Source organism: Pseudarthrobacter sp. PS3-L1 (assembly GCF_030063285.1).
Lineage (GTDB): Bacteria > Actinomycetota > Actinomycetes > Actinomycetales > Micrococcaceae > Arthrobacter.
In genome coordinates, this window is sequence record NZ_JASISU010000003.1 from 1 (window position 1) to 230,686 (window position 230,686).

Annotated in this window: 206 protein-coding genes, 9 tRNA genes, 1 other RNA gene, 1 pseudogene and 1 riboswitch; of the genes and pseudogenes, 127 read left to right on the forward strand and 90 right to left on the reverse strand. The window is 62.3% G+C overall.

Annotation, left to right across the window (positions count from 1 at the left end):
• The first annotated feature begins 41 nt into the window (after positions 1 to 41).
• Complete coding sequence (locus QMG79_RS07855) at positions 42 to 908, forward strand: class I SAM-dependent methyltransferase (RefSeq protein WP_502934721.1); 867 nt, start codon at positions 42 to 44, stop codon at positions 906 to 908.
• A 243-nt stretch (positions 909 to 1,151) separates the two neighbouring features.
• On the opposite strand, the gene QMG79_RS07860 is transcribed toward QMG79_RS07855, so the two are convergent.
• Positions 1,152 to 1,505, reverse strand: coding sequence for a DUF2516 family protein (locus QMG79_RS07860; RefSeq protein WP_283538051.1), 354 nt, complete (start codon positions 1,503 to 1,505; stop codon positions 1,152 to 1,154).
• Positions 1,506 to 1,514: 9 nt separating this feature from the next.
• The gene (locus tag QMG79_RS07865; RefSeq protein ID WP_283538052.1) at positions 1,515 to 2,699 is read right to left on the reverse strand and encodes a trans-sulfuration enzyme family protein; all 1,185 of its coding nucleotides are present in this window, start codon (positions 2,697 to 2,699) and stop codon (positions 1,515 to 1,517) included.
• A 176-nt stretch (positions 2,700 to 2,875) separates the two neighbouring features.
• On the opposite strand from QMG79_RS07865, the gene tmk reads away from it, so the two are divergent.
• From tmk to QMG79_RS07880, 3 genes are read left to right on the forward strand one after another with little or no spacing between them, the layout of a single operon-like run.
• Positions 2,876 to 3,538, forward strand: coding sequence for a dTMP kinase (gene tmk, locus QMG79_RS07870; RefSeq protein WP_283538053.1), 663 nt, complete (start codon positions 2,876 to 2,878; stop codon positions 3,536 to 3,538).
• Positions 3,535 to 4,698 (forward strand): DNA polymerase III subunit delta', encoded by a 1,164-nt coding sequence (locus tag QMG79_RS07875; protein WP_283538054.1) that lies wholly within the window; start codon positions 3,535 to 3,537, stop codon positions 4,696 to 4,698. The genes tmk and QMG79_RS07875 overlap by 4 nt, the downstream gene beginning before the upstream one ends.
• Positions 4,695 to 6,260, forward strand: a complete 1,566-nt coding sequence (locus QMG79_RS07880) for an alpha/beta hydrolase (RefSeq protein WP_283538055.1) — start codon at positions 4,695 to 4,697, stop codon at positions 6,258 to 6,260. The genes QMG79_RS07875 and QMG79_RS07880 overlap by 4 nt, the downstream gene beginning before the upstream one ends.
• A gap of 27 nt (positions 6,261 to 6,287) precedes the next feature.
• Here the strand turns inward: QMG79_RS07880 and QMG79_RS07885 are convergent, their stop codons facing one another.
• Positions 6,288 to 7,016 carry an HAD family hydrolase gene (locus QMG79_RS07885; RefSeq protein ID WP_283538056.1) on the reverse strand — a complete coding sequence of 243 codons (729 nt, stop codon included), beginning with the start codon at positions 7,014 to 7,016 and terminating at the stop codon, positions 6,288 to 6,290.
• Positions 7,017 to 7,256: 240 nt separating this feature from the next.
• Between QMG79_RS07885 and QMG79_RS07890 the strand changes: the two genes are divergently transcribed.
• From QMG79_RS07890 to QMG79_RS07910, 5 genes are all read left to right on the forward strand, one after another.
• A tRNA-Thr gene (locus tag QMG79_RS07890) sits at positions 7,257 to 7,329 on the forward strand.
• Between the two features lie 68 nt (positions 7,330 to 7,397).
• Positions 7,398 to 8,261, forward strand: coding sequence for a hypothetical protein (locus QMG79_RS07895; RefSeq protein ID WP_283538057.1), 864 nt, complete (start codon positions 7,398 to 7,400; stop codon positions 8,259 to 8,261).
• On the forward strand, positions 8,258 to 8,533 hold the full coding sequence (locus QMG79_RS07900) for a hypothetical protein (protein ID WP_283538720.1): 276 nt from the start codon (positions 8,258 to 8,260) through the stop codon (positions 8,531 to 8,533). Before QMG79_RS07895 ends, QMG79_RS07900 begins: the two co-directional genes overlap by 4 nt.
• 181 nt (positions 8,534 to 8,714) lie before the next feature.
• Positions 8,715 to 10,226: a glycosyltransferase family 2 protein gene (locus QMG79_RS07905; RefSeq protein ID WP_283538058.1), complete on the forward strand. Its 1,512-nt coding sequence runs from the start codon at positions 8,715 to 8,717 to the stop codon at positions 10,224 to 10,226.
• Positions 10,223 to 10,456 carry a hypothetical protein gene (locus QMG79_RS07910; protein WP_283538059.1) on the forward strand — a complete coding sequence of 78 codons (234 nt, stop codon included), beginning with the start codon at positions 10,223 to 10,225 and terminating at the stop codon, positions 10,454 to 10,456. The genes QMG79_RS07905 and QMG79_RS07910 overlap by 4 nt, the downstream gene beginning before the upstream one ends.
• Positions 10,457 to 10,602: 146 nt before the next feature.
• On the opposite strand, the gene QMG79_RS07915 is transcribed toward QMG79_RS07910, so the two are convergent.
• From QMG79_RS07915 to QMG79_RS07940, 6 genes are all read right to left on the reverse strand, one after another.
• Positions 10,603 to 11,439 carry an aldo/keto reductase gene (locus QMG79_RS07915; protein WP_283538060.1) on the reverse strand — a complete coding sequence of 279 codons (837 nt, stop codon included), beginning with the start codon at positions 11,437 to 11,439 and terminating at the stop codon, positions 10,603 to 10,605.
• Positions 11,440 to 11,529: 90 nt separating this feature from the next.
• A complete protein-coding gene (locus QMG79_RS07920; RefSeq protein WP_283538061.1) occupies positions 11,530 to 11,985 on the reverse strand; it encodes a hypothetical protein in 456 nt (151 codons plus the stop codon).
• Between the two features lie 172 nt (positions 11,986 to 12,157).
• Complete coding sequence (locus tag QMG79_RS07925; protein ID WP_502934730.1) at positions 12,158 to 12,349, reverse strand: YbdD/YjiX family protein; 192 nt, start codon at positions 12,347 to 12,349, stop codon at positions 12,158 to 12,160.
• A gap of 14 nt (positions 12,350 to 12,363) precedes the next feature.
• The gene (locus QMG79_RS07930) at positions 12,364 to 14,664 is read right to left on the reverse strand and encodes a carbon starvation CstA family protein (protein WP_283538062.1); all 2,301 of its coding nucleotides are present in this window, start codon (positions 14,662 to 14,664) and stop codon (positions 12,364 to 12,366) included.
• A gap of 173 nt (positions 14,665 to 14,837) precedes the next feature.
• A complete protein-coding gene (locus tag QMG79_RS07935; protein WP_283538063.1) occupies positions 14,838 to 15,461 on the reverse strand; it encodes a PadR family transcriptional regulator in 624 nt (207 codons plus the stop codon).
• 52 nt (positions 15,462 to 15,513) lie between these two features.
• Complete coding sequence (locus tag QMG79_RS07940; RefSeq protein WP_283538064.1) at positions 15,514 to 16,497, reverse strand: NAD(P)H-quinone oxidoreductase; 984 nt, start codon at positions 16,495 to 16,497, stop codon at positions 15,514 to 15,516.
• A gap of 111 nt (positions 16,498 to 16,608) precedes the next feature.
• Between QMG79_RS07940 and QMG79_RS07945 the strand changes: the two genes are divergently transcribed.
• From QMG79_RS07945 to QMG79_RS07955, 3 genes are all read left to right on the forward strand, one after another.
• Positions 16,609 to 16,696 (forward strand) — tRNA-Ser (locus QMG79_RS07945).
• Positions 16,697 to 16,917: 221 nt separating this feature from the next.
• Positions 16,918 to 17,661, forward strand: a complete 744-nt coding sequence (locus QMG79_RS07950; protein ID WP_349357256.1) for a VOC family protein — start codon at positions 16,918 to 16,920, stop codon at positions 17,659 to 17,661.
• Positions 17,662 to 17,935: 274 nt separating this feature from the next.
• Positions 17,936 to 22,489: an ExeM/NucH family extracellular endonuclease gene (locus QMG79_RS07955; RefSeq protein ID WP_283538066.1), complete on the forward strand. Its 4,554-nt coding sequence runs from the start codon at positions 17,936 to 17,938 to the stop codon at positions 22,487 to 22,489.
• A gap of 579 nt (positions 22,490 to 23,068) precedes the next feature.
• Here QMG79_RS07955 and QMG79_RS07960 read toward each other — a convergent pair.
• On the reverse strand, positions 23,069 to 25,081 hold the full coding sequence (locus QMG79_RS07960) for an FAD/NAD(P)-binding protein (protein ID WP_283538067.1): 2,013 nt from the start codon (positions 25,079 to 25,081) through the stop codon (positions 23,069 to 23,071).
• Positions 25,082 to 25,143: 62 nt separating this feature from the next.
• Here QMG79_RS07960 and QMG79_RS07965 point away from each other — a divergent pair, with 62 nt between their 5' ends.
• Positions 25,144 to 27,372, forward strand: a complete 2,229-nt coding sequence (locus QMG79_RS07965; RefSeq protein ID WP_283538068.1) for a prolyl oligopeptidase family serine peptidase — start codon at positions 25,144 to 25,146, stop codon at positions 27,370 to 27,372.
• A gap of 75 nt (positions 27,373 to 27,447) precedes the next feature.
• Positions 27,448 to 27,535: transfer RNA gene (locus QMG79_RS07970), tRNA-Ser, on the forward strand.
• Between the two features lie 66 nt (positions 27,536 to 27,601).
• Here QMG79_RS07970 and QMG79_RS07975 read toward each other — a convergent pair.
• Positions 27,602 to 29,827, reverse strand: a complete 2,226-nt coding sequence (locus QMG79_RS07975) for a RecQ family ATP-dependent DNA helicase (RefSeq protein ID WP_283538069.1) — start codon at positions 29,825 to 29,827, stop codon at positions 27,602 to 27,604.
• A gap of 140 nt (positions 29,828 to 29,967) precedes the next feature.
• Between QMG79_RS07975 and QMG79_RS07980 the strand changes: the two genes are divergently transcribed.
• Both QMG79_RS07980 and QMG79_RS07985 read left to right on the forward strand, forming a co-directional pair.
• Entirely contained in the window at positions 29,968 to 31,389 is a 1,422-nt protein-coding gene (locus QMG79_RS07980; RefSeq protein WP_283538070.1) for a phosphomannomutase/phosphoglucomutase, read from the forward strand.
• The gene (locus tag QMG79_RS07985) at positions 31,386 to 31,853 is read left to right on the forward strand and encodes a hypothetical protein (RefSeq protein WP_283538071.1); all 468 of its coding nucleotides are present in this window, start codon (positions 31,386 to 31,388) and stop codon (positions 31,851 to 31,853) included. Before QMG79_RS07980 ends, QMG79_RS07985 begins: the two co-directional genes overlap by 4 nt.
• 130 nt (positions 31,854 to 31,983) lie before the next feature.
• Here QMG79_RS07985 and QMG79_RS07990 read toward each other — a convergent pair whose 3' ends face one another.
• Positions 31,984 to 33,810, reverse strand: coding sequence for a phosphoenolpyruvate carboxykinase (GTP) (locus tag QMG79_RS07990; RefSeq protein WP_283538072.1), 1,827 nt, complete (start codon positions 33,808 to 33,810; stop codon positions 31,984 to 31,986).
• 280 nt (positions 33,811 to 34,090) lie between these two features.
• Here QMG79_RS07990 and QMG79_RS07995 point away from each other — a divergent pair.
• The 5 genes from QMG79_RS07995 to QMG79_RS08015 all read left to right on the forward strand — a co-directional run bounded on the left by QMG79_RS07995 (position 34,091) and on the right by QMG79_RS08015 (position 39,232).
• Positions 34,091 to 34,164: transfer RNA gene (locus QMG79_RS07995), tRNA-Arg, on the forward strand.
• Between the two features lie 265 nt (positions 34,165 to 34,429).
• On the forward strand, positions 34,430 to 36,415 hold the full coding sequence (locus QMG79_RS08000) for a putative bifunctional diguanylate cyclase/phosphodiesterase (RefSeq protein WP_283538073.1): 1,986 nt from the start codon (positions 34,430 to 34,432) through the stop codon (positions 36,413 to 36,415).
• A gap of 82 nt (positions 36,416 to 36,497) precedes the next feature.
• A complete protein-coding gene (locus tag QMG79_RS08005) occupies positions 36,498 to 36,872 on the forward strand; it encodes a DUF7793 family protein (protein WP_283538074.1) in 375 nt (124 codons plus the stop codon).
• Positions 36,869 to 38,407, forward strand: coding sequence for a putative bifunctional diguanylate cyclase/phosphodiesterase (locus QMG79_RS08010; protein ID WP_283538075.1), 1,539 nt, complete (start codon positions 36,869 to 36,871; stop codon positions 38,405 to 38,407). Before QMG79_RS08005 ends, QMG79_RS08010 begins: the two co-directional genes overlap by 4 nt.
• Positions 38,408 to 38,416: 9 nt before the next feature.
• Positions 38,417 to 39,232: a class I SAM-dependent methyltransferase gene (locus QMG79_RS08015; RefSeq protein WP_283538076.1), complete on the forward strand. Its 816-nt coding sequence runs from the start codon at positions 38,417 to 38,419 to the stop codon at positions 39,230 to 39,232.
• Here the strand turns inward: QMG79_RS08015 and QMG79_RS08020 are convergent.
• From QMG79_RS08020 to QMG79_RS08045, 6 genes are read right to left on the reverse strand one after another with little or no spacing between them, the layout of a single operon-like run.
• Positions 39,229 to 39,921 (reverse strand): response regulator, encoded by a 693-nt coding sequence (locus QMG79_RS08020; RefSeq protein WP_283538077.1) that lies wholly within the window; start codon positions 39,919 to 39,921, stop codon positions 39,229 to 39,231. The genes QMG79_RS08015 and QMG79_RS08020 overlap by 4 nt on opposite strands.
• Positions 39,918 to 42,449, reverse strand: coding sequence for a sensor histidine kinase (locus QMG79_RS08025; protein WP_283538078.1), 2,532 nt, complete (start codon positions 42,447 to 42,449; stop codon positions 39,918 to 39,920). Before QMG79_RS08025 ends, QMG79_RS08020 begins: the two co-directional genes overlap by 4 nt.
• A 3-nt stretch (positions 42,450 to 42,452) precedes the next feature.
• Positions 42,453 to 43,061 (reverse strand): potassium-transporting ATPase subunit KdpC, encoded by a 609-nt coding sequence (gene kdpC, locus QMG79_RS08030; RefSeq protein WP_283538079.1) that lies wholly within the window; start codon positions 43,059 to 43,061, stop codon positions 42,453 to 42,455.
• Positions 43,062 to 43,092: 31 nt separating this feature from the next.
• Positions 43,093 to 45,279 carry a potassium-transporting ATPase subunit KdpB gene (kdpB, locus tag QMG79_RS08035; protein ID WP_283538080.1) on the reverse strand — a complete coding sequence of 729 codons (2,187 nt, stop codon included), beginning with the start codon at positions 45,277 to 45,279 and terminating at the stop codon, positions 43,093 to 43,095.
• Positions 45,280 to 45,282: 3 nt separating this feature from the next.
• The gene (gene kdpA, locus QMG79_RS08040) at positions 45,283 to 46,956 is read right to left on the reverse strand and encodes a potassium-transporting ATPase subunit KdpA (protein ID WP_283538081.1); all 1,674 of its coding nucleotides are present in this window, start codon (positions 46,954 to 46,956) and stop codon (positions 45,283 to 45,285) included.
• Between the two features lies 1 nt (position 46,957).
• Positions 46,958 to 47,047: a potassium-transporting ATPase subunit F gene (locus QMG79_RS08045; protein ID WP_283538082.1), complete on the reverse strand. Its 90-nt coding sequence runs from the start codon at positions 47,045 to 47,047 to the stop codon at positions 46,958 to 46,960.
• Positions 47,048 to 47,325: 278 nt separating this feature from the next.
• Here QMG79_RS08045 and QMG79_RS08050 point away from each other — a divergent pair, with 278 nt between their 5' ends.
• From QMG79_RS08050 to QMG79_RS08070, 5 genes are all read left to right on the forward strand, one after another.
• Positions 47,326 to 48,780, forward strand: coding sequence for a dihydrolipoyl dehydrogenase family protein (locus tag QMG79_RS08050; RefSeq protein ID WP_283538083.1), 1,455 nt, complete (start codon positions 47,326 to 47,328; stop codon positions 48,778 to 48,780).
• Between the two features lie 91 nt (positions 48,781 to 48,871).
• On the forward strand, positions 48,872 to 49,597 hold the full coding sequence (locus QMG79_RS08055) for a sugar ABC transporter ATP-binding protein (RefSeq protein WP_283538084.1): 726 nt from the start codon (positions 48,872 to 48,874) through the stop codon (positions 49,595 to 49,597).
• Positions 49,594 to 51,630: a YhgE/Pip domain-containing protein gene (locus tag QMG79_RS08060; RefSeq protein WP_283538085.1), complete on the forward strand. Its 2,037-nt coding sequence runs from the start codon at positions 49,594 to 49,596 to the stop codon at positions 51,628 to 51,630. Before QMG79_RS08055 ends, QMG79_RS08060 begins: the two co-directional genes overlap by 4 nt.
• Positions 51,627 to 52,277 (forward strand): TetR/AcrR family transcriptional regulator, encoded by a 651-nt coding sequence (locus QMG79_RS08065; RefSeq protein ID WP_283538086.1) that lies wholly within the window; start codon positions 51,627 to 51,629, stop codon positions 52,275 to 52,277. Before QMG79_RS08060 ends, QMG79_RS08065 begins: the two co-directional genes overlap by 4 nt.
• On the forward strand, positions 52,274 to 52,819 hold the full coding sequence (locus tag QMG79_RS08070; RefSeq protein ID WP_283538087.1) for a hypothetical protein: 546 nt from the start codon (positions 52,274 to 52,276) through the stop codon (positions 52,817 to 52,819). Before QMG79_RS08065 ends, QMG79_RS08070 begins: the two co-directional genes overlap by 4 nt.
• A gap of 27 nt (positions 52,820 to 52,846) precedes the next feature.
• Here the strand turns inward: QMG79_RS08070 and QMG79_RS08075 are convergent, their stop codons facing one another.
• Positions 52,847 to 53,368, reverse strand: coding sequence for a SixA phosphatase family protein (locus tag QMG79_RS08075; protein ID WP_283538088.1), 522 nt, complete (start codon positions 53,366 to 53,368; stop codon positions 52,847 to 52,849).
• A gap of 99 nt (positions 53,369 to 53,467) precedes the next feature.
• Positions 53,468 to 54,334 (reverse strand): winged helix-turn-helix domain-containing protein, encoded by an 867-nt coding sequence (locus tag QMG79_RS08080; protein ID WP_283538089.1) that lies wholly within the window; start codon positions 54,332 to 54,334, stop codon positions 53,468 to 53,470.
• 641 nt (positions 54,335 to 54,975) lie between these two features.
• On the opposite strand from QMG79_RS08080, the gene QMG79_RS08085 reads away from it, so the two are divergent.
• From QMG79_RS08085 to QMG79_RS08095, 3 genes are all read left to right on the forward strand, one after another.
• A complete protein-coding gene (locus QMG79_RS08085) occupies positions 54,976 to 55,716 on the forward strand; it encodes a response regulator transcription factor (protein WP_283538090.1) in 741 nt (246 codons plus the stop codon).
• Between the two features lie 138 nt (positions 55,717 to 55,854).
• Complete coding sequence (locus QMG79_RS08090; RefSeq protein ID WP_283538685.1) at positions 55,855 to 57,303, forward strand: HAMP domain-containing sensor histidine kinase; 1,449 nt, start codon at positions 55,855 to 55,857, stop codon at positions 57,301 to 57,303.
• A gap of 118 nt (positions 57,304 to 57,421) precedes the next feature.
• Positions 57,422 to 57,586, forward strand: a riboswitch (cyclic di-AMP (ydaO/yuaA leader).
• Between the two features lie 10 nt (positions 57,587 to 57,596).
• Entirely contained in the window at positions 57,597 to 58,370 is a 774-nt protein-coding gene (locus QMG79_RS08095; RefSeq protein ID WP_283538091.1) for an aggregation-promoting factor C-terminal-like domain-containing protein, read from the forward strand.
• A 48-nt stretch (positions 58,371 to 58,418) separates the two neighbouring features.
• On the opposite strand, the gene upp is transcribed toward QMG79_RS08095, so the two are convergent.
• Both upp and QMG79_RS08105 read right to left on the reverse strand, forming a co-directional pair.
• The gene (upp, locus tag QMG79_RS08100) at positions 58,419 to 59,054 is read right to left on the reverse strand and encodes a uracil phosphoribosyltransferase (RefSeq protein ID WP_283538092.1); all 636 of its coding nucleotides are present in this window, start codon (positions 59,052 to 59,054) and stop codon (positions 58,419 to 58,421) included.
• A 29-nt stretch (positions 59,055 to 59,083) separates the two neighbouring features.
• Positions 59,084 to 59,845, reverse strand: coding sequence for a phosphatase PAP2 family protein (locus QMG79_RS08105; RefSeq protein ID WP_502934722.1), 762 nt, complete (start codon positions 59,843 to 59,845; stop codon positions 59,084 to 59,086).
• A 59-nt stretch (positions 59,846 to 59,904) separates the two neighbouring features.
• Between QMG79_RS08105 and QMG79_RS08110 the strand changes: the two genes are divergently transcribed.
• Entirely contained in the window at positions 59,905 to 60,468 is a 564-nt protein-coding gene (locus QMG79_RS08110; protein ID WP_283538094.1) for a nucleoside deaminase, read from the forward strand.
• A 64-nt stretch (positions 60,469 to 60,532) separates the two neighbouring features.
• Here QMG79_RS08110 and QMG79_RS08115 read toward each other — a convergent pair whose 3' ends face one another.
• Positions 60,533 to 60,931 (reverse strand): 6-pyruvoyl trahydropterin synthase family protein, encoded by a 399-nt coding sequence (locus QMG79_RS08115; protein ID WP_283538095.1) that lies wholly within the window; start codon positions 60,929 to 60,931, stop codon positions 60,533 to 60,535.
• Positions 60,932 to 61,078: 147 nt separating this feature from the next.
• Complete coding sequence (locus tag QMG79_RS08120) at positions 61,079 to 62,077, reverse strand: zinc-dependent alcohol dehydrogenase (protein ID WP_283538096.1); 999 nt, start codon at positions 62,075 to 62,077, stop codon at positions 61,079 to 61,081.
• Positions 62,078 to 62,239: 162 nt separating this feature from the next.
• Here QMG79_RS08120 and QMG79_RS08125 point away from each other — a divergent pair.
• Both QMG79_RS08125 and QMG79_RS08130 read left to right on the forward strand, forming a co-directional pair.
• Positions 62,240 to 62,324 (forward strand) — tRNA-Ser (locus QMG79_RS08125).
• A gap of 157 nt (positions 62,325 to 62,481) precedes the next feature.
• Positions 62,482 to 63,060, forward strand: coding sequence for a GNAT family N-acetyltransferase (locus QMG79_RS08130; protein WP_283538097.1), 579 nt, complete (start codon positions 62,482 to 62,484; stop codon positions 63,058 to 63,060).
• 598 nt (positions 63,061 to 63,658) lie between these two features.
• Here QMG79_RS08130 and QMG79_RS08135 read toward each other — a convergent pair.
• Positions 63,659 to 64,300 carry a hypothetical protein gene (locus tag QMG79_RS08135; RefSeq protein ID WP_283538098.1) on the reverse strand — a complete coding sequence of 214 codons (642 nt, stop codon included), beginning with the start codon at positions 64,298 to 64,300 and terminating at the stop codon, positions 63,659 to 63,661.
• A 479-nt stretch (positions 64,301 to 64,779) separates the two neighbouring features.
• Between QMG79_RS08135 and QMG79_RS08140 the strand changes: the two genes are divergently transcribed.
• From QMG79_RS08140 to QMG79_RS08155, 4 genes are all read left to right on the forward strand, one after another.
• Positions 64,780 to 67,230: a carboxypeptidase regulatory-like domain-containing protein gene (locus tag QMG79_RS08140; protein ID WP_283538099.1), complete on the forward strand. Its 2,451-nt coding sequence runs from the start codon at positions 64,780 to 64,782 to the stop codon at positions 67,228 to 67,230.
• Between the two features lie 207 nt (positions 67,231 to 67,437).
• Complete coding sequence (locus QMG79_RS08145; protein ID WP_283538100.1) at positions 67,438 to 68,085, forward strand: hypothetical protein; 648 nt, start codon at positions 67,438 to 67,440, stop codon at positions 68,083 to 68,085.
• A gap of 303 nt (positions 68,086 to 68,388) precedes the next feature.
• Positions 68,389 to 69,201, forward strand: coding sequence for a glycosyltransferase (locus QMG79_RS08150; protein WP_283538101.1), 813 nt, complete (start codon positions 68,389 to 68,391; stop codon positions 69,199 to 69,201).
• Positions 69,201 to 70,223 carry a glycosyltransferase family protein gene (locus QMG79_RS08155; RefSeq protein ID WP_283538102.1) on the forward strand — a complete coding sequence of 341 codons (1,023 nt, stop codon included), beginning with the start codon at positions 69,201 to 69,203 and terminating at the stop codon, positions 70,221 to 70,223. Before QMG79_RS08150 ends, QMG79_RS08155 begins: the two co-directional genes overlap by 1 nt.
• Positions 70,224 to 70,227: 4 nt before the next feature.
• Here QMG79_RS08155 and QMG79_RS08160 read toward each other — a convergent pair whose 3' ends face one another.
• On the reverse strand, positions 70,228 to 71,142 hold the full coding sequence (locus tag QMG79_RS08160; RefSeq protein WP_283538103.1) for a 2-hydroxyacid dehydrogenase: 915 nt from the start codon (positions 71,140 to 71,142) through the stop codon (positions 70,228 to 70,230).
• Between the two features lie 169 nt (positions 71,143 to 71,311).
• On the opposite strand from QMG79_RS08160, the gene QMG79_RS08165 reads away from it, so the two are divergent.
• From QMG79_RS08165 to QMG79_RS08185, 5 genes are all read left to right on the forward strand, one after another.
• Positions 71,312 to 72,694 (forward strand): D-arabinono-1,4-lactone oxidase, encoded by a 1,383-nt coding sequence (locus tag QMG79_RS08165; RefSeq protein WP_283538104.1) that lies wholly within the window; start codon positions 71,312 to 71,314, stop codon positions 72,692 to 72,694.
• A 33-nt stretch (positions 72,695 to 72,727) separates the two neighbouring features.
• A complete protein-coding gene (locus QMG79_RS08170) occupies positions 72,728 to 73,570 on the forward strand; it encodes a glycosyltransferase family 8 protein (protein ID WP_283538105.1) in 843 nt (280 codons plus the stop codon).
• Between the two features lie 246 nt (positions 73,571 to 73,816).
• Positions 73,817 to 75,853: a putative bifunctional diguanylate cyclase/phosphodiesterase gene (locus QMG79_RS08175; protein WP_283538106.1), complete on the forward strand. Its 2,037-nt coding sequence runs from the start codon at positions 73,817 to 73,819 to the stop codon at positions 75,851 to 75,853.
• A gap of 448 nt (positions 75,854 to 76,301) precedes the next feature.
• Positions 76,302 to 76,553 (forward strand): hypothetical protein, encoded by a 252-nt coding sequence (locus tag QMG79_RS08180; RefSeq protein WP_283538107.1) that lies wholly within the window; start codon positions 76,302 to 76,304, stop codon positions 76,551 to 76,553.
• 83 nt (positions 76,554 to 76,636) lie between these two features.
• Positions 76,637 to 76,888, forward strand: a complete 252-nt coding sequence (locus tag QMG79_RS08185; protein WP_283538108.1) for a DUF1272 domain-containing protein — start codon at positions 76,637 to 76,639, stop codon at positions 76,886 to 76,888.
• A gap of 299 nt (positions 76,889 to 77,187) precedes the next feature.
• Here QMG79_RS08185 and QMG79_RS08190 read toward each other — a convergent pair whose 3' ends face one another.
• Positions 77,188 to 78,285, reverse strand: coding sequence for an epoxide hydrolase family protein (locus QMG79_RS08190; protein WP_283538109.1), 1,098 nt, complete (start codon positions 78,283 to 78,285; stop codon positions 77,188 to 77,190).
• A 163-nt stretch (positions 78,286 to 78,448) separates the two neighbouring features.
• Here QMG79_RS08190 and QMG79_RS08195 point away from each other — a divergent pair, with 163 nt between their 5' ends.
• Entirely contained in the window at positions 78,449 to 79,030 is a 582-nt protein-coding gene (locus QMG79_RS08195) for a DinB family protein (protein ID WP_283538110.1), read from the forward strand.
• Positions 79,031 to 79,050: 20 nt separating this feature from the next.
• On the opposite strand, the gene QMG79_RS08200 is transcribed toward QMG79_RS08195, so the two are convergent.
• The gene (locus QMG79_RS08200) at positions 79,051 to 79,377 is read right to left on the reverse strand and encodes a hypothetical protein (protein WP_283538111.1); all 327 of its coding nucleotides are present in this window, start codon (positions 79,375 to 79,377) and stop codon (positions 79,051 to 79,053) included.
• Positions 79,378 to 79,592: 215 nt separating this feature from the next.
• On the opposite strand from QMG79_RS08200, the pseudogene QMG79_RS08205 reads away from it, so the two are divergent.
• The 7 genes and pseudogenes from QMG79_RS08205 (at position 79,593) to QMG79_RS08235 (ending at position 89,079) form a co-directional block, all read left to right on the forward strand.
• A pseudogene (locus QMG79_RS08205) lies at positions 79,593 to 80,425 on the forward strand (dioxygenase family protein).
• Between the two features lie 103 nt (positions 80,426 to 80,528).
• The gene (locus QMG79_RS08210) at positions 80,529 to 81,203 is read left to right on the forward strand and encodes a DUF4232 domain-containing protein (RefSeq protein ID WP_283538112.1); all 675 of its coding nucleotides are present in this window, start codon (positions 80,529 to 80,531) and stop codon (positions 81,201 to 81,203) included.
• 77 nt (positions 81,204 to 81,280) lie between these two features.
• Positions 81,281 to 86,497, forward strand: coding sequence for an Lhr family helicase (locus QMG79_RS08215; protein WP_283538113.1), 5,217 nt, complete (start codon positions 81,281 to 81,283; stop codon positions 86,495 to 86,497).
• Positions 86,490 to 87,338 carry a DNA-formamidopyrimidine glycosylase family protein gene (locus QMG79_RS08220; protein ID WP_283538114.1) on the forward strand — a complete coding sequence of 283 codons (849 nt, stop codon included), beginning with the start codon at positions 86,490 to 86,492 and terminating at the stop codon, positions 87,336 to 87,338. Before QMG79_RS08215 ends, QMG79_RS08220 begins: the two co-directional genes overlap by 8 nt.
• Before the next feature lie 119 nt (positions 87,339 to 87,457).
• Entirely contained in the window at positions 87,458 to 87,718 is a 261-nt protein-coding gene (locus tag QMG79_RS08225; RefSeq protein WP_283538115.1) for an SHOCT domain-containing protein, read from the forward strand.
• Between the two features lie 139 nt (positions 87,719 to 87,857).
• Entirely contained in the window at positions 87,858 to 88,337 is a 480-nt protein-coding gene (locus QMG79_RS08230; protein ID WP_283538116.1) for a hypothetical protein, read from the forward strand.
• A gap of 133 nt (positions 88,338 to 88,470) precedes the next feature.
• Positions 88,471 to 89,079: a DUF305 domain-containing protein gene (locus tag QMG79_RS08235; RefSeq protein ID WP_283538117.1), complete on the forward strand. Its 609-nt coding sequence runs from the start codon at positions 88,471 to 88,473 to the stop codon at positions 89,077 to 89,079.
• Positions 89,080 to 89,217: 138 nt separating this feature from the next.
• Here the strand turns inward: QMG79_RS08235 and yczE are convergent, their stop codons facing one another.
• On the reverse strand, positions 89,218 to 89,850 hold the full coding sequence (gene yczE, locus QMG79_RS08240) for a membrane protein YczE (RefSeq protein ID WP_283538118.1): 633 nt from the start codon (positions 89,848 to 89,850) through the stop codon (positions 89,218 to 89,220).
• 59 nt (positions 89,851 to 89,909) lie between these two features.
• On the opposite strand from yczE, the gene yczR reads away from it, so the two are divergent.
• From yczR to QMG79_RS08255, 3 genes are all read left to right on the forward strand, one after another.
• On the forward strand, positions 89,910 to 91,370 hold the full coding sequence (yczR, locus tag QMG79_RS08245) for a MocR-like transcription factor YczR (RefSeq protein WP_283538119.1): 1,461 nt from the start codon (positions 89,910 to 89,912) through the stop codon (positions 91,368 to 91,370).
• Between the two features lie 171 nt (positions 91,371 to 91,541).
• Complete coding sequence (locus QMG79_RS08250; protein WP_283538686.1) at positions 91,542 to 92,492, forward strand: RluA family pseudouridine synthase; 951 nt, start codon at positions 91,542 to 91,544, stop codon at positions 92,490 to 92,492.
• Between the two features lie 67 nt (positions 92,493 to 92,559).
• Positions 92,560 to 93,183: a DedA family protein gene (locus QMG79_RS08255; protein WP_283538120.1), complete on the forward strand. Its 624-nt coding sequence runs from the start codon at positions 92,560 to 92,562 to the stop codon at positions 93,181 to 93,183.
• A gap of 26 nt (positions 93,184 to 93,209) precedes the next feature.
• Here QMG79_RS08255 and QMG79_RS08260 read toward each other — a convergent pair whose 3' ends face one another.
• Entirely contained in the window at positions 93,210 to 93,515 is a 306-nt protein-coding gene (locus QMG79_RS08260; RefSeq protein ID WP_283538121.1) for a hypothetical protein, read from the reverse strand.
• Between the two features lie 70 nt (positions 93,516 to 93,585).
• Complete coding sequence (gene ppc, locus QMG79_RS08265) at positions 93,586 to 96,423, reverse strand: phosphoenolpyruvate carboxylase (RefSeq protein ID WP_283538122.1); 2,838 nt, start codon at positions 96,421 to 96,423, stop codon at positions 93,586 to 93,588.
• A 304-nt stretch (positions 96,424 to 96,727) separates the two neighbouring features.
• On the opposite strand from ppc, the gene QMG79_RS08270 reads away from it, so the two are divergent.
• Positions 96,728 to 97,948, forward strand: a complete 1,221-nt coding sequence (locus tag QMG79_RS08270; protein WP_283538123.1) for an endonuclease — start codon at positions 96,728 to 96,730, stop codon at positions 97,946 to 97,948.
• A gap of 109 nt (positions 97,949 to 98,057) precedes the next feature.
• Entirely contained in the window at positions 98,058 to 98,885 is an 828-nt protein-coding gene (locus QMG79_RS08275) for a DUF1684 domain-containing protein (RefSeq protein ID WP_283538124.1), read from the forward strand.
• A gap of 18 nt (positions 98,886 to 98,903) precedes the next feature.
• On the opposite strand, the gene QMG79_RS08280 is transcribed toward QMG79_RS08275, so the two are convergent.
• The gene (locus tag QMG79_RS08280) at positions 98,904 to 100,109 is read right to left on the reverse strand and encodes an acyl-CoA dehydrogenase family protein (RefSeq protein WP_283538125.1); all 1,206 of its coding nucleotides are present in this window, start codon (positions 100,107 to 100,109) and stop codon (positions 98,904 to 98,906) included.
• Positions 100,106 to 100,939 carry an SDR family NAD(P)-dependent oxidoreductase gene (locus QMG79_RS08285; protein WP_283538126.1) on the reverse strand — a complete coding sequence of 278 codons (834 nt, stop codon included), beginning with the start codon at positions 100,937 to 100,939 and terminating at the stop codon, positions 100,106 to 100,108. Before QMG79_RS08285 ends, QMG79_RS08280 begins: the two co-directional genes overlap by 4 nt.
• A gap of 149 nt (positions 100,940 to 101,088) precedes the next feature.
• Here QMG79_RS08285 and QMG79_RS08290 point away from each other — a divergent pair, with 149 nt between their 5' ends.
• The 4 genes from QMG79_RS08290 (at position 101,089) to QMG79_RS08305 (ending at position 106,328) form a co-directional block, all read left to right on the forward strand.
• Positions 101,089 to 102,297 carry a glycoside hydrolase family 76 protein gene (locus QMG79_RS08290; RefSeq protein ID WP_283538127.1) on the forward strand — a complete coding sequence of 403 codons (1,209 nt, stop codon included), beginning with the start codon at positions 101,089 to 101,091 and terminating at the stop codon, positions 102,295 to 102,297.
• 199 nt (positions 102,298 to 102,496) lie between these two features.
• Positions 102,497 to 103,537, forward strand: a complete 1,041-nt coding sequence (locus QMG79_RS08295) for an iron ABC transporter substrate-binding protein (RefSeq protein ID WP_283538687.1) — start codon at positions 102,497 to 102,499, stop codon at positions 103,535 to 103,537.
• Positions 103,538 to 103,542: 5 nt separating this feature from the next.
• Complete coding sequence (locus QMG79_RS08300) at positions 103,543 to 105,132, forward strand: ABC transporter permease (protein WP_283538128.1); 1,590 nt, start codon at positions 103,543 to 103,545, stop codon at positions 105,130 to 105,132.
• A gap of 5 nt (positions 105,133 to 105,137) precedes the next feature.
• Positions 105,138 to 106,328 carry an ABC transporter ATP-binding protein gene (locus QMG79_RS08305; protein WP_283538688.1) on the forward strand — a complete coding sequence of 397 codons (1,191 nt, stop codon included), beginning with the start codon at positions 105,138 to 105,140 and terminating at the stop codon, positions 106,326 to 106,328.
• Between the two features lie 45 nt (positions 106,329 to 106,373).
• On the opposite strand, the gene QMG79_RS08310 is transcribed toward QMG79_RS08305, so the two are convergent.
• Entirely contained in the window at positions 106,374 to 106,964 is a 591-nt protein-coding gene (locus tag QMG79_RS08310; RefSeq protein WP_283538129.1) for a YdeI/OmpD-associated family protein, read from the reverse strand.
• Between the two features lie 112 nt (positions 106,965 to 107,076).
• On the opposite strand from QMG79_RS08310, the gene QMG79_RS08315 reads away from it, so the two are divergent.
• The 6 genes from QMG79_RS08315 (at position 107,077) to QMG79_RS08340 (ending at position 112,951) form a co-directional block, all read left to right on the forward strand.
• Positions 107,077 to 107,853 (forward strand): VOC family protein, encoded by a 777-nt coding sequence (locus QMG79_RS08315; protein ID WP_283538130.1) that lies wholly within the window; start codon positions 107,077 to 107,079, stop codon positions 107,851 to 107,853.
• A 138-nt stretch (positions 107,854 to 107,991) separates the two neighbouring features.
• On the forward strand, positions 107,992 to 108,531 hold the full coding sequence (locus tag QMG79_RS08320; protein ID WP_283538131.1) for an NUDIX hydrolase family protein: 540 nt from the start codon (positions 107,992 to 107,994) through the stop codon (positions 108,529 to 108,531).
• Positions 108,532 to 108,619: 88 nt separating this feature from the next.
• Positions 108,620 to 109,627: a DUF6707 family protein gene (locus QMG79_RS08325; protein WP_283538132.1), complete on the forward strand. Its 1,008-nt coding sequence runs from the start codon at positions 108,620 to 108,622 to the stop codon at positions 109,625 to 109,627.
• Between the two features lie 116 nt (positions 109,628 to 109,743).
• Positions 109,744 to 110,469, forward strand: a complete 726-nt coding sequence (locus QMG79_RS08330; RefSeq protein ID WP_283538133.1) for an SRPBCC family protein — start codon at positions 109,744 to 109,746, stop codon at positions 110,467 to 110,469.
• Between the two features lie 30 nt (positions 110,470 to 110,499).
• Positions 110,500 to 111,852, forward strand: coding sequence for a tRNA guanosine(34) transglycosylase Tgt (gene tgt / locus QMG79_RS08335; RefSeq protein ID WP_502934723.1), 1,353 nt, complete (start codon positions 110,500 to 110,502; stop codon positions 111,850 to 111,852).
• A gap of 169 nt (positions 111,853 to 112,021) precedes the next feature.
• Entirely contained in the window at positions 112,022 to 112,951 is a 930-nt protein-coding gene (locus QMG79_RS08340; protein ID WP_283538134.1) for an endonuclease domain-containing protein, read from the forward strand.
• A 95-nt stretch (positions 112,952 to 113,046) separates the two neighbouring features.
• Here QMG79_RS08340 and QMG79_RS08345 read toward each other — a convergent pair whose 3' ends face one another.
• Complete coding sequence (locus QMG79_RS08345; protein ID WP_283538690.1) at positions 113,047 to 113,751, reverse strand: queuosine precursor transporter; 705 nt, start codon at positions 113,749 to 113,751, stop codon at positions 113,047 to 113,049.
• 220 nt (positions 113,752 to 113,971) lie between these two features.
• On the opposite strand from QMG79_RS08345, the gene QMG79_RS08350 reads away from it, so the two are divergent.
• The 3 genes from QMG79_RS08350 to QMG79_RS08355 are packed head-to-tail and all read left to right on the forward strand — an operon-like array spanning position 113,972 to position 115,564.
• Entirely contained in the window at positions 113,972 to 114,622 is a 651-nt protein-coding gene (locus QMG79_RS08350) for a TetR/AcrR family transcriptional regulator (RefSeq protein ID WP_283538135.1), read from the forward strand.
• Between the two features lie 22 nt (positions 114,623 to 114,644).
• Positions 114,645 to 114,956, forward strand: coding sequence for an NAD-dependent epimerase/dehydratase family protein (locus tag QMG79_RS16590; RefSeq protein WP_349357257.1), 312 nt, complete (start codon positions 114,645 to 114,647; stop codon positions 114,954 to 114,956).
• Positions 114,953 to 115,564: a DUF1731 domain-containing protein gene (locus QMG79_RS08355; protein WP_349357258.1), complete on the forward strand. Its 612-nt coding sequence runs from the start codon at positions 114,953 to 114,955 to the stop codon at positions 115,562 to 115,564. Before QMG79_RS16590 ends, QMG79_RS08355 begins: the two co-directional genes overlap by 4 nt.
• A gap of 236 nt (positions 115,565 to 115,800) precedes the next feature.
• Here QMG79_RS08355 and QMG79_RS08360 read toward each other — a convergent pair whose 3' ends face one another.
• Positions 115,801 to 117,225, reverse strand: a complete 1,425-nt coding sequence (locus QMG79_RS08360) for an MFS transporter (RefSeq protein WP_283538136.1) — start codon at positions 117,223 to 117,225, stop codon at positions 115,801 to 115,803.
• A gap of 140 nt (positions 117,226 to 117,365) precedes the next feature.
• Between QMG79_RS08360 and QMG79_RS08365 the strand changes: the two genes are divergently transcribed.
• Positions 117,366 to 118,220 carry a hydroxymethylpyrimidine/phosphomethylpyrimidine kinase gene (locus tag QMG79_RS08365; RefSeq protein WP_283538137.1) on the forward strand — a complete coding sequence of 285 codons (855 nt, stop codon included), beginning with the start codon at positions 117,366 to 117,368 and terminating at the stop codon, positions 118,218 to 118,220.
• Between the two features lie 103 nt (positions 118,221 to 118,323).
• On the opposite strand, the gene QMG79_RS08370 is transcribed toward QMG79_RS08365, so the two are convergent.
• Complete coding sequence (locus tag QMG79_RS08370; protein WP_283538138.1) at positions 118,324 to 120,072, reverse strand: pyruvate dehydrogenase; 1,749 nt, start codon at positions 120,070 to 120,072, stop codon at positions 118,324 to 118,326.
• 307 nt (positions 120,073 to 120,379) lie between these two features.
• Here QMG79_RS08370 and QMG79_RS08375 point away from each other — a divergent pair, with 307 nt between their 5' ends.
• Positions 120,380 to 121,345 (forward strand): D-2-hydroxyacid dehydrogenase family protein, encoded by a 966-nt coding sequence (locus QMG79_RS08375; protein WP_283538139.1) that lies wholly within the window; start codon positions 120,380 to 120,382, stop codon positions 121,343 to 121,345.
• Between the two features lie 43 nt (positions 121,346 to 121,388).
• On the opposite strand, the gene QMG79_RS08380 is transcribed toward QMG79_RS08375, so the two are convergent.
• On the reverse strand, positions 121,389 to 122,597 hold the full coding sequence (locus QMG79_RS08380) for an ROK family transcriptional regulator (RefSeq protein WP_283538140.1): 1,209 nt from the start codon (positions 122,595 to 122,597) through the stop codon (positions 121,389 to 121,391).
• A gap of 180 nt (positions 122,598 to 122,777) precedes the next feature.
• On the opposite strand from QMG79_RS08380, the gene QMG79_RS08385 reads away from it, so the two are divergent.
• From QMG79_RS08385 to QMG79_RS08415, 7 genes are all read left to right on the forward strand, one after another.
• Complete coding sequence (locus tag QMG79_RS08385; protein ID WP_283538141.1) at positions 122,778 to 123,536, forward strand: sugar phosphate isomerase/epimerase family protein; 759 nt, start codon at positions 122,778 to 122,780, stop codon at positions 123,534 to 123,536.
• Entirely contained in the window at positions 123,533 to 124,642 is a 1,110-nt protein-coding gene (locus QMG79_RS08390; protein WP_283538142.1) for a Gfo/Idh/MocA family protein, read from the forward strand. The genes QMG79_RS08385 and QMG79_RS08390 overlap by 4 nt, the downstream gene beginning before the upstream one ends.
• A gap of 10 nt (positions 124,643 to 124,652) precedes the next feature.
• The gene (locus QMG79_RS08395; RefSeq protein WP_283538143.1) at positions 124,653 to 125,852 is read left to right on the forward strand and encodes a Gfo/Idh/MocA family protein; all 1,200 of its coding nucleotides are present in this window, start codon (positions 124,653 to 124,655) and stop codon (positions 125,850 to 125,852) included.
• A gap of 1 nt (position 125,853) precedes the next feature.
• Positions 125,854 to 126,849 (forward strand): sugar phosphate isomerase/epimerase family protein, encoded by a 996-nt coding sequence (locus QMG79_RS08400; protein WP_283538144.1) that lies wholly within the window; start codon positions 125,854 to 125,856, stop codon positions 126,847 to 126,849.
• A gap of 18 nt (positions 126,850 to 126,867) precedes the next feature.
• On the forward strand, positions 126,868 to 127,404 hold the full coding sequence (locus tag QMG79_RS08405) for a GNAT family N-acetyltransferase (RefSeq protein WP_283538145.1): 537 nt from the start codon (positions 126,868 to 126,870) through the stop codon (positions 127,402 to 127,404).
• 77 nt (positions 127,405 to 127,481) lie between these two features.
• Positions 127,482 to 128,183, forward strand: coding sequence for a DsbA family oxidoreductase (locus tag QMG79_RS08410; protein WP_283538146.1), 702 nt, complete (start codon positions 127,482 to 127,484; stop codon positions 128,181 to 128,183).
• A 35-nt stretch (positions 128,184 to 128,218) separates the two neighbouring features.
• On the forward strand, positions 128,219 to 128,896 hold the full coding sequence (locus tag QMG79_RS08415; RefSeq protein WP_283538147.1) for a TetR/AcrR family transcriptional regulator: 678 nt from the start codon (positions 128,219 to 128,221) through the stop codon (positions 128,894 to 128,896).
• Here QMG79_RS08415 and QMG79_RS08420 read toward each other — a convergent pair.
• Both QMG79_RS08420 and QMG79_RS08425 read right to left on the reverse strand, forming a co-directional pair.
• Positions 128,873 to 129,535 carry a LytR C-terminal domain-containing protein gene (locus tag QMG79_RS08420; RefSeq protein ID WP_283538148.1) on the reverse strand — a complete coding sequence of 221 codons (663 nt, stop codon included), beginning with the start codon at positions 129,533 to 129,535 and terminating at the stop codon, positions 128,873 to 128,875. The two genes, QMG79_RS08415 and QMG79_RS08420, sit on opposite strands and share 24 nt — an antisense overlap.
• A complete protein-coding gene (locus QMG79_RS08425) occupies positions 129,528 to 129,827 on the reverse strand; it encodes a type II toxin-antitoxin system VapB family antitoxin (protein WP_283538149.1) in 300 nt (99 codons plus the stop codon). Before QMG79_RS08425 ends, QMG79_RS08420 begins: the two co-directional genes overlap by 8 nt.
• Positions 129,828 to 130,008: 181 nt before the next feature.
• On the opposite strand from QMG79_RS08425, the gene QMG79_RS08430 reads away from it, so the two are divergent.
• Positions 130,009 to 130,938, forward strand: a complete 930-nt coding sequence (locus tag QMG79_RS08430) for a Cof-type HAD-IIB family hydrolase (protein WP_283538150.1) — start codon at positions 130,009 to 130,011, stop codon at positions 130,936 to 130,938.
• 69 nt (positions 130,939 to 131,007) lie between these two features.
• Entirely contained in the window at positions 131,008 to 132,660 is a 1,653-nt protein-coding gene (locus tag QMG79_RS08435) for a stealth family protein (protein ID WP_283538151.1), read from the forward strand.
• A gap of 55 nt (positions 132,661 to 132,715) precedes the next feature.
• Here QMG79_RS08435 and QMG79_RS08440 read toward each other — a convergent pair whose 3' ends face one another.
• From QMG79_RS08440 to QMG79_RS08450, 3 genes are all read right to left on the reverse strand, one after another.
• On the reverse strand, positions 132,716 to 133,624 hold the full coding sequence (locus QMG79_RS08440; RefSeq protein ID WP_283538152.1) for a phosphodiesterase: 909 nt from the start codon (positions 133,622 to 133,624) through the stop codon (positions 132,716 to 132,718).
• Positions 133,625 to 133,648: 24 nt separating this feature from the next.
• Entirely contained in the window at positions 133,649 to 134,134 is a 486-nt protein-coding gene (locus QMG79_RS08445) for a glutathione peroxidase (protein WP_283538153.1), read from the reverse strand.
• A gap of 135 nt (positions 134,135 to 134,269) precedes the next feature.
• Positions 134,270 to 135,607 (reverse strand): M23 family metallopeptidase, encoded by a 1,338-nt coding sequence (locus QMG79_RS08450; RefSeq protein ID WP_283538154.1) that lies wholly within the window; start codon positions 135,605 to 135,607, stop codon positions 134,270 to 134,272.
• A 166-nt stretch (positions 135,608 to 135,773) separates the two neighbouring features.
• Here QMG79_RS08450 and QMG79_RS08455 point away from each other — a divergent pair, with 166 nt between their 5' ends.
• A complete protein-coding gene (locus tag QMG79_RS08455) occupies positions 135,774 to 136,685 on the forward strand; it encodes an oxygenase MpaB family protein (RefSeq protein ID WP_283538691.1) in 912 nt (303 codons plus the stop codon).
• A gap of 89 nt (positions 136,686 to 136,774) precedes the next feature.
• Positions 136,775 to 137,197, forward strand: coding sequence for an alternative ribosome rescue aminoacyl-tRNA hydrolase ArfB (gene arfB, locus QMG79_RS08460; RefSeq protein WP_283538155.1), 423 nt, complete (start codon positions 136,775 to 136,777; stop codon positions 137,195 to 137,197).
• Positions 137,198 to 137,303: 106 nt separating this feature from the next.
• On the opposite strand, the gene QMG79_RS08465 is transcribed toward arfB, so the two are convergent.
• A tRNA-Ser gene (locus QMG79_RS08465) sits at positions 137,304 to 137,391 on the reverse strand.
• Positions 137,392 to 137,747: 356 nt separating this feature from the next.
• Here QMG79_RS08465 and ffs point away from each other — a divergent pair.
• The 5 genes from ffs (at position 137,748) to QMG79_RS08490 (ending at position 143,779) form a co-directional block, all read left to right on the forward strand.
• Positions 137,748 to 137,844: signal recognition particle sRNA small type (gene ffs, locus QMG79_RS08470), an RNA gene on the forward strand.
• 50 nt (positions 137,845 to 137,894) lie between these two features.
• Positions 137,895 to 140,972 (forward strand): DNA polymerase III subunit gamma and tau, encoded by a 3,078-nt coding sequence (locus QMG79_RS08475; protein WP_283538156.1) that lies wholly within the window; start codon positions 137,895 to 137,897, stop codon positions 140,970 to 140,972.
• A 96-nt stretch (positions 140,973 to 141,068) separates the two neighbouring features.
• Positions 141,069 to 141,668 carry a recombination mediator RecR gene (gene recR / locus QMG79_RS08480; RefSeq protein WP_283538157.1) on the forward strand — a complete coding sequence of 200 codons (600 nt, stop codon included), beginning with the start codon at positions 141,069 to 141,071 and terminating at the stop codon, positions 141,666 to 141,668.
• Between the two features lie 22 nt (positions 141,669 to 141,690).
• Positions 141,691 to 142,290, forward strand: a complete 600-nt coding sequence (locus QMG79_RS08485; protein ID WP_283538158.1) for a GNAT family N-acetyltransferase — start codon at positions 141,691 to 141,693, stop codon at positions 142,288 to 142,290.
• Between the two features lie 130 nt (positions 142,291 to 142,420).
• A complete protein-coding gene (locus tag QMG79_RS08490) occupies positions 142,421 to 143,779 on the forward strand; it encodes an aspartate kinase (protein WP_283538159.1) in 1,359 nt (452 codons plus the stop codon).
• Positions 143,780 to 143,874: 95 nt separating this feature from the next.
• Here QMG79_RS08490 and QMG79_RS08495 read toward each other — a convergent pair whose 3' ends face one another.
• Positions 143,875 to 144,099, reverse strand: coding sequence for a hypothetical protein (locus tag QMG79_RS08495; protein WP_283538160.1), 225 nt, complete (start codon positions 144,097 to 144,099; stop codon positions 143,875 to 143,877).
• A gap of 79 nt (positions 144,100 to 144,178) precedes the next feature.
• On the opposite strand from QMG79_RS08495, the gene QMG79_RS08500 reads away from it, so the two are divergent.
• The 4 genes from QMG79_RS08500 (at position 144,179) to QMG79_RS08515 (ending at position 146,675) form a co-directional block, all read left to right on the forward strand.
• Positions 144,179 to 144,706: a MarR family winged helix-turn-helix transcriptional regulator gene (locus tag QMG79_RS08500; RefSeq protein WP_502934731.1), complete on the forward strand. Its 528-nt coding sequence runs from the start codon at positions 144,179 to 144,181 to the stop codon at positions 144,704 to 144,706.
• Positions 144,707 to 144,776: 70 nt separating this feature from the next.
• Entirely contained in the window at positions 144,777 to 145,340 is a 564-nt protein-coding gene (locus QMG79_RS08505) for an SSI family serine proteinase inhibitor (protein ID WP_283538162.1), read from the forward strand.
• Complete coding sequence (locus QMG79_RS08510; RefSeq protein WP_283538163.1) at positions 145,327 to 146,301, forward strand: 3-methyladenine DNA glycosylase; 975 nt, start codon at positions 145,327 to 145,329, stop codon at positions 146,299 to 146,301. Before QMG79_RS08505 ends, QMG79_RS08510 begins: the two co-directional genes overlap by 14 nt.
• 29 nt (positions 146,302 to 146,330) lie before the next feature.
• Positions 146,331 to 146,675 (forward strand): serine protease inhibitor, encoded by a 345-nt coding sequence (locus tag QMG79_RS08515; RefSeq protein ID WP_283538692.1) that lies wholly within the window; start codon positions 146,331 to 146,333, stop codon positions 146,673 to 146,675.
• Between the two features lie 157 nt (positions 146,676 to 146,832).
• Here QMG79_RS08515 and QMG79_RS08520 read toward each other — a convergent pair whose 3' ends face one another.
• On the reverse strand, positions 146,833 to 150,024 hold the full coding sequence (locus QMG79_RS08520) for a S8 family peptidase (RefSeq protein ID WP_283538164.1): 3,192 nt from the start codon (positions 150,022 to 150,024) through the stop codon (positions 146,833 to 146,835).
• Between the two features lie 381 nt (positions 150,025 to 150,405).
• Positions 150,406 to 150,588 carry a hypothetical protein gene (locus QMG79_RS08525; RefSeq protein WP_283538165.1) on the reverse strand — a complete coding sequence of 61 codons (183 nt, stop codon included), beginning with the start codon at positions 150,586 to 150,588 and terminating at the stop codon, positions 150,406 to 150,408.
• Between the two features lie 257 nt (positions 150,589 to 150,845).
• Between QMG79_RS08525 and purS the strand changes: the two genes are divergently transcribed.
• From purS to purL, 3 genes are read left to right on the forward strand one after another with little or no spacing between them, the layout of a single operon-like run.
• The gene (purS, locus tag QMG79_RS08530) at positions 150,846 to 151,094 is read left to right on the forward strand and encodes a phosphoribosylformylglycinamidine synthase subunit PurS (protein WP_283538166.1); all 249 of its coding nucleotides are present in this window, start codon (positions 150,846 to 150,848) and stop codon (positions 151,092 to 151,094) included.
• 1 nt (position 151,095) lies between these two features.
• Positions 151,096 to 151,863, forward strand: a complete 768-nt coding sequence (gene purQ / locus QMG79_RS08535) for a phosphoribosylformylglycinamidine synthase subunit PurQ (RefSeq protein ID WP_283538167.1) — start codon at positions 151,096 to 151,098, stop codon at positions 151,861 to 151,863.
• Positions 151,860 to 154,169, forward strand: a complete 2,310-nt coding sequence (gene purL / locus QMG79_RS08540; RefSeq protein WP_283538168.1) for a phosphoribosylformylglycinamidine synthase subunit PurL — start codon at positions 151,860 to 151,862, stop codon at positions 154,167 to 154,169. The genes purQ and purL overlap by 4 nt, the downstream gene beginning before the upstream one ends.
• A 530-nt stretch (positions 154,170 to 154,699) precedes the next feature.
• On the opposite strand, the gene QMG79_RS08545 is transcribed toward purL, so the two are convergent.
• The 3 genes from QMG79_RS08545 to QMG79_RS08555 are packed head-to-tail and all read right to left on the reverse strand — an operon-like array spanning position 154,700 to position 156,216.
• Positions 154,700 to 155,251 (reverse strand): DUF1990 domain-containing protein, encoded by a 552-nt coding sequence (locus QMG79_RS08545; RefSeq protein ID WP_283538169.1) that lies wholly within the window; start codon positions 155,249 to 155,251, stop codon positions 154,700 to 154,702.
• Positions 155,252 to 155,309: 58 nt separating this feature from the next.
• Positions 155,310 to 155,735, reverse strand: a complete 426-nt coding sequence (locus QMG79_RS08550; protein ID WP_283538170.1) for an MmcQ/YjbR family DNA-binding protein — start codon at positions 155,733 to 155,735, stop codon at positions 155,310 to 155,312.
• Between the two features lie 52 nt (positions 155,736 to 155,787).
• Positions 155,788 to 156,216, reverse strand: coding sequence for a CoA-binding protein (locus QMG79_RS08555; protein WP_283538171.1), 429 nt, complete (start codon positions 156,214 to 156,216; stop codon positions 155,788 to 155,790).
• A 343-nt stretch (positions 156,217 to 156,559) separates the two neighbouring features.
• On the opposite strand from QMG79_RS08555, the gene QMG79_RS08560 reads away from it, so the two are divergent.
• The 8 genes from QMG79_RS08560 to QMG79_RS08595 all read left to right on the forward strand — a co-directional run bounded on the left by QMG79_RS08560 (position 156,560) and on the right by QMG79_RS08595 (position 164,901).
• Positions 156,560 to 157,375 (forward strand): ABC transporter ATP-binding protein, encoded by an 816-nt coding sequence (locus tag QMG79_RS08560; RefSeq protein ID WP_283538172.1) that lies wholly within the window; start codon positions 156,560 to 156,562, stop codon positions 157,373 to 157,375.
• Positions 157,376 to 157,491: 116 nt separating this feature from the next.
• A complete protein-coding gene (locus QMG79_RS08565) occupies positions 157,492 to 158,523 on the forward strand; it encodes an aliphatic sulfonate ABC transporter substrate-binding protein (protein WP_283538173.1) in 1,032 nt (343 codons plus the stop codon).
• The gene (locus QMG79_RS08570) at positions 158,523 to 159,413 is read left to right on the forward strand and encodes an ABC transporter permease (protein ID WP_283538693.1); all 891 of its coding nucleotides are present in this window, start codon (positions 158,523 to 158,525) and stop codon (positions 159,411 to 159,413) included. Before QMG79_RS08565 ends, QMG79_RS08570 begins: the two co-directional genes overlap by 1 nt.
• Positions 159,404 to 161,443 (forward strand): acetate--CoA ligase, encoded by a 2,040-nt coding sequence (acs, locus tag QMG79_RS08575; protein ID WP_283538174.1) that lies wholly within the window; start codon positions 159,404 to 159,406, stop codon positions 161,441 to 161,443. The genes QMG79_RS08570 and acs overlap by 10 nt, the downstream gene beginning before the upstream one ends.
• A gap of 12 nt (positions 161,444 to 161,455) precedes the next feature.
• Positions 161,456 to 162,649 carry a dimethylsulfone monooxygenase SfnG gene (gene sfnG, locus QMG79_RS08580; RefSeq protein ID WP_283538175.1) on the forward strand — a complete coding sequence of 398 codons (1,194 nt, stop codon included), beginning with the start codon at positions 161,456 to 161,458 and terminating at the stop codon, positions 162,647 to 162,649.
• Positions 162,649 to 163,992: an O-acetylhomoserine aminocarboxypropyltransferase/cysteine synthase family protein gene (locus QMG79_RS08585; RefSeq protein ID WP_283538176.1), complete on the forward strand. Its 1,344-nt coding sequence runs from the start codon at positions 162,649 to 162,651 to the stop codon at positions 163,990 to 163,992. The genes sfnG and QMG79_RS08585 overlap by 1 nt, the downstream gene beginning before the upstream one ends.
• Positions 163,989 to 164,483, forward strand: a complete 495-nt coding sequence (locus QMG79_RS08590; RefSeq protein WP_283538177.1) for a CoA-binding protein — start codon at positions 163,989 to 163,991, stop codon at positions 164,481 to 164,483. The genes QMG79_RS08585 and QMG79_RS08590 overlap by 4 nt, the downstream gene beginning before the upstream one ends.
• A 151-nt stretch (positions 164,484 to 164,634) precedes the next feature.
• Positions 164,635 to 164,901, forward strand: a complete 267-nt coding sequence (locus QMG79_RS08595; protein ID WP_283538178.1) for a YrhK family protein — start codon at positions 164,635 to 164,637, stop codon at positions 164,899 to 164,901.
• 10 nt (positions 164,902 to 164,911) lie between these two features.
• Here QMG79_RS08595 and QMG79_RS08600 read toward each other — a convergent pair whose 3' ends face one another.
• The gene (locus tag QMG79_RS08600) at positions 164,912 to 166,201 is read right to left on the reverse strand and encodes an adenylosuccinate synthase (protein ID WP_283538179.1); all 1,290 of its coding nucleotides are present in this window, start codon (positions 166,199 to 166,201) and stop codon (positions 164,912 to 164,914) included.
• Between the two features lie 334 nt (positions 166,202 to 166,535).
• Between QMG79_RS08600 and QMG79_RS08605 the strand changes: the two genes are divergently transcribed.
• A complete protein-coding gene (locus tag QMG79_RS08605) occupies positions 166,536 to 167,165 on the forward strand; it encodes a uracil-DNA glycosylase family protein (protein ID WP_283538180.1) in 630 nt (209 codons plus the stop codon).
• Here the strand turns inward: QMG79_RS08605 and QMG79_RS08610 are convergent.
• The 4 genes from QMG79_RS08610 to QMG79_RS08625 form a co-directional block, all read right to left on the reverse strand.
• A complete protein-coding gene (locus QMG79_RS08610) occupies positions 167,162 to 167,377 on the reverse strand; it encodes a hypothetical protein (protein ID WP_283538181.1) in 216 nt (71 codons plus the stop codon). The two genes, QMG79_RS08605 and QMG79_RS08610, sit on opposite strands and share 4 nt — an antisense overlap.
• Before the next feature lie 90 nt (positions 167,378 to 167,467).
• Positions 167,468 to 167,899 carry a DUF3151 domain-containing protein gene (locus tag QMG79_RS08615; RefSeq protein ID WP_283538182.1) on the reverse strand — a complete coding sequence of 144 codons (432 nt, stop codon included), beginning with the start codon at positions 167,897 to 167,899 and terminating at the stop codon, positions 167,468 to 167,470.
• The gene (gene fbaA / locus QMG79_RS08620; RefSeq protein WP_283538183.1) at positions 167,899 to 168,921 is read right to left on the reverse strand and encodes a class II fructose-bisphosphate aldolase; all 1,023 of its coding nucleotides are present in this window, start codon (positions 168,919 to 168,921) and stop codon (positions 167,899 to 167,901) included. Before fbaA ends, QMG79_RS08615 begins: the two co-directional genes overlap by 1 nt.
• Positions 168,922 to 169,063: 142 nt before the next feature.
• The gene (locus QMG79_RS08625) at positions 169,064 to 169,747 is read right to left on the reverse strand and encodes a TrmH family RNA methyltransferase (RefSeq protein WP_502934724.1); all 684 of its coding nucleotides are present in this window, start codon (positions 169,745 to 169,747) and stop codon (positions 169,064 to 169,066) included.
• An 82-nt stretch (positions 169,748 to 169,829) separates the two neighbouring features.
• Here QMG79_RS08625 and QMG79_RS08630 point away from each other — a divergent pair, with 82 nt between their 5' ends.
• On the forward strand, positions 169,830 to 170,660 hold the full coding sequence (locus tag QMG79_RS08630; RefSeq protein WP_283538184.1) for an HAD-IIA family hydrolase: 831 nt from the start codon (positions 169,830 to 169,832) through the stop codon (positions 170,658 to 170,660).
• Between the two features lie 32 nt (positions 170,661 to 170,692).
• On the opposite strand, the gene QMG79_RS08635 is transcribed toward QMG79_RS08630, so the two are convergent.
• The 9 genes from QMG79_RS08635 to QMG79_RS08675 form a co-directional block, all read right to left on the reverse strand.
• The gene (locus QMG79_RS08635; RefSeq protein ID WP_283538185.1) at positions 170,693 to 171,715 is read right to left on the reverse strand and encodes an alpha/beta fold hydrolase; all 1,023 of its coding nucleotides are present in this window, start codon (positions 171,713 to 171,715) and stop codon (positions 170,693 to 170,695) included.
• 94 nt (positions 171,716 to 171,809) lie between these two features.
• Positions 171,810 to 172,118 carry a hypothetical protein gene (locus tag QMG79_RS08640; protein ID WP_283538186.1) on the reverse strand — a complete coding sequence of 103 codons (309 nt, stop codon included), beginning with the start codon at positions 172,116 to 172,118 and terminating at the stop codon, positions 171,810 to 171,812.
• Between the two features lie 103 nt (positions 172,119 to 172,221).
• Positions 172,222 to 172,983: a GAF and ANTAR domain-containing protein gene (locus QMG79_RS08645; protein ID WP_283538187.1), complete on the reverse strand. Its 762-nt coding sequence runs from the start codon at positions 172,981 to 172,983 to the stop codon at positions 172,222 to 172,224.
• A gap of 60 nt (positions 172,984 to 173,043) precedes the next feature.
• Positions 173,044 to 173,616, reverse strand: a complete 573-nt coding sequence (gene pyrE / locus QMG79_RS08650; RefSeq protein ID WP_283538188.1) for an orotate phosphoribosyltransferase — start codon at positions 173,614 to 173,616, stop codon at positions 173,044 to 173,046.
• 74 nt (positions 173,617 to 173,690) lie between these two features.
• Positions 173,691 to 174,920, reverse strand: coding sequence for a D-mannonate dehydratase ManD (gene manD, locus QMG79_RS08655; RefSeq protein WP_283538189.1), 1,230 nt, complete (start codon positions 174,918 to 174,920; stop codon positions 173,691 to 173,693).
• Positions 174,921 to 174,962: 42 nt separating this feature from the next.
• Positions 174,963 to 176,354 carry a mannitol dehydrogenase family protein gene (locus tag QMG79_RS08660; RefSeq protein ID WP_283538190.1) on the reverse strand — a complete coding sequence of 464 codons (1,392 nt, stop codon included), beginning with the start codon at positions 176,352 to 176,354 and terminating at the stop codon, positions 174,963 to 174,965.
• Positions 176,351 to 177,751, reverse strand: a complete 1,401-nt coding sequence (gene uxaC, locus QMG79_RS08665) for a glucuronate isomerase (protein WP_283538191.1) — start codon at positions 177,749 to 177,751, stop codon at positions 176,351 to 176,353. Before uxaC ends, QMG79_RS08660 begins: the two co-directional genes overlap by 4 nt.
• Entirely contained in the window at positions 177,748 to 178,911 is a 1,164-nt protein-coding gene (locus QMG79_RS08670; protein WP_283538192.1) for a Gfo/Idh/MocA family protein, read from the reverse strand. The genes uxaC and QMG79_RS08670 overlap by 4 nt, the downstream gene beginning before the upstream one ends.
• The gene (locus QMG79_RS08675) at positions 178,908 to 179,756 is read right to left on the reverse strand and encodes a sugar phosphate isomerase/epimerase family protein (RefSeq protein ID WP_283538193.1); all 849 of its coding nucleotides are present in this window, start codon (positions 179,754 to 179,756) and stop codon (positions 178,908 to 178,910) included. Before QMG79_RS08675 ends, QMG79_RS08670 begins: the two co-directional genes overlap by 4 nt.
• 219 nt (positions 179,757 to 179,975) lie before the next feature.
• Between QMG79_RS08675 and QMG79_RS08680 the strand changes: the two genes are divergently transcribed.
• Positions 179,976 to 181,007 (forward strand): LacI family DNA-binding transcriptional regulator, encoded by a 1,032-nt coding sequence (locus tag QMG79_RS08680; protein ID WP_283538194.1) that lies wholly within the window; start codon positions 179,976 to 179,978, stop codon positions 181,005 to 181,007.
• A gap of 54 nt (positions 181,008 to 181,061) precedes the next feature.
• Complete coding sequence (locus QMG79_RS08685; RefSeq protein WP_283538195.1) at positions 181,062 to 182,522, forward strand: MGDG synthase family glycosyltransferase; 1,461 nt, start codon at positions 181,062 to 181,064, stop codon at positions 182,520 to 182,522.
• 96 nt (positions 182,523 to 182,618) lie between these two features.
• On the opposite strand, the gene QMG79_RS08690 is transcribed toward QMG79_RS08685, so the two are convergent.
• Together QMG79_RS08690 and QMG79_RS08695 are read right to left on the reverse strand one after the other, a co-directional pair.
• The gene (locus QMG79_RS08690) at positions 182,619 to 184,898 is read right to left on the reverse strand and encodes a beta-glucosidase family protein (RefSeq protein ID WP_283538196.1); all 2,280 of its coding nucleotides are present in this window, start codon (positions 184,896 to 184,898) and stop codon (positions 182,619 to 182,621) included.
• A gap of 70 nt (positions 184,899 to 184,968) precedes the next feature.
• Positions 184,969 to 185,886, reverse strand: a complete 918-nt coding sequence (locus tag QMG79_RS08695) for a LysR family transcriptional regulator (RefSeq protein ID WP_283538197.1) — start codon at positions 185,884 to 185,886, stop codon at positions 184,969 to 184,971.
• A 72-nt stretch (positions 185,887 to 185,958) separates the two neighbouring features.
• Between QMG79_RS08695 and QMG79_RS08700 the strand changes: the two genes are divergently transcribed.
• From QMG79_RS08700 to nadE, 3 genes are all read left to right on the forward strand, one after another.
• Positions 185,959 to 186,888, forward strand: coding sequence for a DMT family transporter (locus tag QMG79_RS08700; RefSeq protein ID WP_283538198.1), 930 nt, complete (start codon positions 185,959 to 185,961; stop codon positions 186,886 to 186,888).
• 122 nt (positions 186,889 to 187,010) lie between these two features.
• A complete protein-coding gene (locus QMG79_RS08705; protein ID WP_283538199.1) occupies positions 187,011 to 187,844 on the forward strand; it encodes a formate/nitrite transporter family protein in 834 nt (277 codons plus the stop codon).
• 58 nt (positions 187,845 to 187,902) lie between these two features.
• Complete coding sequence (gene nadE, locus QMG79_RS08710; RefSeq protein WP_283538200.1) at positions 187,903 to 188,724, forward strand: NAD(+) synthase; 822 nt, start codon at positions 187,903 to 187,905, stop codon at positions 188,722 to 188,724.
• Positions 188,725 to 188,818: 94 nt separating this feature from the next.
• On the opposite strand, the gene QMG79_RS08715 is transcribed toward nadE, so the two are convergent.
• Together QMG79_RS08715 and QMG79_RS08720 are read right to left on the reverse strand one after the other, a co-directional pair.
• Positions 188,819 to 189,625, reverse strand: a complete 807-nt coding sequence (locus QMG79_RS08715) for an IclR family transcriptional regulator (RefSeq protein ID WP_283538201.1) — start codon at positions 189,623 to 189,625, stop codon at positions 188,819 to 188,821.
• A 34-nt stretch (positions 189,626 to 189,659) separates the two neighbouring features.
• Positions 189,660 to 190,514, reverse strand: coding sequence for an NAD-dependent epimerase/dehydratase family protein (locus tag QMG79_RS08720; protein WP_349357259.1), 855 nt, complete (start codon positions 190,512 to 190,514; stop codon positions 189,660 to 189,662).
• Positions 190,515 to 190,594: 80 nt separating this feature from the next.
• Here QMG79_RS08720 and QMG79_RS08725 point away from each other — a divergent pair, with 80 nt between their 5' ends.
• The 5 genes from QMG79_RS08725 (at position 190,595) to QMG79_RS08745 (ending at position 196,394) form a co-directional block, all read left to right on the forward strand.
• The gene (locus tag QMG79_RS08725; protein WP_283538202.1) at positions 190,595 to 191,926 is read left to right on the forward strand and encodes an ABC transporter substrate-binding protein; all 1,332 of its coding nucleotides are present in this window, start codon (positions 190,595 to 190,597) and stop codon (positions 191,924 to 191,926) included.
• A complete protein-coding gene (locus QMG79_RS08730; protein ID WP_283538203.1) occupies positions 191,923 to 192,873 on the forward strand; it encodes a carbohydrate ABC transporter permease in 951 nt (316 codons plus the stop codon). The genes QMG79_RS08725 and QMG79_RS08730 overlap by 4 nt, the downstream gene beginning before the upstream one ends.
• Complete coding sequence (locus QMG79_RS08735) at positions 192,870 to 193,787, forward strand: carbohydrate ABC transporter permease (protein ID WP_283538204.1); 918 nt, start codon at positions 192,870 to 192,872, stop codon at positions 193,785 to 193,787. The genes QMG79_RS08730 and QMG79_RS08735 overlap by 4 nt, the downstream gene beginning before the upstream one ends.
• Before the next feature lie 43 nt (positions 193,788 to 193,830).
• Positions 193,831 to 195,120 (forward strand): glucarate dehydratase family protein, encoded by a 1,290-nt coding sequence (locus QMG79_RS08740; protein WP_283538205.1) that lies wholly within the window; start codon positions 193,831 to 193,833, stop codon positions 195,118 to 195,120.
• Positions 195,121 to 195,203: 83 nt separating this feature from the next.
• Positions 195,204 to 196,394, forward strand: a complete 1,191-nt coding sequence (locus QMG79_RS08745; RefSeq protein WP_283538206.1) for a hypothetical protein — start codon at positions 195,204 to 195,206, stop codon at positions 196,392 to 196,394.
• 15 nt (positions 196,395 to 196,409) lie between these two features.
• Here QMG79_RS08745 and QMG79_RS08750 read toward each other — a convergent pair whose 3' ends face one another.
• Positions 196,410 to 197,534, reverse strand: a complete 1,125-nt coding sequence (locus tag QMG79_RS08750) for an acyl-CoA dehydrogenase family protein (RefSeq protein WP_283538696.1) — start codon at positions 197,532 to 197,534, stop codon at positions 196,410 to 196,412.
• 220 nt (positions 197,535 to 197,754) lie between these two features.
• Between QMG79_RS08750 and QMG79_RS08755 the strand changes: the two genes are divergently transcribed.
• The 5 genes from QMG79_RS08755 (at position 197,755) to QMG79_RS08775 (ending at position 202,318) form a co-directional block, all read left to right on the forward strand.
• Positions 197,755 to 199,494 (forward strand): AMP-binding protein, encoded by a 1,740-nt coding sequence (locus QMG79_RS08755; protein WP_283538207.1) that lies wholly within the window; start codon positions 197,755 to 197,757, stop codon positions 199,492 to 199,494.
• Positions 199,495 to 199,497: 3 nt separating this feature from the next.
• Positions 199,498 to 200,001, forward strand: coding sequence for a MarR family winged helix-turn-helix transcriptional regulator (locus QMG79_RS08760; protein WP_283538208.1), 504 nt, complete (start codon positions 199,498 to 199,500; stop codon positions 199,999 to 200,001).
• Positions 200,002 to 200,096: 95 nt separating this feature from the next.
• Positions 200,097 to 200,771, forward strand: a complete 675-nt coding sequence (locus QMG79_RS08765) for a DUF6919 domain-containing protein (RefSeq protein WP_283538209.1) — start codon at positions 200,097 to 200,099, stop codon at positions 200,769 to 200,771.
• A 101-nt stretch (positions 200,772 to 200,872) separates the two neighbouring features.
• Positions 200,873 to 201,916: an aldo/keto reductase gene (locus tag QMG79_RS08770; RefSeq protein WP_283538210.1), complete on the forward strand. Its 1,044-nt coding sequence runs from the start codon at positions 200,873 to 200,875 to the stop codon at positions 201,914 to 201,916.
• 84 nt (positions 201,917 to 202,000) lie between these two features.
• Positions 202,001 to 202,318 carry a phosphotransferase gene (locus tag QMG79_RS08775; RefSeq protein ID WP_283538211.1) on the forward strand — a complete coding sequence of 106 codons (318 nt, stop codon included), beginning with the start codon at positions 202,001 to 202,003 and terminating at the stop codon, positions 202,316 to 202,318.
• 17 nt (positions 202,319 to 202,335) lie between these two features.
• Here QMG79_RS08775 and QMG79_RS08780 read toward each other — a convergent pair whose 3' ends face one another.
• The 5 genes from QMG79_RS08780 to QMG79_RS08800 all read right to left on the reverse strand — a co-directional run bounded on the left by QMG79_RS08780 (position 202,336) and on the right by QMG79_RS08800 (position 207,864).
• The gene (locus tag QMG79_RS08780; protein ID WP_283538212.1) at positions 202,336 to 203,361 is read right to left on the reverse strand and encodes a DUF808 domain-containing protein; all 1,026 of its coding nucleotides are present in this window, start codon (positions 203,359 to 203,361) and stop codon (positions 202,336 to 202,338) included.
• A gap of 187 nt (positions 203,362 to 203,548) precedes the next feature.
• Complete coding sequence (locus tag QMG79_RS08785; RefSeq protein WP_283538213.1) at positions 203,549 to 204,328, reverse strand: enoyl-CoA hydratase; 780 nt, start codon at positions 204,326 to 204,328, stop codon at positions 203,549 to 203,551.
• Complete coding sequence (mmsB, locus tag QMG79_RS08790; protein ID WP_283538214.1) at positions 204,325 to 205,308, reverse strand: 3-hydroxyisobutyrate dehydrogenase; 984 nt, start codon at positions 205,306 to 205,308, stop codon at positions 204,325 to 204,327. The genes QMG79_RS08785 and mmsB overlap by 4 nt, the downstream gene beginning before the upstream one ends.
• A gap of 1 nt (position 205,309) precedes the next feature.
• Complete coding sequence (locus QMG79_RS08795) at positions 205,310 to 206,371, reverse strand: enoyl-CoA hydratase/isomerase family protein (protein WP_283538215.1); 1,062 nt, start codon at positions 206,369 to 206,371, stop codon at positions 205,310 to 205,312.
• Positions 206,371 to 207,864, reverse strand: coding sequence for a CoA-acylating methylmalonate-semialdehyde dehydrogenase (locus tag QMG79_RS08800; protein WP_283538216.1), 1,494 nt, complete (start codon positions 207,862 to 207,864; stop codon positions 206,371 to 206,373). The genes QMG79_RS08795 and QMG79_RS08800 overlap by 1 nt, the downstream gene beginning before the upstream one ends.
• 122 nt (positions 207,865 to 207,986) lie before the next feature.
• Between QMG79_RS08800 and QMG79_RS08805 the strand changes: the two genes are divergently transcribed.
• Together QMG79_RS08805 and QMG79_RS08810 are read left to right on the forward strand one after the other, a co-directional pair.
• Positions 207,987 to 208,793, forward strand: coding sequence for an exodeoxyribonuclease III (locus QMG79_RS08805; RefSeq protein WP_283538217.1), 807 nt, complete (start codon positions 207,987 to 207,989; stop codon positions 208,791 to 208,793).
• 22 nt (positions 208,794 to 208,815) lie between these two features.
• Positions 208,816 to 209,688 (forward strand): DUF8083 family protein, encoded by an 873-nt coding sequence (locus tag QMG79_RS08810; RefSeq protein WP_283538218.1) that lies wholly within the window; start codon positions 208,816 to 208,818, stop codon positions 209,686 to 209,688.
• An 84-nt stretch (positions 209,689 to 209,772) separates the two neighbouring features.
• Here QMG79_RS08810 and QMG79_RS08815 read toward each other — a convergent pair whose 3' ends face one another.
• From QMG79_RS08815 to QMG79_RS08830, 4 genes are all read right to left on the reverse strand, one after another.
• The gene (locus QMG79_RS08815; RefSeq protein WP_283538219.1) at positions 209,773 to 210,828 is read right to left on the reverse strand and encodes a LacI family DNA-binding transcriptional regulator; all 1,056 of its coding nucleotides are present in this window, start codon (positions 210,826 to 210,828) and stop codon (positions 209,773 to 209,775) included.
• Positions 210,829 to 210,943: 115 nt separating this feature from the next.
• A complete protein-coding gene (locus tag QMG79_RS08820) occupies positions 210,944 to 211,918 on the reverse strand; it encodes a carbohydrate ABC transporter permease (protein ID WP_283538220.1) in 975 nt (324 codons plus the stop codon).
• Entirely contained in the window at positions 211,915 to 212,880 is a 966-nt protein-coding gene (locus tag QMG79_RS08825) for a carbohydrate ABC transporter permease (protein WP_283538221.1), read from the reverse strand. The genes QMG79_RS08820 and QMG79_RS08825 overlap by 4 nt, the downstream gene beginning before the upstream one ends.
• A gap of 94 nt (positions 212,881 to 212,974) precedes the next feature.
• A complete protein-coding gene (locus QMG79_RS08830; RefSeq protein ID WP_283538222.1) occupies positions 212,975 to 214,312 on the reverse strand; it encodes an ABC transporter substrate-binding protein in 1,338 nt (445 codons plus the stop codon).
• 298 nt (positions 214,313 to 214,610) lie between these two features.
• On the opposite strand from QMG79_RS08830, the gene QMG79_RS08835 reads away from it, so the two are divergent.
• Positions 214,611 to 215,291, forward strand: a complete 681-nt coding sequence (locus QMG79_RS08835) for a GAP family protein (RefSeq protein WP_283538223.1) — start codon at positions 214,611 to 214,613, stop codon at positions 215,289 to 215,291.
• A gap of 52 nt (positions 215,292 to 215,343) precedes the next feature.
• Here QMG79_RS08835 and QMG79_RS08840 read toward each other — a convergent pair whose 3' ends face one another.
• From QMG79_RS08840 to QMG79_RS08875, 8 genes are all read right to left on the reverse strand, one after another.
• A complete protein-coding gene (locus tag QMG79_RS08840; RefSeq protein ID WP_283538224.1) occupies positions 215,344 to 215,955 on the reverse strand; it encodes a hypothetical protein in 612 nt (203 codons plus the stop codon).
• Positions 215,952 to 216,635, reverse strand: coding sequence for a hypothetical protein (locus QMG79_RS08845; protein ID WP_283538225.1), 684 nt, complete (start codon positions 216,633 to 216,635; stop codon positions 215,952 to 215,954). Before QMG79_RS08845 ends, QMG79_RS08840 begins: the two co-directional genes overlap by 4 nt.
• The gene (locus QMG79_RS08850; RefSeq protein ID WP_283538226.1) at positions 216,632 to 216,988 is read right to left on the reverse strand and encodes a hypothetical protein; all 357 of its coding nucleotides are present in this window, start codon (positions 216,986 to 216,988) and stop codon (positions 216,632 to 216,634) included. Before QMG79_RS08850 ends, QMG79_RS08845 begins: the two co-directional genes overlap by 4 nt.
• Positions 216,985 to 217,407, reverse strand: a complete 423-nt coding sequence (locus QMG79_RS08855) for an Asp23/Gls24 family envelope stress response protein (protein ID WP_283538227.1) — start codon at positions 217,405 to 217,407, stop codon at positions 216,985 to 216,987. The genes QMG79_RS08850 and QMG79_RS08855 overlap by 4 nt, the downstream gene beginning before the upstream one ends.
• Positions 217,408 to 217,619: 212 nt before the next feature.
• Positions 217,620 to 219,497, reverse strand: coding sequence for a BCCT family transporter (locus tag QMG79_RS08860; protein ID WP_283538228.1), 1,878 nt, complete (start codon positions 219,495 to 219,497; stop codon positions 217,620 to 217,622).
• Positions 219,498 to 219,720: 223 nt separating this feature from the next.
• Positions 219,721 to 219,796 (reverse strand) — tRNA-Phe (locus QMG79_RS08865).
• A gap of 48 nt (positions 219,797 to 219,844) precedes the next feature.
• Positions 219,845 to 219,918: transfer RNA gene (locus QMG79_RS08870), tRNA-Asp, on the reverse strand.
• 92 nt (positions 219,919 to 220,010) lie between these two features.
• A tRNA-Glu gene (locus tag QMG79_RS08875) sits at positions 220,011 to 220,083 on the reverse strand.
• A 222-nt stretch (positions 220,084 to 220,305) separates the two neighbouring features.
• Between QMG79_RS08875 and QMG79_RS08880 the strand changes: the two genes are divergently transcribed.
• The 3 genes from QMG79_RS08880 (at position 220,306) to QMG79_RS08890 (ending at position 223,516) form a co-directional block, all read left to right on the forward strand.
• Complete coding sequence (locus QMG79_RS08880) at positions 220,306 to 220,734, forward strand: metallopeptidase family protein (protein WP_283538229.1); 429 nt, start codon at positions 220,306 to 220,308, stop codon at positions 220,732 to 220,734.
• Positions 220,735 to 220,800: 66 nt separating this feature from the next.
• Positions 220,801 to 221,721 carry a cation diffusion facilitator family transporter gene (locus tag QMG79_RS08885; RefSeq protein ID WP_283538230.1) on the forward strand — a complete coding sequence of 307 codons (921 nt, stop codon included), beginning with the start codon at positions 220,801 to 220,803 and terminating at the stop codon, positions 221,719 to 221,721.
• Between the two features lie 214 nt (positions 221,722 to 221,935).
• On the forward strand, positions 221,936 to 223,516 hold the full coding sequence (locus tag QMG79_RS08890) for a C40 family peptidase (protein ID WP_283538231.1): 1,581 nt from the start codon (positions 221,936 to 221,938) through the stop codon (positions 223,514 to 223,516).
• Between the two features lie 5 nt (positions 223,517 to 223,521).
• Here QMG79_RS08890 and QMG79_RS08895 read toward each other — a convergent pair whose 3' ends face one another.
• The gene (locus QMG79_RS08895; protein WP_283538232.1) at positions 223,522 to 224,559 is read right to left on the reverse strand and encodes a universal stress protein; all 1,038 of its coding nucleotides are present in this window, start codon (positions 224,557 to 224,559) and stop codon (positions 223,522 to 223,524) included.
• 360 nt (positions 224,560 to 224,919) lie between these two features.
• Here QMG79_RS08895 and QMG79_RS08900 point away from each other — a divergent pair, with 360 nt between their 5' ends.
• A complete protein-coding gene (locus QMG79_RS08900) occupies positions 224,920 to 225,531 on the forward strand; it encodes an NAD(P)-binding protein (RefSeq protein WP_283538697.1) in 612 nt (203 codons plus the stop codon).
• A 77-nt stretch (positions 225,532 to 225,608) separates the two neighbouring features.
• On the opposite strand, the gene QMG79_RS08905 is transcribed toward QMG79_RS08900, so the two are convergent.
• Positions 225,609 to 226,292, reverse strand: coding sequence for a copper resistance CopC family protein (locus QMG79_RS08905; protein ID WP_283538233.1), 684 nt, complete (start codon positions 226,290 to 226,292; stop codon positions 225,609 to 225,611).
• Positions 226,293 to 226,402: 110 nt separating this feature from the next.
• Here QMG79_RS08905 and QMG79_RS08910 point away from each other — a divergent pair, with 110 nt between their 5' ends.
• Positions 226,403 to 227,842: an NCS2 family permease gene (locus QMG79_RS08910; protein ID WP_283538234.1), complete on the forward strand. Its 1,440-nt coding sequence runs from the start codon at positions 226,403 to 226,405 to the stop codon at positions 227,840 to 227,842.
• A gap of 50 nt (positions 227,843 to 227,892) precedes the next feature.
• On the opposite strand, the gene QMG79_RS08915 is transcribed toward QMG79_RS08910, so the two are convergent.
• Positions 227,893 to 228,705, reverse strand: coding sequence for an SDR family NAD(P)-dependent oxidoreductase (locus QMG79_RS08915; protein WP_283538235.1), 813 nt, complete (start codon positions 228,703 to 228,705; stop codon positions 227,893 to 227,895).
• A gap of 211 nt (positions 228,706 to 228,916) precedes the next feature.
• On the opposite strand from QMG79_RS08915, the gene hutG reads away from it, so the two are divergent.
• Together hutG and QMG79_RS08925 are read left to right on the forward strand one after the other, a co-directional pair.
• A complete protein-coding gene (gene hutG / locus QMG79_RS08920) occupies positions 228,917 to 229,921 on the forward strand; it encodes a formimidoylglutamase (RefSeq protein ID WP_283538236.1) in 1,005 nt (334 codons plus the stop codon).
• Between the two features lie 225 nt (positions 229,922 to 230,146).
• On the forward strand, positions 230,147 to 230,398 hold the full coding sequence (locus tag QMG79_RS08925) for a hypothetical protein (RefSeq protein WP_283538237.1): 252 nt from the start codon (positions 230,147 to 230,149) through the stop codon (positions 230,396 to 230,398).
• 43 nt (positions 230,399 to 230,441) lie between these two features.
• Here the strand turns inward: QMG79_RS08925 and QMG79_RS08930 are convergent, their stop codons facing one another.
• Complete coding sequence (locus QMG79_RS08930; RefSeq protein WP_283538238.1) at positions 230,442 to 230,681, reverse strand: hypothetical protein; 240 nt, start codon at positions 230,679 to 230,681, stop codon at positions 230,442 to 230,444.
• Positions 230,682 to 230,686 lie beyond the last annotated feature (5 nt).

The window sequence follows — 230,686 nt, forward strand, 5'->3', positions numbered from 1 at the left end:
ACGACGGCGGCTGCAGTTCACGACGACGCTAGGCTTAAGCGGTGGTACAGAAAGCGGAGCGGGTGGCGGGAGTCACGGGAGAGGCCCAGGCGATGGCCGGGCCAGCGGGTCCGCTCCGCGCTACCCGTGGCAGGCCGGTTGGGAACGTTACCCGCGGTACCACCAACCCCAACCGCATGCGGCGCGTGGACCGTTGGCTCACCGGGCCGCAAGCATGGCGATTACGCAGGGCCGTCGATCCCCTTGTGGTGGACCTGGGGTACGGCGCCACCCCAGCAACCGCCGTCGAACTTTTTGAACGCCTGCAGTGCATCCGCCCCGACGTGCGGGTGTGTGGAATTGAGATAGAGCCGGAGCGGGTCCGCGCCGGGCACTTGCTGTCCAAGCCCGGGCTGAGTTTCCACCGTGGCGGGTTCGAGTTGCCCATCGCGGGGAACCCGGTGCTGGTGCGGGCCTTTAATGTGCTGCGCCAGTACGAGGAAGCGGATGTTCCAGGGATTTGGGCACTGGTCCAGGACCGCCTTGGGGTCAATGGGCTCTTTGTCGATGGCACGTGCGATGAGATTGGCCGACGGGCTACGTGGGTGGCGCTGGACGCTTCGGGACCACTGAGTTTGAGCATGTCCATCCGCTTTGGTAGTTTCACGGCCCCGTCAGAGCTGGCGGAACGGCTACCCAAGGCGCTGATCCACCGGAACGTTCCCGGCGAGCCGGTAAATGCCCTGCTGCAGGCCATGGACCGGCAGTGGTTGGAGGCGGCGCCTTTGGCATCTTTTGGCCAGCGGCAGCGGTGGCAGGCCATGTGCCAGGGTTTGCGCAATGCTGGCTGGCCGGTTCATGACGGGCAGGTGCGGTGGCGGCTGGGCGAACTGACTGTTGACTGGGCGGCAGTGGCGCCCCTGCGCTGAGCGACCGCCGTCGTCCGGCTGTTTCTGGCGACAGGGCTTTGCGGGATGGGGTGGACTTCGCCGAGGGCCCTAGCTCGAATTCGCGGGAACGGGGCGAATTCGCTGGAACGCTCCCGCGACCAGGGAACGCTCCCGCGACGAAGAACCGCTGCAGCGAATTCGAGGCACACGGAATCCAGGGCTAGAGCTTGCGGGCGCCTGGCTTTTGCTACGGCGCGGCCAGTTATAAAGGAGGGCTGCAGGCTACCAGGGGCCGTAAGGGCCGTTGTTCCGGGATCCACCAGCGCCGGCATCGCGGACGGCGGGGCGCACATCGGCAAGATAGACGGAAGCTGCCACAACCGCAGCCAGGCCAAACAGGCCAAGGGTTCCAAAGAGCCCACCGCCACTGCCCACTACGGAGATCAGGCCAATCGCCGTGGCGCCACCGGTGAGGGCCATCCAGAACGTCTTGGTCCGCTTTCCCATCGCCTCGAAAGCTGCGGGTTTGCGGCGCAGGCAGTCGACAAAGGCCCATGCCTCGAGGGCAAAAGCTACCAGGGCCAGGATAAGGAAAATCCCGGATTCTATATACGCAATCATCAGTCGTCCGTCCACAGGACCAGCCTACCGGGACAACGCAGTGAAAGCCTGCTCCAAATCTGCCCAGAGGTCCTCGACATTTTCGATCCCCACGCTGAGCCGCACCAGGTTGGCGGGCACGGACGTGGGTTCCGCAACGTGCCTGCGGCGCCTTTCGATCAGCGATTCCACCCCGCCCAAGGATGTTGCAGGCAACCACAGGTCCACCGCGGAGACCAGCGCATCGGCCGCGGCAGCACCGTCCAGCCCCGCAACCGGAGCGACCTGGATGCAGACAATGGCGCCAAACCCCTTCATCTGGGCCCGTGCCCTGGTGTGCCCGGGGTCGCTGGGCAGGCCGGGATACCTGATGGATTCCACCAGGGGATGATCCTGGAGCCTGCGGGCCAGCTCTGCCGCCGAGGCCTGGGACCGTTCCACCCGAAGCGCCAGGGTCCGCAGCCCACGCAGCGCCAGCCACGCCTCAAACGGTCCAGCGATCCCCCCGTGAATGATCCGATGGTGCAACAGTGCAGCGCGAAGCTCCGGATTGGAGGTGACCAGTGCGCCAAGGACCACATCGGAGTGACCGGCCAGGTATTTGGTCACGGAATGAAGCACGACGTCGGACCCAAGTGCCAGCGGCTGCTGCACCAGCGGCGTCGAAAAAGTGTTGTCCGTGACCACTGTCGCGCCGACGTCGTGCGCGGCAGCGGCCAGGACGGTAATGTCAGCGATCCCCAGCATGGGGTTGGTGGGGCTTTCCAGCCACAGCATGGCAGCTGGTGCGTCATCAGCTGGTGCCAGTGCGGCAAGGACAGCATTCGTGTCAGCAATATCAACTGTCCGCAACTGCAGGAATCCTTTTTCATGCAGCTCCGTGGCCATCACCAGCGAGCCGGCATAGCTGTGCGAGGGCATCACGAGCACGCCACCGGCCGGAACCAGTGACAGCGCCGAACTGACAGCTGCCAGGCCCGAGGCATACAGCAAACCAGGCAGCTCCGAACCCTCCAGCTGGCCCAGGGCCTCCTCAAAAGGATCCCAGGTGGGATTGGAGTAGCGGCCATACCCGCGATCGCCGTCGGCCAGCGGGCCCGTGCCGTAGAACGTCGAGGACAGCACAAGGGGAGGATTGACCGGCTGATCATGCTCGCGTGGTGGCCGGCCAGCGGCCACCACCAGGGAATCGGCCTTGAGTGACGCTGCCATCTGCTCGGAAAGACTCATGGGCACAGCGTACGACGCCGGGTGGCCGGGGGTGAAAGCCATGACGCGTGGCGCGTGGCACCCGGGTGCGCGCGTGTGCTCGGCGCATGTTCGCTGCGTCTGTCCACATCGGCGCGTCTGTCCACAGCGGATCGCGTCCAGCGGGCTGTGTCAGGGAATGTCGGTAGGCTGGTGCGGTGACTACGCAGAACCAGGGACTCTTCATTGCATTCGAGGGCGGCGACGGCGCCGGCAAATCGACGCAGGCCAGCCTGTTGGCCGCGGCCCTGGAATCCCGCGGACACACGGTTCTGCGCACCCGCGAACCCGGTGGCACACCCATTGGCGAGAAGTTGCGTTCCCTGGTGCTCGATCACGGCCACGGCCACATCGATGCCCGCACGGAGGCGTTGATCTTCGCCGCTTCCCGCGCTGCGCACGCCACGCAGGTTATCCGCCCGGCGCTGGAGGACGGCACGGTGGTCCTTTCAGACCGCTACATTGATTCCTCCGTGGCCTACCAGGGCGCCGGCCGCAACCTTGGCGCTGACGCAGTCCGAACCCTGAACAACTGGGCCACCGACGAGCTGCACCCCGACCTGACGGTCCTGCTGGACGTCGAACCAGCCATTGGGCGCCAACGCCGTACCGCAGGCGAAGCTGTCGAAGACAGGATGGAATCCGAAGCCGACGAATTCCACTGCCGCATCAGGGAAGCCTTCCTGGCATTGGCGCAGTCCGCTCCCGAGACCTACCTTGTGCTGCCAGCGCACCAGGCAGTTGAGGAACTCTCTGCGCAGATCCTGGCGCGGGTCACCACCCTGCTGGATGCTGTACCTCCCCTTGAGCTTGCCCCGTGAGCGTCTGGGATGACCTGCAGGGCCAGGAATCCGTGGTGGAGCAGCTACGGCAGGCCGCCCAGGGCGCGGCCCTTACCCACGCCTGGCTGTTTACGGGGCCGCCCGGATCCGGACGTTCCAACGCGGCGCGGGCCTTCGCTGCGGCGTTGAACTGCGACCAGGACAACGTCCAGGACCGCGGCTGCGGACACTGCGCCGCGTGCCGGACCATTCTTGGCGGAACGCACTCCGACGTCACGTTTGTACGTACGGACAAGGTCACCATCACCATCGACGAAGCCCGCCAGCTGGTCTCCAAAGCCGGAAACCGGCCGTCGTCTGGAAGGTGGCGGATCATTGTAGTGGAGGATGCGGACCGGATGGCAGAACGCACCACCAACGTGCTGCTCAAAGCCATTGAGGAGCCCACCCCGCGGACCATCTGGATGCTGTGCGCACCATCGCCCGCTGACGTGCTGATTACCATCCGGTCCCGTTGCCGCCCTGTTGCGCTGCGGCTGCCACCGGCGGCTGATGTTGCGGCGCTCCTGGTGAAGCGCGACGGCGTCGATCCCCTCCTGGCCGAACGCGCAGCGCGCGCTGCACAGAGTCACGTCGGCATTGCGCGGCGACTGGCCAGCGACCCTGGTGCCCGTGAGCGCCGCATGGAAACGGTCCGGATCCCGGTGCAGCTCCGCGGCATTACCGATGCCGTGATGATGGCGGACAAACTGGTGAAGATTGCGACAGCCGAAGCCACCAGTTCCAACGAGGAACGCGACGCCGCCGAGAAAATCTCGCTGCTGGCGAGCCTGGGAGCACCGGAGAGCGGAACGCTGCCGCCCACCATGCGCAGCCAGGTCAAGGCACTCGAGGACGACCAGAAGCGACGGGCCAAGCGCTCCATCACCGATTCACTGGACAGGACCCTGACCGACCTCCAGTCCTTCTACCGTGACGTCCTCATTGTCCAGATGGGGAACGCCGTCGAGCTGGTCAATGTGGAACTCCACCAGGACATTGAGGCCTTCGCGGGCAAATCAACGCCCGAAGAAACACTGGCCCGCATGGACGCCATCAGCAAGGCCCGCCAACGCATCACCACCACCAACGTTGCACCACTACTAACCATGGAAGCCATGGCCGCAAGCCTGATCCAGAAAGCCAAGGAGAACCAATGACAGCTGCCCCGATCAGGTCCCCCAGATACCGGAGCGCCTTCATTGCCGCACGGGCTGCCGCCGCCGTGGTGCTGGCAGTATCGCTTGCTGCGTGTACGGGATCCGACTCAGGCAGCACCTCGGCGGACCGCGCCACCAGCCAGGCCGATCCCTCGATCGCTGCCTCGGCTCCGGAAGGTCTGGATCCGTTCTACACGCAGAGCGTTTCCTGGACCCCCTGCGAGGACGGGCTGCAGTGCGCGCAAGTAAAGGTCCCGGTGGACTATGCCGATCCCGCAGGGGAGACCATCACCCTCGCAGCCGTCCGCACGCAGAGCAGCGGCACCAAGAAGGGCAGTATCCTGGTCAATCCCGGCGGACCAGGCGGCTCCGGCTACGACTACGTCCTGGGGGCCCAGCAAACCATCTCCAAGGATCTTCGGGAATCCTACGACCTGGTGGGCTTTGACCCGCGCGGCGTGAAGCGCTCAGCCCCCGTGACGTGCCTGGATGACGCAGCCCGGGATGCAGCACGGGCAGCAAACTACGACCTGGAAACCGACGCAGGCCTGGCCTCCGCGATTGCAGACAACAAAGTCTTTGCCGAGGCCTGCGCAGCAAACACTGGCACAATCCTGGGCCATGTGGATACCGTCAGCGCAGCGCGAGACATGGATGTGCTCCGCGCGGTCCTCAATGACGCAAAGCTGAACTATCTGGGGTTCTCTTACGGGACGTTCCTCGGCTCCACCTACGCGTCACTCTTCCCGGACACCGTTGGCCGCATGGTCCTCGATGGCGCGCTGGACCCCTCCCTGAGCAACGAGGAACTCACCCGAGGACAGGCCCGAGGGTTCGAGAAGGCCATTGCTGCATACGTAGCCAGCTGCCTGGCGGAATCCGGCTGCCCGCTTTCCGGCACCGTTGAGGACGGCGTATCGCAAATCCAGGATCTGATCACTGCCGTGAGCGCGAACCCGCAGACCATACCCGATGGACGGACTGTGACAGGGAACCTGCTGGTCAGCGGCCTGATCACACCGCTCTATGCCGACGAGAGCTGGCCTGCACTCACGCAGGCGCTGGGCGCGGCGTTCTCCGGGGACCTGAGCCTGATGATGCGCCTGGCAGACCTTGGCGCTGACCGGGCCGAGGATGGCACGTACACCTCCAACTCGGCGTTTGCGTTCAACGCCGTCAACTGCCTGGACTACCCCATGGTGACCGATGTGGCCGCCATGCGCGCTGATGCCAGGCTGCTGGAGCAGGACTCTCCCACTCTGGGCAAGTTCCTGGCCTACGGTGGAACGTCCTGCCAGGACTGGGCATACCCAAGCATCCGTACCCCTGCCGCGGTGCAGTACACGGGAGATGCACCCATCGTGGTCATCGGCACCACTGGGGATCCGGCTACCCCCGTTGAGTGGGCTGGCGCGCTGCGCGAACAGCTGGGCAATGCGTCCCTGCTGACCTGGCGCGGTGAAGGCCATACGGCCTACGGCCGGTCCAACAGCTGCATCAGCGACGCGGTGAACCAGTACTTCCTCGACGGCACGCAGCCAACCGACAAAACGGTCTGCTGAGGAAGACTGCCCGTCAGGAAACGTGGATTAGCGTCTGCCGGCCAGCAGGTAACCCGGCACGTCCCTGATGGAGTCCACCACTGCCCGAGCACCCGCGGAGCGAAGCTCCGCATCGCCGTGCGCCCCGGTGAGGACACCTAGGACCGTGCCTGCGCCTGCGCGGATCCCGGACTTCATGTCAGCAACCGAACCGCCCACCACTGCCACGCTCCGGACATCGTCAATGTCGAGGGCCAACACGGCCGTGAGGATCATGTCAGGGTAGGGCCTGCCGCGGCCGGCATCCGAGGGGCACAGGCTGAGGTCCGCCAGCCCCATCCAGCCAAGTGATTCGAGGAGCACATTCTGCGTATGACGGCCGAACCCCGTGGCGAGGCAAATCTGGATGTTGGCTGAACGCAACGCGCAGAGCGCATCCTCAGCGCCCGGGACGGGGAGAATACCGCCGTCGGAAATCAGTTCATCGCAGTGCAGCTCAAAGGCACGATTGGCACGGTGCGCTTGATCATCATCTGCGAAGAAGGACCGTAGGATATCGATCCGTGGCGTCCCTGACACGGCACTGGCGTGCGCCAGCATGCTCCCCAGTTGGGCTGAGCCGGCGCTGATGCCTTCACCCTGGAGCGTGCGAGAAAGGGCGTTTTCCACGAGCCCGTCATTCACCACGGTGGTCCCCACCATCGCCACCACAGCAAGCTGGGTGGCACCACCGGGCCGCACCGCCGCATCATCTGTCCCCTGCGTATGTGCAGTCATAGTCATCCCCCTCAGCTGCGGTGGAGCGACCTCGGCATCCACGCTGTGCCTAGCATCACCGACGGGAGCAATCACCTGCTGAACCCCGTGCTTCGGGGCGGTGAACAATCCACCAACGTCGACTCCACCGTGTTTGTCCGCGTGCGCCAGGAGGCACAGCCATTTTGACCCGGACGGCGGCATTCCACTAGAGTTATCTCTTGCATGAAGCGGCCGGGACACCGGTCATTTTCATGCGGTGCTTCCTTAGCTCAGTCGGTAGAGCGTTTCACTCGTAATGAAAAGGTCATCAGTTCGATTCTGATAGGAAGCTCGCATAAGGTCCCCTGGAAGCTGTTGACTTCCGGGGGTTCTTTCATTGTCCGGCCGTAGGATTGCCGAATGGATCCCGATTCCTTTGCCGCAGTCGCCGCACAGGTCTATTCCGCCCCACTGGGCGAATTTGTGGCCGCGCGCACGGCAGCTGCCCGTGCAGCTTCCGGACCGGAGGCCAAGGAACTTGCTGTGGCAATCCGCGCACTGCCCAAGCCGTCCGTTGCTGCTTGGACACTGAACATGCTGGTCCGGCAACGGCCAGCCATCATCACCGAACTTCAGGACCTGGGTACGGAGCTCCGTGCAGCTCAGGCCCAGGTCAATGCAGCCCGCCTGCGCGATCTGGCGAAAGAACGACGTCGGCTGGTCCGCACCGGGCTGACCCAGGCACGCGAGGTGGCAGGCTCATTCGGGAAAGTTCTGAGCGCCGCCACTGCGGTTGAGATCGAAGCGACGCTCAAAGCGCTCACGATTGACCGTGCGGCCTCAGCTGCGGTGACCAGTGGGCTTCTCGTTCGCACCCTCACTGCCGATGGCATCGACGCTGTTGACGTGGGCGGAGCCGTTGCCGTTGTGGGGACCCCTGGACTCGAGCGGACCAGCACTCTCCGTCCTGTGCAGCAGAAGCGCAGTACGGCACCTGACACGCATGCGGCTGCCGCCCGGAACGCCAGGATGCAGGCCGCGAAGGCGCAGGCAAAGGAAGCTGAAGCAGCAGATCTGGAACGCAGCATGGCTGAGCTGTCCGCGCAGATTACTGCAGCGCGTACGGAGCTCTCTGCGCTCAACCATCAGCTGAAATCTGTGCAAAAACAGGCAGCGGCGGCAGCAGCGGAGGCAAAGATCCTTGCCCGGGCAGCCAGGAAAAGCCAACGGACTGCGGACGCGGCCAGGGAGCGCCTGCTTCGCCAAGGCAACACGATGGCGTGAGTACCGGAATTGTCAGGGCTCCGCTGCACACTGAAGTCATGGAAAACCTGGCAAGCGTCAACGCTGGTGTTTCAGCTCCTGAGGAGACAGCTGCACCCGGTGCACGTGAGTTCCACGTGACCTTCTTCGATCCCGGCTGCGGCCGGATCCAACATGAAATATTTGCAACCCTCGCCACAGCTGAACGCTTCGCAGACAGCCAGTGCAGCAGCGAGGATGCCTGGTCGACTGTCGACGTCGTCGACGGCCCGGCCGCACTCAACGCAGCCTAGGGGTCAATGGCGCCCCGCCCCGGCAGGTGCGGCCTGACCGAGCCTGATGATGCGGTCAACCACTGGGTATAGTGAGGCCACAGTGTGTGTTGGGACTGGAGTTGTTTGGTGGCTTCTCCACGGCAAAGGACATCTGATCCTGCCCCCACCGCAGACATCCTCACACAAGGTGGAACCTCAGATGCCCGTACCCTCCAGTCCCAAGAAACCCCACGGCAGGGGGCGGTCAGCCTCCGGGACGCCACCGAGGCCTCCGCGAACGGCCGGACTGCTCATTGCAGGCGCTACCATCGCCGCGGCAGCAGCCCTCTGGTTTGCCGTATCGGCCGTGGGCCCCCTACCCGGCGAGACTCCGGTGAATGGGCTTCTCTTCGGCCTGTGGAACATTCTCTATGCAGCGGACGCTCCGCCGGTCAATATTGTTCTCTCGGCGATCTTCCTTGCACTTTTCTTGGCGCTGGGAGTAGCCCTGCTGGAACAGCGCATCACCAACAGAACACGTCGCTCAACCAACGGCGGTTCCACGCCGCTGGCCCCCAAGATCATCATGGAGACAACCCGCGGAGTCTATGCAGGACCAGTGACCATCACTGTTCTGGTCCCCGCCCACAACGAGCAGGCATCCCTTCCGCAGACTTTGGCGTCGCTTTTTGAGCAGTCGCATCCCCCCGAACGTGTTGTGGTGGTGGCCGATAACTGCACGGACAGCACTGTCGATATTGCCCGCGCAGCTGGTGTCGACGTCTTTGAAACCGTCGGCAATACGCACAAAAAAGGCGGGGCCCTGAATCAGGCACTTCGAAAGATACTCCCAGGCCTGGGCGATAACGATGTTGTCATGATCATGGATGCCGACACCGCATTGGACGATGGCTTCCTGGCCAACGCGGCGCGTCGGATGAGCGAAGACCGCGCACTCATGGCAGTCGGTGGACTTTTTTACGGTGAACAGGGCCACGGACTTCTGGGACAGTTCCAGCGCAACGAATACATCCGCTACGCCAGGGAGATGCGCAGGCGTCGAGGTCGCGTCTTTGTCCTGACCGGCACCGCATCCGTCTTCCGTCCAGTGGCTCTGCGTGCCATCGCCGAAGGACGCGGAGATTCTCTTCCCGGGATCCATGGAGACGTTTACGACACAGCGTCCTTGACGGAGGACAACGAACTCACCATCGCGCTGAAATCCCTGGGCGGACTGATGATTTCTCCCCAGAACTGCACGGTGGTGACAGAACTGATGCCGACCTGGAAGACGCTCTGGGCTCAACGCCTTCGGTGGCAACGCGGCGCCCTCGAAAACATCGGTGCCTACGGACTCACTCCCCAGACCATGCGTTACTGGGCACAGCAACTCGGCATAGGATACGGGGTGATAGCCCTGGGGACGTATCTGCTGCTGATCCTGCTCATGGCCCTCTCCCTCGACGACTGGGTCTGGTTCCCGTTCTGGCTCGGACTGGGCCTGATCTTCACGATCGAACGTGTTGCCACGGTGTGGAAAGGCGGTTGGAAGGCACGTGGCCTTGCCCTGCTGGTCTTCCCTGAACTTGTCTTCGACATGTTCTTGAACATCGTTTATGTGAAGGGAGTAATTGATCTCTCGATTGGACGCAAGGCTGACTGGAAGCACCTCAGCCACATCTCACCTCCCCAGACCGAACACCTGCCGAAGAAATCGAGCCCAGGACTATGACAGTCGCAATTCCAGCCGGAATACTCCTACCCCAGACGCTCCTGCAGACTGACCTTTTCGCCATCCTTGCTACGTTCGTGGCGATCAACACCATCTTCTACGTGGCGTTGGCCGTGTCCAAGATTCTTCCCAAGGTCTACATCACGGACTGGATCCGACGAAACAATGAGCGTTCCGAGACCCGAAGCATCCACCCTGCACCAAACGACCAGGGTCCGGGCGGGATCTGAACGCATCACATCAGGCCAAGCAAAAAACAAACGGTTCCACACGCAAACGTCGCCACAGCCCCTTGGGCTGCGGCGACGTTTGTCAGTTTTCGGGCTGCAGGGCTGACTACCCTGGGCCCTGCGAGCCCCGTACTCGGGGCCGTTTCCTAGAAGTCGGCGGTGGCCGGGTCTGCGCCGATGCGGCCTTCGGCGCCGCGGTCCAGGCCACTGATTGCCTCAACGTCTGCTGCATCGAGTGTGATGTCCAGCGAGGCGTAGTTCTCCTGGATCCGGGATTCGGTCACGGACTTGGGGATGACAACGTTGCCGATGGCAAGGTGCCAGGCAATGACAACCTGTGCGGAGGTAGCGTTGTGCTTTTCCGCAATATCAGTGACAACCTTGTCCTTCAGCAGTTCGCCACCCTGGCCCAGCGGGGACCATGCCTGGGTAAGAATGCCATGCGCTGCGCCAAATTCGCGCAGTTCGGCCTGGTTGAAGAAGGGGTGCAGCTCAATCTGGTGGATGGCTGGGGTTACTCCAGTGGCATCGATGATTTCCTGCAGGCCTTCCTTGGTGAAGTTGGAAACACCAATGGTCTTGACCTTGCCCTGTTTCTGCAGCTCGATCAGCGCACGCCAGGTATCGACGTAGGACTTGGCGCCCGGCTTCTGCCAGTGAATCAGGTAGAGGTCCAGCGTATCGAGGCCCAAGCGCTCCATGGATGCCTCAAAGGCTGCCAGTGTGGAGTCGTAGCCCTGGTCGTCGTTCCAGAGCTTTGTGGTGATAAAGAGCTCGTCATGAGCCAGTCCCGAGGAGGCAATCGCGCGGCCTACGCCTGCTTCGTTGCCATAGATCTTGGCTGTGTCGATGTGGCGGAAGCCGGCCTTGAATGCCTGGCCCACCACTTTTTCCGCAACGTCGTCTTCGACCTGCCACACGCCGTAGCCGAGCTGCGGGATGGTGTGGCCGTCGTTGAATGTGAGGTTCGGTGAAGTAGTCATCCATTCATCATGCCGAACGTCTTTTCGGTGTTCAAACCTGTCCGCCGCACGCTTAACCGGGAATAATCCGCGTCCGGGCCACGATTCCCACTAGTACCCCTGCGTGTCCTCGGCGAGATGGCGTTCGGCGTCGGCCACTTGTTCCACCACGGATTCAGCACGCCGCCAGACTGATGCTGCGCCCACAGGCACGGGGCCAACGGCCAGGCGGAGCATGGCTGCGGCTTCGGCAGTGGTTGCCAAGGAGTTGCCTGCTTTGGACAGCGCACGGTGTACCCCGGACAGCGAACCCGGAACGTCCAGGCCTTCACTTGGCGAACGGCGCTGCGCCTCAACGCACACCACCCTGACGCGTTCGGATACTGCGCCCAACTGGTTGGCTACTTCGACGAGTTCATTGTAGAGGGAGTCGTCCTCCACGCCTTCGAGAACCTGGTGGTAACGGTCCAGACCGCGCCGGAAACGATCATGTGCGCGGCGCCATAAGCCTTTACCAAGCTCAGCATCATCCTTTTTCCCCTGCCGGGCTGCCGAAAAGAATCCCACGGCGGACCTAGTGGCGCTGCCCGGCTGCGGGGGCTACAGGCCCAATTTCCGGAACAGTCACGTGGGGATCAGTCATTTGTTCATACTCTCACGGGCGGCAGTCCATCATGTCCGCTGGACTGCCGCCCTGCCGCTCAACTGGGCTGTCACTTTCTCCTGCAGATGGCTGCAGTCAGCAGCATCGACCCTGCGGATGAGTGTCCTGCCTGTCGTTGCGGTCCCGCCAGAATTCCCTTTCAGTCATCGGGGCCTCGTCATGCCCTGACGCTGCGTGATGTTCCAGGTACTTCACATAGGCATCGGCGCCCAAGACTCCACTGAAATAACGGGCGAATCCCTTGAACCCGGCGGAAACAGCCGCCATCGCAGCAAGGGACATCAGTGCTGCCCCGCTTTTTCTGCCCGGCGTTCCGGCGGCAGGTTCTGCCATTGCGCCAACAGTTCCTTTTCTGGAGCGGTAGCGATAAATCCTGCAGGTGCAAATACCCTCGAGGGGATGGCAGGGTCTTCGCTGCTGCTCGACTTTCCACCGGAGGCAATGTTCCGGTAAGACCTGACGGTGGCAAGGGTGGCCGTAACAATCACCACGATGCTAAGGATGACAAAAATAACGGACAGCCAGCCCTGGATCATGGTGTTGCGCACCACTGCTTCCATGGCGGCAACCGACTTTGCGGAACCAAACTCTGTCTTTCCATCCGCCAGGGCCCTGGCGAACGCGGAGTTGTTGGCGAAGTAGCCTACGGCCGGCGTCGAGGAGAAGATCTTCTGGAAGCTGGCGGTGATGGTCACGACGGCCGTGAATGCCAACGGCAACGCAATGATCCAGAGGAACCTGAATGTTCCGCCCCGTGCGGCAATTGCCATGCAGACGGCAAGGGCAATTGCCGCGAGCAACTGGTTGGCGATACCGAACAGCGGGAACAGCGTATTGATGCCGCCCAGCGGATCAGTGACCCCCATCAGGAGTACAGCACCCCAGGCACCCACCATGATCGCTGTGCAAAGCCAGGCACCCGGACGCCATGATGCTTCCTTGAATTTGGGGATGAAGTTGCCGATTGAATCCTGCAGCATAAAGCGCGCAACACGAGTACCGGCGTCGACGGCTGTGAGGATAAACAACGCCTCGAACATGATGGCGAAGTGGTACCAGAAGGCCATCATGGCTGGCCCGCCAATGAACTGCTGCATGATGTGCGCCAGGCCAACAGCCAGGGTAGGCGCGCCGCCAGACCGGGAGACGATGCTCTCCTCCCCGACGTCCTTTGCGGTCTGGGCCAGAAGATCGGGGCTGATGTTGACGCCAGCCAGTCCCAGGCTGTTGACCCAGGCGGCTGCGGTCTCGACGGTTCCGCCGGTGAGCGCCAGTGGTGCGTTCATGGCGAAGTAGATGCCACGGTCAATGGAGATGGCTGCCACTAGGGCCATGATGGCCACAAAGGATTCCATCAGCATGCCGCCATAGCCGATAAACCGCGTCTGGCGCTCCTTTTCGATCAGCTTTGGGGTTGTACCTGAGGAGATCAAGGCATGGAACCCGGACAGCGCTCCGCAGGCGATGGTGACGAAGAGGAACGGGAACAAAGATCCCGGGAAGACTGGGCCGTTGTCCCTGCCAGCGAATTCGCTGAAAGCGGGAACGGTGATCTCTGGGCGGACCACAATGATGGCAAGTGCCAGCATCACAATCACGCCGATCTTCATGAAGGTGGACAGGTAGTCACGCGGCGCCAGCAGCAGCCAGACGGGAAGAATTGCCGCGATGAAGCCGTAAACAATGAGCCCCCAGGCCAGCGTCACCTTGTCCAGGCTGAAGACTGCGGCGCCCCATTCGGTTTCGGCCACAATGCCGCCACCAATGATGGCCGCCATGAGCAGCACAAATCCAATGATTGAGACTTCCATGATCTTGCCTGGGCGCAGGTAGCGCAGGTATACGCCCATAAACAGGGCGATCGGAATAGTCAGGCCCACGGAGAAAACGCCCCAGGGACTCTCGCCGAGGGCGTTGACGACAACGAGCGCCAGGATTGCCACAATAATCACCATGATCAACAGGGTGGCGATCAGTGCTGCCGTCCCGCCGATCAGGCCCAGTTCCTCGCGGGCCATCTGGCCCAGGGAGCGACCGCCGCGGCGCATGGAGAAAAACATGACCACGTAGTCCTGGACTGCCCCCGCCACCACTACGCCGAGGATGATCCAGATGGTACCAGGCAGGTAGCCCATCTGCGCCGCAATGATTGGTCCCACCAGGGGTCCAGCGCCTGCGATTGCGGCGAAGTGGTGGCCGAAGAGGACGTTGCGGTCAGTGCGGACAAAATCCTTGCCATCGGCCTTGTATTCGGCGGGCGTGGCGCGTTTGTCGTCAGGTTTGAGCAGGAACCGCTCAATAACCTTGGAATAGAACCGGTACCCGATCAGATAGGTACAAATCGAGGCGAAAACAAACCAGATGGCGTTGACAGTCTCACCACGGATGATCGCCAGCATTACCCATGACACGCCACCAAGGAGTGCGATGGCGACCCAGAGCGCAATTTTGGCCGGAGTCCAGTTGCGGTCCTGGGCAGCCAGCACCTCGGGATCAATTGTTGTTGCTGGCAGGTCAGGGTCGGTGACCAGCTGATTCCCGCTGGCCGCTTGCGGCCTGTTTTCATCGGGCACGTCGGACATGTCTCCTCCTTGAGATTCCCCACATTGTTAGTGTTCTGCAAGGCACCCTACCAACGCGTGCGGGGCTGCGGGGCGAACCCACGGTGGCATTTGCGCCGGCACGCGATAAACGGTGTCCCGACGTCGTCCAGCGGCAACAGAAGCACGGCTAACCCTGGCTGCCTGCCGGAGACTTACCGGCGCGAGTCTGCCGCAGCTGACGCGCCTTCCCTGAAAATCCCGGTGGACTGCTGACGTGCTGCATTACCCTGTACCTGCTGGCCCGATGATTGCCCCGCCTGCTGGACCAAGCGCGCCTCGCACAGGTCAAGCCAGCGGACTTCGGCCTCGGTCTGGAAGATCAGTGAATCCAGAACCAGCAGCGCAGCCATATCCGCGCCGCGCTGCATCGCGACGGTGTCGCGCCTGGACTTGGTGTAGTCCTGCAGGGCCCGCATGGATGCCAGCCGCTGCGTTGCGATGATGGCCGCCGCATTGACTCCCGGCAGGGTAATCGCCAGGGCCAACTTGATGGCAAGTTCATTGCGCGGCGGGCTTGTCCGCCCCACGGGAGCGCCGAACCAGCTTCCGACAGCAGCGCGGCCTGCATCGGAGATGCTGTAGATGACGTGCCCCTCGCCGTCGCCGCCGTCGTTGTGGACTAGGCCATCGCGGTCCAAGCGGTCCAACGTGGTGTAGACCTGCCCAATATTGAGTGGCCAGGCGGCTCCCGTGCGGGCTTCGAACTCGGAGCGGAGCTGATACCCGTACCGCGGGGTGTCCTGCAGCAATGCCAGCAGGCTGAAGCGGATGGACATGGTCTCCTTTCCAGGATTCGTGGTGGGACGGCGCCCGCTGCCCGGCAGTGGATCAGAGAACCAACAGGACCTTGCCGACGTGATCGCCAGAGTCGAAGTACGTGTGCGCGTCACTGACCTGGGCCAACGGAAAAGTCTTGGCGACCAGGGGCTTGATGCTTCCGTCCACCACCAGCGGCCACACTGAGTCGCGCACGGCGTCCATGATGATGCCCTTCTCCGCAACGCTACGCGGGCGCAACGCGGTGGCAACAATGGCAGCACGCTTGGTCAGCAATTGCCCCAGATCAACTTCGCCCTTGGCACCGCCCTGCAGACCGATGATGACGAGGCGGCCGTACTCTGCCAGGGCCTCGACGTTCTTCTGCAGGTACTTGGCCCCCACCACATCGAGGATCACATCGGCACCCTTGCCATCATTGTGCTTCTTCAGGGCACTGGGAAAATCTTCCGTCGCGTAGTTAATGGCAATATCCGCTCCGAGAAACGCGGTGGCCGTGCTGATTTTTTCATCCGTACCGGCAGTGGTCGCAACAGTTGCGCCCAGGGCTTTCGCCATCTGGATGGCCATGGTGCCAATGCCGCCAGTTGCTCCGTGGATCAGGACTGTTTCTCCAGCCTGGAGCTGGGCAGTCATCACCAGGTTGGAGTAGACAGTTGCGGCAACCTCGGGCAGGGAAGCGGCAGTGACCAGGTCAACGCCGTCGGGGATCCGAAGAACCTGCTCCGCGGGAACAGCAACCTTCTGCGCATAGCCACCACCGGACAGGAGCGCCACCACCTTGTCGCCCAACACAAACGATTTCTTGACGTTCGGGCCAAACCCGGCAATCCGGCCAGACACTTCAAGGCCCGGAATCTCGGATGCACCGGCCGGGGGCGGGTACAGTCCCTTCCGCTGTTGGACATCCGCACGGTTGAGGCCGGCAGCAACAACATCGATGAGGACTTCGCCCGGACCAGGCACCGGCGCAGGAACGTCCTGGACTTCCAGGACCTCGGGACCGCCCGGTCCCGAAATAATGACGGCTTTCATGAAAATCTCCTGTTGCAGAACTCAGTGGCAGCCATCAGCGGACGGCTACCGGCGGCTGCCGGACACCCCTGTTTTGTGCCAAGCAACTGCCTATGAAAGACTACTAGGCAGGGAAGGTTGTCCGAGCGGCCGAAGGAGCTAGTCTTGAAAACTAGTGTGCGGTAACCCCGTACCAAGAGTTCGAATCTCTTACCTTCCGCGTTGAGGCCCCGGTTCACCAGATTGCTGGTGAACCGGGGCTTTTCGTTTGGCTGGGGAAGGCGCCCCGTAGCCCGCTGAAACCGAGAGCCTTGAAACCGGCAGGGCCCAGGAATAGTCTTTTGTGATCAGGCCAACAGTCCCGGATTCGGGGTGTTCCGTTCAGGAGATGACATGCCAACGCCAGATTTCACCAACGGGGCCCCCTGCTGGATCGACCTCATGAGCACAGACACCCAAAAGGCCTGCGCATTCTACGGTGCCATTTTCGGCTGGGACTTTGCCGCGGGGGACCAGGAAAAATACGGCGGTTACATCATGGCTACCAAGAACGGCAGCACCGTGGCCGGCATCATGGCCCGGCAACCGGACCAGGTGGGAATGCCAGACCTATGGTCCGTCTACCTGCGCACCGAAGATGCAAAAGCTACAGCTGACGCCATCGCTGCCAACGGCGGATCCGTCCATGTGGGGCCCATGGACATTCCCGATCAAGGCGCCATGCTCTTCTTCATGGATCCCTCAGGTGCGGCAGCCGGGGCCTGGCAGCCTGGTGCCATGAAAGGGTTCGAGGTCGCCGCGGAGCCCGGTGCGCCCGCATGGTTTGAGCTCCACGCCAAGAAGTACGACGCCGCACTGGATTTTTACAGCACCGTCTTCGGCTGGCACCCTGCAGTCCTCAGCGACACCCCGGAATTCCGCTACTCCACCTCCGGCGAAGGAGACAGCGCACAGGCGGGAGTCATGGATGCTGCTGCCTATCTGCCAGCTGACGTTCCATCACACTGGGAGGTCTATTTCAGCGTGGAAGACACCGACGCAACCCTGGAGAAGGCGCTGGCCCTCGGCGGAACACTGATCGATGGTCCACAGGACAGCGAGTTCGGCAGGGTAGCCCAGCTCTCGGACCCCACCGGTGCGATGTTCAAGATTGTTGCCGAAGCGACTGCATCGACGGAGCACTAAGCCAACGGCGCAACAGGCCGTCGTCGTTACGTGCTCGTAAATTCTTCAGTGAATCTTTCATATCTGCTCACCTGGACTCCTACCCACCGGTAGTCTGTGTGATGTCCGGCACACACCTCGAATGCACACGGACGCAATACTGCGTTCATTCAAGGCTGCTGTGATGTGCCAGGCCGTGTCTTTGGGAGACGCAGCCTGGAAACCACATTGTGCGGCAATCCGGACATCTTCCGTCGCATCCCTACCGGGGCAACCCAACGAAAGTCGGAGCAGAATGCATCACTCATCCTGGAAACTGGCGCTGGGGACAGCGCTGTCAGTGGGGCTCATCGCCGCTCCCCTGATAGCGCTGCCCGCCATCGCTGTTGAAGCCGCGCCAGCGGCAGCGGGCAACTCACCCGTCACCATCAACGAGGCCTACCTGAGCGGAGGCAGCGCCGGCGCCGCTTTCACCAACAAATTTGTTGAGCTCTACAACTCCTCCGACGCAGCAGTGCCCCTGAACGGCTGGTCGCTGCAGTACCGATCGGCCACTTCCACCGGAAATCCTTCTGGCGTCGTGCCCCTGAGCGGCAGCATCCCTGCCAAAGGCCACTTCCTGGTCCAGGGCGGAAGTAACGGCACCAACGGCGCCGCACTGCCCACCGCCGACGTCGTAGGAGGTGCGCTCAACCCGTCCGGCGGTGCCGGAACACTCATCCTGGCGAAGCAGGCAGGAGCCCTGGCGCTTCCTGCCGGGAACGTGATCGAGCCCGCAAACGTGGCGGATATTTTGGGCTACGGCACCACCAACACCTTTGAAACCGCAGCAGCCACGGCCCCTTCGGGCAATACTGATGTTCGCTCCCTCAACAGGGTTACCGGCGTGGATACCAACAGCAACGCCGCTGATTTCTCGCTCAACGCCAGCATCACGCCTACTGCGGCGAGTGGCGGAACGGGTCCTGATCCAGATCCCACTCCTGACCCGGACCCCACACCAGCCCCGGATCCGACAACCCAGAGCATCGCAGAGATCCAAGGGACGGGGACGGACAGCCCCCTGGTGGGCGCCACAGTCACCACACGCGGCAAGGTCACAGCGACCTTCCCCACCGGCGGACTCAACGGCTACTACATCCAGACTCCCGGCACGGGCGGTGACCTCAATGCCACCAACCACTCCGCATCAGACGGGATTTTCGTTTACTCCCCCAGCACTGTAGCGGCTGTCCAGATGGGCGACTACGTCGAGATCACCGGGGCTGTCGCCGAGTACTTTGGCATGACACAGGTGAACGTGACCGCCGCAACTGGGCTGACGAAGCTCACCGAGGCAGCTCCAGAGGTCAAGGCAACGCCGTTTACCCTTCCGGCAAACGACACATTCCGGGAATCCCTGGAAGGCATGCTCCTTGCCCCGCAAGGACCCCTGACCGTCACGGATAACTACACCCTGAACCAGTACGGTGAAATTGGACTGGCAGGTGGCACCACAGCGCTGGTCCAGCCCACCGCCGTCGCACCTTTCGGCTCCCCCGAGTACACGGCAGCTGTGGCAGACAATGCCGTCCGCGGCATCAAACTCGACGATGGGTCCAGTACCAATTTCCTCAAGGACGCCACCACCAAGGCCGAGGTCCTGCCGTACCTGACCACAGCTGATCCGGTCCGCGTTGGCTCACCGGCAACCTTCACCACCAACGTAGTCCTGGGTTACGCAAACAACGCCTGGAAACTGCAGCCGCTGACGCACCTCACCGCAGCAAACAAGGACACTGTGCAGCCGGCGTCGTTCGGGGCAACCCGAACCGAGTCACCCCAGGCTGTCGGTGGCAACGTCAAGATCGCCTCCTTCAACGTGCTGAACTACTTCCCCACCACCGGTGACACGCTGGCAGGATGCAGGTTCTATTCAGACCGTGCGGGTAACCCCATCACCGTCAGCAGCGGCTGCAACGCCCGCGGAGCCGCCACCGCCGAGAACTTTGAACGCCAGCAGGCCAAAATCGTTGACGCCATCACCAAGGCCGGCGCAGACGTTGTCACCCTGATGGAAATCGAAAACTCCGCCCAGTTCGGCAAGAACCGCGATGACGCACTGGCCAAGCTGGTGGATGCCCTCAACATTGCGACCCCCGGCATCTGGGACTATGTCCGCACACCTGCCAACGCTCCTCCGCTGAGCAATGAAGACATGATCCGCACGGCCTTCATCTTCAAGAAAGCAGTTGTGGAAACGGTGGGCGAATCCATCATCCACAACGACACAACAGCATTTGCTACGGCCCGCAAACCGCTGGCGCAGGTCTTCAAACCTGTAGGCGGCAGTGCCGACACCGAGTTCATCGCCATTGCGAACCACTTCAAGTCCAAGGGCTCCGCCGCGACACCCGACGACACTGACAAGGGCCAGGGCGCCTCAAACCTGGCACGCACGGCACAGGCAACATCCCTGCTGGGCTTCACGCAGGAACTCCAGAAATCCAAGGGCACCGACAAGGTTTTCCTGATTGGTGACTTCAACTCCTACGGCTACGAAGACCCGATCAACGTCCTTACCTCTGCCGGGTATGTGAACCAGGACAACAAAGCACGTAACACCGACGGCTCCGCCAAACACTCCTACCTCTTCGGTGGACTGGTGGGCTCCCTGGACCACATCCTGGCCTCACCCGCAGCCGACGCTGTGGTGACAGGTGCGGACATCTGGAACATCAACTCCGTTGAATCAGTCGCCCTCGAGTACAGCCGTTTCAACAACAACGTCACCAACTACTACGAACCCAACCAGTTCCGCGCCAGCGACCACGACCCTGTAGTGGTGGGCATGAACCTGGAATCGGCCCCGTCCAGCGTTGACCTGAACTTCCTGAACATCAACGACTTCCACGGCCGTATTGACGCCAACACCGTGCAGTTCGCTGGCACCATCGAGAAGCTCAAGGCCGCTGCAACCCCGGGCGCCACAGCGTTCCTCTCTGCCGGAGACAACGTGGGCGCGTCACTGTTCGCGTCCTCCGTTGCCAAGGACCAGCCCACCATCGACGTACTGAACACCCTGGAACTGAAGGCATCCGCCGTAGGCAACCACGAGTTCGACGGCGGCTGGCCAGACCTCAGGGACCGCATCATCGCTGATGGCACCAACGCGAAGTTCCCCTACCTGGGAGCCAACGTCTACGCCAAGGGCACCACCACCCCGGTACTTCCGGAGTACACCGTCCTGGACATGAACGGCATCAAGGTCGCGGTGATCGGCACCGTTACCCAGGAAGTTCCCTCACTGGTCACCCCGGGCGGCATCGCTGACCTGGACTTCGGTGACCCGGTCGAAGCCATCAACCGGACAGCTGCGAAAATCACTGCCGAAAACCTGGCGGACATCATCGTCGTGGAAGACCACGACGGCGCCGGCGCAGGAACTCCCGACGGTGCAACCCTGGAGCAGGAAGTCGCAGCAGGCGGGCCCTTCGCCAAGCTTGTGACCGAAACCTCCGCTGACGTGGACGCCATCTTCACCGGCCATACGCACAAGGAATATGCCTGGAACGCTCCCGTTCCCGGCGTCGAGGGCAAGACCCGCCCGATCGTCCAGACCGGCAACTACGGCGAGAACATCGGCCAGATCCAGCTCACCATCGACACTGCCACCAAGGAAGTTACCGAGTCCAAGGCCGGCAACGTCAAGCGCAGCACCGAACCCGCCGCAGACCTTATCGCCACCTACCCCCGCGTTGCCGCGGTGGATGGGATCGTAAAGAAAGCACTGGCAGATGCCGCAGTAGTGGGCAACCAGCCCATCGGCTCGATCACCAAGGACATCACCACGGCGTTCACCGCAGATCCCGCGGGCGGACCAGCCAAGCGCGATGACCGTGGCAGCGAGTCCACCCTGGGCAACCTCGTCGCGGACTCCCTGCTGGATTCCTTGAAGTCCGCGGACCTCGGTGGCGCCGAAATCGGCGTCGTCAATCCCGGTGGGCTGCGCAACGAGCTGTACTACGCGCCCGATGGCACCATCACTTACGCAGAAGCCAATGCGGTGCTGCCGTTCGTGAACAACCTCTGGACCACGTCGCTGACAGGTGCGCAGGTCAAGACGCTCCTGGAGCAGCAGTGGCAGACCAACGCCGATGGTACGGTACCCAGCCGCGCCTATCAGCAGCTGGGCCTGTCCAAGAACGTGAACTACACCTACGACGCAGCCCGCGCCGCCGGTGACCGGATCACCGCCATCCGGGTCAACGGATCACTGATTGACCCGGCAAAGGCCTACCGGATCGGAACATTCAGCTTCCTGGCAACAGGCGGCGACAACTTCCGGATCTTCACGCAGGGCGCCAACACCAAGGACTCAGGACTCGTGGACCGCGACGCCTGGATCAGCTACCTGCAGAAGAGCAGCCCCGTCGCGCCGGACTTTGCCCGTCGCACCGTGGCCGTGGTCAACACCACCGCCGCTGAGGTAAAGCCAGGAGCAGCCATCACCCTGGCTATCTCCAAGCTGGACCTGACCTCGGTAGGCAGCCCAGCCAACAAAACCCTGGCAGCAACGTTCACCGACGCTGCAGGGAAAGTTACCCAGCTGGGAACGGTACCCGTCAGCGCCGGAGCCGCACGTGTGAACCTCGCTGTTCCCGCCGGTGCAGCAGCCGGTGCCGGAACACTGACCCTGACCGCAGCCGAATCGGGCACAGTGGTCAAGGCCGAGGTCAAGGTGGGCGCAAGCACTCCAGCCCCACCAGTCTGCAAGGCCCCGGTCAAGCCAAGCAAGTGGTACGACGTGCTGGGCTGGATCCGCTACGGCATTGCCTGGGTCCAATACCAGGTGTGCCTGCGAGGCTAGGCGTAGAACGCTGGGCGCAGAGGCTGGGCGCAGTGGCTAAGGGCAGCAGCTCACCACCACTGGACATGCCCAATCTCTAGACCCGCACCGATGAGCATGCCCGTCCCAGGGTTGCAGCGATGGACATGAAAGTTCGTGTCCACTGCTCAGCCCCAGGGATGGGCATGCTCATTTTTTGCAGGAATCCCAATCAGGGCCCAGGCCACGTCTCCTGTGGGCGTGCTCACTTCGTGGGCGCAGCACCAGTGGACATGCTCATTTCGTGGGCGCAGCACCAACGGGCGTGCCCGTTCCTTGGCTTCAGTACTGGACATGGCAGATCTTGCCCACGCTTCAGGTCCAGGGCTGGACATGTCTGTCTACAACGGCGGAAAGTTCGGCTCTGCCTACGGAAAGTTGGACATGCCCGATTCTTAGCTCAGGCCATGAGCATGCGCCACCATGTCCATTCCTTGGAGCTTGGAATGAGCATGTCCGTTTCTGGGGCACGGCGGCGTGAGTGCACATGTCCATTCCTGTGCCCGGACAGTGGACAAAACAGACTATGTCCAGAGCTGGAGTCCAGATACGAACATGTCCTCAGGGGAGGTGCAGGATGTCCCGCGCGATCTCATCGGCGTCCCGGATGGTTCGTTGCCCGCTGGCATAGATTGGTCCCGAGGCCTGCTGGGCCTCGGCTGCAATCGCTGTCCCCCACTGGGTGGCTGAAAGTTGCAGGCCCAGGACGTACATCCCTTCGGTCACGGCCCCGCTGATACCCAGTGCACGGTAGGGGTGCGGCTCGACGTCGAGCCCGGAGGACTCAACGGGCTGCCCCTCCGGTGTCATCATGAGGCGCGGGCGGACCAGGCCCTCGCGCAGCAACTGCTGCAGAAGGGGCGAATCGTTCACTCCCACGCGGTTCGCCGGAGCCAGGGCCTCCACCATGGTCCTGGCTCGGACGCCACCGCCGGAAACCCACGGCGAGGTGGCTGTGAAAGCACCGGTCACCCGGTCCACGCCAAAGCTCGGATCCGGCCCGACGAAACTCACGACGCCGGCGCGCACCAGGGCAGCGAGCTGTTCGGCCCGGAGCGCGGGCGGGCCGCTGGCCAAACCCTCGACAAATGACTCGAACCAACCGCGCAGCCCGGACATCCACGACTCATCCGTGATTCCACCGTCGGCCACAATGGATTTGAGCACGGATCGCCCGTGGTGCAGGGCCCCAATGGTCATCTTCAGCGGGTCATGTTCACCGCGCGCGGATCGGAGGGCATCGTCGCGCAGGTAATCGACGACCGCGGCATCAAGTTCGCGGCGTGAGGAAAAGGACCGCCCGGCCAGAGGAGCCGCCAGAGCCAGCAGCTCCAGCCGATGGGCCGGTGGGACGTGCACGGCAAGGACGGAGTCCACCGTGTCTTCCCACTTCCCGGCAGCGTGCGAGCGCAGCCGCAACGCTTCATCGAGCGCCACCAAAAAACCCGCCGGGTCCGTGACCGCGTCCGGTTGGGCGTTGACCAGCGTCGAATAGTAGGCCCACAGCGCATCCCGATGCAGCAGAGGCCACAGATCGTGATCGAATCCCGGCTGCACACCTGAGACGGCCAGCCGCTTCAGAGCCTCAGGGGTGAGGTACCGCAGCGTGACCGACGTGGGGTAGTACCCCTGCAGCGTAGCCTTGGTCCGGTAGGGGGTGCCCCGCCGCGAGGCAGCAATGATGACGGGCTCGGTACCGGAGCGGACGTATTCAAGGGCACTACCCTCCCCGACAAAGCTGCCACCGCGGCCCTCCGTCAGCTGACCCATCACGTCAAAGAAGTTGAGGCCCATGCCACGCACCAGCACGGGCTCCCCTGCCGGGATGGCTGACCAGTCGACGTCGGCAGGAACAGCCGGCGGGACATAGAGCAGGCCCAAGCTCTCCGCTGCGCCCCGCAATGCGCGTTGTTCAAGGTTGAGCAACGATTCCACATGACCCAGGGCCAGCACCACAGAATCGACAGCCAGTAGGGTTCCAGACCCGAGGACGACGGCGAACCCACCGGCCGCCTGCTTGTGCACTGCCGTCGCACGGTCCTCGTGGAAGGCGACGCTGACGCCGTCGGGCAGGTTCTGCAGCAGAGCGTCAAGAGTGCTGCGAAGGTAACGGCCATAGAGCGCGCGGCTAGGAAATCCTGTACTTTCCAACCCTGCCAGTTCGGCGCGTTCTGCCGCATTGAGCCCCGCCTCGGGGGACACCCTCTGGCTGGACCGCCACTGATCAAAGGTGGTGCCAGCAAGGGCCGGCGCCAGTGCCGCTTCAGGTCCTGATTCCGGACAACCGGCTGCGGCTGCGGCTGCGGACGGGGACGCGGGCGCGGGCGGGGACGGGCTGGGAACGACTGTGGGATAAAACGACTGGGTGTTCATCAGGAACAGGCGCGATTGGTCTGGCCGCCAGACGTGCCCTGGACCGGCCGGATACGGATCAACAATGTCTACGTGCAGCGATGCGCCGGGGGCGTGCTCACCGGCATTGGCGGCCCAGTTGGCCAGCAGGCGTTCCAGGACGCTGGTTCCCCTGGGGCCTGCCCCAATGATGACCGTCCTGATGCTCTGCGAAGTTCCCACGGAGTCCAGAGTATCGGCTTGTGACTTGCAGCCGGTGCGCAAGTGTTGTTTGGATATAGCCCATGACCACCACCGAAGCTGATCCAACGCCCGAGGCCACCCCCAACGGCGCCGCCCCTGAGCCCACCGATGAGAACATCTGGCTGGAGGACATCTACGGAGAGGGACCGCTGGCCTGGGTTCGGGAACAGAATGCCCGTACAGAGGACCTGCTGGAAGATGCGGCATACGGCACCCTCGAAGAAAGCATCCTGGAGGTCTTGGACTCCACCGATCGAATTGCCATGGTGGGCAAGCGGGGCAGTTGGTATTACAACTTCTGGAAAGATCAGCACAACCCCAGGGGCCTCTGGCGGCGCACCACCTGGGAGAGTTACCAGGAGGACACCCCGGAGTGGGACGTGCTGGTGGACTTCGATGCGCTGTCCGCGGCTGAGGGCACCGAATGGGTTTTCCATGGCGCCACTTTCTTGCGGCCGGCAGCTGGCGCTGACCACCGCTTTGCCCTGCTGGCGCTCTCCCCCGACGGTGGCGATGCGAACCGCTACCGCGAGTTCGACGTCGAGACGCGCAGTTTCGTGGAACCCACCGAGGGTGGTTTTGACCTGCCGACCGCCAAGGGCAACGTCTCCTGGCTAGATGCCGACACGCTGCTGGTCTCCTCTACCGCAGAGGGACTTCCCGTCACCACGTCCTCCTATGCCCGGACCGCCGTCCAGCTCACGCGTGGGCAGTTGCTGGCTGACGCACCCCGGATTTTCGAGGTCGCAGCGGACCATATGCTGGCCACAGTGGTCCACGATTCGACGCCGGGCTACGAGCGCACATTCTCGGTGGACTACATCGACTTCTTCAACCGCTCCACGGCGCTCAGGACAGCGGATGGCTGGACCACGCTGGACATCCCCACGGACGTTGATGCCAGCGCCCACCGCGACTGGCTGCTCCTGCGGCCCCAGGGCGACTGGACTGTCGGAGACACCACATACCCGGGCGGGTCGCTGCTGGCCGCGGACTTTGATTCCTTTATGGCCGGCGCGCGCAACCTGTCAGTGCTGTTCACGCCTGACAGCCAGACGTCCCTGCAGTCCTGGAGCTGGACCCGTAATTTCCTCCTGCTGAACCTGCTCCGCGATGTCTCTTCTGAAATCCACGTCCTGGACCCGTCGCGGGCCGGCAGCAGCACATGCTCGCTGCCGGGCGCGTGGGCATCCAGCCTCCTCGATGCCTGCCCACCGCTGCATGACGTCAACGCCTATGCCGTCGACGACGAAGACGAGGCTGAAGACGCGGGCAACGACTTCTGGCTTATCGCCACCGGCTTTACCACCCCCAGCACACTGATGCGCGGCACCCTGCAGAGGCAGGGAACGGACGACGGCGGCACCACCGTGGTGAGCGAGCATGCGGTAGTGAAGGCCTCGCCGTCGTTCTTCCTCGACGATGACTACGAGGTCCAGCAGCACTTCGCGACCTCTGCCGACGGTACCAAGGTGCCCTACTTCCAAGTGGCGTCCAAGGACCTGATCCTGGACGGCCAGAATCCCACGCAGCTTTCCGGCTACGGCGGCTTTGAGATCTCCCGTACACCTGCGTACAGCGGCACCATTGGACGGGCCTGGCTGGAACGCCGGAGCGAGCCGGTGGCCGGCGTGGATGGTGCTGAACCGCACTCCCGCGGCGGGGTCTTTGTGGTGGCGAACATCCGCGGTGGCGGCGAATACGGCCCGTCCTGGCACCGGGCGGCCCTGCAGGAAAAACGCCACCGCGCCTACGAGGACTTTGCGGCAGTGGCCCAGCATCTGATCAGCCGCGGCGTGACCTCCCGTGATCGCCTTGGCTGCGTGGGCGGCTCCAATGGTGGGCTGCTGGTAGGCAACATGCTGACGCAGTACCCGGAACTCTTTGGCGCAGTGTCCTGCGGTGTGCCATTGCTGGACATGCGCCGTTACACCAAGCTCTCCGCCGGGTACTCGTGGATTGCCGAATACGGGGATCCAGATCAGGCTGAACAGTGGGACTTTATCCAGACCTTCTCCCCGTACCACCTGCTGCGCGATGGTGTGGAATACCCTGAAACGTTCATCTGGACCGCCACTTCTGATGACCGGGTAGGCCCCGTCCAGGCCCGCAAGATGGCTGCCCGGATGCAGGCCATGGGGATCCGCAACGTCTGGTTCCATGAAGCGCTGGAGGGCGGGCACGCCGGCGCCTCGGACAACCGCCAGGCGGCTGCGCTGCAGGGCAGAAGCCAACATTTCCTGTGGCGGGCGCTGGCTGGCGGCGTCTAGGGACGGCACACCGTCAGGCCGTTTTGCGCTCCATGGCCCAGTCTGCGTATTCTTGGTGGGCTGGGAACAGCAAATGGAGACGTGCCAGAGCGGCCGAATGGGCTTCACTGCTAATGAAGTGTGGGGCACAACTCCACCGGGGGTTCAAATCCCCCCGTCTCCGCGTTTGGCCCCGATCATTGATCGGGGCCTTTTGCGTACCCGCCCGGACCCTGGCGCTTTTCGGCCGTCAGCCAGCCTGGCCAAGAACCAGGGGAAGCACCGCCCCGACGCCGGCCTGCCGCAGGGCGCGCCCCGCAACCGTGACAGTCCAGCGGCTGTCCACCAGGTCATCCACCAGCATGACCGGCTGCCCCTGCACGTCCGCCAGCGCAGCAGCCAGCTCCGGGCCAACCACCAGGCGGTCCCAGACTCCTGCCAGCCGGTAGGCGCTGTTGCCACCACGGGCTCCCGTGGGTCCACCGTGGGCTAGGTCCAGGCTGCCCAGATACGGGATTCTGCCGATCTCCGCAATTCCCCTGGCCAGCGAATCCACCAGCTGTGGTTTGCTCCGTGAGGGCATGGCTATGATCGCCGCGGGCCGGCCCGCCCCACTCCAGCCCGGGGCCCGGCCATTCCCGCCACCCCATTCGCGCAGCACCTGCACACAGGCCTGCAGCATTTCCGGGTCAATGGCGCGGTCCTCGGCTCCAGCGGCAAAGAGCCCACGCAGTGCGCCACCCCAGCCCAGGTCCGTCAGTCGGGCCAGGATCCTGCCCTCTGAGCCCAGTTCATCGGCTTTCAGCTTTCCCTTGACGGCAACACCCAAGCGGTCCATCCCGCTGGGCCACTGCAGCCGCGGTTCCACAACACCTCCCGCACGGCTCAGTGTTTCCCCTGCGGAGGCGGTGGCGTCAGCAGAAATGCCACTGTCGAACCAGACACCTGCGCAGTTATCACACCGGCCACAGGCGTGTGCCGTTTCATCGTCCAGGACCGAGGTGATGTACTCCATGCGGCAGCCAGCGGTGTCCTGGTAGATGACCATGGAATCCTGTTCATCCACCCTGGCCTCAGCGATACGGCTGTACCTCTCGGCGTCGTAGGTCCACGGCACGCCGGTAGCCCGCCAGCCGCCACCCACCCGCTCCACAGCACCGTCAACCGCCAACACTTTGAGCAAAAGTTCCAACGGTGTGCGCCGCAGGTCCACCCGCGCTTCCAGCGCCACGGTGGAGAGCGCAGCGCCGGCATCGGCAAGCGCCGTCAGTACCGCGGATGCCTTCTGCTCCGAGGGCATGGATGCTGTGGCGAAATACTGCCAGATGTCGCGGTCCTCGGAACCCGGCAGCAGGAGGACGTCCGCATTCGCTGCGCCACGCCCAGCCCTACCCACCTGCTGGTAGTACGCGACAGGGGAGGACGGAGCCCCCAGGTGCACTACAAAACCCAGGTCAGGCTTGTCGAATCCCATCCCCAGTGCCGAGGTAGCCACCAGCGCCTTGACCTTGTTGTCCTTCAGGAGCTGTTCGGCCCGCTCACGATCCGCTGGGTCAGTTCTCCCGGTATAGGAGAGCACCTCATGGCCGGCGCCGGCCAGCAGGCGTGCGGTGTCCTCCGCAGCGGAGACAGTGAGGGTGTAGATGATGCCGCTGCCCGGTAGCTCGGCCAGGTGCGTCAGCAGCCAGCCCAGGCGTTGCCTGGAATCGGGCAGGGCCAGGACGCCCAGGCGCAAGGAATCCCGCCCCAGTGCCCCGCGGATAGTCAGGACATCGGCGCCCAGCTGCTCCTCGATATCGTGGACTACCCGGGAGTTGGCGGTGGCGGTGGTGGCTAGGACGGGAACAGTGTCCGGCAATTCGGTAATAAGATCGGCGATCCGTCGGTAATCCGGACGGAAGTCGTGGCCCCAGTCGGAGATGCAGTGTGCCTCATCAATGACCAGCAGGCCGGTCCGGCGCATCAGCTCGGGCAGCTGGTTTTCCCGGAAAGAAGGATTGGTGAGGCGCTCCGGGGAGACAAGCAGCACGTCCACTTCATCGTCTGCGAGCTGTTGGCGGACGGTATCCCACTCCAGCGCATTCGCGGAGTTGATCGCCACTGCCCGCACTCCCGCCCTGGCCGCTGCGGCAACCTGGTCCCGCATGAGGGCCAGCAGGGGCGAGACAATCAGTGTGGGACCCGCACCGCGACGGCGCAGCAGCAGCGAGGCAACAAAGTAGACAGCAGACTTGCCCCAACCTGTCCGCTGGACCACCAACGCGCGGCGGCCGCCATCCACCAGGGCCTCGATCGCCTCAAACTGGCCATCATGGAAATCGGCTGACGGGTGCCCCACAAGTTCGCGCAGGACCTCGAGGGCAAGCTGCCGGGTCCCGTCCGGCGTGCCCGGGTCAGTCGCAGACACCGTGTCACGTGGCGACGTTGCGTCAGTCGGGGAAGATGCGTCCAGGGAGTGGTGATGGGAAGTAGCCATTGATTCAGTATCCCAGCCAGCCCCGACAGGACCGCCTGGAATTCGCCCACTGTGGAAACCCTCATCTACCAGGTCCCCTGTCGGCGCGGCGGAGTGACATCAGGAACCAGCCAAAGCGCTCCCACCGTAAGATGGATCCCGTGACTAGCGAGCAGACTGAAACCTTTGACCTGTCGGCGTCTTTCAAGGCGTACGACGTCCGCGGCATTGTGGGCGAATCCATCACGGCTGAGATCGTCGAAGCTGTGGGGGCCGCCTTTGTTGATGTGCTGGAACTGGAAGGACAGACAATCCTTGTGGGTGGCGACATGCGGCCGTCCTCCCCCGAGTTCAGCAAAGCGTTTGCCGACGGCGCAGCCACCCGGGGGGCCAACGTCCAGCTCCTGGGCCTGATCTCCACCGACGAGCTCTACTTTGCCTGCGGTTCGCTGAACGCAGCGGGAGCCACTTTCACCGCCAGCCACAACCCTGCCGGCTACAACGGCATCAAGATGTCCAGGGCAGGCGCCCAGCCCATCTCCTCGGAGACCGGGCTCAACGACATCCAGGCCAAAGCCGAGCACTACCTCAACGCCGGCAGCATCCCTGCCCGCGGCACCCGCGGCCAGATCGGCGTCAGGGATGTCCTCAAGGACTACTCCGAGTACCTCCGCAGCCTGGTGGACCTGTCCACGTCGCGGCCGTTGAAAGTTGTTGTCGACGCCGGCAACGGCATGGCAGGACTGACGACGCCAGCCGTGCTGGGCGACACATTGCTGCCCAAGCTTCCGTTTGAGATCATCCCGCTGTACTTCGAACTTGATGGTTCCTTCCCGAACCACCCGGCCAACCCGTTGGAGCCGGAGAACCTCCGGGACCTGCAGGCCGCCGTCGTCAAACATGGCGCGGACATTGGCCTGGCGTTCGACGGCGATGCCGACCGCTGCTTCGTGATCGACGAGTTGGGCGAACCTGTCTCGCCGTCGGCCATCACCGGCATGGTGGCCCGCCGTGAAATCGCCCGCGCAAAGGCGCAGGGCGAGCAGACACCCACCGTCATCCATAACTTGCTGACCTCACGTGCAGTTCCGGAACTGGTGGAACACGACGGCGGACGGGCAGTCCGGACTCGGGTGGGCCACTCCTTCATCAAGGCAGTCATGGCCGAGGAAGGCGCAGTTTTCGGCGGTGAGCACTCCGCCCACTTCTACTTCCGCGATTTCTGGAACGCTGACACCGGCATGCTGGCTGCCATGCATGTCCTGGCCGCGCTGGGCGAGCAGGACGGGGTCCTCTCCGACCTGGGCCGTGAATACGAGCCCTACATTTCTTCCGGGGAGATCAACTCCGAAATCGAGGACAAGGTAGGTGCTGTGGAACGCGTGCGCCAGGACTTCGCCCACGAGGACATCAGCATCGACTCGATGGACGGCAGCACGTTCACGGCCAACGATGGCAGCTACTGGTTCAACCTTCGCCCGTCCAACACTGAGCCGTTCCTGCGGTTGAACGCAGAGGCCGTGGACACACCCACCATGGAACGCATCCGCGACCGCGTGCTCGCCCAGGTGCGCAGCGCATGACCCAAACACCCGAGGATTCCGGATCCTGGCGCGATTCCGTGCCGGAGGCTTCCGCGCAGGACCTTGAGAACCTGTTGGGAACCGGCGTTGGCGCTGCCCGTGAGCAGTTGGAACGCTCCGGTGGTTTTCTGCCATTTGCCCTGACTGTCCAGAACGACGGCGAGCTCCGGATGGTGGCTATCACACCGCCTGATGCTGACGAGAACGAAGAGTTCGACGCCGACGCGATGATCGCTGACCTGACCACTCTTCTTCGCCAGCACCGCGATGAGATCCGGGCTGCCGCCGTCGTCTGTGACATCACCTTGGTGGACGACGGAACCGATGCTGTCCACGTTGCCGCAGAACACCAGGATGGCTCGCTGTTCGCCGCCGTCATGCCCTACACCCCGGAGGCTGCTGGGGAAATGGAGTTCGGCGAGCTGGCGGCAGACACCAATGAGGCCATCATCTGGGTGGACTAGTCCTCCCCCACGCCGCGTCCAGTAGTGCCGCCAACCGGTTGGTTCGCGCCTCCGGCTGGAAGTAACGGACATGCACAACAGCGGCCCCGCACCTCCAGCGAGAGAGGTGCGGGGCCGCTGTTGTTGATCGTCAGGCCAGTCGCTGCTTCAGGCCATCCAGTTCAGCCTGCAGGGCCGATGGAAGGGACGCTCCGAAGTTGGCGAACCAGTCCTCGATGGATGCCAGTTCCGTTTTCCACTCCTGCGCATCCACCCGGACCGCCGATTCAATCTCTGCGGGCGTCATGTCCAGGCCCGTAAGATCGATCGCATCCCCTGTGGGGACAAATCCGATGGGCGTCTCCACAGCATCGGCGGTACCCTCGAGGCGTTCCATGGCCCACTTCAGGACACGGGAATTGTCTCCGAAACCAGGCCACGCAAAACCACCCTCAGGCGTGCGGCGGAACCAGTTGACCAGGAAAATCTTGGGCAGCCGGGCCGGATCAGCCTTTGCCGAGAGATTGATCCAGTGGTTGAGGTAGTCGCCGGCGTCGTAGCCGATGAACGGGAGCATCGCCATGGGGTCGCGGCGGACAACGCCCACGGCACCAGCAGCTGCAGCTGTGGTCTCCGAGGAGAGCGTCGCCCCCATGAAGATGCCGTTGCTCCAGCTGCGGGCCTCGGTCACCAGGGGAATGGTGGTCTTGCGGCGGCCGCCGAAGAGTATTGCCGAGAGCTCTACGCCGTCGGGGCTGTAGTACTCCTCAGCGAGCATGTCGATCTGGTCGATCGGGGTGCAGAACCTCGAATTGGGGTGTGCTGCGGGAGTCCCCGACTGGTGCGTCCAGGAATTCCCCTGCCAGTCAATCAGGTGCGCCGGTGCATCGTCCGTCATGCCCTCCCACCACACACCGCCGTCGTCCGTGAGCGCCACGTTGGTGAAGATGCTGTTGCCCTTGGCGATGGCGCGCATGGCGTTGGGATTGGTGGCCCACCCGGTTCCCGGCGCAACACCAAACAGCCCGGCTTCGGGGTTCACGGCACGCAGCTCACCTTCCTTACCGAAGCGCATCCACGTGATGTCATCGCCGAGGGTCTCGACCTTCCAGCCGTCGATGGTCGGATCCAGGAGCGCCAGGTTGGTTTTGCCACAGGCAGAGGGGAACGCTGCAGAAACGTAGTAGTTTTTCTGTTGCGGCGAGGTCAGCTTGAGGATGAGCATATGCTCCGCAAGCCAGCCTTCGTCGCGGGCCATCACAGAGGCGATGCGAAGGGCATAACACTTCTTGCCAAGCAGGGCATTGCCACCGTAGCCGGAGCCGAAAGACCAGATGGAGCGCTCTTCGGGGAAGTGCACAATCCACTTGTCAGGGTTGCAGGGCCATGCAACATCTTCCTGGCCGGGGTTCAGGGGCGCGCCCAGGGAGTGCAGTGCGGGGACAAAAAATGCGTTGGTCTGCGTAATCCGGTCCAGGACCTCGGTGCCAATCTGCGCCATGATCCGCATGGATGCCACCACGTAGGCACTGTCAGTGATCTCGACGCCGAACTTGGGATCCTCGGCGTCCAGGTGCCCCATAACAAAAGGGATGACGTACATGGTGCGTCCACGCATAGAGCCGGAGAACAGGCCACGGAGCTTGTCTTTCATCTCCGACGGTTCCATCCAGTTATTGGTGAACCCGGCATCGCGCTTGTTTTCGGAGCAGATGAACGTCTGCTCTTCCACGCGGGCCACGTCTGCGGGGTCGGAGAACGCAGCAAAAGAATGCGGGAACAGGTCCTGGTTCAGCCTTTTAAGCGTTCCCGCCTCCACCAGTTCGTCGGTGAGCCGCGTGTTTTCTTCGGCTGAACCGTCAACCCAGTGAATCTGATCCGGCTGGGTAAGTCCGGCCATTTCCTCGACCCAGGCCAGGAGTCCGGCGTGGGTGGTGGGTGCTGCTTCAAGCAGAGGCAGTCGCGCAAGATCGCCCATTGGGGTTCCCTTCCTTGGAAGTCATCGGTGTGGTTCAAATCTAGGGGCCACAACAGTGGCGCCGCTGGTATATACCGGCGGGTATTTCCGGTCCCAACCATCGAAACCCCGTAATATCAAGGAATTTATCGTGAATATTGGCCCCTTTTGTGACTAAGGTCACCTATACCGGTCTAGTTGCGCACATTACACTACCGTCAATTTGAAGAACGGCCCGGCCTCGCGTAAAGTAATTCGAGGTTCGGCAGGAGAGCGAAGGTTCTTGGCCAAAACCAAAGATGCGCCCATAGCTCAGCTGGATAGAGCGCCTGTCTACGGAACAGGAGGTCAGGGGTTCGAATCCCTTTGGGCGCACAGATGAAGAAGATCCGCACTGGAAACGGTGCGGATCTTCTGCGTTAAGCGATAGCACTGAGCAGCCCGCCTGGGCTGAGCTGCCCGGCCGAGCTGGCGTGCCGCTCTTTCAGCAGCATAACTTTCGTAAGAACGCGCTTCGACAGTGGCCGCCGTGCGTGACAACTGTGACAGCCGGAAACTCCCTTACAGTAGTGAAGTCCTGCGTGCTTGGGGGATAGTAAAGACGATAGTCAAGGACACTATGGGGGGCGCTGCTGTGGGTGTGAACGACAATGCAGCTGAGATTCAGCACCTGGAAGCGGTCCTGGAAGCGGCAATGACAGCTACTGCAGATATTGCGGTGATTACGGACGCAGCCCAGGCGATTATTTATGCGTCGGCCTCCTTTACTGCCATGACCGGCTACGGGCAGGCTGAATTGTTGGGGCGAAATTGCCGCTTCCTCCAGGGACCGGGGACGGACGCAGACACCGTCCGCGTCATGCGGGACGTCCTTACCTCGGAAGAATCCTTCGACGGGGAAATCCTCAACTACCGGAAGAATGGTTCACCATTCTGGACGGCACTGGAGATTATTCCAATGCGGGTGGGGACCAGAGACGCCGTCACGCACTACGTGAGCGTCCAACGCGACATCAGCAACCGGGTGGCTCTCCTGCAGCAGTTGCAGGTTCAGTCCGTTACCGATGCCGTCACGGGGCTTCCGAATCGGAAAGCCGCGGAGCGGGCTGTCGAGGCGGCCGTGGAGCGTGCGATCCGTCCCGACACCACCGTGGCCGTAGGACTCCTTGACCTTGATGATTTTCGCCTGGTCAATAATGCCTTCGGTCATGGCGCAGGCGATGACGTGTTGCGGCAGTGGGCAACACGCATACTCTCCTGCCTTCGGGAAGGCGACCTGCTGGCCCGGATGGGCGGAGACGAATTCCTACTGATCCTGAAAGATATTGACCGCGGCCGGGCCAACGACCACCTGATGGACGTCCTCGGCCGTATCGAAGAATCAGGTGACCAGCCCTATACGATTGGCGACCAGAGCGTCCGCGTCGGAATGAGCCTGGGAATTGCGCTTGTACCAGAGGACGGCACAGACAGCCGGAGCATTCTTCGCAGCGCCAATGAGGCCCTCCACAGCGCCAAGCAACGACACCTTGGGGGCCGCTGGTGGGAAACTGCCCAGAACGCGAGCGTCCAGCCGCAGGACAATCCCACCAATGGTGGCTCCGCACCAGCACGCGGAACACTGTCTTCCGACTACCGTGATGCGCTGAACAGCGGCGACATAGCGGTCCACTTCCAGCCAGTGGTCGATCTCCGTGATGGATCTGTCCACTTGTTCGAGGCACTGGCCCGCCTGTCACTCCCAGGGGGACGGATTGCCTATCCTGATGAGTTCCTGCCGCATTTCACATCGGAAGATCTCCTTGTGTTGTTCACTGGCGTCCTTGACCGTGCCCTGGCGACCCTAGCCGCCTGGGACCAGACGGGCAGCCGCCACGACGTCTCGGTCAACCTGCCACCGGCAGTCCTCACCAGTGGCTCACTATCCACGTTGGTCCAGACGTTGCTCCAGGCACACACCATCAGCCCCCAGCGCCTGGGACTGGAACTCCTGGAATCCCAGGACCTGCACCTGGAGGAACAGCGCACCACCCTGCGCAGCCTCATAGATGTGGGTGTCGGCCTTGCAATGGACGACCTTGGCTCTGGCTACAGCAGCCTGCAAAGGCTCTCCTCGTTCCCGTTCGGCGCCATAAAACTCGACCGCGGGCTGTTCCACCATGTCAGGGATCGCCCGGTGGAAACCCTCAGCATCATTGCCACGCTTATTCAGATGGGGCGGGACCTGCGCATGAACGTTGTTGTTGAAGGACTGGAAAACGAAAGCCTGGCCGAAGCCACCACTGTCCTCGGCGCATTCCTTGGCCAGGGCTACTACTTCGCCAAACCGATGCCAGCGCAGGATTGCCTTCGCTGGGCTCAATCATTCACCCTGCAAGAGCACCTCTCCCCGGTCAGGACACCGCTCGGAGCATTGGCCTATCACTGGCAGTTTGCCCGTCTGGCCGCACCGCACCCCCTGGACCTTGACCGCTGCCCCCTCACGCACTTCATCAACGGCGCCGCCTCTCCCGCCGAAGCCTCGGTGTGGCACGCACAGCAGCACAGGACACGCACTCCGGGTCCTTCCTCAAGCCAGTTCCTCATCGATTGGCTAACTCTTCAGATCCGCGAAAGTGAGCTCTAGAAGGCCCTAGGGCCGCCCTCGTGGGATACCTTATGAGGAGCAGCTGAATGGTTCAGCGTCGTGCTCGCGGGAGGGAGTGGTCGTGGATCCTGTCGCTGCGAACGGTGGAAAATCGAGCCTCGAAGTGAGCGAGGACGGGTATCTCAATCTGCGCTGGCTGCCCGGAGCGCATATTCAGGTCGAGGATGCACGGGCAGCGATGGCCGGAGTCAACCAGCTCTGCCAGGAGGAGCACCTCCCCATGCTTGTTGATATGGCCGCCGTCGGGTCAGTCAGCCGCGAGGCGCGAGCCATTTGGTCCATTCCCTGCGGCGCGTCCCGGATTGCCCTGCTCGGCAAGTCGCCTGTAGACCGCGTCCTGGCGAACTTCTTCCTTGGCGTCCACGTCCCGCCGTGCCCAACCCGCTTTTTCACTTCCCGTCCTGACGCCTTGGACTGGCTCCAAGCCAGCTCATGAGTCCGGAAAAGGGTTCTGAAGACCTGCGCCTGCAGCACTTGGTGGACGGAATTGTCCGGTTGGCTGCCGGTGACCTGGAAGCGCGTGTGGAACCATCTGAGAGGGGGGACGAAATTGACGCCGTCATCATCGGTGTCAATCTGCTCGCCGAGGAGCTTGACCACATCTACTCGGACCTGGAGCAGCGAGTTGCCGACAGGACTGCCATGCTGCGCCGGACGCAGGACGAGCTGGAGAGGATGGCCAAAATGGATGCCCTGACGGGCCTTGCGAACAGGACGCTTCTGAACGAACGGATCCAGGAAGCCACCGCGGCTAGCGTGGAGAGTGGTCTGGCGCCAGCCGCGCTGGTCTTGGACCTGGATTCTTTTAAGGCAATCAACGACACCCTGGGCCACGGTGCCGGTGATGCGGTACTGGTCGAAGTCGCCACCCGGCTCCGGGCAGCAGTCAGGGCCACCGATACGGTAGCGCGCCTGGGCGGCGATGAATTTGCCGTTGTCATCACGGAGGCAACGGATGAGGAAATCCTTGACATTGCCCACCGGGTCTCCGCCCACCTACAGGACAGTGTCCAGGTTGGCACCGAAACAGTCTGGGCCCGGGCCAGCATTGGGGTCTGTATTGGTACGCCAGGGTATCCGGCAGAGGCACTGATGCGCGATGCTGACATCGCGATGTACCAGGCGAAGATCCAGGGCCGCAATACCATCCAACTATTCCATCCGGACATGCTTGATGCCGTCCAGGAACGCTCACGCATCACCTCGGAGCTTAGGAGCGCGATCAACGGAGACGAGATGGCGCTGCTGTACCAGCCTGTGGTGGAACTGGCCTCGGGGCGGGTCACGGGACTAGAGGCGCTTGTCCGGTGGCACCACCCCAGCCGTGGAACCATCATGCCGGACAGTTTCATCCACATCGCCGAAGAATCGGGGCTGATCCTGGAGTTGGGCAGGTGGGTGCTGCATGAAGGCGTGGCTCAGCTCATGCGCTGGAACACCACAGCACCTGACCTGGCAGGCTTCCACCTGCACATCAATCTCTCGGCTGCCGAACTGTTGCGCAGCGACCTGCTGGCGGATATCCAAGACACGCTTAAAAGCCACGGAGTAGCTCCACAGCGCCTGGTGCTGGAGATCACCGAGACGGTGCTGATGTCCAGGGGCGCCCTTGAACAGCAGGTCCTGGGCAGCCTCCGAGATCTGGGGGTGGGATTGCAGATCGACGATTTTGGGACAGGCTATTCGTCCATCAGCTACCTCCGGACGCTTCCCGCTGACACGGTCAAGGTTGACCATTCGCTCATCCAGGACATGTGCTCGAATCCACAGCAGCAAGAGTTTGTTGCTGCCATTTTGCAGCTGATTTCCGCAGCCGGACTGACAGCAATAGTGGAGGGCATCGAAACACCCGAGCAAGCTGCCCAGTTGCAAGCAATGGGGTGCCTGTACGGGCAGGGCTACTACTTCGGTTATCCCCTGGTTGCGGACAAGGTCCTGGACCATATCCGCACGCCTGTGCCCCCTCGGTAGCATGAGGGAATGTCAAAGCGTTTGCAACGGATGCTACTTGTTCCATCAGTAATCCGGCTGGCCACCCGTGCCCCGCGGAACCCACACACGGCGTGGGAAGGCTACTGGCGTGGAATCGACGCCACCGGCCGTTCGGGAGACGTCCTGTGGGACTCTGGATCCAGGACGGAGCGTGACGCCTACGCAGAGGCCGTCGTCGCCCATTTTGATCCGACACTTCCGGTAGTTGACGTCGGCTGCGGCAACGGAACCCACAGCCGTTGGCTTGCGGCGCTGTTTCCCAGCGTGCTGGGTATTGATGTTTCCAGCGGCGCGGTGGAACGGGCAAATAGCGAGGCTGAGGGCCTAGCAAACGTTAACTTCATGGAGTTGGACGCCACCAAAGCCGGCGCTGGACAACAAATCCTAGAACGAACCGGACCTGCCAACATTTTTGTCCGCGGTGTCCTCCACATTCTTAAACCCGACAAACAGGCGTCTCTGGCCGCCAACCTCCGAACCGCCATTGGGGACCGGGGCCGGGTGTATCTCGCTGAGACCAACTTCCAGGGAAACAGCCTGGCCTACCTGCAGGAGCTGGGGGCTACACGGGGAAACATTCCCAGGCCCCTTCGGCGTGCCCTTGAAAATCTGCCACGCCCCGGGCATTTCGGCGCCGCGGAACTGCGTGCGGCCTTCCCTGCCGCAGAGTGGCGGATGGTTGCCGACGGACCCATCGCCATCAACGTGGTTCCAATGAACCCTGCTGGCCTCTCGCAGCAGGTCCCCGGGTATTTCGCCGTTCTGGCTGGGGAGGTTCGAGCACCGCGGCCTACGCTGGCCTAGACCTCGTCGGGCACGAACCGGTACCCCATGCCGGATTCGGTCATCAGGTAGCGCGGCTGCTTGGGGTCCGGCTCTATTTTTTTACGTAGCTGTGAGATGTACAGCCGCAGGTACCCGGAATCCGTTACGTGCTCGGACCCCCAGATATCCTGCAACAGGCTCCGTCGAGTGACGAGTTTGCCGGCGTTGCGCACCAGCAGCTCGAGCACTTGCCACTCCGTGGGCGTCAGGCGAATGATCTCGGACCCTTTGGCTGTCTTGCGACGCAGGCTTTTCGCCGCAAGGTCAATGGTGATGTCCGCCATGACCACCACAGGCTGTGACTCCTGGCTGGGGACCCGGCGCGTGAGGGCACGAAGCCGCGCCAGCAGCTCATCGATGGAGAACGGCTTGGTCACGTAGTCATCGGCGCCAGCGTCCAACGCCTCCACCTTGTCAGCTGCGCCGGTACGGCCGGACACCACCAGAATGGGCGCCTGTGTCCACCCCCGCAGGCCCTGGATCACGTCAATGCCGTCCAACTCCGGCATCCCCAGGTCCAGGACGTAAATGTCCGGATGATGCTCGATCCCCCTATTGATCGCTTCGGTGCCGTTGGCCGCCGTCACAATCTGGTACCCGCGGGCCGTCAGCGTCACCCGCAGGGCACGCAGGATCTGGGGGTCGTCGTCGGCGATGAGGATCTTCATGATTCCATTCGATCTATGGACGGTGTGGAGCCAGCAGGAGCCACCGGACCACGAGGCACGGCTGGCAGGGCAACCACCATGGTCAGTCCGCCGCCGGGGGTGTCCTCGGTCTCCAACGTGCCACCCATGCCCTCCGTGAAACCCTTGGACAGGGCCAGTCCCAGCCCCAGCCCGGTCAGGTTGTCAGTATCCCCAAGGCGCTGGAAAGGCACAAACACCTGGTCACGCCTGGCGGCGTCAATGCCAGGGCCGTGATCAATGATCCTGAACTGAACCTCGCTGGCAAACTGGCTAGTGGAGATCCGCACTTTCGTCCCTGCCGGGGCAAACCGCCGGGCGTTATCCAACAGGTTCACGATCACCCGTTGCAGGAGCCCGGGATCGGCCAGCAGGGGCGGCAAGTCCGGATCCAAGTCCAGCTCCACGGTGGCCGGGCCGAGCCCCAGCTCATCAAATGCCGGAAGGATTACATCTTCGGCATCAATGGGCCGCAGTGACACCGCCAACACGCCAGCCTGGAGCCGGCTGACATCCAGGAGGCTGGTCACCAGCGCAGAAAGCGTCTCGAGGCTCTCCTCTGCCGTAGCCAACAGCTCCCTGTTGTCCTCAGCGGACAGGCCGGACCCTGCAGACCGGATGCCGCTCACGGCGGCCGTTGCGGCAGCCAAGGGCCGGCGCAGGTCATGGCTCACGGCCGAAAGCAACGCACTGCGGACCCGGTCCGTTTCAGCCAGCGGCGCGAATTCCCTGGCTGTCTCGGCCAGATCGGAATTCTCCAGTGCCGCCTCCAGCTGGGTGGCTATGACGCTGAGGAGGCGTCGTCCGGACGCGGCCAGTTCAACCCCATACAACTCAAGGACCCCCCTCTCCCCCACAGCAACAGTGCTACTGGGCTGGCCTGCGTCGTCCGGGAGCGTTCCGTCCCTGCTAAGCGTGCGGCCTTCCACCAACAGGCGGGCGCCCGTAAGGCCGAAGGCTTCACGCGTTTGGCCCACCAGGGCATCCAGGGCTCCCTGACCCCGCAGGACACTACCCGAGACACTGGCAAGCAGTTCGGACTCAGCGGTGGCCCGGGCAGCAGCCCGGGTGCGCCGCGCCGCCTGATCCACCACATAGCTGACCAGGACGGCATTGATGACGTACAGCACCAGGGCCAGCAAGTGGAAGGGTTCGGCCACTGTGACCGTATGGAGCGGGTCCACAAAAAAATAGTCGAGGGTGAGCCCGGAGAGAAGTGCGGCGAAAAGTGCCGGCCAGATCCCCCCCACGAGAGCCACGACAACCACCACCAGCTGGTAGGAAAGCACATCACTGGTGATGGACTCTTCGCTGCGCAACGCTGTCAACAGCAGGGTCATCAGCGGCCCTATCACCAAGGCCAGGAGGAACCCCGCCATGCGGCGCCGGAAAGTCAGCGCACCGCCCACCTTTGGCAGGGTGAACCTGCCACCGGCCGATTCGTGATTAACAATGTGTACGTCGATGGCACCGGCTTCGCGGGTCACCGTGGAACCAATGCCAGGTCCGCTCAGTGCCGCCGCAATCCTGCCGCGGCGGCTCACGCCAATGACCAACTGCGTGGCATTAACGCTGCGGGCAAAATCCACCAGCGCATGTGGCACGTTTTCACCCACCACCTGGTGGTAGGTGCCACCGAGTTTCTCCACCAGGGCGCGCTGCTGGGCAAGGGCTCCGGGATGGTCAGATCGCAACCCCTCCTGGCTGCTGACGTGCACTGCCAGGAGTTCACCACCGGAACGTGCCGTGATTCGGGCGCCGCGGCGCAGCAGGGTGTCCCCTTCGGGGCCCCCGGTCAGTGTGACCACCACCCGTTCACGGGCCTCCCAGGTGCTGTCGATCCCGTGCTGCGCCCGGTAGGACTTGAGCGCACTGTCCACCTCATCGGCCAGCCACAGCAGGGCAAGTTCGCGTAACGCCGTCAGGTTGCCCAGCCGGAAGTAGTTGGACAGCGCCGCGTCAATCCGTTCTGCCGGATAGACGCGACCGTCGGCGAGCCGGTCCCTGAGTGCTTGCGGGTCCAGGTCGATGACCTCGATCTGGTCCGCTGACCGCAATGCCGCGTCCGGAACAGTCTCACGCTGCGGGGCCCCGGTGATCTGTTCCACGACGTCATTGAGCGACTCAATGTGCTGGATGTTGACGGTGGAGATCACGTTGATGCCGGCGTCGAGCAGCGCCGCAACGTCCTGCCACCGCTTGTCATTGGCGCTACCCGGGGCATTGGTGTGTGCAAGTTCGTCCACCAGTGCAATGTCCGGCTGCCGGGCAATCACCGCGTCCAGGTCCATCTCCGTCAGCGTGACCCCCCGGTGGCTGATGGTCTGCCGGGGCAGGGTTTCCAGGCCCTCGGCCATGCTCACGGTGGCGCTGCGGCCGTGGGTTTCGACGACGGCCACCACCACATCGCGCCCCTCCTCCAGGAGTCGCTTGCCCTCCTCGAGCATGGCGTAGGTTTTGCCGACGCCGGGCGCCGCTCCCAACAGCACCCGGAGTCGTCCTCGCTGCATGGCCTAGCCTTCCGTTGCATCCAGATCAAGATTGAGCTGCAGGACGTTGACGCTCGGTTCACCCAGGAATCCAAGGTCACGCTGCTGCAGTACTGACTTGACCATATCCTCCACAGTGGATTCCGGCAGCGAGCGTTCCCTGGCAACACGGGGAACCTGCAGCATGGCGTAGGCCTCGCTGATGTGTGGGTCAAGCCCGGACGCAGAGGCCGTCAGGGCATCCGCCGGGATAGTTGCCGGATCCACCTGCTCAAAATCTGCGATGGCGGCTTTCCGCCCTTCGATCGCGGAGATCAGGTCCGTGTTCTCCGGGCCGTAGTTGGAACCGGTGGAGGCACCGCCGTCGTATCCGTCCCCAGCCGCAGAGGGCCGCGGCTGGAAATAGGTGGCCAGCGGGGCACCGTCCGCGCTGGTGAACGGCTGCGCGATCAGCGCCGAACCCAGCACGGCGCCGTTGTGGGTCACCGTGGAGCCGTTGGCCTGGGCGGGCAGCGCGAGCTGGCCAATTCCCAGGACCACCAGCGGGTACACGACGCCCAGTGCCACTGTGAAGACCAGCATGGCCCGCAGTCCGGTCCAGGCTGCCCGGACCCCTGAAGATGTTGTACGCATGAAAATTCAGCTTTCTCTCAAAAAGGGGTGGTCAGAAACCGGGGATCAGGCGGATGAGCAGGTCCAGCAGCCAGATGCCGATGAACGGCACCACCACGCCACCAAGGCCGTACACCAGGAGGTTGCGCCCGAGGACCTTGTCAGCGCCGAGCGGGCGGTACTTGACGCCCTTCAGCGCCAGCGGGATCAGGAATACGATCACAATCGCGTTGAAGATGATCGCGGACAATACTGCCGATGCCGGTGAGTGCAAACCCATGATGTTCAGGACACCCAGCCCAGGGAAGACACCGGCGAACATGGCCGGGATGATGGCGAAGTACTTGGCAATGTCATTTGCAATGGAGAACGTCGTCAGGGCGCCGCGGGTGATCAGCAACTGTTTGCCGATCCGCACAATGTCGATCAGCTTGGTGGGATCCGAGTCAAGGTCAACCATGTTACCGGCCTCCTTGGCCGCGGATGTGCCGGTATTCATGGCCACGCCCACGTCTGCCTGGGCCAGCGCAGGGGCGTCATTGGTGCCGTCACCCGTCATGGCCACCAGGCGCCCACCTGACTGTTCCTTGCGGATCAGTGCCATCTTGTCCTCAGGGGTCGCCTCCGCCAGGAAGTCGTCCACCCCGGCCTCAGCAGCAATGGCCTTGGCTGTGAGCGGGTTGTCGCCGGTGATCATCACCGTACGGATACCCATGGAGCGCAGCTCGGCGAACCGCTCCCGGAGACCGTCCTTGACCACATCCTTGAGATGCACGACGCCGAGAACCCGGGCACCGCCATCGGTCTCCGCCGTAGCAACCACCAGCGGCGTCCCACCCCCCTGGGACACCTCTGTGACCTGAGCCTGAAGCGCAGCAGCTATCTGTGCAGGAATGGGGGTCATTGATTCCACCCATGCGGTAACGGCGGAACCAGCACCCTTGCGCAGCAGGGTGCCATCGGGCAGGTCCAGGCCACTCATGCGGGTCTGTGCCGTAAACGGGACAATCTCGCCCGTTGGACTGCCGCTGACATCGGTGCCGAGGGTGCGGGCAAGGTCGACAATGGATTTGCCCTCTGGTGTGGGGTCCGCGAGGGATGCCCGGGCAGCAACGGCCACTAGGTCCTGCTCCGCCACACCGGGCACCGGCAGGAATGCCGACGCCATGCGGTTCCCGTAGGTGATGGTGCCAGTCTTGTCGAGCAGAAGGGTAGTGACGTCACCAGCCGCCTCTACAGCGCGCCCCGACATGGCCAGTACATTGTGCTGGACCAGCCGGTCCATGCCGGCAATGCCGATCGCGGAGAGCAGCGCACCAATGGTGGTGGGAATGAGGCAGACCAGCAGCGCAACGAGCACAGGAACGCTGGCTTGGGCATTGACATAGGAAGCGATCGGGTTGATGGTCAGCGTTACCACCACGAAGACAATGGACAGGCTGGCCAGCAGCACGTTCAGCGCGATCTCGTTGGGTGTTTTCTGCCGCGCGGCGCCTTCCACCAGGCCAATCATTCGGTCCACGAAGGTCTCGCCAGGCTTGGACGTGATGCGGACAATAATCCGGTCCGAGAGGACACGGGTACCACCTGTCACCGCGCTCCTGTCACCACCGGATTCGCGGACCACCGGTGCGGATTCGCCGGTAATGGCGGATTCGTCAATGGAGGCGATACCCCACACGATGTCCCCGTCTCCTGGGACCAGTTCGCCGGCAGTGACCACTACTGTGTCCCCCAGTGTCAGCTCCGACGACGGCGTCTGGACCAATGCGGCCCGCTCGGCGGCGGGATCTGCGGCGTCGTCGTACGCGCTCACCACGTGGGCGGGAGTACTGGTGCGGGTTTTTCGTAGACTGTCTGCCTGTGCTTTGCCGCGGCCCTCGGCGACAGATTCGGCGAGGTTGGCGAAGAGTACCGTGAGCCACAGCCACACGGCGATGGCGCCCGTGAAAGAGCCAGGAATTGCGGATCCGCCGGACGGCTGCGGTCCACCAAGGAAGGGTTCGGCAATGGCAATGGCGGTGGTCAGCGCGGCGCCAACCTCCACAATGAACATGACGGGGTTGCGCCACATGAGGCGCGGATCCAGCTTGCGCAGGGCCCCGGGGACGGCTTGGACCAGTGCTGCCGCGGTAATGGCCGAGGAACGCCTGGCCGTGGTGCTGCCAGAACCGGCAGGTTCACCCGGGGTGCCGCCGGCGTCGGGCGTGGTGGGGATCTGTGTTGTGGACGTTGACATGGTCTAGAGAAGCCCTTCTGCGAGGGGTCCGAGTGTGAGGACGGGGAAGTAGGTCAGGGCTGTGACAATCAGCGTCACACCCACCAGAAGCCCCACAAACAGGGGCTTATGAGTGCGCAGGGTGCCGGCGGTTTCCGGAATTTTCTCCTGCGCGGCGAGGGAACCTGCCAGGGCCAAGACCAACGCAATGGGGATGAACCGGCCCAGCAGCATGGCCACACCCAGCGCGGTGTTCAGCCACGGCGTATTGGCGGTGAGCCCGGCGAAGGCGGATCCATTGTTGTTGGCGGCCGAGGTGAAGGCATACAGGACCTCGGAGAGACCGTGGTTTCCGGGATTCCAGATGGACGTTCCCGTGACACTCTCCGCGAGCGCCGGGATGGCAAAACTCAGTGCCGTGCCGCCGAGGATCAGGACAGGGACCACCAGGATGTAGAGGCTGGCTAGCTTGATTTCGCGAGGATTGATCTTCTTGCCGAGATATTCGGGCGTGCGTCCCACCAGCAGGCCCGCTACGAAGACGGCAATGATGGCCAGGACCAGCATGCCGTACAGGCCAGAACCCACACCGCCGGGAGCAACCTCGCCCAACATCATGTTGAGCATGGGCAGCATGCCGCCCAGTGCCGTATAGGAATCGTGCATCGAGTTCACGGCACCGGTTGAGGTAAGGGTACTGGTGGTGCCGAACAGGGTGGAACCCAGGATTCCGAAGCGCTGTTCCTTGCCTTCCATGGCGCCGCCGGCGAGCGCTGTTGCCGTGCCATTTCCAGCCAGTTCCAGCCCGGAGAGGATCAGGAGGGAGGCGACGTAGAACGTGGCCATCACGGCGGCTATCGCATAGCCCTGCTTTTTGTCACCCACCATCCTGCCGAAGGTTCGGGGGAGGGAGAATGGGATCATCAGCATCAGGACAACCTGGAAGAAGCTGGTCCAGGCCGTGGGGTTTTCAAAGGGGTGGGATGAGTTGGTGTTGAAAAATCCGCCTCCATTGGTACCCAGCAGCTTGATGGCTTCCTGCGATGCGACAGGGCCTCCGGGCAGGGTCTGGGTCCCCCCGGAGAGCGTGGTGACCTCCGTGAAGCCGTTCAGGTTCTGGATCACGCCACCGGCAAGGAGGACGACGGCGGACACCAGCGCCACAGGCAGGAGGAGCCGGAGGGTTCCCCGGGTAAGGTCAACCCAGAAGTTGCCGATGGTCCCAGACCCCTTGCGGGCAAACCCCCGGATCAGGGCGACGGCGACAGCGATGCCCACGGCGGCAGAAACGAAGTTCTGCACCGCCAGGCCCGCAAGCTGGACCGTGTAGCCCAGCGTGAGTTCGGGAGAATAGGACTGCCAGTTGGTGTTGGTGACAAAGGAAACGGCTGTATTAAACGCCAGCCCCTCCGGAACAGCGGGCAGGCCCAGGGAGTAGGGCAGCACGCTCTGGAAACGCTGCAGGACGTAGACCAGCAGCACACCCATGGCGGAGAACCAGAGCACACTGCGAAGGTAGGCGCGCCAGGACTGCTCCGTGTCTTCTGCGACGCCGGTCAGCCGGTAGAAGAGCCGCTCCACCCGCAGGTGGGTGGTGGCGGTGTAGATCCGGGCCATATAGTCGCCCAGTGGACGGTAGAGCACCACCAGGATGAGCGCCAGGAGGAGGAACTGAAGAATGCCGAAAAAGATCTCCATGTCAGAAGCGCTCCGGTTTCACCAGGGCGTACACGAGGTAGCCGATGGCGGCAATCCCCAGTATCGCGGCCACTGCAGAAAAGACGATCACAGCTTTTCCACCCCTTTGGCCACGAGACCGACCACCACAAAAAGTGTGATGCCGGTGAGGACGTAGACGACGTCTAGCACGATTGGCTCCTTCAAATCTTTTGGCGCATCCTGGCCGAATGCGGCGCCCGTTCCGGGGCGGCCTCTTGATTAGATACCCGGAATCAGGGTGCCGGCCGCTGTCCTAACGGAATCCAAACGGCCCTTGCCCCAATCCTCACGGGAGGCATGCAAAAAACTGTTCACGCCGCCGTCGGGCGTTCCCACTAGGCTGTGAACATGAGTACTCAAGCCGTGGACAGCGAATACGATGTGGTGGTTATTGGCGCCGGTGCAGTGGGTGAAAACGTGGCCGCGCGGGTGATCGAAGGCGGCCTTACCGCTGTGCTGATCGAAGCCGAACTGGTGGGTGGTGAATGCTCCTATTGGGCCTGCATGCCATCCAAGGCCCTGCTCCGGCCGGGTACCGCACTCCATGGGGCACAGGGTGTTCCGGGGGCGGCAGAAGCTGTGACCCGCACCCTGGATGTTGCGGCCGTGCTGAAACGCCGGGATTCATTCACCTCCAACTGGCAGGACAGCGGTCAGGTGGACTGGGTTGAAAACACAGGCATCGCCCTAATCCGCGGCCATGCCTGGCTGACCGGAGCCAAGACCGTCGAGGTCGCGGGGCTCGACGGTCGGACGTACACCGTCACTGCACGGTCCGCAGTGGTGCTGGCCACAGGCTCCACGCCCACAATGCCGCCGCTGGAGGGGCTCTCGGACCTTGACGTGTGGGGCACCCGCGAGGCCACCTCAGCCCAGGAGATTCCGAAGCGCCTAGCCGTGGTTGGCGGTGGTGTTGCAGGATCCGAACTGGCACAGGCTTTTGCCCGGCTGGGCTCCAGGGTCACCCTCGTGGCCCGCGGCGGCCTGCTGGGCAGCTTCGCCACTGAGGCATCCGCCCTGGTGGCTGCGGGGCTGAAGGCTGACGGCGTTGACCTGCGGCTCAATACCGAGATCACCCACATTGCCCAGAATGACGACTCCAGCTTTACCCTGACCCTGGGATCCGGCGCCGAGATCCAGGCGGACAAGGTGCTGGTGTCCACCGGGCGCCACCCAGCTTTGGAAGGCCTGGGCCTGGAGCAGTTGGGACTTGGCGGCGAGGGCAGCACGTTGTCATTGGCCACGGATTCCACCGGCCTGGTGCAGGGCACTGCTGCTGCGGATGGTCCCTGGCTCTACGCCGTGGGTGACGCTGCGGGGAAGGTCATGCTCACCCACCAGGGCAAATATGAGGCGCGTGCCACGGGGTCCGCCATCGCAGCCCGGGCCAAGGGCACACTGTCGGGCGAACCTGAGCCGTGGAGCCGTGCAGCACAAAGTGCCAACGACCACGCTGTCCCGAGCGTGGTGTTCACTGATCCTGAGCTGGCCTCCGTGGGCCTGAGCGTGGCCACAGCCCAGGAGCGGGGCCTCAATGTTTCCAGCGTTGAGCTGCCCATTGCCGTGGCCGGATCCTCGCTGCATGCTGACAATTATCAGGGCTGGGCGCAGCTTGTGGTCGATGAGGACCGCCAGGTGGTGGTGGGCGCCACGTTCGCTGGACCCGATGTGGCAGAACTCCTGCACGCAGCCACCATTGCCATTGTGGGAGAGGTACCCATGGAGCGGCTCTGGCACGCCGTTCCGTCCTACCCCACCGTCAGCGAGGTCTGGTTGCGGTTGCTGGAGAAGTACGGCCTGTAGGAGACATCGGCACTGGTGCCCTTCTTTCTATTTGAACTGACCGGTCAGTTTGATTAGGATGGGGGGAGATTGATACCCCGAAAGGTCACCAGTGCTCCTCACCACCTCGCTCCACGTCAAGGGCAGACGCGACGATCTCCTGCCGCCCACCACCCTCTCCGTTGCCCGCGGCGAGCTTCTCTTGGCCACCGGGAGTGGCCAGGACCAGCGCACAGCCCTGGCCCTGGCCCTGAGCGGGCGGATGAAGCCCACCTCTGGCTCCATCAGCTGGGATGGACACAGCGAGGTCCGGAAGATCCGCGGCGCGGCAGGCCTGGTGGATTCCCCAAGGGTCAACGAACCCGAACAGCACCTCAGCGTCCGGGACCTCGTCACCGAGGACCTGGCACTGATTCCCCGCAGGTTCCGTGGCGCACTGGTCAGCAAGCCGTGGCTCAAAGTCAACAACTTCGAGGACATCGCAGACCTGTGGGTAGAGCAATTACCGGCGGCCCGCCGCACCGAGCTCCTGACAACACTGGCCCTGGCAAATCCCGGAACCGACCTGCTGGTCCTTGACTCCCCTGACAGGCATAGCGCGGGTTCTGCCGAATGGCTGCCGCAGTTACAGGCCTTGGCGGCGCAGTCAGGACGCAAACTGGCAGTCGTTGCAGTCGTCACGGCCGTCCCCGACGACTGGGACGGGCCCACCGTGGATGTTGGCAACGCCGCAAGCCCAGACGAAAGGGACACACACGGTGGCCCGGCAAAAACAGCAGACATCATGACCCCGGATCCGGCGCAACACCACCGGCACCGGAGCGAGGAAGAAAAGTGACAGTCCTACGATTGGCCCGCTCAGAACTCAAGCGGATGACGGGCGGAATCCTGCCCAAGCTCACCATTGTGGCGCTGACAATGGTTCCGCTGCTCTACGGCGCCGTCTACCTCTACGCCAACTGGGATCCTTACGGAAATCTGGACAAGATTGACGCCGCGCTGGTGGTCCAGGATGCCGGGGCCACTGCCGCCGACGGCACCGAACTGCGGGCCGGGCAGACCGTAGCCGACAACCTGGTGGATGGGCACGCATTCAACTGGAAAGTTGTGTCCACACCCGAGGAAGCCGATCAGGGCGTCAGCAATGGCACCTATGCCTTTGCCCTGGAGATCCCGCAGAACTTCTCCACCAATCTGGTCTCGCCCGGCAGCTTCGACTCCGCAGAGCAGGCCATCCTTGACGTCACCACCAACGACGCAAACAACTATCTCCTGAGCACCATTGTGGACAAACTGACCACCTCGGTCCACGAAACCGTAGCCAGGGAAGTGGGTGAGGAAACGGCGAACCAGCTCCTCACCGGGTACGGCACCATTCACACCCAGATGCTCAAGGCAGCCGACGGCGCCGGTCAGCTTGCCGACGGAGTAGCCACCCTCCGTGATGGCAGTACCTCCCTGCACAGCGGAACGGATGAACTCGCGGGCGCAACGAACCAGCTCTATTCCGGTCAGGTCCAGCTCCGCGACGGCGCCAATCAACTCACCTCGGGAGCAAGCGACCTCAGTAGCGGGTTGAATCAGCTCAAGGACAAAACGGCGGGCCTGCCGGCAGATTCAGCCGCACTGGCCGCCGGTGCAGCCCAGGTTGCAGCCGGTAATGCCCAGCTCAACACAAAGGTCCAGGACGCCGTAACGCAGCTTGACGCAGCAGATCAAGCACTAAAAACGCAGTTCGCCACATCCACGGCCAGGCTTGTCACCGACCAGGTCATCACCCAGGAGCAAGCGGACAAACTCCTGGCCGACGTTGATGCAGCGGCCGCTTCCAGCCCCGTCATCGCCGCGAAATCGAAGCTTTCCACCGATACCGCTCTTATAGCGCAGCTCGCCGACGGGGCCCAAAGCGTGAGCGATGGCGCGGCCACACTGGCCGCGTCCACGCCAGCACTGTCTAGTGCGATTGGCCAGGCCTCCACCGGAGCTGACCAGCTGCATACCGGAGCCGCAACCCTGGCGGCCGGTGAGCAGACCGCCGTCGATGGTGCCGGACAGCTGACAACAGGTGCCGCCACCCTCAACGACGGCGCTGCCCAACTGGAAAGTGGCGCTGTCAGCGCAGCCGACGGCTCGCGGAGCCTGTCCGACCAGATTTCCGCTGGCGCAGGGCAGGTCCCCAATCCTGATGACCAGCAGAAATCCAGCCTGTCCTCGGTGATCGCCGATCCCGTCTCGGTGAGCAAGGTATCCCAGGCGAAAGCCGGCTCCTACGGCGCCGGACTGGCCCCGTTCTTCATGACGCTGGCGCTGTGGATTGGCGTGTTCATGCTGGTCCAGGCCATGCGGCCCATCACCCAGCGGGCCCTGGCATCCAACGCACCGTCCTGGAAGATAGCTGTTGGCGGCTGGCTTCCCTTTCTCACCGTCGCGGTAGTCCAGGCCACCCTTCTGACTCTGGTGGTGGACCTGGCCCTGGGACTTAATCCAGCACATCCCTTCCTGATGTGGCTGTTCATGCTGGCAGCGGCAATGGCCTTCACTGCCCTGATCCAGGGGATCGTTGCGCTGCTCGGGACGCCAGGAAAGTTTGTGGTGCTGATCCTGCTGGTCCTGCAACTGGTCTCATCCGGCGGTACTTTCCCGTGGCAGACCACCCCAGAGCCACTCCATGTTGTCCACGAGATCATGCCCATGGGTTACGTGGTCACGGGGATGCGGCACCTGATCTACGGTGGCGACCTGTCCATGATTGTGCCCACGGTGCTGGGACTCATCGGCTACACCCTCCTGGGCGCGGCGCTGTCGACCCTGGCAGTGCACAAACACAAGTTCTGGACCCTGAAAACCCTGAAGCCGGAGATCGCCGTATGAGCACCCAGCCAGACCCGGACAAAAAGCTGCGCCCTGCCAGGACCAGCGCAACCCGGCAGAAACTGTTTGAGGCCTCCATGGTTCTGATCGGAGAACGTGGCGCCTCCGAGGTAACAGTGGATGAAATTGCCGCGGCCGCCGGGGTCTCCAAGGGAACCGTCTATTACAACTTCGGAAGTAAATCCGATCTGATCGCGGAGTTGCTCCGTCATGGCGTGGACATCCTGCTGGCGCGGCTCCTGAGCGTCCCGCAAACCGATGCCCAGGGTGGGGCGCAGGATCCGCTGGACGTCATGCGCGATGTCATTGCCCAGGCCATGGACTTCATGAGCGAGTACCCATCCTTTGCCCGCCTGTGGGTCAGCGAGAACTGGCGGACACCCAGTGTCTGGCAGGACACGTTTGCTGAGCTACGCAGCATTCTGCTGGACGTAATCGATGCCAATGTCCAACGGGTCGCGGCAACCTACCCCGTGGACCCCTCGGTGTCCCGGGGGAGCCTTGTCACTGCGATTTTTGGGGCATGCTTTGTTGTGGGGCTGGACCGCCAGACCTACCATCCTGAACGATCCCGTGACCAAAGTGTTGCAGCAATCATGGCGATCATGCGCGGATACGTCCAGAAGGAGCCGTCCCATCAGGGATGATTGAACCCATGGGTCCGAGCGCAAAACTTGCTGTCATTGCAACGATTGTTGCCGCAGGTTTACTGGTCCTTACGGGCCTGACGCTGGCCATGCCCGTCTTCTTGGCCTTTGTGGGCGTCCTTGCCCTGGCCTATCTTGCCTGCGTACTGGAACTGGTTCTGCGACGCAGGCACGTGGTCCTGATCATCGGTGGTCTGGCCACGAGTGTTGCCCTGGCCTGCAGCCTCGCCTTCCTTGGCACGTGGGGCCTGGCCTCGGACGACACCAGGTCAGTGTTCCGCACGCCGCTGCCCACAACCAACACTGACAACTACTTCTACGGTGCGGGCCTGGCGCTGGTTTTTGCCCTGCTCGTCCTGTTTGTTGGTGCTATCTGGCGTGCGCCCAGGCGGCGGGCCCAAAAGGGGCCCCAGCGCAGGTCACGTCAGGCCGCGACCCGAGCCACGACAGCCCGGACGGCCGCGACCCGCCCAGCTACAAACCGGCCAGCTACAAACCGGCCAGCTCCATCCCAGCCCAGGAGGGCACAGCCCCGGCGCTGACCGGGGCAGATGGCTGCCTCGAGCTGCTTACCGGGGAACCACAAAATGCGTAATGCGGGCATCCTGTCCATCCAGCTCGGCCCAGGTTTTCTCCGTTTCAAGCACTGTGATGCCACTTGTGGGATAGCTGCTGGCAGCTTCCATGTAGGCGTCCTGGTCTGAATCGCGCGATGCCAAATGCATGGCCAGGTCCTGCACACCCGGGAGGTGCGCAATAACCATCAGCGTCGTGACGGTGTCCGGCACATGATTGATGACCGACAGCATGCCGTGGGCGGATGCAGCGTACAGCCCACTCTCCAGTTTGGGAGTGGGCGCCTTGTCGCCGAGCTCGCTGCACACCCAGGTGCAGGTCTGCCGCGTTCGCAATGCACTGGAGCAGAGCATGAAGTCCGGGAGGATGCTGTTCTGGACCAGCCATTTCCCGGCCAACGGCGCCTCGCGGTGCCCACGTTCTTCCAGGGGCCTGTCATGGTCATCAATGCCACCGGGCCAATCTGCCTTGGCATGGCGCATGATGACCAGTCGCCTGATGTGATGCTCGCTCATCCCCCAACCCTATCCGTCAGCCCAAGAAGCTGTTGTTGCTGACGGAAAGAGCTGAGTCGACGAGGGGTGGGCCGCCCCAGTCCACGGGGGTATGGGGGACTAGATCGAGTATTCCGGAGCCGCCCACACAACAACTTCGGGGTGCTCATAAAAGCGGTAGCCCTGGCCGCGGACGGTGCGGACCGTGTTAGCGAGGCGTCCCAGCTTGGAACGGAGCCGACGGATGTGGACGTCGATGGTGCGCTCATTGGGAACCTCTTCGGCATTCCGCCACAATCCCTCAAGGAGTTCATCGCGCCCCACAGTGCGAGTGCCGTTCTCGACCAGGTAGTTGAGGAGTTCAAATTCCTTGAAGGTCAGGTTCAGCGATTCACCGTCAAGATGCACCTCGCGGCGTGCCAGGTCGATCAGGACACCCGTCGGGCGACTTTCGGGCGCCAACTGGGGGCGAGCTGCCTCAGCGCGCTGACGTGCGGCAACGGTGGGGTCACCAAAGGTGGAACGGACGACGTCGAGTGAGGAGCCGGGCGCATTGGCGGGAGCAACCGCTACGGCAGCGTAGCTGTCGGCGCCGGGGACCAGCGACTGGGCGTAGGCCCTGATTTCCTGGGCGAGCTTGGCAATGGAGGTTCCGGCGGCTGCCGCGGTGTCCTCGTCGATGCCCATGTAGAGGACAAAACCACGGGCGGCGGTGTCGTTGGCTACCGCCCGGATGCTGGCAGAATCGCTGATCACCGGCGTGGGTGCTGTCATGGGGCTGGTGTCTGCTGGCGGCACTGCCCGGAGCTGACCGTAGGAGGAGGGGTTCAGGCCTTGAGGAGCGATTCCCGGCGGCGGGAACGATGTGCCGGACGTTGCCGGCGCGAAGGCTGGTCGCTGCGAGAAACCCTGGCGCAGACCGCTGGCCTGGGGTGGCTTGTTGGCGTTGCGCACGGAGATGTGGACGTATCCGGATGCTACTGACATGACGTGCTACCTCAATGTGAAGGCCGGTATACCGGCTCGAATGCTGGTCTCCCCCGCGCTGGCGTCGGGGAGGGACGCCCGGCGTTGGGCAGTGGGCGAATGCCTAGGGACTTTTTGGGGTGCTTAGGGTCAGGCGTGCATTCGGCAACAATCCCTGGAGGTGGCAGCGGAGGTGCTGTACCAGGGTTCTGCGGCTGCAGGTGCTGTTGGGTTCTTGTTCACAATTGAAGTGTGCAACGTAACAATGCGAACCCGCAAGTAACAATGGACAGAATCGTCCGCATCCTGAGACAAAAATAGCCAGTGTGTTTCAGATCACCATTCAGTGAGGGGTGCGCTCAGGAACTATTAATCCCTTCCAGAGGGCAAGTAACCTCGCTCTGCGGAATATTATTCGAATCCTTTCGAATAACTTTTACTTATATTCACTTCATGGCCCGGGCCTTGAATTTCTCCCCTCATCAGCCAGGAAGTCCAGTGGACTGCCGCGAAAAGCGGAAAATGTTCTGCCTGGACCAGCATAAAATGTCGCTGGAGTGGAGCTGCACTCCAGAAATCGCCCTGCTGGCTAGTGTGGGATACACAGCGCACTCACAGGAAGCCCAAAGCTTGGGCTAACCGCAGGACCGGAGAGTTGATCCATGGCCATCTCGCACTCCACAACCAATCACCTTCCGCTGCTGAGCCACCCGGATGGTTCACCAATTCGTGCGCTGGTAGTGGACGACGAGCCGAGCCTCTCTGAGCTGATGAGCATGGGGCTGCGGATGGCGGGCTGGACAGTAGCTGTTGCGGAGGATGGACCGGAAGCGCTGGCGCTGGCGAAAGAATTCCGCCCAGATGTCCTGATCCTCGACGTTATGATTCCAGGATTTGACGGCGTTGAACTCCTCCGCAGGATCCGCGCATTCGCCCCGGAAATACCTGCCCTTTTCCTGACCGCCAAGGATGCGGTCCAGGACAGAATCACGGGCTTGGCCGCGGGCGGGGATGACTACGTCACCAAGCCATTCAGCATGGAAGAGGTCCTGCTCCGGCTGCACCGCCTAGTCCAGCGGTCAGGTGTCGCCGCCATGGACACTGCCGAGCTGGTGGTGGGAGACCTGGTCTTGAACGTGGATACCAGGGATGTCACACGGGCGGGCGAGAAACTGCAGCTCACAGCAACGCAGTTTGAGCTTCTGCGCTACCTCATGGAGAACCCCAAACGCGTCATCAGCAAGGCCCAGATTCTTGATCGTGTCTGGAACTATGACTTCGGCGGCCAGGCGAACATTGTGGAGCTCTACATTTCCTACCTGCGGAAAAAGGTCGATTCCATTCACCCGCCCATGATCCACACAGTCCGTGGCGCAGGCTACGTCATCAAGCCTGCGGACTGATCCGTGGCCACCCACCAGCACAATGCCGCACTTTCCGCCAGCGCTGCGTCCCACCAGCCAGCCCCGGCATCCTCGGGAGGGCAGGGGCCGGCCGGGACTAGCTACGCGCGCAGCTGGCGCAAACCGGCCACATGGCATCTGCGGACCCGGCTCGTCCTGGTGGCCATGGCCCTCCTGATCACCATCTGCGCCGCGATTGGCATTTCCACGTTCGCCTCGATGAACAGCTTCCTGACGGATCAGTTGGACACCCAGCTGGGCCAAGCGGCGGAACGATCCAATGATGCTGGTCGCAGGCCCCAGGGGGACGACGATGACTCCCGGCCCAATTTCCTCAATCCCGAAGTCCAGGTTGTGGGTACGCTGAGCGCCAGGATTGCCGGCGGCCAGGTCACCAGTGCCGGTTTCCTGGCAGGAAATGCCACCCGCTCGCCGCTGAGTTCCGGCGACAGGGCAAGCCTCCTGGCCCTCAGTCCTGGAGCCGGCCCATCGGACGTATCGCTGTCGGAGGGCAACTACCGTGTCGCCGCCGCACAACTGCCCACGGGAGAGGTCCTGATAACGGGCCTCCCCCTGGCAGCCAAGGAGAACACTCTCTCTTCCCTGGTGCTCACCATGGTGGTGTACTCCCTGGTCGGGTTGCTGTTGATCGGGTTGGCAGGGACTGTCCTGATCCGCCGGACCATGAAGCCGCTGGAAAAACTCTCCGATGTCGCAACACGCGTGTCCCGGCTCCCCCTGGACGCAGGTGAGGTTGCCCTCGCGGTGCGGGTCCCGCCGGTGGATGCAAACCCTGGGACAGAGGTCGGCAGTGTGGGGCACGCACTGAACCTGATGCTGGACAACGTGGCGAACGCTTTGCAGGCTCGCCAGCGTAGTGAAACCAAAGTCCGGCAGTTCGTCGCCGATGCTTCCCATGAACTCCGTACCCCCCTGACCGCCATCCGCGGGTACACGGACCTGATGCGCATGACAGAGAAGTTCACGCCCGACGGCGAACGCTCACTTGCACGGGTCCGCAGCCAGTCCGAGCGCATGACCACGCTAGTGGAAGATCTCCTGCTGTTGGCGCGCCTGGACGAGGGGCAGCCACTCAAGCTTGGGGAGGTGGACCTTTCGCAGCTGGTGGTGGAGTCCGTCAGTGACGAGAAAGTCATTGCCCGGCAACACCTATGGACCCTCGACCTCCCGGCGGATCCTGTCCTGGTGCGCGGGGACGCGGCCCAGCTGCAGCAGGTCCTGATCAATCTGCTCTCCAACGCGCGCAAACACACTGCGCCAGGCACTACCGTCAGGAGCCGGGTCCGGGTTGATGGATTTTTTGCCGAGCTGACCGTGACGGACGACGGCGGGGGCATCGATCCGGCCTTTGTGGACCAGGCATTTGCCCGTTTTGCGCGGGCAGACCCATCCCGCAAGGGGCTGGGGGCACCTGCTGGCGCCAGTGGCGCAGAGGGCACAAGCGGCTTGGGGCTCTCCATAGTGCAGTCGATTGTGGAGGCGCATGGCGGGACTGTAAGTCTGTCCTCCCGGCCAGGAAACACTGTTTTTACCCTCCGGATCCCCTTGCTCGCAGACGCAGGCTGACATAGCGCAAGCCAACCCACCGTCGTCGTGATCTCTGTTACCAAAACGTGACTTAATCGTCTAGGTCCGGTAGCGTGAAAGACGTGCGGATTCCCAACTATCCGCGTACCCGGAGGTTTGCCGAGCTCTGCCGCCGTCCGGTGACCGCATGATCAGGCAGAGACGGGGGACCCACAGTCCCGGGCGTTTCCAGTCGCCCTAGGGGTGAAGTTGACTCGGCTTCCCGCCGAGCCGCCGGATGACCTCATCCGAACCCGACAGCTAACTCCGCAGGCATGAGAGGCCCCAAAACCATGTCTGAACAGCAGAAGACGATTGTTCCTGCCCCCGCCGAACCCAAGGCGCATGGACGTCGCAAACTCCGCTCCGAACCTCAGCGCAGCACCGTGGGCAAGCGCGCTGCCCTTGCCGTCACCGCCGGTGCGTTGCTCTGCGGTGTTGTTGCAGCTGGCCAGGCAATAGATCCAGGGCCGTCCTCGGCACTGCTGGATGCTGTGAGCGAGGTTGCCGGTACACCCGAGGCCAGCAACCAGCCCAACGTGCAGGCCGCGCCAGCAGAGAACCAGCCTGCCCAGACGCCAGAACCAGCGACTCCGTCAGCGGATGCGGCACCCATCGCACCGCAGGCCGCAGCCCAGAATCCGATTACCGGGGCTGACGTTCCCGTTGTACCTGCGCAGGAGCCTGCAGCCACGGCCGAGGCGGCACCTGTTGCCCCGGCAGAACCAGCAGTGGAGCCCGCTCCAGCGGTTGCCGTGGATGATCCCGCTGGCGCCCAGGCCTACGCTGCCGGCCAGCTCGGTTCCTACGGATGGAGCGCAGACCAGATGCAGTGCCTGGTGACGCTGTGGACCAAAGAATCCGACTGGAGTACCACCGCAACAAACTCCAGCAGCGGCGCCTACGGCATTGTGCAATCCCTGCCGGCAGAGAAGATGGCCAGCGCTGGGGCTGACTACCTCACCAATTACCAGACGCAGATCAACTGGGGGCTGGGCTACATCAAGGACCGCTACCAGTCCCCCTGCGGCGCCCTGAGCTTCCACCTCTCCAACAACTGGTACTAGAGCGGGCATCCTTTTTTGCCAGCACGGCCCCTAGGCCGCCGCGGAAGGCTAGCCGGCGATCCCATAAAGCCGGTCCCCGGCGTCGCCCAGGCCGGGGACAATGTAAGACTTTTCGTTGAGGCGCTCGTCAATCGAGGCAAGGACCACCGTGACGTTGGCGTCGGCCAGTTCTTCTTCCAGGGCAGCCAGACCTTCCGGCGCTGCCAAGAGGCAGATGAAGGTGACGTCCGAGGCGCCGCGCTTGAACAGGAACTTGATCGCTTCGCGCAGCGTGCCGCCCGTGGCCAGCATGGGATCAAGGACGAAGATCTGACGGTTGGTCAGGTCCTCGGGAAGCCGTTCGGCGTAGGTGATGATGTCAAGGGTCTCCTCGTCCCTGGCCATCCCCAGGAAACCTACCTCGGCGGTGGGGACCAGCTTGGTCATGCCCTCCAGCATCCCGAGCCCGGCACGTAGGATCGGCACCACCAGGGGGGTGGGCTTGGTGAACGCCGTGCCTATGGTGGTGGACACCGGGGTTTCGATAGTGACGGGCTGCGTGCGGACATCGCGCGTGGCCTCATAGGCCAGGAGGGTCACCAGCTCCTCTGTCAGCTGGCGGAACACGGGCGAGGGGGTGTTCTTATCCCGCAAAACGGTCAGTTTGTGGGCAACCAGGGGGTGGTCAACAAGGATTGTGCGCATAGGTTCAAAAATACCATCCGGCAGCGGAACTACTCCCCGGAAGCAGGCCTGTCACGCATGATGGGACGGTCAAAGGAGGGCGTAGGTCCGGAGCGCTCGCGGCGCCGGAACATGTGGAAGGCGCGGTGCGCCACAATCACCACCACCACCCAGGCGAGGCCCAGCAGCCAGGCTGCGACCACGTCGGTGAGCCAGTGATGGCCCAGGAATACGCGACTGATGCCCATTCCCACAATAAATGCTGCCCCTGCGGTGATGGCGGTGATACGGATCCATCGGGTGTGGAACTGCAGGCAGATCAGGTAAACCAGCACTCCAATCAGGACCGTGGCGTTGAGTGTGTGCCCGCTGGGGAAAGAAGGCGACGTCTCATAGGGAGGCACCGCGTCGGCGGTGTCCGGGCGGGCCCGGCCGATCAGTATTTTGCCGGCAGTTGTTGCAGCCAGCGAGACGGCCGCAGAGGCCACCATCAAAAGTAATGGACGCCAGCTGCGGCTCAGGAACGTCAGCCAGGCGGTGAGCAGTAACGCCAGGATGGGCATCCCAATGGTGCCGCCCACGTTGGTGAATGCTGTGACAGCCGAGTCAAGCCCAGGGCTTCGCAAGGTTATTGCCGTCTCAAGGACAGGCTCGTCCAGGGCGGCCAGGCCATCTGCCTCGACCACGCTTTCATAGACTTCAGCACCGCCGACCGTCAGGAGCACCACAACGAATCCGCCCAGGACAAGGGTTATCCAGAGGGCCGCGTAAGGCTTGAACCAGCGGTCCAACGCGTCTTTCAGGGTGTTCACGGGGCCTCCCGGCACTGTCATTTCACTGGTTGGAGATCATCAGAAACTATCATTGAGCCATGGTCCCGGCAGAGCAGCAACGCAGTGAATGGATGGGCCTGGCCCTCACCGAAGCCCGGCTGGCCCTCGCAACCGCTGACGTTCCCATCGGCGCAGTGGTGGTTGGCCCTGACGGGACAGTGCTGGGAACCGGCCGCAATGAACGCGAGGCACATGGGGATCCCACAGCCCATGCGGAGGTCCTTGCTATCCGGCAAGCCGCAGCCCAGCTGCGGCGCATCGCTGCTGGTGCCCGCCACGCTGGTTCCGCTGTTACCGGTGCAGACGACACCGGTGCAGATGCCACAGGTGGAGTGGGCGCCCTGCCTGATGGCTGGCGCCTGACGGACTGCACACTGGTGGTGACGCTGGAGCCGTGCGCCATGTGCGCCGGGGCCATTGTCCTGGCCCGGATTCCACGTGTGGTTTTTGGTGCATGGGACGAGAAGGCGGGTGCTGCGGGAAGCGTGTTCGACGTGCTCCGCGAGCGCAGGCTCAACCACTGGGTGGAGGTCTACGCCGGGGTTCGGGAAGAGGAGTCAGCCGCGCTGCTGCGTGACTTTTTTGCCGGCCACAGAAGCTGAGCGGGCGCAGGTCTCGTGACCGCTGGACACGGCCGGGAGCGGCTCAGGTGCACCCGGGGCCACGTCAGGTAGTGGGCATGTCCAACGAGAACGAGGCCCACGCGTCCGGGTGCTCACGGAGTGTGACGTCCAGTCCTGCCAGGTGCGGCCCATCCACTGTGGCTTTCATCTGCTCGGCCACCGTGACTGCAATGTACTGGGCCAGCGCCTCGGTGGTGGTCAGCTTGCCGGCGAAGGCAGGATGCTCGTCCAGGTTGCGGTAGTTCAGGTCATCAAGGATCTCCTTGATGATGGCGTCAGCCTCACCGATGTCCAGGACAATGGCGTTCTCATTCAACTCACGACGCCGGAAGCTCACCTCCGCGACAAACGTGGCGCCGTGCATGCCCTGGGCTGGGCCGAAAGCTTCACGGGGAAGGCTATGGGCGATCATGAAGTGGCTGCGGACTGTCAGGCTGAACATGGTGGGGCCTCTTTGGGATGGGTCGACGTGGGTGAGATTTCTAGGGCGAAAAACTGGGGCGCTCAAGCCGTGGTTTTCCAGGTGCGCTTGCCAGGGTTCGGTCTTCAGGAAGCGGTCCTCTGGAAGCGGTCCGCACTGGGCGGGGAGCTAACCTGCCGCAGGATATTCAATGACGTGGCACAGGGCCGGTAGTTTTCCGTTCGCAAGCCGCTGGACGACGTCGGGCAGGTCATTAAACGCTGAGGTGCCGGTGAGGAAGGCATCAAACACGGGGTCCTTGAGCAAATTGAGTGAAAGGTTCAGCCTGTCGGTGGTGGTCCGGCGGAAGCGGCGTGCAGTGGCCACCATGCCCACCTGGCTGGCGCGGATGGAGAGTCGCCGGGCGTGGAAGTCCTCCCCCAACGGAATTGTCACGGAACGATTGGCGTACCAGGACATCTCGATGACGTCGCTATCGTCCCCGGCAATCTGCAGGGCGCGTTCCAGGCCCTCCTGGCGCGCGGAGCAGTGAAACACCATGTCGTTGTCGGACAGGGCATCGTCCGGGTGCGCGAAGTCCACGCCGAGTGCCTCTGCAAAGTCTTCTTTTGCAGGATTCACGTCAAGGAGCTGCAGGCGCTCCAGTGGGAAGGTCCTCAGCAGGGTGGCTACCATACCGCCCACTAGCCCCGCACCGACCACTGCAACCCGGTCCCCCAGGCGAGGGCCGCCCTCCCAGAGTGCGTTGACTGCCGTTTCCACCGTCCCGGTGAGTACTGCCCGGCGGGATGGAACGGCGTCGGGGATTCTGATGAGGGCGCTCAAGGGCGCGATGTAGAGGTCCTGGTGCGGGTTGAGGCAAAAAACACGCTGCCCAACCCAGTCCGCTGGGCCCTGTTCCACGATGCCCACGGAGAGGTAGCCGAACTTCACAGGCCCCGGAAAGGAGCCGTCCTGGCGAGGCGCGCTCATGGCTTCGGCGACGCGGGGCGGCACCTGGCCGGCATGGACCACCATTTCCGTACCCCGGCTGATTCCTGAATACAGGGTCCTGACTAGTGCTTCTCCAGCCCCCAGGGCCGGAAGTGTCTCGGTCCTGAGCTCTCCCTGGCCGACGTCGGTGGTCCAGTATGCGGTGGCCTGAAGCTCATCGTTAGCAGTAGTCATGGTGATTATGAATCTAGCCGTGTGCGCGCTGGCGTGGAAGTCCGCAGCCAGGCTTCAGCTGGCAGCGTGGTGGGCTGCACGGTCGGCTGCACGGGCAGTCGCCTACGCGCGTCGGGCGCCGTTTTGGGGAAGCGGCGCCTGCTCCGGTAACCTAGTCAGGTTGGTGACGTGTCCGAGCGGCCGAAGGTGCAACACTCGAAATGTTGTTTGGTGAAAGCCAACGTGGGTTCAAATCCCACCGTCACCGCGATTGAGAAAGGCCCCGCCTCCCTTGTAAACAAAGGGAAGCGGGGCTTTTTGTTTTGCCCGGAAAGCGCGTGCGGTGACACAGCGGTACGGCGCGCGCGGAAATTTGCCGTTCGCGGGACCGGCATGGCACACGAGGCATCAGTTAGTCTGTCCGGATGGCTGAAGTGAGTATCCGTTGGGCTGATGTTAAGGATGCATATGGAGTGGCCACAGTTCATGTGGCGTCGTGGCGATCCGCATATCCTGGACTCATCGCACAGCACATCCTGGATGGCCTGAGCATCTCAACAAGGGCGGAGGCCTGGACTCGGCTTCTTTCGGAGCTTGCCTTCCCTAGTTACGCAGGCCCCGCGGGAACAAAACCGCACCGGCTGCTCATAGCGGAGTGTGGCAACAGGATCGTCGGCTGGGCAAGTTTTGGGGCTGGCCGGGACGAGGGCTCGAGCGATCAGGGTGAGCTTGCCGGGCTCTACGTACATCCGGATTTTTGGTCCAAAAAGGTTGGGCACGCGTTGATGCTCAACGTCGAACAGGAACTTGCGGCTGACGGTTTTCAGTCCGCGTACCTGTGGGTACTTTTTGGCAACGACCGGGCAGCCTCGTTTTACGAAAGCCATGGCTGGCGCACTGACGGCGGAGAAAAAATTGGTGATGCGGGCGGTACGACCGAACTTCGAGAGGTGCGCCACGTGACAGCCCTGAATTCAGCAAAACCACCCACTAGCTCCGCGTAGGCGAGAACACGCCAGGTGTCCAGGCTGCACTGAACCGCAGCTCAGGGATGAAAAGGATCTGCGGTGGGTAGGAGGACGATTCTCCTTGCCACCATGACCGCTAGTCTTCTGGCAGTGAAGCTGGGTCTCGCCTTGGACTGGGAGCAGGACTCAGGCGTTCTTCTAGGTTCCATCATGGATCCGTGCCGTTCTTAAGTCGTCTAGCGGACCCTTTAATCCAGCATGGTTGAAGAATGCGGGTGGCGTCCAAACATCCAATCAGCCCCAAGGCCATATATGCCATCAAACCCAGACCAATAAGGCCGAAAAAGGTTGGGGCAGCCCAAGCAGCCCGTCCATAAACGTCTCTCCACCGAGAAATTACCCAGCAGCAACATCGGAAACATAAAGCCCCATTGTGGAGAGGCACCCGAATACTCAAGGTAGTCCACCCGCGTGTCCTCCCGACGGCATCGCGGGAGGAAGGTGGAATTTGTCGCTACACGTGGCAAGGGAAGAGCCCGACGCTGGGATATTCCAAACGTTCGGGCATCAAGCTTTTCCCTAACTGGTACATAGTTCTTGGCACCGGAGATGATAGCAGGAACAAAAATGCACGTTAGAGGCCGTTCATGAGCGTCTCTCCGCATGAGACTTGGTTAATTGATTTTTCAACCTGATCGGTTGGTGTCGTGATGCTGACATCATAGATGTACCAGGTGCTCTGTCCGTAAATGGGCTGACTGTAGTCAACTCGTATTTTTCCCTCAGACTTGTGCATCCAGTTTGCAGTTTTCAGGACACCTTTTTGACCGGGAGGAATATGGGCGGTCAAGGTATTGGTCACGGAGGTCGAGTGAGACCAGTTGTAGCCTCCAGTAAGACCAGCAGTGAGCCAATTCTTAGCCCCCGAGAGGGACCCTCCTATAGACCAACCAGTGGTCCACGTCTCCGTCTGGGCTTCGGCTAAATCAAGGTCCCGCGTTCCGCCAGAACAATTGGAGACCGTAATTCCATTGGCTTTCCAGTCTGGGTAGTCCGAGCTGCTTCCTTCCTCGAAGGTGCACCCGTTGAGGTAGATCGTGTACCCAGTTCCACCGTGGTTCCATCCTTCGCCACTGCAGTCTTGCTCCAACTGCTCACGCGTAGGGGCATCCTCTGCATGTGCCGGCGAGATAGGCCCGAGCACCCCAAAAAACAGTGCTGATACCGCTGCAACCATCCCGGTGCGGGTAACGGCTTTCCGCAAGTTATTAGGCATTCTCTTCAACCCCTTCTAGCGTCCTTCAATGTGTAGCTATGACGTAATCACCACACTCCCAGCCACCACGCGGCCCTACAACGGTTCAAAGGAATGATTAGCCCTACGGCTAAAGCTCGACGGGACGACCCCCAGTACTCCCACCGTGTTCAAAGCGCCGGATGCCTTCGGACCCCACCCGGACGTCACAACTTCTTGGCGTCCGGGTGCCAGGCGATCGGGTGTGCAGCCGCAGTAGAGGCAGATCGCGACGGATCCTTGCCTCGTGCCCGTTACACCGGGCTAATTCTCGGCTGTTGGGCTCGATAGCGACGCTGTTGCTGCCTACCTATTTTTCCTGTTTTTCCCAGTTCGGTGACCTCGGAACTGTTGCGGACAGAGGAGAGAACTCCCCATGGCACTGCTGCCCGCCTACGCCTACGATTGCGGAGGGTCGCTCGATCCTTTCAGTTACTTTCTTGGGGAAAAGGATCTCACCTATGCCGTTGCCGCGACCCGCCGCCCACCATCCGATTCGAAACCGAAACCAGGGGCCGTGGGCCATCTTGGCGGCCGTTGTCCTGGTCGCCGCGAGCCTCTTCGCTGGCGCGACGCCCGCTTCGGCTGCAACATACTCTTTCAAGGGCGTGGTCAAAGGGAAACTGACAGCCACCGCAACGGCAACTGTGCTGGGCGACGTGTGGGTGGGGGCCTATACCAACGACGACCGGGCCTCTTTTGTCGCCGGCGCATGGTCTGCTCCAGATGGGTCCTATAGTTTCGCCGTACCCTCTGCAGGTAGTTACAAAATATGGACCACCTGCAGCAGCGGACCCTGCTCCGCCACCTATGCCGACGAGTGGAACGCAAACAAGTCCAGCTCCTACGGTTCGACGCCTGTTGCCGTCACCGAGGCTGCCCCCACCACCACGTACAACCCTCAGCTGGAAGCTTTCGGCAGCATGAGTGGCCAGGTGAAAAATCAGGCCGGCCAGCCGCTGACAGACGTGACTGTCTCAGCTTCCCCGGCCGGCGGAGGACAAGTCAGCAGCACAAAGCCAGACGCCAATGGCTACTTCACCCTCACTAAAATTCCACCCAATCAGGCATACATCAACGTCCGCGACGAGTCGGGTCAGCGTCTCTACCTGGAGCAGTACTGGAACGGTACCGGAACCGTAGACACCTACACGGGCGCTAACGTCCCATCCGGGGTCAAATGGACCAACGTGAACTTCATTCTTAAGAATGAGACCATCATCGAGGCCACCGTCATCGATCCCGCGGGCGCACCGATTGCCGGTGTTGGGTACATCCCGTGGGTCTACAATGACCAATCGGGAGCCTGGGACGGACCACAGCTGGGCCCCCTTACGTCGGATGCGAAGGGCAAGATTTACTGGCGCATGGAAGTGGGCAAGAAATACAAGCTGTGTGTCTCAGACAATGTCTACGAGGGCGCGCCCCGCGAAAAGCGGTACACATCCGAGTGCTACGACAACACGGCCGCCAAAGACACGGCGACCGTTCTGACAGCAGCCGCTGCCGGGCAGCGTGTGAAACTAACCATGCAGTTAGACGTTGCAGGGCTATCGTTGACCCCTTCCAGGCCATTCGTTTATGGTTCTGCCCGGGCCGGCGAGAAACTGACCGTTGATCCCGGTATTTGGGGGCCAGCTCCGGTGGCCCTCTCCTACAAGTGGCAGCGTTCGAAGGACAACGGCGAGCTCCAGGATATTGCGGGCGTCACTGCGACGGTCTACGTGCCCACTGCCGCCGATGCTGGGTACGACATCTGGGCAAGAGTCACCGGCACCAAAGCAGGCTACGTTCCGCACGACAACACAGCGCACGCTGGAAAATCAGGTGCAGATGCCGTTACTGCTTCTAAACCATTCACCATTTCGGGCACGCCAAGCGTCGGCAACACCCTGACCATTGACCATGGCACTTTGAGCCCCGCTCCTGATTTTGGCCCCTACTACGATTGGTTCGTTGCCGGGGTCCAGGACTACAGAACAAACGGACCTTCATTTGTTATCCAAACCTCCGACGCCGGCAAAAAAATCACCGCCCGGCTCAGCGTTTACGACTGGCCCCTTGAGCCATACCAGGGCCAAGCTTCTGTCACCGTGGCAGCAGGCACCCTAACAGCGCCAGTTCCCGCCATCTCAGGGACAGCGAAAGTCGGCTCAGTACTCACAACCACGCCAGGAAACTGGGGCCCCGCGCCCGTGACATTGACCTATCAATGGTTCCGCAGCGGAGTTTCGGTCACAGGTGCAACCTCCGCTACCTACACCTTGACTGCAACGGATCTAGGCAAAGCCATGACCGTCCGCACCACCGGAACCAAAACCGGATTTACGACAGCAGCCAAGACTTCAGCCGCGACCCCAACCGTGGCAGCAGGCACCCTAACAGCGCCAGTTCCCACCATCTCAGGGACAGCGAAAGTCGGCTCAGTACTCACAACCACGCCAGGAACCTGGGGCCCCGCACCCGTGACATTGACCTATCAATGGTTCCGCAGCGGAGTTTCGGTCACAGGTGCAACCTCCGCTACCTACACCTTGACTGCAACGGATCTAGGCAAAGCCATGACCGTCCGCACCACCGGAACCAAAACCGGATTTACGACAGCAGCCAAGACTTCAGCCGCGACCCCCACCGTGGCAGCAGGCACCCTAACAGCGCCAGTTCCCACCATCTCAGGGACAGCGAAAGTCGGCTCAGTACTCACAACCACGCCAGGAAACTGGGGCCCCGCACCCGTGACATTGACCTATCAATGGTTCCGCGGAAGCGCCGCCATTTCGGGCGCCACGGCCCCAACGTACACACTGATTGCAACGGACAAGGGAAGCGCTATCAAAGTACGCGTATCAGGCGCCAAAACCGCGTACACCACGCTAGTGCGATACTCCGTGGCCACCACGCTGATCGGCTGACCTGCCGAAGCAGGAAGTACCTCTTTATGGCAGCGGTAGTCGATGCAGACTGCTCCACCCACTCACTGCGAGAAGGGGACCCGCCGCGACATTTCTGGACAAGCGTCATGGGGGTAAAGATCAAACCGGTTTGGCTAGTTTTAGCCTGGTGCAAAATTTCGGCGGTTACCATTGAACTGAAAGTCACACACTATATGGGGGTCTAGAGTGCGCGAATCAAATATAGGAGCGGAAGCCCGCTGGGCAACGGCTGCTGAGAGAGCAGAAAACGTCACCGATGCAGGTATTGGGGCCGGTGTCCGCCGATACTTCCTTTTCCAGTTTCCACTGATTCTTATCTGTGCGTGTGGTGCTGGATTCTTCCTTGCGTCCTTTTGGCCGGAGATTGAAGGGACTTTCCTTCGATCCTGGGTGTATCTGGGCTCGGTTCTGGCGGGACTAGGAGTCATAGTCATTGGCTTGATTTATGGGGAAAAAAACATCGGACCACGGGTCCAGCCCCAGGGGGTCGGTATTACAACCGGCCTGGAACCTGCCGAGGTAAAGCATGTCCGACGGCAGATCCTGGGAACAAAGCCGGTAGAAGTCCAGCATGCGGCACTCCTCCGTGGTGCCGCTATCGAAATTCGCGGCCGCCTGGCCAAACAGCTAGTCCTGTCACCTGGGTTGTTTATCTACTTTTGCGGCCAAGTAATATCCAGAGGGATTTCATCCGCACTTGATATCGGAGTTCTTGTCCTTTTGCTGGGAATGGGAATCGTTTACCTGTTCTTGGTCCGCCAGTTTCTCCAGACCGGGAAATTCGTCCACGCGATGGGGTCTGCAACAGTGGAACAACCCATCGAACGGACCTGAAAAAGAAGATCATCGGCAAAGCCAGCGCAGCGGATCCATTGCGCGTGTGGTGTGTGCAAACCCGCAGCAAGCTCATTCCAATGATTCGGGAACTCGAAGCGTAGGTTAACGGCCGCACGGTCGCGAAAAGTACCCAGCGCCATTTTCCGAAAGCGATCGCGAGGAAGACCCCGTTGGCAGGAGCGCCAGCAAAGACCGGGTATTCTTGGCTGCCGTGGCACAAGTCCACCTGACCCGACAGGAACCGATGTTCGTGATCACCTTGTACAGCCACCGCGGGGTCCGCACAGCCCGCGCCGAGCAGTGACGTCTTCTAGCACCGGCGCGTCGACCCTGGTGGTCATCCCCGCGTTCGGTTCACCGGAACTGACGGATGCTGTCGTAAATGACCTGTGTCGCGACGGAAGCGACCTCGACCCGGCCGTGCGCATCGTGGTTGTCGACAACGCGGGTGACTACGTCCTCCCGCAGGGGCGCATCTCGGTCCACCGCCCAGGGCGCAACCTGCGGTGGATCGGTGCCGCGAACTGGGCCCTGGAAACATCGACGCGAGACGGGCATGATGTCTGTGTGGTCCTCAACAACGATATCCGGCTATCGCCCGGGTTCCTCGATGGGCTGCTCGCACCGTTCTCGACAGCCAACGACATCGCGCTGGCTGCGGCATGCTACGACGACTTCTGGCTCCACCAGCGGGCCCACAAGATCCCGCCCACCGCCGCGGAGTACGCCCCGCGCGACGTGCTGCGCGACGTCGACTTCTGTGACGGCACCGCGATCGCGTTTGCGGTGGCGCCCGTCGTCGAACTGGGAGGCCTGGACGAGGAGACCTTCACCCGGCACGGATACGGCGCGGACATCGATCTGGCGATTCGGGTCCGTGCAGCTGGCTTGCGGTGCGTGGTCACCGAGGGTGCGTACGTCTCGCACCTTCGTCGTCAGACGATGAACCGGACCGGCCAGACCTCGGAGGACAACCGGGCGGAGATCCTGAACGGCCTAAACACCAAATGGGGTGATGGGTGGCGGGCGGACGTTGGGCTCGGACCGGATTCGTTCCCCGCTCACAACGTCGGGAGCGGAGCTTCGTGGTACCTAACCCCTCCGGCAGGGTGATGAGTAGTTCCAGCCCGGTCCCACGGCGGATCATCTACGCGGGTTTCGCTACTGCCCACCACAGTGGCGGCGTGCACGTTATGACCCAGCACGTCCGGCTGCTGCGCGACGCCGGCCACGAGGCCTGGTTGTGGCTGCCCGATTCTGATGACCGCACCAACTGGATCCCCGACGACGTGCCGATGGTGTTTGGCGCCACCACCCCGATCGGCGCGCAAGACCTTCTGGTGCTGCCGGAGACGCCTACCGTCCAGGGCTGCGATCCGGCGCCCGGAGCCCGCAAGGTCATCTTCAACCAGAACCACTTCTATACCTTCGCCGCTGGCACCCCTGCCGAGGATTTCCCCGGCTGGTCACCGGCGCCTGCACTCTGGGTAGTCTCCTCGGAGAGCCGCGACGTGCTGGAAGCCACGCTGCCCGGCCTGCCCGTGAGCCTGGTCCCCAACCCGGTGGACGGAGAGCTGTTCGTCCCTGCGGCGACCGAGCGGCTCCGGGTGAGCTGGTTCCCCAAAAAACGGCCGCGGGAAGCCTCACTGCTAAAGCGGTTGCTGGCCAACGACCCACGCCTCTCGGAGGTGGATCTGGTGGAGTTGGTCCAGACTCCACGGGCGGAAGTGGCAGAGACCCTGGGAAGTACGGCGGTCTTCATAGCTCTCGGTCACTCCGAGAGCTATGGTCTGCCAGTGGCCGAGGCACTTGCGTCAGGCTGTCTCGTGGTGGGTTACGACGGCGGCGGCGGCCACGAGCTGTTCGATGCGCCTGGTGCCTGGCGGGTCCCGGACCAACGACCGCTACTCATCCGCGACAAGGTGGCGGGTCTGATCCAAGACATCGATGTCCTGGCGCCGGTACGCGCCGCGAACCGCACTTGGGTGCTTGACCGCTACCCGTTCGCCCGGACAGGCGCGGCTCTACAGGAGGCCGTCGCCGCAGCGTGGGCCCGGCCTGGCAACGATGCCATGGCTGTGCATCCGGTCGCCTGGCTCGACAGCCTCGGTCCGCATTTCACGGCATACGCCTGAGGGCTCAGTCGACGCCCTCTACGATATTGATGAGGTCCTCACCGGCCACGTACCGGCGCACCTGAGCGTTGACCAGCGCGAAGGCACGCGCACCGGACTTCGCGATGGAGCCGGCCGCGTGCGGGGTGATAATCAGGTTCGGCGCCTCCCACAGCGGGTGGCCAGCGGGTAGCGGCTCCGGCTCCATCACATCCAGCGCGGCGTACAGCCGACCGGCCGTCAGCTCCGCAAGAAGCGCTGCGGTGTCGACGACCTTGCCGCGGGCGACGTTGACCAGCAGGGCGCCGTCGGGCATCCGGGATAGGAACTCGGCATCCACGAGGCCGGTTGTCTCCGGGGTAAGCGGAACAGTCAGCACCACCACGTCAGCTTCTGGCAGTAGGCTCGGCAGCTCCGAGGTGGCGTGGATGCCGTCCCGTGCCGTGTGCGCCACGAGTACCGGCTCGGCGTCGAAGCCCCGCAGCCGGCGGGCGGTCTGCTCTCCGAGATCACCGGCTCCGATGATCAGGACCCGCTTGTCGCGCAGATCGTCAGCCTCCACCGGGTCCCACCTGCCCTGTCGCTGCGCTTCACCAAAATGAGGCAGGCGACGAAGCGTGGCCAAGATGACCGTCAAAACGAGCTCGGCGACCGCCGAGCCGTGAACACCGCGTGCTGTACACAGTAAAACCCCGTCCGGAACGTGGCCGAGGATGTCCTCCACGCCGGCGCTCGTCAGCTGGGTGACCTTGAGCTTCGGCATGGCGGCAAACTTTTCGGCGAGATTGGTGGAGTCCTCGACCTGCGGCACCCAGAAGACGGTATCCGCCAGGTTTTCGGGCTTCTTGTCCTCCCCGTCCCAGACGATCACCTCGACGCCGTCGGGAAGGGCTCCGAGGAGTTTTCGGGCGTTTGAATCGGGGACGCATACGACAGTCATCGCTCCAGTGTAATCAACGCCGTGACCTGGCATCCGCTATGGTGTTCTTAAGACTTCTACAGAAGTACGAAGTTCATCCACGGCGCTGAAAATCACCAGCGTTGGTGGACCGGCTCCGCACATCAATGCGGCTCCGAAGGTAGACCCGAACTTCCACAGGAGACGTGCCATGGCTATCACGAAACTCGCTTACCCTCACCAAGAGCCGGAACTCACCGGTGAGGACATTCGGCTCCGCAACTGGGCCAAAAACTCTCGGCTGGGCCCACCCGGCTCGGTTGTCGCTCCGGCCACTGAGGCGGAGCTGTGCGACTTCCTGTCCACCAGCGACGGCCGGGTTCGGATGATCGGAAGCCGGATGTCACCCGGCAGAATGATTCAGGTCGCTGACGGGAGCGGTACGCTGCTGGACCTGAGTAAGCTCAGCGGCTTGATCTCCAGCACCGAGGACACCGCGACCTTTGCTGGTTCGACCCCCTTGGCCGACGTATATGCGTTTCTCTCGGCGCGAGGACAGATGCTGGATGCCTCCCCCGGAGTCATTGCTGAGCAGACACTGGCCGGCGCCCTGTCTACCGGGACCCATGGCCAAGGCTTGCGGCAGAGCTCCATCGCCAGCGCTGCACTGTCGATCCGGATGGTGTTGGCGGACGGCACCCTCGCCGAATTTGATCGTGACCACCCGGACTTCCCCGCCGTCCAGCTCAGCCTCGGTTCACTCGGCGTCATCACGGCTGTGACCTTGCAGGCGCGGGAGTCCATGATCTACACCTGCGTCAAAAAGGCCGTCGACGCCGACAACTTAGAATCGGACCTGAAGGCCTGGAACGAAGAAAATGTCCTGGTCAAGGCATGGTGGTTTCCCCAGGAAAATCAGGTCCAGGTCTGGACCGCCAACGAGGCGACCGACGACGAGGTTTCGCGGTACCGGGCTGGCGGTAGTGAGTTGGTGAAGTATGAGACCACCAATGCAACGATGAACAACACCGTGGAATCCACGCTTCGCCAGCTTCGCGATGACTCCAGGGGGCTAGCCGACGACGGCAAGCCGCTGCAGACTGTGGCGCGTTTCCGGGACTTCACCGACGTCACCGGTGATGTCTATCAGGTGTTTTGTCGGGGAATCGCCACCCCACAGATCAACGTCGAGATTGCCATCCCACTGGACAGGGCCGGTGCGGTGGTCAGGAAGATCAAGGAATGGCACACGCGGACGCGTCCCCGGATGCACTACCCGGTGATCCTGCGCTGCACGGGCCCGTCTGACGGTTGGCTAAGTCCATCCCACGGCCAGAACACCTGCTACTTCGGTTTCGTGGTCTACTACGCTGCCGATGGCTCGCTGTCCGAAGAGGGCGACAGTTTCCTCCGGGCGGTGGAACGGGCCCTGGCCGAGGAGGGCGGACGCCCTCACTGGGGCAAGTACTTCGATGAGTCCCTGTACAACTGGCCGGAACTCTACCCGCAGTGGGAAGCCTTCCGGCGGGTGCGCGAGGCACTCGACCCCCAGCACCGATTCGCAAACGCGTTCACTGCGGCCCTACTCGACTGACTCGACCCACACACTAGGACAGGAGCACCGCCGATGAATGCCTGGGTTACTTTGCTGACGCAACCCAACTACCTGGTAGGGGTCAGGACGCTACGGGCCTCGCTCGCGGATTCCGGCAGTAAGGCCCCCCTCGTCGTCATGGTGACGGACGGGATCGACGAGGAGACCCGGGGCCTCCTCCGGAACGATGGATGCATCGTGCGCGAAGTCGCGCCGCTGCGTCCAGCGGGCGGATCAGCGCACAGTTACGCCAACTCCCGCTTTGCGGAGGTTTGGACAAAGCTGGCTGTCTGGGGCCTCACCGATTTCGAGCGCGTTGTGTTCTTGGACGCCGACATGCTCGTGACCCAGAACATGGATGAGCTGTTCTCGCTCGAACTGGCCGAAGGGACCATCGCCGCCTGCCACGCATGCCGTTGCAACCCCAACCGGATCCCGAGCTATCCGCAGAGTTGGACGCCCGACAACTGCTTCTACACCCACTGCCGAGGTCGAGACCATGTCACGGAACCGGGTGCAACCGACAACTACCTGAACGGCGGCTTCCTCGTGTTGTCGCCTGACCAGGCGGTTCTCGCCGACATGGTGGGACAGCTATCGGCCGTGGACGACCTGTCGAGCTATCCATTCGCCGAACAGGACTTCCTCAACGAGTACTATCGCGACCGCTGGCTTCCGTTGCCCTACGTATACAACGCGCTGAAGACCCTCCCACACCAGCACCCCTCCGTCTGGGATTCGGCGTCGGTGAAAAACATCCATTACATCATCGACAAGCCGTGGGAGAAGCCACTCGACTCCGCCGACAGGTACTTCGAGGTAAACCGGCTCTGGTGGAAGATGGCCGACACCCTGAGCGAACCCGTCCACTCCTGACCCGCCGGTCCAAGGACAGGACGTTAGCTCCCGGGGCAGAATGGTGAGAGCTGTCCGCCTTGAATGCCGTCACCGCGTCCGGTGACGGCATCCGCGGTGACGGCAAGGATAAACGGCTGGCGGGACTGCCGGGGCTGTGTACGATTAGCGCTTAGTAGCCTGCAACGAACATCCTCCGATAAGCCAGCGCCGGATTAACGGCTGGGTCCAGCTTGATGTTCGCCAGCCAGATTCCATGGGGGAAATATGAGCGTTGTGGTGTGTAGTACCGATGACGGCGGTGACGGCATGCGTGGTTCTGCAGACATCCTTGAGGCAGCACGCGCTGCGACATTTGACTACTCCCTGATCACCGACGCCAGGCAAGCCATCACCCATGTGTCTGCCTCGTTCGTCGCGATGACCGGATATGAGCCAGGGGATCTTTTCGGAAAGAACTGCCGAGTCCTGCAGGGCCCCGGTACAGATGCGGGGACCAGACGGCAGATAAGGGAACTCCTGGGCTCGGGGCAGGTATTCGACGGGAAGATCCTTAACTACCGTAAAGACGGCTCCGCATTCTGGACGGCCCTAAAAATCATCCCAATGCGCGAGGGACAGGGTACCGAGGTCACTCACTACGTGAGCGTTCAACGCGACATCACGAACGATGTGGCTTTGCTTAAACACTTACAGGCCCAAGCCATGCGCGATCATGTTACTGGCCTACCGAATCGGGCCGCAGCCGAGCAGGCTCTCGAAAATGCGGTAGAACGCTTCCCGGAACAGGATATGACGGTTGCGGTAGGTCTCATCGATTTGGACGACTTCCGGGACGTCAACAACACATTCGGTCATGCGGCAGGGGATTCAGTCCTCCAGCAGTGGGCAAGCCGTGTCACGGCAGGCTTACGCGATGGGGACTTACTGGCAAGGATGGGCGGGGATGAATTCCTCCTCATCCTAGGAAATGTCTCTTTCGCCACATCGGATGAAGACCTCCCGGGAATTATGGACCGCATTCATGAGGCAGTAGAGGAACCCTTCACTGTTCAAGGGCACCAGGTGCACCTTGGCATGTCGATGGGTGTTGCGTTGATTCCCCGGGAGGGCACGGACAGCCAGATAATCCTGCACAGCGCTGATGAAGCTCTCTATACTGCCAAAAAACGGCGCGCCCAAGCTATGCCGTGGTGGCAATCCGCCGTCGATCCGCTCCCTGTTCACGCCCAAACCACGGCAGAAATCCCTCGAAGTCCGCAGATGTACAGGAGCGCCCTCCGAAACGGCAACGTCCTGGTCCACTTCCAACCCATCATCGATCTCCGCGAAGGCTCGGTGGTTCTCTTCGAAGCCCTGGCCCGACTTCACCTACCTGGGGAGCGGATTGCTTTCCCCGATGAGTTCCTGCCACATCTCACCGCCGAAGATCTACGCATCCTTTTCGACGATGTCCTCAACCAAGCACTAGGGCTTATCGCCGGCTGGGATAGGGAAGGCGTGCGTCCTAACGTGGCAGTGAACCTGCCTCCAGAGATCCTGAACGACAGCACACTACCGGCAATGGTGGAGCGAACGCTCCGCGCTTATCACATTGAACCTGGTGGCCTAGGACTGGAACTCCTGGAATCCCAGACCATGGAACTGGAAAAACAGCGAGCCGCGCTTCAGGACTTCGCCGGATACGGAATCCGGTTAGCCATGGATGACCTCGGCTCCGGGTACAGCAGCCTCCAACGGCTGTCCTCGTTCCCCTTCACTGCAATCAAACTCGACCGTGGGCTCTTCCTACACGCTTATGACCGGCCTCTGGAATCACTGAGTATCATGACCACCCTCATTCAAATGGGCAGGGACCTCGGGATGACTGTAGTGGTTGAAGGCCTCGAGGACGAAAGCCTCACTGAAGTGGCCACCGTCCTGGGGGCGCCGCTGGGCCAGGGCTATTTTTTCTCAAAGCCCATGCCGGGCGAAGACTGCGGGCCATGGGTGGATTCCTTCGAACCCTACCTGCATACGTCTCACCTTCGAACGCCACTCGGCGCATTGGCCTATCACTGGCAATTTGCCCGGCTGGCTGCCCCGCATGTCCTGGACCTTGAACGCTGCCCGCTCACCCGCTTCATCCACGAAATCAGCACCAACCCTGGATTCACCTCAGGTTCAGACGTTGAGTCATGGCATGCCCTCCACCACATGCAAGAAGCAACGAACCCCGCCTCCAGCGGGCTTCTCACAGACTGGCTCACGCAACTCATCAAGTCACCGGAATCCCCAGGTACGTCCGAGACCAGCACAAGCTGAGGCACAGAATGCGACCTGAAGCGGTCTACTCAATCCTGGGCAGTCCCGTCAGGTGACACTTTGCGAGCATCATTAAATACGGAAACTTGGACGGTTGCGATAAGCCCCGGCAGAAGTCCTCGCCGCGACTCCCTCGAACCACACAAATCGAGCCAGTGTTGTCCTCACCAGGGACTGCCCCGGCTTCGAGAACTGCCCCCGGTCTTGTTGACTCCTAGAACTAGCGAACTGAGGCTCGTGGGAGGCTGTTGACCATGCCCGCGACTTATGGAGCGGAGTTCCTCCAGGATGTCATAAAGAAAGGCCCTGAAGTTGCGTTGGTGGGTGGGAATTCGGTGGGTGGGAATGGGTACAGCTGCCCATGTCAATGCGTCGTCTTCGTCCGTAGACTCGGCAAAGAGCGCACCCTGAGCTTGAATACCTCTCAACTTTAATAAAAGGAGTAAGCATGAAAACTTTTCATTCGCGCCAGCGTTACTCGGCTATCACTTTGGCATGCGGTCTTCTCTTGGGCATAGGCGTCGCTATCGCCCCGGCAGCATCGGCGACACCTGCCGGCTTTACTGCGTGGCCGCGAGTTTCCTATGAAGCCTGCGCCTACTGGAAGAACCAATATGCGCAGAAAGGCTATTTGACTACCTCCTGCCATTCGTTCGTGGGCAACACCTGGAGCTTTGACTACAAACGCGAGTTCCACTAATCCGGCCACTGATCCCTGACCGGGGGGCAGTTCGAGGCGCTTCTGGTAACTAACGAGAAGCGTCTCGAAGATAGAGTTGAGAAATGCTTGAGATCCGCCCAAATTGCGAATGTTGCGACCGGGACATTTCCCCATCCGACGAGGCATACATCTGCACATTCGAGTGCACATGGTGCCCGGCTTGCGTCAGATTGTTTCCTCATGGTTCCTGCCCAAACTGCGGCGGAGACCTTCAACGACGCCCCACGAGGCCTGCTGGTGCCCTGGTCAACAACCCGGCCAGCCCTACCCGGGTTGTGTCCCCTAGTTGCCTTCAAAAGACCACCGCTAACTAGCAGGCGATCCACCCCATACGTGGCCGTTTCGAGCTTGGTGCTAGTGAGCGCTGACGACTGTCACCGCTGTTGAGGTTTTAATGGGCCGATGGTGATGGGACGCTTTGTGCTGCGTGGGCCCCCCATCCGGGGAACCTAAAGCTTCAACTGCGCCACCGATGGCGTTGACGTCGCACGCAGCCCAGACCCTGAAGAGAGCTGGCTCTTCGCCACGTCAACGCGGGCCTGTCTGAGAAACCTCGCCGCAGGGGTCGGCCACCTGGTTCATTTCGCACAGGAGAAGTTAGCGGATGTGTTGATCAGAGAGTTTGCAAAAACGCGTTGATGTCGGCGGCCAGCAGCTCAGGTTCCTCGTGTGGAGCGAAATGTCCGCCCCGGGGCATCGTCGTGTACTGGGTGACGTTGTAGGACCGCTCTGCCCAGCTTCGGGGTGGCTGCGCAAGATCTCGGGGAAAGACAGCGACCGCCGTCGGGACTGCAACCTGATGGACCCGGGCTGTATAGCCAGCCGCGAACTCGTAGTAGGGACGAAACGATGTGGCGATGGAATTCGTGAACCAGTAGACCGAGGCGAGCGTAAGAAGATAGTCGTCGCTGAATCGCGTTGAGACGTCCCCTGCGCAGTCGCTCCATGCCCTGTGTTTTTCGAGGATCCACGAAAGTAACCCTGCTGGCGAGTCCGATAAAGCAGGGGCCAAAGTCAAGGGACGAGTTTGTTGTTGGTGTTGATAAGCACCTTCTGCTGCTGTCCAGGCGTCCACGCGTTGCAGGTGTTCTTGTTCCTCATCGCTGATCGTCGCTTGATCAAGGTCCGCCGGGCCAGCAACGGCCAGGAGATGAATTCCCGCAACGGCTTCGGGGTGGGCCTCTGCGAGGCGTGAGGTAATTCCGGCCCCCAGGTCCCCGCCGTGTGCCGCATAGCGTTCGAAGCCAAGGTGATCTTTCATGAGTCGGTGCCAGAGTTCGTGCGTCTGCTCGTGCAGGGATGGTCGCTGTGGGGAGAATGGCAGCCCTGGAATTGCCGGAACAATCACCGTCACAGCGGTTTCTGGCCTTCCACCGGAGAGCGACGGCGTCGCCAGCCGCTGGGCAAGAGTCACCAGCTCAAGCACCGTGCTTGGCCACCCATTGGTAAGTACTATCGGGATGCCGCCCGGTGCTTCCGCATCAAATCTAAGATATGACACGGTGGTTCCATCAATAGTGGCGCTGTTCCACGGCAACGCACGGATCCAGCGGTCCTGAGCCGCCCAGTCGAAGCCGTCAGCCCAGTAGGCGACCAACCTCCGCAGCTCCGCCTGATCGGTGCCGGCTTCCCACCCTGTAGACGGCCAGCTGAGGGGCCACCTCGTGTCCCTGAGCCGACGACGCAAGTCATCAACGTCTGTGTCTGTCACGTGCAAACCAAAAACGTCAGGCACAACACTCATTTCGCATTTGACAGATGACCCACGGATTAGCAGGTCAGGTGAGTGGCACTCTAGCCTACGATCCGCCACCGGAATGGAGTAGGTTCGTTCCCGCTTGTGATCGGCCCGTAACCGTTGTTAGCTGGCCCCTATGAGTGATGTTGCCAAGGCGGAGTTGAGCAGGTATTTGCAGGAGGGCCGCGATGCGATCCTCTGGAAGATGGAAGGGCTCTCCGAGTACGACGTTCGCCGGCCCCTGACACCGACAGGCACAAATCTTCTTGGGTTGGTCAAGCACCTCGCCGGCGTCGAGGCCGAGTACTTCGGCGTGGTCTTCAACCGGCCGTTCCCCGAAAAGATTGCCTGGCTTTCTCCCACTGCCGAACCCAACGAAGACATGTGGGCGCACCCTGAGGAATCCCGCGACGAGATTGTCAGTCTCTATCAACGAGTATGGGCACATGCAGACGCCACAGTTTCCGCATTGGACCTTGATGCCTCCGGCTCCGTGCCGTGGTGGCGTGAAGCGAGCAACCCAGTCAGCCTCGCCCGCATCCTGGTCCATGTAACCGCAGAAACGCACCGACATGCCGGCCATGCAGACATCGTGCGTGAGGTGGCCGACGGCAGCGTCGGGCACCGGGACGGCAACGACAATATGGCAGCCGTGGACCAGGCCTGGTGGCGCACATACTGCGATCGGCTAGAGTCGGCTGCCCGCAGTTTCCGTTAGCAGACACTTCACCTTGGCGCTTAGCTTTGCTCCTGGGTCCACTGCTCGTCCTGCTCGGGCCACGAATCCTGGGAGTACCCGGATGCCGCAGCGGGGGCTGGCACCTGCAACGCATCGATCTTGACCAGCGCACGGTGCGCGGCAACAATCAGCATGAAGAAGCCAACAACGCCCATCAGTCCGCCAGAAAACATTACTCCCACCAGGATCGTAGCCAGGCCCTGGTCCGAACCCCGCGCCATTACCGTGGTCCAGTAGATGGAGGCAATAAACGTCACCAGCGGGCCACCCAGGAAAAGACAGACTCCTGCCACATAGATACCCGCTGAACGCCTGAACTGCATCATGCCCCCTGAGTAAGTCGCTCGTGTGTGCAGCAATCTTTACACGAGCTTCACGCTGATTGACGCAGCTTTCACAGCCGGCGCACAGTGCGGCGAAAAGTCTGGCACAGCAGAATTCGGTCTGATGGCCCTATGAAAAAACCCAGACCGGAGAGTCTTCCCTCGTCAATGGCCCGCACCCCGACCACGACAGGGGACTCGAGTTTGATCTTTCGCGCTTGCTGAGCCGACGCCGGACGCTGGGCGTCCTGCTCGGCGGCGGGGCAGCTGCCGCCCTCGCCGCCTGCACCCCCGCAGGAAGCGTGCCACCGACCACCACAGCAGAAGCCGCGCCCTCGGCGACGTCAAGCGCCGCTGCTGCGACGTCGTCGTCCGCGCCCAGTGGCTCCGCTTCAGCCACCGTGACACGGGCCATCGCTGAATGTGGAGTTGAGATTCCAGAAGAAACAGCCGGGCCGTACCCCGGCGACGGCTCCAACGGACCAAATGTCCTCGATGCTTCCGGCGTGGTCCGCCAGGACATCACCACCAGTTTTGGCGCCGCAACCGCCACTGCCACCGGCGTGCCACTGACACTGACGCTGACCCTGCTGGACAACACCAACGGCTGCTCACCCTTGGTTGGGGCCGCAGTCTACGCCTGGCACTGCGACAAGGACGGCAAATACTCCATGTACGACTCCGGATTGGAGGACGAGAACTTCCTCCGTGGAGTCCAGGAATCCGATGCCAGTGGCCAACTCACCTTCACCACGATCTTCCCGGGCGCGTACATGGGCCGGTGGCCGCACATCCACTTCGAGGTTTTCGAATCCATGAGCAATGCCACCAACGCCGGGCAGATTCTCCGGGTCTCGCAGATTGCCCTGACGGAAGCGTCCTGCAACGACGTGTATGCCACCATCGGGTACGAATCCTCGGCATGGACCTTCCCCAGACACCGCTGGCCCGCGACATGGTCTTCGGCGATGACGGCGGCATCTACCAGCTCGCCACCATGTCAGGCACAGCCGCCGGGGGTTACACAGCGGGCCTCAACGTCACCATCTAGAGCTCAGCTTGACCTCAATCGATCCCCCCACCTGCGCGGATGCTGATCGCCGGGCAGGTCAACGGTGGTTGACGGAGGCAACCGGATAGGTGAAAGTGGCAGCATGAGACTGAAGGAACAGCACCGCACCCGTATGTTATCGACCGCAGCCATCACAGCCATCGCAGGCCTGATGCTCGCGGGCTGCGCCGGCAGTTCACCCGAGGCGACAAGTTCGGCATCCGCCCCCAGCACCAACGCTGCCGCGACGACGGCGGCGCCCGCCACCAGCGCGCCCGTGTCACCGAACGCATCATCGTCGCCCGCGCCAGCACCGTCGTCGTCCTCTCCTACTCCTGCACCTGCACCCGGTGCGCCTTCTGCCTGCACCACGTCCATGCTGTCTGCTGCCGTGAACCCTGACTCGGGTGGCGGAGCCGCCGGCAGCGTCTACATGAGCCTGACCCTGACCAACACTGGCGATGCCGACTGCACGCTGAACGGCTTCGCCGGCGTTTCCCTGACAGCGGATCCCACCGGCGAACCGATAGGCGCGCCAGCCAGCCGGGACGAGTCATCGCCCTCAGCCGAAGTCCTGCTCGCACCGGGCCAGTCCGGTGCAGCGACGCTGCGGTACACCCAGGCCGGTAACTACCCCGACTGCCAACCTGTTGACGCCGCGGGCTACCGCATCTACCCACCCGGAGACACAGGCTCGATCTTCATTGAGCAGCCCACCTCGGCGTGCGCAAACGCCGCCATCAGTATCCTGAACATTGGAGCTTTCGCAGCGTCCTGAGGCTGCCGAACCGGGTGGTTGCTACCGTTGGAGACCACCCGGTCAGAACTGTCAGTGCTGTGAGGCATGATGGAAGAATGCAGGGTCAGCAGCGCCGTGGTGGAACAACCAGCGCACCAGTCATGACAGCCCTGGACCGGTTTAGCCGGCCCACACGGGACTGGTTCCTTGGTGCGTTCAGTGAGGCCACGCCAGCCCAGGACGGCGCCTGGAATGCAATCTCCTCCGGTTCGCACGCCCTGGTGGTTGCTCCTACCGGTTCAGGCAAAACCCTCGCCGCGTTCCTCTGGGCGCTGGACCGGCTACTGGCGGCCGGAGACCCCGTCCCCGAGCTCCCGCTGGCCAGTCTTCCAGCGCCGACGGGTAAGGGGAAACGCCCCAGGGCACCCAAGCGGAAGACCCGCGTGCTGTACATTTCGCCGCTGAAGGCGTTGGGGGTCGACGTCGAACGCAACCTTCGGGCGCCCCTGATCGGCATCACCCAAACCGCCAAGCGGTTGGACCTACCAGCCCCGCTCATCACGGTGGGCGTGCGCTCCGGTGACACCACCACTGCGGACCGCCGGTCGCTGCTGACCAACCCGCCGGACATCCTGATCACCACCCCCGAATCCCTCTTCCTGATGCTGACCTCCAAAGCGCGGGAAACGCTGGCGGAGGTGGATACCATCATCATCGACGAGGTCCACGCGGTGGCCGGCACCAAGCGTGGTGCACACTTGGCCGTCTCGCTCGAACGACTCGATGCGCTGCTGCCCAAACCTGCCCAGCGGATTGGCCTTTCCGCAACAGTGGAGCCTCGTGAACTTGTGGCCCAGTTCCTCGCTGGCAGCGCACCGGTTGAAATCGTGGCGCCCCCGTCCCGAAAGACCTGGGACCTGACTGTCTCCGTTCCGGTGGAGGACATGTCGGATCTGCAGGGTGCGGCCAGCGCGTCCGACTCTGGACCAGCCTCCGGACTCCAGCCCCAGGCCTCGATCTGGCCGCATGTGGAAGAAAAAATCGTGGACCTGGTGCTGGCCAACCAGTCCACCATCGTGTTTGCAAACTCGCGTCGGCTCTCGGAACGCCTCACTGCACGCCTCAATGAGATCTATGCCGAACGCCAACTCATGGCCGCCGGTATGGACGGGGAGGGCTCCGTTGGTGGTCCACGGGCAGGATCCGAGCTGCCCACCTCCACCTCCACGCCTGCGCACATGATGGCCCAGGCCGGGACCTCGGCCGGCGCCGATCCCGTCCTGGCCCGGGCACACCACGGGTCCGTGTCCAAGGATCAGCGCGCCCTGATTGAAGATGACCTCAAATCCGGCAGGCTGCGCTGCGTGGTGGCGACCTCCTCCCTGGAATTGGGCATTGACATGGGTGCCGTGGACCTGGTGGTCCAGGTGGAGTCCCCACCCTCTGTGGCCAGTGGCCTGCAGCGCGTTGGCCGGGCAGGGCACCAGGTGGGGGAGATTTCCCAGGGCGTGCTGTTCCCCAAACACCGCGCGGACCTGGTTCATACTGCAATCACCGTGGAACGCATGCTTGCGGGCAAGATTGAACGGCTCAGCATCCCCACCAACCCCCTGGACATCCTGGCTCAGCAGACAGTTGCTGCGACTGCCCTGGGCGCCATTGACGTGGAGGAATGGTTTGCCACCGTTCGCCGCTCCGCGCCCTTCGCTTCCCTGCCGCGCTCTGCTTTTGAGGCAACCCTGGACCTGCTGGCCGGGCGGTATCCCTCAGACGAATTTGCCGAACTCCGTCCGCGCATCGTCTGGGACCGCAACGCGGACACGATCGAGGGCCGGCCAGGTGCCCAGCGCCTCGCCGTCACCTCTGGTGGGACCATCCCGGACCGCGGACTCTTTGGCGTCTACATTATTGGCAGCGAGTCTGAAGCCGGAGCGCCGCCGGCAGGCGCCGTGAGCGCGAAACCCGCCAAGGGTGGCAGGCGGGTGGGTGAGCTGGATGAGGAGATGGTCTACGAATCCCGGGTAGGGGATGTCTTCGCCCTCGGAGCCACCAGCTGGAAAATCGAGGACATCACCCACGACAGGGTGCTAGTCTCCCCCGCCTTCGGCCAGCCTGGAAAGCTGCCGTTCTGGAAGGGTGATTCCCTGGGCCGTCCCGTTGACCTGGGACGCGCCCTGGGGGCGTTTGTACGCGAACTTTCAGCGTCCGACGTCGGGCCCGCCATGGAACGCTGCAAAGCCAGCGGGCTGGACGACTTCGCCGCCGGGAACCTGGTGCAGTACCTCACCGAACAGCGCCTCGCCACAGACGTAGTGCCCAGCGACACCACCCTGGTAGTGGAACGCTTTCACGACGAACTCGGTGACTGGCGTGTTGTCCTCCACAGTCCGTTTGGCATGCCAGTGCATGCGCCGTGGGCCCTCGCGGTGGGTCAACGGCTGCACCAGCGCTATGGAATGGATGGCTCGGCCATGGCTGCCGACGATGGCATAGTGCTGCGAGTACCCATGATGGAGGACGAACCCCCCGGTGCCGAACTGTTCCTCTTTGATCCCGAAGAGCTGGACCAGATTGTCACTGCAGAGGTGGGCGGAAGCGCTCTGTTCGCGTCAAGATTCCGCGAGTGTGCGGCCCGTGCCCTGCTCCTGCCGCGGCAGACCCCCGGGAAACGCCAACCACTGTGGCAGCAGCGGCAGCGTTCGGCCCAGCTGCTGGATGTGGCAAGGAAATATCCCACGTTCCCGATTGTGCTTGAGACTGTCCGCGAGTGCCTGCAGGACGTCTACGATCTTCCGGCGCTGAAGGACATTGCCGCGTCCATTGAAAGGCGCGAACTGCGAATGGTGCAGACCACCACCCAGCAGCCGTCGCCTTTCGCCAAGTCCCTGCTGTTCGGGTACGTGGCCCAGTTCCTCTACGAGGGTGACTCCCCGTTGGCAGAACGGCGGGCGGCAGCACTGGCCCTAGACTCCACGCTGCTCAACGAGCTACTGGGCCGCGTTGAACTCCGTGAACTTCTTGACGCCAAAGTTATTGACTCTACGGAACAGGAGCTTCAGCGGCTCTTGCCGGACCGCCGGGCCCGTGGCCTCGAAGGCGTTGCAGACCTCCTGCGCCTGCTGGGACCACTCACGGCAGAGGAAACCGCCCAGCGTCTCGCCGGCGCGGACCCCGGCCAGGGGGCAGGCATGACCAATTCGCTCTCCACCGGAGCCCTGTCCCAAACGGCCGTGGAGGCCCTGCCCGCCCTGCCCGAAACCGTGGCAGCACCACCCGCCGTGGACGCCGAAAATGGTGAGGGCGCAGCCTCACTGCTGGCAATGCATGCCACCGTGGCTGATGCAGCCAGTCATCTCACCGCCCTGCAGCGTGCCAATCGAGCCATCAAAGTCAGCATCGGCGGCGTCGAACGCTATGCAGCCGTCGAAGATGCTGCACGGCTCCGGGATGCCATCGGCGTTCCGCTTCCCATGGGCGTGCCGCTGGCCTTCATCGAACCGGTTGCCGATCCCCTCGGTGACCTGGTGTCCAGGTACGCGCGGACCCACGGGCCCTTCACCGCAACAGAAGCTGCTGCGAGGCTGGGACTGGGACCCGCCGTCGTCGGAACCGCCCTTAAACGACTTTCCGCTGACGGCCGGGTGGTGGAAGGCGAATTCCGGCCGCACGCAGGCGCCGGGAACAGCGGAGCTCCGTCAGCACCGGAGTCCCTGGCTATCCTGGATGTTCCCACCACCGGCCCCGAGACTGGAGAAACCGACACAGCCGCTGCGGATCCCGAGGACGACGGACTCGACAGCGACGAATTGGATATCGCTGAACCCGCCAGCTTCGACCCCCATGATTCCGCGACGCACAGTGCCCGCGAGACGCCGATCCGGACCCTTGCCCCGGCACCTGAGTGGTGCGATGCCGAGGTGCTGCGCAAGCTCCGACGCCGGTCCCTGGCTGCCCTGCGGGCTGAGGTTGAGCCGGTGGATTACGCCGCCTACGGCCGGTTCTTGCCAGCCTGGCAGAATGTGCGTTCTGCCAGCCAGCGCGGACAACCTGCCCTGCGCGGACTCGACGGGATCGTCACCGCGATTGATCAGCTCTCCGGGGTTCCGGTGCCTGCATCTGCTTGGGAATCGCTGGTACTGGGCAGCCGTATCAGCAACTACCAGCCCGCTATGCTCGATGAACTAATGGCCACCGGAGAGATTCTCTGGTCCGGGGCGGGAGCGCTGCCCGGAAATGACGGCTGGATCAGCCTTCACTTGGCCGAATCGTCGCCGCTGACCCTGAACCCTTCCATCGACTTCAAACCCTCCGATGCCGAACAGCGGGTGCTCGACCACCTGCAGAACAATGGTGGCGGCTACTTCTACCGCCAGCTCACCGAGATCGCAGGCGGAATGGATGCAGTCCTCAGCGACCAGGACGTTGTGACGGCACTGTGGAATCTCGCCTGGGCGGGACGCATCACCGGAGACACCTTTGCCCCGGTCCGGGCCATGATCGCTGGCGGGCATACCGCGCACCGCCAGGTCTCCAAGGCGCCGCGGGCCAGGGCGCCGCGCATGAACCGGCTGGGCCGCTCGCACGGCACTGGACTGCTGGGCTCGGCTGGTACACCAGGTGGCCGGTACGGAAACCCCGGCGGAACGCCCACGCCACCTACAGCTGCAGGACGGTGGTCCGCACTGGCGCTGCCCGAACTCGACGCCACCGTCCACGCCCGCGCCACGGCCGAACTCCTGCTTGACCGCTACGGAGTTGTCACCCGCGGATCTGTCATGGCAGAACAGATCCTGGGCGGGTTCGGGCTGATGTACAAGGTGATGGCGAGGTTGGAAGAGGCCGGGCGGTGCCGCCGCGGCTACTTCATCGAACACCTCGGTGCCGCTCAGTTCGCCGTTCCCGCCACCGTGGACAGGCTCCGGACATTCGGAGAGGATACGGAACTCAAGGCCACCGAGCCCGTGGCACTGGCCCTGGCTGCCACGGATCCGGCAAATCCCTATGGCGCTGCGCTTCCTTGGCCAGCGTTGAATGCGGAAGCTGGCAGTGGCCACCGCCCAGGCCGAAAGGCAGGCGCGTTGGTGGTCATGGTCGATGGCGCCCTGATTCTTTACGTAGAGCGAGGCGGTAAAACCCTTCTCGCTTTCTCTGATGACCCAGCCATCCTGCACGCTGCAGCCGTGGCGCTGGTGGGTGTGGTAACCCGGGGAGCGGTGGACAAACTCTTCATGGAAAAGGTCAACGGCCATGACCTCCTTGATACGCCCACAGCCGTGGCGTTGGCCGCCGCCGGCGCCTACTCCACGCCCAAGGGGTTGAGGGTCCGTGCCTGAGGGTGATTCCGTTTTCCGTGCCACGGCTACGCTGCACGCCGCGTTGGCCGGCCAGGTCATTACGGCCTCGGACTTCCGCGTACCGCGCTTCGCGACACTGAACGTCACTGGCTGGACAGTGAGCGAGGTAGTACCGCGCGGTAAGCACCTGCTGATCCGGGTCCTGAGCCCGGATAGCCGGGGCCTGACCATCCACTCGCACCTGAAAATGGAGGGCAGTTGGCAGGTCTACCCGCCTGGCGGACGCTGGCGGAAGCCGGGCTTCACTGCACGTTGCATCTTGCGGACCGCCACAGCCGACGCTGTGGGTTTCTCCCTCGGAGTACTTGACGTCGTCAAAACCGAGAATGAGGGATCCGTGGTGGGACACCTTGGCCCGGATCTCCTGGGGAAGGACTGGGACTCTGCGGAAGCCGAGCGCCGCATCCTCACCTCACCCGAGGTTCCTATCGGCGTCGCGCTCCTAGATCAGCAGAACCTCGCGGGTATCGGCAACATCTATCGCTGCGAGACGCTATTCCTGGCAAAAGTCCATCCGCTGGTTCGTTCAGGGGACGTGCCGGCAATGACATCGCTGCCGCAGATGCTGGCCAGCGCCAAGATCCTACTCGAGGCCAACCTGGGCCCGGGGCGTCGTGTCACCGTCCTCAATGCAAGGGGCATACCGGTGGGCCGTGAGGGCGGCCGGCCAGGTTACTGGGTCTACCGCAGGGAACACCAGCCGTGCCTCAAATGCCGCACGCCTATCAAGCACTCCGTCCTGGGCAAACTCAACGGGGAAGAGGAACGGGACATTTACTTTTGCCCTGTCTGCCAACCCGCGCCGCAGATCAAGGAGTAGCCCAGGGCCCCGGCGGCCCTAGGCGTATCAAGAGCCAGGGCCAGATGCTGGTTTGGTGGGGCAAAAGACCCTAGTGAAGACGCCTGGCATTACCTAGCCTCGGAAGAGGAGGCTCGATCATGATGAATGACTGGTATGGCAACGGTGCAGGGGCTGGCGCATGGGTGGGCATGGCATTGGTGATGGTGATTTTCTGGGCAGGCGTTGCCATGGTGGTCATCCTCCTGCGCCCTCGAAATAGGCCGGTCGACGGGGTAGCTACCCAGCGTCCACAGGACCAAGATGCTGAACGTATCCTCGACGAACGCTTTGCCCGTGGGGACATCGATGAAGAGGAATTCACCTCACGTCGCACCGCACTCAGGCGAAAAATCCAATAGCCTGCAGTGAAGTGGCACACCGCACGACGTCTGAAACTTAAGTCCGCACCTCTCCGTTGATCACCAGAGAAACACATTGCGTCTGCGTCAGGTCCCGGTACTTACAGGGGAAGTAAAAAGAAAGGATATGAGGAAGACGATGAAAACGCGTTTTGCCATTCAGGCACTCGCCCTTCTTCGCCGTACAGTCTTCCTCACCGGACTTCTTGGGATTATCGCCGGAATACTCGGCATGCACATCATGGCCGAGGACCACGCGCTACCCTCCGCACCCAACGGTCACCACGCAACAGCGTCACAGATTTCACAGACATCACACGCGATGCGAGCACAACATAGCCAGCACGCGGATGCGCCCGGTCCCTCGATCAAGAATCCGGGGCAGAACCTCACGCAGACTGTGAAAGCGTGCTGCTCAGATGGGTGCGGCTGCGCAACAATGTCCGCCATGGGTGGAGCATGCGTCCCATCCCCTGGCACAACAGTCCTCCTCGCCCCGTCGCCGGGTGACGCAGCCCTGCCCTTCGGCAGCGCCAACGGCCTTGCCACTCCGCCCTCCAGGTATCCCTACATACCCCTGGGGCCTTCCCCGGGCCAGCTTTCCATCAGCAGGACGTAGAAAACGCGGCTCCACCCTGCCAGGCAGGTGCCATTTTTCACGACGCGTACCCTCGCGTGCCTAGTGCCTTGGTTCGCATGCCATCCGCACGAGCGCAAATACGCCACCCTGATGACCAAAGGATTTGAAACCCATGAGTAAAAATATGACCATCTCTGCGCTGACCATCGCTGCCGCTATAACCTTGGCTGGATGTGCCGGGACTCCACAGAGCGCACCCTCCAGTACTGCTGCAAGCATGAATGGCGGCATGGGCATGTCATCGAGCCCTTCCGCTGCGGACTCTGACCACAATGCAGCGGACACCATGTTTGTCCAGGGAATGATCCCCCACCATGCCCAGGCCGTTGAGATGAGCGAGATGATGCTCAGTAAACAAAATGTGGACGAGCGGATTACGGCTCTTGCCAAGAAGATCAAGGACGCCCAAGCGCCTGAAATTGACCTGATGACGGGCTGGCTCAAAACCTGGGACGAACCAACTCAGATGGCTCCCGGGCACGACATGGGCGACGGGATGATGGGCGATGACGATCTGGAGAAGCTTGATGCCGCTGAGGGGAACGATGCCGGAATGCTATTCCTTCGCCAGATGATCGCCCACCACGAGGGTGCGGTGATGATGGCAAAGGCGGAGATCAACCAGGGCAAAAACCCCGAAACTATTAAGCTCAGCAGAACAATCGTGGCCTCACAGGAGGCAGAAATCGAGGAGATGAAAAGCCTGCTGGTAACCCTCTAGCCAGGAACCAGGCCCCGGTCCGCCACTGGACCGGGGCCACTCCGTGGGCCGCTCGCACGGCTGGCCGTACGTCCAGCGCCGTACGTCCTGCGCCGTACGTCCTGCGCCGGCAAGGCCCCTAGGCTGATCGCGAGGCCCCTAGAGCACTGCCCGACTTGGCAAGGATTCCCCTAGCGCCTCCTCCTGACCGGTCTTCTCCGGCACCTCGAAATAGGGCAGCAGGAGCTGGACCAATGGACCTATCGCCAAGGCATACACCACCGTCCCGAGTCCAACAGAGCCGCCCAGGAACCACCCCGCCGCCAGCACCACAACCTCGATCAGCGTCCGGGAAATCCGCACCGACCAGCCGGTTCGCCGCGCCAGGCCGGTCATGAGGCCATCCCTGGGACCGGGGCCAAAGCGGGCACCGATGTAGCATGCCGAAGCCACACCGTTTAGCAGGACGGCACCCACCAACATGGCAACCTGCCCACCGAGGTGGGAAAACTCCGGGATAACGGCAAGCCCAAGGTCGGCGAACAGCCCCACGAGCACGGCATTGCACAGGGTTCCGAAGCCAGGCTTCTGGCGCAATGGAATCCAGAGCAGGAGAACGATGAAACTCATGATGATAACCACCACGCCAATACTCAGCCCCACCCTGCCGGCAAGTCCCTGATGGAATACATCCCACGGATCCAAGCCCAAGGCTGCGCGGATAAAGAGCGAGAGGGAAAAGCCGTACATGGCCAGGCCAACGAACAGTTGGAGGAGTCTGCGGGTCATCATGAATCAATAGTCAATCAGACTGGCCTTGTATTCCATAGCCAGTCTGCAATACTGGCCTCATGCCCGGAGTCCTGAATGCAGCAGCCCTCGCCCGCCTCACGGGGCCATGGCAGAACGGCGCCGGCCCCGCCTACCGCGAGCTGGCCGACGTCGTCCGCCTGTTGATCCTGGACGGGCGCCTCCCGCTGGACACGCCACTGCCCAGCGAACGCTCATTGTCGGAGGCGTTGGGAATGAGCCGTACCACTGTCACGGCAGCTTATGCCCAGCTGCGCGAGCAGGGTTTCCTCAGCAGCGGGCAAGGCGCGAAAGGGCGTACCCGGCTACCCCGCGCCTCCGCCAGTGCAGCCGGTCCAGGAATCTCTGCCCCCGACGGAATCCTTGACCTCGCCTACGCTTCCCTGCCGGCAAGCGGAGAGGTGGTGCACCGCGCGTACGCCGCAGCACTAACTGACCTGCCAGCCCTTCTGCCTGGATTCGGCTACGAGGTACTCGGATTGCCAGCCTTGCGCGAGGCTGTGGCGGAACGCTACAGCGACGCAGGAGTTCCCACCACGCCTGACCAGATCCTCATCACCTCAGGCGCCCAGCACGCACTGACGATCATCCTCCGCGCAGAGGCTGGGCCGCGGCAGGGCAGGCCAGCGAAGGTCCTGGTGGAGCACCCCAGCTATCCCAATGCCCTCGATGCGATCACTGCCGCAGGGGCCAAGCACATCCCCATCCCCATGGACGGACCGGGGCAGGACTCCTGGGACCTTGGCGCCATCGCCGCTGGCATGCTCGCGCACCGCCCCGCCGCGGCCTATATGGTCCCTGACTTCCATAATCCGACGGGCCGGCTCATGCCCGATTCGCAACGCCGCCAGCTGGTTCGGGCAGCCACAGCTAGCGGAACAGTGCTGATCATTGACGAGACCCTGCGGGACCTGAACCTCAACGGGCTGCAATCCCACCACGTGGCGGCCTTTGGCCCTGGGGTCGTGACAATCGGCTCGCTCAGCAAATCGCACTGGGCCGGCCTGCGGACAGGCTGGATCCGGGCCAGTACAGCCCAGATCCGTCGCTACGCGGCCCACAGGTCCACGCTTGACCTTGGCGGTCCCTTGACGGAGCAGCTAGCCGCCATTCACCTGATGCGGCACTTCGACGAGCCGCTTCCGGACCGGCTAGAAACCCTGCGACACCACAGGGCCACACTCCAGGACCTCGTGGCCACTCACCTTCCGACGTGGAAAGCTCAGGAGCCCGACGGCGGGCTGACCCTTTGGTGCCGCCTGCCAACTCCCATCAGCACCGCACTGACAGTTGTTGCCCCGGATTTCGGGGTTCGGTTGGCAGCTGGGCCACGGTTCGGCGTCGGCGGTGCCTTCGACCACTACGTTCGGCTTCCCTACACACTGCCGCCCCACCACCTCGAGACAGCCGTCCGGGCCCTTCGGAAGGCCCAGGATCAGCTGGAGGCCGCTCCGCAACCGCGCCGCTTCCTGTCCGAACCCCCACGTGTGGCCATCGCATAGCAGCTCGGCCCCATTGGGTTCGCGGGACCGGCACAAGTTCGCTGGAACGCTCCCGCGAACAGGAAACGCTCCCGCGAACAGGGAACGCTCCCGCGAACCCAGCGCAAAGCCCTCCCCCTGCCACGCTCAGGGAAGGCCCTGCCGGAGGGCCGCCCGTAGACTGGAGCCGTGATGCAATCTCCCCTCCCTGTGCGTGACGGAGTCAACGCCACCCGCCTCCGCCTTCCCAGCGAAGGGCCCTGGGAGACAGCCATGGATTACATGATGCACAGGTGGGGGCACATCGATCCGCAGGGCATCGAGGACAGGTTCGATGCCGGCGAGATCGTGGGTGGGGACGGCCTGCCCCTGGACCGGACCACCAAGCTCCTGGACCACACGTTCATCTGGTACTACAGGTCCCTCCCGCCAGAGACCCGGATTCCCGTGGAGCTCAGTATCCTGCACCAGGATGATCACCTCCTGGTGGTGGACAAGCCGCACTTCCTGCCCACCACCCCCGGCGGCACCTACATCCAGGAATCGGCGCTGGTACGGCTCCGGAACCAGCTGAACCTCCCCGATCTGATTCCCATGCACCGGCTCGATCGCATGACGGCCGGGATCCTGCTGCTCTCCACCAACCCGCAAACCCGCGGAAAGTACCAGGTCCTCTTCGAGAAACGCGAGGTCCAGAAGGAATATGAGTGCGTTTCAGCTGCCGAACCCGCACCGGGCTTCCCCACCGTCGACTTTCCCGTGGTGGTGCGGAACAGGATGACCAAGTCACGGAGCTACCTGCTGGCCGAAGTGATCGACGGCGACCCGAACGCTGAAACGCGCATTGTCCGGGAAGAGACGTTCGACGCCGGCCAGCACGGCCAGCGCGCCCTCTACAGGTTGGAGCCGCACTCCGGAAAAACACACCAGCTACGCGTTCACATGGCATCACTTGGCCTGGGAATCGTCAACGACGCCTTTTATCCGGATCTGCTGGACAAAGCGCCGGATGACTACTCACTGCCGCTGCAACTGTTGGCGCGCGGCATCTCCTTCCGGGATCCCATCAGCGGCAAACCCGTGCGCTACCAAAGTGCGCTCACACTGAGCGGAGCGCCTCCAAAGGGTCTCCCGGCAGCCTGACGCCAGTGGAACGGGCAGTCTTCGTCATTCTTCAGGAACGCCCATCTTGATGCGGTACGTTGTGGCAATGGACTTTGGCAGCGCAGACAGCCTGGGGGCCGCCGTCTATGGCTGGGTCATCCCGGCCGTCATGGGCGACGCCATTTTCCCGCCAATTCCCTCCGAGATGATCCTGGTGACGGGCGGTGCGCTCTCCGCCGAAGGCCATATCAACATCTTCCTGTTGTTGGCAATGGCTGCGGTGGCCTCCTGGCTCGGCGACATGCTCGTCTTTGCCCTGTTCAAACGGCGCCTCAGCCACGTCCTGGATCGCTGGCGGTGGGGACAAAAGTTCCATCGGGGTATCCACACGGGTATCGCGAAGGCAGGCCGTTCCTCTACCTACGGTGCCCTGATCGGCGCCCGCTTCATCCCCGGCGGCAGGCTGGCCACTTCTGCGGCGGCGGGAATCGCTGGCGTCTCCACCCCGGGATTTAGCGTCTGCGCCAGCCTGGGTGCCGTTGTGTGGGCCTGCTGGCTCGTGGGTCTCGGGTACTTCACGGGCACCACCACCGGGCTGCCGTTTTGGGCAAGCTCGCTGATTGGTGTTGCGGCGGGCCTGGTGATCGGCGCCGTCGTAGGTATCATCGCCACGCGCAAGCGGGGCAACCGCTCACCCGTAGTGGAACCGGATCCGCCGGCCAGTCTGTAACGGACTAGCCAGGAACTGCCAGCTTCCTAGAGCGGCACCCATCTCCCGCGGTTACGACGCAGTACGCTCAGGTTGCCAGTCAGGGCAACACGTTCGACGGCGTCGCGCATCATCTCCGCGGCAGCGTGCGCATTCCGGTTCTCGCCGCTGTACACGGTGACATCCACAAGGAACCGCAGGGTCAGTTGCGGCACCCCCGAGGCCAGGTCCAGCTGATGCGATTCCACATGGTGCAGGGAGGCAAGTGCCTCGACCGCGGCATCCATGACAGCTTCTGGCGGGTTACCTGGGCGCAATCCGGTAATTTTCAAACGCGTCTGGAACGATGGCATGCCCTACAGCCTAGCGGCGGCTCCACAGTGGTTGACCACCTGGAACCGCCGCTCATGCCGCGAAAACCGCCTACCCGGTGTTGCGAAGCCCGGCGGCAACACCATTGACCGTGATGAGCATGGCCCGTTGGAGCCGCTCGTCGATGTCCACCCGCTCGCCGTCCTTGGCCGTACCCTTTGCTGCATCCTGACGCACACGGCGCAACAGCTCCACCTGGAGGTAGCTGATCGGATCTAGGTACTGGTCCCGGATTTCCAGGGAGCGCTTGAGGACGGGCTGGGCGTCCATGAGGGTCGTCTCGCCAGTAAGCTTCTGGACCTCTGCCACAGTAAGTTCATACTCCTCACGGATGGCGACAAAAAGGTGGTGGAGTTCCTGGGGCACCAGGGTGGAGACGTAGTACCCGGCAATATCCATGTCCGTCTTTGCCAGGGTCATCTCAACGTTGGACAGGACGGAGCCGAAGAATTGCCACCCTTCCATCATTTCCACCAGTGCGGCGGAGTGTCCCGCTTCCCGGGCGGCCTTCAGACCAGACCCCACACCGAACCAACCGGGCACAATCTGCCGTGACTGCGTCCAGCCGAAGACCCAGGGAATGGCACGCAGCCCCTCCAGGCCCGCGCCTGAATCCGGCCGCTTCGAGGGACGGGAGCCAATGTTGAGTGACCCGAGCTGCTCCACCGGTGTGGCAGCCATGAAGTAGGCCGGCAGGTCCGGGTGGTCGATCAGGGTACGGTACCGGGCAAATGCCGCGTCTGAAACATCCTCCATTACAGCGGCGTAACGCTCCCGCTGTTCCTCTGAAGTACGTGGATCCCGGTGCAGGGCCGATGCCTGCAGCACGGCCGCAAGGGAGAGTTCCAGGTTTTCACGGGCCAGTTCCGGCAGCGAGTACTTGTCAGAAATCACCTCGCCCTGCTCGGTGAACTTGATTTCACCTTCCAGGACCCCGTTGGGCTGGGCCATGATGGCATCATAGGTGGGTCCGCCACCACGGCCCACGGAGCCGCCGCGGCCGTGGAACAGGCGCACCCGAACCCCGTGCTTGGCGGCAATGTCGCGGAGCTTCCGCTGGGTCTTGTGAATCTCCCACTGGCTTGTCATCACGCCGGATTCCTTGTTGGAGTCCGAGTAGCCGAGCATGATTTCCTGGACGTCGCCGCGGAGGCGAACCAGGTCACGGTATGAAGGGACGGAAAGCAGCTGGTCAATAATCTCCGCGGAAGCCCTCAGCTCTTCCACCGTTTCGAGCAGCGGGGCAAACCCGATCCGGGCATACGGGGAGTCGCCGAAGAGGTTCACCAGCCCAGCCTCGCGGGCCAGGACTGCTGCCGCCAGGACGTCATCGGCACCACGGGTCATGGAGATGATGTAGGTCTCGATAACATCCGGACCATAGGTTTTCAGGGCCCGGCGGATCTCACGGAAGACGTCGTAGGTGCCGTCGGAGTCGCCGTCGAACTTAATCGGGTGCCCGGAGAGCGGCCGACGGGACGCCAGCTCGGAGCCCAGTACCTCAAAACGTTCAGCACGGCTCAACTCCGCGTAGTGCACGCCGGGGCCGCCCAGACGGTCCATCAACTGGCCAACGGCGCTATGGTGCTGGTCAGCGTGCTCGCGGATATCAAGCGTGGCCAGGTGCAGGCCGAAGGAAGAAATGGCACGCTGCACACGGGCAAGTGCGCCATCGGCTGCGAGCGCACCGGAGTGGTTGCGCAATGACGCTTCAAGCAAGGCCAGGTCCAGCTGCAGTTCAGGGGTGCCGTTATAGTCACGGCCATGCTCATGGTTGGCTCCGGCTGCAACACGTCTGCCAGTATTCATGAGCTTGGCTTTGATACAGGTCAGCTTGAGGCGGTAGGGCTCGTGGGCATTGAGTTCGAGCACCCGCTTGTCCAAACCCGGAAGGTTTGCCAGGTCCACATCAATGGAGTCCAGCAGTTCCTGGTCTGCTCCGGCGAGTGCTGTGGAATTGGAGAGGATGGTGATCAGTTCATCCACCATGGCAATGCTGATCCGCACTGCGTGCTGGTTCTGGATCTGGAGGATTTCACGGGTCACACTTGCCGTGACGTTGGGGTTTCCATCCCTGTCGCCACCAATCCAGGAACCGAAGCGGACAGGGACGGCATCCGACTTGAGCGTGACGCCATGGGCGCCCAGCAATTCCGCAAAGTCAGTCAGCATGGCGGGCATGGCATCAGTGAGGATGCCACCGAGGTAATAAATTGCGTTCCGGGCTTCATCGACGGGAGTGGGCCGGACCTGGCGCAGCTCGTCGGTCTGCCACATCTGGTCGATGATTTCTGCCAGCTGGCGGTCCTGGCGGCTCCGCGCCGTGGTGCCTTCCTCGGTGGACTCTGCCAACACATCGGAGAGCTTGCGGATCTTGTCCAACACGGACCGTCGCGAAGCCTCCGTGGGGTGGGCAGTGAAAATAGGCCTGACGTCCAGGCCGTCCACCACTCCCTGCAGGACTTCGGGTCCGGCCTGCTCGGCGATGTCTGCAACAGCCTTTGCGAGCCAACCGTCTTTTTCCTGCCGAGTCCGCAGTCCTCGGACACGGTGAACCTGCTCGGCCGCATTGGCAAGGTGGAAGTAGAACGCGAAGGCACGTACCAGGTCGGTGGCCTGCTCAATGGGCAGGGAGCCGAGCAGTTCACGGACCTGCTCCACGACATCGTGGGCACTCCACGGGCCTGTCGCGTCAGCTCCACCACGGGCCGCCTCCTTGGACTCCTTGGTCAGCAGGCGCACCTGCTCCACAAGTTCCAGGAGCTCGGGACCATGCTGGCGGACCAGCGACTCTCCAAGCAGGGTCGAGACCCGCCGGACGTCCGCGCGAAGTTCCGCGGCCAGTCCGGAGGCGAGATCGGATTCAGCTGTGAATGCAGTGTCAGTCATGGAACCTGTCTTTCGAGGGACTTGGACTCCGCTCGTACACTGCGCTGGATACTGTGAGCCACGTTACTGGTAGACGATGCTACCCGCCCCACGCCACGGTGTGGCAATCCGTCTCAGCAAACGGCCACCCGGACGTCAGTAGCATCTGGCTTCCATCAGCGATTTCTTCCGCCACGCTGCGGGCGCATTGCGGCCACCTCAAGGCCACCGCCCTTTCGCACACACGCTATATGACATATCTTGAATATATATTGACAGAGAGTGTCAATATATCCCCAGGCCCGCACCACCTTCAGGAGCCTTCATGCGCCCCGATACCGCCCCCGCCAGCCCCGTGCCGACTCCCACGCCATCCCACACGTTCCTCCCCCACCTGTTCCTGAGTGCCCTGGTTGTTCTGGGGCTCCTGGTTGCCGGCGGTGTCAGCCAGGTCGTCATTGCCCCTGGGTCCCAGGCCGCCAGCTCCCTCACCGTCACGCAGGCCATCACCACCCAGAACAATTCGACGGCGGCTGTCACGGGTTTTGTGGTGGGCCAACCCACCGGGTCAAGCACCGTCCTCCGCAGCGGCTTCACCTCAGATACAGCGCTGGCCATTGCAGTAACAGCCAGCGAAACAAGTCCTGCCCGGATGCTCTACGTCCAGGTTGGTTCAGCCTTCCGGGCCACGTTCGGCCTGCAAACCAACCCGGGAAGCGTGGGCCAGCAGGTCACCGTGACAGGTCAACTGACCGCCTACTTCTCGCACCCGGGCCTGAAGAACACCACGGCCATCAGCATGAGCGGTAGCACCCCGGGCCCGGATCCCTCACCACCTGCCCCGACGCCAGGTCCAGACGCGGGTGACTATTACGCTCCTGCCAGCGGAAAGACTGGCACGGCCCTGGAATCTAGCCTCCACCAGATCATCTCCGTGCAGCGCACGCTCAGCTACGACCAGGTCTGGGATGCGCTCAAGGACACCGACCAGGATCCCAAGAATGCCAACAACGTGGTACTCCTCTACACCGGACGCTCGCAGGCCAAAAATACCAATGGTGGCGGTGTTGACCAATGGAACCGCGAGCACGTCTGGGCCAAGTCCCACGGTGATTTTGGTACTGCCACGGGCCCCGGGACAGATGTGCACCACCTGCGCCCCACGGATGTCAGCGTCAACTCGGAGCGCGGCAACAAGGACTTCGACCTAGGTGGCACAGCATCCGCCGAAGCACCAGGGAACTTCACGGACGCCGATTCCTGGGAGCCGCGCGCAGCCGTCAAGGGAGACGTGGCACGCATGATCATGTACATGGCGGTCCGCTATGAGGGCGGCGATGGGTTTGCCGACCTCGAGATGAACAACCAGGTCAATAACGGCACCTCGCCGTTCATGGGCAAGCTGAGTGTCCTGCTGGACTGGAACCGGATGGATCCGCCCGATGCTTTTGAACAGCGTCGCAACCAGCGCATCTTCGAGCAGTGGCAGGGCAACCGAAATCCCTTTGTTGACCACCCGGAATACGCTGACGCGATCTGGAACTGACCGAAGCGGGAATTCGTCACTACCAGCGGCCGGGAATCCGGGGCGCCACACGTAGGGTTGAAGGCGGCACGGCAGACCAGCCACATCCTTTTTCGCCAGAGAGGCCCCCGTGAATTCCCAGCACCCAGATTTCGCAGCCAGCGAGGCCCAGTGGCAGCGGTTCCGCACCAGCCGAAATGCTGCGCTGGCCAGCGACTACGGCTGGCTGACCCTGACATCCTTCCAGTGGTTGGCAGCTGAACCCTCCGCCGTCGACCTGGCCCCGGGACTCTGGTCTGCCGACGGAACAACGGCGTCCCTGCGGGCCGCGGCAGGTGACGGACTGACGGTAGTGGACTCCGGCGCCGTCGTGGACGGCACCATCACCATCGAACTGGCGGACGAAGAGTCCCACCTCTGGGTCCAGTACGGCGGCGATGACGGCTCCCGGGTCCGCGTGGAACTCGCCAAGCGTGCAGGCCAGTACGCCATCCGCACGAGGGATTCCACCTCCCCCGTCTTTACGGAATTCACCGCCGTTCCGACCTACGCTTTTAACGCGGACTGGGTCATCATGGCGCACTTCACGCGTTACGCAGAGCCGCAGGACATCCCCATAAAAACGGCCAATCCGCTGGTGGGCGGAATCCACCGCTCTGCCGGCGAGCTGGCCTTCCACGTTCCTGGCATTAAGCATGAAATTCGACTCCAAGCCGAGCAGGACGATCTGGGCACCCTGAACGTGACCTTCCACGACGCCACGAACGGCGATTCCACCGATTCGTGGCGCAGGGTTTCCACAGCTCGCCCACGGCCCGACGGCACTGTCATCCTCGATTTCAACCGCGCCATCAACTACCCCAGTGCTTTCACGCCCTTCGGCACATGCCCCATGCCGGTGAAAAACAACAGCCTCGCAGTCCGGGTGGAAGCCGGCGAGAAGCGGACCGCCGAATAGTCCACCTCCGCGGAATCGCTAGACGATTGAGGACACGCCTGTGATGGACCTGCCGACAATCAGGGAATTGATCTCAAATGAGCCCTCGTACGTGAAGATCGCCTCCGCGTCCGCAAAAATTCGTGCCATCCGGTAGTCGCTCAGGATGCCGTTACCACCCAGGATTGACCTGCCCATGGCCACTGTCTCGCGCATCCGGGCACTGATGTAGGACTTGGCGAGGGCCACCTGCGGCATGTCGGCAGCACCGGCCTCCTGGAGCCCGGCCAACCGCACCATCATGGACATGCTGGCCACGGCGTTCCCCAACATGTCCACCAGTTGCTGCTGAATCAGCTGGAAGGACGCCAGCGGACGGCCAAACTGGTGACGCTCGATCGCGTACTGCCGGGCGACGTCGAATGCCGCCAACTGCTGCCCGACTGCCTGCCAGGCCACCATGATCCGCGATCCGCGCAACAGTTCGTTGGTGTCCTCGAAACTGGTGATTGAACTGAATCGATCGGCTTCGTCGAGCTCCACGTCGGTGAACGTCAGATCGGCGTTCTGGACGGTCCGCAGCGCGATCTTGTGCTCAATTCTGCTCCTGCTGACCCCGGGGAGGGTAGCGTCCACAATGAAGCCCCGCACCGCACGGTCATCCTCATCGCGGGCCCACACCAGCATGTAATCGCAGAACGTTCCGTTGCCGATCCAACGCTTTTGCCCATTCAGCACCCAGCGGTCAGGGCGGCCGTCAGTCCCGGGGATACGGCGGGCGCGGGTCTGCATGCCTCCTGCAACATCGGATCCGTGGAGCGGCTCCGTGAGCGCAAAGGCGCCGGTGATACGAAGCGCCGAAGCATCCGCAAGAAGTCTCTCCCGCTGTTCCTCGGAACCAAAGGCATGGAGCGATTCCACAAAAAGATCGTGATGCACCAGGAAAAACGTCGCTATCGACGTATCAACCCTGGTCATTTCGGCAATCACCAGGCCCGCAAAAAGGTGGCTGTAGCCGCGCTGGGCGGGGGTGCTCAGCTCCAGGGCTGCCAATGCGGGCAGGATATGCGAGGGGAATTCCGCCGCATCCCACCATTCACCGGCATGGGGAGCAATCTCCTTCGCCAGGAACTCACGGAGGTCCGCGAGCTTCTGGCGTTCACCCGCTGACAGGAGGGACTCGACGTCGAAGAAGTCTGCCGTGGGCAGGTCCCCCACGGTGGCACCGGATGGGACCCGGCTCATTTGGGGGACATCCTGATGGCGCCGTCAAGGCGAATAGTCTCACCGTTGAGCATGGGATTGTCCACAATATGCAGGGCCAGGTTGGCATACTCATCCGGCCGGCCAAGCCGGGAGGGGTGTGGTACCTGGCTGCCCAGCGAAGCCTGGGCCTCAGGCGGCAGGCCAGCCATCATGGGAGTCTCGAAAATACCCGGCGCAATGGTGACAACACGGATCAGGGACCGGGCAAACTCGCGGGCCAACGGGAGTGTCATGGCAGCTACTCCACCCTTGGACGCAGCATAGGCTGGCTGGCCAATCTGGCCATCAAAGGCGGCAACAGACGCCGTGTTGATGATGACTCCGCGCTCCTGGGATCCTGGATTCGCCGCCATGCCTTCTTGCTGCCCAGTTTCTTCACGTGGCGAGGTCTGTGCCATGGCTGCGGCCGCAAGCCGAACCACGTTGAAAGTGCCCACCAGGTTGATCTGCACTACCCGGGCAAATGTTTCCAGGGGCAGTACTCCGTCCCTGCCCAAGACTTTTCCCGGCGTGCCAATCCCGGCGCAGTTGACCACAATCCGCAAGGGGCCAAGCGCGGTGGCGGCGTCAACAGCGGCCTGGACCTCGGCTTCGCTGGTGACATCGGCTGGCACGAATACGGCCTTTCGCGCACCCTCCGGGTCCGGGCCGAGAGTGGCATTGAGTTCCTCCGCCAGCTGCGCTCCAGCTGATCCGGGAAGATCCAGCAGGACCACCGAGGCCCCTGCGGCAAAAAGCCGACGGCCCGTGGCAGCCCCCAATCCGGAAGCTCCACCCGTAATGAGCGCAACAGAACCCACAATGTCCATAACATCCTCCTTGATGCGGCCACAATCCGATCGAACATGGTTAGTGCAGGTTAACTGAAATAGTGGGCTGCCGCATCTTTGGGGGCCGGTCTGCGCTGAGCCACCGGGCCCATAACCCGCCTTTGCATCCGCGGCGATATGCTGTGCCCATGACCTTGCCGGCCGCCATCTCCACGTCCCCGAACCAGCGCGCCGCCGCGGCCAGGGACTCTGTGACAGCACTCTTTGCCCGGCCACTGTTCTTCCTGCCTGGCACACTCCTTGCAGCCACCGAGCTGCCTGCACGGCGCCTGCACCGGCTGACCCAGCCCTGGCACTACTGGTGGCAGGCGCACTTTGTGGACACCCTGGTGGACGCGGCCCAACGCGAAAGGCAGCTACCGTCCGCCAACGCCGGCAGCGTGGGTTCCAGCCCGGCTGAGGTATCGTCGTCAGTTCTTGCCGCACGGCTCCTGTCAGGTATCCGGATCCGGAACGTCCTGGTCTACGTCAACGGCTACTTCGATGACATGGCATGGCTGGCGCTGGCCGCGCAACGGCTCGAACAGGCTGCAGTACCGGCGGCACGAAGGGGCGCCAGGATCCAGCAGTCCCTGGAACCACAGCTCAGATCGGCCTGCACCAGTGATCTTGGTGGCGGTACCTATTGGAGCCGTAAACGTGACTTCAAAAATACTCCCGCCACGGGTCCAGTGGCCCTCTACCTCGCCCGGCTGGGCGACCATGCAGCGGCACAGCAGCTGGTGGACTGGCTCGACGAGCGCCTGTTTGATCACCGTGTAGGGCTCTATCTTGACGGAACGCGCATCACCGCTGACGGCTCCCTGTCGCGGGAGGGCCCGTTCTATACCTACAACCAAGGGCCAGTCCTCGGAGCGCTCCTGGAACTGGGCGGTGCAGCCAATCTTGCCCGGGCTGCGCACCTGATCCACGCCACGGCAGAGCACCTCACAGTGCCAGACACGCCCCCCTCGCAGGGCGCCAAATCCGGGAGCAAGGCCCAGATACTGCGCTGCGAGGGCGTCGGCGACAGAGGATTATTTACTGGCATCCTTACCCGGTACCTGGCACTTGCCGCCCGGGATGGGCGGCTCCCCCGGGACGCCCGCCAGCAGGCTGCGGACCTGGTCCGGAATACGGCCGAAGGGTTCTGGGCCGGACGCGTCAGCGCCGCTGCCGTAGTACCGGGCGTAACGTCCATCGCAGCGGAATCCCTGACGGTCTTTCCGGCACAAGCACTCTTTCCAGCCCCAGAAGATGCGGGCATCGGCACGGGCCCTGAGTTCAACTCCGTGGAACTCTCCACCCAGCTCCAGGCCTGGATGGCGCTTGAAGCTGCAGCCACGCTGAGATCCTAAAGGCCCCGACGGCAGAGCTGCTAGGGCTGTCGAAGGAACAACTCAACATGCCGGAGTAGGCATGTGATGCTCACCACATACCCCATCCCGGAATCGCTTTATTAGGGTTGGCTACCCTACAGTTTTTGTATATACCAGTCTCCCTCCTTCGTGGATGGGACTGTTCAGTCTGGACATCGATATTGCAGAGAGTAGCCCCATGAAGATCCGCATCAACGCGCTGGCTGGCATTGCCCTGGCCACTACCGCAGCCCTTGGCCTGACGGCCTGTGGCGCCTCGTCGACGTCCGGCAGCGATGCGGCCCAGAGTGCCGGCGAGATTACTGTCTATAATGCCCAGCACGAATCCCTGACCCAGGAATGGGTGGATGCTTTCACCGCAGAAACAGGCATCAAGGTGACGCAGCGTCAGGGCAGTGACACTGAAATGTCCAACCAGATTATCCAAGAGGGCCAGGCTTCACCGGCTGACGTCTTCCTGACGGAGAACTCTCCTGCCATGGCCCAGGTAGAAAACGCCGGCCTTTTGGCGGACGTGGACCAAGCCACCGTGGACCAGGTTCCTGCCGGGTTCCGGCCCTCCACCAACAAGTGGACCGGGATCGCAGCACGTTCGACTGTTCTGGTCTATGACAAGAACAAGCTCAGTGAGGACCAGCTCCCCACGTCAATGCTTGACCTCGCGAAGCCGGAATGGAAGGGCAAATGGGCTGCGTCCCCATCAGGCGCCGACTTCCAGGCCATCGTGTCAGCACTCCTCGAGCTCAAGGGCGAGGATGCCACCAGGGAATGGCTGAAGGGAATGAAGGAAAACTCCACGGCATACAAGGGCAACAGCACAGCCATGAAGGCCGTGAATGCCGGTGAGGTTGATGCTGCCCTGATTTACCACTACTACTATTACGGCGACCAGGCTGAAACCGCAGAAAATTCCGGAAATGTCACGCCGTTCTACTTCAAGAATGAAGACCCGGGCGCTTTTGTCTCGGTCTCCGGTGGCGGTGTCCTGAAGTCCTCCAAGCATGCCGATGACGCCCAGGCGTTCCTGAAGTTCATCACGGGCAAAGCTGGCCAGGAAGTCCTGCAGCAAGGCACGTCATTCGAATACCCTGTGGGCTCAGACGTGCCGGCCAACGAGGCCCTGGTTCCGCTCAAGGACCTTCAGGCACCCACCGTTGACCCGGCCAAGCTCAATTCTTCCAAGGTCAGCGAACTGATGACCGAGGCCGGGCTGCTGTAGCGGCCATGTCCACCAGTCTGGTGCCTACCGGCACACCAGGACGGACGACGGCGGGCAGGGGCAGGCGCCCTCGCCCGCCTTTCGGCGTATCTGCGGTCGGCGTCATGGCGGTCCTGATCGCCCTCTTTGCCCTGGTTCCGCTGGGGTACGTCGTTTTTATGACAGTCACCACGGGGTGGGACGTCGCCGTCGGGCTGATCTTCCGAGCGCGAGTTGGCGAGCTTCTGCTGAATACTGTCCTGTTGACCGTGGTGACAGTGCCCTTGTGCCTGGTGCTCGGCGTCGGCGGTGCGTGGCTGGTGGAACGGACCGATCTGCGGGGGCGGCGGTGGTGGGCGGTGCTACTGGCAGCTCCCCTGGCTATTCCGGCCTTCGTAAACAGCTACGCCTGGGTCTCTGCCGTGCCATCCCTCGGAGGCCTGTGGTCAGGGGTCCTCATTGCCACCCTTTCCTATTTCCCCCTGGTCTATATTCCAGCCGCAGCCACCCTGAGCCGACTTGACCCGGCCATCGAGCAGTCAGCAGCCTCCCTGGGCCTCGGCCCCTGGCGCTCATTCTTCCGGGTAGTGCTGCCCCAGTTGCGCATCGCCATGACCGGTGGCGCGCTGCTGGTCTCGCTGCACCTGCTGGCCGAATACGGTGCTTTCGCCATGATCCGGTTCGACACTTTCACCACGGCCATCATGGTGCAGTACCAGTCCACTTTTAACGGAAGCGCAGGGAACATGCTGGCAAGCGTGCTGGTCTTCCTGTGCCTGATCCTGCTGCTCGGCGAAGTTCGCAGCCGCGGCGGCGCGCGGTATGCCCGGATCGGCCCTGGCGCCCAGGCAAAAGCCCTGCGGATGAAATTGCACGGCTATCACATTCCGGCCCAGCTCTCCCTCCTCGCCCTGACCGTATTGGCATTCGGGCTGCCGCTGGTGTTCGTGCTCCGCTGGATCATCGCAGGCGGCCCGTCCATCTGGGTGGCCGACGAATTTACCCCAGCGCTGGTGCAAACCCTTGCCTATGGCCTGGGCGCTGCTGTCATCACCACCGTCGTGGCGTTTCCGATGGCCTACCTTGCCGTGCGACGCCCCAACTGGTTCAGCAAGTCCCTTGAACTCTCGAACTACATCACCAGTTCCATGCCGGGCATTGTGGTGGGACTGGCATTCGTGACAGTCAGCATCCGGCTTGTTCCCGCCGCCTACCAGACGGCCGGGCTGCTCATCGCCGCCTATGTGCTGCTGTTCCTGCCGCGGGCACTGGTCAATATCAGGTCTGGCCTGTCCCAGGCACCCAAAGAACTCGACGAGGCAGCACAAGCACTCGGCAAGCCGCCCCTCTGGGCTTTCATCAGTGTGACGCTGCGCCTGACCGCTCCCGCTGCTGCTGGCGGAGCCGCGCTGGTGTTCCTGGGAATCGTTAATGAGCTCACGGCCACCCTGCTGCTCTCGCCCAACGGCACCCGGACACTCGCCACCGAATTCTGGAGCAAGAGCAGCGAAATCGACTACGCCGGCGCGGCGCCCTATGCCCTGCTGATGATCCTGATCTCGGCACCCATGACCTATCTCCTCTTCCAGCAGTCCAAGAAAGTGGCCGGGCAGTGACAGACATGAATACCCCGCGCGATCCATATCCCACGGGAGTGCAGCGGATAGCCCCGTCGGTGGCTCCGAGTACCAACAGCCACCTGGAAATTGATGGTGTCACCAAGAAGTTCGGCCAGCAGGAAGTGCTCAAGGGTGTCAACCTGTCCGTCGAAAAAGGCGGGACAACGGCGATTGTAGGCCCCTCGGGCTCAGGAAAGACGACGCTCCTGCGCCTGATCGCAGGCTTCGAACATCCTGATTCTGGGCGTATTGCACTCAACGGTAGTGCAGTCGCCGGAAACGAAGCGTGGGTCCCTGCCCATAAGCGTCGGGTGGGCTATGTCGCGCAGGACGGTGCACTGTTCCCCCACCTGAGCGTCGGGCAGAACATTTCCTTTGGCCTGGATGGTTCACGAGTTTCCGGTGGCAGGCGCGGTATCCAGCGACGCATCAGCGAACTGCTGGACATGGTCTCCCTGGATCCGGCAATGGTCACCCGGCGCCCGCACCAACTCTCGGGCGGTCAGCAGCAGCGGGTGGCGCTGGCACGTGCGCTCGCGCGTGAACCTGAGCTTATGCTCCTTGACGAACCCTTTTCTGCATTGGATGCCGGGCTGAGGGTGGCGACACGCAGGGCGGTGGGAACTGTCCTCAAGGACGCTGGAATCACCACCATCCTGGTGACCCACGACCAGTCCGAGGCACTGTCCTTCGCAGACCAGGTGGCGGTAATGCGCGGCGGTCGGCTCGCCCAGATTGGCAACCCGTTTGTTGTCTATACGCGCCCCGCCGACCGCGCTACAGCCGAGTTCCTGGGCGACGCAGTCATCCTGGAGGCATGGATGGAAGGGTCCCTGGCAACCTGTTCACTGGGAGGCATCCCCGTGCGCCGGCCACCAGCCCAGGGCAGGGTCCAGTTGATGCTGCGGCCCGAACAGATTCGCATCTCCGAAGACGGACCCATCCACGGGACAGTGGTCGACACTGACTACTTCGGGCCGGAAACCACCGTGCGGCTCCAATTGCCTGCGCCGCTCCCGCTAGCCGAGGGCGACGTGCGAGACCACCGCTACCCAGGCGGCGGAGAGATCATCACCATTCGGCACTGGAACGCGTCCATTGCGAGGCCGGGAGCCAAACTTCGCCTTCGTGTGCTGGGCGAGGCAGTCGCCTTCGCCGTCGATCCCACGGGCACCGCGGGCCCTTCGACCTGACCGGCATGCCGGCACGCCGGCACGCCGTTAGGAATACCATCGCCGTCAGGGTCTTTTCTTTTGCGGATACGGAGATTCCCCCCGCGCCAACATCTCCACGAAACCAGCGATTTTCCGCGCCCGGGTGGACTGCTGCTTGACCGAGTTTGTCCTGTAGATGAGCGCATATCTGTTGGTGCTGGTCAGGACTTCAAACATGGCCTGCGCTGCGGGGACCGCAGAGATTGCTGCCGCAAGATCCTCCGGCACCACGGCAGTGGCCTGCCCTGCGTACGCCCGGTCCCACCGCCCGTCCGCTTTGGCGGCATCAACAGCCGCCTTACCGGCCGGCATCATCAACCCCTTCTCTTCAAGGACCCTGACGTACCCAACGTTGCGTTCAGACCAGGGACTCCTGGGGCCCCGGGGGGTCATCCGTTGGAACGACGATTCCTCATCCCGCCGGCGTGCCTGTCCATCAATCCAACCAAAGCACAGCACCTCCTGCAGCGCGGCTGCGTACGTGAGCTCCGTGACGCTGCCCCCTTTCTTGTGCAGCGCCAGCCACACCCCTGGGCTGTCAGCATGGTGTTCGGCAAGCCAGGCACGCCATTGCGCAGCATCCCTGACCACAAGTTCCATCAGTTCTTGGGCCATGGAATCAGGGTATCGCTGGACCGCGTAATCGTGCGCTAGATTGCTGGAGGCGCCCTGCGACTCACTGGCGGAGCTTCCCTATCCACCCTCTCGGCACGTAAAGGAACACGCCATGCTCCGGGTCCATCCCACCATCTACACCGCCCACCCATTGGCCTGGCGCCAGCTGCTGACGGACCTTGGGCTCGCGGTATCCGGCGCCGATCCCGCACCGCCGGTGGCGCCGTCACCAGAAGGAACGCCCACAAAGTTCGACGCCGGCGCAGGCCGGGTAGCGGTGCACCCGGTAGCAGCAGGGCAGGCGGAATTTGTGGCGTTCGGCGTGGAAGTGGGAGATGTCGCAGAGTTCGCGAGGCGGACAAATCTCTGGGCAGCAGAGGCTGCCCACACGCCTCTGGCCAGCCCACCGTCAGGACAGGGCGCAGATCGCACCTGCGTCATCTCGGCAGGCGATGGTTTGTCCTTCACGGCCACCACGGCACGCCGGTCCGCGGACGGCTCCTGGACCGTCGAAACGACAGCGGATCCCCAGCTGGGCGTGCAGCTCCTCTGGTACACCCCTGATCGGGCAGCTGCAAAAGCGGCACTGACGGGGATAGGCGCCCGCCCACTGCCCATCGCCCCCGCAGCGACAGACCACGTGGCGGCCGCCGACGACGCATACTGCTTCAGCGCCAAAAATGGTGGAACATTTGGTGTCCTGTCTTCGGCAGAGGCACCCCACCCCGTGCTTTCCTTCACCTACGACGGCGACCTTTCGGCGCTGGCACAGCGGCTCGCAGCCGCAGGGCACCGTCTCAGCACGCTGACCGATCGGAGCCTCTCGGTGGCAGTTCCCGGCTCTCTGGCAGGCTCGACACTCAGCGTGAGGACCGCCGTCGTGCCCTGAAAATGAGCATGAAAACTGGCTCCAGCAGCCCACACCTGCAACTTAACGGAACCGCAACCGTTGCGGCGGCGATTGCGCCACGGGGGCAATTTTGGTGCCGGAGCGAACCTCGACGGGTCCATAGGGTAAGAATTAAGCATGAGCGTTCGAACCCCTGACCCCAATCCCGGCTGGCTCTCGCAGGATGACCTTTTTGAGGCGAGGAGCCGCCTTCCCATGGTTTATGTGGAAGCCGTCCCGGTGCGACTTGACCCGCTGGGATACGTCAACGAGGTAGGAACTCTGCTCCAGGCGGAGGAAGACGGCACCATGGTCCGGTCGCTGGTCTCAGGCCGTGTCCTGTACCGGGAAACAATCCGGGCAGCCCTGTTGCGGCACATGGAAAAGGACCTGGGTCCGCTCGCTTTCCCCCAGCTTCCCATCAGCCCTGTCCCGTTCACAGTGGCTGAATACTTCCCCGCACCGTCCCAGACAGGCTTCACCGACGAGCGCCAGCACGCCGTCGCCCTCGCGTACGTCATTCCCGTGACAGGCGAGTGCGAACCCCGCCAGGACGCGCTGGAACTGACCTGGATGACACCCAATGAAGTCCTCAGTGACAACGTCCAGCTCGAATTCAGTGGCGGGCGCGGTGCGCTGATCCGCCAGGCGCTGTCCTTTGCCGGCGTAGGTTTCTGAAGGCCTCCCCAGCGGAGCGGTGCCCAGCTTTTTCACAGGCACCTTTGTACACTGGACGGTGGACCGCAAGAGAACCTAAGGACTCCCGATGACTTCCACCCCAGCCGAATCGCACTACATGAACAACCAGGCTGGAACCCTGAGCGCGGGCAGCCGCATGATCCTCCCGGACGCCACTTCCAGCGCCGAGATCACCGATGTGAGCGTCGAATACGATGACTTTGGCGCGCCAGCGCTGGTTCACGTCACCCTCACTGACGGTGCAACGCTCCGGATCGGCGTCTCGTCCCAGGTCAAGGTCTTGGCCCCTGGTTCCGCCGGCCTCGCTGCCGTTACCGAGGGTACCCCCTTGCGCTCGCCCGGAGAGCCCGACGGCGGCACCCCCTCCCCTGCGGACAATCACCCCGTGACCGGCACGGGCGCCGTCGTGGTCCCGCCCCTGCCGCCCGCGGCCCCCGCGATCAGCGGACCCACCGATGATGACCTGGCCGCCATCCCCTCCCCCCAGGGTCCACCGGAGTCCGTTATCGAGGACGTCGCGGCACGGCACCAGGGAGCCGATGGAGTGATGCTGCTCACCGACAAGCTGGCCAAGGGCATCAACACCAAGTCCGGAAGTTGCCTGAAGGACCTCAGCGAACTGGCGCACGAACTGTACATAGTGCGCAAGGACAGCGAGGGCGCACTTGCCGTCGCGGACCTGCTGAACGTCCTGCCATTTGATGGAAACCCGGGCCGCTGGACCTCCGTGGAAGCCACGTTGGCGCTCTCCGCCTACATTTGCCGCCAGTCGGGCCAGGATCCGCGCGCTGAAGTGTACGAAAAACTCCTCCGGGCCCCGGACACCCAGGAAACGGATGCATTCAAGGCCCGGATGCAGGCCAAGGTGCGGCAGCGCTCACTGAACGAACCCAACCTGTACGACAAGGAGATCTTCCGGGCCATCGACAATTCGCACCACGACGCCGAACGTGAATGGCGCCTCCTCCGGCTCGAATCGCTGCTGTTCCTCCGCGCACACGGCGGTTCCGAGACCATCGGCGGCCCGGAACTAGAACGCCGGATCGCCAATGAGCTTGAGGCCGTCCGCAGCTGATCCCTGGTTCGGCTGGGCGTGAACTGGGCTTCCCGCCCATACCCGCCCGCACGTCCCTGCACGCTGGGCACTTTTGCCCTTATCAGCGAGCACAACCGCGCTGTACATTCAGGCTCATGGACAACACGCCAAGCGTAGTGATCACTGCCGATGCGCCACAGGTCTGGACCATGCTCCGCACACCCGCACGGGTGGCCCAGTGGCATGGCTGGGAAGCCCCGGACCTAGACGCTGAAGTCAAAGAGATTTACTTTTCTGCAAACGTGAGGGAAGCTCCGGACCACACCCGGCTTATTGTCAACGGAGGCGATACTTTCGTTCTGCAGCCAGTGCCGACTGGCACCCGGGTAAGTATCACCCGGGCTGCCACGGAGCCTGGTGCGGACAGTGCCGCCTGGGACGCTGACATCAACCAAGGCTGGCTTACCTTCCTCCAACAACTTCGTTTTGCCCTGGAACGCCATCCCCATTCCAGCCGCCGGACCATCTTTGCTGACGTACCCGGCGAACCCGGCTCGGCCATCGCTAAACTTGGCCTCGCCAATCTCCCTGCACCGGGCGAGGACTACCGGCTGACTCTTTCTACGGGGGAGCTGATCAAGGGAAAGGTCTGGTTCCGGAGCGCAGACCAGGTTGGCCTGACCGTTGATGAATACGCGGACCACGGTGAGGGCCTACTGGTGGTGGCAGACCAGGCTGTCATTGCGAATGTGCGGCCCCACGGCGGTTCACTGGTTATCGTTTCTACGTACGGACTTGGCGCAACTCGACTTGCTAGCCTGCGTTCCTCCTGGGATTCCTGGTGCGCTGAGAACTACCCCACAGTGCAGCAGGCCAACTGAGGGATCTATCCGATTTGCTGGCACACTTGTATGGTGCCAGCCAATTCCGCTCCTGACCCGTCCTCGCCCGCTGCCGTCACTGCCCCCGCCCAGAGTTTCGGGCACTCCGAGCGCCCCGCGGAGCAGTCGGCATTCTCGTTCACCGTGGGAAAGCGGCTGACCGAGACCTGTTCACCGTCGCCCGCGCAGGTAGAACAGAACGGTGGCCAATTCCTGGGGCGCACCGGAGTCATCAGTACCCCGCACGGTGACATCGCTACCCCCGCATTCATCGCCGTCGGGACCAAGGCCACGGTCAAGGCTGTGCTGCCCGAGTCCATGGCGGACCTCGGCGCCCAGGCACTGTTAGCCAACGCCTATCACCTGTACCTGCAGCCGGGCGCGGACATCCTGGACGAAGCGGGCGGTCTGGGTTCCTTCATGAACTGGCCTGGCCCCACCTTCACGGATTCCGGCGGATTCCAGGTCATGAGCCTGGGCTCAGGGTTCAAAAAGGTCATCGACATGAAGTCCGTGGACAACTCCGGCCCGGACGACGCCGTGGCCCCAGGCAAGGAACGGCTCGCCCACATCGATGATGACGGCGTCTGGTTCAAGAGCCACCTAAACGGAGACCGGCACCGATTCTCCCCCGAGATCTCCATGCAGGTCCAGCATCAGATCGGCGCAGACATCATGTTTGCCTTTGATGAACTCACCACCCTGCAGAACTCCCGCGGCTACCAGGAGGACTCCCTTGAGCGAACTCGGCTGTGGGCACTGCGCTGTGTTGCCGAACACTTCAAGCTCACCGAATCCCGGGTGGGAAAGCCCTACCAGGCGCTGTTCGGCGTGATCCAGGGTGCCCAGTATGAGGATCTACGGCGCAAGGCCTGCCAGGATCTGGGAGCCATGCCCTTTGATGGATTTGGCATTGGCGGCGCCCTGGAAAAAGAGAATCTCGGCACCATTGTCCGGTGGTGCAATGAAGAACTACCTGAAAACAAGCCCCGGCACCTGCTGGGCATCTCGGAACCTGATGACATTTTCACGGCCATCGAAAACGGCGCGGACATGTTCGACTGCGTTTCACCCACCCGCGTTGCACGCAACTCCGCGTTCTACACTCCGCAGGGCCGGTTCAACCTCTCCGGCGCCAAATATAAGCGCGACTTTGGTCCGCTACAGGATGGCTGCGACTGCTACACATGCCTGCATTACACCCGGGCCTACATCCACCATCTCTTCAAAGGCAAGGAAATGCTCTCTGCCACCTTGATCTCCATCCACAACGAACGCTTTGTTGTGAAAATGGTTGACGATGCCCGGCTGGCCATCGAATCCGGCACGTTCTTCGAGTTCAAGGCGGAGACACTGGGCCAGTACTACTCCAAAGCCTCCTAACGAGGCCTGTTCCCCGGGCGCGGTTCGCGGGAGCGGTTCCGTTATGCGGGAGCGGTTCGACGTCGCGGGAGCGCTCCAGCGGAAACGAGCCGCTCCCGCGAAACCGCTGTTATCCACATAGTCGCAGCACACTATTCGGCACGTCGACCGCGCGCCGCATGCTTAGTCCATGACGGCGACGCGCTCCGATCTTCTGCCCACGCGGGGAAACCTGTGGCGGACCCAGGAACTCCTCGACGTGGGCGTGGGGAAACGCACCATCACAGCGTTCGTCGCCGACGGGACCCTTGTGCGGCTCCGCCAGGGCTGCTACGTCAGAGGCAGCTCATGGCTCAAACAGCCTCCAAGTGTCAGAAACCTCCAGTTGATCCACGCACACGCCCATGGAACACGCACGACGTCGGGTGGCCGCTCCCGGTACACCCACACCTCCGGTGCCCGCTTGCACGGCCTTTACCTCTGGAAGGTGGATTCGCTTATTCACCTGACGCAACCGACGTCACCTTCCCGAGACCGGCACGGTGCAGACGTGGTGTGTCACACCGCCATCATCGAGCCCGGCGATCAGGCAAACGTGGCAGGGTTGCCAAGCACCACACTGGAATGCACTGCTGCAGACTGCGGACTCATCCTGCCCTACCGCCCGGCCCTCATCATCATGGACCATGCGCTTCGGCTCGGCGCCGACAGGGCAGTGATTCAGGCCCGCACGGAACACTGCAATGGGCAAAGGGGCGTAAGGAGCCTGCGCCGTGTCCTTGCCGCAGCAGATCCCAGTGCCGAATCTCCAGGCGAAACCCTCACCCGAGATCTAATTCACCAGCTTCGGCTCCCTGCCCCAGAACCGCAGCTCGAGGTGATGACCCGGCTCGGAACCTACCGACTCGACTTCGCATGGCGGGAACGAAGACTGGCTCTCGAGTTCGATGGCAAATCTAAGTACTTTGACTATCGACCCACGGATCAGGTGCTCTACGAAGAGAGACGCCGGGAAAAGGCGCTCATGGAGATGGGCTGGACAGTTCTCCGCATCGAATGGAAAGACCTGTTCAATGAAGGCGAGTTCAAAAATAGGGTTCTTCGCTCCCTGCGAGACTAGCCGCCTATAGTGAGCTCGCTGGACCGGACCAACACCGTGGGAGCGTTCCAGCGAACTCGGTACGATCCAGCGAACCCACTCTGGACTCGGACCCGTCAGGCCACGTTCAGGCCATAGCTTGGCTCGCGCTTTTTGACCCAGCCGATGGCAACACTGGTCAACGGTACAAACAGGAACTCGATCAGCGTCTTGTATACAAAACCCACAAGGACGTAATTGATGAAACCTGCCGCATCGGTAATGCCGATGACGGAGGCGGCAATGCTGCAGAAAATCAGGGTGTCCACGAACTCCCCCGCACCTGAAGATCCCATCAACCGTGCCCACAGGGATTTTTCGCCTGTTCGGGCCTTCATCCGGACCAGGATCCAGGAGTTGATTGTCTGGCCCGCCACAAATCCGAGCAGCGATGCCAGCACAATCTGCGGAACGGGGCCCAGGGCTCCTTCCAGGGCAGTTTGCTTGCTTACCCCGTACTCATCGTTAAACCCTGGAAGCGCAATGACTACCCAAAAGCACAACGAGGCAAAAACGGACAGGGCAAAAGTGGTGATGATGGCTTTGCGGGCGACCCGGAAGCCATACACTTCGCTGATCACATCACCCAGGACGTAGGCCAGCGGAAAGAGGAAAAACCCGCCGTCTGTAATAATCGGACCAAATGCCACACCCTTGGTGGCTCCGATGTTGCTCAGGATCACCACCACCGCCATAACTGCGAGCATGACGCCGAAATAGGGCGATCCGAGGCTGGCGAATTTTGCTGGCGATGGAAGGGAAGATGGCGCGCGGGAAGACATGGCGATCCGTTCGAAGTGGTTTGCGCGGCGCTGCAGCGCAGCCGCCGGCTGTATTAGCACTGGGAATGCTGCCTGGTGAGGACAGTAAATCTATTCTCCCACCAGAGGCGCAGGCGGCGCACCGTGACAATACGCCGACATTTTTGAACATGTTCATTTTTTCATGCTAACTTTTGACCTAGTCCAGAAATGAGAAGATTCACGGAATTCGGGGTCCAGCGTGACTATCAAGAGTGAACAGACCCGTCAAAAAGTCGCGGACATTGCACTCCGGATGTTCCGGGAAATCGGCTTCGAAAAGACCACCATGCGTGCCATCGCCACAGAGGCTGGGATCTCCGTGGGAAACGCCTATTACTACTTTGCGTCCAAGGACGAGTTGGTCCAGGAACTTTACGGGCGAATTCAGGCAGATCATGCCACTCGCGCCACCGTCGCCCTGCAGCAGCACACCGACCTGGGACCACGGCTGAAGGCCACGTTACATTCGGGACTGGATGCCATGGCCCCCTACCACCGGTTCGGCGCCGACTTCATCACCACAGCCATCCGCCCGGCGTCGTCCGTCAGCCCCTTTTCTCCTGGCTCCCGCGCTGCACGACGTTCAGCCGTGGCGATCTTTGAATCCACAGTGGCAGGTACATCGGTGCCAAAGAAGCTTCGCGCCGACCTGCCAGAAATGCTCTGGTTGGCCTATCTGGGGATCACGCTGTTCTGGGTCCACGATACGTCCGCCGGACAGCGCCGCACCCGGGCGCTTGTGGACGGCGCCGCGCCGCTGATTGCCCGCGGCCTCTCCCTCGCACGACTTCCGGGCGTAGGAAAAATCATCGACGACGTCCTGGCCCTCAGCCGATCCGTCCGTCACTGAGCACAGTAACCGCGGGGGAATCATGGACAAAACAGTCGTTCTTGCAGGGGCCAGCGGGTTCATCGGCCGGTATTTCATCAGGCGTTTTGCCGCCGATGGATGGACAGTCCGGACCATTGGACGCCACCGGGGAGATACCGCACCCTGGGGCGAAGAGGCAGCCCTGGTGCAGGTGATCACGGGCAGCAACCTCCTCGTGAACCTCGCTGGGAGAACAGTCAATTGCCGGTACAGCGCGCGGAACCGGCGCCAGATTATCGATTCCAGGGTGCGGACGACGGCGGAACTGGGCCGGGCAGTCAGTAAGAGTTCCGCCCCTCCTGCAGTGTGGTGAACGCTAGCACCGGAACCATCTATCGGCACGCAGAGGACCGGCCGCAAGCGGAATCAGGCGGCGAGCTGGGGGTGGGCTTTTCGGTGGAAGTGGCCAAGGCCTGGGAAGCGGAACTGATGTCCGCCAAGACACCCACGACACGAAAAATTCCGCTGCGAATCACAATTGTGCTGGGCCCGGGCGGGGGTGTCATGCGTCCGTTGAGCATGCTCGTCCGAACGGGCCTGGGCGGACATATGGGCAAGGGAACCCAGAAGTTCAGCTGGGTCCACGTGGCTGACCTGTACCGGGCGGTGCAGCACATCTACGCCACGCCGGGCATTGACGGCCCAGTAAATATAGCCTCACCCCAGGTGGTCGATAACCGCGAGCTGATGCGCCTGGTCAGGGCAGCGTACGGTGCTTGGGCCGGTCTTCCATCACCAGCCTGGCTGTTGAAAATCGGCGCTGTCGTGATCAGAACGGAAACAGAACTCGTGCTGAAAAGTCGCTGGGTGGAATCCCGGCGACTGGTCGAGTCCGGCTTCACTTTTGACTATCAGTCCTTGGCCGAAACCTTGGCGGACATCGCGGCGTCGGATGCCACCGGAAGGAAGTCAACGCGCTAACCGCGGTGTTTCGCCAACTGGCTGGCTGTGTTCACCAGAGCGCCCAGCATCCGTTTCGCGGGAAAAGCCCCATTTCGCTGGAGCGCTCCAGCGAAATGGGGTTTTTCCCGCGACGACGAAACGTTCCCGCGAGCTCGACACGCACACGCCACAGCCAACCCCAGCCCGGAACGGCCCGGCCCGCCCAAGGCCGGCACGGCACGGCCCAAGGAAAGTCCGGGCAGGCCTGCGGAAACCTAGCGGCGTGAGCCCTCGCTGAGGTCCCGGTCCCGGTCTTGGTTCCCGCCGCCGCCATGATCAGCTGCACCGTCGCTAGGTCCAGAGGCACTGGCCCAGGCTGCGCCCTGCTCCGCATCAAGCTGCGTGGGCTTCTTGTTCTTGAGCGCGAAAATGTACACGAGCAGGGAGAGTCCGATTGCCACCGTGACGTAGGTGAAGAACAGTTCGATGTTTCCCGCTTTCTGCAGCGCCGCGCCAATGAGGGGAACCGTGCCGCCAAAAAGCGAGTTTGCGATGGCGTAGCCCAGTCCCACACCAAGAGCCCGGATGGAGGCCGGGAACAGTTCGGCCTTCACCAGGGCATTGATGGAGGTGTAGCCGCCCACAATCAGCAATCCGCCAAGCATCAGAAGGAACGCGGTGAAAGGATCCCGGGTTCCGCCCAGCGCGGAGAGGAGCGGCCAGGTGAAGAGTACGCCTGTGATGCCGAACCAAAGCAGCAGGGGTTTGCGGCCAACCTTGTCCGAGATGATGCCGTAGACGGGCTGCAGGCACATGAAGATGAAAAGCGCCCAGAAGTTAATGACCGAGGTATCGGTCTTGGCGATGCCTGACGTGTCATTCATGAACTTGAGGATGAAGTTTGTGTAGGTATAGAAGGCCACGGTGCCACCAAGGGTGACACCGATACAGATCAGCAGCGGCCTGAAATGCTGCGTGAAAAGCAGGCGCATGGTGCCGGGCTGGGCTTCACCGGGAACTTTCACATGGGCTGCGCGCAACTGGTCGGAGGAGAGGGTTTCTTCCATGGAGCGACGCAGCCACAGCACCACCAGGGCAGCAACCCCACCAATGGCAAACGGAATGCGCCAGCCCCACTCGGTGAGGATCTCGCTGGCCATGGTGTTCTGCAGGACGATCAGCACCAGCAAGGCAAGCATTTGACCGCCCACCAGGGTGACGTACTGGAAGCTCGAGAAGAATCCACGACGGCGGGCTGTTGCCGCTTCGGACATGTACGTGGCGCTGGTGCCGTATTCCCCACCCACGGAGAAACCCTGGACCAGTCGGATCAGGACGAGAATAATGAGGGCCCACACACCCAGGACATCCTTGGTGGGAAGGACGGCAATGGCAAAGGAGCCAGCGGACATCATGGTGACACTGAGCGTCAGGGCGGCCTTGCGGCCTTTTCGGTCCGCATACCTGCCAAAGAACCAGGCCCCGATTGGCCGCATGAGGAAAGTGGTGGAGAAGACAGCCATGGCCTCCAGTCCGGCCTGCAGGTCGCTTTCCGAGCTGAAAAAGTGGGACTGGATGTAGGCCGCAAAAACCGTGTAGACGTACAGGTCGTACCATTCCACGAGGTTCCCGGCGGATCCTTTGAGGATGTTTTTCACGGCCCTGCGCGTTTGCGTGGCCTCGGATGGTGCGGCACTCATCGGCGAGCCTTCCTGTCATCGGCATCACCTGACGCAACACCGCCCGCCACGCTAATCCCTGTGACAGCGAACACCCGCGTTTTGGTCGTATTGTTCACCAGGACAAAGCGCTGGCCGCATCCCGGTGGAAGAATAGGACCATGACTTCCGCATCAGCTGCAGCGTCCACCACCTCCACTCCCGCCGTTGTCCTTACGATTGCTGGCTCCGAAGCCACCGGCGGTGCCGGGGCGCAGGCGGACCTGAAGACCTTCCAGGAGTTGGGCGTCTTTGGGATCGCCAACCTCACCTGCATCGTCTCCTTTGATCCCAAGGACAACTGGAATCACCGGTTTGTGCCGATCGACCAACAGGTCATCGCAGACCAGCTGGAGGCGACGACGGCGGCATACGGCACCGGGTCAGGTGCGGTTTCAGAGCTCGGCACCGTCAAGATCGGCATGCTGGGCAGCCCGGCCACCATCGGCACGGTTGCCACCGCCCTGACGAATGCCAACTTCACCAACGTTGTCCTGGACCCCGTCCTGATCTGCAAAGGCCAAGAGCCCGGGCATGCGCTGGACACGGACGAGGCCCTCAAGGCCCAGATCCTGCCGCTGGCCACCTTCGTCACGCCCAACCATTTTGAGGCAGAGTCGCTGTCTGGACTGAAAATTACCGATGTCGAATCGCTGAAGGCAGCGGCCGTGAAGATCCATGAGATCAGCGGCGCGGCAGTCCTGGCCAAGGGCGGCGTCCGGATTTCCGGGCCCGACGCCGTCGATGTCTTCTTTGACGGGACCACCCTGGAGGTACTCAGCGCCCCCAAGGTGGGCGACGTTGCGGTCTCTGGAGCTGGCTGCTCCCTTGCCGCGGCAGTCACTGCCGAACTCGCCAAAGGAGCCACTGCCCTCGATGCTGCGCGGACGGCCAAGGCCTTTGTTACCGCCGGCATCAAGAACCGCGTCACATCCGGAGCGCCTTTCACAGCGCTCTGGCAGGGTGGACCACGCTAGGGCAGATCCAAGGCAGGACTTTCTGCCGGCCCGGCCCAGAACAATCGACGGAGCCAGCAGGAATGTCCGCCCAGCGACAGGTACCCTGCGCCGGTCTGCGCTTCTACCGCCTCGGGATATTACGGAGGTTGCTGCGGGCCATGGCCACAGCCTCACCTGCGCCCCGGTTCAGCACCACCTTGGACATTGCCGTGGCGAATCCAAGGATCTGGGCTCCCTTGATCTTGGGTGGAATCGAAAGCGCCTGTGGATCGGTGATGAGTTCCACCAGGGAGGGCCCGTTATGCGCAAACGCCTCGCGATATGCGTCTTCGATCCTTTTGGGGTCCGTCACGCGGATGGCATGGAATCCCAGGGCCTTGGCCACCTCTGCATAGTTTGCGTCAGGGACGTCCACTCCGAAGTCCGGCAGACCGTCCACCAGCATTTCCAGCTTGACCATACCCAGTGTGGAATTGTTGAAAACCACCACGTTGAGCGGCAGTCTATGAGCTGCTGCGGTAATGAGTTCGCCCATCAGCATGGAGAGCCCACCGTCGCCTGATACGGAGATCACCTGGCGGTCCGGGTAGGCAACCTGCGCGCCGATCGCGTGCGGCAGGGCATTTGCCATGGAACCGTGGAGGTAAGACCCGATCAGCCGGCGCGTTCCCAGTGGATTGATGTACCGCGCTGTCCAGACGTTGCACATACCTGTGTCCGCCGTGAAGATGGCATCTTCTGCGGCGACCGTATCAAGGATCGAGGCCGCATATTCGGGATGGATTGGGGTGATCTCATCAACCTTGCGGGTGTAGGCACCCACCGCCTTGTTCATCAGGCGATCGTGCTTCTTGAGCATCGAATCCAAGAACCGTCGGCTCTTCTTCGCCGTCACCAGCGGCATGAGCGCAGCCAGGGTGGGCAGCACGTCACCGTGCACTGCAACGTCGACGTCGGTCCGCCGGCCCAGGCGCTGGGATGCCCGGTCAACCTGGGCGGTCCTGGTGTCCGGCAGGAACTGGTCATAGGGGAAATCTGTGCCCAGCAGGATCAGCAGGTCTGCGTCTTCAATACCCTCGGCGGCTGCACCGTAGCCGAGGAGCCCCGTCATGCCGATGTCGTAGGGGTTGTCATACTGCATCAGGTCCTTGCCGCGGAGCGAATGTCCCACGGGCGCAGCAATCTTGGCCGCGAGCGCGATGACCTCGTCATGAGCCCCCTGGACACCGGCGCCAGCAAAGATGGCGACCTTGCTGGCCGCATTGATTGCATCTGCCAGTTCTTGCACGCTCTGGGGGTCAGGGGTGAGGCTCGCCTTGCGGAACGCGGCCGGGGCAGGGGCATCCACCACTGCGTCAAGGCCAGCAACATCTCCGGGAAGGGTGATGACGGCAACGCCCTCCAGGCCAACAGCGTGCTGGATGGCGCTGTGCATGACACGCGGGGCCTGTTCGGCGGTGCTGATGAGTTCCGAATAGACAGAGCATTCGTTGAAGAGGCGGTCCGGGTGGGTTTCCTGGAAGTAGCCGCTGCCGATCTGCTTGCTGGGGATGTGGGATGCGATCGCCAGCACGGGAGCGCCGGAGCGGTTGGCATCATAGAGCCCGTTGATCAGGTGCAGGTTTCCGGGGCCACAGGAACCGGCGCAGACCGCCAATTTGCCGGTGAGCTGGGCTTCAGCCGAGGCGGCAAAAGCTGCGGCTTCCTCGTGGCGGACATGGATCCAGTCAATCCCACCCTTGGCGGATCCACCGGTCTGGCGGACGGCATCCACGATGGGGTTCAGGCTGTCGCCCACAATTCCGTAGATCCGCTGGACACCGGCAGCCTGGAGTTGTTCGATGAGTTGGACGGCAAGTTCTTTGGCCATTAGCGTGCACACTCCCGTGGTCTGTGATTGAGCTGACTGGGTATTGAGCTGACCTACGCCAATATAGTCCGATTGGTCCACGGAGGGTGCCGCACGGGTAGCTAAGAGAGCAGGCTCACAGGTGAAGACGACGCATGTCACTACACCTGGATGGGGAGAAGCGCTCCCCATCCACCGTTCCCCACCCGAGCTCGCTCCCCCCGCTCGCTCCCCCCAGTATTCCCCAGCGGAGTATTCCCCAGCCGACCCTGTTGAATCCGTGCCGCCTAGGATGGAAGGTATCCGCGCACCCAATGAAGGACGCACCATGGCAGAGCACTACAGGTTGGCAATACTTGATGACTACCAGCGGGTGGCCATGGACCACGCGGACTGGGGATCACTCGCTGACCACGGGGTCACCGTCACGGTATTCACCAAGCACTTCGGCTCTGAGCAGGAAGCCGTAGCCACGCTGGCTGATTTTCACATCATCATTGCCATGCGGGAACGCACTCCCTTTCCACGCTCCGTCCTTGAACAGCTGCCCAACCTGGATCTGCTTGTCACCACAGGCCCAGCCAATGCGTCGATCGATGTAACTGCCGCAGCGGACCTGGGAATTACCGTCTGCGGCACGGAAGGCTCCCCCACCGCCGCGCCAGAGCTGACCTGGGCCCTGATCCTGGCTTTTGCCCGGAACCTGCCCATGGAACACGCCGCACTCCGCGAGGGCCGCTGGCAGTCGACTGTGGGTTTTGAACTCGCTGGCCGGACCTTGGGAATCCTGGGCCTGGGCAAGATTGGCCGCAGAATTGCCGCCTACGGTGCTGCATTCGGGATGACAGTGGTGGCGTGGAGTGAGAACCTGACCGCTGAAGCAGCCACGGCTGCGGGGGCCACGCTGGTTGATCGCGATGAGCTTTTCCGACGTTCCGACGTCGTCAGCCTCCACGTGCGCCTTTCTCCCCGCACGGAGTCGATAGTGGGTGCGGCGGAACTCCAACTGCTGGGACCCGACGGGCTGCTGGTCAACACCTCACGCGGCGCGCTGGTCGATGAAGATGCTCTGCTCACCGCGCTGGAGGAAGGGTGGATTCGGGGCGCCGCCCTGGACGTCTACAACCATGAGCCGCTGCCTGCCGGCCATCCACTCCTGAGCGCGCCCAACACGGTACTCGCTCCGCACCTGGGCTTCGTCACTGCGGAGAGTTATGACGCTTTTTACGGAGGGGCGTTGGAGGACGTCCGGGCATGGCTGTCCGGTTCGCCGATTCGTCGCCTGCGGCCATAAACGGCACCGGAAGCCGCCCTTTGGGCCATGCTTGCCCGCGCTACTAACCGGCAGTCAGCAAAGACTCCACCACGTTCGCAGACAGGAGATGGTGGGTCACCAACCGGCTGGCACCAAAGATTGCTGCGCGGTCCCCTGCAACGGAGAGGACAATCCGCAGGTGGGATGTTGCCAGCGGCTGCGACCGGGCGTAGACCACCTCGCGGATGCCGGCCACCAGGTTTTCTCCGCTTTCACCGATGCTTCCGCCGATCACAATGACGGAGGGGTTAAGGAGGTTCACCACTGTGGCCAGGACGTCCCCGATGTCCCGGCCGGCCTGGCGCAGTGCCTGGATGGCCTGGATATTGCCAGCCGCCGCCAGCCTCCTGACGTCGCTTCCGGAGCCCGCTGCCAAACCCGCAGCGGTCAGTTCCCGTGCAATGGCCCAGCCTGAAGCAAGAGCCTCCAGGCATCCGGTATTGCCACAGTTGCAAAGCACTCCATTGCCCCGCGGTACCCGGACATGGCCAAGATCTCCGGCGGTTCCGTCAGCACCGCGCTGCAACTCACCGTTGCTGATGATGCCAGCGCCAATCCCGGTGGCCACTTTGACCAGCAGGAAGTTGTCCTGGTCTGGCCAATGCGCTGTCTGTTCTCCGAGCGCCATGATGTTCACGTCGTTGTCCACCAGGACTGGTACGGGCAGGCTCCGCTGCACGTACCCCGCAACGTCGAAGGCATCCCAGCCGGGCATGATGGGCGGCTTCACTGGCCTTCCCGTGGAATGCGAGACGGGCCCTGGGAGGCCAATGCCCACGCCGGCAAGATCAGTTTCCGGCCGGCCAGCTTCCTTGAGCAGGTCGCGCCCTGCCGCAATGGCGCGTGCCAGGACAGCTTCGGGACCTTCCGTCACCTTCTGTTCCAGGCGCCTGTCGGCCAGAATGTGTCCATCAAGGTCCGTGACAGCCACCATCAGGTGCGTTGCACCCACGTCAACTGCAAGGACCACGCGGGCAGCAGCGTTGAAGGCAAAGCGCGACGGCGGCCGCCCCCCGCTGGAAGTTGCCTCACCGGCCGGTCCCACCAGTCCGGAGGCAAGCAGGGAATCAATGCGTGCCGCGACAGTGGATCGGGCCAGGCCGGTAATTGCTGCCAGCTCCGCCCGGGTCCGGGGTTGGCCGTCGCGCAGCAACTGAAAAAGGTCACCAGCCCGCACCAGGCCCACCCGCAAATCCGGGGGCATAGATCGAATTCCTGATGCAACGCTCATGGACAAGTGATAACACGCAAGCCTTCTTCATGTCACGTTCACAAAAGAAACGCCGACTATTTACATCTTTTGCTTGACCCTCGGCAAAAGTCACCATAGCGTTGCTGGGAGGACCGGCCTGAACTACGCAGGAGCGGTCACTCCAGGGCCAACGCCCAGACCCCACCGTCAGGAGACACCATGTCTTATGCAATTCAGCTTTACACCCTGCGCAATGCCATTGAGCAGGACTTGCCCGGCACTATCCGCAAGGTCGCGGACATCGGATTCACCCAGGTCGAGCCCTACAACTTTGTAGCTACCGCCACCGAACTGGGAGCCGCACTGAAGGAAAACAACCTGACGGCCCCGTCAGGACACGCTCCCCTGCTCAGTGCTGACCAGGATGAGATCTTTACCGCCGCCAAGGCGCTCGGCATGACCACAGTCATTGACCCGTTCCTTGCCGCCGAGCACTGGCAGAACGCCGAGGACATCCAGAAAACAGCCGCTGCACTGAACGCGGCAGCCAAAAAGGGCGCCCAGTACGGCATCCGCGTGGGGTACCACAACCACCAGTGGGAGCTTGAGTCCATGATTGAGGGACGCACCGCCCTGGAATACTTTGCGGACCTGCTGGATCCGGAACTTGTCCTTGAGGTGGACACCTACTGGGTTGCCGTAGGCGGCCAAGATCCGGTGAAAATCCTGGAAACCCTCGGCGAGCGCGTGAAGTTCATCCACATCAAGGATGGCGACCTGACTACCAATACGAAAGCCCAGCAGCCAGCTGGCAAGGGCAAGGTGGCCGTGCTGGACATCGTGGCAGCTGCCACGGCTCTGGAGGTGGGCGTCGTGGAGTTCGATGACTACGATGGCGATATTTTCGAGGGCATCACCGAAAGCCTGGCCTTCCTGAACGCAGCCAACCCTGCCGGCACCACGGGCGTGCAGGCATGAGCGCCGCACAAGGACCCGTGGGCATCGCCGTCATCGGCGCGGGCAACATCAGCAAGCAGTACCTCGATACCCTCACCACATTCCCGGACCTGAAGGTCCTGGTGGTTGCGGACCTGTTTGAGGAAGCTGCCAAAGCCCGGGCTGCGGAGTACAACATCCCGGAATGGGGTGGCGTTGACAAGGCCTTGAACCACCCGGACGTTGAGATCATCGTCAACCTGACCATCCCCGCAGCCCACGTGGAAGTTGCCACACAGGCAGTCAACGCAGGCAAGCATGTCTGGACCGAGAAGCCCTTCTCCCTGGACCGCGATTCAGGCCTTGACCTGCTGAAGCTTGCTACGGAAAAGAACATCCGCCTCGGTTGCGCCCCGGACACCTTCCTGGGAGCGGGTCTCCAGACTGCCCTGCGCCTCATTGAACGCGGCGACATCGGCAGGCCCCTGACAGCGATGACCACCTTCCAGACCCCGGGCCCCGAGGGCTGGCATCCCAACCCCGCCTTCCTGTTCGCCCAGGGCGCCGGACCGCTCTTCGATATGGGCCCCTACTACCTCACCGCACTGGTCCAGGCTTTTGGATCCATCCGCAAAGTGGCAGCAGTAGGCTCCAAGGCCACAGAAACCCGCACCATCGGATCCGGCCCCAAGGCAGGCGAGGAGTTTGCTGTGGAGGTCCCCACCCACGTATCCGCCATGGCGCAGTTTGAGTCAGGCGCGTCCTCGCACAGCGTCTTCTCCTTCGAATCCCCCCGCGTGCACATGGGTTTCATGGAGATCACCGGCAGCGAAGCAACCCTGTCCCTCCCCGATCCCAACATGTTTGATGGCGATGTCCGTATCTGGCGTGCTGGCGACGAGGACTGGACCATCGTCCCCGCGACCGGCCCTGCCAACGGCCGGGGCATGGGTGTGCTCGATATGGCCCGGAGCTTGCGGGCCGGCACCGCCCACCGTGCTACGGGCGAGCTCGCCTATCACGTGGTTGATGCCATGGTCTCGATTGCCGAGTCCATGGAAACCGGCGAATTTGTGGACGTCAAGAGTTCTGCCCAGTCATCGCCAGCCCTCCCCGAGGACTGGGCCCCCGAGACAGCAACACTCTAGGACGCAGATCATGACCGTCTCTGCAGAACAGACAAGGCCGGGCAGCGAATCAGGCCGCCCCCTGGGTGTGGCCATGATTGGTTACGCCTTCATGGGCAAGGCGCACTCCAACGCCTGGCGCAACGTTGCCAGCTACTTCGACGTTCCGGCGTTTGAGCAGAAGGTCCTGGTGGGCCGCGATGCTGACGGCGTCGCGGCCGCCGCCCGCGATTATGGCTGGACTGAATCCGCCACAGACTGGCGCAGTGTCCTGGACCGCGAGGACATCGACATCGTCGATATCTGCGCGCCCGGTTGGATGCACGCAGAAATCGCGACTGCGGCCCTCGCCGCAGGCAAACACGTGCTGGTCGAAAAGCCGCTGGCCAACACGCTGGCGGAGGCGCAGGAGATGGCGGCCGCGGCCACCACTGCCCGCACCAAGGGCGTGCAGTCGATGGTGGGCTTCAACTACCGCCGCGTACCGGCCCTGGCGCTCGCCAAAGAGCTGATCAGCGAAGGCCGGATAGGGGCCGTCCGGCAGGTCCGGGCGTCCTACCTGCAGGACTGGCTCAGCGACCCTGAGTCCCCGATGAGCTGGCGCCTCACCAAGGAGACGGCGGGCTCGGGCGCACTGGGGGACATCGCTTCGCACGCTATCGACCAGGTCCTCTTCCTGCTGGGCGATACCGTCACAGAGGTTTCCGGCCGGCTGCACACGTTCACCACCGAACGTCCCGGCCCAACAGGTCCGGAACAGGTAACTGTCGACGACGCCGCCTGGGCAACACTGTCCCTCGCCTCCGGAGCGGTAGCGTCAGTCGAGGTCTCGCGGGTGGCCACAGGAGCCAAAAACTCCCTGAAAGTGGAAATCTATGGCACCGACGGCGCGCTCCGCTTCGATCTGGAAAACCTCAACGAACTTCACTTCCTCGATGCCACAGCACCAGTCCGCGAACAGGGTTTCCGGCGCATCCTCGTTACCGAACCTGATCACCCGTACCTCGATGCCTGGTGGCCCCAAGGCCACATCATCGGCTGGGAGCACACCTTCACGCATGAGATCAGGGACCTGCTGCTGGCGATTGCCACGGGAACCCCGCCGTCGCCCTCATTCGACGACGGACTGGCAGTCCAGCGAATCCTTAGCGCAATTGAGGACTCCGCAGCCGCTGGCAGCCGCCTGATCCGCCTTTCCCCCGATGCAGCACCCTCCACAGAAGGAGCCTGACATGTCACGCCCGTACACACTCTTCACCGGCCAGTGGGCCGATCTTCCCTTTGAGGAAGTAGCCAGGCTGGCCTCCGGTTGGGGCTATGACGGACTCGAAATCGCTGTCTCTGGCGACCACCTGGACGCCTGGCGCTGGGACGAGCCCGGATATGTCGAATCAAAGCTCGCGGTCCTGGAAAAGTACAACCTCAAGGTGTGGGCCATCTCCAACCACCTCAAGGGCCAGGCAGTCTGTGATGATCCCATCGACTTCCGCCACCAAGCCATTGTGGGCGAGAAAGTCTGGGGTGACGGTGACCCCGAGGGCGTTCGCCAGCGCGCGGCAGAAGAAATGAAGCACACGGCCAGACTGGCCAAGGCACTGGGCGTGGACACCGTGGTGGGTTTCACCGGATCCTCGATCTGGCAGTACGTTGCGATGTTCCCACCGGTCCCCCAGCAGGTGATCGATGCCGGCTACCAGGACTTCGCTGACCGCTGGAATCCCATCCTGGATGTCTTTGATGAATGCGGTGTGCGCTTCGCCCACGAAGTCCACCCGTCCGAGATTGCCTACGACTACTGGACCACCGTGCGGACCCTTGAGGCAATCGGCCACCGCCCGGCGTTCGGCCTGAACTGGGATCCTTCCCACTTCATGTGGCAGGGCATCGATCCGGTGTCCTTTATCTGGGACTTCAAGGACCGGATCTACCACGTGGACTGCAAGGACACCAAGGTCCGCCAGACTGGCCGCAATACAGTTATGGGTTCCCACTTGGCGTGGGGCGATCCGCGCCGCGGCTGGGACTTCGTTTCTGCAGGACGCGGCGACGTGCCCTGGGAATCGTCGTTCCGGGCACTGAGCGCAATTGGCTACGCCGGCCCCATCTCCGTTGAGTGGGAGGACGCTGGCATGGACCGGCTACACGGTGCTCCAGAAGCCCTGGCTGCGCTGAAGAAGTTCGACTTCCCGGCGTCCCAGACCAGTTTTGATGCGGCGTTTTCACAGTAGCCTGGCTAAAATTCCTGCATGAACCACACCATTCGTCGCGCGGAGGCCAGTGACGCTGGCGCCCTTGCAGATCTGGCCAGCGTCACTTTCCCCCTGGCCTGCCCGCCGTCGTCCTCGCCTGCCGACATCGCCGCCCACCTGGCGGCGCATCTTGGCGTGGACAGTTTCCGCAAGCACCTTGCGGACCCTGACACCACCCTCCTGGTGAGCGACGACGGCGGCGCGCTGCAGGGTTATGTGATGCTCGTGGCGCGGGTTGCCAGCGATCCTGATGTCGCATCCGCGCTGACGGATCCGGCTGCCCTTGAGCTGAGCAAATGCTATGTCCACCCGGCAAGCCACGGCCGGGGCGCGGCCGCCGCCCTGATGGCAGCGGGAATCTCTGCAGCCCGCGACGGCGGTGCACCAGGAATCTGGCTGGGAGTCAACGACCAGAACGCCAGAGCCATCAGGTTCTATGAGAAATCCGGGTTTTCGCGGGTAGGGACCAAGACTTTCACCCTGGGCAATACGGTGGAACACGACTACGTCATGGAGCTTCGCCTGGCCCGCTGAGAGGGCTGGGGGCGGCGGCTGCATGTCCGCACGCGCATCATGGGAATGCAGCTGGCACCTGTGGGGTTGTCGTTTGTATGAAGATTGAGATCTGGTCAGATGTAGCGTGCCCGTGGTGTTTTATTGGCAAACGGAGGTTTGAGGCTGCACTGGCAGATTTTGAACATCGCGACGACGTTGAGGTGACGTGGCGCAGCTACCAGTTGGATCCCACCATCCCTGCGCACTTTGACGGAACCGAGTTGGACTACCTGAGCACCAGCAAGGGTATGCACCCTGACCAGGTAGCGGAGATGTTCACCCATGTAGCTGCCGAGGCCGCCAAAGAAGGCCTGACCTATGACTTTGACGCCGCCGTGGTGGCGAACAGTTTCACGGCCCACCGTTTCATCCACCTTGCAGCAGCCCACGGCCTGCAGGATAACGCCAAGGAGCGCTTGCTCAGCGGCCAGTTTGAACTAGGTCGCGACATTGGCAGCGAGGATTACCTGACAGAGCTTGGCACGGAGCTGGGGCTTCCTGCCGGCGCCGTTTCCGAGCTTTTCAGCACCGACAAGTACGCGGACGAGGTGCGTTTCGACATTGAAGAAGCGCGAGCACTGGGAGTATCCGGGGTCCCGTTTTTTGTGCTTGACAGGAAGTTTGGACTCTCCGGTGCACAACCGCGGGAAACCTTCACTGCGGCCCTGACCCAGGCCTGGGAGGAAAGCAAACCACTGGTGATGGTGGATGCCGCGGCCAAGGCTGACGCCTGCGGCCCGGAGGGGTGCGCTTCCTAGCGAATTTTACTGACACTTCGCGATAAAGTGTCAGCATGCCTCGCATTTCTGCCGCCAGCAACGCCGAACAGCGGGCGGAGACGCAGCGACGCATCCTGGCCGGGTTCGGGGAGCTCCTGTTCAGTGACGGCCTGCCCGGCCTGACCATGACGGACGTGGCCAGAAAGGCTGGGGTAGGACGAACAGCCGTCTACAACTACTTCGCGGACATCGAAGAGCTCCTGATCGCCTACGCACTGGACAGGACGGGCCGATTCCTGTCCGAGCTGCGCACATCATTGGCCACCATCGAGCACCCGGTCCAACGCCTTGAACTGTACATTCGCGCCCAGGCAGAAGACCTCTCCCGACGCCACCTGCCACCCGGACCCGCCATGGCGGCGGTGCTCTCGCCGTCGTCCTTCGCCAAACTGGCCGATCATGTGGGCGAATTGAGTACCATGCTCCACGCCATCCTTCGCGACGGTATGGAGCAGGGCTGGTTCCCCGAGGCTGACGTCGCTGAGCAGTCCCAGCTGGTGCATGGAACACTGTCCTCAAGCGCATCGCGCACCGCTGAAGATCCAGCGGAACTCCAGGCCAGAATCAGCCGTACTGTCCGGTTCATCCAGCTGGGCGTGGGAGCCCAATTTGCCGAGGACGGGAACCCGGTTCGGGTGGCAGGCACGTCTGCCGCGAGCCAACCAGGCTTACTTGGCCCCTGGGACGGGTGATACTTCCTTGTCGGCAATCCGCTTGTTCTCCCTCGGGCAGGTGAGGAGCCCCGGCTCTTTGTTAACCAGGTCACCGGCCACCATCTGCTGATAGCCGGTGGAGAGAACCACGTCGACACTCGCGTCCTCGCGACTGTCCTGAAAATAGTCGGTGCCTGGAATGTTGCGCTGAACGCTAAAGGCGCCCTGGCGTCCATCCGCGCCGGAGATCACTGCTGCCACTCCTGAGTAGGAAGTTTCCTTGTTGGCTACGGCGCCTAGGACAAATCTGCGGGCCTGGAGCTCATCTGCTGCAGTCCGGGCCAGGCCTCCTGTCGCCGTGGAGTTGTAGACATTGACCACTGACCCGGTGGGCGCGTACTCGTAGGTGTCGGAGGGGCAAAGGCTTACTATCTCGGCTGGGCCGGCGGCAGCCGTGGGAAGCTTGATGCGCCCGTCAATGATCGCAAGTGCCACCACCACTGCCGCACTGATCAGGGCGATCAGGAGCACCAGGACCACCCCATGGATAATTCTGCCCCGGGTCCGGACTGGATTCTCGAGCGCTTCTTCCGGTTCCACGAACGTAGCCCGAAGCTCGGGGCCGGTCACCACGCGGTGCCCGTGCAGGACAGTGACGTCCTTGGGTTTCCTAGCCATCGATGACCAGGACCCTGGCATGGATGGCGGTGCGCTGGTGCAGGGCAGTCCGCACGGCCCGGTGCAGCCCGTCTTCAAGGTAGAGGCTGCCCCTGTACTGAACAACGTGGGGAAACAGGTCGCCAAAGAAGGTTGAGTCCTCGGCCAGGAGGGCATCGAGGTCCAGATTCCGCTTGGTGGTGATCAGCTCATCAAGGCGAACAGGGCGGGGAGGTAGCTCCGCCCACTCCTTGGGACTGTTGTAACCATGGTCAGGGTAAGGGCGTCCCTCGCCCACAGCTTTGAATATCACCCCGTAAGCCTAGGCAGTTTCATGCCGCAATGGGAATATCGCGTACGGCCGTGTCACAGGTTGTAGCCAAACAGCAATCATGTGTCATATGGTGCCAGCGTTTCCAATGGGTACTGTTCCCCCGTCCGGCCCTGCCAGCGCCTGCCCCGTGGGCTGCCCCATCGCTGGCAGAATAGGGACCATGAGTGCACCTGAGTTCCCCGATACCACCCCGGACGCGGCCATCCAACGCGAAACTCCTCCGTTGGCCCTGCTGCTGGACGTGGACGGTCCCATTGCGAGTCCTGTCTCCCGCAGGGTCAGCCCGGGCATCATCGCCGATCTCCTCGCCCTCGCCACAGCCGGAATCCCTGTCATTTTTAATACCGGCAGGTCTGACGAGTTCATCAGGACCCAGGTCATGGAGCCGATGATTGCAGCAGGAATGCCTCGTGGCACAGTGGTCCACGCCATCTGCGAAAAGGGCGCCGTCTGGTTCAGCTATACCGCCGACGGGCCCAACGAGGTAGCAGTCGATGACACGCTCGCCGTCCCTGCCGCCTACGGTGATGCCGTCCGGTCCCTGGTAGCGGAGAGCTTCTCCGCGCAAATGTTCTTCGACGAGACCAAGGTGGCGATGGTCTCCGTTGAACAGCACATCGGAGTGGACAACGCCGACTATCTGGCCGTTCAACCCGATTTTGATGCCCGCGCCTTCGAACTCATGGGCGAACATGGGCTGGGTGCGATTCACCTGGACAGCCGTGCGCCAGATGCCGACGGCGCAGTGAGTTTTCGGATCGATCCCACCATCATTTCCACCGACATTGAATCGGTCCTGCTGGGCAAGGACCTGGGTGCCAGCCGCGCGGTAGAGCTACTGGCTGCGCAGGGCATCACGCCGACAGCGTGGCGGACTGTGGGAGATTCGCGCACGGACTATGCCATGGCCGAGTGGCTCAACCAGCGTGGACACGTCGTGGAGCACGTGGATGTCCGGCCAGCCGACGGAATCCCGTCGACAAAGTACCGAGTACGGACCGCCGCGGATTTGGGGTTGGGTCCCGAGGTGATTCACGACGACGCCGGGGCAGCATTCCTCCGCAGCTGGCGGCAGGCACTGGGCATCTGAGCTTTTAGGCCCGGTCGCGCCAGGGGGTGTGGACTTCCGGTCCGCTCCGGCAGCTGGCTGGGGGCTATCATGCTGCTAAGAGCACTTACTTTTCAGACCTACTTCTTAATCGGCACGGAGACCACCATCGCAGACGCAACACAACAGGACGAGATCTACTACGGCGGGCCCGCCTCAGTAGATGCCAGGGAACACACCGAGGTCACCTCGGCGGCTGCCAGGCTTCGGCTGGGCAGTCGTCCCGACGTGGTCCGGCACAAGGGTCGCTACGCACTGATCAACACCAACCGGACGCCGTTCCAGGCCATGGTTGAAGACCTGATGTTCATCCGCAGTGTCCTGGCAGAGGCTGGCCTGGACTACGTGCTGGTGCGCGGCAACAACGACCGTCCTGTCATTGCACTGGATTGGAAAGACCGAAAGTCACTGCGGGCGGCCCTGGTTGAAGCATGCCAGGACGAGCCCATCTACTCCATGACCGTTGACGCCAAAAAGAAGTCTTCCGTTCTGGTCTCTGACGGCGAGCTCTCCCCCAACCGGCAGGCCCGGATCTTCCGTCTCTACCGGCCGCGCGTGGAACCCGGCGGTGGGTTCGAGTTCGGTTCCTCTGCCGGCGTTCAGCTGGAGCTCTGGGGATTTGAAGGTGACGAGGTCATCCTTCCCATCGAGAATTCCCTGACCCGGCGGACCATGCGCGCCCAAGACGCGGTGCGGGGCACTGTGGAACGGTATGGGCACACGTGGCCCACCATTGAAAACATGTTTGCCGACCACGCCAGCGACATCAGCTTTGACATCGACATCGTCTTTTCATGGGTGGATGGCAGTTCGCCGGAGTACATTGCAGCCCGCCAATCGCAGATGAAGGATGCTGTGGTGGGCGAGGGCGATGACAACGAGGCCCGCTACCGCCAGATTGACGAGCTCAAGTACGCCCTCCGGTCCATCTATATGTTTGCGCCGTGGGTTCGCAGGATCTTCATCGCCACGGACTCGCAGGCGCCAGGATGGCTGGCTGAGCATCCCGGCGTGACAATTGTCCGCAGCGATGAGTTTTTCTCCGACCCGTCAGTGCTCCCGACGCACAACTCCCAGGCAGTCGAAAGCCAACTCCACAACATCGAGGGTCTTTCCGAGCATTTCCTGTACTCCAACGACGACATGTTTTTTGGCCGCGCGGTAGGACCAGACAAGTTCTTCACCCCGGGCGGGATTACAAAGTTCATCGAAGCCGAAACACGGATTGGCCTCGGGGACAACGCTGTGGAACGCAGCGGATTCGAAAACGCAGCGCGTGTGAACCGCAAGCTTCTGTGGAACCGTTTCGGCCGGATCACAACCCGGCACCTGGAACACACCGCTGCTCCGCTCCGGCGCAGCGTGGTCGCAACCATGGAGGAAGAGTTCCCCGAAGAGTTCCGTTCCACTGCCGCAAGCCGCTTCCGCGCAGCCGACAACATCTCCGTGACCAATTCGTTCTACCACTACTACGCGCTCCTCACCGGGCGTGCTGTGACCCAGACCGCGGCCAAGGTGCGCTACGTGGATACCACCATGCGTGCTGGGCTCAACTACCTGCCCAAGCTCCTGGCGAAGCGCAACATGGACTTCTTCTGCCTTAATGACGGCAGCTTTCCAGAGGTTCCAGCGAAGGAGCGCACTGAGCTCGTCACTGACTTCCTGGAACAGTACTTCCCCATCAAGGCGCCCTGGGAGAACTAGCGCTTGGGAAAACTAGCGTCCGCAGGAGTCTGTGACGATCGGGCGCCGGTACCGGTCAGCGGAGCCTGATGCCAGCCGCGGAAATCCGTCCTGCAGCCTGCTCCGGTGTCAGGTATTCGCCGACTGTTACGCCAGCGGCCACTGGAACAACCGAGTGGACCACCGTGTGATCGAAGACGTGAACCCGGCTGTAGGCCTGGCCCGCGTCGCGCCCACGGCTGCGGCCAGCAGGGGCGTTCAGATCCTGCGTGTAGCAACTGGCGGCTGCGACAGACACCGGGATTCCGGCAAAGGTGGCTGTGGTGGAGTAGTGCAGGTGTCCGGCCAGGATGCTGCGGACGTCTGTTCCCCGAAGAACGTCCGCAAGCCGGGGCTGACCGCGCAGTTCAACCATGACTGCCAGGTCAAGAACCGACGGGATAGGTGGATGGTGCATGGCCAGGATTGTCCCGTGCGGCGCGGGTTCGGAAAGCTCCGAGGCCAGCCAGCGCAACTGTTCGTCGCTGACCTCGCCGTGATGGAAGCCTGGCACCGTCGTGTCCAGCGTCACGATGCGCAGCCCGTCCACGAGATACGTTTCGTCCAACGACGTTGCGTTACCGGGCACTCCGAGGAGGGCTGCGCGCAGGTTTTCCCTGTCATCGTGGTTGCCCATGGTCCAGATAATGCGCGCACCCATGGCCTCAGCCGCTGGCTCGACGAGCTGCTTGAGTGTTGCATAGGACCCGGCATCACCATGGTTGGTAAGGTCGCCGGTGAAGACGATCGCCCCAGGCCGGGCGTCCGAGCTGACCAGCCCATCGAGAAGCTGCTTGAGGTTGGCGGCCGCATCGATTCCGCCGTGGACCCCGCCCGGCAACCAGCCGACGTGGGCATCGCTGATGTGGACCAGAAAGTGGCTCGGCGCCGGGTACTCGGGCCTGATGCTCCCACTCGCTGGCGATGATGTGTGCGCGGGTGACATTGGGGTGTGATCCTTCGGCTGCTGCTAGCCCAGCTGCTGCCGGATCGCCTCAACGACTTCAACGGAGTCTGGCTGGACCGTCGGGGCAAAACGGGCCACGACCTTGCCCTCACGGCTGACCAGGAACTTCTCGAAATTCCATTTCACCAGGCCCGGAAGGATTCCGTTCTTGAACTTCGTCAGCTCGGAATACAGGGGGTGCTGGTTTTTTCCACGAACATCCGATTTCACTGTCAACGGGAACGTCACACCAAAGTTTCGCTCACAGAATTCCGCAATCGAGGCATCATCACCGGGTTCCTGGCCAGCGAACTGGTTACTGGGAACGCCCAGAATCTTAAAGCCGCGGTCCTTGAACTCGCCGTAGAGCTCTTCAAGTCCGGCGTACTGGGGCGTAAATCCACACTGTGATGCGACGTTGACCACTAGGACCACGTCACCCTTGAACGCTCCGAAGTCAGTCTCGGATCCGTCATTGAGCGTCAAAGGGATGGAGTAGAGATCAGTCACAGCTTTATCCTCGCGTTTTGTCATGGAAGTACTTCGTCACTGTCTGACCAGCGTACGGGTCGGAACGTGAAGTTTTGTTCTCCCGGCACACTCGGACCGCTGGAACGCTGCCACACCATGGCCTACGGTGGGCGGCTAGCGTCCTGGCTGGATCGTAAAACTCGATGTCGGCGTCGACCGTCCACTCGCTGCAGTGCTACGGGACGGCCGTGCAGTTGTCGAGGCGGTATGGTCTGCAGACGTGCCATCCGATGTCGCCGTTTCCGAAGATCCCCCAGCTGTGGGTGTAGCGGTTGCAGTTGTGTCCGGCAGCGGCGTTCCCGGGTGCTGTGTCCCTGGCGCAGTGGTGGACCCCGTAGCGGATGGCACGGGAACCGGCGAGGTGGATCCGCTGGGGAGCGGACCAGCAGTGGCGGCGCCCGACGGTGTTGCACTTGGCACAGTGATGACGGATGACGTCGGCGCCGGGGCAGGAGCATCCGGCGTTGGCTCTGCCGGGCCAGTCGGCACCGAGAGAGTGGGGGCCACCGGAGCAGGCACGCCCAGACCGGGCATGGTGGTCGGCGCAGCCGGGAGCTCGTTGGCACCTCCCGCCACAGGAAGATCCTGGTGCTCAGCTGCCGGAATAGCCCACCGGACTGTGCCACCCTTGTCCGGCAGGGCGCTGTAGTCGGTCAGGTCCAATGTTCCTACCGGATCCAGCTGTCGAGTTGGAAGGAGACTCCAGGCCGAAGGATTGACGTGGATACCATCCTTGAGGGTCTCGAAGTGGAGGTGGCACCCTGTGGACGAGCCCGTGGTGCCCACGAGGGCGATGATCTGCCCCACTGCCACCGACTCTCCACGTCGGACAGCGATTGCCTGCAAATGGTTGTACGTGGTGATAAGGCCGTTGCCATGGTCAATTTCCACCCGGTTGCCGCCACCCCAGGGATGCCAACCAGCAGCCCTGACTATCCCTTCATCAGCAGCGTAGACGCGCGCTCCGCACGCCGCAGCGTAATCCTGCCCCAGGTGGAAGTCGCCGACAGCGCTGGACAGTGGGCTGATCCGATAGCCAAAGGGAGAGCTGGGAGCGAGGACTTCCAAAGGTGCCATCAGCGAGCCCTGGGGTGGCCGGCGCAAGTTCGCCGAGGCGGCACTGACAGCCGACTTTCCATTCCTGTCCAGGGTACGGACCACTGTTCGGCTGAAGGAGAGAAGCGCTGCAGGATCGGCACTGATGCCAGGCTTCATGACCGGTTGTGCATCCGCCGCAGTGGTCTGCGGGTTTTGGCCACCCGGCGCCCTGTTGACCAGTGGCCCGGCGATCGCGCGGGGAGCTGTGGCTGGACCGTCATTGGCAACTGTGACGTTGAGCCCTACCCCCACTACTGCTGCAGATCCAACCAGTAGAGCGGTACCGATACGCGCGGCAGCAGCGCAGGCCCCCATCGGGTGGAGTCCGTGTCCTGACTGGCGGTGCGTTGCCACAATGTTCTCCTTGTGCGCTCGTCCGATCCCCATCCGTCAGACTCACTCCCTTATGGGACCACATTGAAACCCTGCTGGGAAGAGCCTGGCGGCTGCTTGCCTACCCCATGGAACAAGAGGACCGTCGCGGTCGTTGCATATCAGTGGAGGAAACAAAGTGAACCCTGTGCGCAGCATTATTGAACCGTCAAAGCGGATTCTGGTGGAAACTTTTAGTGGCTCCAAGGGCGGGAAGACGCCCCAGTGGCAGTTGGACTTGGAGCAGGGCCACGATGGGGGCTACTTCGCGCCGGGTTCTTCCGTGTGGATCGTCAACGGAGACATGGCACCGATTGTCGGTGGCATTCGTGCGCTCCTGATGCAGGCACTGCACCCCGGAGCCCTTGCTGGCGTCCGTGACCACTCGAATTACAAGGAAGATCCACTCAAGCGCCTGGCAAACACTATCCGCTGGATCTTCACTGTCACCTATGGATCAACCGAGACTGCAACCCAGGCATCCAACTATGTCCGCAGGCTCCACGAATCAGTGGTTGGCACCTACATGGACGGTCACGGCGTGGAGCAAAGCTATGCCGCCAATGACCCTGAGCTCGCCAAATGGATCCACATCGCGTTCACCGACGCGTTCCTGGCCGCTCACAAAACGTGGGGGCGGCCGATCCCCGGCGGACCCGATGCCTATGTCCGTGAATGGGCCCGAGCCGGTGAGCTCATGGGCGTTGTTGACCCGCCACGCAGTGAAGCCGAAATGGCCACCCAACTTGAGGCCTGGCGAGCAGGAGGTTTCCTGCGTTCAGACGAAGCTGTAGCCGAAACAGTGCACTTCATCAGGCATCCCCCACTCCATCCCCTGCTCAAAATTGGCTACCCGGTGCTTTTTGCCGCTGCCGTGAGTAGCCTTGAACCCCAGTACCGCACCATGCTGGGACTGCGCGAAGCCCGGATTGGCCCAGTCCGCCTCCCCGTGCGGGCTGCGACACGCATGATCTTGAAAATGGTGCATCTTTCGTTGGGAAAGGTAGGTGCCAGCGAAACCTCGGCCCTCGCCCGTCGCAAGCGCCTGGGGCTCGGCTAGGAATTCCTGGCAACGACCCCTGGTTTCAGAGGGCGCCACGAAGTAGCGCATAAAGGGATTCACGTCCGCAGGTGTGCAACGCTGAAGGCATGGATCTTGAGATAGCGCCAGCACTCACCCTCCCGGCTACGGAACTGCGGTGGCGCTTCTCCCGGTCCTCGGGGCCGGGTGGCCAGCACGTCAATACCACCGACACTCGCGCCGAACTGTCCTGGAACCTGATGGCCTCCCGCTCGATCTCGGAGAGCCAACGCCAGGTACTGGCTTCCCGCCTGGGCCACCGACTTGTTGACGGTGTCATCACAGTAAGTGCGTCCGAGAGCCGGTCGCAGCTCCGGAACCGGGAGCTCGCGCTGGCCAAACTTGCGCAGCTACTGACTGCTGGGCTCGCACCCGAACCTGCGGGACGCAGGGCCACCAAACCAACCCGGGGATCGAACCGCCGCCGTCTGGCGGCAAAGGAACAGCGCTCCGCTACCAAAGCCCAACGCCGCCGCCCCATGGCCGACTAGCGCGGGATGAATGGTGGGGTGCTAGGCAAACAGGCCACCACCCCACACAGCCCCGCGAATATTTTTAACGCAAAAAACCCCCGGATCAGTGATCCGGGGGTTTCGGTGGCGGAGAATGGGGGATTTGAACCCCCGAGGGCGTTAACCCAACACGCGTTCCAGGCGTGCGCCATAGGCCGCTAGGCGAATTCTCCAGCTGCTCTCGAAACAAAAGCAGATATTAGAATAGCGGAACATTGCGGCATCGCCCAATTCAACATCCAGGAGATGGCTGGGGGCCTTGCACGCGCTCGATGCCCCTGCTTGGCGATGAGGACAGAATGGACGCCCCCAACGCGCCCATTCCATGCGTACTCCGGCCGCCAAGCAAACGGACTCTGACCTGAGAGCTGGCATGCAATCTGTGGATCCACCGTGGGAGAAGTGCCCAGTTCCGCGGGTGACGACTGCCCCCAACCGGTGTACCTCTCCATGATCGACCCAACCAGACCTTTTGGCAACGGCCTGCGGACGGCGGTTAGGGCAGCTACGATCTTCGGGTAAACTTTATGACGGCCCCTCATGTGGCGTCATCCTGTTGAACTCCCCCAGGACCGGAAGGTAGCAAGGGTAAATGGGCTCTGGCGGGTGCATGAGGGGTCTTTACTATTCCCCCACAGATGCCGTGCGTGTCAGTCCCGATTGGTAGGGTTTCCCTGTGACTGTTACTACCGCCCTGTACCGCAGATATCGACCAGATTCTTTCGCCGACGTCATTGGGCAGGAACACGTCACGGAGCCTCTCATGGCAGCGCTCCGCAAGAATCGTGTCAACCACGCCTACCTGTTCTCAGGTCCTCGCGGCTGTGGCAAGACCACCTCCGCCCGCATCCTGGCCAGGTGCCTCAACTGCGAGCAGGGCCCAACCGACACCCCGTGCGGCACATGCCCAAGCTGCATTGAATTGGCCCGCGGCGGTTCGGGATCCCTGGACGTTATTGAAATTGACGCTGCGAGCCACGGCGGCGTGGATGATGCGAGGGATCTGCGCGAGCGCGCAACGTTTGCTCCCATCCGGGACCGCTACAAGATCTTCATTATCGACGAGGCCCACATGGTCACCTCCGCCGGTTTTAACGCACTGTTGAAGATCGTCGAAGAGCCGCCGGAACATATCAAATTCATTTTTGCCACCACGGAGCCCGACAAGGTGATCGGGACCATTAGGTCACGAACCCATCACTACCCCTTCCGGCTGGTTCCGCCAGAGCCCCTCATGGCATACCTGGAACTTCTCTGCCAGCAGGAAAACGTGCCTGTGGCACCAGGGGTGCTCTCACTGGTAATCCGGGCTGGCGGCGGGTCAGTGCGGGACTCTCTCTCAGTGTTGGACCAGCTCATGGCCGGGGCGGGAACAACTGGCCTGGACTACGAACTGGCCGTTGCCCTGCTCGGTTACACGCACGCGTCGCTTCTGGACGACATTGTTGAGGCAGTAGCTGCCGCAGATGCAGTGACAGTGTTCCGTGGGGTAGACCGCGTGATCCAGACAGGCCACGATCCTCGCCGTTTTGTCGAAGATCTCCTCGAACGCTTCCGCGATCTCATCATCGTTCAGGCCATGCCGGAGAGCGCACAGACCATCCTGCGAGGTGTGCCGGAAGACCAGATTGCCCGGTTGCAGAATCAGGCCCACAACCTCGGTGCCGCTGAACTGTCGCGCGCGGCCGACGTTACGAACACGGCGCTCACAGACATGACAGGGGCCACCTCGCCGCGTCTTCACCTGGAACTCCTCTGTGCGCGGATCCTGCTGCCCAGTTCCGAACAGACCGAACGCGGAATTGCAGCCCGGATCGATCGGGTGGAACGTCGCCTGAGTTTCGGCGGAAACGACGTCGGGGCTCCCGCCACACTGACGCCACGCGCTGACGCTACTCAGCCCCAAACCCTCGGCGCGCAGCCAACCACACAGCAGCAGCGCCCGGCTCACGTGCAGCCTGAGGCAGCAGCGGCAGCAGCGGCAGCAGGACCCACGGCTCCCCCGACTTCTGCTCAACCGGCGTCGCGGGTTGCGGCTGGCCAGGAATCTGCCGGCCCCCGCTCGGCGGACATGGCCAGCCCAGGGCAGCACGCCACGGCACCTGACACTGGGACAGCTCCTGCCACGCCGGCCGCACCCACGCCGGAACGGGAGCCCAGCACTGTCACGCCGGCCGCACCCACGCCAGAACGGGAGCCCAGCACGGCGAGCATGCGGTCCAGCAACCAAGACAGTTCATCCCCGGTGGCAAGTGCGACTGGCGATGTGGAGGTTCTCCGCCGGGCCTGGCCTGAGATCCTGCACGCACTTTCCAAAATCAAGCGCAGCACGTGGGCGCTTGTAGAACCGAACGCGCAGGTGGCCTCATTTGACGGACAGGTTGTCACGCTCGCATTCACCACGACGGGCCTGGCAGGTGCTTTTGGCCGGGCCGACCATGCCGAAAATCTCCGGCAGGCAGTCCAGCGTGTTGTAGGGATCGATGCGCAGCTCGTCGCGTCCGCAGGCGGCGCACGCCGGACGAGCTCTGCGCCAAACCCAAAAGCACCGGCGTCCACTGAAGATCCAGCATCCGCATCTAGTCCAGCAGCGTCAAGCGTTGATGAAGCATGGGGGCTCACTTCCACGACGCAGCAACCCGCTCCCTCGCAAGAACAAGGAGTCGCACCCGCACCTCAGCAGGCAGGCTCCCCCGCACCTCAGCAAGCAGGCCCCCCTTCAGCGGTGGATGACCCGACACCTGATTCAGGCTCCGACTCACGTCCTGGACCATCACCTGAGCAACCCGGTTCACCTGCAGAACCGCGAACGTCCGGAACCTCCGGGTACTCCGATGACGACTGGGGACTGCCGCTGGATGAAGATGCCCCACCCCTCGACGAGGAACCGCCCCTTGACTGGGACCCACAGAGAGCTGGCGTTGTCGACGCCCCAGCCATGTCAGATCACGGTGCAGCGGCGGGAGAGCTGCCGTCGAACGCTCCAGGGAAAGGCAACTCAGCAAGCAGTGCCGCGGCACCCACATCACTGTCTCTCCGCCCAACAGGCTCGAAAGACCTCGCCCCAGCTCACCGAGACCCAGCGCAGGAACCAGAGGTAATCGATCAGTGGTCACGCGCTGTCGAGCAGTCCCCCGGAATCTGGGAGGTAGGCGCCGAGAGCAATGTCGGGACCAAAGGTTCGTCGTCCCAGGCAGGCTCGGCGGAAGAGTCCGCGGACGATCCTTGGCAGAACGCCACCCCGGCTGCCGACCCCGCAGCCGGGCCAAGCAACCAACCCGCCATATCACCCGACGTCACAGCATCGCAGCCAGCACCCGAATACGAACCAGCCACTGCGCCTATGCCTGCGTCTACCGGGCACCAGGTATTTCCAGTCCAGGCGGCTGCACCCGTCATCGATCCATGGCTTGACTCAGCGCCCGCCAGGGAACCGGCACTGTCAGCCGTGGCGGCCACAGCCGCGCCGGCAGCCGCATCCACGGCACGTCCGCAGGACTCTGCAGCAGCTGCCCGCTCCAGGCAAAGCCTCTATCAGCGGTTGTCCAGCAGCCCGGAAGCGGAGGCTGGCAGGGCCAAAGCCCCCATCCGTTCCGCGGTCCCTACCCCAGAGGTACAGGATGTTCCGAGTGCGGATGACCAGACAATTGAGGAATCAGGCGTTTTTGGCCGCGCAGCCGTAGAGCGGATCCTCGGCGGGAAACTTGTGGAGGAAAGGTCCCCGGACGGCAGTCCGCTGCCAACCAGATATTAGCGTTTGTCCTGCGCCATGCTTCCGCTGGGCGCCGTACTCTCGAAAAGCCACACAGCAGAATCCCAAGCCCGAACAACCTGAAGTAACGAGGAAATTGTGTACGAAGGCGCAGTCCAAGAGCTGATCGACGAGCTCGGACGCCTTCCCGGAGTGGGGCCGAAATCCGCGCAGCGGCTTGCGTTCCATATCCTTGAGGCCGATCCACAGGACATGAAAAAACTGGTGGACGCGATTACCACCGTCAAAGAGCGGGTTAAATTCTGCACCGTGTGCGGGAACGTCACGGAACAGGAGCTCTGCAATATCTGCCGTGACGGGCGTCGCGATCCCTCGGTCATCTGTGTTGTCGAGGAATCGAAGGACGTTCAGGCCGTAGAAAGGACGCGCTCCTTCCGCGGCCGGTATCACGTCTTGGGCGGGGCAATTAATCCCATCGCGGGTGTGGGACCGGAGCAGTTGCGTATCCGTGAACTCCTGACGCGGCTTAATGACGGCGCCATCCAGGAAATCATCATTGCCACGGACCCCAACCTCGAGGGTGAGGCGACGGCCACCTACCTTGCCCGGATGCTCAAGTCCATTGGCATTACCGTTACCCGGCTCGCCTCGGGGCTGCCTGTGGGTGGCGATCTGGAATACGCCGACGAAGTCACCCTGGGGCGTGCCTTTGAGGGCCGCCGCAACGCCCTGACCTGACATGCGATCACCGACGGGTGCCGTGGCTCCTTCCACTATCCATACCGATCGGCTAGAGCTGCGCCCGCTGCGAACCGGTGACGCCGCCGCGGTCCTTGAGTTCCGCGGAGACCCCGACTCCACACGGTTCCTGTCCCACCCACCGCTGAGTCCCACGGAAAACACAGACCGCCTTACAGAACTCGTGCACCTTGGTGAGGCGTCGACGTCGACCCTCTTTACAGTGGGCTGGGCAGTCGTCCTCCGCGGGTCAGCTACGCTGATTGGCGACTGCCGTACGTGGAACAGTTCCGCCACGCTGGTGGACGGAAAGATCGAGCGTGGACGGATTGAACCCGGACAGGCATCGTTGGGCTACATCCTGCACCCGGACTATCGGGGCCAGGGATACGCGCGCGAAGCGGTGGGCGCATTGATCACCTGGCTTTTCACGGAAAAGGACATCCGAACCATCCTGGCTGGGGTGTACGAACCCAACGTGGCCTCGGCCCGGCTCCTGAGGAGCCTGGGATTCCAGCAGGATCTGTACCTCACAGCCGGACAGGACCAAGCGGGAAAAGGCCTGCCTTCTTTGAGGTTCCGGCTTGACAGACCCGTCGCTGTCGCAAAATCCGGTAGCTGACCCGTGTCGGGCCGATTTTTGGTCACAATTATCTGCCCTGCAGGGCCCGGCGATAAACTGGGGGAAACCAGGCCTCAATGGCACTTGCCGCAGGTCTTCCAGTTCCGATAGATCCAGTGAAGGTACGCGCATGAGCACGCCCACTACCGAAGTGCCTGTCAATCAGGAGCCCAGTCCCCAGACCGCTCACTCCCAAGCCAACCGACAGTTGATGGTGCAGAAGTTTGGCGGGTCGTCCGTCTCGGATGCCGAGGGCATCAAGCGCGTGGCCCGGCGGGTTGTTGATGCCCAGAACGCGGGTAACGAAGTAGTTGTTGTTGTCTCTGCCATGGGCGACACCACCGACGAACTCCTCGATTTGGCTGGACAGGTCACGGACTCGGCTCCGGCCCGTGAAATGGACATGCTCCTTTCAGCGGGAGAACGAATTTCAATGGCATTGCTGGCCATGGCCATCAACAAGTACGGCGCTTCCGCCCAATCCTTCACCGGCTCGCAGGCTGGAATGATCACCGACGGCATCCACGGAAAAGCCCGGATCATTGATGTTGACCCGCACCGGATCCGTACCGCCCTGGACAAAGGGCACATTGCGATAGTTGCTGGTTTCCAGGGCATGAGCCGGACAACCAATGAGATCACTACCCTGGGCCGTGGCGGTTCCGACACTACTGCCGTGGCGCTGGCTGCAGCACTGGAGGCGGATGTCTGCGAAATCTACACCGACGTCGACGGCATCTACACAGCTGATCCGAGAGTTGTCGCGACAGCCAAAAAAATCGACACCATCTCCAGCGAGGAGATGCTGGAGCTGGCCGCCTCCGGCGCTAAAATCCTGCACCTGCGCTGTGTTGAATACGCTCGCCGCTTCGGCGTTCCGCTCCATGTCCGCTCGTCATTCAGCCAGAACGAAGGCACTTGGGTCTTGCCCAGCGCCGATGACAAGATCACTATTCAAGAGGGAGTTGCCTTGGAGCAGCCAATCATCTCCGGCGTTGCACACGACCGGTCAGAAGCCAAAGTCACAGTGGTTGGTGTCCCCGACATCCCCGGCAAGGCCGCAGCGATCTTCCAGGTCATCGCCGATGCACACTCGAATATCGACATGATCGTGCAGAACGTCTCCACGCACGGAACTGCGCGCACTGATATCTCGTTTACGCTTCCCATCATCGAAGGGGCAGAAGCCCTTACGGCCCTGCGGGCCGCACAGCCTGAGATCGGTTTCGAGAGCATCGAATACAACGAACAGATCGGCAAGCTGTCCCTTATTGGGGCGGGTATGCGCTCACACCCGGGCGTTTCAGCACGGTTCTTCGCTGCGCTCTCGGGCGCAGGAATCAACATCAACATGATCTCCACCTCGGAAATCCGCATCTCAGTCGTCACGCATGCTGACTTGCTGGACGACGCCGTCCGCGTTATCCACAAGGCGTTTGATCTGGACAGTGGCCACGAAGCCACGGTGTACGGCGGAACTGGCCGCTGACGCCCGGGGGTCCGCAGGCAACCTATCTACTGCGCACCCTCATAAAAAGGCCCCCACGAACTGGTATGAACCGGTTCCTGGGGGCCTTTGCGGTGTCAGCGCAGCGATTGATCTTTCGGATTCCTGGGAACCACGTACGTACTTCCGTCAGGCCTTTTGACCGTCTCCCACTGTTGGGTTTCCACTTCCTGGCGTGCCAACAGGCTGCGGTTCTCGGCTGTCATCTCATGGTCAAGGTCGCTACGGTTTGCCGGGCCGAATACAGCACGCAATCTTCCCGTGGCACGCATAAATCGTTGCGCAGCATTGTCTTTGGCCATGATGTTCTCCTTATGTCGTTCACCGACTTTCCTCTCATAGTACACTAACCATTAGGGCACTAACTATTGGAGAATGACGATGGAACCTGACAGCAGCCGTCCGGCAGGACCAGGCACCGCCACCACGGCAACCCCGCTTGACCGCGACACAGAGGATCTGCTGCTTGAGCATCAGCTGTGCTTCGCCCTGACAGTGGCTTCCCGCAATGTAGTCGGTGCCTATAAGCCGGTCTTGGACAAGCTTGGGCTGACACATCCGCAGTACCTAGTGATGCTGTGCCTGTGGGAGAAGAACGCGCAGTCGCTCCGCAATATCAGCGACGCCCTGGCGCAGGAACCAGCCACCATTTCCCCGCTACTACGCCGCCTCGAGGCCGCCGGCCTGATTACGCGTGAACGGATGGACGGAAATGAGAGGGCCCTGTCAGTCAAACTGACCCCGGAAGGGGCCGCCCTCCGCCAGAAGGCAGTGGCCGTCCCTGGAACCATGATGGATCGGCTAGGCCTGACCCGCGATCAAGTAGGCGACCTGCACCGGGCGATGGTGGGGCTCATTGCAGCCACCAACCGCTCCGCCCCGGAGGCACCGGACGAGCCCGGGGTCTGACCTGCTGTGGCCCTACACCGCGAAGACTCCGCGCGCTAGACTGACGAGAAGACAACGGGAAGGGTTTCTGATGAGTTTTACGGTCCGCCGGGCAATCCCCGCGCTGGTGCTTCTCGGGCTTATGACAGGCTGCGCTGGAGGCGGCGTGGAATCAGCCGTAACCTCCAATCCGCCAACGCCTGCAACAAGCCCCGCCCCGGCCACAGATGGCGCAAGCTCGTCTGCTAGTGCTAAGCCCACACCGTCCGTCCCAACGTCCCCGAGCACAGGTTCGCCGGGCGCTGCTGGCGGCGGAAACGCGGACCTGACAATTGTCATCAAACCCTCGGAAACTGCTGCCGCCGTGACCTATACCCTGACCTGCTCCGGCGGAGACCCGTCAGGACAGCCGGCGCACCCGGATCCGGCCGGTGCCTGCGCGGCGTTGCTGGCCAATGGCTCGCTCCTGTTTCAGCAGCCCCCACCTACGGACCAGGCCTGCACCATGCAGTTTGGTGGACCAGAGACGGCGACGGTTACAGGCACTGTTGACGGCAGGGCTGTCAATTCAACGTATACCCGCGCGAACGGGTGCAACATCAATGAATGGGATTCAGTAGTGGATATCCTTGGCCCGGCCAGTGGAGACGTATAGCGTCCTGGCGGAGGGCGAGTGGAAAGAGCGTGAAGCGGCTCACCACGGCCGGGTTCGCCATTACGCGGACCCCTACCTCGCCCGGAGATCTGCTGGGCATAAGCATCCGGTGGAAGATTTCCTCTTCACGTATTACACCCAGAAACCCGGCCAGCTGATGCGCTGGCATCCGGGCGCTGGCACTTTCCTGACCGGGCCCGCTGCCGCTGACCGTTTGACGTGGAAGTATTACCGGGCAGTGACCGCCCGGGAGAAGACCGACGCTGGCCTCCCGGCAGACAGCACGGCAGTCACCGTGGATACCGCAGCATTTATCAGCGCCCGCCAGGAAGCTGTCACATTCGCGCAGATCATCCTGACTCGGACGGCTGCGCGCCCCGCTCAATTTGGCTGCTTCGGCCTCCACGAATGGGCCATGGTGTACCGGCAGGAAAAGTTTGAACACCGTCACGAGTACCTCCAGTTGCGCCTCGGTGGCGAGGGAACGGACACCGTAGTGGAAGAGAACCGCATCCGTTGCTCGCATTTTGACGCCTTCAGGTTCTACACGCCCGATGCCCTGGCCCTCAACGAACTGAAACCCAGCCGGGAAAACCAGCGCGATCTGGAACAACCCGGCTGCCTCCATGCCAACATGGACCTCTACAAATGGGCGTACAAGCTCACTCCGCTGCTGCCCAGTGAGCTGATCATGGACTGCTTTGAACTGTCATGGCGGGTCCGTGCCATGGACATGCGCGCCTCTCCCTACGATCTGGCGGAATGGGGTTATCCGCCCATCCGGATTGAAACGCCCGCGGGTAAATCAGACTACGTTGCCCAGCAGCGCGGTTTCGCCGAGGAAGCCGCACTTCTCCGGAACAGGCTCGGGAGCGTGCTTGCTGGCCTCACCCGCGATCAGCCACTCCCCTCACCTGATGGTCACCCCTCCGATCTTCTCCGGCAAAGGACAACACTGTGAGCCTGACCGAGACAGATAACCGTGTGTCAATGGACCTGACCATCGTGCTGAGCGAAACACCGGCCGGTCCACACCACGAATTCACCCTCGTGGTGGCTGATGGCCTTGTGCAGGAACGTTCGCGGATCCCCGATCCTCAAGCAGCACTTGCTGCAGTGGAGCAGTACGGCCAAGGAATCTTCTTCCCGGAACCGGGACCACCAAGGATCTGTACCCAGCAGTACGGGGGCCCGCAGCGAGCAGTGATCACGGGCACCCTTGCTGGCAAGGCGGTCCGGACTGAGCTCTCCCTGACTGATGGCTGCGAGATCGCCCGCTGGCGTGCCCTGGCTCCCCTCCTGGGGGGAACACCGGGCTCGCGCGGTGCCGTCTGACTCGTTTCCGGAGCGTAGCAGCCACTACGTCAACCGACCTTCCGGGAACTCAGAAACAGGGCAAGCCCGGACTGGGTTTGGATCAGGCTGGACAGGCAGATGGCCGGTGGATCACTGTGATCCACCGGCCATCTGCCTATTTTTTGTTCTTGCCTACCTATCGCAGAAGGTTTGCGTTACCGGCGTCCGCCGGTACCTCCTGCTTTTTCTTTTCCTTCTTGACCTTGTCTTTCTTATCTTTCTTCGCCGGGTCAGTCTGCTCGTCATCCGGAACAACGACTGTCGCGCCGGGGGTGACCACCACGGAGACGAACGTCGGGTCAGCGCCACCCGAGTAGTTCACGCGGCCAATGTAGGAACCTGCCTCCAGGTTCTTCCACGACATGGTGACGTCGCCGGACTTACCGTTTGCCAAACGCAGCGGATTGGGGCTTACCGTGGCATTACCCACGTTTGCTCCCAAGACGGCAGCATCAAGGGAGGCCTTGGTGGGCTGTCCATTGGGGCTGGCATAGAGGTTCGCGAACATTGTGTAGACGCCCGGCTTCGGGTTGGTCACAGAGACAGATTCACTCGCCGAAACTGTCTGGGATGCCAGCTGTTGCCCATCCGGAGTGAAGACCAGAAGATCAAAGTCCGCAGCCTCGTCTGAAGAGAATACTGAGAACTTTGCCAGCGGCGAACCTTCCGCAACGGTGACCTGCTTTGCAGCGTTGGAGCCGTTATTGGCCAGGACCAGGGCCCCGGGCACCAGTTCAACTGCACTCGAGTCTGCCTTGGACAACCCATCAACACTCATGCTGATGGGCGCATTGGTTCCAGACGTTACAGGGATTTTGCCCTGGCCCGTTCCACCCGTGGAGGTGAAGGCAACGTTGGCTGGCGCCACAGCAGCCTGCGGACGCACAGCAACGGGTGAGGCAACGTTCTTGCCAGCACCCTGCCAGACCAGGCTACCCATGGCGAACTGCCCAGTAGGCGCCGAGGTGTTCTCGAACTTGACCTTGAACGTACGCTTTTCACCTGCGGCGCTGAAGTTCAGGATGGACGGTGTCACAGTGACCTTGACGCCCGGGACATTTGCCTGTGCCCGGTAAAGGCCGGGAGTCAGCGCTGTCACGGTCCGGGTCACTTCGGTTGCACCAGTCAAGGATCCGAGGGCAAAGGATGCCAGGTTCATGTCCCGGGGAGCGGTACTGCCCAGGTCCGGAATTCCCAGATCCAGGCCGGTTCCCTGGATGAACTTGAGATAGTCGGTTTCGTTGGCGTCGTAGACCAGCCCCGGATCGAGGACCCGGCCCACGGAAACCTGGCCGGCTCCGGTTGCGAAGACGTCGTTGTTGCGGCTGCCGTCAGCATTCTTGATATCGCTGGCAGTAGTCATCATGGCTGATTTCACCGTTGCCGGTGACCATGTGGGGTTCTTGCCAAGGACCAACGCCGCAAATCCTGCGACATGCGGTGAGGCCATGGATGTTCCGGAGAGCATCCCAAACAGCGCACCGTTTTCCGCAATGGGCGACACGCCTGCCAGGACTGCAACGCCCGGAGCTGCAACGTCAGGCTTGAGGAGGTCTGACCCGGTTGCCAGCAGCGGTCCTCGGGAAGAGAAACCGGCAATCTGTGGCTGGGGTTCAGACGGCAGCCCGGTGGTGTCCTTGTTGACCAACGCAGCCTTAATGCCGGGGTTCGCTGCCAGCTTGTCCTTGATCTGCTGGGTGGCGGGAGGGTTGACGTGCACGGTGGGAACGGCATGCTGGTCGACGTCTTCGGAGGAGGCAGTCACGTTGACCAGGATCATTCCGACGCCGCCGGCGCGCTTGACCTCCGTGCTCTTTGCAACGCGGTCAACTACTCCGCGGTCGCAGACCACAATCTTTCCTGCCACCTTGGCCGGGTCAAGGACGTTGGGAGCGCACAGTTCGGGATTGACCGCGCCTGCCGCTGCAGCGCTTGAAGCCAGTGTCAGCGGGCTGGCCGGTACGTTGTTCGCCATCAGGCTTGCACCGCGGAATTTGGTTCCGTCAGTGAATTCGATGGTGCCCTGAAGCTCGGTGGAGAAAGAGCTCGCAGCGACAGTTGTCAGCCAGGGTGCCCCGTGGTTGACCGTGCTCGCCGTGGGGCCCGAGTTGCCCGCCGACGCGGCGACGAAGATGCCGGCAGACGCTGCGGACAGGAATGCAAGTGACACCGGATCCGTGGTGGTGGAAGTGCTGCCCGAGATCGAGTAGTTCAGCACATCAACACCATCGAGGATTGCCTGGTTGATTGCCGCGACGGAAGCGGAGCTATAGCAGCCGCCAGTGTTGGGATCGGTATCCTCCCAGCAGACCTTGTAGATGGAGAGCGCGGCAGCCGGTGCCACACCCCCGGTGATTCCCATGTCGCGGGCTCCAAGGTTGGCACGCACGTTGGCGTTACCGGCTGCAGTGCTGGCCGTGTGAGTTCCGTGGCTTCCCACGTCAACCGGGGAAAGCACCTCTTCCGGCGCTCGGTTCTCCGGCGGTACGTATGCCTTGAAATCATCTGCGAAGTACCGTGCGCTGAGAACCTTGGAGTTACAGGCGCTACCGTCGAAGCCGGCGCCCGTGCCCTCGCCCTTCTGGCATTCGCCAACAAAGGTGTCACCGTCGGCCTTCAGCATGGCAATGTTCCCGTTGCCGTCACGGTAGGGAACACCTACCTTGGGTTCTCCGCGGAGCGGCTTGACGTCACTGCCAGAAAAGAAAGGGCTCGACGGCGTGTAACCAGAGTCGATGACACCAACCACAACGCCCTTGCCTGCGTTCTTGGTGCCCCCGAAGGTGGTGTTCCAGATCCCCTTTGCACCGGAAAGCTGGAGGAAATCGGTGGTGGAATAGTCCGGCGCGTTCTCAGTGTCCGGCGCCACAACCAATACGTCAGGATCCTTTGCCAGGTTCAGGGCCTGGTCAGCGGAGAGGTCTGCGGTAAAGCCATTGATGGCGGCCGTGAAAGTCTTCTTGATCTGGACGCTCTCGTCCTTTGCGACTTCCTGCTGCCGGGTCTCCAGGTGCTCCTGGTAGCGCTGGACTTCCGGCCGCTCGGCGTCGAGCTTCTTGCCGGTCTCCGGCTTGGTGGCCGCAAGCCCCTGCGTACCACCCGCATACGTAGCCGCAGGCTTTTCAGCCAGCACCACGATGTACCGGCCTGCCTGGTAGTCCTTGGGGTCAACTGTCTTCTGCTGGACCGCCGGCAGCCCGCCCTGGGCGGGGGCTGCAGTGGCGGGCATGACGGCTACGGAGGTTAGGAGCAGCGGAATGCCGATGGAAAGAGCTGCAACCTTCCGTACCCCTTGGCTTCTGAAGAAGCTTTTTCCTGCTGTTTTCACGAGTGGTATGTACCTTTCCTAAGGAACGCTCCCGGCGGTGCCGGGCACACGATGCCAGCCTGGGTAAATGACAGATTATGTCTGCACTGCCCGGGCTGGCCGTACTCACACTACAGATTGAGAGTCGAATATGACATAGATCTCATCGAAGGATTCACAACTTGTCACGTGAATTTACACAGCGTTTACACAGTTCGTCGGAGTATTGTCTCGGCACACATCAGGATTCCGTGGATGATGACGGCATGTCGGCACTCTCAAGAAGTGCGCGAAAGAGACCGTCCGGGGGATCCCAGCTGCCGGCCCGGGCGTGCCGGGTCCAGGTTCACCAAAAGCAAGGGAATGAGGCAGCTAACTCGGCCCACGGGCCGCGCAGGGACGTCAGCGCGGCGTGCGCACCAGGTCGCTGAGCTGCTGGCGGATCCGATCGTCCACGGGGCCCAGCACCATGGTTTTGCGCGCGGCGCGATCTGCCTGCACCTTCTGGAAAACCATTTTCCCCAGGCCTGCGAACAATGCCGCAGCAACAAAGGGCAGCAGCAGTGATTTCGGTTTTTCAGCCATGCCGCCATCTTACTGTTGTCCCCTGCCCCAGACCACAGCATGCCGCCACACACTGGCAGTCCGTGGAACATTCCGCCGCCCGGCCAGGGTCATTTCACAAAATGCAGATCCGTGCGGGTTGGCCGGTAGAATAGGCTCTGCAAGCTCGCGGAGCGACCGTCCATTCTGTGCCTTCTTCATCAGCACGTCCAGGAACGGCGTGAGACGGCATCACTCCGCTGCGCCCTTACCCAATGCTCATGCACAGGAGTTGCCGGATGCCCCGGATCGTTGTTGACGTCATGCCCAAGCCCGAGATTCTGGACCCGCAGGGGAAAGCAATTGTTGGAGCCCTCCCCCGACTGGGCTTCACCAGCTTCAGCTCTGTCCGTCAGGGCAAGCGTTTTGAACTCACGGTCGACGGTGAGGTGACCGAGGAAATCCTGGCCCAGGCCCGCGAAGCTGCCGAGACCATGCTCTCCAACCCGGTCATCGAAGACGTCGTCAACGTTGAGGTCCTTGCCTGAGATGAGTGAGCTTCCCCTGATCGGCGAAGCTGTCGCAATCGCGGCAGAACCACGCCTTGCTGGCGCCCGAATCGGCGTCGTCACCTTCCCTGGAACCCTTGATGATCGCGATGCCGCGCGCGCCATTCGGCTCGCGGGAGCAAGTGCCATATCGCTCTGGCACGCTGACACTGAGCTCGGCGAGGTGGATGCAGTTGTCATCCCCGGCGGTTTCTCCTACGGCGATTACCTCCGCGCCGGTGCCATCGCGCGTTTCGCCCCCCTGATGACAAGGATCATCGACGCGGCGAACTCTGAGGCCAAACTACCGGTGCTGGGGATCTGCAACGGTTTCCAGATCCTGACGGAATCCCATCTTTTGCCGGGGTCCATGATCAAGAACGATCACCTGAAATTCAACTGCAGCAACCAGATCCTGCGCGTGGAAAACAACACCACTGCGTGGACGTCCGACTACGCCCTGGACCAGGAAATTGCGATTCCCCTGAAAAACCAGGACGGCCAGTACATCGCTGACGAGAAAACCCTTGATGCCCTCGAAGCCGAGAACCGCGTGGTATTCCGCTATGTGGGCGCCAACCCCAACGGGTCGCGACGCTCCATTGCAGGCATCTCAAACGCGGCCGGCAATGTCGTAGGCCTGATGCCACACCCCGAGCACGCAGTGGAAGCCGGCTACGGTCCGGAAACCCCAGGCGGCGCTGGCGGGATTGATGGCCTCGGCTTCTTCACGTCCATCCTGACCAAGATCGTGGGAGGCGCCAAATGAGCCTGGAAACCAACCGGAAGTTCAACATCGACACGGTGGAGAACGCGGAAAAAACTCCTGACACAGAGCTGCCTTGGGCGGAGCTGGGCCTGAAGAAGAACGAATTCGATGAAGTGGTCAAGGTCCTGGGCCGGCGACCCACCGGTGCGGAACTGGCCATGTACTCGGTGATGTGGAGTGAGCACTGCTCCTACAAGTCCTCAAAGAACCACCTGCGCCAGTTTGGCGAGAAGGTGACCGAGGAGATGAAGAAGGACATGCTGGTCGGCATCGGCGAAAACGCCGGAGTCACCAACCTCGGGGACGGCTGGGCCGTGACCTTCAAAATCGAATCGCACAACTCGCCGTCCTTCGTGGAGCCATATCAGGGAGCTGCCACGGGCATCGGCGGAATTGTCCGCGACATCATCTCCATGGGCGCCCGTCCCGTCGCGGTGATGGATCCACTTCGTTTCGGTGCCATTGACCACCCGGACACTGCCCGCGTCATGCACGGTGCCGTGGCGGGAATCGGCGGCTACGGAAACTCCCTGGGCCTGCCGAACATTGGCGGCGAAATGGTGTTTGATTCTGTGTACCAGGGCAACCCGCTGGTCAACGCGCTCGCCGTCGGCGTGATGCGTCACGAGGACATCCGCCTCGCGAACGCCTCCGGCAAGGGCAACAAGGTGGTCCTGTTCGGTGCACGCACCGGTGGTGACGGTATTGGTGGCGCCTCTGTGCTGGCGTCAGAGTCCTTCGATGACACCAAACCGTCCAAGCGTCCTGCAGTTCAGGTCGGTGACCCGTTCGCAGAGAAGGTCCTGATCGAATGCTGTCTGGAGCTCTTCAAGGGATCCCTGGTGGAGGGCATCCAGGACCTAGGCGCAGCTGGCATCTCCTGCGCAACCTCCGAGCTGGCATCCAATGGCGACGGCGGCATGGAGGTTGAGCTGACCTCCGTCCTGCTGCGCGATCCCAGCCTGACGCCTGGCGAAATCCTGATGTCAGAGTCCCAGGAACGCATGATGGCTGTGGTGACCCCCGAGAATATCGAGGCCTTCGAAGCTGTCATGGACAAGTGGGCCGTCGAGTACTCCTGGCTGGGTGAGGTGACGGATTCCGGCCGCCTCATCATCACCTGGGACGGCGCCGTGATCGTTGACGTGGATCCACGGACAGTGGCGCATGACGGTCCTGTCTATGACAGGCCGTATGCCCGCCCGGACTGGCAGGATGCGCTGCAGGCCGATTCGTTCACAGGTTCAGTCCAGGACGCAGGCCGTCCCGCAGCTCCGGCACAGCTGGCTGCCGCTGTTACCGAGCTGATTTCCTCCCCCAACATGTGCAGTAAGTCCTGGATCACCAAGCAGTACGACAGGTACGTCGGCGGCAACACTGCCCTGGCTTTCCCCGACGACGCTGGCGTGATCCGCGTTGATGAGGAAACCGGCCTTGGTGTGGCACTCGCCACGGATGCCAATGGCCGCTACACGTTCCTTGACCCGTACCACGGTGCGCAGTTGGCCCTGGCTGAGGCCTACCGGAACGTCGCCACCTCCGGCGCCGTTCCCATGGCCGTCAGCGACTGCCTGAACTTCGGTTCCCCTGAAGATCCAGACGTCATGTGGCAGCTTGCGGAGGCCATCCGCGGACTTTCCGACGCCTGCATGGTGCTGGGTATCCCCGTCACCGGCGGCAATGTCTCGCTCTACAACCAGACCGGCTCCACACCCATCCATCCCTCCCCGGTGGTGGCTGTGTTGGGCAAGTTCGACGACGTCGCCCGCCGCACGCCGTCGGGCTGGCAGGAAGATGGCCAGGCCATCTACCTGCTGGGCACCACCGCAGCGGAACTGGACGGCTCTGAGTGGTCCAACCTGCGCGGCCACCTTGGCGGCCTGCCACCCAAGGTTGATCTTGCGGCCGAGCGCGAACTTGGTGAGATCCTCATCAACGCTTCCCGTGACGGCATGATCGACTCAGCTCACGATCTCTCCGAAGGTGGCCTGGCTGCCGCCCTGGTGGAATCCTCGCTGCGCTACGGCGTCGGTGCTCGGATTGCGCTTCAGGACCTCATGGACCGCGATGGCGTGGACCTCTTCACGGCGCTGTTCTCCGAAACACAGGCGCGCGCCATCGTGGGCGTTCCTCGCTCGGAAGAAGTCCGCTTCAACGACATGTGCACCGCACGCGGCTTCATGCACCTGCGTATCGGCGTCGTGGATGCCGACAGCGGCATCCTGGACATCAACGGCGTTGAGGACCTGGCTTTGGACGCCCTGAACGAGGCGCATGAAGGGACCCTGCCGAAGTACTTCGGCTAGTCCTGCTGCTCCTCCTGCCACAGCGATTCACAAGCGCGCCTGCACCTTTCTGGTCAGGCGCGCTTGTGATGTATGCCAGAATCACGACGCTGTTGTCGGAATCAACGCTCCTCACGTTGCTCCTGGTTCGCTTTGGTGTCCGTGGCGGTGCGGGACAACCGCCACCCCTACTGCAGGGGTCATTGCCAGCACCGAGGAATGGTCACCAAGCGCAGGAACGCACCGGCAATACCGGGAGCCGCCAAAGGTCCACAGTCTGCCGCCCCGACGTCAGCATCACCATAACGAGCGACGCCCGTTCTTTCACCTTGATGTTCAGCAGCACTGCCTCTGGTTCGCAGAGCCAGGGCAGCGAAATTCCGCCCAATGGGTTTTGGCCGGGATTCATGCGGGAAAGAACTGACCGTCTTGGTGGCGCGCTTCGAGCGGGCAGCTCCGGAGGACGTTGGGACGTGGAGGCCACAGTACCCCTGGAGCCGCTCTTGACCGACGCACCCCAGGCAAACAAGGTGCCCTGCAGGTGAGGGGACTCAGCTGATAAGTTCCCTAGCACTGGCGATGTAGTGTGCGGTGACGTAACGCTGGGCGATGCCGGTTGCAAGGCTGCCCGCGCGGTAGAACCAGTTTGCTGGCTTGCTGAAGGCTGTGATGACCAACCGGACTTCACCGGTGTCGGTGAGTTCCACCTCAAAAGCTTCTTCACCAGTGACGGGGTGGCCCTTGAGCGCGCCGTAGCCGAACCCCGCGCGCTGCGGAACACTGCCGGGCACCGGTTCACGGGTCCAGATGACCTCGCACGGCGCATTCACCCGGAGGGGTCCGACGCCGAAACCATTGACCACGCGCACGCCGGGTGTGGCACGCGGCGAGGAGGCCGTGACTTTCAGCCCGGAGCGCCGCTGCAGCTCCCAGCCCAGAATCCCTTCCGCGAGCTGGCGATACGCCTCGTAACCATGCCCCACCACCACTGTATGGTCGGTTCGTTTGAAGCCAGTAGGTGAATCCCCGGTCCTTGTGGATCCGATTCCCGGATACGCCAGGACGCTCTCACGCTGCAGGATGGATGTGGCTCTATTCAACATAGGACTCCGTAGGTCGGTGAGTGTTGATACGTGTGATGTGGGCCGGGAGGCAGTGGGTCTAGGGTCGCTGGCCCGGAGTGCCAGAGCTAGCAGAAAGCATGGCCCACCCAAGCTGTTCTCGCTGTTTGCGGGGGAAGGACGCCACCACCAGGTCATAGGAGTCCTCCACCATGTCCCTGATCATGGAATCGTCCAGGTCTCCGTCAAGGCGGACACCGTTCCAGTGGAACTTGTTCATGTGCCACGCTCCAGTGATTTCGGGGTGTGCTGCCCGCAGCTGAACGGCAAGAGCGGGCTCGCACTTGAGGCTGACCTGGAGGGAGGACGCGGAGAGGTTCGAGAGACCAAACATCTTTGCCACGCTTCCGGTATCTCCACTGATGGCAGACTTTACCTTGAACACGGAGGATTCCGGCCCGAAAGGGAAGTCCTCAAAAGCTCCGGGGAAGCTCAGGCAAAACTCTCGCAGCTGCGCACCGTCCATGGATACAGCCTACGTTCAGTTCACGCCAAGAGCGCGGAAGGCACTGTGATGATCACCGAAGACCCATCCGCCAACCCTCCTGGGCAGGGCAGGCGTTCACGACTACGTCCAGGCCTGCAGCCTTGGCACGGTCTACAGCTGCGTCGTCGAACACTCCCACCTGCAACCAGATGGCCCGGGCTCCGACGGCAATCGCCTGATCGATGACGGCCCCAACCCTGCTGGAATTGACAAAACACTCCACCACATCCAGGGGGTGCTCCGCCACTGCAATGTCCGCCAGGCTGCGGTATCCAGTCTCGCCGTGGACATCAGCACCAGGCAGGTTGACGGGGATGATGCGCATGCCAAGCGTGTCCCGTACAAAAAGGGACACACCAAAGGCAGGCCGCCACTCGTTGGTGGACAACCCGACGACGGCCCACGTTCCGGGGGTCCGCATAAGACGGTCGATCACGCTTTGATCATTCACATGTGCCATGAATCCAGCCTAAACCTCACCCAAAGCACGCCGGAATCACTGCTAAATCGAAGAATCCTCACATTTCATGACCAATAGACCCTGGTAACCGAATATTACGCCCGTTTATTACGCCCTGGGGGCCTGAAATTTGTCCAAAGGCGACTTGATGCTGTTGCATGATGATTGACCATCCCGAGCGGCCGAGAGACCTGGATCGATGAAGCCGCAGCAACCCTGGTCACCCGGCGCCCCCAAGGCACGCGGTGATAACAAGGACAACGCCCTGGGAATCCGGATCTGACCAATCCTGGAGGGGCGAAACTCCGTAGGGTGCTACTGCCAGGACCGATGGAGTGATTTCATGACTGCAGTCCTGCCCCACCCCGTTGTTACCGATCGTTCGTCGGCAGCGCGGGCACTTCCAGTCTCTTTCCGCAGCCTTCGCCGGAGCTTCGGTTCCGGACCCTCAACCCACACTGTCCTGCGGGACGTCACATTCGACGTCGCAGCCGGTGAGGTGCTGGCCATCCTTGGTCCCTCGGGTTGCGGAAAGTCCACCCTGCTGCGTGCGACAGCGGGCCTTGATGCGCCAAGTGCCGGATCCGTCGTCATCAGGGATACACCCGTTGAAGGCATCGATCCACGCTGCGCTTTCGCCTTCCAGGAACCCCGACTCCTGCCGTGGCACACCCTGCAGGCCAACATCGCAATCGGCCTGCCCAAGGGGTCCAGCGCCAAGGAGGGCAAGGCCAAAGTGGCCCGCCTGTTGGACCTTGTGGGACTCTCCCCATTTGCGAAACACCGACCGCGCGAAGTCTCCGGCGGCATGGCCCAGCGCGCATCGCTGGCCCGGGCGCTTGCCCGCAATCCCGGGGTGCTGCTGCTTGACGAGCCTTTCGGAGCGCTGGATGCCCTGACCCGGATCAAGATGCAGGATCTCCTCCTGGACGTCCACCGGGCCGAACCCACCACCGTATTGCTTGTCACCCACGACGTTGACGAAGCTCTGCAGCTTGCGGACCGGATCATTGTTCTGGGTTCCGACGGCGGCGATTCAGGTGCCACCATCGTCCGCACCATTGAGGTACCCGGCAGCCGGCCCCGAGACCGAGCGTCAGCCGAACTTGCCAGCCTTCGCGGCTCACTGCTTGCCAGCCTTGGCGTCGGCGCCCACTAACACTGGCGCGCTGCAGCCAACCCACCCGTTCCACCGGTCACCACAGTGCACTACCGGCGGCTACTCATCTGCCGCCAGCCCCTTATCTCCCCTGATTTCCGCCTAGAAGGACTCCCATGTCGCATCCCACACGCTTCTCCCGCCGTTCGTTCCTTGGGGCAGCCGCCCTTGCCTCCGCTGCCAGCCTGGCCCTGACGGGTTGTGTTGCAGGCGAAGGATCCGCACAGGCGGCAGCCGGCGGAACGCTGAACATCGACTTCGCCACTTATAACCCGTTGAGCCTGGTCATCAAGGACCAGGGGTGGCTTGAGGCAAGCCTGAAAGACCAGGGCGTCACGGTCAACTGGATCCAGTCCGCTGGTTCCAACAAAGCAAATGAGGCACTACGGGCCGGCGCTGTGGATGTCGGCTCCACCGCTGGCTCCGCCGCCCTCCTTGCCCGGTCCAACGGTTCACCCATCAAGACCATCGACATCTTCTCGCAGCCCGAGTGGTCGGCACTGGTGGTACCGGCGGACTCCCCCATCACGTCTGTGGCGGATCTGAAGGGCAAGTCCGTTGCTGCGACAAAGGGCACGGACCCCTACTTCTTCCTGCTCCAGTCCCTGGAGCAGGCCGGGCTGAGCCCCAGTGACGTAAGCGTGGAGAACATCCAGCACGCAGATGGCCGGACAGCCATGGAAAATGGCTCGGTCCAAGCCTGGGCCGGGCTGGACCCCATCATGGCTGGAGCAGAGAAAAATGGTGCCAAGCTGATCTATCGCAACCTGGACTTCAACACCTATGGATTCCTGAACGCCAACGAATCCTTCCTGAAGGAGAAGCCGGAACTGGCCCAGGCCGTGGTGAACGCCTACGAAAAGGCGCGCGCCTGGGCCGCAGAGAACCCCGATCAAACGGCCCAGATCCTGGCTGATGTGGCAGGCCTGGACCTGGACGTGGCCAAGACAGTGGTGCTTGAGCGCAGCAACCTGGACGTGGACCCCGCTCCCGGAGAGGCCCAGCGCAAGGTGCTCGAAAAAATTGGCCCCACTTTCGTGGAGACCGGGGACGTCAGTTCCCAGCAGCAAATTGACGACGCCGTTGCCTCTCTCCTTGATGACTCGCTGGTGAAGAAGGCTGATCCGTCAGCCATTAAGGACTCGTGATGGAGCCCCATCTCACCGGCAACAGCGTTGTGGATGCGCGTGCTGCAGCCGCAGCCACAACAACGGCAGACGCAACCCAGGCAGGGACCTCCAAGGCCCCTGCTCCAGCTTCGGGATGGTCTCCCGCCGGAGTCCGCTCAAGGAACTGGGCGCGTCTGCCCCTCGGGATGCTACTGCCTGCAATCGTTCTGGCCGCCTGGCAGATTGCATCCACCGCCGGTGCGTTCAGTCCCGTCCAGCTGCCGTCCCCCGCTATGGTGTTCACCGCAGCTTCAGAACTGGTGGCCCGCGGTGAGCTGGGCACGCACATTGCCATCTCCACCCAGCGAGTCCTGATCGGATTCTCCATCGGCGCGGCCCTTGGCCTCTTCCTCGGTGCCACGGTGGGACTTTCCAGGCTTCCTGATGCGCTGCTTTCCCCGACACTCGGCGCGCTGCGCGCGGTACCCTCCCTGGCATGGGTTCCCCTACTGATCCTCTGGATGCGGATTGGCGAGGATTCCAAGATCACACTGATCATCATTGGCGCCTTTTTCCCGGTGTTCACCACCGTTTCACTGGCACTGCGCCATGTGGACAGAAATCTTGTGGAAGCGGCCCGGGCTTTTGGCCTCAAGGGTGTCCGCCTGCTTACCACAGTGCAGCTACCCGCCGTCGTCCCCTCCGTCTTTTCTGGACTGCGGCTGGCACTTGCCCAGGCGTGGCTGTTCCTGGTGGCGGCGGAACTCATTGCCTCCTCCATGGGCCTGGGGTTCCTCCTCACTGATTCACAGAACAACGGCCGTACGGATCGGATGTTCCTGGCCATCATCATGTTGGCCGTGATCGGAAAAATCACCGATGCCCTGCTGGGCTTGGCCGAGAAATGGGCTGTGAAGCGATGGGCTTGAGCACCACTCAAAACCCTGATGCACCTGCCCGAATTGCGTTCTGGGAGGCGGCTGCGAGGAGGCTGGACTGGGAACAGCCCTGGCACACGGCGCACACGTTCACCAAAGCCTCCCGCCTCAGCGGCCCCGAGGTGGCAGCAGATGAAGCCGAGTACTCCGTCCCAGCCATCGAATGGTTTGCCGGTGGCACCCTGAATGTCGCGTATAACTGCGTGGACCGCCATGTGGTGGCTGGGCGCGGCAACAAGGTTGCGCTGCACTTCGAGGGTGAGCCGGGTGACCGCCGCAGCATTACCTATGCGGCTCTGCAGCGCGAAGTCTCGAAAGCCGCCAACGCACTGGCCGACCTTGGTATTGGCAAGGGTGACCGCGTGGTGGTCTACCTCCCCGTGATTCCGGAAACGGTCATCATCACCCTTGCGATAGCCCGGCTTGGCGCCATTCACTCCCTGGTATTTGGCGGCTTCTCGGCAGAAGCACTGAAGTTCCGGGTAGAGGACACCGATGCCAAGCTCCTGGTGACAACGGATGGCCAGTACCGACGCGGCGTCGCCGTGCCGGTAAAGGACAACGCCGACACGGCAGTTGCTGGCGAGAACTCGATCGAACATGTCCTGGTGGTCAATCGCACCACGCGCCCGGAAGAACTGAACAGCGTACCCATGACTCCCGGGCGGGACATCTGGTGGCACGACGTCGTCGATACGGCATCGGCGCAACACACGGCGGAAGCGTTCGACGCCGAGACACCACTGTTCATCATGTACACCTCCGGGACCACAGGTCAGCCCAAGGGACTTGTCCACACCTCCGGCGGGTACCTCACCCAGGCTTCCTGGAGTTTTGACCACCTCTTCAGCAACCCGGATCCGTCCCTGCGTGCGGACGACGTGCACTGGTGCACGGCGGACCTTGCCTGGGTCACGGCCCACACCTATGAAATCTATGGACCGCTCTCCAACGGGGTCACCCAGGTGATCTTCGAGGGAACTCCCAATACCCCACACCCCGGGCGCCACTTCGAGATCATCGAACGCTACGCCGTCACGCAGTACTACACCGCCCCAACCCTGGTCCGGTCTCTGATGGGGTGGTTCCCGGACGGGGTACCGGAAAAGTACGATCTCTCCTCCATCCGCCTGCTGGGAACCGTCGGCGAGGCCGTCAACCCCGAAGCCTGGCGCTGGCTGCGCGAGAACGTGGGAAACGGGACAGCCCCCATGGTGGACACCTGGTGGCAATCCGAAACCGGCGCCACCATCCTCTCCCCCGCACCCACGGACCCGGATTTTAAGCCAGGCTGCGCGGCTCGTCCGCTGCCAGGCGTAAGCGCCAGGATTGTGGACGCCCAAGGTAACACCGTTGCTCCTGGCGTCCCAGGGTTCATTGTGGTGGACGGTCTTGGCCCAGCAATGGCCCGGACCGTGTGGGGGAACCCCGCACGGTATCTTTCCTCCTACTGGCGCCAGTACCCCGAGCAGGGATGGTTCCTGGCCGGTGACGGAGCAAAATACGATGCCGACGGCGACATCTGGATCCTCGGCCGGATCGATGACACCCTCAACGTCTCCGGCCACCTGCTCTCCACCATTGAGATCGAGTCGGCGCTGGTCAGCCACCCCGACGTGGTGGAAGCTGGCGTATGTCCAGTGACGGACCCACTGACCGGGCATGCCATCGTCGCATTTGTGGTCCCCACCCGTTCCCGCCCAGCAGGAACTGGTGTCGCGGAGCCAGCCGGCGTGGGTCCCTCCTTTCTGGCCGAGGAACTACGGACCCACGTTGCAGCCAGGATTGGGCCGATTGCCAAACCACGCCACGTCGTCGTCGTTCCTGATGTACCCAAGACCCGCAGCGGCAAGATCATGCGCCGGCTCCTTACGCAACTATTTGAAGACTCGCCCCTCGGGGACACCACCTCGCTGCAGAACGAGCCGGCGATCGCCGGTATCCAGGATGCGCTCCTGAGCTACCACTCACGCTCCGGAAAAAGCACACCCCCAAGCACAGCCACCACCGGACAGAAGTAAAGGACACCTGCCATGACTGAAGTCAGCCCCGTCGCCCGTCTCGCCGAACCCCTCAAATTTGCCTACTGGGTGCCCAACGTCTCCGGCGGCCTGGTGGTCTCCACCATAGAACAGCGCACCAGCTGGGACTTCGACTACAACAAAAAGCTTGCCCGCATTGCGGAAAATTCCGGCTTTGACTACGCACTGACCCAGACCCGCTACGCAGCGTCCTACGGTGCGGACAAGCAGCACGAGGCGACCTCATTTTCGCTGGCGCTGCTGGGAGCTACCGAACGCCTCAAAGTCATTTCCGCCGTACACCCAGGCATGTGGCACCCGGGGGTGCTGGCGAAGTTCATCATCACGGCAGACCACATCTCCAACGGCCGCGCTGCCGTGAACATCGTCTCCGGCTGGCTGAAGTCAGAGTTCGAGAACTTCGGTCTGGAATGGCTCGAACACGACGAACGCTACGTCCGAACCGAGGAATTCATCCGCGTGCTCCGCGGTCTGTGGACCGAAACCGAGTACAGCCAGGCGGGGAAGTATTACAACATCAATGAGTTCAGCCTGAACCCGGCACCGGTAGACGTTCCGGGGCGGGCCCACCCTGAGGTCTTCTTCGGCGGCAACTCCACAGCAGCCCAATCCACTGCTGGCCGCGTGGCTGACTGGTATTTCTCAAACGGCAAAGACCTGGATGGTTTCCGCGAGAACATCTCTGGCGTCCTGGCGTCATCCACGGACGCAGGCCGGGGTTCAGAGGGCGCACTGCCAGCACCACGCTTTGGCCTGAACGGATTCGTCATTGCCCGTGATTCCGAGAAGGAGGCCCGCGACACCCTTCGCGAGATTGTGGAAAAAGCCCACCGGCCCGCCGTCGAGGGCTTCCGTGACGCAGTGCAGGAAGCTGGCGCCTCCACGAAGGATGGCAAGGGCATGTGGGCCGATTCCAGCTTCGAGGACCTGGTCCAGTACAACGATGGCTTCAGAACCCAGTTAATCGGAACCCCTGAACAGATTGCGGAGCGAATTGTGGAATTCAAAAAGATTGGCGTGAACCTGTTCCTCACGGGTTACCTGCACTTCCAGGAGGAGGTAGCGGCCTTCGGAACGGACATCCTGCCGATTGTCCGCGACCTTGAGGCGGATCTTGCCCGGAGAAACGGCACCGAACTCGACCTCTCTGGCGTCTCCGCAGCCGCGTCGCTGGCGGCCCTCTGATGGCGGACCGTACTTTTGGCTTCCGCACCCGGGCACTGCACGCGGGCGGCACTCCCGACGCTGAGCACGGCGCCCGTGCCGTCCCGATCTACCAGACCACGTCCTTCGTCTTCAAAGACACCCAGGATGCCGCAAACCTTTTTGCGCTGCAGAAATACGGCAACATCTACTCCCGGATCGGTAACCCCACCGTGGCGGCATTCGAGGAACGCATCGCGTCCCTCGAAGGCGGTATCGGCGCGGTTGCCACCGCCTCGGGCATGTCTGCGGAGTTCATTACGTTCGCAGCCCTGACCCAGGCCGGGGACCACCTTGTGGCAGCGTCCCAGCTCTACGGCGGCACGGTGACGCAACTGGATGTGACACTGCGCCGCTTTGGCGTGGACACCACCTTCGTCGCAGGGACCGAACCTGCCGATTACGCCGCAGCCATCCAGGAAAACACCAAGGCGATCTTCGTGGAGGTCGTGGCCAACCCGTCCTCGGAGGTCCAGGATCTTGCGGGACTGGCAGCCGTGGCACATGACGCCGGCATCCCCCTGGTGGTGGATGCAACACTGAGCACCCCGTACCTGGTGCGTCCGCTTGAGCACGGTGCTGACATCGTGATCCATTCGGCCACCAAGTTCCTGGGTGGCCATGGCACCACCCTCGGTGGCGTGGTGGTCGAAAGCGGCAGGTTCAACTGGGGCAACGGCAAGTTCCCGGCCATGACCGAACCAGTAGCCTCCTACGGCAATGTTTCGTGGTGGGAGAACTTTGGCGAGTACGGCTTCCTGACCAAATTGCGTTCGGAGCAGCTGCGCGATATTGGCCCCGCACTGAGCCCCATGTCCGCATTTCAGCTCCTGCAGGGCGTTGAGACGCTGCCACAGCGCCTCGATGAGCACCTGAAGAATGCACAGGCAGTAGCGGAATGGCTTGAGGCGGATCCCCGCGTTGCGTACGTAAACTTTTCCGGGCTTCCCTCCCATCCGCACTACGAGAGGGCGCAGAAGTACCTTCCACTGGGTCCGGGATCCGTCTTCTCGTTTGGTGTCAAGGGTGGCCGCATCGCCGGGCAGACATTCATAGAATCACTCCAGCTGGCCTCACACCTGGCCAACGTCGGTGACTCGCGGACCCTGGTGATCCACCCGGGCTCCACGACACACCAGCAGCTGAATGCAGCGCAACTTGAGACTGCGGGCATTCCGGAGGATCTGGTCAGGATTTCTGTAGGCCTTGAAGATCTTGCGGATATTCTCTGGGATCTGGACCAGGCCCTGGAGATTGCGACAGGAACTGGATCCGGGACTTCCGCAGCAGGCCAGGAATCCCTGACGATTGGAGCCACCTCATGAGCACCGAATCCCGAACCTGGACCGGACCGTCTGCTCCTGAGAGACTGCAGCTGCTGCGCCAAGCGAAATCGATCGCCATTGTGGGTGCCTCGGACAAACCTTCGCGGGCCAGCTACTTTGTATCGACGTACCTCCAGTCGTCGACCAACTACCGGCTCTACTTCGTTAATCCGGTGGTGAAGGAAATCCTGGGTCAGCCCACGTACGCCTCTTTGGCTGACCTGCCGGAAAGTCCCGATGTAGTGGACGTCTTCCGCAAGGACGCTGACCTGCCCGGCGTCCTTGCGGAAGCAATCGCTGCAGGGGCCAAAACGCTCTGGCTTCAGCTGGGCTCGTGGAACGAAACAGTGGCAGCCGACGCCGAGGCCGCCGGACTGGACGTGGTGATGGACCGTTGCGTGAAAATTGAGCATGCCCGTTTCCACGGCGGTCTGCACCTGGCCGGGTTCAACACCGGCGTGATTTCCTCACGGCGCCAGATGCTGGCGTAGGCCCTTAGGACAAAGCCAAGGACCGGGGTCAGCCTGTTGGCTTGCCCCGGTCCTTGCCGTATCCGCTTAGTCTTGAATGCAGGGAACCCATAGGGTCCTCAGCCGTGCAGCCACACCATGCGGCCACGTCAAGGACTTTGGAAGGACTGCTGTGCCGAAAGATCTGGACCTCAATCTCGGCGGAAAAGAGCTGGTCCTGCACAACAGGTACGAGACCCTGTCGATCCTCAACGATGTGATGATCGCGCTGTGGTTCATTGCTGGCAGCATTCTGTTCTTCAATGAAAGCTCCACCATCACAGGAACCTGGCTGTTTCTCGCTGGTTCGGTAGAGCTCCTGATCCGTCCCGTGATCAGGTTAACCAGGAACATCCACCTGACAACAGTTTCGAGGAACGTCAACAGCAACGATTACTGAAGGGAAACTTTCAGTCAGCGATGAGGTCGTTGATCACAATGGTCTGATCGCGATCAGGTCCCACGCCAATTGCGGAGAAACGGGTACCTGAGACCTTCTCCAGCGCCAGCACATAATTGCGCGCATTCTCCGGAAGGTCCTCCAGCGTGCGGGCACCGGTGATGTCTTCTGTCCAGCCTTCGAAGTATTCGAAGATTGGTGTCGCGTGGTGGAAGTCCGTCTGGGTCATGGGCATTTCATCGTGGCGGACGCCGTCGACGTCGTACGCAACGCAGACGGGGATCTGCTCAATACCGGTCAGGACATCAAGCTTGGTCACGAAGTAGTCCGTGAATCCGTTGACCCGTGAAGCGTGACGCGCCAGAACGGCGTCGTACCAGCCACAGCGGCGGGGACGTCCGGTATTCACGCCGAACTCGCCACCGGTCTTCTGCAGGTAAAGACCCATGTCATCGAAGAGTTCGGTGGGGAACGGTCCGGCGCCAACACGTGTGGTGTATGCCTTGATGATGCCGATGGAGCGCGAGATGCGGGTGGGGCCAATGCCCGAACCCACGGAGGCGCCGCCAGCGGTGGGGTTGGACGACGTCACAAACGGGTACGTGCCATGGTCGACGTCCAGGAACGTGGCCTGGCCACCCTCCATGAGGACCACCTTGCCCTCGTCCAGTGCATTGTTGAGTACCAGCGTGCTGTCGATCATCATGGGACGCAGGCGATCGGCAAAGGAAAGGAAGTACTCCACAATCTCTTCAACCTCCACGTTGCGGCGGTTGTAGATCTTGACGAGGAGTTCATTCTTCTGCCGGAGGGAACCCTCCACTTTCTGACGAAGGATGGACTCGTCAAAGACGTCCTGGACCCGGATGCCCAGCCGGGCCACCTTGTCCATGTAGGCAGGTCCGATACCGCGACCGGTGGTGCCAATGGCGCGGCTTCCCAGGAAGCGCTCCGTGACCTTGTCCAGGACCTGATGATAGGGAGCCACTAGGTGGGCATTGGCGGAGACCCTCAGCTTCGAAGTGTCCGCACCGCGTGCTTCCAGCCCGTCGATTTCTTCAAAGAGTGCTTCAAGGTTCACCACGCAGCCGTTGCCGATGATGGGGACTGCGTTGGGGCTCAGGATACCGGCAGGAAGGAGCTTGAGCTCGTACTTCTCACCGCCCACGACAACTGTGTGCCCGGCGTTGTTTCCACCGTTGGGCTTGACGACGTAGTCAACCCGGTGACCCAGAAGGTCAGTGGCTTTTCCTTTGCCTTCGTCGCCCCATTGGGCTCCGACGATCACGATTGCTGGCATGGGATCCTCCCCCATTCTTTCGGGCCAGGCCGCGGTGGCTCAGCGCCGTACATGAAAATGCCCCGATTCCACCTGCCTCGACGCCTGTCAGTGGGCGAAGTGCGCACTGACAGTTCCGATTCGACGTGCAAGAGGTCCGGGGCTCTTACCACCCAAGTTTAGCGGATGGCGCCGACAGCGCATTTCGTGGGGCTTGCTAAACTGATAAGTGTCGGAGAGTTCCGGCCTTCCCTCTTCAACCCGCCCCTGGACCGGCGCGCTTCCCCGTGCCCGGACCCAAGACGGACGCAGCACCAGACATGCAGCACCAAATACGCAGGAGAAACAGCCCTTCATGACCGCACCGGCATCCGAAAACATCCGCGAAACGCTCCTCAGCCGCAGGTACGAGCCCTCGGTTGGCGCCGTCAACGAACTCTGTGACGCCCTGCAGGCCACAAAGCCTGGCACGACCGTGCCCTACGTGGATCCCATCCACGACGTGGACGAATGCCGCATCATCAGCCTCTACTCCAACATTGGCGAGGCAGACGAATCCGGGTTCACTGTTCCCGGTGACGCAGAGGCCGTCACCCGCATGCTGGGTCTGCAGTGGCAGCTGGGCCTACGACCGGAATACGTTATGCCCTGGAACACCCACCCCTGGCACACACCCGGTGAGCCCAACGGCAAGTTCACCCCGGATCAGGTCTCCGCTGGGCTCAAGCCACTGCTGAAGTTCCTGGCTCTGGTTCCCCGCGCATCCGTTATTGTTGCTCACGGCGCGGAAGCCAACCGCCTCGCCACCATGCTGCTGAAGACCGAGGTTCCACTGCTGTGGCGCCGTGGCCTGAAGACCTACAAGGTGCGCTCCCTGAGCGGCCGCGCGTTCGCAGGTTCACCTGCACGCCAGGAAGAATTCCTCGCCGACATGCGTGTTGCCTACACAGATGCCATGGCCCGGACGGGCCTCGCCAAGGCCTAGGTGCCCCCCTCCACCCCAGCGTGATCGAAGGCGTGGTTGATCCCACGCTGCAAGCCGCTGGCGCCATGCTCTGAGTTCGCGGGAGAGGTACCGGGGTCGCTGGAACGCTCCAGCGAAAAAGCGCCGCTCCCGCGAACTCGATGATCGCGGCGCACTCCTCCCGCGAACTCGATGATCGCGGCGCACTCCTCCAGCGAACTCGATGACCGCACAGGGACACCGGACACCACGACGACGGGCGGCCACCTCCGCAAGGAAGGTGACCGCCCGTCGTCGTACGTCAGTCAGAAGTCAGCCACAGCTCAGTGCCCAGCAGTGGCCTCGATAGCTGCCTGGGCAGCGGGATCGGACTCTGCCAGGAACTTCTGGATCCGGGCGTGTTCGTCAGCCTCATTGATGGCGCCGGATGCGCGCCCCAGCGAGTACAGCGCACGCAGGAAACCCTGGTTCGGCTGGTGCTCCCACGGGATGGGCCCGGTTCCACGCCAGCCATTGCGGCGCAGGGAGTCAAGGCCACGGTGGTAGCCCACGCGCGCGAAGGCGTAGGACTCGATGGTGCGGCCTTCGTTCCAGGCTTCCTCTGCCAAAACGGCCCAGAGCAGGGAAGACGTGGGGTTTGACTCGACGAGGTCCAGGGCTTCCTGCCCGGCATCAAGCTGGGCGTACACCTCGGTCTCGGCCGGGAGCAGGGTGGGCTCCGGCGCCATCAGGTTTTTGCGGAACTCGTCAGACATCAGGAAAACGTCTTGCCCAGCGAGCCGAGCTGGCGAGCTGAATCCACGATCCGTGCTGCCATGCCGGCTTCTGCAGATGCGCCCCAGACGCGGGGGTCGTACATCTTCTTGTTGCCGACCTCGCCATCAACCTTCAGGACACCGTCGTAGTTGGCAAGCATGTGACCGGCCACTGGACGCGTGAAGGCGTACTGGGTGTCGGTGTCGACGTTCATCTTGATGACACCAAAGGAAACAGCGTCGGCGATTTCCTGGTCAGAAGAACCAGATCCGCCGTGGAAGACCAGGTCGAACGGCTTGTCCTTGCCGAGCTTGGCACCAACTTCAGCCTGGATCTGCTTGAGCAGCTCCGGGCGCAGCTTCACGCCGCCGGGCTTGTACACGCCGTGGACGTTGCCAAACGTCAGTGCCGTGAGGTAGCGGCCGTTTTCGCCAAGACCCAGCGCCTCAATGGTTGCCAGCGCGTCAGCAGTGGTGGTGTAGAGCTTCTCGTTGATCTCGTTCTCGACGCCGTCTTCTTCGCCACCAACGGTGCCGATCTCAACTTCGAGCATCATCTTGGCTGCAGCCGTGCGCTCCAGGAGTTCCCGGCCAATGCGCAGGTTCTCTTCGAGGGTCTCATGCGAGCCATCCCACATGTGGGAGTTGAAGATGGGGTCCCGGCCAGCCTTGACGGCTTCTTCGGAGGCGGCCAGCAGCGGGAGGACGAAGTCTTCGAGCTTGTCCTTGGGGCAGTGGTCAGTGTGCAGGGCGATGTTGACGTTGTAGCTCTTGGCAACTTCGCGGGCAAATGCGGCGAAACCCAGCGAACCGGTAACCATGTTCTTGACCGAAGCGCCGGACCAGTACGCCGCACCACCGGTGGAGACCTGGATGATGCCGTCGGACTCAGCCTCAGCAAAACCACGGATGGCGGCGTTGAGGGTCTGGGATGACGTGACGTTCACGGCGGGGAAAGCGAATCCACCAGCCTTGGCACGGTCAATCATTTCGGAGTAAATCTCTGGGGTTGCAATGGGCATGCTGACTCCTATGCTCAGATTCGTCTATGGGCCGATAGCCCTGGAATAGACCGCTTACGGCTAGGCACCATCCTAGCCATCCTGCGCTCCGCGTGCGCCCGGTTACGTTTGCCGCCTCTACGCATCGATGAAGCGAGGGAGACTAGAGGCCCTGGTTGAACACATGCCGGCGAATCCAGGCGTGCATTGCTATGGCGGCAGCGGATGCTGCGTTGATGGAGCGGGTGCTGCCGAACTGTTCAATGGACAGCGTGTCCAATGCAGCAGCGTGGACCTCGGGACTGAGTCCTGGTCCCTCCTGGCCGAACACCAGCACGCAGTTCCGTGGCAGTTCGTAGGTTTCCAGCGGCACGGAGTCGGGGAAGATGTCGATGCCGATGATCTGCAAGCCCTCCCCCTGCGCCCAGGCGACAAAATCCTCAACGGTGGGGTGATGGCGGACGTGCTGGTACCTGTCGGTGACCATGGCCCCGCGCTTGTTCCACCGACGTCGCCCGATGATATGGACTTCCTTGGCGAGGAACGCATTGGCGGTCCGCACCACCGTTCCAATGTTGAGATCGTGCTGCCAGTTCTCGATGGCGATATGGAAGTCGTGCCGCTTCGAATCGAGGTCCGCCACAATCGAATCGTGTTTCCAATACCGGTACTTATCCACCACGTTGCGCCTGTCGCCAGCGGCCAGCAACTCCGGATCCCAGTGGTCTCCAGCAGGATAGTCACCCTCCCAGGGTCCCAGCCCCACTTCAGCCACGACGGCGGGCTCCGTTACCTCCGCTGCCGTGGTGGGATCTTTTGGCTGCGGGGTTTCCTGCGTCTGGTTCACGGTTCAACACTAGACTGGGTTGCGTGGGACGATGCACCGCACCGGCTCCACGGCACCCACCCCACCATCTTCGGAGGACGTCATGGCAGAAGCAGAACAGGGCACCCCCACCCCCACGGTCTACCGCAATGGCCAGGAAATCGAGTGCTGGCTCACTGACATGGACGGCGTACTGGTCCACGAGAACCAGCCGGTTCCCGGAGCCGCAGAGCTTATCCAGAGGTGGGTTGATACATCCCGCCGGTTCCTGGTGCTCACCAACAACTCGATCTACACCCCCCGCGACCTTGCGGCCCGACTGCACGCTTCCGGGCTGGAAATCCCTGAGGAGAACATCTGGACCTCGGCGCTCGCCACTGCGCAGTTCCTCAAGGACCAGGTGCACGGCTCCGACTCCGGCAATCGCGCCTACACCATTGGCGAGGCAGGACTCACGACGGCGCTCCACGAGGCCGGTTTCATCCTCACCGACCAGAATCCCGACTTTGTGGTGCTGGGGGAAACGCGCACATATTCTTTCGAGGCGATCACCATGGCTATCCGGCTGATTCTGGACGGAGCGCGCTTTATCGCCACCAACCCGGATGCCACTGGACCGTCGAAGGACGGCCCCATGCCGGCCACCGGCGCCATTGCTGCACTGATCACCAAGGCTACCGGCCGCGAGCCCTACATTGTGGGCAAGCCGAACCCCATGATGTTCCGCTCCGCCATGAACCGGATCGATGCCCACTCCGAGACCACCGCAATGATCGGTGACCGGATGGACACGGATATCATCGCTGGCATGGAAGCCGGGCTGCACACCGTGTTGGTGCTCTCCGGGATCACCCAGCGCGAGGACATTGCCGCGTACCCGTTCCGCCCCAATCAGATCCTGAACTCCGTGGCGGACCTCAAGGACCAGGTCTAGGCGCCAGCGGAACCCAGGAACACCGGCCGCGCTCAAAATGCCGTGGCCGGTGAACTTCCCTTAGGGAGTGGGAACGATTCGTCCAGGATCTGGGTGATCAAGGGGCGGTAAATAAACGGGTTCCACTGCGGGCTGGCATGGGCGGGGCGCGCACCAGTTGTTTGCAGGCCGGCCGAGACCATGTTCTGGGCGAAAATTGTGGCCCAGGCTGCGCTTGCGGTGAAGTACCTGACGGTTGTATCCGCCGGGCTGCCCAAATATGCCATCTTGGTCTGCCCCAGCCTGCCCGCAAGCGGGGCCGCTTCAAAGTGAAAAATATACGCCGACTCGGTCTGCACCAGCACACTCGATGGAGCGATGGGTGAGAGCTGTTCCAGGCTCTGGTCCAGGATCTGGCGCCATGTACGCTCATTTTTGTGAATTACGCGTTCGCCCAGCTCGTAACTGCCCCGCAGGACGGAGGGAACCCGGAAACCCGATTCATAGAGGAAGACGACGCCGTCAAACCAGCTCTGGTCCAGGACGTCATTGCGGGTACACGGGGTGGAGTCCAGCAGGATCATGGCAACCTCGATCCCGTGCTCCTCCCGCAGCTGGACGGCCACCTGAGTCGCGAGCATGCCGCCGAAGCTGTGCCCATAGAAGTAAAGGGTGGTGATCTGTTGCTCTTCGACGTATGCGAGGAGCGCTGCGACCACGTCGCTGACCTCGAGTCCCACGTTGGAATAGCCGACGGCGGCGAGCCGGGCCCGCTTGTTAAGGGCTCCACGGAGGGAGTTGAGGATCCACTGGGCTTCCTCCCAGCTCGTCTTGAAGCCTGGAAACAGGAACCAGCTGGCGTTGGGGTGGTACGAATCAGCGAAGTCATCCTGCACCGGAAGAATAGCTGTGACGCGGCGCTGGGTCTGGACCCGCCGGGTAAAGAGCATGTCTGCTGCCAGCAGGGAAGAGATGCTTGTCCCGACCAGAAACTTCCGTCGGGAAAATTTGCGCAGGGCTTCTGCCTGCTCCAGGAGCCTGGCAGAGGCAGCAATCTCTTCCCGGTTGTGCTCCACACATCTACCGTATCGGTACCGGCTCTCTCCTGCTGCCGCAGGGCGGCCCGTTGGGTCAGGATCCGGTTACCCACCAGTCGTTGAGGCCAAGGAGTCAGCTCGACAGTTCTTCCCGGCGGTCGAGTTCTACGGCGATTGCTGCGTATTCGGCGAGGAAGTCCGCGCTGCGCTGGCCCGGGGCGTCTTCCATGCGGGCGAAGGCCTGGTCACTGGCCATCAGCAGCTCGTCATCCGTGCGGTCTGAAAGGTGGCATTCGTCGAGTGGACTGTTCGCTTCAGTCAACCCGGACAGGCCTTCCGCCCGGGCAAGAGCCACCGGGGAATCCGCAGCGGGGGAAAGTGCCGTTACCGGGGCAATGCCCTGACCGGAAACCTGGGCCAGAATGTCTGTACTGCGGTCCATAGGAACTCCAAAGTGAGTGCTGCTATGGCCGTTTACTCAACCGGTCTGAGCGTAACCGGCAGGGCATGAATCACCAAACTATTTTCCGCAGGGCGGACAATCCCTATCCCACCTGGCTCTGGCTGGGCGCATCGAAGTGCGTTGCCACAGGGGTCCCGCCACCCACCGAAGCCACCAGGGACTTGGCCAGGTCACGCAGTTTTGTATTGCTGTTGGATGCCGCCTTGGTCAGGATCTGCACTGCAGCTTCCTGGCTGCACCGGTTCTGGGCCATGACAATCCCCACCGCAATATCGATGGCTGTCCGGGACTCCATGCTGGCCCGGAGGTTGGTGGCTGTGTCGTTCTGAACAGCAAAGCGCACAGCCAGCCGGAGCGCCTGCGAGACCTCGCGGGTATATTCGCGAGCCCGTTCCCTGGCCTGGTCCGTGAACTTGTTGGGTACATCGGAGTAGAGGTTCAGGGCAGCTTTGGCGTCTCCCTGCAGATGGAAGGGTACGGAAAGGACCGAACGCAGCCCACGTTCGGCCACGGCCATGGCGTAGTCGGGCCCAAACCGATCTTCCTCGTGCAGGTCCGCGATGTAGACCTCGCGCTCCTCCTGTGCAGCTGTGAGGCACGGCCCCTGAGACAGGGAGTACTGGATTTCATCCACCGACCGCGCCTCTGGGCTGCTCCACCCGATGGTGGCAGCCTTCCTGTCACGGAGCAGCGTGATGCCACAGTAGGCGTCCTCCCCGCCGTCGGCAGCGGCATGGGCGGAAAGCCGTGCAAGCTCATTGAGGAACGCTTCAAAATCGGCGCTTTCCAGGATCAGATTCTGGATCTGAATCACTGACATCGCGACTTCCGCAGACTCAGTCATTGTGGTTTCTCCACTGGTAATTTTGTTGGATCCAACAAAGAATAGACCGCCCTGGATGCCTCAGGCGAGACCGAGTTCATCCTTGCCGAAGGCAAACAGGTAGGGGACGCCGGTTTCGGCTTCAATTTTTTCCTTGGCACCCGTGTCACGGTCCACGATCACTGCAACTGCAACAACGTTGCCGCCAGCCCTACGGACACCTTCGACGGCGGTCAGCGCGGATCCACCGGTGGTGGACGTATCCTCAAGGACAAGGACGTTGCGGTCCACGACGGAGGGACCCTCCACCTGCCGGCCCATGCCATAGGACTTCTGGGCCTTGCGCACCACGAAGGCGTCCACTGGACGGCCAGCGTCAACGGCGGCATGCATCACGGCCGTACCCACGGGGTCAGCACCCATGGTGAGTCCACCCGCGCACTCAAAGTCCACACCGGCGTCGTCCACCAGGGACAGCATGACCTGACCCACCAGCTTCGAGGCCTCATGGTGCAGGGTGATCCTGCGGAGGTCAATGTAGTAATCGGCTTCCTTGCCGCTGGAGAGAGTCACTTTGCCGTGGACAACTGCCAGTTCCTTGATGAGTTCAAGGAGGCGAGCGCGGGCTGCGGCGGAATCAGCTGTGGTGGTCATGGCCTCCAGTTTACCGGGCAGCGGGAGTGTTTGTGCCCGGCAAACCGGCCCGGGGCCAGCCGGTGGCACGTCGTTTACCAGTCGTGGACTGTGCCGTCTACCAGCCGGTTATAGGGAAGGTATGCCTGCTGGTAGGGGAACGATGCTGCAGCGTCGGCGTTGAACTCGACGCCAATCCCCGGCTCGTCACCGGGGTGCAGATAGCCGTCCCTGAAGGTCATGGACTGATGGAAGACCTCATTGGTGCGCTCCGAATGCGGCATGTACTCCTGGATACCGTAGTTGTGGATGGCCAAGCCCACATGCAGCTGCGCGGCGAAGCCTACGGGAGAGATGTCGGTGGGTCCGTGGAAGCCGGACTTGATTTGGTATTGGGCAGCGAAGTCCATCACTTTCTTCAGCGGCGAGATTCCGCCAAAGTGCGTGGATGCGGCGCGCACGTAGTCGATCAGCTGTTCCTTGATGAGTGTCTGGAAGTCAAACACAGTGTTGAAGATCTCGCCAATGGCCAGTGGCGTGGTGGTGTGCTGGCGGACCAGGCGCAGCCCTTCCTGATTCTCTGCGGGGGTGCAGTCCTCAAGCCAGAACAGGTCATATGGTTCCAGCGCCTTGCCCAGCTTGGCGGCCTGGATGGGAGTCATCCTGTGGTGGCCATCGTGGAGCAGCGGGATCTCCGGGCCGAATTCGTTACGGACAGCCTCAAAAACCGTGGGTAGGTGCCGGAGGTAAGCGCGCGTGTCCCAGTCCTCCTCGAGGGGGAACGCGCCCCGGCCAGCAGGTTCGTAGTCGTAGCGCTCGCCGGTGGCCTGGGCCTGGGCTGCAACACCGTAGACAGCCTTGATGCCCGGCACGGCAGTCTGGATCCGGATGGACCTGTACCCCAGTTCCAGGTGCTCATTAACGGAGTCGAACAAGGACGGAAGATCCGCTCCTGATGCATGGCCGTAGGCGCGGAGCCCACTGCGCGATGCACCGCCCAGCAGTTGATAGACGGGCATGTTGGCCACCTTGCCCTTGATGTCCCACAGGGCCATGTCCACGGCAGCGATAGCAGCCATGGTCACGGGGCCACGCCGCCAGTAGGAGCTTCGGTAGAGGAACTGCCACGTGTCCTCGATCCGGTGCGGGTCCTTCCCGATCAGCAATTGCGCAACGTGCTCCCTAAGATAGGCCGCCACTGCCAGTTCACGCCCATTGAGCGTGGCGTCACCGATGCCCGTGACACCGTCATCGGTCGTGATCCGCAACGTGACGAAGTTGCGTGAAGGGCTGGTTACGAAGACGTCCGCTGCGATGATTTTCATGCCGAGGAACCTTTCCGGGAAGTGATGGTGGATGTGAGGACGTCAGCGGGTGCCAGTGGCGGGGCCAGCCGGGCTGGCAGTGGGACTGCCACCTGCGTCCCGGGATCCCGCGTCGATCCGCAACCGCTGTTCATGGACCACGGCAACCAGGCGGGGATCAGCTGCCAGTTCCGGGCCGATCACGCCAAGCAACGCCGCCGTCTGGGCAGCACCCTCGGCCTCCACGGCTCGGGCAAGGGCGCTGGTGTGCGGATCCTGCAGCTGCGTCGACGATCCCACGCACGCTGCCCACGCCGCCAGAATGGTGGCCGCGCCCCGCCCAGTCCGGCCAGCCTGCCGTTCGGCGAGCAGTACCGGCACGGCACGGAGCCTGACCTTCGTGCTGCCATCCATCGCGATCTGCGCCAGGTGGTGGGCAATCCTGGTATTGCCAAACCGTTCACGCAAAGCAGCCAGGTACTCAGGAATATGCAGCTCGTTGCCCGAAAGGTGGAGCGAGGCCTCCGCCCAGAAATCCTCCATCGCCTGGTTGCAGAATGGGTCTGCGAGCGCGTCGGCAACCGTGGAGCAGCCCCGGAGCAGCCCCGTGTAGGCCAGCAGGGAGTGGGCGCCGTTGAGGAGCCACAGCTTGCGGTTCTCAAACGGTTCAATGGCATCCACGAATGTTGCCCCTGCGGCTTCCCATCGAGGACGGCCGGCAGGAAAGTCTCCACACAGCACCCAGCTGTGGAATGGTTCGGCAACCACGGGGACGGCATCGGTATAGCCGCAGGAGGACTGGACCAGTGTCGTATCTTCGGGTTGGTATCGGGGGGTGATCCGGTCCACCGAGGTGCTCACGAAGCTCACGTTTTCCTGGATCCAGGCTGCCAGAGGCGGGTCCCAGCGATGGGCAAGATCCAGCACGGCGGTTCTCGCCACAGCGCCGTTGCCCGGCAGGTTGTCACAACTGACGACGGCCAGCGGTCCCGATCCGGCGTCGCGCCGCGCGGCCAGAGCGGACGTCAGCCGGCCCATCGGCGTGACGGGCTGCTCTGGCACTGCGGTATGCCCGGCATCGGGTCCTGTCGCATAGGCGGCCTCGGTAATGGTCAGGGTCAGGACCGACGTCGTTCGGGCAGCAAGCAGTTCCCTCAAACGCGAGACGTCGGCGCCATCGACTGCCTCGACAATGCTGCCGATGACCTCAAAGGAATCCGCGGTCGAAGAACGCTCGATCACCGTGTAGAGCCCGCCCTGGGCCTGAAGCTGGACAGCAGCGTCGGGACGTCGGCCGGTGAAGGCGGCGATCCCCCACGTTGCCGCATCGGACGCGTGCGCCGTGTACCAGGCAATATGGGACCGGCTGAAAGCACCCAGGCCAAGGTGGACAATCCGGACCGGCGCCGCGAGCCCGCCCCCGCGGGTAAGGAGAGGTGTGGTGGCGGTGCTCACAGCTTGAACACCCGCCGCGGTGCAGCATCAACCACGTCAAGAATCAGTTGGTGCGCACGGTCTTCGCTGATTCGGTGCTCGGCGACCAGCCGTGCCAGGAAGGAAGCTTCGATCCGGCGTGACGTGTCATGCCTGGCCGGGATGGAGCAGAAGGCCCGGGTGTCATCGATGAAGCCTGAGGTCCGGGAGAATCCTGCCGTCTCCGTCACGGCGGAGCGGAACCGCAACATGGCATCCGGAGCGTCCAGGAACCACCACGGCGCGCCCACGTAGACGGAGGGATAGAAGCCGGCCAGGGGCGCCAGCTCGCGCGAAAAGATTGTCTCGTCAAGCGTGAACAGCACGAGGTGAAAATCCTTGGCCGTTCCGAAGTCCTGCAGGAGGGGTGCCATCGCAGCTGTGTAATCCACAGCAAAGGGGATGTCATGCCCGGTGTCCGGACCGTAGGCATCAAACGTTGGCCCGTGGTGGTTACGGTACGAACCGGGGTGGACGGTCATAACCAGGCCATCGTCCACTGACATCCGTGCCATCTCGTACAGCATGTGCGCCTCAAAAACGTCCCGGTCAGCGGCAGATGCTTCCCCTGTTTGGGCCTTGTCGAAGAGACGCGTGGCATCGGCGACATCAAGCTTTACGGTGGCGGGCGTCCGGACCCCGTGATCTGACGAGACTGCTCCGTGTGCAAGAAAATGCCGGCGTCGTCCTTCCAGTGCCGCAAGGTAAGCCGCGTACCCGCTGGCGCCACCGTTGCTTGCCAGAAGGCGCTCCACGTTGGATTTCCACTGGACATGTCCAATGTTGAGGTAGGCATCAGGGCGAAAGGTTGGTACAACACGGGTAGCAAAGGTGGGATCGGCAGTGAGTGCCGCGTGGTGTTCCAGGGAGTCCAGCGGATCATCTGTGGTGGCCAGGACCTCGATGTTGAATTCCTTCATGAGCGCGCGCGGCCGGAACCGGGGTTCCAGGAGGGTCTCGGAGAGTTCGTCATAGATGCTGTCCGCAGTGACAGCGGAAGGCTCCTGGGTAATGCCGAACACGTGCTGGAATTCCTGCCGCAGCCAGTACCCCGAGGCAGTGCCCTCATAAAGCGGCCAGGCTGCGCAAAAGGCCCGCCAGGTTTCCCGGGCCGCGGCCGGAGTGGGACCCAGGCCCAGTTTGTCGAGGGGAACCCCTGAAGCATGGATAGCGCGGGTGACGTAATGGTCCGGTGTGACAAGCAGTGCGGCAGGATCCGGGAAGGGCGTGTCCTGGGCGATCACTGCCGCGTCCACATGGCCGTGGGGGGAAATGATGGGCAGGTCCGCCACGCGGGCGTGCAATGCGCGGGCAATGTCCCTGGTACCGGGGTCTGCCGGAAACAGGCGGTCTGGATGGTCGGCCAGCTGCCCGGTCACGAGCGTACGTCCGGGGCGTCGGTGCCGGTGCGTACTTGCAGGTCGTTGTACTTTCCGGCAAGGACGTCGTCGAAAAGCACCGGCTGGTTCAGGGTCGCGGAAATATAGACGGCTCGGACGGCCGCCAACGCATGGACCGCGTCGGTGATGGTGACGCCCGCCGCACGGCCTTCCCGGATGGCACCCAGAATGTCCCGGTACTGCCGCACGTGGCCCCCCGGATACACAGTGGGGTCCTCGGGTGTGTGGCTTTCGGCAGGAAACTTGGCTATTTCCTCTGCAGCCTGGTTGCCACCTCCCATCAGGCCCATGGACTCGCCCTCAGCACCAGGATCGGCGGCATGGAAATACTGCAGCTGATCATTGTCCACCACGGCTGAGCCCTGGGACCCCATCAGCTGCAACCGGACTGTCAGGCCCGGGTACGCGGCAGTGGTTGCGTGCAGGACAGCCAGTCCGCCATTGCCGAACGTGACTGTGGCAACGGCGGTATCCTCGACCTCGATGCCTGCATGGGCGAGCGTTGCGGTGCGGGCGTTGATTTCTACCGGCCGGCCCATGAACCACAGCAGCAGGTCCACGGTGTGGACGCCCTGGTTCATGACGGCGCCGCCCCCGTCCATGGCCCACGTCCCCCGCCAGTCGCCGGAGTCGTAGTATCCCTGACTCCGCCACCAGGCGACGGAGGCGATAGCGGAGGTAAGTGTGCCGAGCCTGCCTGCGCTGACGGCGCTGGCCACTGCAATACTCGCTTCATCAAAGCGGTGCTGGCTGATTACTGTGGCAACCAGACCCTGTGCGGCGGCCACCTGCGCTGCCGCCTCGATCTCCTGCGCGCGGCTGAGGTCCACGTCCAGGGGCTTTTCAATGACCACGTGCTTCCCGGCAGCCAGGACTTCCAGTCCCTGATCGATATGCAGTCCGCTGGGGGTGGCAAGCACCACGAGATCGACGGCGGCACCGGCGAATGCCTCAGCCTGGCTGGTGAACGTGGCTGGCCGGGTGCGGCCAGACTTTTCGATGGAGTCCGCAAGGGTTTCGGCGGCCTCGGCTGAGGCATCAACCAGCGCGGTAATTTCGGTTTCCTCGAACTCGTTCAGGGCTGCGGCGTGGGTCCTGCCGATGGTTCCACAGCCGGTGATGGCAACGCGGATGCTCATGCTATTGCCACCCCGGCCTGCGCCGTCACCGCGGCAAAGGCACGGGCGGCAATACCGAACGCCGCCGGTCCTGAGTAGCCGCCCAGGCCATGGGCGCCGGTAAGGTGCGGCTCCAGGGAGGCAAAGCCGGTGAAGCCGTCGTCATGGAGTGCCTGGATGGTCTGCAGGACATCACCATCGCCTTCCCCGGCTGGCACAACTTTTCCGTCACTGAGAAGGGCGTCCTTAATCTGGAGATACTCCAGGTACGGACGGAGCTTGGCGTACCCCTCGGCAAACGGCCGGACACCCACCTGGACGAAGTTCGCCGCGTCCCACGCCACTTTCAGCGCCGGCGACGACACCGATTCCATAATGTCTAGGACGCGGTCTGGAGTATCGCCATAGATGCCCTTTTCGTTTTCGTGCAGCAGGATCACTCCGGCCTGCTGGGCCCTCGCAGCCAGGGCCGACATCCGCTCCAGCACGTTGGTGCGGACGCTTTCCGGCGTCGCCCCGGCCGGGTAGTAGAAAGAGAAGATCCTGATGTAGTCAGTACCCAGTACCTTGGCCGCTGTGATGGCTCGGTCCAGGCGTTCAAGTTCATGCTCCACCGGAAGGCCCACGTCCACCTTGCCGATAGGCGAGGCTATGGCCGAGGCCTTCATGGCATGTCCATCCAGCAGTACTTTCAGGCTCTCCAGCTGCTCCGAAGACATCTCCACAATGTTTGTTCCCCAGGCGCTGCGGACCTCTATGTGGTTGGCGCCCAAAGCTTGCAGGACGGCCATCTGAATGGCAGGATCGTCGTCAATTTCGTCTCCGAATCCTGACAGGAGCCAGGGTGTTGAAGTATCCGAAACCATGCGTAGCAACTCCTTTGGCGGCCAGGCCACCTGATATGGGACAACGGCTGCCGATGGGGCTACCTGATAGGCGCCCTTGCCGCTGGCTCCAAGTCTAGGAATCTGGCAACATTCTTGGCAAGCGTTTGCCAATTGTTGCCAAAAATGGTCGAATCGCACTAGTTGTGCGGCAACAGAAGCCTCGCAGTAGTACGTTCCGCCCGTCCCGGAGGAGAACCAGTGAGCACGCACAACAAGGCGGAACCGACGGACCGGGCACGCCCCGCCACCATCCGGGACGTTGCGGCAGCCGCCGGCGTGGCGACGTCGACTGTCTCCCGCGCCCTCTCGAACCCGGGGCGGGTCAACCACCTCACGCGGGCTCGGGTGGTAGAAGCTGCCGAGGCCCTGGACTATGTGCCTAGTTCGCAGGCTCGCGGCTTGAGTTCAGGCCGTACGCACGCTGTCGCCCTCCTGGTACCGGACATCACCAATCCTTTCTACTTCGACATCATCAGGGGCACCCAGCACCAGCTCAAAGCAGCCGGTTACACACAGCTTCTGGTCGACACAGAGGAATCTGCCGAGATGGAACTCGATGCGCTGCGGAGCATGCAGCGCGCGGCCGACGGCGTCATTCTTGCCGCGTCAAGGCTCACCGATGAGCAACTCAACGCCGCAGCAGCAATCCAGCCGCTCGTGACCTTCAACCGGGCATCAGCGGAGGCGCCCACCGTTGTGATCGATACGCCGTCGGCAACCATCCAGGCGATGGAGCATCTGGCTTCCCTGGGGCACCGCACAGTCTGCTACGTCAGCGGGCCGCAAAACTCCTGGTCGGATTCGATGCGGTGGAAGGCTTTTCAGGAGGACAGCCAGCAGCGCGGACTCCAGACCCACCGGATTGGCCCCTACGCGCCCAAGACCACGTCCGGGGCGGCCGCTGCTGACGCGGCACTGAGGACGGGATCCACCGCATGCATCGTCTTTAACGACCTGCTGGCCATCGGCATGCTGCAGCGATTTGCCGCGCGCGGAGTGCAGGTTCCCAAAGACATCAGCATCGTGGGATGCGATGACATTTTCGGCGCAGATTTCTGCCACCCGCCCCTGACCACCATTGCAAGCCCCACGGAGCAGGCCGGACGCGTTGCAGTCACAATGCTGCTCTCACAGCTGAATCCCGCGCTGGCGGCGGGGACGCGTCGCGTTGCTGTGATGCCGACCCATCTGCGGGTTCGGGAATCAACAGGCAGCGTGCCGCAGGTCTGAACCTGGGCTGGGCACAGGCCACGGCCGTGAAGGCCTGTCCGCTACCATCTGTTCATGCGCAAGACGTCGGCACGAAAATCCAACTCCGCTGGGGAAGAGCGTGTCATGATCCTGTCGGCCGGCGTGGGGTCTGGTCATAACAGCGCCGCCGCTGCGGTGGAGCAGGCGTGTGCCGCCCGCCCCGACGTTGTCGAGGTTCTGGTCCTGGACGTACTCCAGGTGAGCAGCTCGCTCTATCGCGATGTCCTCGGGAAAGGCTACTTTGTTCTGGTGGAGGGGCTCCCCTGGCTGATCGAGTGGGGCTACGACGCCAGCGACGCACCCTTCCGGCGACGCGGCCCGATCGATCCCTGGACGCGAATGAACGCCCTTCCGGTAGTCAGGGCCATCAAACGATTCCGGCCGACGGCGATTGTATGCACACACTTCCTGCCAGCCCAGTTGCTTGCCTCGCTGCTCCTGCGGGGTACCGTGAGTGCCAAAACTGCCGTGGTCACCACGGATTACGACTTCCAGGGGCTCTGGCTGACAAGCGCCTTCCACTCGCTCTTCGTCGCCAGGGAGGAGGGCAGGGTGGAACTCACCGCCCTGGGTCTGCCGCCGGATCGCGTTGCTGCGACGGGGATACCGATTACGACCACGCAGCACCCCGCATCCGCCCGCCACGCCGGCGAGCCCCCCGAACTGTTGGTCTCCGCAGGTGCGAAAGGCGGCGACTACGCTGCCGCCGTCGTCCGCCAGATGCTGCACATGCGGTCCCCCTTCACCGCGACGGTTGTGTGCGGGCAGAATAAGGAACTTCGGCGGCGCATTGAGCGGTTGGTGACGCCCGCGGCCAACCGGTTCCGCGTGCTCGGCTTCACCGAGGAGATGCCGCAGCTGCTGCATCAGGCGGACCTTTTTGTCGGGAAGCCAGGCGGGTTGACGGCCTCGGAGTGCATGGCTGCGGGACTTCCCATGGTGCTGGTGAACCCAATTCCGGGCCAGGAGGTCCGCAACGGCGACTACCTGATGGAGCAGGGGGCAGCGGTGCGCTGCAACACCCCCGCCACGATCGGCTGGAAGATTGACGAGGTGCTGCGGGAACCTGGCCGCCTGCAGCGCATGCAGGCGGCAGCGCAGAAAATTGGCCGCCCGAATGCAGCAGTGGACGTCCTGGCCGGCCTGCTGGACGGACCGTCCCGCCCCCTGGTGGTCACCCGTGCCGCGCAAAGGACCATCCTTGACGCAAGCCAGCGGTTGCTCGTTGCCAGTGATCTGACAGGACCCACCGCCTTGGTCCGTCTTGTTGACGAAGCCACGGACCGGACTGTCGCCCTGCTGCGCGAAGAGGAACTGGCTGATCTGCAACAGCGGTATGCGACACCCAGCGGGGACCTTGTGCTCCGAAATGGCCAGGGCGCCTTCTTGCTGCGGTGGGAGGCGCGGCGCTTTCTTCGCGCTATTCTCCGCGGTGACAGCGAAGTGCCCGTGCGCGTCGAGGGGCTTTCGACGTCGCCACCGGCCCTGCCCTGAGGGGGATCACCACACGCCACATGGACCTGAGGCGAGAACGGCCACCCACAGTGAACGGAACACGCCAGGGCGGGAAAATTCAGGCCAGGAACAACGTCAGGCCAGCACCGCGTCCGGCGCACCGTCGTCGCCAGTCGCTTCTTCAGTACTCCAGAGCCGCACCGCGCCAGCCCAGTCTGCGGGGCTGTGCTGGGCAGCAAGCACTGCCCAGTCGCCTCCGCGCGGTGACCAGCGCTTCGTCGCTGGATCACGCTCTAGCGTGGGCCCCGGATCCAGGGACACCCGAACGCGTGCCTGCTCACCGGGCCGCAGTTTTACCTTCTGGAAGCCCAGAAGCTGCGCGACGGGCCTGCGAAGCGATACATCCGCCGCATACACCTGGATGATGGTAGAGCCTTCGCGGTCCCCGATGTTCGTCACCAGCACGTCCGCGATGCCGCCGGTGCTGTCAAAGCTATGGGCCAGCAGCCGGTGCTCAATCTCCGTGTACCCCAGACCGAACCCGAAAGGGTACGCGGGGACATGCCCAGCCCCATCGAGCCTGCGTTGACCCCACGATTCGTCATAGACCACTGACTTCGATGCGCTATCGAAAGGCGGCAGATGCGCGGCATCCGTTGGCAGCACAAACGGCAGCCTCCCACCGGGCTCCGCAGCGCCGGTCAGCACGCTCGCCAGGGCATGGCCACCCTCCATTCCTGGATACCAGGCAAGCAACAGCGCCGCAACGCTTCCCCGCCATGCTTCCGTCAGGATCGCACTGCCACCCACCAGGACGACGACGGTGCGCGCGTTTGCGCCAACAACCGCGTGAATCAGGCTCACGTCAGCGGGCCGCAACTCCAGCGATGAGCGGTCGCCGCCCCGGACAAACCGCGACGCAACATGAGCCAGGGCCACCAGCGAGCGCCGCATGCGACCGGAGTCGAATGCCGGCCCCAGCACACCGACGTCAACACCACCTGTGACGACAGACTCGCCCTCATCATGCTGGTCAAGGCCGACGACAACAACCACGGTGTCCGCCGCAGCTGCCAGAGCCACAGCATCGGCTTCGTCCTCACCGGTCATGGTGGTGATCCTAGTCCCGGGCAGCGCTTCCCGCAGTCCCTGCACAGGGGAAACAGTTGACGGCGGACGCACGCGTGAGGAGCCGTGGTCGCCCAGATTGGCCCGTTCCGCTAGCCGCCCGATCACGGCGAGATGACCAGGTGCAGGAGCCAACGGCAACAGCGGCACTGTTCCGACAACATCGTTCTTCAGCAACACCATCGACTCAGTGGCAGCCTGATACGCCAGCTCCCGATGCGCGCGGGAGGCAATACGCTCGGGCCCAGGTTCCGCCAGCTCACGGGTGGCGGCATGGAGCACGCTGGTACGCAGGATGCGATGCGCCGACTGCAGCACGGTGTCGCGCGCAACATCACCTTTTCGCAGGGCCGCGGGCAGGTCTCGAGAGCGCAGCAGGCGTAGCGGCATCTCCACATCCATCCCTGCCTCAAGGCTGGCGACGGAATCGTGGGTCCCAAAAACCCAATCGCTGGTCACAAATCCGGCGAAACCCCATTCGTGCCGCAGTACGCCGGTGAGTAGAGCTCCATTGAGGTCCATGTACTCGCCCCGAACCTTGTTGTAGGCGCTCATCACGGAATCGGCGCCGGCGTCCACAACGGCTTTGAAGTGCGGCAGGTACACCTCATGCAGGGCATGCTCGTCCACTGCGACGTCGACTTCGAATCGCTCGTTTTCCATGGAATTGAGCGCGAAATGCTTTACGCACGCCATCACGTGCACACGCACCCCGCGAGTCAGCGCTGAGCCCATCTGGCCCGTCAACACGGGATCCTCCCCGTAGGATTCCTGGGCCCGGCCCCACCCTGGATGGCGAAGCAGGTTGACGCACACCGAGGCGGAGTAATTTGCGCCCCGCGCCCGTGTCTCCAGGCCTATTGCGCGCCCCACGCGCTCTTCCAGTGAGGGATCCCATGTGGCAGCGCGGGCAATTGTCACAGGAAAGGCAGTGGATCTGCCGATGACGACGCCGCGGGTTCCGTCGCTGAAACGGATGCCTGGGATGCCGAGGCGCGGAAGCGCCCCCGCCACAAATGGACGCCGGCCCAGGAGCACGGGAATGAACGGCAGCAGCCGCCGGGGCGAGTCACCGTCGAGCAGTCCGAGAAGCTCCCGATCGCTCATCCGGCCGATCAGCTGTCCTGCCGCGAGATCCGCAGCAACCTCACCGGCGCGGACAGCACGGACCGCTTCGGTAAACGCGCCGGAATCCGCCGTGGTCATGGTTCTCCTCAGCGCGCGCCGGATCCTGGCGCCCCGCTGCCGCGGCGCATGCGCAGCCTGGTCCCCTGCAACCGTCTCCATGGACTAAAGTCTGCACCCTGAACGCCCAATCAGGTGCCTGGCGGCATGCAACCGCCACTATCCGGTCCTGCTACAGGTGGTGCGGGCCCTCGGTGAGGGCTGCCGCAATCGTTTTCACCGCCGCTAGGACACTTTTCACATTGGCGCGCTCCCGGGTTTCCGGTCGGGTCAGGCAATCGATGTAACGGCCAAGCCCAGGGTGCGCCAATGGGCGGAGGATAAGGTCCGGGTGGTCCCGAAGATCGGTGGTGTACCGCGGCATGAGAGCTATGCAGCCGCTGGCGGCAATGACCGCCGCGGCCACCCGAAATTCATTGATCCGATGCTCAATCCGCGCCTCATTTCCGCCGATACCGGCAATTGCCGTGATCGCATATGCCAGCGGGAACCCTTCCTGGACGGCAACCCACGATGCACCGCGGAGGTCGGCTGGCTCAACAGCGTCGAGTGCGGCCAGCCTGTGGTCGCGTCGGACGGCAATGTCCAGGGGTTCAAAAAGCAGTGGCTCTACATGCACGGCGGTGGGCCAGGGCGGGCTGCCAATCAACCTGTGGGCAAGGACAAGGTCATGGTCAGAGGTGAGCTGGGGAAAGCTCTCCTGGGCAACGTCAAAATCACTCAGTTGGAGGTGGGGCCGTCCCGGGCCATTCATTGCAGAGAGAAGTGGCCCAAAGACCGCCAGGCCAGCGCTGTGGAACGCCGCGACTGATACGGTGCCGGCAACATCACCCTGGTAGCGCGTCACTGCCCGCTCGGCCCGTTCAAGAGCCACTTCAACGTCAACGGCTGCAGCCGCCAACTCCCTGCCGGCGTCGGTAAGCGCTGTGCGACGCCCGTCCCGGAAGGTCAACGGGATCGCCGCGTGCCGCTGCAACGCACTGATCTGCTGGGAAATGGACGACGACGAGACGTGCAGGGCCGCTGCTACTGCGGCGATGCTTCCCCGCTCGCCAAGTTCCCGCAACGCACGAAGCTGGCCGAGTTCCATAAGTTCAAACTAAACCATTGACCCATAAATCAGCCACTTGTCTTACGGGATTGTGAACCGGAGGATGGACTGGTGATCGCCCTTATCTCCCGACTCCGTGTCGACCTGCTCCTGCTCCTTGTCGCCGCGTCATGGGGGTCCACGTACCTCGCTGCAAAAGAGCTGGTTTCACCACAGTCAGTGATGGCACTCCTGGCGCTCCGCATGCTCCTTTCGGCAGCCGTGATGATCCTCATCATGGCTGCACGCCGGAACAGTCCAACCTCGTCGGAAGTCCGGGTGGGAATCATCCTCGGGGTCCTGCTGGCGACCATCTTTGTCTTCGAGACTTTCGGAATCGCGCATACTTCGGCAACCAATGCCGGACTCATCATCAGCCTAACCATGGTGTTCACGCCCATCCTTGATTCAGCAGTCTCCGGCCGCCGGCTTCCGGGCACATTCTTCCTTGCCGCCGGCACCGCAGTCATCGGTGTCGCACTTCTGGCAAGCAACGGCGCCTTCCACCCACCGAGCCTCGGCGACCTCCTGATCCTTGTTGCCGCCGTCGTCCGCGCCATTCACGTGACCTCGATGCACAGGCTCAGCCACGCCCGGCCGATGGATTCGTTCCACCTCACCACTGTGCAGCTCACCACCTGCGCAGCAGTTTTCACCCTGGCATCCCTGGTGTACGGCGATCCGCTACCAACGTATATTTCGACCCTTGACCTGGGGCGCGGAGCCCTTCTTCTCTACCTTGTGCTGATCTGCACCGTCTTCGCTTTTTTCATCCAGACCTGGGCAGTGCGGCGCACCTCACCCTCCAGGGTCAGCCTGCTGCTCGGAACAGAGCCAATCTGGGCAGTGTTGGTCGGCATTTTCCTTGCCCGCGATTCCATCAGCCCCCTCGGCTACTGCGGTATTGCCCTGATTCTTGCCGGAACTGCATGGGGTCGCTCCGTGGAACAAAACCACCGCATCGGAACAGCAACACAGGTGGAATTTGCCACCAGAAGATGAATTCGGCGATGGCCCGCGGCAGGACCCCAGCGCATCAGCGCCTGCAGATGCTCAGTGCAGAGTAGAGTTCCGCCAGGGGTATTTCCGTCCACTGCACAGACCTCACGAAAGCGCTGAAGACCATGAGTAGCGAAGAACGCCGACGGCAGCTCGGAAGCAAAAGGGCCCCTGTAGAGGACGAGCTCGCCGAGTCTTTTGACCGCATCGTCGAGGAAGGCGCTGAACGACTGGCCAGATCATGGCCAACAGTCGCGATCACCGGATTCTTCGGCGGAGTGGAGGTTGGCCTGGGTGTGATGGCCTATCTGGCAGTCATGCACGAAACCCAGAACCACCTCCTCGCAGGCCTGGCGTTCGGCATCGGCTTCATCGCCCTGCTGCTGGCCAAGAGCGAACTCTTCACCGAGGGCTTCCTCGTCCCCATCACGGCGGTCGCGGCCAAGGAAGCCACCCTTGGCCAGCTCATGAAGCTGTGGAGCGGCACACTGGTGATGAACCTCGTGGGTGGTTGGCTGTTCATGTGGATTGTTGTTGCGGCGTTCCCGCAGTGGAAGCCAGAACTGGCGGACGCGGCCCAGCACTTTGTGGACGCTGGATTTACCTGGCAATCAGTTGCCCTGGCCGTCCTGGGTGGCAGCACCATCACCTTGATGACGCGCATGCAGCACGGCACGGACTCGGATCCGGCCAAGATTATTGCCGCCGTCGCCGGTGGATTCCTCCTCGCTGGCCTGCAGCTATTCCACTCGATCCTGGACTCTCTGCTGATCTTCGGCGCAATCCACGCGGGCGTTGCCGTCACGTACGCAGACTGGATCGGCTGGTTTGCCTACACCTTGATCTTCAACATGCTCGGCGGACTGCTGCTGGTCACGGCGCTGCGACTGCTGCGTAACAACGCCCTGATTCAGGAGCGGCGCGACGCCGCGCCGGAGGATCCCAGCGCGGCCAGATGACCTCGGTGGCGACAAGACCACTGTGGCCGCCGTTGACAGCCCTGACTATCCTTGAAGTATGCGAGAACTTCAGGCAAAGATCATTGAGGAAATGGGCACAGTGCCCCGGATCGATCCGGCTGGGGAGGTCCGCCAGCGGGTAACTTTTTTGAAGGAATACCTGCAGGCCACCCATACAAAGGGTTTTGTCCTGGGCATCTCCGGCGGTGTGGATTCCTCGCTGGCCGGCCGCTTGGCGCAGTTGGCGGTTGAGGAACTGAAGGCCGAGGGCGTCGATGCCACTTTTGTGGCGGTTCGTCTTCCCTACGGAGTACAGCACGACGAAGACGATGCCCAGGCCGCTCTCACGTTCATCAGACCGCAGAAGGAGTGGACGTTTAATGTTGCGCCAGCTGTTGATGCGTTCGAGGCAGAATTTGCCAAGACCACCGGCAGCCCCATTTCCGACTTCAACAAGGGCAACGTCAAGGCCCGCGCCCGCATGATCGCCCAATACTCCCTGGCGGGCGAGCATAACTACCTGGTGCTCGGCACGGATCACGGCGCAGAGTCCGTCACGGGATTCTTCACCAAGTTTGGCGACGGCGGCGCGGATATCCTGCCGCTTTTTGGCCTGAACAAGCGCCAAAACCGGGCCCTTCTGGCAGAGCTAGGCGCCCCGGCCCGCGTCTGGGAGAAGGCGCCAACTGCCGATCTCCTCGACGGCACTCCAGGGCGAACTGATGAGGATGAACTGGGCATCACCTACGACCAGATCGACGATTACCTGGAAGGTCGCGAGATCGATCAGGCCGCGGCCGAGGTCATCGAACAAAAGTACCTGCGGACCCGGCACAAGCGCACCGTCCCGGTTACCATCTTCGACACGTGGTGGAAGTAGCGCTGGCCCTCCCCACCTGCCCCCGCCCGACCGGGGAGCGCGATGTGACGTTGTGACTGCCCGTCGGAAGAGCGGGCGCTAGCTGGTTGGGGGGCTACCTGATTCCTGCAACGCGAAGTGTCCTAGCCAGTTCCGATGCCGCCGACTCCAGCGCTGCCACCGTCTCCTTGAGCACGTCTTCGGTTGCCAGTTCCGTGGGAATCGAGCAGCTGATCGCGTCCGTCCCGGGAATCCTGTACGGCACCACAACGCTCACACAACACAGCCCCACCGTGTTCTGTTCGCGTTCCAGCGAGTGGCCCGTACGCCGGAACTCGGCCAACTCATGCTGGAGGGAAGCAAAATCCTTGACGGTGTTTGGCGTCAGCCCAGGGTAGGGGCCAGGGCCAAGCCGCTCCTGCACTTCACTATCAGTGAGTTCAGCAAGGATCGCCTTCCCCAGCGCCGTTGTCTGGGCAGGGAGCTTGCGGCCTACCCGGGAGGAAAGCCGACGTCGGTCCACAGCCTGCCGGGTGGCGAGATAAATGACATCGGATCTGTCCAAGCGGGCATAGTGCGTGGTGAAGGTGGTCGCGTTGCGGACCTTTTCAAGAATCCCCGCGACGTGCTCCATCACCGGATCACGGTCCAGGTACGCGGTCCCGCAGAGCAGCGCGTGCGTTCCGATCCGGTAGGCGCCATCCGCTGACTGTTCAATCCAGTTGAGCTCCAGCAGGGTCAGCAGCAGCCAGTGCAGGCTGGACCGCGGATACCCTGTCTGCTTGAAAATCTCAGCGGTGGTCAACGGCTGGGGCGCGGCAGCCAACAGCTCAAGGATTGCGATGGTGCGTTCGGCAGACTTGACCATCCGGGTATCCCCTGAAGGCCCGGCGTCGCCCGCCAACTCTTCTACAGCCGTCACGATTCGGTCCCCCAGGCTCGCTGATTCCGGCAGGTCATGGCACAACCAACCGTGGAAAGTTATCAATCCCCAGCTTATGCCCGGCGCTGGACCAATACCCGCCCAACAGCTGATCCCACTCCTGCTGACCTGCCTCGTCTATGGCCCCGGCAAAATCCTCCGCATTATCCTGCGGGAAATAGCCAATGCCCTGGCCACCTGTGGTGTCCACCCAACCCCGAGTGTTCGCCGAGACAGCCCAGACCACGTGGTGGCCCGGTGCGCCTATCTCGTTCAATGTAGCCTCGACCAGTCGGGCGGAATCCGCCGGGGAGAGCCATGAAGAGAGCGTGCGGGTGTTTCCCGGGTGCGTTCCGCCGGTTCCAATCCGCGCGCTGACCACTTTCATGGCGTACTTGTCCGCGTACAGGCCACCAAGCGCCTCCATTGCGGCCTTACTGACGCCGTAATACGAGTCAGGACGGGGAACCAAGGGTTCCCCGGCGATGGCCGCTGCGCTCGGGTGAAATCCCACAGCGTGGGTGGAGCTGGCCAGAAGGACATGCTCGACGCCGTTGCGATACGCGGCTTCCAACGTCGCCCGGGTGCCGGTGATGTTGGTTTGGACCAGGTCTTCCCAGGCCTGTTCACGGTGGATGCCACCCAGGTGAACCACCCCAGTGCACCCCGTCAGTGACTCAACCATGAAATCCAGGTCAGCAACGTTGCCTACGTGCACGCTTTCCTGGGGACCAGGATCCGCCGCGGGGACTATGTCCAGAAGCCTGACCGAGTGACCGGCCGCAGCCAGAAACGGCCGCAGCAGGGTCGCCATCATCCCCGCACCACCCGTCAGTGCGATGATGTGCGACTGCTGCGCTGCAGACATCTTTCCTCCAACTGTTGACACTCTGTGATCCTGATCATAATCTCATGAAGTACGTTTCATATAGTAACAGCAATTTACATATGTAAAAAGGGAGAATCAAAGTGGATTCCACATTCAGGTCACGCGTTCGCACCGTAGCGGCGCTGTCCATCGCTTCAGCAGCGTTCCTGTCGGGCTGCGCCAGCGGTGCCAGCGCTCCAGCAGCTTCCGACGACGGCCAGCCCATCGAGGTCTGGGCACGCGCAGGTACCGATGCGGCAACAACCTACGACGCCCTCTTCAAGGAATTCACGGCGAAAACAGGCGTGCAGGTCAACTTCCAGGGCGTTCCGGATCTCGATCAGCAGCTCCAGACCCGCGCTGCGTCCAAGAAGCTGCCGGACATCGTTATCAACGACTCCGCGGCACTGGGCAACTACACCTCGCAGGGCTACCTGCAGGAGATCGACAAGTCCTCAGTCGAAGGTAACAACAAGATTTCCGATTCCCTCTGGGATGAGGCCAAGGGCCTGGATGGCGCAACCTACGGTGTCCCCTTCTCCCGCCAGACAATGGTCACCCTGATACGCAAGGACTGGCGCGAAAAGCTGGGCATGTCGATCCCCAAGACGCAGGAAGACCTGGACAAACTGGCCACGGCCTTCGCCACGCAGGACCCTGACGGCAATGGCCAGGCCGACACCTACGGCATGGTGGTTCCCGGCTCCACAGAACGTGGCTACCTGGGCTGGTGGGCATCCTCCTACATCTTCCAGAATGGCGGCAGCTACCTAAAGGACGACGGCGACGGCAAGTTCTCCTCCAACGCCTCCAGCAGTGAAACCGAGAAGGGGGTGACCTGGGTCAAGCAGCAGTTCTGCACCCCCGGAAACGTCCAGCCCGGCGCGCTCACCGCCGCCACCAGCGTCGCCACTCCGTTCTTCCAGACCGGCAAGGCCGGAATCATCCTGACCGGCCCGTACAACTTCGGCTCCTTTGATGCTGCTATGGGCAAAGACACCTACGAGGCCATCCCGGCCCCCGAAGGATCCGTAGACAACACCGTCCTGGCCGAGGGCGAGAACATCTACGTCACCGCCAGCAACGCCAAAAAGGACCAGACCAAGCAGGTCATTGATTTCCTGGTCTCCGAAGAGGGCCAAAAGGCTGGCATGACCGCCGGAAAGCAGCCGATTGTCAGAGTTCCTGTGAACTCTGACATTGACGCGGCCACCGTCTACAACGATCCCCGCTGGGGCGTGGTCCAGGATGCGCTGAAGGACTCTTCACAGGCTTTCCCCTCGGCGATCAACTTTGTTCCGATCAAGCAGGCAGCGGCCGAAAGTCTGAACAAGATCGTTTCTGACTGTGGGACGGACAATATTGCTTCCGGGCTGAAGGAGCTTGACACCGCCATCACCACCGAACTGCAAAGCCAGAACGCCGCATCATGACAGTAACCCCAACAAAGCCGACGGCGGCACCTTCGAAAAAAAGCTCAACAGAGGTGCCGCCGGTTCGCCGGAAACGCGGAAACCACAAACAGGCTCTTGCCATCTGGCTATTCCTGGCTCCTGCCGCCGTGCTGGGACTGTACTTCAAGTTCATCCCCATGTTCGAGGGCTTCCGCCTGAGCCTCTTCAAGGTCCAGCCTTTCCTAGGCGACGTCTTTGTGGGGTTGGATAACTACATCAGTGTCATCACTGACCAGCGCTTCATGGACGCACTGGGCCACACGGTAGTGCTGGGCCTGACCCAGACGCTTGGTGCACTGGTAGTCGGGTTCGTCCTGGCACTGCTCCTGGAAGGCCAGGCCCGTTCACTCTGGGTGCTCCGCACGGCGATTTTCCTTCCCGTGGTGACAGCGCTCGCCGTCGTCGGTGAAATCTGGCGCATCCTGTACTTCCCCACCGCGGACGGGCCACTCAACACCATCCTCGGATGGGTGGGCCTGGAACCCCTGCAGTTCCTAAACAGCACCGATACCGCCCTGTGGTCAATCGCGGTCGTGGGCATCTGGAGCGGCGCTCCCTACAATATGGTGATCATCTTGGCCGGACTCACAGGCATTGACCGGACGCTTTATGAATCTGCTGGCGTGGATGGGGCAACCATCTGGCAGCGCCTGCGCTACATCACGCTGCCAGCACTGCGTCCCTCAATCGTGATTGTGCTGACCCTGGCTGCCATCCGCAGCCTACGAAGTTTTACGGAGGTCTACGTCCTCACCGGAGGCGGACCCGCGGGCTCAACCGAAGTCTGGATGACCCGAATGTATTCGCTGGGGTTCCAGCGCAATGATATCGGGGTTGCGTCAGCAGCCGCTGTCCTGCTGCTGGTGGTCACACTATTGCTGACCGTCGGCACCCAAGTCCTGGCCCGAAGGAAGGCAGAACGATGACCCCAGCACGGAGTTCAGTCACATCAGCCAAGGGAAACAAACGTCCATCATCATCGGCACGCTTCGATTCCGCTTTGGGATGGGCACCCCGGTTCGGCACCAACATGGTACTGCGGGTGGTGCTCTGCATCCTCGTATTCTGCATTTTTGCGCTGCCCTTCATGGCCATCATCTCCGGCGCTTTCGATCGGAACTCCAGCCCCACGGAGATCTCCCTCTTCCCGAAGACTTTCACCATGGCGAACTTCGAGGCAGCCCAGGAACAGGGGCTGTGGGGTTATCTGCTCAATTCCCTGGTCATTGCCGGTGGCGGCCTGCTGCTGCAGATGACCGTCTCAGTGTTCGCCGCCTATAGCCTGAGCAGGAAAAAATTCCGCGGCCAGGCCCTGGTGATGCTGCTGGTGCTGATGACAATGATGCTGCCCGAGGAGGTCATCGGCATCCCGCTCTCACTGATCCTGGGGGACCTCCCGTTGCTGGGCATCAGCCTTCGCGGAACCGTTCTGGCAGTGATCCTGCCGGTGGGCATCTGGGGCTTTTCCATCTTCATCATGAGTGAATTCATGAAGGAGATCCCGGCCGAGATTGAAGAAGCAGCACGCCTCGATGGTGTGGGCGAATTCAGGATGCTTTTCACCATCATTTTGCCCCTGTGCAAACCGGCCCTGGGCGTGATCGGGATCTTCGGCTTCATGATGGTGTGGGACCAGTACCTGCTACCCCTCATAGCCGCGAACGATCCCAGCGACTACACACTCACTGTGGCACTGTCCGTGCTGCGCAACGACACCACTGTGGGTCCCGGAGTCCTGCTGGCCGGCGCCGTCATGGCCATGGTCCCCAGCCTCCTGGTGTACCTCTTCCTCCAACGCTCCATGATCCGCGGCATCACCTCCGGCGCCACCAAGGGCTGACTCCTGCACTGTCCGCGCTACCCACCACAGCGAAAGAAGTTCCATGAAGACCAGCACCACCCTCAGCCGCCCACAGCTTCCGACGGCGGATGATCTGCAGATCACTGACATCACCATTACCCCGATTGCCTTCTCCGACCCGCCCCTCCTGAATGCCGTAGGGGTCCACGAACCCCTGGTCCACCGGGTGGTGATCGAAGTCCACACGGCCAACGGGCTGCTGGGCCTCGGCGAGTGCGCTGGTGGGAGTAGTCGACTGGCCAACCTGGCGGTGGGGGCAGCAGCCATCAAGGGCGTGAGCGTTTTTGATACCTCCCGCATGGAAATCCTGATCCACGAGGCACTTGCGGCCGAACTCTCCGTTTTTGAACGGGCAGCGGTCTTTGGCGCTTTTGAGGTAGCCGCCCTGGACATCCAGGGCCACGCCACGGGCCGTAGCGTCAGCGAACTCCTGGGCGGCACGGTCCGCGACGACGTTCCTTTCAGCGCCTACCTGTTCTATAAGTGGGCGGAGCATCCCGCACTGGACGGCCGGCCTGCCATCACCGATGAGTGGGGTGCGGCCATGGACCCAGAGGGCATAGTTCGCCAGGCCCGGAAAATGATTGCCGAATACGGATTCAAGTCCATCAAGCTCAAAGGGGGCGTTTTCCCGCCAGCCCAGGAAATCGAGGCAATCCAGGCCCTCCGCACAGAATTCCCGGATCTGCCCCTGCGGCTTGATCCGAACACGGCCTGGACCGTGGAGACCTCTCGCTGGGTAGCAGAACAGACAGATGGACTGCTGGAATACCTCGAAGACCCTACTCCGGGGTTGGAGGGGATGGGCCAGGTAGCCGAGCGCGCTGCCATGCCACTTGCCACCAACATGTGTGTCGTGGCATTTGACCACATCAAGCGCAGTGTTGAACTCAACGCGGTCCAGGTCATCCTGGGAGACCACCACTACTGGGGCGGGCTGCGGCATACCCGGGAGCTCGGGACACTCTGCCAGACATTCGGAATCGGCCTGTCCATGCACTCCAACTCACACCTGGGCATCAGTCTTGCCGCAATGGTGCACGTGGCCGCAGCGACCCCGGCCCTGACGTACGCCTGCGACACCCACTACCCCTGGAACGGCCACAACGACGTCATCATGCCTGGCGTCCTGAACTTTGTTGACGGCAGCGTCAGAGTACCCGGGGGCCCAGGGCTCGGTGTTGAGCTTGACCGCGCCAAGCTGGCCGAACTTCACCAGCAATACCTGGACGCGGACATGAGTGCCCGCGATGACACGGGCTACATGCAACGTTTTGTCCCCGAATTTACTGCGGATCTGCCACGGTGGTGAACCATGCGGATCCAGTCCCAACGACCGGCGCCCCCACCGCAGCGCGCCCCGCCGGCCAGACGGCCAGGACGGGAATCACGGCAATGACTGGATACCTCTATCCCTGGGATGTCCTGGCTGATCGCGATGCCGCCGACACAATCCTGGCAACAGGCGTCGACAGAGTTGCCCTTGCGGCCGCCTACCATAGTGTCCGTGCCGCCACGCCCCGCCACCCGGACCGACGCGTAGTGGACGCGCGGGAAGCCGCCCTCTACGTCCGCGTGGGGTCGGCCTGGAATGGGCAGACATTGGTTCCTCGGGACGCGAGCGAGTGGACGGGGACTGTGGATTCGTTCACCGAGGCTGCTGCAGAACTGCGCGTAGTGGGCCTGCCGGTGGATGCATGGACGGTCCTGACCCACTCAAGCGCCCTGGGATCCGCCGTACCGGGCCTCTGCGTGGTCAACGCCTTCGGCGAGCGCTACCGCCACGCCCTGTGCCCCTCGTTTCCAGAGGTCAGGCAGTATGCAGCCACGGTGGTGGAGCAGGTGCTGACCCTGGGGCAGCCGGATGGCATCATCCTAGAGGCTGTGGGGCCGCTCGGATTTGGGCACCAAAACCAGCACGAGAAAACCGCCGGCGCCGACTACTCCACCCATGTGCAGAACCTGCTCTCGCTGTGCTTCTGCATCGCGTGCAGCGAAAGCTATCAGGAGCGTGGGATAGACGCTGATTCCATGCGAACGGCGGTAAGGGACGCCGTACGGTGGGACGAGGCGGTTGCACCGCTGACGAACAACAACGACGGGCGGTTCCAGCTTCTGCTCGAGGTGCGCTGGGATGCCACAGCAGCCCTGCTTGATGGAGTTCTCGCGCAGATCGAGCTGTGGAAGGATTCCGCGGCGTCAACGGATCGATCTGGTTTCAGGGTGTCCCTCCATGTCTCTCCCGATCCATGGTCAACGGGACCATTTGTGGCGCTGGAGGCACTGCGCCGCAGCTCGGTGGACCTTGGCCGGGTGACCGCCGTCGTTCCCTGCTGGGAATCCAGCAGCCAGGGTGCACAGACCGTTGCCCTGCTCCGGTCAGCAGAGCCACAGCTCACGGTCGGCTCGTATGTGCTTGTCCTGCCACCCAAAACTCCTGATGCCGGGGGTTTTGCGCAGAACTGGGCAGCGCTAGCTGACGCTGGTAGCTCTGAGCTGCATGTCTATCACCTGGGCTTGGCATCCTCGTTACGCCTCAAAGCGGTTGGTGCTGCGGTGCGAACCATAACGGACGGCGAAAAGTAAGCCCTCAGCGCGGGCTCAGACAAAGGCAGACTTACCCGTTACGGCCCTTCCCACAATCAGCGAATTGATCTCATAGCTGCCCTCATACGTATAGAGGACCTCCGCGTCACCGAAGAGTTTGGCCATCTCGAAATCGGTACTGATCCCGTTGCCGCCCAGCAACGACCTACCCATCGCAACGGACTGCCGTGCCAGCCGCGTGGTGGTGGCTTTAGCCATCGCCGCCTGTGCCATCTGCAGGTGCCCAGCTTCCTGCAGCGACGCCACCCGCACCATCATGGCCAATGACGCCGATGCGTTGCCCAAAATCTCCGAAAGTTGCAGTTGCACCAACTGGAAGCGGGCCAACGGTTTTCCGAACTGGTGGCGGTCCAGGGCGTAGCTGCGGGCAATGTCGAACGCAGCCAACTGGATTCCTGCAGCCTGCCAACCCACCCATGCCCTGGAATCACGCAGGAGGTTGGTGGTCGCGGAAAACGACGTTGCGCCCGGCAGCAGGTTCTCGCGCGGGATCCGTACCTCGTCCAGGTCGAGGTCCGCGTTCTGCACAATGCGCAGCCCAATCTTGTGCCGGATCTTGGTAGCGGTAAACCCCGGCCTGTCACTCTCGACAATGAAACCCTTGATCTGCCCGTCTGCAATGTCCCGGGCCCACACCAGCGAAAAGTCAGCCACGGTTCCGGACCCGATCCAGCGCTTGGCACCACTGATAATCCACTCCGCACCATCGCCCCGTGCAGTGGTTTCCAGTCCACCGGCAATATCGGATCCATGCTGGGGCTCAGTCAGGGCAAACGCTCCCAACACTGATAGGGAGCGCAAGCCCGGCAGCCAACGCTCTTTCTGCTCAGGTGAACCGAGATCGTTGATCATGCCGACAATGAGCTCGTTGTGGATGCCCACCAGCGCGCTCAGGGACACATCCGCCCGTGCCACCTCCGTGTACATCAGGCCCTTGAACAGCGCCGACGATCCGTCCACCTGAAGTTCACCCAGTCCTTGACGGCCCAACTCACGGACGAGCCCCACCGGGAACTCCTCCTGCTCCCAAAAGGGGATGGAGGCCGCACGGATGGATTCCTGCAGGAAGTCGCGCGCGTGCCGGTAACGCTTCTGCTCACTTGGATCCAGGCATGCGATGACCTCGAGGAGGTCAGCCTCTGGAAAGGGGACAGAATCCCCTGGACCTGACGGCGGCCCCGCAGGAGACGGCCGACGCTGCGGCTGATCACTTTCACGTTTCTGCGGCACGTAGACCTCATCCCCTTCAGCGGAGCTCCACCCAGAACCTTGGATGTCCTAGTATATTGCTGAGACCCTACCCCCAAAGTGATGGAGATCACCACCGGAAAGGCTGGCCATGAACGTCACCGAAGAATTCCGCGAAGCTCGCGACAGGCTGCTTTCCCTGCGCCACGACTACGACGCTGCACGCACCGAGTTCACGTGGCCTCGGTTTGAGCACTTCAACTTTGCCCTGGACTGGTTCGACGCCATCGCCGCAGATCCAGACCGTGGCGGGCGGCCAGCACTGATCATCACCGAGCAGGACGGAACCGCAACTCGCCGCAGCTTCGCGGAACTCTCCCGGCGGTCCGACCAGGTGGCTGCCTGGCTCCGGAACATCGGCATGCGCCGTGGTGACCGGATGATCCTGATGCTGGGCAACCAGGTGGAACTCTGGGAACTCATGCTGGCCGGGATCAAGCTCGGGATTGTCCTGATTCCGACCACTACGCTCATGGGCCCCAACGACCTTCAGGACAGAGTGGATCGCGGCGGTGCCACCTGGGCCACTGCCGCCAGTGCGGACATTGGCAAGTTTGCCGCCGTCACGGGCTCCGTGAACCTTATTGAAGTGGCGGCGGCGGAGCCAGCCAATCCTGCCGCCCACCAGTACAGCCACTCCTCAGCTGAAAAGACGATTTTCGCGCCTGATGCCCCCACCTTGGCCGATGAGACGCTGCTGCTGTATTTCACCTCCGGCACCACATCAAAGGCCAAGCTGGTGGAGCACACCCACACCTCATACCCGGTGGGCCATCTCTCCACCATGTACTGGATTGGCCTGGAACCGGGCGACGTGCACCTGAACGTGGCATCGCCAGGGTGGGGCAAGCACGCATGGTCCAACTTCTTTGCCCCGTGGATCGCCGAGGCCTGCGTCTTCGTCTACAACTACCAGCGTTTTGACGCCCACGCCCTCATGGAGCAGATGGCCGCCGAGCACGTCACCAGCTTCTGCGCCCCGCCCACCGTCTGGCGGATGCTGATCCAGGCAGATCTGACACACCTGAAAACACCTCCCACAAAGGTTGTTTCCGCTGGTGAACCGTTGAATCCAGAAGTCATTGAGCATGTTCGGCGCAACTGGGGACAGACCATTCGCGACGGGTTCGGGCAGACCGAATCAACTGTCCAGATTGCCAATACACCGGGCCAGCCGGTCCGTTCAGGAGCCATGGGAAAGCCGCTGCCCGGGTATGACGTGGTGCTGGTGGATCCGGCCACAGGATTGGAGGCCGACGACGGCGAAATCTGTCTGCGCCTCGACTCCCGTCCGGCCGGGCTGATGAAGTCCTACTTCCAGGATCCCGAAAAGACTACCGAAGCGTTCCGCGGCGGCTACTACCACTCCGGAGATATGGCCAGCCGGGATGCCGACGGCATCATCACGTACGTTGGCCGCGATGATGACGTCTTCAAGTCCTCCGACTATCGACTGTCCCCCTTTGAGCTGGAGAGCGTACTCATTGAGCATCCAGCCGTCGCGGAGGCAGCCGTGGTCCCGTCACCTGATGCCCTGAAACTGGCAGTCCCCAAGGCGTTTATTGTGCTCGCCAAAGGCCACGAGCCGAACCCGGAGACTGCCGAGGCAATCCTGCGCTACGCCCGGGAGCACCTGGCGCCCTTTAAACGGATCCGCCGGCTGGAATTTGCGGACCTGCCCAAAACGATTTCCGGCAAAATCAGGCGTGTGGAGCTGCGGGACGCGGAGCTGGCACGGCATACTCCTGACAGCTCCGGAAACGGCGCTGGTACAGGCGCTGGAACTGGCACTGAGTACGCTGACACCGACTTCCCCGGCCTGAAAAACTGACCCATGGGCGCCCCGCTACCCCGCGATCCCATTGCCGATGCGCAACGGAACTGGGAATCCCGCGGCTGGGCCGACGTCGCCGGTCCCATGGCGTCGATCACTGCAATCATGCGAACCCAGCAAATCCTGCTGGCGAGGATCGAGGCGGTCCTGAAGCCCTTCGGGCTGACATTCGCCCGGTATGAGCTCTTGGCCCTCCTCGGATTTGCCCGCGAAGCCCAGCTACCCATGAACAAGGCGAGCGCCCTGCTGCAGGTGCATCCGACGTCGGTCACCAACGCAGTGGACAGGCTGGAAGCCGCCGGACTGGTGGAGCGGTCGCCCCATCCCACGGACGGTAGGACCACCTTGGTCCGCCTGACCCCGGCGGGCAGGAAACTCGCAACAACAGCGACTGTTGAACTCAATGCGCAGGTTTTTGCCAACTCGGGTTTCAGCCCAACCGATGTTCAGCAGTTGACCCGCATCCTGGCAGACTTCCGAAGAAACGCCGGAGACTTCACATAGCTCCCCGGCTCGCCGCATGACCCAGGACGTCGTCGAACCTGACAGGCCGGCAGCTGGGGGCATACCCTGCAGGAGACAACGGAGGGAGGCCACCAGTGGATGCGGAACAGATAGATGCCGGGCAGTACACAGATGAACGCGACGAGCACGGGCGGCTGCTGGCCGACCGCGAGGTGTGGCGGCAGGCCACCACGCTGCCAGCCGCAGGAGAACTGACGGCGCGCTGGCTGGAGGGCGCCAGCCAGTACCAGCCTGGGACGCTGACTGCCAGGATTGATGCCGAAACGGCGCCAATCGCCGTCGAGCTTGCCCGGGTGAACCGTAGTGGCTTCTTCACAAAGGAATCCCAGCCAGGAGTGGACGTCGCAGGGCTCAAGCAACGGCAGTACCTCACCGGTTATGCGGATCCGGAGACCGCGGTTCACCTGCTCCGACTCTCCGCGGCAAGCGACATTGTGGCGATGGTCCACGCTCCGGGCGAGCCAAGCCAGGTATCCGTCCCGGTGACGGTTCAGGGCGGCGACGTGGTCACAGTCCTAGGAGTAAATGAGAGCCCCATTGAAGAAGCCGAGCTCCGGGACTGGGCGGCCGAGAGCAATGACTCGTTGGCTCTGCTCCTGGCCAGTTCCTGGTTTGTGGAACTGTTTGATCCGGTCTGGGGGCGCGAGGACCACTTGCTTCCTGCTGTCCTGGCTGCATTGGTGGACCCATTGCACGAGCCATTGAACAGCGTAGCGGGACCAGTCCAGCCGGACCAGGAGTACCCTTGATCCGCCGTCGCTTTCCGCAACCCCGCCGCGCATTCAACCAACAGGGCAGCCCGCCAAGAGGCCTGCCTGCCTGATTGACACACTATTCCCGGGAGAACCCCATGGCACATTTGAATCTGCTGGGCCGCTCCGGCTTGGCCGTCAGCCCCTTCACCCTGGGCACCATGACCTTTGGCAACGAATCCTGGGGGTCCTCGGATACTGCGTCCGGGCAGGTCCTCGACGCCTATCTTGACGCCGGCGGCACGACCCTGGACACGGCGGATGTCTACTCCGGGGGCAGGAGCGAATCCCTGATCGGATCCATGATTGCAGAACGCGGGATTCGGCATCAGGTTGTCCTGGCCACCAAGAGCGGATTCAACGACGGCGGCGGACCGCTAAGCGGTGGCTCCGGGCGCAAGCACGTTTCCCAGGCCATTGAGGGTTCCCTTCGCCGACTGGCAACTGATTACCTCGACCTGTACTGGCTACATGTTTGGGATGGGCAAACCACCGCGGCGGAGCTGGTGGAGACATTTGCCGCACTGATCAGGTCCGGCAAGATCCTTTACTACGGGCTGTCCAATGTTCCAGCATGGTTTGCAGTCCAGGTTGCCACCCTTGCCGCGGCGCAGGGACTCCCCGGACCCATTGCACTCCAGCTGGAGTACTCGTTGGTGGAACGCGGCATCGAGGGTGAGACCATCAGGGCCGCACACGAACTCGGCCTGGGCATTGTGGCATGGAGCCCGCTGGGCGGCGGGTTGCTCTCTGGAAAATATCGCCGACAGGCCGAACAATCGGCGACTGATGCCGGGCGACTGTCTGGAGAAAACCCTTTCGGGACAAGTAAGTTCACAGACAAAAACTGGCATATAGCGGACGTGCTGCGCCAGGGCGCCGCCGAGGCTGGGATGAGCCCAGCACGGCTGGCCCTGGAGTGGGTCTCACGCAGGCCCGGCGTCGACTCTGTGCTGGTGGGATCCCGAACGCCAGAGCAGCTGTCGGAGAACATTGCGCCATTGCCCGCCGCAGTTACCGAGTCTGTCCTCGCCCTGCTCGACGAAGCAAGCACTCCTACTCTCTCTCCTCTGTCACAGCTCTACACGCCAGGGATGCTGGACGCAGTGATCCGGGGCGGTCAATCGCTGCGAGGGCACTGATTGCCATGCACGACGACGAGTTGAGCATCGATGAGGAGCTCGCCCGCCACCTGATGTCGCGCCAGTTTCCAGGAAAGCGCAAGCATGCCCACCGTTGATCGGCTGCGGACTCTCTGGTCACAGTTTCGGAATCTACCCGCGGCGCAATCCACAGCCATGACCCATGGTGACCTCATTCCAGCCAATCTCCTGGTCGAGGCCGAGCAACTGACAGGGGTCCTGGACGGCGAAGGATTTGCTCCGGCGGATCCGTCACTGGATCTTGTAGCAGCCTGGCACGTGCTCGATACCCGGCGACGGGCACTCCTGCGCAGCGAGCTGGCCTGCGACGACCTTGAATGGGCGCGCGGGACGGCCTGGGCATTCCAGCAGGATACGTCCATGGCAGACCAGCTGGGGTAGCCCGGACCGCGTCGAGATCAGTCCCGGTGCCCACTGCGATCCGGAGTGGCAGGCCGGTACCCTGCAACCGCGGCGCGAAGATCGCCCTCCTCGTGGCCATCTCCCTTCTTGCCAAAGGGCAGCGCTTTCAGGAGTGGGTGCAGGACGGCCATAACAAGCAAACCCCAGGCAAGTCCCAAGACAGCCGAGCAGAGGGTGTTCACAAGCCAGGCCAGGAACCCACCCACAACGGGAATCGCCACAAATGGCGCTTCAAGGACATGGACGGCGTCGTAGGGCACATGCCAGCCAAGATCGTAGACCCCCTGGAGCATGATGTGGCCGCCAACCCAGAGCATCGCGACAGTCCCGATCAAGGTGATGGTGCTCAAGACTGCTGGCATTCCCCTGACGAGCAGCCCGCCGATTCGCTGGGAACGCAGCGAATCCCTGGCAGCCAGGTGCAGGCCAATGTCATCCATCTTGACTATCAATGCCACTGCGCCGTAGACAAGCGTTGTGATAGCGAAAGCTACGACCACCAGGATGAGGGCCCGGACCAAGAGGGACTCGTTGGCAACCTCGTTCATCGAGATCACCATGATTTCGCAGGACAGGATGAAATCGGTGGTGATGGCACCCTTGGTTACTTTCGCCTCCGCCTCAGGGCCACGCTCAACAGCGGGAGACTTATGGGTCTCGGAGTGACCGCGAAGCTTGTGCCAGACCTTCTCCGCGCCCTCGAAGCAGAGGTAAGTGCCGCCCAGCATGAGGATGAAGGGAATGATCCACGGCACGAAAGCGCTGATCAGCAGCAGTGCCGGCAGGATGATGAAAAGTTTGTTCCGCAGCGAACCCCAGAAGATCTTCTTGATCATGGGCAACTCGCGGGAAGGGTCCGCGCCCGAGACATACTGCGGGGTGACGGCGGCGTCGTCGATCACCACACCAGCAGCCTTTGCGCCAGCTTTGGCTGCGCCTGCCGCAACGTCATCGACGGAGGCTGCGGCTATCCTGGCGAGTGCCGCAACATCGTCCAGCAGGGCGACGAGGCCGCCGCTCACTGCGCAGTCCCTGATTGCTGAGCGAGAAACAACGGGGCGGAGTAACCTCGATCGAGGCGGCGCATAGGCATGCACGAATTATAGGGTGATAGCTGCCTGGGAATGCGAGTCACGCTGCCATGAAAGGCGTCCTGTCCGTGCAGCACCCAGCCTGCTTACCCCCAAGGTCATGTGGTACCCGGTTGTATCAGCGGTGCTTGAACTCCGGATTCCGCTTTTCGGTAAACGCCGCCATGCCTTCTTTCTGGTCTGCCATGGCAAACGCTGAGTGGAAGAGCCGCCGTTCAAAGAGAACACCCTGCACGAGCCCTGTCTCGAATGCGGCATTCACGGCTTCCTTGGCCAGCATGGCCGCCGGCTTGGATTTACTGGCAATGACCTCGGCGGCGGCAAGCGCCTCACGCACCACATCCTCCGCAGGAACCACCCGGGACACCAGGCCAGACCGTTCAGCTTCCTCTGCATCAATGAACCGTCCGGTAAGGATCATGTCCATGGCTTTCGCTTTCCCCACGGCGCGGGTCAGCCGCTGGGAACCGCCCATACCGGGCAGGACACCAAGGTTGATTTCCGGCTGGCCGAACTTTGCAGTGGTGCCGGCAATGATGAAGTCACACATCAACGCCAGTTCGCAACCCCCACCGAGCGCGAAACCGGAGACGGCCGCAACAATCGGGATTCGCAGCCGGGTCAGGTCTTCCCAGCCCCGGAACCAGTCCGCGGCATACATCTCCATGTAACTCTGGCTGGCCATCTCCTTGATGTCAGCACCGGCAGCAAAGGCCTTGGCCGAGCCGGTGATCACAACGGCGCCGACACCCGGATCTGCATCCATGGCGGACACTGCCGCTACCAGCTCGTCCAGCGTGGCCTTGTTCAGGGCATTGAGCGCCTTGGGCCGGTTCAGGGTCACCAGGCCCACCCTGCCGTGCTGCTCAACCAGGATGTTCGAATACTCCACGCTCATGCGTTGTCCTTCCGTTGGTTTGCCGCGTCTGTGGGCGCAGCCTCATCACCAGGACCAGTGCCCGCTGCTGACCGGTCCCGGATGTCGGTGATGATGCCGGAGAAGTCCCTGCCCGCACCACCCTCAGCGGCAAACGTATCGTAGATCTGCGCTGCCAATGGCCCCATCCTTGCTGCCACACCATGACTCGTGAGTGCGTTCATAGCCAGGTTCAAATCCTTTGCCATGAGTGCGCCAGCGAATCCCGGCCGGTAGTCCCGGTTGGCCGGACTGGCAGGGACAGGCCCGGGAACTGGGCAGTTGGCGGTCAGCGCCCAGCACTGGCCGGAGGCCGCGGACGCAACATCGAACAATGCCTGGTGGGTGAGTCCCAGCTTCTCGCCGAGGACAAATGCCTCGCTGACGCCAATCATGGAAATTCCAAGGATCAAGTTGTTGCAGATCTTTGCCGCTTGTCCAGCGCCATTACCACCGCAGTGCACGCTCCGCCGACCCATGATCGCCAGCAGCGGTTCCACCGCAGCAAAGTCATCCTCCGACGCCCCCACCATGAACGTCAGCGAGCCCGCCTCAGCACCCACCACTCCCCCGGAAACAGGCGCGTCCACTGCACGGTGACCTGCGGCAAGCGCCCGTTCGGCAGCGTCCCGGGCTTCCTCAACATTGATGGTTGAGCAGTCAAGGAACAGCGTTCCGGGCATGGCCGCAGCGAGAAGCCCATCGTCCGCAGCCCCGCAGTAGGCATCGAGGAGGTGTTTGCCGCTGGGAAACATGGTGAGGACGACGTCAGCGCCACGGACGGCCTCCAGGGCATCTGCCGCCGTCGGAATACCCAGCGCTTTGGCAGCATCCAGCGCCGCTGGCACGACGTCGAACCCCACCACGCGGTGCCCTGCGGCCACCAGGTTGCGCGCCATTGGAGCACCCATGTGGCCAAGCCCCAGGAAGGCGATGGTCTGGGCCCCTGCCGATGCAGCCATGTCAGTTTGCTCCTCTGTGCTGATGAGCGTTGAGCAGCAGTTCGTCCGCCCCTAGTGGTTCAAAATACCTGTCCACGGCATCCTGCCGGATTTCCCCCACCGTCGCGGGTCGCCACTGCGGCGTGCGGTCCTTGTCGATCACCTGTGCCCGGATTCCCTCGCGGAAGTCCGGCCCACCCAGGAACCGCAGGCCAACCCGGTAATCCTGCTGCAGCGTTTCCTCAAGGCTCAGATCCGCTGCTCGCCGAAGCGCTGCGAGGGTCACGGACACAGCGGTGGGTGACTTTGCCAGCAGGTCAGCCGCCGTTTCCGCCGCGTCCGGGCCCTGGTTCTGCAGCTGGTGGATAATCTCACCGACATCGTCCGACGCAAAGCACGTATCGATCCACTGCTGGCGCGGGGCCAGCCCAGAGTCCGGAACCTGCACGGCGAACTGACCCACGACGTCGGCCGCATCGCCTTCGGCGAGCGCCGCCACCAAGGCGTCCAGCTGGGACGACTCCACCATGGTGTCCGCGAGTCCCAGGAAGATCGCATCGGCTGCGTTCAGGTGCGCAGCCGTGAGTGCGGCATACGTTCCCGTCTCCCCGGGTGACCGGGACAGTAGATATGTGCCGCCGACGTCGGGCACAAATCCTATGGTGGTCTCTGGCATCCCGGCACGCGTCCGCTCTGTCACCACACGGAGGGATCCGTGGGCCGAGATCCCAATTCCACCGCCCAGAACCAGGCCGTCCATAAGGGCAACGTACGGCTTGGGATAGCGGGCTATCAATGCGTTGAGTTCGTATTCAACGCGCCAGAATCGTGCTGTGTCAGTACCTCCGGCAAGGATGTCGTGGTAAATCGCCACAATGTCGCCGCCGGCGCACAGGCCGCGGTCCCCAGCACCCCTGACTGCCACAGTGGATACGGATTCGTCATGCTCCCAAAGCTGGAACTGGTCCAGCATGGCCGCCACCATACCGGTGGTGAGGGCGTTCATCGCCGTGGGCCTGTTCAGCGTGATCAGACCAAGGTGACCGCGCTGTTCACTCAAAACATCAGGGCTAGAGGTGGACATCAGCTTCCTTCCGGCATGGTGAAGTGTGCACCCTGGCGGATACCAGAAGGCCACCGCGTGGTGACTGTCTTGGTGCGGGTGTAGAAGCGGAATGCGTCCGGGCCATGCTGATTGAGGTCACCGAAGCCGGAGGCCTTCCAGCCGCCAAACGTGAAGTAGGCAATCGGTACGGGTATGGGAACGTTGACTCCCACCATCCCAACCTCCACGCGGTTGGCAAAATCCCTGGCTGAGTCTCCGTCGCGGGTGAAGATTGCCGCCCCGTTGCCAAACTCGTGGTCGCTGCAGAGCCGCAGCGCCTCGTCATAGTCGGCAGCGCGCACCACGCTGAGAACCGGGCCGAAGATCTCTTCCCGATAAATGGACATGTCCTCCTTGACATGGTCAAAAAGGGTCGGGCCCACCCAGAAGCCGTTCGGATAGCCGTCCACTTCCAGGCCGCGCCCATCCACCACCAGGGCAGCGCCAGCCTCAGTACCAGCGGCGATGTATCCCTCAATCCGCTCTTTAGCGGCCGCCGATACCACGGGGCCAAAGTCGGCTCCGGCATCCATGCTGTGCCCCACCCGGAGGTCCTTGATCCGGTCCTGCAGGATGGCTATCAGTCGATCGGCAGTGTCTGTTCCCACCGGCACGGCAACGGAGATGGCCATGCAGCGTTCCCCGGCGGAGCCGTACCCGGCCCCCATCAACGCATCCGCGGCCATCTCTAGATCGGCGTCGGGCATGATCACCATATGGTTCTTGGCTCCACCAAAGCACTGGGCCCGTTTCCCGTGGGCTGCCGCTTTGGCATAAATAGCCTGGGCAATCGGGGTCGACCCCACGAACCCCACGGCTTTGACGTCAGGAGACTCCAGCAGCGCATCCACTGCTTCCTTGTCGCCATTGATCACGGTAAAAATACCGTCCGGCAGACCGGCTTGTGTCAGGAGTTCCGCGATACGCAGCGGGACGGAGGGATTGCGCTCTGACGGTTTGAGGATAAAAGCGTTGCCAGCTGCCAGCGCCGGGCCAGCCTTCCACAGGGGGATCATGGCTGGGAAATTAAAAGGCGTGATCGCCGTTACTACGCCCAGCGGCTGACGCACAGAGTGGACGTCGATGCCGCCGGCATCGGCGAACTCACCCTTGAGGAGGTGGGGCGCTCCCGCCGAGAACTCAACTACCTCGATACCGCGTTGGATATCCCCCTTGGCATCCGCCACTGTTTTGCCGTGCTCGGACGAAAGCAGCTCGGCAAGTTCCTGCAGGTTTTTGTTGACCAGATCAACAAAACGGAGCAGGATCCGCGCCCGACGCTGCGGGTTGGTGGCGCCCCATCCGGGCTGGGCGGCCACGGCAAGAGCCACAGCGTGCTCTACTTCTTGCCTGCTGGCCAACGGAACCTTCGCCTGGACAGCACCTTCGCACGGGTCAAAGACGTCGCCAAAGCGTCCTGACGTGCCGCGGGTTCTGCCTCCAGCAACGTAATGGGTCAGCTCGCGCACCATCGGATACCGCTCCTTTGCATGTGATCCAGGTCAATCGTCCAGCCGAATATACTCGGACTTCCAACTAAATTCCAGAGCCTGCCCCGAGACTCCTGTCCGGGGCACAAGGTAAGTTGGACTGCGTGAAGATAGCTACCTGGAACGTCAATTCCCTCCGTGCCCGTGCCGACCGCGTGGAAGCCTGGCTGCAGCGCAGTGACTGCGACGTACTCGCTATCCAGGAGACCAAGTGCAAGGACGAGAACTTCCCCTGGGAGCTCTTTGAGCGTATGGGATACGAGGTGGCCCACTTCGGCCTGAGCCAATGGAACGGCGTGGCCATTGCCTCTCGGGTGGGCCTGGACAACGTTGAGCGTACGTTCCTGGACCAGCCCGCTTTTGGCAAGGGCGGCAAGGACCCCGTCCAGGAAGCCCGGGCCATCGCTGCGACCTGTGGCGGCGTCCGCATCTGGAGCCTCTATGTCCCCAATGGCCGGTCCCTTGAAGATGAACATATGCCGTACAAACTGCAGTGGCTGGACACCCTGAAAAACCATGCCCAGGGGTGGCTGGCCGAGGATCCTAGCGCCCAGATCGCACTCATGGGTGACTGGAACATCGCCCCGACGGATGACGATGTCTGGGACATCGATTTCTTCCGCGACGGTGGCTATACCCACGTCAGCGGACCCGAGCGGGCTGCTTTCGAAGCGTTTGAGACTGCCGGATATACCGACGTCGTCCGTCCTTTCACTCCTGGCCCAGGCGTTTATACCTATTGGGACTACACACAGCTTCGATTCCCCAAAAAGGAAGGAATGCGGATCGATTTTGTCATGGCCTCCCCTGGACTAGCCGCAAGGGTCTCTGGCGCATCAATCGACCGCGAGGAGCGCAAAGGCAAGGGCGCCTCTGACCATGCGCCAGTCATTGTGGATGTGGCCAGCTGATGGCAGCCAGCAGGTGCCTGCAGTGAGCGGCAGAATCCATCAGGGGCAGGGGGGACTTCCCTTTTCCTCGACCCTGCGGGTCTACGAACCGCTGTCCAGTTTTCCGGAGCACTACCAGGCCGGACTCAGCGCAGCAGCTGCCCAGCTGCAGGAACGCTCCGCTATCGATGCCGCTGAAGTCCAGGCGTCACTGGGGCGCATTACCCGGCCCAACGGTGATCCTTTCCCCTCTGGAAGGACCGATGGCATCCGGATCACCACGGCGGATGGCACTCCGCCTTCCGCCGAGCATGGCGCCACGGACCTTTTGTACTGCCCGAACCAGCTGGTTCTCCGGGCAGGGTTGGCTGCGAACTCGCTGATGGAAGGCATCCACGGCCCGCTGGCAGAACTCCTGATCCCGGAGGACGTCAGGGAACGTCACCAGGCCCGGATCGATGCCGTCACGGCGGACGACTCTGCACACCTCATCCATTCCAGGGCCTCTACGTGGGGCATCCCCTTCGCGTGGTTCTCGCTCTTCATGGAAACTGACCGGAAGGATGTGGTGGAAGCCGATGGCCGGATCCTCACAGTCCGTGTCTGGACATCTATCACGCAGGCCAGGGAACGTGCCCGCTACGCCGCAGCCAGCCTGGCCCTGGCGGCCCCGGACCTGGACATGCTCGATGACCTCACACAGCTGAGCACGTGGCTGGACAAATTCGGCGCTGGCGCCATGCTGGAGCTGGACTACGGCGCAGTAGCGGACCGGGTTCACCCCGATGATTCGCCCATGGACATCCGGCTTGGTATCGAGTGCCTCGCAGAGGGGGATATGACCGGCGCAGCAGCAGCGTACCGCCGGCTCGCTTCACGATGGATACCGATCCGGCAGTTGGCCCGGGCTTCCTGACCTATCGGCGTTCAGGTCCGGGCTTCAGCCGACCGCGCAGCATCCTGGCGCAACCACAAAACCGTCAGCTGAGGAAGCGGCGATTCAGGGGGTGCATGGCGGCGCCGTGGTGCCGCGCACAATCAGTTCATGCGGCGCGGCAAGCGAACGTACCGCCCCTGCCTGTCCATCCAGCTCATCGAGCAGCATGCGGGTGGCAAGTTCGGCCTGGTCATCGGGGTGCTGGCTCACGGTGGTCAGCCCCATGGCTTCGGCAAAATCGTGATCATCGATACCGATGACCGAAACATCCTGAGGGACACGGACCCCAGCCTTCGCGGCTTCAAAAATGACGCCCATGGCCATCTCGTCCGACGCACAGAAAATGGCAGTCGGTTTCTTCCCCGGCAAACTCCATAGACGGCGAAACGCCTCCTGGCCGCTGAGCAGGGTGAAGTCACCCCACTGTTCCCATTCTGGCCGCGTCGGCAGGCCCGCCCGTTCCATGACATCGTGGAACGCGAGGATACGCACCCTGGGTACATCAAAGTTCAGGTCGGTCTGATTGTCCCCGTGGACCAGCGCAATGTCCCGATGGCCCAGGTCCACCAGGTGCTGGACTGCCAGGGATCCCGCAGCGTAGTCGTCAATGCCGATGTAGGAGCATTCCTCCACGTAGCCGCCCACCACAATCAGTGGAATGTCGATCTTCTGCAAGTGTTCAAGCTCTTCATGCGTCAGTGCCATACAGAGAACCAACAGGGCATCAATCTGCTTGTAGACCATTGTCTTGCTGAACAGCCGGACCCTGTTGCTTCCGTGGCCGCCCAGATTGAACAGCGTCATGTTGTAGTTGCGTAGATGCAGCTCCCGATCAGCTCCCTCGATGGCTTTGGAGAAGAACCATCTGCTAACAAAGGGAGCCAGGACACCAATTGTTTTTGTGCGCCCTGTCGCCAGGCCGGAGGCGGACGACGACGCGACGTAACCGAGGTCGGTTGCTACCGCCAGGATTTTTTCACGCGTTGCCGAGGAGACATTGGGCAGTCCCCGCACGGCCCGCGAAACAGTGGCGGTTGATACTCCGGCGGCTGCTGCCACGTCTTCGATGCTAACTCCGCTGTGACCGCCCCGAAGGGACCTCTCACTGGTGCGTGCCACGATGGTTACCCTTCTGGAGATAAAGCGGCGGGCCACACCGACGCTCCTGCGTCTGCAGAGCGTGATGCGACCCGCCGTCGTGCGCTAGGTAGTCGACGTTGGACGTCGGCCCGGGTTATCCCTTGAGGCCACCAGCGAGGAGGCCGCGCACAAAGTACCGCTGGAGCCCAAAGAAGACCAGCAGCGGAACAATGATGGACACAAATGCTGCCGCTGGGTTCAGGTAATCCTTGTTTCCGCGGGTACCTGAGATCTCAGCAAGGCGCTGGGTGATCGGTGCCACGTCGGCAGTACCTCCTGAGAACACCAACGCAACCAGGAGATCGTTCCAGACCCACAGGAACTGGAAGATCGCCAAAGATGCGAGTGCCGGGACTGACAGAGGCAGGATAATCCGCCAGAAAATGGTGGTGTGGCCAGCGCCGTCAACCTTGGCCGCTTCAATAACCTCACCCGGAATTTCCGAGATGAAGTTATGCAGCAGGAAGATACCCAGTGGCAGTCCAAACATGGTGTGCGCTATCCAGAGCTGGGCGTAGGAACCCGGCGGGATCTGCAGCACCTGGGTAAAGAGCGTCAGGAGCGGAATCAACGCCATCTGAAGCGGCACAATCTGCAGCGTAAAGACGAAGATGAATCCGGCGTCGCGCCCTTTGAACTTGCCCCAGGCAAAGATGTAGGCGGCCATGGAAGCCAAAACCAGCACAAACACCGTCACCGGGACAACAATGGCAATCGAGTTGACGAAGTACTGACTCAGGTTGGCGGACTGGGATCCTGCCGAGGCCGTGACATCCACGTAGTTCTTGAAGGTGAACTGCCAGTCAGTAAAGGCGTTCCACCAACCGTCGGAGCGCGGGCCGACCTGCTTGGCAGCGGGCCGGAACGACGAGACAAATAGACCGAAAGTCGGGACTGTCCAGACCACTGCGATGATCACTGCCGCAGCAGTTGCCCAACGGGAGGTCAGTTTGGTTTTGACCCTGCGCATCATCGGCGCAGCATCATCACCGGTGACTTCTTTGTTGGTCTGGCTTTTCCTGACGCGGGTCTTCTGTGTGGCCCCATCCGGCGTTGGCGTGACGGTCATCGGATTTCCCTTTGCTGACGGAGGACACGGGCGTTGTACACAACAATCGGCAGAACCAGGAGGAAGAGAATCAGCGCCAAGGCTGCACCCCTGCCAGGTTCGCCGGCGCGGAACGCCTGCGTGTACATTTCGTTGGCCACTACCGAGGTGTCGTAGTTGCCAGCGGTCATGGTGCGGACAATGTCGAACACCTTGAGCGTGGCGATAGTGATGGTCGTGAGCACCACCACCAGCGCGCCACGGATACCGGGGAGCGTGACGTTGACGAACTGCTGCCAAGGATTGGCACCATCCAGACGCGCGGCTTCGACCAGTTCAACGGGGACGCCCTTGATGGCTGCAGAGAGGATGACCATGGAGAACCCTGTCTGGATCCAGACCATGACAATGATCAGGAAGATGGTGTTTCCCGGGGCGTCCAGCAGGAACTGCTTGGGGTCGAGTCCCAACGCAACACGGAGCGCGTTCAGGACACCGGTCTGCTCAATCCCGGGACCGCGGTAGTCGTAAACGAGCTTCCAGATGATTCCGGCACCAACGAAGGAGATGGCCATGGGCATGAAGACCAAAGCCTTGAGGACCTTTTCACCCCGTGCCTTGTCGATGAAAACGGCGTAGGCAAGGCCGAAAGATGTTGACAGCAAGGGGACCAGGACGGTCCAGATGACTGTATTGCGAAGAGTGACAAGAGCCTCTGGCTGGGTGAAAATCCAGACGAAGTTGTCCACTCCATTGACCTTGCCCGAAGAGTCGGTGAAAGCCAGGAATGAGGTGGTGACGGCTGGGTAGACCAATCCCACCAGCAACAGTATTGCTGCGGGAGCAAGGAACCCGATGACAGTAATTTTTTCCTTGTCGGACTTGGGAGCCCTGTCCACCACAAGCATGATGAGTCCGATAAGCGCAGCGAAGACCGCGAGTGCGATCACAACCTGCAGGAGTTTTTCTCCAATGAAGTCCATAGCCCAACCTCCGGGGTACGTGGATCAGAATGAGGGTTACGCTGCTGAACCCCCGGATCCTCAACGGATCCGGGGGTTCAGCGAGCCGGGGAGGTTAGCTCTTGGGCCAGCTGCTTTCGATGCTGTCCGTGACTTCCTGCGATGAGGCACCGTTGATCCAGGAAACGATTCCCTTCCAGAAGGAGTTGGAACCAACAGCACCGGGCATCAGGTCTGAGCCGTCAAAGCGGAAGGTGGTGTTTTCATCCTGCAGACGGGCGATTGAGTCCTTGTCCAGTTCAGTCTGGGCGTTTGCGGGGTCAAGTCCCTTGTTGGCGCTGACCACACCGCCCAGCTTCACGCGGGTGTTGGCGAATTCAGCGCTTGCCATGAAGGCCTGGAAGGCCTGGACCTCGGGAGCGTCTGAGTACGCACCGACCATCTCGCCGCCACCAACAATTGCCTGTCCCTTGCTTGCGTCGCTGGGCGGAGCCATGAAGGCCCAGACGTCACCGTCGGGAGCAACAACAGTGCCCTCAGGCCAGTTTGAGGCCTGGAAGTTTGCCTGGTGGTGCATGGCGCACTGTCCGTCCAGGACCGGCTGACCGGCCTGTGCGAATCCGGTGGTCAGGATCGAGCGGACGTCACCAAAGCCGGCGTTGACGTACTGATCGTCCTTGAGGATGTCACCGGCAGTATCAAAGGCACTGACAATGCGGGGGTCGTTAAAAGGAATCTCGTGGGTGACCCACTGGTCATAGACCTCGGGTCCCTCATCTCGGAGGACAACGTCCTCGATCCAGTCAGTTCCTGGCCAGCCGGTGGCCTCGCCGGATTCGAAGCCTGCACACCACGGCTTCATGGTGCCGTCATCTGCGACCTTTTTGGTCAGGTCCATCATCTCGTCCCACGTCTTGGGGACTTCCCAACCCTTGTCCTCAAAGGTCTTCGGGGCGTACCAGACGTAGCCCTTGACGTTGGCGAGCATCGGCGCGGTGTAGAACGTGCCGTCAACAGTGCCGTATTTCTTCCAGTCCGCAGACCAGTTCTGGTCCACGAGGTCGGAAACTGCCTGCGGTGCTGGCTTGAGGTTTCCTGCACGGGCCTGGTCGGCCATGAGGCCCGGCTGCGGGAAGATAGCAATGTTCGGTGCGTTGCCAGCTTTGGCGCGGACGCCGATCTGGGTCTCGAATTCCTTGCTGCCCTCGTACTTGATGGTGGCGCCCGTGCATTCTTCGAACTTGGCCCACGACTTCTCAAGGTTTGTAGCTTCAAGGTCCACGATGGTGGAGTAGACCGAGATTTCCTTGCCGTCGTGGTTGCCGTAGTCTGCGTAGGCGCTGCAGTCGCCGTCACTTGCAGGAGCGGCGTCTTCGCCTGAGCTGCAAGCGCTGAGGGCTAGTGCCATGATGCCTGTGGCGGCAATAGGCAGCAGATATTTACGATTCTTCATGCGGATAACTCCTCGCTGAGTTCCTTTGGATAACGCTGATGCGAATGCGTGGTGAGCATCACAGTAATCAAAGTTCACAGGAAAATGCAAGCGTTTACACAGCGTCGTTTCCAGATTGAGACCTAGTATCCCCCAATCACTCTGCGCAGCGTCGGTCAGCGGCCCCCTTTCTCTGATCAGCAAGCGCCGGATCACCCTTGACTAATCCTCCGCAAAACATCACCGCCACCATGGACACTGCAGTGAATCCGTGGAACACTTTCCACGGTGCCGTGCCTGGGAACTGGGAGCCACAACCATGAATCAGATCATTGGAACTCTGCTACCGCTGGCGCTTGGAATCAGCCTGAGCCCCTTCCCGATCATCATGGTGGTCCTGATCCTCACCTCCAGCCGCGCGAGGACCAACAGCTTGCCGTTCATGGTGGGTTGGGTCGTGGGAATCGGGTCCATCGTCACGTTCCTCTCCTTTGCCATGGACGCCCTTGAAAAATCCACCACGGGCCCTGCGTTCGTGATCGCCGGAGTCCTTAGAATTCTCCTTGGGCTTGGCCTGCTTTTCCTCGCTTACCGGAAAATCAGGAAGCGCTTCGGAGACCAAGGTGAAACGTCACTGCCTGGTTGGATGTCGTCAGCGTCGTCCGCCACGCCCGGGCGCGCACTGCTCGTGGGACTCACGCTCTCCGCAGCAAACCCCAAGAACGTCGCCATTACTATCGCAGCGGGGGTAACAATTGGCGGCGCCAACCTCACTGTCGCCGCAGAGGTCCTGTCCATGGCTGTCTTCGTGGCCGCTGCCTCCGTCACGGTCATCGTCCCCACCGCAGGATACTTCGTGACACCCCGTCTTGTGCTGCCGTTGCTGGAGAGCATCGCAGGGTGGCTGACTGCGAATCACCAGGTCATGACCGGGCTTCTCCTGCTGATCTTCGGCACCATCCTCATCGGAAATGGGATTGCGGGTCTCCCCACGGCCTGACTCGCCGTTGGCAACCCTGGCCCAGCCGCCCACCAAACACCCGAGAGGTGGCCTAGCGGACCCGTTCCGCCCTGCTGAGCCTGGACCGGGCCCCCACACCAACGTGAATGAGGACCGGAATCTGGTGGCCCACCACGCGTTCGAGTGCCATCACAAGGTCTGCAACCTCGCCGGCCAGCAGGTGCGGCGCAACTCCCTGCCGCGGCTGCAGGCGTATCCGGAGTGCTGGCTTTCCCCGGTATTCATACGTTGCAACGGATACTCCTGGCAGGTCCGGGCGCCCAGCCAAAGCCGCTCTGACGGCCTGCTCGGCCACGGCGCCACCAATACTGATATCCCCCGGTTCGCCGCCAGCATCGACCTCTGTTGAAAGGAGCGTTGCACGGCCCTTGCCCTGCTGCGCCGCAAGTGCGAGCACCAACACAATAATGACCAGGAGCACCGCAGCCAGGGCGAGCCAGATCCAACTTTCTCCCCCACCGGGTAGCCTGGTCTGCTCGATGACCTGCTGGAGAGAATTCCATGCACCTCCAGACCAGTTGCGCCAGGCGGAGGCGACGGCTGGAATAACCACCAGGGCCAGCAGCCCCGCTCCGATGGCGATTAGCACGAAGCCGAAGAACCCGATGGCCCATCGGTTCAATCCTCGTGGAGAGCTATTCATGCGCCCACAACCCCAGACTCAGCGACAACAATCCGAACCGCAGGCTCAGGCTCCAGCTGCATCCGGCGGACTTCTTCCTCAACAGCGCCGCTGATCAGCTCGCGATCCACCGGAACACCTGAAGTGGGACGTACATTGACCACAACCAGCTTCCGTGACACCACCACCATGACCTGCTCCCGCTGCACGTTGGCAGCTGTGCGTGCCCGGCGGGCCAGCGAGGCTGCCAGGACGCCGTCGTCCACGACAACACCGATCCGGTCAGTCGGGATGCCAGACTCAGTGGCACGCATCGATGCCGTCCATCCGTTGAGGACATGCCGAGGGCGGCGGCCAGGCAGCACCGCCCCCAGAAAAAAGAACAACCCCACCATGAAGATCACCGCCCCCAACGCACCAAGAAGGATCGGTGAAAGCGAATCTGGCAGCTTCGCGAGACCCTCTACTGCATACTGTGGTTCGATCAGCCACGAAGGCTGCCCCACCAGGTGGACCAGGGCTTCCAGGAGGGCATAGCCGCAGAGGACCGTCACCACGATGGCCAGCACCACCACGGCAACCGATCGCGGAGAGGTAGATTCGCGTCGCAAGACGCGGCGCAGGAACGGCGATGGCGGGGGCGTTTCTGGCTGCACCGCGTTGCGCGTTTCGCCGCGGGCCGGTTCTGTTGGCTGGCTCATTGGACCTTTGCTCCGTGGCTGGTTCGGGCTCCACTGACCCTGATGTCAACGCGGCTGAGGCGAGACCCGCTCAGGGACGAAACTGTGTGATGAATCGCAGCCTTGGCGGTGACCGCCATGTCCAGGACTGACCCCTGGGATGCTGGGTATGAGGGTCCTTGGCGAAGGACAAGATTGAGGTCTGGAATGGTCATCGGAGCCACCACGGAAAGGGCAAGGAGCCCTCCGTCGTCACGCCAATCAATGCGAACATCCGCAGGCTGCACGCCCAGGGACTGTGCGGCGGCTGCCTTTGCGAGGCTGGTCAGGGCCTGCGTGCTGATCCGGGTGTGACCGTTGAGCGGAGTGGTCATGCTGGAAGTCTCCCCTCGGCACCGATGAAAACATCTGTCACGTCAACATTGACCTCAATGACCTGCAGCCCCACCAAGTCTTCCACCGCCTGATAGATAGCCTTGCGAACGTGGTTCGCAACAGAATGCAGGGGAACCCCGTAGGAAGCGACCAGGCTGACGTCGACTGCCACCTGCGTGGCACCCACATCAACACGGATCCCTGCCGTGGAATCGGTGGTACCCGCCGCACCTCGGAACGCACCAAGGGCACGGGCAGGCCCCGCACCGACAGAGTGCACCCCCGCAACCTGCCTGGCCCCAATTCCGGCAATCCTGGCTACGACACCATCGGCAATCTTGGTCCTGCCCGGGAGGCCTGGCCGCAGCTCACGCAGAGTCTCAGTGCCGGTGTCGGGCGCGTCCTCATGGCTTTGCATCGGGCACTCTCCTTCTGTCCATTCCAACCTTATCCCGTGCCTCTCCAGGCCCTGATACACATGGCTGCCGAGCGTTAGAGCACCGAACCGACAAAAAGGGAAGCATCCGTTCTGAAGAACGGATGCTTCCCTTTGCTGCCCTGCCTGGGACGGGTACCAGCCCCATCAGCCAGCATCCGGCCGGTTCCTGACCGGGTCAGCGTTTACTGCCGTCAGTGACGGCGTTGGGCCGATTCATCACCGTGCTGAGGCTCAGAGTCAGGCGCGGCGTCTGGAGCGTCACCGTTGGTCCAGCGTTCACTGATCTGCGCTTCGACAGCTTCTGCCACGTGATCAGCAACGTGCTCCTCATAGTGCTCCTGCATTGAGTCCTGGACAGAATCCTGGATGGAGTCCTGCACATGCTCGGTTACGTGAGCTGTGAGCTCCTCACGGGCAAGCTTGCGCTGCGCCCGCATGAGGGTGGCGTGTTCTTTGTGGAACGCCTTTGCCGTGGCAACACACATCAGCAGAATCACCACGCTGAAAGGCACGGCAGTCAGGATGGCCGCCGTCTGGATTGCGCCCAACCCGTTGGCCAACAGCAGTGCAATAGCAACAGCCGCGGAAGCGAGAGCCCAGAAGATCCGGATCCAGTTCTTCGGATCTGCGTCACCGCCAGTGGAGAGCATCCCCATGACAAGCGCACCGGAGTCTGCAGAGGTGATGAAGAAGATGGCGATCAGGATGATGGCACCGATGGTCAGCAGCGTGCCACCGGGCAAACCGCCAAGCATTCCAAAGAGCGCACCCTCCGTATCCACCGTTCCATCCTCGCCAACGAGGCCGCCACCGCCGAAGATCTCGCGGTAGATGGCCGTCCCGCCCAAGATGGAGAACCAGAGGAAGCCCACGGTTGTGGGTACCAGGAGAACGCCGGCAACAAACTGACGAACTGTGCGGCCCTTGGAGATCCGGGCAATGAAGATGCCAACAAAGGGGGCCCATGAGATCCACCAGCCCCAGTAGAAGGTGGTCCAGGCAGCCTGCCAGGCCTCACCCTCGGCACCGGAAAACGCAAGGGTATTAAAGGTCAGGCCAACGACGTTCTGCAGGTAGTTGCCGATTGACTGCACAAATTCACGGAGCAGGAACAGCGTGGGACCGGTAAAAAGAACAAACAGCATCAGCAGACCGGCAAGAACGAGGTTGGTATTGGAGAGCCATTTCATTCCCTTTCCGACGCCGGAAACTACCGAAACGATGGTGAGGGTGATGATGCAGAGGATAAGGCCGATCTGCGTCATCTGCGTTGCCTGGAGAATATTGGCCTGATCCAGGCCTGCAGAAATCTGCAGGACACCGAGTCCCAGCGACGTGGCCACACCGAACAGGGTGCCGACCAGTGCTACAACATCAATCAGGTTGCCCCAGCCACCTGCTACTCGGCGGGTACCCAACAGCGGTTCCAGGGTCCAGCGAATGGAGATGGGGCGGCCCTTGCGGTGCACTGCATAGGCGATCGAGACCCCTACCACCACGTAGATGGCCCAGGCATGCAAACCCCAGTGAAGGAAGGTCTGGGTCATTGCCTGCTGCGCCAGCTGGATAGGCGTTCCCTCGACACCGGGGCGCGGAGCAGCGAAGTGGTTCAGTGGTTCAGCAACACCAAAGAACACCAGGCCAATGCCCATCCCGGCAGCGAACAGGAGGGCAAACCAGGACATGACCGAGAATTCCGGTTCGTCCTCGTCTTTGCCGAGCTTTATGTCACCGTAGCGGCTCAGGCCAATCCAGAGCGCGAAAGAAACAAAAATAGCGATGGCTGCAACGTAGTACCAGCCAAACCACTTGATGACGTTGCCCTGCACGGAGGTGAACATGTCGTTCGCCGCGTCAGGAAACAGGGTTGCGAAGCCTGCGAAGACGACAATGATTACTGCAGCGGGCCAGAAGACCCAGGGTGCGATTTTCTTGTCAGTGCGGGTGGCCGCCGCGGGCGGCTCCCGATCCACTTTTACGGACCCAGTGGATCCGGAACCCGTTGAGGATTCAGTTGCTGCGTTTACTGAAGGTTGCTCTGTGGTGCCTGGGCCAGATATGGCTGCCATTCCCCATTACTCCTTCTGCGCCGCAAAGCGCACAGTCGAATTTTTCTTTGGACACGACATCGGCATTTGGTGGTCGGGTCGCGAGTACTCCCCTCTCACCAATTTCCCACCGAGGTCATTCATACTCAAGAGGTTCCGCAAAGGCTGCGGACCCCACAGTTCAGCCATAACGAAAAAACCCCGCTGTATTCTGCATGATTGCAGGAAACAGCGGGGTTTTAGCTGGTGGCTCCGACCGGCGTCGATCCGGTGACCTTTCGATTTTCAGTCGAACGCTCTACCAACTGAGCTACAGAGCCTAGGTGACATGTCACCATGACCACGGGAATTTCTTCCAGAAGTCAAAGCGACCCTGACGGGACTTGAACCCGCGACCTCCGCCGTGACAGGGCGGCGCGCTAACCAACTGCGCTACAGGGCCTTGATTTTACTGCTCCAGCAATGTTGCCATTGCTTTTTTTCAAGGCTTCGAGCTTACCAGACAATTTCAGCCTGGCGAACCATTTCCTTGCGTACCCCCAACGGGATTCGAACCCGTGCCGCCGCCGTGAAAGGGCGGTGTCCTAGGCCGCTAGACGATGGGGGCCAGAACCCTGTACGGAACATAAGAAAATCTGTGACGCCAAAGCCCCACAGTTATTTGCTGTCCGTTCCGAACTGGACTCTAAAACTATAGGGCCTACCGTGGAAATATCCCAAATCGTGGTCCACATCCCAGCCTCCTGTGGAGCAAGGTCCACAAAGCGGACCACACAGAACGCCACCAGGTCACCGATTTCCACCGCACCATCCCGGTAAGCTTCAAAGCATGCATGAGTACCTGCCGCCAGGCCTACCGATAGTTCCTGGAGCCGGAACAGGAGCGGCGGCTTTCACCATGACGGCCGACGATTTCGAGGATGCAGTTAATGCCGCACTTGCAGGCATCCCTGCCAATCTGGCCAAAGCCATGGACAACGTGGCGGTTTTCATTGAAGACACCTACATTCCAGATCCGCACGAAGACCCGGAGACAGTCCTGCTGGGCCTCTACGAGGGTGTGCCTTTGACGGAACGTGACTCGTGGTGGGATGCAGGATCCCTCCCAGACCGAATCACCATCTTCCGCGAACCGATTCTTGAGCTCTGCGGATCCCGCGCCGAGGTGGTCCATGAAGTGAAGGTCACCGTCATCCACGAGGTTGCGCACCACTTTGGAATCGATGATCAACGCCTCCACGATCTTGGTTGGGGCTGAAACGGAGAGCTGTACCGTCCGTCACCTCAGTGCCGAAATGACGCAGGTGAACGATAACCTTGGCCCATGGGACATGACCACGACCATTCACACGGCCTGACGGCCACCGGAAAACACCGTAAGCGCCTCATCGCCGTGCTCGCCATCACCCTGGCTGTTGTAGGTATCCAGGTGGTGGGCGCGCTCCTTTCGGGGTCACTGGCACTCCTGGCCGACGCCGGGCACATGCTTTCCGACGCCGCAGGGGTTTCGATCGCACTCCTTGCCGCGTGGATTGCCACCCGCCCCGCCAATGATGCACGCACCTACGGCTACCAACGGGCAGAAGTGCTCGCGGCCTTGGCCAACGCCCTGATCCTGATCGTAATCGCCGTCGTGATCTTTATTGAGGCGATCCGGCGAATTGGTTCCACGCCGGAAGTACAGACTGACATCATGCTGTGGGCAGCCATCCTGGGCGCCGCAGCCAACCTTGTCTCCCTGCTGATCCTGCAGGGGGCGCAGAAAGAAAGCCTCAACGTTCGCGGTGCCTACCTGGAAGTGTTGGGCGACCTGCTCGGGTCATTCGCTGTCATTGTCGCCGCCATCATCATCATGGTCACCGGCTTCCAGGCGGCAGACACTATTGCGTCAGTCCTGATCGCCCTGATGATTCTGCCGCGGGCGTGGAGCCTGTTGCGCGATGTGGTGGATGTCCTGCTGGAGGCAACACCCAAGGGAGTGGACGTGCAGATGATTCGGGAACACATTCTCTCTGTTGATGGAGTGGTAGACGTCCACGACATACACATCTGGACCATTACCTCTGGAGTGCCCGTCTTCTCCGCCCATATTGTTGTCAACGACGCAGTGCTCAATGCCCACGGCGCAGATGAGGTTCTGGACAAACTTGGAACCTGCTTGGGCTCTCACTTCGATACCGAGCACTGCACATTCCAGTTAGAGCCGGCCAGCCACTCGGACCACGAAACCCACCAGCACGCGTGAGCGAACGTCCGCGCCCGGCCAGGCAGGCGGCACCGTTCCACCGAGCTGACGTGCGCGAACACAAGGAAATTACACCGATGTTGTTCGTGTGACCAGTGTTGCCAAAGTGACACGGGACCCGTAACCTCACTTGTGCCGGGATAGCTCAGCCTGCGCGGCCGAGGGCTGCCAAGGCTTCCTCGCTCCATGACGACAATCACAGCGAGGTTCCTGAATGTCCCTGACCGGATCTGGCCGAACAGCCACGGCCATCTGCTCTGCACTGATTGTTGTTGGCGGACTTGCGCTCCCGGCGCATGCGACCCCTGAAGCGCTCAAGCCAGGAATCCAGCTCCCCGCCGCTCCCACCGTTCCGTCAGCCGACGACATCTCAGCTGCCAAGTCGAGCGAATCCGCAACGGCGGCGCAGGTAACCGCAATCGAGCAACTCCTCGAGTCTGCGACCGACACGCAGCGGGCGAGCCTGACAACAGCCATGGGTGCCAACAACACCTACAGCGACGCCCTGGTGGAGCTGCAGAGCAGGCAGTCGGCAGCGGAGACCGCAGCTGTAAAGGCCGCCGCGGCGGAGGAACAGCACCAGAAAACGCGCAAACAGGTTGGCCAGCTTGCCGGGGACCTCTACCGCAACGGCGGCGTGAACCCTGCACTGGGAACATTCGTGGCTGGAAATGGCGAGATCCTGGAACGCGCCGCAACCCTCGAAGCGATTTCTACCAGCCGGTCCCGGGCTTTTGCGTCAGCCGAGACTGCTGCGGCTTCGTCAGAGTCGCTCACAGCTGCGGCAGAAGAGTCGCGGAAAGCCGCGGATGAAGCAGCAAAGACAGCAGAGGTCCGGCGAGGACAAGCTGAAGAAGCCAATGCTGCGCAGGAAAAGGCAGTATCGGAGGCACTCTCGCAACGGTCGATCCTGGTCGGCCAGCTTGCCTCCCTGAGGAACACGACGACGCAACTTGAATCCGCTCGCATCGACGGACTGGAAAAGAAGCGCGAGGAGGCCCGCCTTGCAGAGGTCCAAGCCAGCGCTGCGGAAGCGGCAGCTGCCGAGGCCACCGCGCAGGCAAGCGCTCAAGATGCTCGGGGGGGATCAGGCGGCAACGCACCCGGGCAGAACAGGCCCGCAGAGAATACCTCGGTTCAGAACGCGCCAGTTCAGAACGCACCAGTTCAGAACCAGCCCGCTCCAGGCCGCCCAGCAACAAGTACTCCCACCCCGGTACGTCCCCAGGCACCAGCACCTGCTCCGGCTCCCGTGCGGCCACAGGCAGCAGTCCCGGCTCGGCCACAGGCAGCAGTCCCGGCTCGGCCCCAGGCACCAGCACCTGCTCCGGCTCCCGCACCTGCACCCGCACCCGCACCCGCACCCGCACCTGCACCTGCACCTGCACCTGCACCTGCACCTGCACCTGCACCTGCACCGAGCGGATCCAACATGACAGCCATCAACGTGGCAATCAGCAAAACTGGCGCGCCGTTCTCCTACGAATGGGGAGGTACCGGGCCGTACGGCTTCGACTGCTCCGGCCTGGTCCAGACTGCCTTTTCGGCGGCCGGTAAGGCACTACCCCGCACCGCCGGACAGCAGTATGCTGCAGCCCCCACCCATGTGCCGATTTCACAGGTCCAGCCGGGCGACTTGGTGTTCTGGGGAGGAAGCCCCAACTTCAGCCACGTGGCAATCTACATTGGCAACGGTCAGGTGGTGCACGCCCTGAACCCCAGCCAGGGAATCCTGGTCAACCAGCTCAGCGCCATGTCAGCCATGGGCCTGCACCCCGTCGCGGCCCGCTACTGAATCACTCAGGCCATCCCCAGCAGGGGACCAAACGAACTTCTGTCGTCCATCCTGGGATCGTGGCGGTCCGGGACCACCATGATGGGGCATTTTGCGTGATGCAGCAGCCCATCGGAGGTTGATCCCAGCAGCATCCCGGCAAATCCACCGCGACCGCGCGTGCCCACAACGACAAGCTCCACATTTTTGGAGGCTGCTACCAAAACTTCCACCGGTGACCCGTCTGCAAGGACATATTCCACGGGCAACGACGGAAAGTGGCTCTTGAGCCAGTCCGCGCCGGCCTGGAGCTGAATCTTGATATCGGCAAAGAGGGCAGTTCGGTCCATCGGTGCGGGTACCCAGGCCATTGACCCGGTGTACTGCGGGACAGCACAGATAACCCGCAGGGAAGCGCCCAAGCGCTCCGCCTGTTCAGCAGCATCGAGAACAGCAACCCTGGCCTGTTCGGAACCATCCACGCCCACCACTACAACATTTTCGACCGTCTGGGGACCTTCTTTGGCCCGCTCAGCATTGATCTTGCGGTCCTCGGTGATCTCCCCGAGGCGGTCTGCACAGATCAGGGGAACTGTCACTGTGGGGCATTTTGAATGTGCGGGCAGCGCGCTGCTGACGGAACCCAGAAGCCTCCCAACGAATCCACCCCGGCCCCGGGTGCCGAAGACCAACAGCTCTGCGGAGGATGACATCTCAAGGAGAACTCCAGATGCGTCCCCGTTCTCAACGGACGCCTCAACGTCAATCTCGTAACTCGACACTTTCTCCATGGCCTGCCGGAGGATCTCTTCGGCGCCGTCTCGAATGACTGAATCGTCAACTGTGGCGTAACCGCCATCCAGTCCCGAGGCTGCAAAAATCGGGACTGAGTAGGCAGTGACGATGTGCAGGGGCCGCTCGCGTCGCTGTGCTTCACGCGCAGCCCACACGAGGGCGCATTGACCGTGCTCCGAACCATCCACTCCCACCACGATTCCCTGCTGACCGGAGGGGTTTGGCCCTGTACTGCCTGCTGGATCTGGCTGATGTTCCTGTGCGCCCATGGGAGCCGCCTCCTTGCGATGCCTGATGTTTGTGGCCATTCTGCCAGAAGGAGCAGCACCACGCGTCCACCAGCCAAAACACTTTCCGCTGGAGAACTAGTATTCGCCCGGTCCAGGAAGGTCCGCACTCGTCGAGACGAAGGTGCAAGAGAATGCCACGCGCTCTTCCGGACTCTCCGAAAGGGCTATCCCTTCCGGTAAATGTTCGATAGTGTTCGGAACATTGCGGGTCGGTAACGTTTCAATCCCAGAAGCGCCCGGCCACGGCAACCGCGCCCATACGTTGGGGTTTACAGGACGCGTATCGGCCCAGCTGCCGATACAACTGAGCCGCATAGGGAGGAACGCTACGTGTCACTCGTGTCTGCCACAGGCGCCACCGAACAGACCACCACCGTGATCATCGGGGCTGGGCTTTCCGGCCTCGCCGTGGCCACGGAGCTGCGACAACGCGGAGTGGACGCGATCGTTGTCGACGGACTCGGCGGAGGAGCCACCACGTCTCCGGTCACTGCCCCCCTGCAGCGCTGCGACGCTGCCGCGTCGGCCTCGCATGAAGAACGCGGAGAGATCCTTCGGCACCTGCGCAACTACGCAGCCAGCCACCAGCTGGACATCCGGCCAACAACACGTGCATTCCAACTCACCATGCGTTCAGAGGACTCCCCTGCTCCCCTCTGGGAGGTCCATACACCCACGGGGGTCCTGCTGGCCCACACCATAGTCCTGACGCGGTGTGCCCAAAGCCAGCTCCGTCGAATGCTCAGTGATTTTGGCGTAACTGTAGGACAGAACCTTGTGGCTGCCATGCGCGCCATAGGAATCTACCTCGTTGGCGTTGGAGACCTGGTGACCCCGAGCCCCAAGGACGTCCTCCGTCAGGCAAAAACGGTGTGCCAGGCAATTTCGAACAGCGCAGCACCGCTGCAGGTCAATGCAGGATTTTCCGGATCGGCGGAACTACGCGCGTAACCTCCCACCCGCCGGAAACCGCGTATTCCCGGACGTGTCGGCTCTACCAACACTAGGCTCTGCCTGCGTGTGTGGCCTCAGTCGTCCACATCAGCCGGGTCATCGTTGGACACCCGGAGCCGACGCCGTGCAGTAACGCCCAGCCCAATCAGCAACGCCAGTGCCACGACGGCAAAAATCACAATGCTCCATGGAAAAGGTTCCGAAGCATCTGCGGCCGGTTCAGCTGCTGTTGGAGTACCAGGCTCCTGGGTACCAGCGGTGGGGACAGTCGCAGCGGAAGCCGGAGCGGACGCAATCCCAGGAGAAGCCGACGTGGGAACCGTGCCGGCGCCAGGAGTTGCGTTGGCACTTGAGGTAGCTCCCGGCGTCGGGTCCTCCGCAGGACCGGTTACGGAGAAGTTGAATGTTCCCTGGATCCGGTGCCCGTCGGAACTGGCCACACCCCAGGTGACTGTGTACCGCTCAGCCGGAGCGTCGTCCTTAAGTTTCTGAGTCGCCACGTTGTCGACAATCTGGACATCGCCATCTGCCCAGTTCTGGCCCGTCGAATCCTCAACCGAAAAAACCGGGTTCAGGCCCAGTGGATTATTGTTAAACGTCACTGATACTTCTGCTGGCACAGCATCCAGGACCTTGTTGGTCTCTGGAGACGTGGACACCGCCGCGTCATGGGCGGAGGCAGGTGCTGCAACGGCCAGGCCGGCAGCGAAAAAGAGGGCGCCGAGGATGATGCTCAGCAGTGGACGAAGTGCACGCATGGGATTGCTTCCTTGTGTTGGCTTCCTTACAGACTAGGCGAAAGCGCGTGGGGCCTGCCCGCGGGCCTTCTATGATTCAATCTGATCCCACAACCCCACCCGGAGGACCAATGCTCAAGCAGGGCTCTGTACTTGACAGGTATTTCATGATTTCCGAGCGGGGATCAAACGTCTCCCGCGAGGTTCGCGGTGGGTTCGCCACCTTCTTCGCCATGAGCTACATAGTGGTTCTGAACCCGCTCATCCTTTCGGGTGCGGATTCGAACGGCGACACCCTTGGTTTCACTGCTGTAGCAGCCGTGACGGCATTTGTAGCCGGCATCCTGACAATTCTTATGGGCGCCTGGGCCAAGCATCCCTTCGCGCTGGCCACAGGCCTTGGCGTCAACGCTTTTGTGGCTGTCACTGTTGCAACCAACCCGGGCTTGACCTGGCCGGATGTGATGGGCCTGGTGGTACTGTCCGGCGTGACCATGCTGGTCCTGGTCCTCACCGGCTTTCGGACGGCCGTATTCAAGGCTGTTCCGGAAGGACTCAAAACGGCGATTGTTGTGGGCATTGGCCTCTTCATCGCGTTGATTGGCCTGGTAAACGCCGGGTTTGTGCGCCGCGTACCTGACGTGGCCGGAACCACCGTGCCCGTGGGGCTGGGCTTCGACGGCAAACTCCTGGGTTGGCCCACCGCGGTATTCATTTTTGGCCTGATCCTCACCATCTCCCTGGTGATCCGCAAGGTCAAGGGCGCAATCCTGATCGGGATTGTCACATCGACCATCATTTCCGTCATCCTTGAAATGACACTCAAGATTGGGCCCAGTGTTTCCGGAGATACTTTCAATCCGCAGGGCTGGTCACTTGTTGCTCCGGCTTTCAGCGGCTGGGCGGCCCCTGACCTCTCCCTGATCGGTAAGGCCAACATCTTCGGCGCTTTTGGCCATCTCGGCTTTATCGGGGCCACCCTGCTGGCATTCGTGATCCTGCTCAGCATCTTCTTTGACGCCATGGGCACCATGGTCGGCCTGGCTACCGAGGCGGGAAGCATCGACAAGGATGGCAATATTCCCAACGTGGACCGGGTACTTCAGGTTGACGCACTTGGAGCCATTATTGGCGGCGGCGCGTCAGTATCCTCAAACCAGATCTACGTCGAAGCCGGCGCTGGTATTGGTGAAGGCGCCCGGACGGGCCTGGCATCAATTGTCACGGGCCTGCTGTTCCTTGTGGCCATGTTCTTCACTCCCCTGATTAACCTTGTACCCTTCGAGGCAGTTGCCCCTGCACTTGTGGTGGTGGGCTTCATGATGGTCGCCCAGGTAGGAAAGATCGACTGGCAGGACTGGGGCGTGGCTATTCCGGCGTTCCTGACGTTCACGCTCATGCCGTTCACCTACTCGATCGCCAACGGCCTCGGCGCTGGGTTCATCAGCTTTGTCATCATCCGCACCGTGCAGGGCCGTGCCAAGGAAATCCATCCCCTGATGTGGACAGTTGCCGGAGCCTTCCTGCTGTTCTTCGCTGTCGGGCCCATCGAGGCTGCACTGGGCATGTAGAGGACTACCAACGTGAAAACCCCCGGTCGTAGCGACCGGGGGTTTTCTCGCTACATGCTGCGATGGTCCCTGACGGACGCTTCCAGCTTCTCAAGCCCCGGAACCATTGACGCATCTACAGCCATTGGGTCCTCAACGTTGAGACGCTGCATTTCCCGACGGCTTTCTGGCGCGGTATTGATTTCGTGTTTGCCAGCAGCAAGCCCGGCCATCAGGTCAGTGATCACGCCGTCCAAAGTGCGGCGCTCCCAGCCCTGATCCGCACCGGCATTCTGCGTAGACATCATGGCCGTGTCGGTAGCTCCTGGGTAGACGGTTGCAACATGGACGCCCGTACCGTGCAGTTCCCGCCGCAGCGATTCACCAAAACGGGCCAGGCCTGCTTTCGTTGCGGCGTATACGGCGTAGAACGGCATGCCCACGAGGGCAATCCCGCTGGAAATGTTCAGCACAATACTTCCCCTTGCCCCAGCGCTTTCGCGGAGCTTTGGAAGCAGGGCACGAGTGAGAAGCAGCGGGGCGGTGAGATTCAGGTCGATCATTGATCGGATCTCTTCCTCGCTGGAGAGTTCAAGGCGCCCGGCCCGGACGTTTCCGGCGTTGTTCACCAGCAAGTCCACTGCATCCCACGATCCGATCGCCGCAACGACCTCGTCCACGGCGTCCTTAGCACTCAGATCCTGGACCAATATCTCGGCAGTTCCACCGGCTCTCTGCACCAGTGCTGCCGTGCGCTCCAGCGTTGCCGCCGTTCGGCCCACGAGCAACAGGTGAGCCCCCTGGGCGGCAAATTCGAGTGCCAGCGCCTGGCCGATTCCCTGGCCTGCCCCGGTAATGATTCCTCGACGGTTTGCAAGATCCATGGTCCATTCCTTTCACGTCCAAAAGCCCCGGCCCAGCGAGCTCGCTCGAGTCCGGGTGGTTCGACTGGCTCAACGTGGGCCAGACCCTCACTATTCCTGCGATGCATTCCAGCACGCAGGAGAAAACGGACCACCGCCCTGGTCTGGCATGACAGACAGCCCCGCCCGGAACTCCCTGACAGCGGAGGCCATGATCTGGTGAGCTTGGACCATGTCTTCTGACGCCGCGCCCCCAGGACCCGTTGACCGACAACCTGCCCCGTGGACAGGCTGGCACGACGGCGATGACCCGTCACACACGCGCTGGTGGCAGGGCGTCCACCTCCTGGCCGAAGCACCCTCGCACCAACCGTCCAGGGATGATTCACCCCCGTTCGAACTCCTTCCTTCCAGCGTGCGTCCGGTGGTTTTTCTCGGCTTTGCCAGTGATGCCGGGGTCCTCCGGAACCAGGGCCGCCCAGGCGCGGCGTCAGGGCCCCAGGCCATCCGCTCAGCGCTCGCACCCCTGGCATTCCACCTGAACCGGGAAGTCAAGGACGCTGGCGACATTGTGGTGGAAGGGGATGGTGACCTTGAAGCTGGCCAGTCCCGCGCCGGGACCGCCATCAGTCACTTCGTGGATTCAGGTCATCTGTGCGTAGTCTTGGGCGGCGGCCATGAAACGGCTTACGCCAGCTACCTGGGCCTGGCCGGTACAGCGGCCGTGCGAGACGGTCAACGGCTCGGGGTACTCAACCTCGACGCCCATTTTGACCTCCGTCAGGACGTCCGCCCTACCAGCGGAACACCATTTTTGCAGATGGCAAAGTCCGAGGCGGCAGTGGGACGAACCCTTGAGTACGCCGTCCTGGGGATTTCAGAACCAAGCAATACCCGTGCGCTGTTCCAAACTGCGCAGGAACTTGGCGTCGCATTCCTCCTGGACGAGGACTGCACGGCAGAGGCCGCACACTCATTTGTGGCGGATTTCCTGTCCCGTATCGACGTTCTCTACCTGACCATTGACCTGGATGTCCTGCCATCGGCTGTGGCGCCAGGCGTCAGCGCGCCCGCCGCATTCGGCGTTCCACTGGCGATCATCAGCGCACTTTGCCGTCAGGTCGCGGCAAGTGGCAAGCTGTTTCACGCCGACGTGGCAGAGCTGAACCCGACGCTGGATGCGGATTCCAGGACGGCAAGGGTAGCAGCACGACTGATTGCGACCCTGCTGCGCTGACTTGTTCGTTTTCTGATCACAACTGGTAGGTATTGTGTGATTGGGCTCACTGATGAGACCATTGTCTCGGAATGCGTTGTCCAGACGTCCCACCAGTGCTGACGTTTGGACCGCGGCCTCTTCCGGCGTCAGGGGGGACAGCCAAGGGGCCGGTCATTTTTAGAACGGTTCCGACCGGCAATTACACTTGTTCAGGCTCTTAGGCCGCTCAAAAGAAAGAATCCAATGACCACTGCAATTCTGGATAGCCCCCTGGCATCCACCCAGTCCGTCTCAGCGGGCTCCGCACTTCACCTAGTCTTTGATGCAGCGAGCAAGATCCACGATGGACTGGACCAGGCCGTTTCAGACCTCATGGTCCCGGCCCGCGAGGCGGGCAGTGGCATTTTGGTGACGCGCACCAGCCCCGGACATTACACAGTCGCCGTGGACTCCAGCGTTCCCTTTGGCCAGGTCCAGGAAGACATCGCCGCCTGAGTCACAGATACAAGGGGCTGGCTACTTGGGTCCACCAGGTTCCCTAGGGGATCTTCCTGATGACGATGCCGTCTGATTTTGTGAAGTGCGGATTGTCGGTCTGGCCGTCAGCAACAAGCCAGATAACATTGCCGCTCTGCGAGACTTCCTCAACCTCACCCGTAGCGACAGTCTGTGCGTGCTTGGCGATTTCCACCTGGTCACCTGGACGTAACACCGTCCAGTCAGCGTCAGCTGCAGATGTGGAACCGCGCCTGGACAACAATGTCCCGCGTGCTTTCATGTGAA

Coding starts and splice junctions, on each gene's coding strand:
- QMG79_RS07865 (WP_283538052.1), bottom strand. CDS start 2,699: ATGAGTCTTTCCGAGCAGATGGCAGCGTCACTCAAGGCCGATTCCCTG.
- QMG79_RS07880 (WP_283538055.1), top strand. CDS start 4,695: ATGACAGCTGCCCCGATCAGGTCCCCCAGATACCGGAGCGCCTTCATT.
- QMG79_RS07885 (WP_283538056.1), bottom strand. CDS start 7,016: ATGACTGCACATACGCAGGGGACAGATGATGCGGCGGTGCGGCCCGGT.
- QMG79_RS07895 (WP_283538057.1), top strand. CDS start 7,398: ATGGATCCCGATTCCTTTGCCGCAGTCGCCGCACAGGTCTATTCCGCC.
- QMG79_RS07905 (WP_283538058.1), top strand. CDS start 8,715: ATGCCCGTACCCTCCAGTCCCAAGAAACCCCACGGCAGGGGGCGGTCA.
- QMG79_RS07910 (WP_283538059.1), top strand. CDS start 10,223: ATGACAGTCGCAATTCCAGCCGGAATACTCCTACCCCAGACGCTCCTG.
- QMG79_RS07915 (WP_283538060.1), bottom strand. CDS start 11,439: ATGACTACTTCACCGAACCTCACATTCAACGACGGCCACACCATCCCG.
- QMG79_RS07925 (WP_502934730.1), bottom strand. CDS start 12,349: ATGGCGGCTGTTTCCGCCGGGTTCAAGGGATTCGCCCGTTATTTCAGT.
- QMG79_RS07930 (WP_283538062.1), bottom strand. CDS start 14,664: ATGTCCGACGTGCCCGATGAAAACAGGCCGCAAGCGGCCAGCGGGAAT.
- QMG79_RS07935 (WP_283538063.1), bottom strand. CDS start 15,461: ATGTCCATCCGCTTCAGCCTGCTGGCATTGCTGCAGGACACCCCGCGG.
- QMG79_RS07940 (WP_283538064.1), bottom strand. CDS start 16,497: ATGAAAGCCGTCATTATTTCGGGACCGGGCGGTCCCGAGGTCCTGGAA.
- QMG79_RS07950 (WP_349357256.1), top strand. CDS start 16,918: ATGAGCACAGACACCCAAAAGGCCTGCGCATTCTACGGTGCCATTTTC.
- QMG79_RS07955 (WP_283538066.1), top strand. CDS start 17,936: ATGCATCACTCATCCTGGAAACTGGCGCTGGGGACAGCGCTGTCAGTG.
- QMG79_RS07965 (WP_283538068.1), top strand. CDS start 25,144: ATGACCACCACCGAAGCTGATCCAACGCCCGAGGCCACCCCCAACGGC.
- QMG79_RS07975 (WP_283538069.1), bottom strand. CDS start 29,827: ATGGCTACTTCCCATCACCACTCCCTGGACGCATCTTCCCCGACTGAC.
- QMG79_RS07985 (WP_283538071.1), top strand. CDS start 31,386: ATGACCCAAACACCCGAGGATTCCGGATCCTGGCGCGATTCCGTGCCG.
- QMG79_RS07990 (WP_283538072.1), bottom strand. CDS start 33,810: ATGGGCGATCTTGCGCGACTGCCTCTGCTTGAAGCAGCACCCACCACC.
- QMG79_RS08010 (WP_283538075.1), top strand. CDS start 36,869: ATGAGTCCGGAAAAGGGTTCTGAAGACCTGCGCCTGCAGCACTTGGTG.
- QMG79_RS08015 (WP_283538076.1), top strand. CDS start 38,417: ATGTCAAAGCGTTTGCAACGGATGCTACTTGTTCCATCAGTAATCCGG.
- QMG79_RS08020 (WP_283538077.1), bottom strand. CDS start 39,921: ATGAAGATCCTCATCGCCGACGACGACCCCCAGATCCTGCGTGCCCTG.
- QMG79_RS08025 (WP_283538078.1), bottom strand. CDS start 42,449: ATGCAGCGAGGACGACTCCGGGTGCTGTTGGGAGCGGCGCCCGGCGTC.
- kdpC (WP_283538079.1), bottom strand. CDS start 43,061: ATGCGTACAACATCTTCAGGGGTCCGGGCAGCCTGGACCGGACTGCGG.
- kdpB (WP_283538080.1), bottom strand. CDS start 45,279: ATGTCAACGTCCACAACACAGATCCCCACCACGCCCGACGCCGGCGGC.
- kdpA (WP_283538081.1), bottom strand. CDS start 46,956: ATGGAGATCTTTTTCGGCATTCTTCAGTTCCTCCTCCTGGCGCTCATC.
- QMG79_RS08050 (WP_283538083.1), top strand. CDS start 47,326: ATGAGTACTCAAGCCGTGGACAGCGAATACGATGTGGTGGTTATTGGC.
- QMG79_RS08065 (WP_283538086.1), top strand. CDS start 51,627: ATGAGCACCCAGCCAGACCCGGACAAAAAGCTGCGCCCTGCCAGGACC.
- QMG79_RS08070 (WP_283538087.1), top strand. CDS start 52,274: ATGATTGAACCCATGGGTCCGAGCGCAAAACTTGCTGTCATTGCAACG.
- QMG79_RS08075 (WP_283538088.1), bottom strand. CDS start 53,368: ATGAGCGAGCATCACATCAGGCGACTGGTCATCATGCGCCATGCCAAG.
- QMG79_RS08080 (WP_283538089.1), bottom strand. CDS start 54,334: ATGTCAGTAGCATCCGGATACGTCCACATCTCCGTGCGCAACGCCAAC.
- QMG79_RS08085 (WP_283538090.1), top strand. CDS start 54,976: ATGGCCATCTCGCACTCCACAACCAATCACCTTCCGCTGCTGAGCCAC.
- QMG79_RS08095 (WP_283538091.1), top strand. CDS start 57,597: ATGTCTGAACAGCAGAAGACGATTGTTCCTGCCCCCGCCGAACCCAAG.
- upp (WP_283538092.1), bottom strand. CDS start 59,054: ATGCGCACAATCCTTGTTGACCACCCCCTGGTTGCCCACAAACTGACC.
- QMG79_RS08110 (WP_283538094.1), top strand. CDS start 59,905: ATGGTCCCGGCAGAGCAGCAACGCAGTGAATGGATGGGCCTGGCCCTC.
- QMG79_RS08115 (WP_283538095.1), bottom strand. CDS start 60,931: ATGTTCAGCCTGACAGTCCGCAGCCACTTCATGATCGCCCATAGCCTT.
- QMG79_RS08120 (WP_283538096.1), bottom strand. CDS start 62,077: ATGACTACTGCTAACGATGAGCTTCAGGCCACCGCATACTGGACCACC.
- QMG79_RS08130 (WP_283538097.1), top strand. CDS start 62,482: ATGGCTGAAGTGAGTATCCGTTGGGCTGATGTTAAGGATGCATATGGA.
- QMG79_RS08135 (WP_283538098.1), bottom strand. CDS start 64,300: ATGCCTAATAACTTGCGGAAAGCCGTTACCCGCACCGGGATGGTTGCA.
- QMG79_RS08140 (WP_283538099.1), top strand. CDS start 64,780: ATGCCGTTGCCGCGACCCGCCGCCCACCATCCGATTCGAAACCGAAAC.
- QMG79_RS08155 (WP_283538102.1), top strand. CDS start 69,201: ATGAGTAGTTCCAGCCCGGTCCCACGGCGGATCATCTACGCGGGTTTC.
- QMG79_RS08160 (WP_283538103.1), bottom strand. CDS start 71,142: ATGACTGTCGTATGCGTCCCCGATTCAAACGCCCGAAAACTCCTCGGA.
- QMG79_RS08165 (WP_283538104.1), top strand. CDS start 71,312: ATGGCTATCACGAAACTCGCTTACCCTCACCAAGAGCCGGAACTCACC.
- QMG79_RS08170 (WP_283538105.1), top strand. CDS start 72,728: ATGAATGCCTGGGTTACTTTGCTGACGCAACCCAACTACCTGGTAGGG.
- QMG79_RS08175 (WP_283538106.1), top strand. CDS start 73,817: ATGAGCGTTGTGGTGTGTAGTACCGATGACGGCGGTGACGGCATGCGT.
- QMG79_RS08180 (WP_283538107.1), top strand. CDS start 76,302: ATGAAAACTTTTCATTCGCGCCAGCGTTACTCGGCTATCACTTTGGCA.
- QMG79_RS08185 (WP_283538108.1), top strand. CDS start 76,637: ATGCTTGAGATCCGCCCAAATTGCGAATGTTGCGACCGGGACATTTCC.
- QMG79_RS08195 (WP_283538110.1), top strand. CDS start 78,449: ATGAGTGATGTTGCCAAGGCGGAGTTGAGCAGGTATTTGCAGGAGGGC.
- QMG79_RS08200 (WP_283538111.1), bottom strand. CDS start 79,377: ATGATGCAGTTCAGGCGTTCAGCGGGTATCTATGTGGCAGGAGTCTGT.
- QMG79_RS08210 (WP_283538112.1), top strand. CDS start 80,529: ATGAGACTGAAGGAACAGCACCGCACCCGTATGTTATCGACCGCAGCC.
- QMG79_RS08215 (WP_283538113.1), top strand. CDS start 81,281: ATGCAGGGTCAGCAGCGCCGTGGTGGAACAACCAGCGCACCAGTCATG.
- QMG79_RS08225 (WP_283538115.1), top strand. CDS start 87,458: ATGATGAATGACTGGTATGGCAACGGTGCAGGGGCTGGCGCATGGGTG.
- QMG79_RS08230 (WP_283538116.1), top strand. CDS start 87,858: ATGAAAACGCGTTTTGCCATTCAGGCACTCGCCCTTCTTCGCCGTACA.
- QMG79_RS08235 (WP_283538117.1), top strand. CDS start 88,471: ATGAGTAAAAATATGACCATCTCTGCGCTGACCATCGCTGCCGCTATA.
- yczE (WP_283538118.1), bottom strand. CDS start 89,850: ATGATGACCCGCAGACTCCTCCAACTGTTCGTTGGCCTGGCCATGTAC.
- yczR (WP_283538119.1), top strand. CDS start 89,910: ATGCCCGGAGTCCTGAATGCAGCAGCCCTCGCCCGCCTCACGGGGCCA.
- QMG79_RS08250 (WP_283538686.1), top strand. CDS start 91,542: ATGCAATCTCCCCTCCCTGTGCGTGACGGAGTCAACGCCACCCGCCTC.
- QMG79_RS08255 (WP_283538120.1), top strand. CDS start 92,560: ATGGACTTTGGCAGCGCAGACAGCCTGGGGGCCGCCGTCTATGGCTGG.
- QMG79_RS08260 (WP_283538121.1), bottom strand. CDS start 93,515: ATGCCATCGTTCCAGACGCGTTTGAAAATTACCGGATTGCGCCCAGGT.
- ppc (WP_283538122.1), bottom strand. CDS start 96,423: ATGACTGACACTGCATTCACAGCTGAATCCGATCTCGCCTCCGGACTG.
- QMG79_RS08270 (WP_283538123.1), top strand. CDS start 96,728: ATGCGCCCCGATACCGCCCCCGCCAGCCCCGTGCCGACTCCCACGCCA.
- QMG79_RS08280 (WP_283538125.1), bottom strand. CDS start 100,109: ATGAGCCGGGTCCCATCCGGTGCCACCGTGGGGGACCTGCCCACGGCA.
- QMG79_RS08285 (WP_283538126.1), bottom strand. CDS start 100,939: ATGGACATTGTGGGTTCTGTTGCGCTCATTACGGGTGGAGCTTCCGGA.
- QMG79_RS08290 (WP_283538127.1), top strand. CDS start 101,089: ATGACCTTGCCGGCCGCCATCTCCACGTCCCCGAACCAGCGCGCCGCC.
- QMG79_RS08295 (WP_283538687.1), top strand. CDS start 102,497: ATGAAGATCCGCATCAACGCGCTGGCTGGCATTGCCCTGGCCACTACC.
- QMG79_RS08300 (WP_283538128.1), top strand. CDS start 103,543: ATGTCCACCAGTCTGGTGCCTACCGGCACACCAGGACGGACGACGGCG.
- QMG79_RS08305 (WP_283538688.1), top strand. CDS start 105,138: ATGAATACCCCGCGCGATCCATATCCCACGGGAGTGCAGCGGATAGCC.
- QMG79_RS08310 (WP_283538129.1), bottom strand. CDS start 106,964: ATGGCCCAAGAACTGATGGAACTTGTGGTCAGGGATGCTGCGCAATGG.
- QMG79_RS08315 (WP_283538130.1), top strand. CDS start 107,077: ATGCTCCGGGTCCATCCCACCATCTACACCGCCCACCCATTGGCCTGG.
- QMG79_RS08320 (WP_283538131.1), top strand. CDS start 107,992: ATGAGCGTTCGAACCCCTGACCCCAATCCCGGCTGGCTCTCGCAGGAT.
- QMG79_RS08325 (WP_283538132.1), top strand. CDS start 108,620: ATGACTTCCACCCCAGCCGAATCGCACTACATGAACAACCAGGCTGGA.
- QMG79_RS08330 (WP_283538133.1), top strand. CDS start 109,744: ATGGACAACACGCCAAGCGTAGTGATCACTGCCGATGCGCCACAGGTC.
- tgt (WP_502934723.1), top strand. CDS start 110,500: ATGGTGCCAGCCAATTCCGCTCCTGACCCGTCCTCGCCCGCTGCCGTC.
- QMG79_RS08340 (WP_283538134.1), top strand. CDS start 112,022: ATGACGGCGACGCGCTCCGATCTTCTGCCCACGCGGGGAAACCTGTGG.
- QMG79_RS08345 (WP_283538690.1), bottom strand. CDS start 113,751: ATGTCTTCCCGCGCGCCATCTTCCCTTCCATCGCCAGCAAAATTCGCC.
- QMG79_RS16590 (WP_349357257.1), top strand. CDS start 114,645: ATGGACAAAACAGTCGTTCTTGCAGGGGCCAGCGGGTTCATCGGCCGG.
- QMG79_RS08360 (WP_283538136.1), bottom strand. CDS start 117,225: ATGAGTGCCGCACCATCCGAGGCCACGCAAACGCGCAGGGCCGTGAAA.
- QMG79_RS08365 (WP_283538137.1), top strand. CDS start 117,366: ATGACTTCCGCATCAGCTGCAGCGTCCACCACCTCCACTCCCGCCGTT.
- QMG79_RS08370 (WP_283538138.1), bottom strand. CDS start 120,072: ATGGCCAAAGAACTTGCCGTCCAACTCATCGAACAACTCCAGGCTGCC.
- QMG79_RS08375 (WP_283538139.1), top strand. CDS start 120,380: ATGGCAGAGCACTACAGGTTGGCAATACTTGATGACTACCAGCGGGTG.
- QMG79_RS08380 (WP_283538140.1), bottom strand. CDS start 122,597: ATGAGCGTTGCATCAGGAATTCGATCTATGCCCCCGGATTTGCGGGTG.
- QMG79_RS08385 (WP_283538141.1), top strand. CDS start 122,778: ATGTCTTATGCAATTCAGCTTTACACCCTGCGCAATGCCATTGAGCAG.
- QMG79_RS08390 (WP_283538142.1), top strand. CDS start 123,533: ATGAGCGCCGCACAAGGACCCGTGGGCATCGCCGTCATCGGCGCGGGC.
- QMG79_RS08395 (WP_283538143.1), top strand. CDS start 124,653: ATGACCGTCTCTGCAGAACAGACAAGGCCGGGCAGCGAATCAGGCCGC.
- QMG79_RS08400 (WP_283538144.1), top strand. CDS start 125,854: ATGTCACGCCCGTACACACTCTTCACCGGCCAGTGGGCCGATCTTCCC.
- QMG79_RS08405 (WP_283538145.1), top strand. CDS start 126,868: ATGAACCACACCATTCGTCGCGCGGAGGCCAGTGACGCTGGCGCCCTT.
- QMG79_RS08410 (WP_283538146.1), top strand. CDS start 127,482: ATGAAGATTGAGATCTGGTCAGATGTAGCGTGCCCGTGGTGTTTTATT.
- QMG79_RS08415 (WP_283538147.1), top strand. CDS start 128,219: ATGCCTCGCATTTCTGCCGCCAGCAACGCCGAACAGCGGGCGGAGACG.
- QMG79_RS08420 (WP_283538148.1), bottom strand. CDS start 129,535: ATGGCTAGGAAACCCAAGGACGTCACTGTCCTGCACGGGCACCGCGTG.
- QMG79_RS08430 (WP_283538150.1), top strand. CDS start 130,009: ATGAGTGCACCTGAGTTCCCCGATACCACCCCGGACGCGGCCATCCAA.
- QMG79_RS08435 (WP_283538151.1), top strand. CDS start 131,008: ATGCTGCTAAGAGCACTTACTTTTCAGACCTACTTCTTAATCGGCACG.
- QMG79_RS08440 (WP_283538152.1), bottom strand. CDS start 133,624: ATGTCACCCGCGCACACATCATCGCCAGCGAGTGGGAGCATCAGGCCC.
- arfB (WP_283538155.1), top strand. CDS start 136,775: ATGGATCTTGAGATAGCGCCAGCACTCACCCTCCCGGCTACGGAACTG.
- QMG79_RS08490 (WP_283538159.1), top strand. CDS start 142,421: ATGAGCACGCCCACTACCGAAGTGCCTGTCAATCAGGAGCCCAGTCCC.
- QMG79_RS08495 (WP_283538160.1), bottom strand. CDS start 144,099: ATGGCCAAAGACAATGCTGCGCAACGATTTATGCGTGCCACGGGAAGA.
- QMG79_RS08500 (WP_502934731.1), top strand. CDS start 144,179: ATGGAACCTGACAGCAGCCGTCCGGCAGGACCAGGCACCGCCACCACG.
- QMG79_RS08505 (WP_283538162.1), top strand. CDS start 144,777: ATGAGTTTTACGGTCCGCCGGGCAATCCCCGCGCTGGTGCTTCTCGGG.
- QMG79_RS08515 (WP_283538692.1), top strand. CDS start 146,331: ATGGACCTGACCATCGTGCTGAGCGAAACACCGGCCGGTCCACACCAC.
- QMG79_RS08525 (WP_283538165.1), bottom strand. CDS start 150,588: ATGGCTGAAAAACCGAAATCACTGCTGCTGCCCTTTGTTGCTGCGGCA.
- purS (WP_283538166.1), top strand. CDS start 150,846: ATGCCCCGGATCGTTGTTGACGTCATGCCCAAGCCCGAGATTCTGGAC.
- purQ (WP_283538167.1), top strand. CDS start 151,096: ATGAGTGAGCTTCCCCTGATCGGCGAAGCTGTCGCAATCGCGGCAGAA.
- purL (WP_283538168.1), top strand. CDS start 151,860: ATGAGCCTGGAAACCAACCGGAAGTTCAACATCGACACGGTGGAGAAC.
- QMG79_RS08545 (WP_283538169.1), bottom strand. CDS start 155,251: ATGTTGAATAGAGCCACATCCATCCTGCAGCGTGAGAGCGTCCTGGCG.
- QMG79_RS08550 (WP_283538170.1), bottom strand. CDS start 155,735: ATGGACGGTGCGCAGCTGCGAGAGTTTTGCCTGAGCTTCCCCGGAGCT.
- QMG79_RS08555 (WP_283538171.1), bottom strand. CDS start 156,216: ATGGCACATGTGAATGATCAAAGCGTGATCGACCGTCTTATGCGGACC.
- QMG79_RS08560 (WP_283538172.1), top strand. CDS start 156,560: ATGACTGCAGTCCTGCCCCACCCCGTTGTTACCGATCGTTCGTCGGCA.
- QMG79_RS08565 (WP_283538173.1), top strand. CDS start 157,492: ATGTCGCATCCCACACGCTTCTCCCGCCGTTCGTTCCTTGGGGCAGCC.
- QMG79_RS08570 (WP_283538693.1), top strand. CDS start 158,523: ATGGAGCCCCATCTCACCGGCAACAGCGTTGTGGATGCGCGTGCTGCA.
- acs (WP_283538174.1), top strand. CDS start 159,404: ATGGGCTTGAGCACCACTCAAAACCCTGATGCACCTGCCCGAATTGCG.
- sfnG (WP_283538175.1), top strand. CDS start 161,456: ATGACTGAAGTCAGCCCCGTCGCCCGTCTCGCCGAACCCCTCAAATTT.
- QMG79_RS08585 (WP_283538176.1), top strand. CDS start 162,649: ATGGCGGACCGTACTTTTGGCTTCCGCACCCGGGCACTGCACGCGGGC.
- QMG79_RS08590 (WP_283538177.1), top strand. CDS start 163,989: ATGAGCACCGAATCCCGAACCTGGACCGGACCGTCTGCTCCTGAGAGA.
- QMG79_RS08600 (WP_283538179.1), bottom strand. CDS start 166,201: ATGCCAGCAATCGTGATCGTCGGAGCCCAATGGGGCGACGAAGGCAAA.
- QMG79_RS08605 (WP_283538180.1), top strand. CDS start 166,536: ATGACCGCACCGGCATCCGAAAACATCCGCGAAACGCTCCTCAGCCGC.
- QMG79_RS08615 (WP_283538182.1), bottom strand. CDS start 167,899: ATGTCTGACGAGTTCCGCAAAAACCTGATGGCGCCGGAGCCCACCCTG.
- fbaA (WP_283538183.1), bottom strand. CDS start 168,921: ATGCCCATTGCAACCCCAGAGATTTACTCCGAAATGATTGACCGTGCC.
- QMG79_RS08630 (WP_283538184.1), top strand. CDS start 169,830: ATGGCAGAAGCAGAACAGGGCACCCCCACCCCCACGGTCTACCGCAAT.
- QMG79_RS08640 (WP_283538186.1), bottom strand. CDS start 172,118: ATGGACCGCAGTACAGACATTCTGGCCCAGGTTTCCGGTCAGGGCATT.
- QMG79_RS08645 (WP_283538187.1), bottom strand. CDS start 172,983: ATGACTGAGTCTGCGGAAGTCGCGATGTCAGTGATTCAGATCCAGAAT.
- pyrE (WP_283538188.1), bottom strand. CDS start 173,616: ATGACCACCACAGCTGATTCCGCCGCAGCCCGCGCTCGCCTCCTTGAA.
- manD (WP_283538189.1), bottom strand. CDS start 174,920: ATGAAAATCATCGCAGCGGACGTCTTCGTAACCAGCCCTTCACGCAAC.
- QMG79_RS08670 (WP_283538192.1), bottom strand. CDS start 178,911: ATGAGCATCCGCGTTGCCATCACCGGCTGTGGAACCATCGGCAGGACC.
- QMG79_RS08675 (WP_283538193.1), bottom strand. CDS start 179,756: ATGGTTTCGGATACTTCAACACCCTGGCTCCTGTCAGGATTCGGAGAC.
- QMG79_RS08685 (WP_283538195.1), top strand. CDS start 181,062: ATGCGCAAGACGTCGGCACGAAAATCCAACTCCGCTGGGGAAGAGCGT.
- QMG79_RS08690 (WP_283538196.1), bottom strand. CDS start 184,898: ATGGAGACGGTTGCAGGGGACCAGGCTGCGCATGCGCCGCGGCAGCGG.
- QMG79_RS08695 (WP_283538197.1), bottom strand. CDS start 185,886: ATGGAACTCGGCCAGCTTCGTGCGTTGCGGGAACTTGGCGAGCGGGGA.
- QMG79_RS08705 (WP_283538199.1), top strand. CDS start 187,011: ATGAGTAGCGAAGAACGCCGACGGCAGCTCGGAAGCAAAAGGGCCCCT.
- nadE (WP_283538200.1), top strand. CDS start 187,903: ATGCGAGAACTTCAGGCAAAGATCATTGAGGAAATGGGCACAGTGCCC.
- QMG79_RS08730 (WP_283538203.1), top strand. CDS start 191,923: ATGACAGTAACCCCAACAAAGCCGACGGCGGCACCTTCGAAAAAAAGC.
- QMG79_RS08735 (WP_283538204.1), top strand. CDS start 192,870: ATGACCCCAGCACGGAGTTCAGTCACATCAGCCAAGGGAAACAAACGT.
- QMG79_RS08740 (WP_283538205.1), top strand. CDS start 193,831: ATGAAGACCAGCACCACCCTCAGCCGCCCACAGCTTCCGACGGCGGAT.
- QMG79_RS08745 (WP_283538206.1), top strand. CDS start 195,204: ATGACTGGATACCTCTATCCCTGGGATGTCCTGGCTGATCGCGATGCC.
- QMG79_RS08755 (WP_283538207.1), top strand. CDS start 197,755: ATGAACGTCACCGAAGAATTCCGCGAAGCTCGCGACAGGCTGCTTTCC.
- QMG79_RS08760 (WP_283538208.1), top strand. CDS start 199,498: ATGGGCGCCCCGCTACCCCGCGATCCCATTGCCGATGCGCAACGGAAC.
- QMG79_RS08770 (WP_283538210.1), top strand. CDS start 200,873: ATGGCACATTTGAATCTGCTGGGCCGCTCCGGCTTGGCCGTCAGCCCC.
- QMG79_RS08775 (WP_283538211.1), top strand. CDS start 202,001: ATGCCCACCGTTGATCGGCTGCGGACTCTCTGGTCACAGTTTCGGAAT.
- QMG79_RS08785 (WP_283538213.1), bottom strand. CDS start 204,328: ATGAGCGTGGAGTATTCGAACATCCTGGTTGAGCAGCACGGCAGGGTG.
- mmsB (WP_283538214.1), bottom strand. CDS start 205,308: ATGGCTGCATCGGCAGGGGCCCAGACCATCGCCTTCCTGGGGCTTGGC.
- QMG79_RS08795 (WP_283538215.1), bottom strand. CDS start 206,371: ATGTCCACCTCTAGCCCTGATGTTTTGAGTGAACAGCGCGGTCACCTT.
- QMG79_RS08800 (WP_283538216.1), bottom strand. CDS start 207,864: ATGGTGCGCGAGCTGACCCATTACGTTGCTGGAGGCAGAACCCGCGGC.
- QMG79_RS08820 (WP_283538220.1), bottom strand. CDS start 211,918: ATGACCGTCACGCCAACGCCGGATGGGGCCACACAGAAGACCCGCGTC.
- QMG79_RS08825 (WP_283538221.1), bottom strand. CDS start 212,880: ATGGACTTCATTGGAGAAAAACTCCTGCAGGTTGTGATCGCACTCGCG.
- QMG79_RS08830 (WP_283538222.1), bottom strand. CDS start 214,312: ATGAAGAATCGTAAATATCTGCTGCCTATTGCCGCCACAGGCATCATG.
- QMG79_RS08835 (WP_283538223.1), top strand. CDS start 214,611: ATGAATCAGATCATTGGAACTCTGCTACCGCTGGCGCTTGGAATCAGC.
- QMG79_RS08840 (WP_283538224.1), bottom strand. CDS start 215,955: ATGAATAGCTCTCCACGAGGATTGAACCGATGGGCCATCGGGTTCTTC.
- QMG79_RS08845 (WP_283538225.1), bottom strand. CDS start 216,635: ATGAGCCAGCCAACAGAACCGGCCCGCGGCGAAACGCGCAACGCGGTG.
- QMG79_RS08850 (WP_283538226.1), bottom strand. CDS start 216,988: ATGACCACTCCGCTCAACGGTCACACCCGGATCAGCACGCAGGCCCTG.
- QMG79_RS08855 (WP_283538227.1), bottom strand. CDS start 217,407: ATGCAAAGCCATGAGGACGCGCCCGACACCGGCACTGAGACTCTGCGT.
- QMG79_RS08860 (WP_283538228.1), bottom strand. CDS start 219,497: ATGGCAGCCATATCTGGCCCAGGCACCACAGAGCAACCTTCAGTAAAC.
- QMG79_RS08880 (WP_283538229.1), top strand. CDS start 220,306: ATGCATGAGTACCTGCCGCCAGGCCTACCGATAGTTCCTGGAGCCGGA.
- QMG79_RS08885 (WP_283538230.1), top strand. CDS start 220,801: ATGGGACATGACCACGACCATTCACACGGCCTGACGGCCACCGGAAAA.
- QMG79_RS08890 (WP_283538231.1), top strand. CDS start 221,936: ATGTCCCTGACCGGATCTGGCCGAACAGCCACGGCCATCTGCTCTGCA.
- QMG79_RS08895 (WP_283538232.1), bottom strand. CDS start 224,559: ATGGGCGCACAGGAACATCAGCCAGATCCAGCAGGCAGTACAGGGCCA.
- QMG79_RS08905 (WP_283538233.1), bottom strand. CDS start 226,292: ATGCGTGCACTTCGTCCACTGCTGAGCATCATCCTCGGCGCCCTCTTT.
- QMG79_RS08910 (WP_283538234.1), top strand. CDS start 226,403: ATGCTCAAGCAGGGCTCTGTACTTGACAGGTATTTCATGATTTCCGAG.
- QMG79_RS08915 (WP_283538235.1), bottom strand. CDS start 228,705: ATGGATCTTGCAAACCGTCGAGGAATCATTACCGGGGCAGGCCAGGGA.
- hutG (WP_283538236.1), top strand. CDS start 228,917: ATGTCTTCTGACGCCGCGCCCCCAGGACCCGTTGACCGACAACCTGCC.
- QMG79_RS08925 (WP_283538237.1), top strand. CDS start 230,147: ATGACCACTGCAATTCTGGATAGCCCCCTGGCATCCACCCAGTCCGTC.
- QMG79_RS08930 (WP_283538238.1), bottom strand. CDS start 230,681: ATGAAAGCACGCGGGACATTGTTGTCCAGGCGCGGTTCCACATCTGCA.